Annotated in this window: 206 protein-coding genes, 4 tRNA genes, 5 pseudogenes and 1 riboswitch (2 of these 216 running past the window's edge); of the genes and pseudogenes, 154 read left to right on the plus strand and 61 right to left on the minus strand. The window is 69.7% G+C overall.

Going from position 1 to position 227,929, the window contains the following annotated elements:
* The 4 genes from QQY66_RS29155 to QQY66_RS29170 form a co-directional block, all read right to left on the minus strand.
* Positions 1–232, minus strand: partial view of a 2-oxoacid:acceptor oxidoreductase subunit alpha gene (locus QQY66_RS29155; protein ID WP_301983240.1) — the 5' end (the start) only. 1,697 nt of this gene lie to the left of the window's left edge; the window shows 232 of its 1,929 coding nt (coding positions 1–232); it begins with the start codon at positions 230–232; its stop codon lies beyond the left edge, outside the window.
* A 295-nt stretch (positions 233–527) separates the two neighbouring features.
* The gene (locus tag QQY66_RS29160) at positions 528–1,187 is read right to left on the minus strand and encodes a response regulator transcription factor (protein WP_301983241.1); all 660 of its coding nucleotides are present in this window, start codon (positions 1,185–1,187) and stop codon (positions 528–530) included.
* Positions 1,188–1,606: 419 nt separating this feature from the next.
* Positions 1,607–2,989: a sensor histidine kinase gene (locus tag QQY66_RS29165; RefSeq protein WP_301983242.1), complete on the minus strand. Its 1,383-nt coding sequence runs from the start codon at positions 2,987–2,989 to the stop codon at positions 1,607–1,609.
* 128 nt (positions 2,990–3,117) lie between these two features.
* Complete coding sequence (locus tag QQY66_RS29170; RefSeq protein WP_301987533.1) at positions 3,118–4,332, minus strand: sensor histidine kinase; 1,215 nt, start codon at positions 4,330–4,332, stop codon at positions 3,118–3,120.
* A gap of 223 nt (positions 4,333–4,555) precedes the next feature.
* On the opposite strand from QQY66_RS29170, the gene QQY66_RS29175 reads away from it, so the two are divergent.
* From QQY66_RS29175 to QQY66_RS29235, 13 genes are all read left to right on the plus strand, one after another.
* Entirely contained in the window at positions 4,556–4,951 is a 396-nt protein-coding gene (locus QQY66_RS29175) for an NADH-quinone oxidoreductase subunit A (RefSeq protein ID WP_301983243.1), read from the plus strand.
* Entirely contained in the window at positions 4,942–5,676 is a 735-nt protein-coding gene (locus QQY66_RS29180) for an NADH-quinone oxidoreductase subunit B (RefSeq protein WP_301983244.1), read from the plus strand. Before QQY66_RS29175 ends, QQY66_RS29180 begins: the two co-directional genes overlap by 10 nt.
* Positions 5,673–6,872, plus strand: a complete 1,200-nt coding sequence (locus QQY66_RS29185; protein ID WP_301983245.1) for an NADH-quinone oxidoreductase subunit C — start codon at positions 5,673–5,675, stop codon at positions 6,870–6,872. Before QQY66_RS29180 ends, QQY66_RS29185 begins: the two co-directional genes overlap by 4 nt.
* The gene (locus tag QQY66_RS29190) at positions 6,869–7,837 is read left to right on the plus strand and encodes a complex I subunit 1 family protein (RefSeq protein WP_301983246.1); all 969 of its coding nucleotides are present in this window, start codon (positions 6,869–6,871) and stop codon (positions 7,835–7,837) included. Before QQY66_RS29185 ends, QQY66_RS29190 begins: the two co-directional genes overlap by 4 nt.
* A 2-nt stretch (positions 7,838–7,839) precedes the next feature.
* Positions 7,840–8,607 (plus strand): NADH-quinone oxidoreductase subunit I, encoded by a 768-nt coding sequence (locus tag QQY66_RS29195; protein ID WP_301983247.1) that lies wholly within the window; start codon positions 7,840–7,842, stop codon positions 8,605–8,607.
* Positions 8,607–9,404 (plus strand): NADH-quinone oxidoreductase subunit J, encoded by a 798-nt coding sequence (locus QQY66_RS29200; protein WP_301987534.1) that lies wholly within the window; start codon positions 8,607–8,609, stop codon positions 9,402–9,404. The genes QQY66_RS29195 and QQY66_RS29200 overlap by 1 nt, the downstream gene beginning before the upstream one ends.
* Entirely contained in the window at positions 9,404–9,793 is a 390-nt protein-coding gene (gene nuoK, locus QQY66_RS29205; protein WP_301983248.1) for an NADH-quinone oxidoreductase subunit NuoK, read from the plus strand. Before QQY66_RS29200 ends, nuoK begins: the two co-directional genes overlap by 1 nt.
* Positions 9,790–11,784, plus strand: coding sequence for an NADH-quinone oxidoreductase subunit L (locus tag QQY66_RS29210; protein ID WP_301983249.1), 1,995 nt, complete (start codon positions 9,790–9,792; stop codon positions 11,782–11,784). The genes nuoK and QQY66_RS29210 overlap by 4 nt, the downstream gene beginning before the upstream one ends.
* 6 nt (positions 11,785–11,790) lie before the next feature.
* A complete protein-coding gene (locus QQY66_RS29215; protein WP_301983250.1) occupies positions 11,791–13,365 on the plus strand; it encodes a NuoM family protein in 1,575 nt (524 codons plus the stop codon).
* Positions 13,362–14,885, plus strand: a complete 1,524-nt coding sequence (locus QQY66_RS29220) for an NADH-quinone oxidoreductase subunit N (protein WP_301983251.1) — start codon at positions 13,362–13,364, stop codon at positions 14,883–14,885. The genes QQY66_RS29215 and QQY66_RS29220 overlap by 4 nt, the downstream gene beginning before the upstream one ends.
* A 178-nt stretch (positions 14,886–15,063) precedes the next feature.
* Positions 15,064–15,927 (plus strand): zinc metalloprotease HtpX, encoded by an 864-nt coding sequence (gene htpX / locus QQY66_RS29225; protein WP_210582755.1) that lies wholly within the window; start codon positions 15,064–15,066, stop codon positions 15,925–15,927.
* A complete protein-coding gene (locus QQY66_RS29230) occupies positions 15,924–16,319 on the plus strand; it encodes a YccF domain-containing protein (RefSeq protein ID WP_301983252.1) in 396 nt (131 codons plus the stop codon). Before htpX ends, QQY66_RS29230 begins: the two co-directional genes overlap by 4 nt.
* Positions 16,320–16,472: 153 nt before the next feature.
* Positions 16,473–17,033, plus strand: a complete 561-nt coding sequence (locus QQY66_RS29235) for an SMI1/KNR4 family protein (protein WP_301983253.1) — start codon at positions 16,473–16,475, stop codon at positions 17,031–17,033.
* Positions 17,034–17,095: 62 nt separating this feature from the next.
* Here QQY66_RS29235 and QQY66_RS29240 read toward each other — a convergent pair whose 3' ends face one another.
* Positions 17,096–18,340 carry an APC family permease gene (locus QQY66_RS29240; protein WP_301983254.1) on the minus strand — a complete coding sequence of 415 codons (1,245 nt, stop codon included), beginning with the start codon at positions 18,338–18,340 and terminating at the stop codon, positions 17,096–17,098.
* A gap of 164 nt (positions 18,341–18,504) precedes the next feature.
* Here QQY66_RS29240 and QQY66_RS29245 point away from each other — a divergent pair, with 164 nt between their 5' ends.
* On the plus strand, positions 18,505–18,771 hold the full coding sequence (locus QQY66_RS29245; RefSeq protein WP_210582752.1) for a GlsB/YeaQ/YmgE family stress response membrane protein: 267 nt from the start codon (positions 18,505–18,507) through the stop codon (positions 18,769–18,771).
* A gap of 86 nt (positions 18,772–18,857) precedes the next feature.
* Here QQY66_RS29245 and QQY66_RS29250 read toward each other — a convergent pair whose 3' ends face one another.
* Positions 18,858–19,346 (minus strand): YajQ family cyclic di-GMP-binding protein, encoded by a 489-nt coding sequence (locus QQY66_RS29250; RefSeq protein WP_301983255.1) that lies wholly within the window; start codon positions 19,344–19,346, stop codon positions 18,858–18,860.
* A 220-nt stretch (positions 19,347–19,566) separates the two neighbouring features.
* Here QQY66_RS29250 and QQY66_RS29255 point away from each other — a divergent pair.
* A tRNA-Tyr gene (locus tag QQY66_RS29255) sits at positions 19,567–19,651 on the plus strand.
* Between the two features lie 110 nt (positions 19,652–19,761).
* Positions 19,762–19,920: pseudogene (locus tag QQY66_RS29260) on the plus strand (VOC family protein); the annotation flags it as partial.
* Positions 19,921–19,926: 6 nt separating this feature from the next.
* Here the strand turns inward: QQY66_RS29260 and QQY66_RS29265 are convergent.
* Positions 19,927–22,068, minus strand: coding sequence for a LamG domain-containing protein (locus tag QQY66_RS29265; protein WP_301983256.1), 2,142 nt, complete (start codon positions 22,066–22,068; stop codon positions 19,927–19,929).
* A gap of 258 nt (positions 22,069–22,326) precedes the next feature.
* On the opposite strand from QQY66_RS29265, the gene QQY66_RS29270 reads away from it, so the two are divergent.
* Positions 22,327–22,539, plus strand: coding sequence for a hypothetical protein (locus tag QQY66_RS29270; protein WP_301983257.1), 213 nt, complete (start codon positions 22,327–22,329; stop codon positions 22,537–22,539).
* Positions 22,540–22,575: 36 nt separating this feature from the next.
* Here the strand turns inward: QQY66_RS29270 and QQY66_RS29275 are convergent, their stop codons facing one another.
* Together QQY66_RS29275 and QQY66_RS29280 are read right to left on the minus strand one after the other, a co-directional pair.
* The gene (locus QQY66_RS29275) at positions 22,576–23,232 is read right to left on the minus strand and encodes an SDR family oxidoreductase (RefSeq protein ID WP_301983258.1); all 657 of its coding nucleotides are present in this window, start codon (positions 23,230–23,232) and stop codon (positions 22,576–22,578) included.
* A 224-nt stretch (positions 23,233–23,456) separates the two neighbouring features.
* The gene (locus QQY66_RS29280) at positions 23,457–24,743 is read right to left on the minus strand and encodes an amidohydrolase family protein (protein WP_301983259.1); all 1,287 of its coding nucleotides are present in this window, start codon (positions 24,741–24,743) and stop codon (positions 23,457–23,459) included.
* Positions 24,744–24,986: 243 nt separating this feature from the next.
* Here QQY66_RS29280 and QQY66_RS29285 point away from each other — a divergent pair.
* The 8 genes from QQY66_RS29285 (at position 24,987) to QQY66_RS29320 (ending at position 30,010) form a co-directional block, all read left to right on the plus strand.
* Positions 24,987–25,059 (plus strand) — tRNA-Thr (locus QQY66_RS29285).
* 46 nt (positions 25,060–25,105) lie between these two features.
* Positions 25,106–25,178, plus strand: a tRNA-Met gene (locus QQY66_RS29290).
* An 87-nt stretch (positions 25,179–25,265) separates the two neighbouring features.
* Entirely contained in the window at positions 25,266–25,430 is a 165-nt protein-coding gene (gene rpmG / locus QQY66_RS29295) for a 50S ribosomal protein L33 (RefSeq protein WP_003948671.1), read from the plus strand.
* A gap of 148 nt (positions 25,431–25,578) precedes the next feature.
* Entirely contained in the window at positions 25,579–26,031 is a 453-nt protein-coding gene (locus tag QQY66_RS29300) for a MaoC family dehydratase N-terminal domain-containing protein (RefSeq protein ID WP_301983260.1), read from the plus strand.
* Between the two features lie 2 nt (positions 26,032–26,033).
* Entirely contained in the window at positions 26,034–26,462 is a 429-nt protein-coding gene (locus QQY66_RS29305; RefSeq protein ID WP_301983261.1) for a MaoC family dehydratase, read from the plus strand.
* Positions 26,463–26,557: 95 nt separating this feature from the next.
* Positions 26,558–27,127, plus strand: a complete 570-nt coding sequence (locus QQY66_RS29310; protein ID WP_301983262.1) for a TetR/AcrR family transcriptional regulator — start codon at positions 26,558–26,560, stop codon at positions 27,125–27,127.
* A gap of 92 nt (positions 27,128–27,219) precedes the next feature.
* Entirely contained in the window at positions 27,220–28,656 is a 1,437-nt protein-coding gene (locus tag QQY66_RS29315; protein WP_301983263.1) for an MFS transporter, read from the plus strand.
* A 298-nt stretch (positions 28,657–28,954) separates the two neighbouring features.
* Entirely contained in the window at positions 28,955–30,010 is a 1,056-nt protein-coding gene (locus tag QQY66_RS29320) for a UDP-N-acetylmuramate dehydrogenase (RefSeq protein WP_301983265.1), read from the plus strand.
* 22 nt (positions 30,011–30,032) lie between these two features.
* On the opposite strand, the gene QQY66_RS29325 is transcribed toward QQY66_RS29320, so the two are convergent.
* A complete protein-coding gene (locus tag QQY66_RS29325) occupies positions 30,033–30,665 on the minus strand; it encodes an NAD(P)-dependent oxidoreductase (RefSeq protein ID WP_301983266.1) in 633 nt (210 codons plus the stop codon).
* A 111-nt stretch (positions 30,666–30,776) separates the two neighbouring features.
* Here QQY66_RS29325 and QQY66_RS29330 point away from each other — a divergent pair, with 111 nt between their 5' ends.
* Positions 30,777–31,379: a TetR/AcrR family transcriptional regulator gene (locus tag QQY66_RS29330; RefSeq protein WP_301983267.1), complete on the plus strand. Its 603-nt coding sequence runs from the start codon at positions 30,777–30,779 to the stop codon at positions 31,377–31,379.
* 1 nt (position 31,380) lies between these two features.
* On the opposite strand, the gene QQY66_RS29335 is transcribed toward QQY66_RS29330, so the two are convergent.
* Complete coding sequence (locus QQY66_RS29335) at positions 31,381–32,412, minus strand: adenosine deaminase (RefSeq protein WP_301983268.1); 1,032 nt, start codon at positions 32,410–32,412, stop codon at positions 31,381–31,383.
* A 227-nt stretch (positions 32,413–32,639) separates the two neighbouring features.
* Positions 32,640–33,866 carry a pyridoxal phosphate-dependent aminotransferase gene (locus tag QQY66_RS29340; protein WP_301983269.1) on the minus strand — a complete coding sequence of 409 codons (1,227 nt, stop codon included), beginning with the start codon at positions 33,864–33,866 and terminating at the stop codon, positions 32,640–32,642.
* 272 nt (positions 33,867–34,138) lie between these two features.
* Here QQY66_RS29340 and QQY66_RS29345 point away from each other — a divergent pair.
* The 48 genes from QQY66_RS29345 to truA all read left to right on the plus strand — a co-directional run bounded on the left by QQY66_RS29345 (position 34,139) and on the right by truA (position 73,331).
* A tRNA-Trp gene (locus tag QQY66_RS29345) sits at positions 34,139–34,211 on the plus strand.
* 108 nt (positions 34,212–34,319) lie between these two features.
* Positions 34,320–34,598 carry a preprotein translocase subunit SecE gene (gene secE, locus QQY66_RS29350; protein ID WP_301983270.1) on the plus strand — a complete coding sequence of 93 codons (279 nt, stop codon included), beginning with the start codon at positions 34,320–34,322 and terminating at the stop codon, positions 34,596–34,598.
* A gap of 77 nt (positions 34,599–34,675) precedes the next feature.
* The gene (gene nusG, locus QQY66_RS29355) at positions 34,676–35,515 is read left to right on the plus strand and encodes a transcription termination/antitermination protein NusG (protein ID WP_301983271.1); all 840 of its coding nucleotides are present in this window, start codon (positions 34,676–34,678) and stop codon (positions 35,513–35,515) included.
* A 167-nt stretch (positions 35,516–35,682) separates the two neighbouring features.
* Entirely contained in the window at positions 35,683–36,117 is a 435-nt protein-coding gene (rplK, locus tag QQY66_RS29360) for a 50S ribosomal protein L11 (RefSeq protein WP_155058660.1), read from the plus strand.
* 77 nt (positions 36,118–36,194) lie between these two features.
* A complete protein-coding gene (rplA, locus tag QQY66_RS29365) occupies positions 36,195–36,920 on the plus strand; it encodes a 50S ribosomal protein L1 (RefSeq protein WP_301983272.1) in 726 nt (241 codons plus the stop codon).
* A 121-nt stretch (positions 36,921–37,041) separates the two neighbouring features.
* Positions 37,042–37,890, plus strand: coding sequence for a hypothetical protein (locus tag QQY66_RS29370; protein WP_301983273.1), 849 nt, complete (start codon positions 37,042–37,044; stop codon positions 37,888–37,890).
* Positions 37,891–37,977: 87 nt separating this feature from the next.
* Positions 37,978–38,832, plus strand: a complete 855-nt coding sequence (locus QQY66_RS29375) for a DUF1396 domain-containing protein (protein ID WP_301983274.1) — start codon at positions 37,978–37,980, stop codon at positions 38,830–38,832.
* A 309-nt stretch (positions 38,833–39,141) separates the two neighbouring features.
* Entirely contained in the window at positions 39,142–39,672 is a 531-nt protein-coding gene (gene rplJ / locus QQY66_RS29380) for a 50S ribosomal protein L10 (protein WP_301983275.1), read from the plus strand.
* 167 nt (positions 39,673–39,839) lie between these two features.
* Positions 39,840–40,181, plus strand: coding sequence for a 50S ribosomal protein L7/L12 (rplL, locus tag QQY66_RS29385; RefSeq protein WP_301987535.1), 342 nt, complete (start codon positions 39,840–39,842; stop codon positions 40,179–40,181).
* Positions 40,182–40,787: 606 nt separating this feature from the next.
* Positions 40,788–44,273 carry a DNA-directed RNA polymerase subunit beta gene (gene rpoB / locus QQY66_RS29390; protein ID WP_301983276.1) on the plus strand — a complete coding sequence of 1,162 codons (3,486 nt, stop codon included), beginning with the start codon at positions 40,788–40,790 and terminating at the stop codon, positions 44,271–44,273.
* 102 nt (positions 44,274–44,375) lie between these two features.
* A complete protein-coding gene (locus tag QQY66_RS29395) occupies positions 44,376–48,275 on the plus strand; it encodes a DNA-directed RNA polymerase subunit beta' (RefSeq protein ID WP_301983277.1) in 3,900 nt (1,299 codons plus the stop codon).
* Between the two features lie 292 nt (positions 48,276–48,567).
* On the plus strand, positions 48,568–49,029 hold the full coding sequence (locus tag QQY66_RS29400; RefSeq protein WP_301987536.1) for a DUF1707 and DUF4190 domain-containing protein: 462 nt from the start codon (positions 48,568–48,570) through the stop codon (positions 49,027–49,029).
* A gap of 308 nt (positions 49,030–49,337) precedes the next feature.
* Positions 49,338–49,709 carry a 30S ribosomal protein S12 gene (gene rpsL / locus QQY66_RS29405; RefSeq protein WP_003948652.1) on the plus strand — a complete coding sequence of 124 codons (372 nt, stop codon included), beginning with the start codon at positions 49,338–49,340 and terminating at the stop codon, positions 49,707–49,709.
* A gap of 2 nt (positions 49,710–49,711) precedes the next feature.
* Positions 49,712–50,182, plus strand: a complete 471-nt coding sequence (rpsG, locus tag QQY66_RS29410) for a 30S ribosomal protein S7 (RefSeq protein ID WP_003992340.1) — start codon at positions 49,712–49,714, stop codon at positions 50,180–50,182.
* 39 nt (positions 50,183–50,221) lie between these two features.
* The gene (fusA, locus tag QQY66_RS29415; RefSeq protein ID WP_301983278.1) at positions 50,222–52,348 is read left to right on the plus strand and encodes an elongation factor G; all 2,127 of its coding nucleotides are present in this window, start codon (positions 50,222–50,224) and stop codon (positions 52,346–52,348) included.
* 155 nt (positions 52,349–52,503) lie between these two features.
* The gene (tuf, locus tag QQY66_RS29420; protein ID WP_155058653.1) at positions 52,504–53,697 is read left to right on the plus strand and encodes an elongation factor Tu; all 1,194 of its coding nucleotides are present in this window, start codon (positions 52,504–52,506) and stop codon (positions 53,695–53,697) included.
* A 269-nt stretch (positions 53,698–53,966) separates the two neighbouring features.
* Positions 53,967–55,145: an acyltransferase gene (locus tag QQY66_RS29425; RefSeq protein ID WP_301983279.1), complete on the plus strand. Its 1,179-nt coding sequence runs from the start codon at positions 53,967–53,969 to the stop codon at positions 55,143–55,145.
* A gap of 433 nt (positions 55,146–55,578) precedes the next feature.
* The gene (gene rpsJ / locus QQY66_RS29430; protein WP_003948644.1) at positions 55,579–55,887 is read left to right on the plus strand and encodes a 30S ribosomal protein S10; all 309 of its coding nucleotides are present in this window, start codon (positions 55,579–55,581) and stop codon (positions 55,885–55,887) included.
* A gap of 17 nt (positions 55,888–55,904) precedes the next feature.
* Positions 55,905–56,549: a 50S ribosomal protein L3 gene (gene rplC, locus QQY66_RS29435; protein WP_301983280.1), complete on the plus strand. Its 645-nt coding sequence runs from the start codon at positions 55,905–55,907 to the stop codon at positions 56,547–56,549.
* An 8-nt stretch (positions 56,550–56,557) separates the two neighbouring features.
* Complete coding sequence (gene rplD, locus QQY66_RS29440) at positions 56,558–57,214, plus strand: 50S ribosomal protein L4 (RefSeq protein ID WP_301983281.1); 657 nt, start codon at positions 56,558–56,560, stop codon at positions 57,212–57,214.
* Positions 57,214–57,633 carry a 50S ribosomal protein L23 gene (gene rplW, locus QQY66_RS29445; RefSeq protein WP_210572716.1) on the plus strand — a complete coding sequence of 140 codons (420 nt, stop codon included), beginning with the start codon at positions 57,214–57,216 and terminating at the stop codon, positions 57,631–57,633. Before rplD ends, rplW begins: the two co-directional genes overlap by 1 nt.
* Positions 57,634–57,671: 38 nt before the next feature.
* A complete protein-coding gene (rplB, locus tag QQY66_RS29450; protein WP_030046376.1) occupies positions 57,672–58,508 on the plus strand; it encodes a 50S ribosomal protein L2 in 837 nt (278 codons plus the stop codon).
* 12 nt (positions 58,509–58,520) lie between these two features.
* A complete protein-coding gene (gene rpsS / locus QQY66_RS29455; protein WP_007384069.1) occupies positions 58,521–58,802 on the plus strand; it encodes a 30S ribosomal protein S19 in 282 nt (93 codons plus the stop codon).
* 41 nt (positions 58,803–58,843) lie between these two features.
* A complete protein-coding gene (gene rplV, locus QQY66_RS29460; protein ID WP_155058649.1) occupies positions 58,844–59,191 on the plus strand; it encodes a 50S ribosomal protein L22 in 348 nt (115 codons plus the stop codon).
* Entirely contained in the window at positions 59,191–60,024 is an 834-nt protein-coding gene (rpsC, locus tag QQY66_RS29465) for a 30S ribosomal protein S3 (protein ID WP_301983283.1), read from the plus strand. Before rplV ends, rpsC begins: the two co-directional genes overlap by 1 nt.
* Before the next feature lie 5 nt (positions 60,025–60,029).
* A complete protein-coding gene (gene rplP, locus QQY66_RS29470; RefSeq protein ID WP_155058647.1) occupies positions 60,030–60,449 on the plus strand; it encodes a 50S ribosomal protein L16 in 420 nt (139 codons plus the stop codon).
* The gene (gene rpmC / locus QQY66_RS29475; RefSeq protein ID WP_010036720.1) at positions 60,449–60,673 is read left to right on the plus strand and encodes a 50S ribosomal protein L29; all 225 of its coding nucleotides are present in this window, start codon (positions 60,449–60,451) and stop codon (positions 60,671–60,673) included. The genes rplP and rpmC overlap by 1 nt, the downstream gene beginning before the upstream one ends.
* Positions 60,673–60,960 (plus strand): 30S ribosomal protein S17, encoded by a 288-nt coding sequence (rpsQ, locus tag QQY66_RS29480; protein WP_003992363.1) that lies wholly within the window; start codon positions 60,673–60,675, stop codon positions 60,958–60,960. Before rpmC ends, rpsQ begins: the two co-directional genes overlap by 1 nt.
* A gap of 292 nt (positions 60,961–61,252) precedes the next feature.
* On the plus strand, positions 61,253–61,621 hold the full coding sequence (gene rplN, locus QQY66_RS29485) for a 50S ribosomal protein L14 (protein WP_003998823.1): 369 nt from the start codon (positions 61,253–61,255) through the stop codon (positions 61,619–61,621).
* A gap of 2 nt (positions 61,622–61,623) precedes the next feature.
* On the plus strand, positions 61,624–61,947 hold the full coding sequence (rplX, locus tag QQY66_RS29490) for a 50S ribosomal protein L24 (protein WP_003992365.1): 324 nt from the start codon (positions 61,624–61,626) through the stop codon (positions 61,945–61,947).
* Positions 61,947–62,504, plus strand: coding sequence for a 50S ribosomal protein L5 (rplE, locus tag QQY66_RS29495; RefSeq protein WP_301983284.1), 558 nt, complete (start codon positions 61,947–61,949; stop codon positions 62,502–62,504). The genes rplX and rplE overlap by 1 nt, the downstream gene beginning before the upstream one ends.
* A gap of 5 nt (positions 62,505–62,509) precedes the next feature.
* Positions 62,510–62,695 carry a type Z 30S ribosomal protein S14 gene (locus QQY66_RS29500; protein ID WP_003948630.1) on the plus strand — a complete coding sequence of 62 codons (186 nt, stop codon included), beginning with the start codon at positions 62,510–62,512 and terminating at the stop codon, positions 62,693–62,695.
* A gap of 210 nt (positions 62,696–62,905) precedes the next feature.
* Positions 62,906–63,304 (plus strand): 30S ribosomal protein S8, encoded by a 399-nt coding sequence (gene rpsH, locus QQY66_RS29505; RefSeq protein ID WP_015658459.1) that lies wholly within the window; start codon positions 62,906–62,908, stop codon positions 63,302–63,304.
* Between the two features lie 24 nt (positions 63,305–63,328).
* Complete coding sequence (gene rplF / locus QQY66_RS29510; RefSeq protein WP_301983286.1) at positions 63,329–63,868, plus strand: 50S ribosomal protein L6; 540 nt, start codon at positions 63,329–63,331, stop codon at positions 63,866–63,868.
* Positions 63,869–63,871: 3 nt separating this feature from the next.
* Positions 63,872–64,255 carry a 50S ribosomal protein L18 gene (gene rplR, locus QQY66_RS29515; protein WP_301983287.1) on the plus strand — a complete coding sequence of 128 codons (384 nt, stop codon included), beginning with the start codon at positions 63,872–63,874 and terminating at the stop codon, positions 64,253–64,255.
* Positions 64,256–64,298: 43 nt separating this feature from the next.
* Complete coding sequence (gene rpsE / locus QQY66_RS29520) at positions 64,299–64,907, plus strand: 30S ribosomal protein S5 (protein ID WP_030671799.1); 609 nt, start codon at positions 64,299–64,301, stop codon at positions 64,905–64,907.
* Positions 64,907–65,089, plus strand: coding sequence for a 50S ribosomal protein L30 (gene rpmD / locus QQY66_RS29525; protein WP_005481207.1), 183 nt, complete (start codon positions 64,907–64,909; stop codon positions 65,087–65,089). The genes rpsE and rpmD overlap by 1 nt, the downstream gene beginning before the upstream one ends.
* Positions 65,090–65,091: 2 nt before the next feature.
* On the plus strand, positions 65,092–65,547 hold the full coding sequence (rplO, locus tag QQY66_RS29530; protein ID WP_014674382.1) for a 50S ribosomal protein L15: 456 nt from the start codon (positions 65,092–65,094) through the stop codon (positions 65,545–65,547).
* A gap of 242 nt (positions 65,548–65,789) precedes the next feature.
* Positions 65,790–67,103 carry a preprotein translocase subunit SecY gene (gene secY / locus QQY66_RS29535; RefSeq protein ID WP_301983289.1) on the plus strand — a complete coding sequence of 438 codons (1,314 nt, stop codon included), beginning with the start codon at positions 65,790–65,792 and terminating at the stop codon, positions 67,101–67,103.
* A complete protein-coding gene (locus QQY66_RS29540; protein ID WP_301983291.1) occupies positions 67,103–67,765 on the plus strand; it encodes an adenylate kinase in 663 nt (220 codons plus the stop codon). Before secY ends, QQY66_RS29540 begins: the two co-directional genes overlap by 1 nt.
* Before the next feature lie 134 nt (positions 67,766–67,899).
* A complete protein-coding gene (gene map, locus QQY66_RS29545; RefSeq protein ID WP_301983292.1) occupies positions 67,900–68,736 on the plus strand; it encodes a type I methionyl aminopeptidase in 837 nt (278 codons plus the stop codon).
* A gap of 250 nt (positions 68,737–68,986) precedes the next feature.
* Positions 68,987–69,208 carry a translation initiation factor IF-1 gene (gene infA, locus QQY66_RS29550; protein WP_003948620.1) on the plus strand — a complete coding sequence of 74 codons (222 nt, stop codon included), beginning with the start codon at positions 68,987–68,989 and terminating at the stop codon, positions 69,206–69,208.
* 58 nt (positions 69,209–69,266) lie between these two features.
* Positions 69,267–69,380, plus strand: a complete 114-nt coding sequence (gene rpmJ / locus QQY66_RS29555) for a 50S ribosomal protein L36 (protein WP_003998809.1) — start codon at positions 69,267–69,269, stop codon at positions 69,378–69,380.
* Between the two features lie 191 nt (positions 69,381–69,571).
* On the plus strand, positions 69,572–69,952 hold the full coding sequence (gene rpsM / locus QQY66_RS29560) for a 30S ribosomal protein S13 (protein ID WP_037680379.1): 381 nt from the start codon (positions 69,572–69,574) through the stop codon (positions 69,950–69,952).
* Between the two features lie 69 nt (positions 69,953–70,021).
* The gene (rpsK, locus tag QQY66_RS29565) at positions 70,022–70,426 is read left to right on the plus strand and encodes a 30S ribosomal protein S11 (protein WP_003956432.1); all 405 of its coding nucleotides are present in this window, start codon (positions 70,022–70,024) and stop codon (positions 70,424–70,426) included.
* A gap of 255 nt (positions 70,427–70,681) precedes the next feature.
* On the plus strand, positions 70,682–71,704 hold the full coding sequence (locus QQY66_RS29570) for a DNA-directed RNA polymerase subunit alpha (protein ID WP_003966937.1): 1,023 nt from the start codon (positions 70,682–70,684) through the stop codon (positions 71,702–71,704).
* A 117-nt stretch (positions 71,705–71,821) separates the two neighbouring features.
* Entirely contained in the window at positions 71,822–72,331 is a 510-nt protein-coding gene (gene rplQ / locus QQY66_RS29575; RefSeq protein WP_301983293.1) for a 50S ribosomal protein L17, read from the plus strand.
* A 142-nt stretch (positions 72,332–72,473) separates the two neighbouring features.
* Positions 72,474–73,331, plus strand: a complete 858-nt coding sequence (gene truA / locus QQY66_RS29580) for a tRNA pseudouridine(38-40) synthase TruA (protein ID WP_301983294.1) — start codon at positions 72,474–72,476, stop codon at positions 73,329–73,331.
* A 5-nt stretch (positions 73,332–73,336) separates the two neighbouring features.
* On the opposite strand, the gene QQY66_RS29585 is transcribed toward truA, so the two are convergent.
* From QQY66_RS29585 to QQY66_RS29610, 6 genes are all read right to left on the minus strand, one after another.
* Entirely contained in the window at positions 73,337–75,364 is a 2,028-nt protein-coding gene (locus QQY66_RS29585; protein ID WP_367667002.1) for an acyltransferase family protein, read from the minus strand.
* A 35-nt stretch (positions 75,365–75,399) separates the two neighbouring features.
* On the minus strand, positions 75,400–76,497 hold the full coding sequence (locus tag QQY66_RS29590; RefSeq protein ID WP_301983296.1) for an NDP-sugar synthase: 1,098 nt from the start codon (positions 76,495–76,497) through the stop codon (positions 75,400–75,402).
* A gap of 15 nt (positions 76,498–76,512) precedes the next feature.
* Complete coding sequence (locus QQY66_RS29595) at positions 76,513–77,739, minus strand: hypothetical protein (RefSeq protein WP_301983298.1); 1,227 nt, start codon at positions 77,737–77,739, stop codon at positions 76,513–76,515.
* A gap of 21 nt (positions 77,740–77,760) precedes the next feature.
* Positions 77,761–79,212: a glycosyltransferase family 2 protein gene (locus QQY66_RS29600; protein WP_301983299.1), complete on the minus strand. Its 1,452-nt coding sequence runs from the start codon at positions 79,210–79,212 to the stop codon at positions 77,761–77,763.
* A 255-nt stretch (positions 79,213–79,467) separates the two neighbouring features.
* On the minus strand, positions 79,468–80,811 hold the full coding sequence (locus QQY66_RS29605) for a glycoside hydrolase family 26 protein (RefSeq protein WP_301987537.1): 1,344 nt from the start codon (positions 80,809–80,811) through the stop codon (positions 79,468–79,470).
* Between the two features lie 195 nt (positions 80,812–81,006).
* Positions 81,007–81,897, minus strand: coding sequence for a hypothetical protein (locus QQY66_RS29610; protein ID WP_301983300.1), 891 nt, complete (start codon positions 81,895–81,897; stop codon positions 81,007–81,009).
* A gap of 134 nt (positions 81,898–82,031) precedes the next feature.
* Here QQY66_RS29610 and QQY66_RS29615 point away from each other — a divergent pair, with 134 nt between their 5' ends.
* From QQY66_RS29615 to QQY66_RS29635, 5 genes are all read left to right on the plus strand, one after another.
* On the plus strand, positions 82,032–83,189 hold the full coding sequence (locus QQY66_RS29615) for a CapA family protein (protein WP_301987538.1): 1,158 nt from the start codon (positions 82,032–82,034) through the stop codon (positions 83,187–83,189).
* Between the two features lie 210 nt (positions 83,190–83,399).
* Positions 83,400–85,652: a HAMP domain-containing protein gene (locus QQY66_RS29620; protein WP_301987539.1), complete on the plus strand. Its 2,253-nt coding sequence runs from the start codon at positions 83,400–83,402 to the stop codon at positions 85,650–85,652.
* A 6-nt stretch (positions 85,653–85,658) separates the two neighbouring features.
* Positions 85,659–87,383, plus strand: coding sequence for a poly-gamma-glutamate synthase PgsB (pgsB, locus tag QQY66_RS29625; RefSeq protein WP_301983301.1), 1,725 nt, complete (start codon positions 85,659–85,661; stop codon positions 87,381–87,383).
* A gap of 63 nt (positions 87,384–87,446) precedes the next feature.
* Positions 87,447–87,929 (plus strand): poly-gamma-glutamate biosynthesis protein PgsC/CapC, encoded by a 483-nt coding sequence (locus tag QQY66_RS29630; RefSeq protein WP_019753111.1) that lies wholly within the window; start codon positions 87,447–87,449, stop codon positions 87,927–87,929.
* An 18-nt stretch (positions 87,930–87,947) separates the two neighbouring features.
* Positions 87,948–89,027, plus strand: a complete 1,080-nt coding sequence (locus QQY66_RS29635; RefSeq protein WP_301983302.1) for a C40 family peptidase — start codon at positions 87,948–87,950, stop codon at positions 89,025–89,027.
* 202 nt (positions 89,028–89,229) lie between these two features.
* Here QQY66_RS29635 and QQY66_RS29640 read toward each other — a convergent pair whose 3' ends face one another.
* Positions 89,230–90,120 carry a hypothetical protein gene (locus QQY66_RS29640; RefSeq protein ID WP_301983303.1) on the minus strand — a complete coding sequence of 297 codons (891 nt, stop codon included), beginning with the start codon at positions 90,118–90,120 and terminating at the stop codon, positions 89,230–89,232.
* A 293-nt stretch (positions 90,121–90,413) separates the two neighbouring features.
* On the opposite strand from QQY66_RS29640, the gene rplM reads away from it, so the two are divergent.
* The 9 genes from rplM to QQY66_RS29685 all read left to right on the plus strand — a co-directional run bounded on the left by rplM (position 90,414) and on the right by QQY66_RS29685 (position 104,248).
* Positions 90,414–90,857 carry a 50S ribosomal protein L13 gene (gene rplM, locus QQY66_RS29645; protein WP_301983304.1) on the plus strand — a complete coding sequence of 148 codons (444 nt, stop codon included), beginning with the start codon at positions 90,414–90,416 and terminating at the stop codon, positions 90,855–90,857.
* A 42-nt stretch (positions 90,858–90,899) separates the two neighbouring features.
* Positions 90,900–91,421 carry a 30S ribosomal protein S9 gene (gene rpsI, locus QQY66_RS29650; RefSeq protein WP_155058631.1) on the plus strand — a complete coding sequence of 174 codons (522 nt, stop codon included), beginning with the start codon at positions 90,900–90,902 and terminating at the stop codon, positions 91,419–91,421.
* 210 nt (positions 91,422–91,631) lie between these two features.
* Entirely contained in the window at positions 91,632–92,990 is a 1,359-nt protein-coding gene (gene glmM, locus QQY66_RS29655; protein WP_301983305.1) for a phosphoglucosamine mutase, read from the plus strand.
* A 188-nt stretch (positions 92,991–93,178) separates the two neighbouring features.
* Positions 93,179–94,705, plus strand: a complete 1,527-nt coding sequence (locus QQY66_RS29660) for an acyl-CoA carboxylase subunit beta (RefSeq protein WP_301983307.1) — start codon at positions 93,179–93,181, stop codon at positions 94,703–94,705.
* Between the two features lie 231 nt (positions 94,706–94,936).
* Positions 94,937–96,904, plus strand: a complete 1,968-nt coding sequence (locus tag QQY66_RS29665; RefSeq protein ID WP_301983308.1) for a fatty acyl-AMP ligase — start codon at positions 94,937–94,939, stop codon at positions 96,902–96,904.
* Positions 96,901–100,935 carry a beta-ketoacyl synthase N-terminal-like domain-containing protein gene (locus QQY66_RS29670; protein WP_301983309.1) on the plus strand — a complete coding sequence of 1,345 codons (4,035 nt, stop codon included), beginning with the start codon at positions 96,901–96,903 and terminating at the stop codon, positions 100,933–100,935. Before QQY66_RS29665 ends, QQY66_RS29670 begins: the two co-directional genes overlap by 4 nt.
* A gap of 39 nt (positions 100,936–100,974) precedes the next feature.
* Complete coding sequence (locus QQY66_RS29675; protein WP_301983310.1) at positions 100,975–102,105, plus strand: alpha/beta hydrolase family protein; 1,131 nt, start codon at positions 100,975–100,977, stop codon at positions 102,103–102,105.
* Positions 102,106–102,227: 122 nt separating this feature from the next.
* The gene (locus QQY66_RS29680) at positions 102,228–103,448 is read left to right on the plus strand and encodes a CdaR family transcriptional regulator (RefSeq protein ID WP_301983311.1); all 1,221 of its coding nucleotides are present in this window, start codon (positions 102,228–102,230) and stop codon (positions 103,446–103,448) included.
* A gap of 158 nt (positions 103,449–103,606) precedes the next feature.
* Positions 103,607–104,248 carry a cutinase family protein gene (locus QQY66_RS29685; protein WP_301983312.1) on the plus strand — a complete coding sequence of 214 codons (642 nt, stop codon included), beginning with the start codon at positions 103,607–103,609 and terminating at the stop codon, positions 104,246–104,248.
* A gap of 77 nt (positions 104,249–104,325) precedes the next feature.
* Here QQY66_RS29685 and QQY66_RS29690 read toward each other — a convergent pair whose 3' ends face one another.
* The 3 genes from QQY66_RS29690 to coaA are packed head-to-tail and all read right to left on the minus strand — an operon-like array spanning position 104,326 to position 108,088.
* The gene (locus QQY66_RS29690; protein WP_301983313.1) at positions 104,326–106,047 is read right to left on the minus strand and encodes a hypothetical protein; all 1,722 of its coding nucleotides are present in this window, start codon (positions 106,045–106,047) and stop codon (positions 104,326–104,328) included.
* Positions 106,048–106,101: 54 nt separating this feature from the next.
* Complete coding sequence (locus tag QQY66_RS29695) at positions 106,102–107,094, minus strand: DUF389 domain-containing protein (protein ID WP_301983315.1); 993 nt, start codon at positions 107,092–107,094, stop codon at positions 106,102–106,104.
* Positions 107,095–107,110: 16 nt separating this feature from the next.
* A complete protein-coding gene (gene coaA / locus QQY66_RS29700; RefSeq protein ID WP_301983317.1) occupies positions 107,111–108,088 on the minus strand; it encodes a type I pantothenate kinase in 978 nt (325 codons plus the stop codon).
* A 199-nt stretch (positions 108,089–108,287) separates the two neighbouring features.
* On the opposite strand from coaA, the gene QQY66_RS29705 reads away from it, so the two are divergent.
* Together QQY66_RS29705 and QQY66_RS29710 are read left to right on the plus strand one after the other, a co-directional pair.
* Positions 108,288–109,298: an ATP-binding cassette domain-containing protein gene (locus QQY66_RS29705; RefSeq protein WP_301983318.1), complete on the plus strand. Its 1,011-nt coding sequence runs from the start codon at positions 108,288–108,290 to the stop codon at positions 109,296–109,298.
* A complete protein-coding gene (locus QQY66_RS29710; protein WP_301983319.1) occupies positions 109,295–110,104 on the plus strand; it encodes an ABC transporter permease in 810 nt (269 codons plus the stop codon). The genes QQY66_RS29705 and QQY66_RS29710 overlap by 4 nt, the downstream gene beginning before the upstream one ends.
* A gap of 210 nt (positions 110,105–110,314) precedes the next feature.
* Here the strand turns inward: QQY66_RS29710 and QQY66_RS50500 are convergent, their stop codons facing one another.
* Entirely contained in the window at positions 110,315–110,449 is a 135-nt protein-coding gene (locus QQY66_RS50500; protein ID WP_367667003.1) for an HNH/ENDO VII family nuclease, read from the minus strand.
* Between the two features lie 301 nt (positions 110,450–110,750).
* Between QQY66_RS50500 and glmS the strand changes: the two genes are divergently transcribed.
* Complete coding sequence (gene glmS, locus QQY66_RS29715) at positions 110,751–112,598, plus strand: glutamine--fructose-6-phosphate transaminase (isomerizing) (protein ID WP_301983320.1); 1,848 nt, start codon at positions 110,751–110,753, stop codon at positions 112,596–112,598.
* On the opposite strand, the gene QQY66_RS29720 is transcribed toward glmS, so the two are convergent.
* Positions 112,559–112,780 (minus strand): DUF397 domain-containing protein, encoded by a 222-nt coding sequence (locus QQY66_RS29720; protein ID WP_301983321.1) that lies wholly within the window; start codon positions 112,778–112,780, stop codon positions 112,559–112,561. The genes glmS and QQY66_RS29720 overlap by 40 nt on opposite strands.
* A gap of 8 nt (positions 112,781–112,788) precedes the next feature.
* Complete coding sequence (locus tag QQY66_RS29725) at positions 112,789–113,601, minus strand: helix-turn-helix transcriptional regulator (protein WP_301983322.1); 813 nt, start codon at positions 113,599–113,601, stop codon at positions 112,789–112,791.
* A gap of 237 nt (positions 113,602–113,838) precedes the next feature.
* Here QQY66_RS29725 and QQY66_RS29730 point away from each other — a divergent pair, with 237 nt between their 5' ends.
* From QQY66_RS29730 to tsaE, 9 genes are all read left to right on the plus strand, one after another.
* Complete coding sequence (locus tag QQY66_RS29730) at positions 113,839–114,249, plus strand: ATP-binding protein (RefSeq protein WP_301983323.1); 411 nt, start codon at positions 113,839–113,841, stop codon at positions 114,247–114,249.
* A gap of 113 nt (positions 114,250–114,362) precedes the next feature.
* Positions 114,363–114,863 (plus strand): hypothetical protein, encoded by a 501-nt coding sequence (locus tag QQY66_RS29735; RefSeq protein ID WP_301983324.1) that lies wholly within the window; start codon positions 114,363–114,365, stop codon positions 114,861–114,863.
* Between the two features lie 9 nt (positions 114,864–114,872).
* The gene (locus QQY66_RS29740; protein ID WP_301983325.1) at positions 114,873–115,244 is read left to right on the plus strand and encodes a holo-ACP synthase; all 372 of its coding nucleotides are present in this window, start codon (positions 114,873–114,875) and stop codon (positions 115,242–115,244) included.
* A gap of 40 nt (positions 115,245–115,284) precedes the next feature.
* Positions 115,285–116,715, plus strand: a complete 1,431-nt coding sequence (locus QQY66_RS29745) for an NAD(P)H-hydrate dehydratase (protein WP_301983327.1) — start codon at positions 115,285–115,287, stop codon at positions 116,713–116,715.
* A 380-nt stretch (positions 116,716–117,095) separates the two neighbouring features.
* The gene (locus QQY66_RS29750) at positions 117,096–117,812 is read left to right on the plus strand and encodes a L,D-transpeptidase family protein (RefSeq protein ID WP_301983328.1); all 717 of its coding nucleotides are present in this window, start codon (positions 117,096–117,098) and stop codon (positions 117,810–117,812) included.
* Between the two features lie 166 nt (positions 117,813–117,978).
* Positions 117,979–118,623: a M23 family metallopeptidase gene (locus QQY66_RS29755; protein ID WP_301983329.1), complete on the plus strand. Its 645-nt coding sequence runs from the start codon at positions 117,979–117,981 to the stop codon at positions 118,621–118,623.
* A 231-nt stretch (positions 118,624–118,854) separates the two neighbouring features.
* Positions 118,855–120,030, plus strand: coding sequence for an alanine racemase (alr, locus tag QQY66_RS29760; protein WP_301983330.1), 1,176 nt, complete (start codon positions 118,855–118,857; stop codon positions 120,028–120,030).
* Between the two features lie 72 nt (positions 120,031–120,102).
* A complete protein-coding gene (locus QQY66_RS29765) occupies positions 120,103–121,347 on the plus strand; it encodes an alpha/beta fold hydrolase (RefSeq protein WP_301983331.1) in 1,245 nt (414 codons plus the stop codon).
* Positions 121,319–121,834 carry a tRNA (adenosine(37)-N6)-threonylcarbamoyltransferase complex ATPase subunit type 1 TsaE gene (gene tsaE / locus QQY66_RS29770; protein ID WP_301983332.1) on the plus strand — a complete coding sequence of 172 codons (516 nt, stop codon included), beginning with the start codon at positions 121,319–121,321 and terminating at the stop codon, positions 121,832–121,834. Before QQY66_RS29765 ends, tsaE begins: the two co-directional genes overlap by 29 nt.
* A 403-nt stretch (positions 121,835–122,237) precedes the next feature.
* Here the strand turns inward: tsaE and QQY66_RS29775 are convergent.
* A pseudogene (locus QQY66_RS29775) lies at positions 122,238–122,791 on the minus strand (hypothetical protein).
* Between the two features lie 108 nt (positions 122,792–122,899).
* On the opposite strand from QQY66_RS29775, the gene tsaB reads away from it, so the two are divergent.
* From tsaB to QQY66_RS29795, 4 genes are read left to right on the plus strand one after another with little or no spacing between them, the layout of a single operon-like run.
* Positions 122,900–123,553, plus strand: coding sequence for a tRNA (adenosine(37)-N6)-threonylcarbamoyltransferase complex dimerization subunit type 1 TsaB (tsaB, locus tag QQY66_RS29780; RefSeq protein WP_301983333.1), 654 nt, complete (start codon positions 122,900–122,902; stop codon positions 123,551–123,553).
* A 17-nt stretch (positions 123,554–123,570) separates the two neighbouring features.
* Positions 123,571–124,044, plus strand: coding sequence for a ribosomal protein S18-alanine N-acetyltransferase (rimI, locus tag QQY66_RS29785; protein WP_301987540.1), 474 nt, complete (start codon positions 123,571–123,573; stop codon positions 124,042–124,044).
* On the plus strand, positions 124,037–125,122 hold the full coding sequence (gene tsaD, locus QQY66_RS29790; protein WP_301983334.1) for a tRNA (adenosine(37)-N6)-threonylcarbamoyltransferase complex transferase subunit TsaD: 1,086 nt from the start codon (positions 124,037–124,039) through the stop codon (positions 125,120–125,122). Before rimI ends, tsaD begins: the two co-directional genes overlap by 8 nt.
* Positions 125,119–125,382 carry a hypothetical protein gene (locus tag QQY66_RS29795; RefSeq protein WP_301983335.1) on the plus strand — a complete coding sequence of 88 codons (264 nt, stop codon included), beginning with the start codon at positions 125,119–125,121 and terminating at the stop codon, positions 125,380–125,382. The genes tsaD and QQY66_RS29795 overlap by 4 nt, the downstream gene beginning before the upstream one ends.
* Here QQY66_RS29795 and QQY66_RS29800 read toward each other — a convergent pair.
* Together QQY66_RS29800 and QQY66_RS29805 are read right to left on the minus strand one after the other, a co-directional pair.
* Positions 125,327–126,064, minus strand: a complete 738-nt coding sequence (locus QQY66_RS29800) for a hypothetical protein (protein WP_301983336.1) — start codon at positions 126,062–126,064, stop codon at positions 125,327–125,329. The two genes, QQY66_RS29795 and QQY66_RS29800, sit on opposite strands and share 56 nt — an antisense overlap.
* Before the next feature lie 39 nt (positions 126,065–126,103).
* Positions 126,104–128,410 carry a glycoside hydrolase family 3 N-terminal domain-containing protein gene (locus QQY66_RS29805; RefSeq protein WP_301983337.1) on the minus strand — a complete coding sequence of 769 codons (2,307 nt, stop codon included), beginning with the start codon at positions 128,408–128,410 and terminating at the stop codon, positions 126,104–126,106.
* A gap of 119 nt (positions 128,411–128,529) precedes the next feature.
* Between QQY66_RS29805 and QQY66_RS29810 the strand changes: the two are divergent.
* From QQY66_RS29810 to QQY66_RS29830, 5 genes and pseudogenes are all read left to right on the plus strand, one after another.
* Positions 128,530–129,596, plus strand: a pseudogene (locus QQY66_RS29810) (LacI family DNA-binding transcriptional regulator).
* A 183-nt stretch (positions 129,597–129,779) separates the two neighbouring features.
* Positions 129,780–130,778, plus strand: coding sequence for an LCP family protein (locus tag QQY66_RS29815; protein ID WP_301987541.1), 999 nt, complete (start codon positions 129,780–129,782; stop codon positions 130,776–130,778).
* A 111-nt stretch (positions 130,779–130,889) separates the two neighbouring features.
* Positions 130,890–131,243 carry a YciI family protein gene (locus tag QQY66_RS29820; protein WP_301983338.1) on the plus strand — a complete coding sequence of 118 codons (354 nt, stop codon included), beginning with the start codon at positions 130,890–130,892 and terminating at the stop codon, positions 131,241–131,243.
* A 48-nt stretch (positions 131,244–131,291) separates the two neighbouring features.
* Entirely contained in the window at positions 131,292–132,557 is a 1,266-nt protein-coding gene (locus QQY66_RS29825) for an RNA polymerase sigma factor (protein WP_301983339.1), read from the plus strand.
* Positions 132,558–132,675: 118 nt separating this feature from the next.
* Positions 132,676–134,709: a cell wall-binding repeat-containing protein gene (locus QQY66_RS29830; RefSeq protein ID WP_301987542.1), complete on the plus strand. Its 2,034-nt coding sequence runs from the start codon at positions 132,676–132,678 to the stop codon at positions 134,707–134,709.
* Here QQY66_RS29830 and QQY66_RS29835 read toward each other — a convergent pair.
* Positions 134,687–135,877, minus strand: coding sequence for an SAM-dependent methyltransferase (locus tag QQY66_RS29835; protein ID WP_301983340.1), 1,191 nt, complete (start codon positions 135,875–135,877; stop codon positions 134,687–134,689). The genes QQY66_RS29830 and QQY66_RS29835 overlap by 23 nt on opposite strands.
* Positions 135,878–135,967: 90 nt before the next feature.
* On the opposite strand from QQY66_RS29835, the gene QQY66_RS29840 reads away from it, so the two are divergent.
* From QQY66_RS29840 to groL, 4 genes are all read left to right on the plus strand, one after another.
* Entirely contained in the window at positions 135,968–136,879 is a 912-nt protein-coding gene (locus QQY66_RS29840) for a polysaccharide deacetylase family protein (protein ID WP_301983341.1), read from the plus strand.
* Entirely contained in the window at positions 136,876–137,574 is a 699-nt protein-coding gene (locus QQY66_RS29845; RefSeq protein ID WP_301983342.1) for a polysaccharide deacetylase family protein, read from the plus strand. Before QQY66_RS29840 ends, QQY66_RS29845 begins: the two co-directional genes overlap by 4 nt.
* A 310-nt stretch (positions 137,575–137,884) precedes the next feature.
* Complete coding sequence (gene groES, locus QQY66_RS29850) at positions 137,885–138,193, plus strand: co-chaperone GroES (RefSeq protein WP_055493212.1); 309 nt, start codon at positions 137,885–137,887, stop codon at positions 138,191–138,193.
* 117 nt (positions 138,194–138,310) lie between these two features.
* Entirely contained in the window at positions 138,311–139,933 is a 1,623-nt protein-coding gene (gene groL, locus QQY66_RS29855) for a chaperonin GroEL (RefSeq protein ID WP_301983343.1), read from the plus strand.
* 54 nt (positions 139,934–139,987) lie between these two features.
* On the opposite strand, the gene QQY66_RS29860 is transcribed toward groL, so the two are convergent.
* The 3 genes from QQY66_RS29860 to QQY66_RS29870 form a co-directional block, all read right to left on the minus strand.
* Entirely contained in the window at positions 139,988–140,695 is a 708-nt protein-coding gene (locus QQY66_RS29860; RefSeq protein WP_301983344.1) for an ester cyclase, read from the minus strand.
* A gap of 72 nt (positions 140,696–140,767) precedes the next feature.
* The gene (locus tag QQY66_RS29865; protein WP_301983345.1) at positions 140,768–141,541 is read right to left on the minus strand and encodes an SDR family oxidoreductase; all 774 of its coding nucleotides are present in this window, start codon (positions 141,539–141,541) and stop codon (positions 140,768–140,770) included.
* A gap of 132 nt (positions 141,542–141,673) precedes the next feature.
* Positions 141,674–142,354 carry an MOSC domain-containing protein gene (locus tag QQY66_RS29870; protein WP_301983346.1) on the minus strand — a complete coding sequence of 227 codons (681 nt, stop codon included), beginning with the start codon at positions 142,352–142,354 and terminating at the stop codon, positions 141,674–141,676.
* Positions 142,355–142,512: 158 nt separating this feature from the next.
* On the opposite strand from QQY66_RS29870, the gene QQY66_RS29875 reads away from it, so the two are divergent.
* Entirely contained in the window at positions 142,513–143,409 is an 897-nt protein-coding gene (locus tag QQY66_RS29875) for a LysR family transcriptional regulator (protein ID WP_301983347.1), read from the plus strand.
* A 74-nt stretch (positions 143,410–143,483) separates the two neighbouring features.
* Here QQY66_RS29875 and QQY66_RS29880 read toward each other — a convergent pair whose 3' ends face one another.
* Positions 143,484–143,810: a WhiB family transcriptional regulator gene (locus tag QQY66_RS29880; RefSeq protein ID WP_210572845.1), complete on the minus strand. Its 327-nt coding sequence runs from the start codon at positions 143,808–143,810 to the stop codon at positions 143,484–143,486.
* A gap of 380 nt (positions 143,811–144,190) precedes the next feature.
* On the opposite strand from QQY66_RS29880, the gene QQY66_RS29885 reads away from it, so the two are divergent.
* From QQY66_RS29885 to QQY66_RS29900, 4 genes are all read left to right on the plus strand, one after another.
* Positions 144,191–144,802, plus strand: a complete 612-nt coding sequence (locus QQY66_RS29885; RefSeq protein ID WP_003948568.1) for a response regulator transcription factor — start codon at positions 144,191–144,193, stop codon at positions 144,800–144,802.
* Between the two features lie 305 nt (positions 144,803–145,107).
* Entirely contained in the window at positions 145,108–145,695 is a 588-nt protein-coding gene (locus tag QQY66_RS29890) for a sigma-70 family RNA polymerase sigma factor (protein WP_301983348.1), read from the plus strand.
* Between the two features lie 154 nt (positions 145,696–145,849).
* Complete coding sequence (gene guaB / locus QQY66_RS29895; protein ID WP_301983349.1) at positions 145,850–147,355, plus strand: IMP dehydrogenase; 1,506 nt, start codon at positions 145,850–145,852, stop codon at positions 147,353–147,355.
* A gap of 117 nt (positions 147,356–147,472) precedes the next feature.
* The gene (locus tag QQY66_RS29900) at positions 147,473–148,597 is read left to right on the plus strand and encodes a GuaB3 family IMP dehydrogenase-related protein (RefSeq protein ID WP_301983350.1); all 1,125 of its coding nucleotides are present in this window, start codon (positions 147,473–147,475) and stop codon (positions 148,595–148,597) included.
* A gap of 661 nt (positions 148,598–149,258) precedes the next feature.
* Here QQY66_RS29900 and QQY66_RS29905 read toward each other — a convergent pair.
* Positions 149,259–150,467 carry a nucleotide sugar dehydrogenase gene (locus QQY66_RS29905; protein ID WP_301983351.1) on the minus strand — a complete coding sequence of 403 codons (1,209 nt, stop codon included), beginning with the start codon at positions 150,465–150,467 and terminating at the stop codon, positions 149,259–149,261.
* Between the two features lie 280 nt (positions 150,468–150,747).
* Between QQY66_RS29905 and QQY66_RS29910 the strand changes: the two genes are divergently transcribed.
* From QQY66_RS29910 to QQY66_RS29925, 4 genes are all read left to right on the plus strand, one after another.
* Entirely contained in the window at positions 150,748–152,454 is a 1,707-nt protein-coding gene (locus QQY66_RS29910; protein ID WP_301983353.1) for a glycerol-3-phosphate dehydrogenase/oxidase, read from the plus strand.
* 115 nt (positions 152,455–152,569) lie between these two features.
* On the plus strand, positions 152,570–154,639 hold the full coding sequence (locus QQY66_RS29915; protein ID WP_301987543.1) for a serine/threonine-protein kinase: 2,070 nt from the start codon (positions 152,570–152,572) through the stop codon (positions 154,637–154,639).
* A 154-nt stretch (positions 154,640–154,793) separates the two neighbouring features.
* Positions 154,794–157,631, plus strand: coding sequence for a protein kinase (locus QQY66_RS29920; RefSeq protein ID WP_301983354.1), 2,838 nt, complete (start codon positions 154,794–154,796; stop codon positions 157,629–157,631).
* A 145-nt stretch (positions 157,632–157,776) separates the two neighbouring features.
* Complete coding sequence (locus tag QQY66_RS29925; protein ID WP_301987544.1) at positions 157,777–159,375, plus strand: serine/threonine-protein kinase; 1,599 nt, start codon at positions 157,777–157,779, stop codon at positions 159,373–159,375.
* Between the two features lie 424 nt (positions 159,376–159,799).
* Here the strand turns inward: QQY66_RS29925 and QQY66_RS29930 are convergent, their stop codons facing one another.
* Positions 159,800–160,264, minus strand: coding sequence for a hypothetical protein (locus QQY66_RS29930; RefSeq protein ID WP_301983355.1), 465 nt, complete (start codon positions 160,262–160,264; stop codon positions 159,800–159,802).
* Between the two features lie 202 nt (positions 160,265–160,466).
* A pseudogene (locus QQY66_RS29935) lies at positions 160,467–160,583 on the minus strand (IS5/IS1182 family transposase); the annotation flags it as partial.
* 48 nt (positions 160,584–160,631) lie between these two features.
* Here QQY66_RS29935 and QQY66_RS29940 point away from each other — a divergent pair.
* The 5 genes from QQY66_RS29940 (at position 160,632) to QQY66_RS29960 (ending at position 169,257) form a co-directional block, all read left to right on the plus strand.
* Positions 160,632–162,053: a serine/threonine-protein kinase gene (locus tag QQY66_RS29940; RefSeq protein WP_301983356.1), complete on the plus strand. Its 1,422-nt coding sequence runs from the start codon at positions 160,632–160,634 to the stop codon at positions 162,051–162,053.
* 111 nt (positions 162,054–162,164) lie between these two features.
* Positions 162,165–163,817 carry a serine/threonine-protein kinase gene (locus tag QQY66_RS29945; RefSeq protein ID WP_301983357.1) on the plus strand — a complete coding sequence of 551 codons (1,653 nt, stop codon included), beginning with the start codon at positions 162,165–162,167 and terminating at the stop codon, positions 163,815–163,817.
* 83 nt (positions 163,818–163,900) lie between these two features.
* Entirely contained in the window at positions 163,901–165,652 is a 1,752-nt protein-coding gene (locus QQY66_RS29950; protein ID WP_301983358.1) for a serine/threonine-protein kinase, read from the plus strand.
* A gap of 137 nt (positions 165,653–165,789) precedes the next feature.
* Positions 165,790–167,403, plus strand: a complete 1,614-nt coding sequence (locus tag QQY66_RS29955; RefSeq protein WP_301983359.1) for a succinic semialdehyde dehydrogenase — start codon at positions 165,790–165,792, stop codon at positions 167,401–167,403.
* Between the two features lie 75 nt (positions 167,404–167,478).
* A complete protein-coding gene (locus QQY66_RS29960) occupies positions 167,479–169,257 on the plus strand; it encodes a GMC oxidoreductase (protein WP_301983360.1) in 1,779 nt (592 codons plus the stop codon).
* A 79-nt stretch (positions 169,258–169,336) separates the two neighbouring features.
* Here the strand turns inward: QQY66_RS29960 and QQY66_RS29965 are convergent, their stop codons facing one another.
* Positions 169,337–170,371 (minus strand): cell wall protein, encoded by a 1,035-nt coding sequence (locus tag QQY66_RS29965; protein WP_301983362.1) that lies wholly within the window; start codon positions 170,369–170,371, stop codon positions 169,337–169,339.
* Positions 170,372–171,146: 775 nt separating this feature from the next.
* Positions 171,147–171,434, minus strand: coding sequence for a chorismate mutase (locus QQY66_RS29970; protein WP_301983363.1), 288 nt, complete (start codon positions 171,432–171,434; stop codon positions 171,147–171,149).
* A 330-nt stretch (positions 171,435–171,764) separates the two neighbouring features.
* Between QQY66_RS29970 and guaA the strand changes: the two genes are divergently transcribed.
* On the plus strand, positions 171,765–173,345 hold the full coding sequence (gene guaA, locus QQY66_RS29975) for a glutamine-hydrolyzing GMP synthase (RefSeq protein ID WP_301983364.1): 1,581 nt from the start codon (positions 171,765–171,767) through the stop codon (positions 173,343–173,345).
* Between the two features lie 39 nt (positions 173,346–173,384).
* On the opposite strand, the gene QQY66_RS29980 is transcribed toward guaA, so the two are convergent.
* On the minus strand, positions 173,385–173,858 hold the full coding sequence (locus QQY66_RS29980; protein WP_301983365.1) for a pyridoxamine 5'-phosphate oxidase family protein: 474 nt from the start codon (positions 173,856–173,858) through the stop codon (positions 173,385–173,387).
* Between the two features lie 138 nt (positions 173,859–173,996).
* On the opposite strand from QQY66_RS29980, the gene QQY66_RS29985 reads away from it, so the two are divergent.
* A complete protein-coding gene (locus QQY66_RS29985) occupies positions 173,997–174,791 on the plus strand; it encodes a class II aldolase/adducin family protein (RefSeq protein WP_301983367.1) in 795 nt (264 codons plus the stop codon).
* 38 nt (positions 174,792–174,829) lie between these two features.
* On the opposite strand, the gene QQY66_RS29990 is transcribed toward QQY66_RS29985, so the two are convergent.
* On the minus strand, positions 174,830–175,723 hold the full coding sequence (locus QQY66_RS29990; protein WP_301983368.1) for a DUF4429 domain-containing protein: 894 nt from the start codon (positions 175,721–175,723) through the stop codon (positions 174,830–174,832).
* Positions 175,724–175,983: 260 nt separating this feature from the next.
* Between QQY66_RS29990 and QQY66_RS29995 the strand changes: the two genes are divergently transcribed.
* Both QQY66_RS29995 and QQY66_RS30000 read left to right on the plus strand, forming a co-directional pair.
* Positions 175,984–177,279, plus strand: coding sequence for a hypothetical protein (locus tag QQY66_RS29995; protein ID WP_301983369.1), 1,296 nt, complete (start codon positions 175,984–175,986; stop codon positions 177,277–177,279).
* A 118-nt stretch (positions 177,280–177,397) separates the two neighbouring features.
* Positions 177,398–177,928 carry a DoxX family protein gene (locus QQY66_RS30000; protein ID WP_301983370.1) on the plus strand — a complete coding sequence of 177 codons (531 nt, stop codon included), beginning with the start codon at positions 177,398–177,400 and terminating at the stop codon, positions 177,926–177,928.
* Positions 177,929–177,931: 3 nt separating this feature from the next.
* Here QQY66_RS30000 and QQY66_RS30005 read toward each other — a convergent pair whose 3' ends face one another.
* Entirely contained in the window at positions 177,932–178,198 is a 267-nt protein-coding gene (locus QQY66_RS30005) for a hypothetical protein (RefSeq protein WP_301983372.1), read from the minus strand.
* Positions 178,185–179,717: a PspC domain-containing protein gene (locus QQY66_RS30010; protein ID WP_301983373.1), complete on the minus strand. Its 1,533-nt coding sequence runs from the start codon at positions 179,715–179,717 to the stop codon at positions 178,185–178,187. Before QQY66_RS30010 ends, QQY66_RS30005 begins: the two co-directional genes overlap by 14 nt.
* A gap of 143 nt (positions 179,718–179,860) precedes the next feature.
* Here QQY66_RS30010 and QQY66_RS30015 point away from each other — a divergent pair, with 143 nt between their 5' ends.
* Both QQY66_RS30015 and QQY66_RS30020 read left to right on the plus strand, forming a co-directional pair.
* A complete protein-coding gene (locus tag QQY66_RS30015) occupies positions 179,861–181,189 on the plus strand; it encodes an ATP-binding protein (RefSeq protein ID WP_301983374.1) in 1,329 nt (442 codons plus the stop codon).
* On the plus strand, positions 181,186–181,923 hold the full coding sequence (locus QQY66_RS30020; RefSeq protein WP_301983375.1) for a response regulator transcription factor: 738 nt from the start codon (positions 181,186–181,188) through the stop codon (positions 181,921–181,923). The genes QQY66_RS30015 and QQY66_RS30020 overlap by 4 nt, the downstream gene beginning before the upstream one ends.
* A gap of 33 nt (positions 181,924–181,956) precedes the next feature.
* Here the strand turns inward: QQY66_RS30020 and QQY66_RS30025 are convergent, their stop codons facing one another.
* Both QQY66_RS30025 and QQY66_RS30030 read right to left on the minus strand, forming a co-directional pair.
* Positions 181,957–182,589 carry a hypothetical protein gene (locus QQY66_RS30025; protein WP_301983376.1) on the minus strand — a complete coding sequence of 211 codons (633 nt, stop codon included), beginning with the start codon at positions 182,587–182,589 and terminating at the stop codon, positions 181,957–181,959.
* A 100-nt stretch (positions 182,590–182,689) separates the two neighbouring features.
* Positions 182,690–183,730, minus strand: coding sequence for a C40 family peptidase (locus tag QQY66_RS30030; RefSeq protein ID WP_301983377.1), 1,041 nt, complete (start codon positions 183,728–183,730; stop codon positions 182,690–182,692).
* A 414-nt stretch (positions 183,731–184,144) separates the two neighbouring features.
* Here QQY66_RS30030 and QQY66_RS30035 point away from each other — a divergent pair, with 414 nt between their 5' ends.
* Positions 184,145–184,498 (plus strand): hypothetical protein, encoded by a 354-nt coding sequence (locus tag QQY66_RS30035; protein WP_301983378.1) that lies wholly within the window; start codon positions 184,145–184,147, stop codon positions 184,496–184,498.
* Here QQY66_RS30035 and QQY66_RS30040 read toward each other — a convergent pair.
* Both QQY66_RS30040 and QQY66_RS30045 read right to left on the minus strand, forming a co-directional pair.
* Positions 184,476–185,478: pseudogene (locus QQY66_RS30040) on the minus strand (tellurite resistance/C4-dicarboxylate transporter family protein). The gene QQY66_RS30035 and the pseudogene QQY66_RS30040 overlap by 23 nt on opposite strands.
* Positions 185,479–185,566: 88 nt before the next feature.
* Positions 185,567–186,730, minus strand: a complete 1,164-nt coding sequence (locus QQY66_RS30045; RefSeq protein WP_301983379.1) for a C40 family peptidase — start codon at positions 186,728–186,730, stop codon at positions 185,567–185,569.
* A gap of 7 nt (positions 186,731–186,737) precedes the next feature.
* A riboswitch (cyclic di-AMP (ydaO/yuaA leader) is annotated at positions 186,738–186,908 on the minus strand.
* 263 nt (positions 186,909–187,171) lie between these two features.
* Between QQY66_RS30045 and QQY66_RS30050 the strand changes: the two genes are divergently transcribed.
* Both QQY66_RS30050 and pcrA read left to right on the plus strand, forming a co-directional pair.
* The gene (locus QQY66_RS30050; protein WP_301983380.1) at positions 187,172–188,260 is read left to right on the plus strand and encodes a ScyD/ScyE family protein; all 1,089 of its coding nucleotides are present in this window, start codon (positions 187,172–187,174) and stop codon (positions 188,258–188,260) included.
* 122 nt (positions 188,261–188,382) lie between these two features.
* The gene (gene pcrA, locus QQY66_RS30055) at positions 188,383–190,866 is read left to right on the plus strand and encodes a DNA helicase PcrA (RefSeq protein WP_301983381.1); all 2,484 of its coding nucleotides are present in this window, start codon (positions 188,383–188,385) and stop codon (positions 190,864–190,866) included.
* 41 nt (positions 190,867–190,907) lie between these two features.
* Here the strand turns inward: pcrA and QQY66_RS30060 are convergent, their stop codons facing one another.
* Together QQY66_RS30060 and QQY66_RS30065 are read right to left on the minus strand one after the other, a co-directional pair.
* Positions 190,908–192,521 (minus strand): M23 family metallopeptidase, encoded by a 1,614-nt coding sequence (locus tag QQY66_RS30060; RefSeq protein ID WP_301983382.1) that lies wholly within the window; start codon positions 192,519–192,521, stop codon positions 190,908–190,910.
* An 83-nt stretch (positions 192,522–192,604) separates the two neighbouring features.
* Positions 192,605–193,468 (minus strand): triacylglycerol lipase, encoded by an 864-nt coding sequence (locus QQY66_RS30065; protein ID WP_301983383.1) that lies wholly within the window; start codon positions 193,466–193,468, stop codon positions 192,605–192,607.
* Between the two features lie 650 nt (positions 193,469–194,118).
* Between QQY66_RS30065 and QQY66_RS30070 the strand changes: the two genes are divergently transcribed.
* Positions 194,119–194,535 carry a cobalamin B12-binding domain-containing protein gene (locus QQY66_RS30070; RefSeq protein ID WP_301983384.1) on the plus strand — a complete coding sequence of 139 codons (417 nt, stop codon included), beginning with the start codon at positions 194,119–194,121 and terminating at the stop codon, positions 194,533–194,535.
* Between the two features lie 101 nt (positions 194,536–194,636).
* Here the strand turns inward: QQY66_RS30070 and QQY66_RS30075 are convergent, their stop codons facing one another.
* Both QQY66_RS30075 and QQY66_RS30080 read right to left on the minus strand, forming a co-directional pair.
* Positions 194,637–196,292 carry a DUF5691 domain-containing protein gene (locus QQY66_RS30075; RefSeq protein ID WP_301983385.1) on the minus strand — a complete coding sequence of 552 codons (1,656 nt, stop codon included), beginning with the start codon at positions 196,290–196,292 and terminating at the stop codon, positions 194,637–194,639.
* A gap of 82 nt (positions 196,293–196,374) precedes the next feature.
* A complete protein-coding gene (locus QQY66_RS30080; RefSeq protein ID WP_301983386.1) occupies positions 196,375–197,730 on the minus strand; it encodes an SWIM zinc finger family protein in 1,356 nt (451 codons plus the stop codon).
* Between the two features lie 133 nt (positions 197,731–197,863).
* On the opposite strand from QQY66_RS30080, the gene QQY66_RS30085 reads away from it, so the two are divergent.
* The 7 genes from QQY66_RS30085 to sucD all read left to right on the plus strand — a co-directional run bounded on the left by QQY66_RS30085 (position 197,864) and on the right by sucD (position 209,793).
* Positions 197,864–199,015, plus strand: coding sequence for an AAA family ATPase (locus tag QQY66_RS30085; protein WP_301983387.1), 1,152 nt, complete (start codon positions 197,864–197,866; stop codon positions 199,013–199,015).
* Positions 198,994–201,519 (plus strand): DUF5682 family protein, encoded by a 2,526-nt coding sequence (locus QQY66_RS30090; RefSeq protein WP_301983388.1) that lies wholly within the window; start codon positions 198,994–198,996, stop codon positions 201,517–201,519. Before QQY66_RS30085 ends, QQY66_RS30090 begins: the two co-directional genes overlap by 22 nt.
* Positions 201,520–201,802: 283 nt before the next feature.
* Positions 201,803–202,966, plus strand: a complete 1,164-nt coding sequence (locus QQY66_RS30095; RefSeq protein ID WP_301983389.1) for a VWA domain-containing protein — start codon at positions 201,803–201,805, stop codon at positions 202,964–202,966.
* A 223-nt stretch (positions 202,967–203,189) separates the two neighbouring features.
* Entirely contained in the window at positions 203,190–204,398 is a 1,209-nt protein-coding gene (locus QQY66_RS30100; protein WP_301983390.1) for a hypothetical protein, read from the plus strand.
* A 318-nt stretch (positions 204,399–204,716) separates the two neighbouring features.
* Entirely contained in the window at positions 204,717–207,179 is a 2,463-nt protein-coding gene (locus QQY66_RS30105; protein WP_301983391.1) for a hypothetical protein, read from the plus strand.
* Positions 207,180–207,706: 527 nt separating this feature from the next.
* A complete protein-coding gene (gene sucC / locus QQY66_RS30110; RefSeq protein WP_301983392.1) occupies positions 207,707–208,885 on the plus strand; it encodes an ADP-forming succinate--CoA ligase subunit beta in 1,179 nt (392 codons plus the stop codon).
* 23 nt (positions 208,886–208,908) lie between these two features.
* Positions 208,909–209,793 (plus strand): succinate--CoA ligase subunit alpha, encoded by an 885-nt coding sequence (gene sucD, locus QQY66_RS30115; protein ID WP_301983393.1) that lies wholly within the window; start codon positions 208,909–208,911, stop codon positions 209,791–209,793.
* 149 nt (positions 209,794–209,942) lie between these two features.
* On the opposite strand, the gene QQY66_RS30120 is transcribed toward sucD, so the two are convergent.
* Positions 209,943–211,127, minus strand: a complete 1,185-nt coding sequence (locus tag QQY66_RS30120; protein WP_301983394.1) for a helix-turn-helix domain-containing protein — start codon at positions 211,125–211,127, stop codon at positions 209,943–209,945.
* 96 nt (positions 211,128–211,223) lie between these two features.
* Between QQY66_RS30120 and QQY66_RS30125 the strand changes: the two genes are divergently transcribed.
* Entirely contained in the window at positions 211,224–212,906 is a 1,683-nt protein-coding gene (locus QQY66_RS30125) for a DUF6350 family protein (protein WP_301983395.1), read from the plus strand.
* Positions 212,907–213,101: 195 nt separating this feature from the next.
* Here QQY66_RS30125 and QQY66_RS30130 read toward each other — a convergent pair whose 3' ends face one another.
* A complete protein-coding gene (locus QQY66_RS30130) occupies positions 213,102–213,911 on the minus strand; it encodes a hypothetical protein (RefSeq protein ID WP_301983396.1) in 810 nt (269 codons plus the stop codon).
* A 325-nt stretch (positions 213,912–214,236) separates the two neighbouring features.
* Between QQY66_RS30130 and purN the strand changes: the two genes are divergently transcribed.
* The 3 genes from purN (at position 214,237) to QQY66_RS30145 (ending at position 216,743) form a co-directional block, all read left to right on the plus strand.
* Positions 214,237–214,866 carry a phosphoribosylglycinamide formyltransferase gene (gene purN, locus QQY66_RS30135; protein WP_301983397.1) on the plus strand — a complete coding sequence of 210 codons (630 nt, stop codon included), beginning with the start codon at positions 214,237–214,239 and terminating at the stop codon, positions 214,864–214,866.
* Entirely contained in the window at positions 214,863–216,428 is a 1,566-nt protein-coding gene (gene purH / locus QQY66_RS30140) for a bifunctional phosphoribosylaminoimidazolecarboxamide formyltransferase/IMP cyclohydrolase (protein ID WP_301983398.1), read from the plus strand. The genes purN and purH overlap by 4 nt, the downstream gene beginning before the upstream one ends.
* A gap of 69 nt (positions 216,429–216,497) precedes the next feature.
* Positions 216,498–216,743, plus strand: a complete 246-nt coding sequence (locus QQY66_RS30145) for a hypothetical protein (protein ID WP_301983399.1) — start codon at positions 216,498–216,500, stop codon at positions 216,741–216,743.
* A 24-nt stretch (positions 216,744–216,767) separates the two neighbouring features.
* Here the strand turns inward: QQY66_RS30145 and QQY66_RS30150 are convergent, their stop codons facing one another.
* The 3 genes from QQY66_RS30150 to QQY66_RS30160 all read right to left on the minus strand — a co-directional run bounded on the left by QQY66_RS30150 (position 216,768) and on the right by QQY66_RS30160 (position 218,865).
* On the minus strand, positions 216,768–217,457 hold the full coding sequence (locus QQY66_RS30150; protein WP_301983400.1) for a peptidoglycan-binding protein: 690 nt from the start codon (positions 217,455–217,457) through the stop codon (positions 216,768–216,770).
* Between the two features lie 93 nt (positions 217,458–217,550).
* Complete coding sequence (locus QQY66_RS30155) at positions 217,551–218,480, minus strand: hypothetical protein (RefSeq protein WP_301983401.1); 930 nt, start codon at positions 218,478–218,480, stop codon at positions 217,551–217,553.
* A 1-nt stretch (position 218,481) separates the two neighbouring features.
* Positions 218,482–218,865, minus strand: coding sequence for a peptidase inhibitor family I36 protein (locus QQY66_RS30160; RefSeq protein ID WP_301983402.1), 384 nt, complete (start codon positions 218,863–218,865; stop codon positions 218,482–218,484).
* Between the two features lie 157 nt (positions 218,866–219,022).
* On the opposite strand from QQY66_RS30160, the gene QQY66_RS30165 reads away from it, so the two are divergent.
* Positions 219,023–219,385 carry a peptidase inhibitor family I36 protein gene (locus QQY66_RS30165; protein ID WP_301983403.1) on the plus strand — a complete coding sequence of 121 codons (363 nt, stop codon included), beginning with the start codon at positions 219,023–219,025 and terminating at the stop codon, positions 219,383–219,385.
* Positions 219,386–219,394: 9 nt separating this feature from the next.
* Here QQY66_RS30165 and QQY66_RS30170 read toward each other — a convergent pair whose 3' ends face one another.
* Positions 219,395–219,763, minus strand: coding sequence for an ATP-binding protein (locus QQY66_RS30170; RefSeq protein ID WP_301983404.1), 369 nt, complete (start codon positions 219,761–219,763; stop codon positions 219,395–219,397).
* Positions 219,760–219,966, minus strand: coding sequence for a hypothetical protein (locus QQY66_RS30175; protein WP_301983405.1), 207 nt, complete (start codon positions 219,964–219,966; stop codon positions 219,760–219,762). Before QQY66_RS30175 ends, QQY66_RS30170 begins: the two co-directional genes overlap by 4 nt.
* A 123-nt stretch (positions 219,967–220,089) precedes the next feature.
* On the opposite strand from QQY66_RS30175, the gene QQY66_RS30180 reads away from it, so the two are divergent.
* From QQY66_RS30180 to QQY66_RS30190, 3 genes are all read left to right on the plus strand, one after another.
* Positions 220,090–220,944 carry a helix-turn-helix transcriptional regulator gene (locus QQY66_RS30180; RefSeq protein ID WP_301983406.1) on the plus strand — a complete coding sequence of 285 codons (855 nt, stop codon included), beginning with the start codon at positions 220,090–220,092 and terminating at the stop codon, positions 220,942–220,944.
* Positions 220,922–221,119, plus strand: coding sequence for a DUF397 domain-containing protein (locus QQY66_RS30185; RefSeq protein ID WP_301983407.1), 198 nt, complete (start codon positions 220,922–220,924; stop codon positions 221,117–221,119). Before QQY66_RS30180 ends, QQY66_RS30185 begins: the two co-directional genes overlap by 23 nt.
* A gap of 64 nt (positions 221,120–221,183) precedes the next feature.
* Entirely contained in the window at positions 221,184–222,170 is a 987-nt protein-coding gene (locus tag QQY66_RS30190) for a helix-turn-helix transcriptional regulator (protein ID WP_301983409.1), read from the plus strand.
* A 62-nt stretch (positions 222,171–222,232) separates the two neighbouring features.
* Here the strand turns inward: QQY66_RS30190 and QQY66_RS30195 are convergent, their stop codons facing one another.
* Positions 222,233–222,697 (minus strand): hypothetical protein, encoded by a 465-nt coding sequence (locus tag QQY66_RS30195; RefSeq protein ID WP_301983410.1) that lies wholly within the window; start codon positions 222,695–222,697, stop codon positions 222,233–222,235.
* Positions 222,698–222,868: 171 nt separating this feature from the next.
* Between QQY66_RS30195 and QQY66_RS30200 the strand changes: the two genes are divergently transcribed.
* Complete coding sequence (locus QQY66_RS30200; RefSeq protein WP_301983411.1) at positions 222,869–223,255, plus strand: peptidase inhibitor family I36 protein; 387 nt, start codon at positions 222,869–222,871, stop codon at positions 223,253–223,255.
* A 19-nt stretch (positions 223,256–223,274) separates the two neighbouring features.
* Here QQY66_RS30200 and QQY66_RS30205 read toward each other — a convergent pair whose 3' ends face one another.
* Positions 223,275–224,630: a serine/threonine-protein kinase gene (locus tag QQY66_RS30205; RefSeq protein ID WP_301983412.1), complete on the minus strand. Its 1,356-nt coding sequence runs from the start codon at positions 224,628–224,630 to the stop codon at positions 223,275–223,277.
* On the minus strand, positions 224,627–225,367 hold the full coding sequence (locus QQY66_RS30210; protein ID WP_301987545.1) for an FHA domain-containing protein: 741 nt from the start codon (positions 225,365–225,367) through the stop codon (positions 224,627–224,629). The genes QQY66_RS30205 and QQY66_RS30210 overlap by 4 nt, the downstream gene beginning before the upstream one ends.
* Positions 225,368–225,582: 215 nt before the next feature.
* Between QQY66_RS30210 and QQY66_RS30215 the strand changes: the two genes are divergently transcribed.
* Positions 225,583–226,587 (plus strand): helix-turn-helix domain-containing protein, encoded by a 1,005-nt coding sequence (locus QQY66_RS30215; RefSeq protein ID WP_301983413.1) that lies wholly within the window; start codon positions 225,583–225,585, stop codon positions 226,585–226,587.
* 120 nt (positions 226,588–226,707) lie between these two features.
* Here the strand turns inward: QQY66_RS30215 and QQY66_RS30220 are convergent, their stop codons facing one another.
* Positions 226,708–227,929: the final stretch of an ALF repeat-containing protein gene (locus tag QQY66_RS30220; protein WP_301983414.1), read on the minus strand. The gene runs 2,096 nt beyond the window's last position; the window shows 1,222 of its 3,318 coding nt (coding positions 2,097–3,318); the start codon falls outside the window, past its right edge; it ends in the stop codon at positions 226,708–226,710.

Genomic DNA, 227,929 nt, shown 5'->3' on the forward strand with positions numbered 1-227,929 from the left:
GCGCGCGGATCTCGGCGGGGAAGTTCGGCAGCGTCGACAGATCGTTGCCGAAGGACGCCGTCTCCGAGGTGAAGCGATCTCCGGTGAGCTGCATACCGTCACCCGAGTCCCCCGCGAACCGAATGATCACTCTGTCCAGCCGGCGGACGTCCTTCTCTCCTGCCGGTTTGCGCTGCTCTCCCACGACGGCTTCGTCGGCCTGCTCCGCTGGGCTGCTGACCTGGCTGGTCACTGAACTGGACCTCCCTCGAGGCGGCTGTCTGGGAACGGCCTTCCCGCAGGCCCTCCCAGGATCAACCCTACGTCCGTAAGGGGCGCCCTCCCGCGGCCATTCGCATGATGGACGCCGCTTTGAGACGGTTCGCCGCCCTGACTTGACATGATTTCCCGCCCCCCGGCGCTTCCCTCGAAGACGCCCCCCGTGCAGGTTTCGGTTCTGGCCTCGTTCCTTGATCTCGCGCCATGCTTGTGTCTTGCTTGCCGGACCCTTTTCTCGCCCTCCGATCGGCTGACACGGTGTCAGGCCCTCAGGAGTTCAAGTACGTCAGAACTGCGAGTACCCGCCGATGGTCCCCGTCGCTCTGGGACAGGCCGAGCTTCAGGAAGATGTTGCTGACGTGCTTCTCGACGGCGCCGTCGCTCACCACGAGCTGCCGGGCGATCGCGGAGTTGGTCCGCCCCTCGGCCATCAGGCCCAGGACCTCACGCTCCCGTGGGGTGAGTCCCGCGAGCACATCCTGCTTACGGGAGCGGCCGAGCAGCTGCGCGACGACCTCCGGGTCCAGGGCCGTACCGCCCTCGGCCACCCGGACCACCGCGTCCACGAATTCACGCACCTCGGCTACCCGGTCCTTGAGCAGATACCCGACCCCACGGCTGGAACCTGCCAGCAGTTCGGTGGCGTACCGCTCCTCCACATACTGTGACAACACGAGCACGCCCAGTCCGGGATGCGCCTTGCGTAACCGCACGGCCGCGCGAACGCCTTCGTCGGTGTGCGTCGGCGGCATCCGTACGTCGGCCACGACCACGTCGGGCAGCGATCCGGCCGCGTCCAGCTCGCCGATGGTCTTGATCAGCGCGTCCCCATCCCCCACCCCGGCCACGACCTCATGGCCCCGGTCGGTCAACAGCCGAGTCAGCCCCTCCCGGAGCAGCACCGAATCCTCGGCGATGACCACACGCACCCTGTCCTCCACGATCTTCGGCCCCCCACAACCCAACAGCGCCCACCAAGACCTCCAGCATTCCAGCATTCGGTCGGGGCTGCGCCCGGGCTGCGGAAATGGGGGAGAGACAGATTGGCGAGCGGGTCGGGGTCAGGGTCAGTAATAAGCCGCCCGCGACTGCGGACGGCTGTGCGGTGTCGCAAGCAGTCGCAGCCCGCAGCCGCGGGCTGCCGATGCCCGCCGTCACAAGCTGCGGGCATGCGCGCCTCTGCCGTAGCTGCGGGCATGCGTGCCGCCTGGGGCGGCACGGGTGGGCGCAGGCGGCACCCCGCCAACGCCGGGCTGCGCGACCCACCCCCACCCCAGCCACGACGGCGCTACGGCTGCGCGACCCACCCCCGTCCACCCCGCCCACAGCGCAAGCCCACGTCACCTGTTCACACCCGCTCACTCCGCCAGGGCAACTCCGCAGTCACCCGCGTAGGCCCCCCCACCGGCGAATCCACCACCAGAATCCCGTCCACCGCGTCCAACCGCTCGGCCAGCCCTGCCAGCCCCGACCCACCGGAGGTGTCCGCGCCCCCCACCCCGTTGTCCACGACCTGCAGCATCAGCCGGTGATCCACCCGCCACACATCCACCGCCGCCCACGTGGCCCGCGAATGCTTGCTGATGTTCTGCAGCAGCTCCGACACCGTGAAGTACGCGATCCCCTCGATCGCCGGCGCCGGCCGCTCCACCAGATCGACCTCCACCTGCACCCGCACCGTGCACCGGGACGCCACCGCCGACAGCGCCGCATCCAGCCCCCGGTCCGTCAGCACCGCCGGATGAATCCCCCGCGCCAGATCCCGCAGCTCCTGCAACGCCGTCTTCACCTCACCGTGCGCCTCGTCCACCATCCGCGCCGCGGCCTCCGGATCCTCCGTCAGCTTCTCCTTCGCCAGCCCCAGATCCATGGCCAACGCCACCAGCCGCGCCTGCGCCCCGTCGTGCAGATCCCGCTCGATCCGCCGCAGGTCGGCCGCCGCGGTGTCGACCACGACCCCCCGGTCCGACTCCAGCTCCACGACCCGTGTCGCCAGCCGCGACGGCCCGAGCAGCCCGTGCACCAGCAGCCGGTCCACCGTGGTCAGCGCCCGCACGATCCACGGCGCGGCCAGCGTGAACAACAGCCCCACCAGCGCCGTGACGGTGACCTCGAAGGGGTTGTCGAGGTAGACGTGGTGGGTCTCGTCGTCGTACAGCTGCAGGCCGTCCTGACCGCCGTACATCGGGAAGAGCCAGAACCACAGTGGATACGTCAGCAGCGACCAGCCGATCGACCAGACGGTCACGGAGACGACGAAGGAGAACACCGCCCAAGGGAAGTGCAGCACCGTGTACAGCAGCGCCCGCCACGACGAACCGCTCTTGAGTACGGCCCCCATCCAGGCCATCGCGCCGGACTTCCGCATCCGCAGCGGCTCGGGCGCGGCCACGTCGAGTCCCAGCAGGCCCCGCGCCCGCGCCCGCTCCAGCGACCCGAACAACCGGCACCCGGCGAGCCCCGCGGCCAGCACCGGAATCCCGAGGAAGGTGACCAGCAGGCCCGCGCCCAGCGACACCATCGTCACGGCGTAGGTGAAGAGCAGGATGCTGATGGGCAGGCTGAGCAGCACATACATGAACTCGCGCCAGCTGCGCGCCTCGAACGGCGCCCGCAGCCCCGCCGGCAGCCGGTGCCGCCTGGTCTCGGTGGCGTATCCCGTGGGGTGTCCGGTGGGGTATCCGAGCCCGCTGTCGCGCTGGGCGTAGCCCTGTCCGTACTCCGTGGCCATCGGCGTCGTCCGTTCTACTCGGCCTGCTCGTCCTGTCGTACCGCGGCTGTGCCGTCGTACCCCCACACTGCTCTGCCGCAGTTCCGCGGACCATGGAGTCCGTCGGCCTCTTGAACGGGGGGTTTTCCCTACCCCTGGCTCCCGTGGCTGCCCTGGCTCTGCCGGTCGTCCGCCGGCGCGCGGTCCCGCCACGGCAGCTCGGCCGTCACCGTCGTCGGGCCGCCGGCCGGCGAGTCGACGACGAACAGGCCGTCCACGGCGTCCAGCCGCTCGGCGAGACCGCTCATGCCGGTCCCGCCGTCGAGCCGCGCGCCCCCGCGCCCGTCGTCCCACACCTGGATCAGCAGCCGGTTCTCCACCCGCCACACATCGACCGACGCAGTCCGCGCCCCGCTGTGCTTGCTGATGTTCTGCAGCAGCTCGGAGACGGTGAAGTAGGCGATGCCCTCGATCGCCGCGGCCGGCCTGGCGTCCAGGTCGGCCGTCACCTTCACGGGCACGGTGCAGCGCGAGGCGACGGAGGAGAGCGCCGCGTCCAGGCCACGGTCGGTGAGGACCGCGGGGTGGATCCCGCGCGCGAGGTCCCGCAGCTCATGCAGGGCCAGCTTCACCTCGCCGTGCGCCTCCGCGATCATCCCCGCCGCGTAGTCCGGGTCCTCCAGCAGCTTCTCCTTGGCCAGGCCCAGCCCCATGGCCAGATTGACCAGCCGCGCCTGCGCCCCGTCGTGCAGATCCCGCTCGATGCGCCTCAGGTCGGCGGCGGCCGTGTCGACCACGACCCCCCGGTCCGACTCCAGCTCGGCGATACGGCGCTCCAGCTCGTCCGAGGGCGACAGCAGCCCGCGCACCATCGCCCGGTCCGCGTTGGTCAGCCCCCGGGCGATGAACGGCAGCACCGGCCACAGCACGAACAGCGAGGCCAGCGTGATGGTGAAGGTGAGGATGCCCCAGGGCAGCCGGATGAAGTCGTACAGGACCGTGCGCCAGCCCACCGGGTCCTTCAGCGCCATCCACAGCCGCTGGAAGAACCCTCCCTGGCCACGGATCCGCAACGGGCTCGGCTCGTCCACCCGTACCCTCAGCAGCGCCCTGGCCCGCTTCCGTTCCAGTTTGCCCAGCTGCCGCGCGCCCATCAGCCCCAGCGCGAGCAGCGGCAGGCCGATCACCGTGACGGTCAGCCCGGCGCCGAGCCACAGCACGGTGACGACGTAGACGAACCCGAACAGCGCGACCGGAAGGTTCAGCAGAAGGTGCGCGATCTCCTTCCAGGTCTGCGAGTTGAAGGCGAATTGGGCCGGCGGCAGGCGCTCGGCGTCCGGGGCCGTGGCGGCGTGGCGCGGCATGCCGGTGTCGGGTGTGCGTGCGGTCATATGGGCTAGCGTGCCGCGCGGACGGCCGCCGCGCCATGAGGTCGGCCGCCGGGATACACGGGGGAAATCCCCACCCCGGTGGACCAAGGCGTGAAGGCCTGCTTACCGTCGCTTTATCAGGGCCTAGACTCCCGTGCGTACAGATCGTCGAACGCAGGGTTCACGTGGGTCACGAGGTCAGGGAGTGAGGACGGACGTGCGCGATTCGACCGTCGTCGTCGCGGCGGACTACTTCCAGTCGTACTCGGTCGTGGGGCTGCTCGCCGTCATCGGCGTGCTGTTCGTCGCCGTCGCCTTCGGCGCCAGCCGCCTGCTGCGGCCCGTGGTCCCCACCCCCGAGAAGCTCCTGACGTACGAGTGCGGCGTCGACCCCGTCGGCGAGGGCTGGGCCCACACCCAGGTCCGCTACTACGTCTACGCCTTCCTTTACGTCATCTTCGCCGTCGACTCGATCTTCCTGTTCCCGTGGGCGACGGTCTTCGCCGCTCCCGGCTACGGCGCGACGACGCTGGTGGAGATGTTCCTGTTCCTCGGCTTTCTGGCCGTGGGCCTGTTGTACGCCTACAAGAAGGGGGTCCTGGCATGGACGTGACTCCTTCTTCCGAGCCGGTTGTGCGGCCTTCCGAGCCGGTTGTGCGGCCTTCCGAGCCTGTTCTGCTGCCGGAGCCGAAACGGCTGGGCGCCCTCGCCCGCCTCGCCCCCGAGCCGATGAAGGTCGTCCTGAACTGGGGCCGCCGTTACTCGCTCTGGGTCTTCAACTTCGGCCTCGCCTGCTGCGCGATCGAGTTCATCGCCGCGTCGATGGCCCGCCACGACTTCATCCGGCTGGGTGTCATCCCGTTCGCCCCCGGTCCGCGCCAGGCCGACCTGATGGTCGTCTCCGGCACGGTCACCGACAAGATGGCCCCCGCCGTGAAGCGCCTGTACGAGCAGATGCCCGAGCCCAAGTACGTCATCTCCTTCGGCGCGTGCAGCAACTGCGGCGGCCCGTACTGGGACTCGTACTCCGTCACCAAGGGTGTCGATCAGATCATCCCCGTGGATGTCTATGTGCCGGGCTGCCCGCCCAGGCCCGAGGCGCTGCTCCAGGGGATCATCAAGCTCCAGGAGAAGATCGCTCGGGAGTCGCTGCGGGAGCGGTACGGAACTCCTGCGGGGCGTCCGTCGACGGCGGCGCTGCAGAGCGGGTTGGTGCAGCCGCCGGCGGTGTCGGCGACGAGTGGCGGTATCGGGGCGGATAGCGGTAGCGCGAGGGACGGCGATACGGCGAAGGACGGCCGTACTGTGAGGGACGGCGATACGGGGGAGGCCCGATGACCGGCGCCGTCGGCTGGCTGCCCGCCCCCGCCGAGGAACTCTTCGGCGCGGAGGCCACGGCCGAGGAGTCGTACGAGCTCCTGACGGTCGACGTTCCGGCATCGGCCTGGATCACGGCACTCCGGACCGCCCGCGACGAGCTGGGCTGCACCTACTTCGACTGGCTCAGCGCGGTCGACGAACCCGGCACGGGCTTCCGCATCGCGGCCCACGTCGCGGCCCTCTCGCCGGTACGACGCCTGCTGCTCCGTACGACGGTCCCGCACGAGGCCCCTGCCCTGCCCACCGCCATCGGCGTGTACGCGGGCGCGGCCTGGCACGAACGCGAGACCCACGAAATGTTCGGCGTCCACTTCGAGGGCCACCCGGCGCTGGACCACCTCCTCCTGCCGGAGACCTTCGAGGGCCACCCCCTCCGCAAGGACTTCGTCCTGGCCTCCCGCGTCGTCAAGGCCTGGCCCGGAGCCAAGGAACCGGGCGAGTCCGAGCACGGCGGCCCCAAGCGCCGCCAGATGCTCCCCCCGGGCGTCCCCGACCCCAACGAATGGGGCCCCCAAAAAGGCCAACTCCCACCCGCCCCGGCCCGCCCCGCACGGGGTGCGGCAGCACGCGGCACGGGCGAACGTCCAGCGCGGGCCACACGTGCGGCTGCGGGCGCGGGCGACCGCCCCGTACGTCGTAGCCGTACGGCGTCGGAGGGCTCGGCGAGCCAGACGGCGACGGCGGAGAGCGGCACAGCCCCGGCGGAGGGCACGCCTTCGGGGGAGGGGGAGGGCACGCCTTCGAGGGAGGGGGAGGGCACGCCTTCGAGGGAGGGCACGCCTGCGGCTCCGCCGGCTACTTCGACTGCCTCGGCTTCTCCGGCCCGGCCGCGTCGCTCGCGGAGCGTGGGCGAGGGCTCGGCCTCGCAGCGCACGCAGGCAGGGGCGCCGGAGGGTGCGGCGGCGGCAGAGAGTGCGGCGGACTCCGCCTCCGCCTCCGCCACGCCACCCGAGGCTCCTCGTAGCGCGGATGCCCCTTGGCACCACGCCCGTCCCGCCTTCGACGAACCTGAGCCGGAGGGGGCCGAGCCGTCCGGGGAGACCGCCCCGAAGTCCGGGGACGAGAACGCGGACGCCACCCCGGAGACCCCGGACCCCGAAAGCTCGACCCCCGAGTCCCCGACCCCCGAAGACCCCGCAGGAGGCCCGCAGTGAACGACGTGCTCGACGTCACCCTGCGACTCCTGGTCGTCTTCGTCGTCTTCCTCACCTTCCCTCTGATCATCGGTCAGACGGAGCACAAGGTCATGGCCCATATGCAGGGCCGCCTCGGCCCCATGTACGCCGGTGGCTTCCACGGCTGGGCCCAACTCGTCGCGGACGGCGTGAAGTTCGCGCAGAAGGAAGACGTGGTCCCGGCGGGCGCGGACCGCCGTATCTTCCAGCTCGCGCCTGCCGTAGCCCTCCTCCCGTACCTCCTGGTCCTCCTCGCCATCCCCATCGGCCCGGGCGAGGGCGCGGTCGGCGAGGTCATCGACGCGGGCATCTTCTTCGTCCTCGCGGTGATGGGCGTAGGCGTCCTCGGCTCGCTCATGGCCGGCTGGGCCTCCGCCAACAAGTTCTCCCTCCTCGGCGGCCTGCGCACCGCCGCCCAACTCCTCGCCTACGAACTCCCGATGCTGCTCACCGCCGCCTCCGTCGCGATGGCGGCCGGCACGGTCTCCCTCCCCGGCATCGTCGACGCCTTCGAGTGGTGGTGGCTGCCCTGGCAGATCGTCGGCGCGATCGTGTTCTTCGTGGCGGGGCTGGCCGAACTGCAGCGCCCCCCGTTCGACATGCCGGTCGCCGACTCGGAGATCATCTTCGGCGCGTACACCGAGTACACCGGCCTCCGCTTCGCCCTGTTCCTCCTCGCCGAGTACGCCGGAATCGTCGTCCTGTGCGGACTGACCACCGTCCTCTTCCTGGGCGGCTGGCACGGCCCCTGGGGCGCCGACGGCCTCGGCTGGGTCTGGACCCTGCTGAAGGCGGCCGTCCTCGCCTTCATCGTGATCTGGCTCCGCGTGACCTACCCCCGCCTGCGTGAGGACCAGCTCCAGAAGCTCTCCTGGACTCTCCTCGTCCCCCTCTCCCTCGCCCAGATCGCCCTCACCGGCATCGTGAAGGTGGTGATCCAGTAACCATGGCCCCCATTCCTGGGTCCGGCCTCGCCAAGGGCCTGGCCGTCACCCTCCGCACGATGACCAGGAAGTCCGTCACCGACCAGTACCCGGACGCCCAGCCCGACCTGCCGCCCCGCACCCGTGGCGTCATCGGCCTGTTCGAGGAGAACTGCACGGTCTGCATGCTGTGCGCCCGCGAGTGCCCGGACTGGTGCATCTACATCGACTCCCACAAGGAGACGGTCCCGCCCGCGGCCCCCGGCGGTCGCGAACGCAGCCGCAACGTCCTGGACCGCTTCGCCATCGACTTCGCCCTGTGCATGTACTGCGGTATCTGCATCGAGGTCTGTCCTTTCGACGCCCTGTTCTGGTCCCCGGAGTTCGAGTACGCCGAGACCGACATCCGCGAACTCACCCACGAACGCGACAAGCTCCGCGAGTGGATGTGGACGGTCCCCGCCCCACCCGCCCTCGACCCCGCCGCCGAGGAGCCCAAGGAAATCGCAGCGGCCCGCAAAACCGCCGAGAAACTGGCGGCCGCACAGGCCGAACCGCCCCCCACACCTGAGGGCGAGCCCGGCACCGCCCAGCCGTCCGGACCCACATCGACCCCCACACCCGAGAGCGGGCCCGGCCCCACCCCGCAAGCGAAGCCGTCCGATCCGCAGGCCAAGCCCGCCGATCCCCAGGCCAAGCCCGCCGATCCGCAGGCCAAGCCCGCCGATCCGCAGGCCAAGCCCTCCGACCCGCAGGCCAAGCCCGCCGATCCGCAGGGAGGCGAGTCGTGATCCTCGCCTCGGCCGCCGCGTCGGCGCACACCACGACCACCGTCGCCGCCGACACGCACGGCTTTCTCTCCCCGACCGGCGTCGAGATCGCCTTCCTCCTCGTCGGCCTGGTCACCTTCGGCGCTGCCCTGGTCACTGTCACCACCAGGCAACTGGTGCACGCCGCCCTGTGGCTGGTGGTGACCCTCGGCGGCCTCGCCGTCGAATACCTCCTGCTCACCGCCGAGTTCATCGCCTGGGTCCAGGTCCTCATCTACGTCGGTTCCGTCGTCGTCCTCCTTCTGTTCGGTCTGATGCTCACCAGGGCCCCCATCGGCCGTTCCCCGGACGCCAACTCCGGCAACCGCTGGGCCGCCCTCACCGTCGCCGTCGCCGCGGCCGCCGCCCTGGTCTGGGTCGTCGTCGATGCCTTCCGCACGACCTGGATCGAGCTGGACGGCCCGGCCGCCGGCTCCACCGAGGCCACCGGTGCGAGCCTCTTCCAGAACTGGGTCCTCCCCTTCGAGGCCCTCTCCGTCCTCCTCCTCGCCGCCCTGGTCGGCGCGATCGTCCTCTCCCGCAAGGCAAAGGCGGACGCGGCGACCGGCCCGAACACTCCGAGCGCGAAGGGGGCTGACCCGGGCAAGGGGGCTGACCCGGGCAAGGGGGCTGACCCGGGCAAGGGGGCCGACCCGAGCCAGGGCGCCTCCCCAAGCATGGGGACCAACCCAGGCAAGGGGACCGGCAACAGCACGGGAGCCCACAGCGGCACAGGAGCCGGCAACGCAGACGGCTCCGACAAGGAAGGTGTCCGCTGATGCACCTCGCCTACCCCGCCGTACTCTCCGCCCTCCTCTTCTGCACCGGCCTGTACGGCGTCCTCGCCCGCCGCAACGCGATCCTGGTCCTGATGTCCGTCGAGCTGATGCTCAACGCCGTCAACCTCAACCTCGTCGCCTTCGACGTCTGGCTCAGCAGGACCGCCGAGGAGACCCTGCACTCCGGCCAGGCGCTGACCCTGTTCACCATCGCCATCGCCGCCGCCGAGATCGGCATCGGCCTGGCGATCGTCCTCGCCGTCCACCGCAACCGCGGCACCGCGGACATCGACAAGCTCCGCGACACCGCCGAGGGCCACGAGCCCGAGAGCCCCGAGACCGACGGCCCGGCAGCCGGCGCGGCCGAGAAGGCTGAGGCCACCGCGTGACCACGACCACTCTCGCCGTCCTCGTCCCCCTCCTCCCGTTCCTGGGCGCGGTCGTCGGCCTGCTCATGGGCCGTAGCGCTCCCGGCTTCGTCCGCCCGCTCGCCGTCCTGCCCGTCCTCACCTCCCTCGTCGTGGCTGTGCTGGTCGCCGTGCGCCAGGGCGGTGACGAGGCCGTGAACGCGGCCACCGAACTCACCCCCACGGGCTCGATCCCGATCGAACTCGCCCTGCACATCGACGGCTTCGCCGCCCTCGTCGCCGTACTGGTCGCCTTCGTCGCCTCCTGCGTGCAGATCTACTCGATGGGCTACCTGCGCGACGACCCGCGCTACCCCTCGTACGCCGCCCTCGTCTCCCTCTTCACCTCCGCGATGCTCCTCGTCGTCTACTCCGGCGACCTGATGGTGCTGCTGGTCGGCTGGGAGATCATGGGCATCTGCTCCTACTTCCTGGTCGGTCACTACTGGGAGACCCCGGAGGCCCGCGCCGCCTCCCTCAAGGCCTTCCTGGTGACCAAGCTCGGTGACGTCCCCTTCCTGATCGGCCTGTTCGCGCTGGCCACCGACGCCGGGTCCTTCCGGATCACCAAGGTCCTCGGTGCCGTGTCGACCGGCGCACTCGACCATCCGACCCTGATCGCCCTGCTGCTCCTCGCCGGCGTCGCGGGCAAGTCGGCGCAGTTCCCGCTGCACACCTGGCTCCCCGACGCGATGGCCGGCCCGACGCCCGTCTCCGCGCTGATCCACGCCGCGACGATGGTCGCCGCCGGTGTCTACTTCATCGCCCGTCTCCTCCCTGTCTTCGAGGCCTCGCAGGCCGCGATGGTCGTCCTCGCCGTCATGGCCGCCGTCACGATGGCCGGCTCGGCGCTGGCCGCGCTCGCCCAGGACGACATCAAGCGCGTACTCGCCTACTCGACGATCGGCCAGCTCGGCTACATGACCGGCGCCCTCGCCGTCGGCGACCGCGGAGCCGCCGTCTTCCACCTCCTCACGCACGGCGCCTTCAAGGCGCTGCTGTTCCTCGCGGCCGGCGTGATCATCCACGCCGCCGGCACCAACTCGCTGGCCGCCATGTCCCGGATGCGCGACCTGCGCGACCGCGTCCCGGACGCCTACTGGACGATGACCGTGGCCCTCCTCGCGCTCGCCGCGATCCCGCCCTTCAGCGGCTTCTTCTCCAAGGAGTCCGTCCTTGGCGCCGCTGAGCACATCACCACCGGCCACGCCGAAGGCGTCCCGGTCGCCGCGGGCTGGATCATCCTCGTCGCCGGTCTGCTCACAGCCCTGCTCACCGCCGCCTACGCGATGCGCCTGTGGCTGCTCGCCTTCCGCGGCCGGGGAGCCGAGGCCCCGGACCACGGCAGGCAGCCCCTCACCATGACCGTGGTGCTCTGGGTACTGGCCGCGCCGTCACTCGCCATCGGCGGGCTGGCCTACCAGTCGCTGCCCGGCTGGTTCGACGGCGACGACCTGACCCCGACCCTCACCACGTCCATCCTCGGCACGGGCCTCGCCGTCGTCGGCGGACTCGTCACCTACGGAGCCTGGCAGCGCACCACCGCACTGGCGGCCCGCACACCGCTGGGCGCGGTCGCGGCCCACCCCGAAGGCGACGCCGGACTGGTCGAGGCCGAGGCCATCGCAAGCCACGCGCCCGCCTACGGAGACATGGCCTACGCGCCCGACCCGGCCGACCCGGGCCGCCTCCTGCTCGGCCCGCTCCACCGTCACGCGGCCGTCGGCTTCCACCTCGACGCCGTGTACTCGGCACTCTTCGTCCGCCCGGTCCGGGCCGGAGCCACCCTCGTCCGGTTCCTGGACCGCGAGGTCGTCGAGACCTACGTACGCGGCGCGGGCACCCTGCCCCGCTGGCTCGGTGCCGCCGTACGACGCGCCCAGACCGGCAATGTGCAGACCTATGTGAGCGCGCTGCTCGCCGGCACCGTCATCCTCGCGGTCGCCGCCGTCCTCGTCGCCACGGGAGCGTGAGCAGGCGTGATCGATATCAACGAGTCCGTGATGCAGTTCCTCCTGGCATTCGTCGTCGTCGGCCCGCTCCTCGGCGCGGCCGCCGCTCTCTTGCCGGCCCCGCCCGGGCTGAAGGGGAAGTCACCCGAGCAGGCCGTGCTGCGGCACGGCGTCACCGTGACCGGCGCGGTCCTCATCGCCGCGATCGTCCTCACGCTGGGCTTCGACCACGACCAGCCCTCGAAGATGCAGGCGACGACCGACATCAGCTGGATCCCGGCACTCGACGTACGGATCCACCTCGGCATCGACGGCATTTCCCTCCCCCTTCTGGTCCTGACCGCGCTGCTGACCTTCCTCTGCGCGCTCTACTCCTACTCCAAGATGCCTGCGGGTCCGACCCCGAAGGCCTTCGTCGCTCTGCTGCTCGTCCTCGAGTCCGGCACCCTCGCGACCTTCGCCGTCCTCGATCTGCTGCTGTTCTTCCTCGCGTTCGAGATGGTGCTCATCCCGATGTACTTCCTCATCGCCCGCTGGGGCGGCGAGGGCCGGACCCAGGCGGCCTGGCGGTTCATCCTCTACACGCTGCTCGGATCCGTGGTCATGCTGCTCGGCCTGCTCCTGATCGGAATCAAGGCGGGCACATTCGACATGGTGGCACTCGCCACTGACAACGGCCGGTCGCTGACCACATCCGTGCAGGTCATCGCCGTTTTGTCGATCGGGCTCGGGCTCGCGGTCAAGACGCCGATGTGGCCGTTGCACAGCTGGCTGCCGGACGCCCACACCGCGGCGCCGACCGTGGGTTCGGTCCTGCTGGCAGGCGTCCTGCTGAAGATGGGTACGTACGGGTTCGTCCGAATCCTGCTGCCCATCACGCCCGACGGCTTCCGCACCTTCGCGCCGTACCTCGCCGCGTTCGCCGTCGTCGGGATCATCTACGGATCCCTGGCCTGCCTCGCCCTCGCCAAGCAGGGCGCGAAGGGCGATCTGAAGCGCCTCATCGCCTACTCCTCCGTCGGCCACATGGGCTTCGTCCTGCTCGGCATCGCCACGATGACTCCGACCGGCGTGAACGGCGCCCTGTTCGCCAACATCGCCCACGGCCTCATCACCGGCCTCCTCTTCTTCCTGGTCGGTGCGCTGAAGGACCGCACGGGCACGACCGACCTCGACACCCTCGCCGACAAGACCGGCGCGGCCCTCTACGCCAAGACACCCCGCCTCGGCGGTCTGCTCGCCTTCGCCGCGGTCGCCTCGCTCGGGCTGCCGGGCCTCGCCGGATTCTGGGGCGAGATGCTGGCGCTGTTCGGCGCGTTCGACCCCGCCGACGGACTCAGCCGCCCGGCGTTCCTCACCTTCATGTCGATCGCCGCGTTCGGCACCCTGCTGACGGCCGCGTACCTGCTCGTCGTGGTCCGCCGCGTGTGCATGGGCGTCGTCCCGCACGAGGCACCGAAGCTCGCCGACGTCCAGAGCTACGAGTTCGCGGCCTGGACCCCGCTCGTCGCCCTCACCGTCGTCGCCGGGCTGTGGCCGAAGGCCCTCCTCGGCCTGACCGACCCGGCCGTGCAGCAGCTCCTCGCAGGAGGCACCCGATGAGCGCCCTGGCCCAGCCACTGGCCGAGTCCCTCGTCCAGTCCGTCGACTGGCTCGCCATCGCGCCGCCCACCGTCGCGGCAGTCGTCGGACTCGTCGTCCTCGTGGCCGACCTGTTCCTCGCCGATTCCCGGAAGGCACTGCTCGGCTGGGCGTCGGTCGCGGGCCTCGCCGCCTCGGCCGCCCTGCTGCTGCCCCTCCTGGACGGCGACCGCAGCACCTTCTGCCTGACCGGCGCCCCGGACATCTGCAGCTATACGGCCGACCGCTTCACCCTCGTCATCCAGTTCCTGGTCCTCGGCGGCGCCCTCCTGGCCGCCCTGCTGTCGGTGACGGCCCTGAAGGACGCCAACAAGGGACTCCCCGAAGGGGAGTTCTGGTTCCTGCTGCTGTCCTCCGTGGCCGGCGCCGCCCTCCTGCCCGCCTCCCGCGACCTGGCGACCCTCATCGTCGCCCTGGAAGTCGCCTCCCTGCCCGCCTTCGCCCTCGTCGGCCTCCGCCACGGCGACCGGAGGTCCTCCGAGGCGGCCCTGAAGTTCTTCCTGTCCTCGGTGACCGCGACCGCGGTCAGCCTCATGGGCATCAGCTTCGTGTACGCCTCCACCGGCACCCTCTACCTCACCCAGATCGCCGACCGGATCCAGGACGTCGACGCACAACTCGACACCCTCGCCCAGACCGGCGTCGTCCTCACCCTCGTCGGCTTCGCCTTCAAGACGGCCGCGGTGCCCTTCCACTTCTGGGTGCCCGACACCTACATCGGAGCGCCGCTGCCGGTCGCCGCCTATCTGTCGGTCGTCGGCAAGGCCGTCGGCTTCTCCGGCCTGATCCTGGTCACGGTCATCGCGCTGCCGTCGTACGCCGACGTCTGGGGCCCGGCACTCGCAGTACTGGCCGCCCTGACCATGACCGTAGGCAACGTCGGCGCCCTGCGCCAGCAGGCCACGCGCGCGTACAGCGCCGTACGACTGCTCGCGTGGTCGTCCGTCGGCCAGGCCGGCTATCTGCTGGTGCCGATCGCCGCCGCCGGGTACTCCGACGACGCCGAGAAGTCCATCGGCTCCACCGTCGCCTACGCCCTGATGTACGCCGCCGTGAACCTCGGCGCCTTCGCGGTGGCCGCACTGGTGGGCCGTACAAGATCCCTCAACCGCATCACCGACTACCGCGGCCTGTACGCGAAGAATCCCCTCTCCGCCCTCCTCCTGGCCTTCTTCCTGCTCTGCCTCGCCGGACTGCCCCCGGGCATCATCGGCCTCTTCGCCAAGGTCACCGTCTTCTCCGCGGCCGTCGACGCGGGCCTCGGCTGGCTCGCCGTGGTGATGGCCGTCAACGTAGTGATCGCGCTGTTCTACTACCTCCAGTGGACGGCCCTGCTTTTCCGCGCCCCGGAGGGCGAGCCCGTCGAGCACCGGGTACCCGCACCCGTCACCGCAGCGATCACCATCACCGCGGTACTCGGCATCGCCCTCTCCGGAGCACCCCAGGTGGTCCTGCGCTTCGCCGACACCGGCCTCTTCTGAACGGACGGCACCTCACCAGGACGGCCCACGCCCGCCGCCGCACGCACAAGGGAACTAGTCACCCTCGCCTGGCGTTGACCAGTACGGGAGGGTCCACTGGACGTGACACCACGGCACCAGTGGCTTCGGATATCGACAAGCAAAGGGTTCCCCTGCCGCACCACTTGGAGGGCGTACCGTGCACCGCCGGCACAACGGGCTCAGGACCGCAGTACTCCTCGGGGGACTGTCCGCACTCATCATCGTCATCGGCAGCCTTTTCGGCCGCATGGGGCTCGTCGTCGCGGTCGTGATCGCCCTCGGGACCAACGCGTACGCGTACTGGAACAGCGACAAGCTCGCGCTACGCGCGATGCGCGCCCGCCCGGTGAGTGAATTCGAGGCCCCGGCCCTGTACCGCATGGTCCGCGACCTCTCCACCCAGGCCCGCCAGCCCATGCCCCGCCTGTACATCTCCCCGACGGAGGCGCCGAACGCCTTCGCGACCGGCCGCAACCCGCGCAACGCGGCCGTGTGCTGCACCGAAGGCATTCTGCGCATCCTCGACGAGCGCGAGCTGCGCGGCGTCATCGGCCACGAACTCAGCCACGTCTACAACCGCGACATCCTGATTTCGTCGGTCGCCGGCGCGCTCGCCTCGGTGATCATGTTCCTGGTCAACTTCGCCTGGCTGATCCCGATCGGCCGCTCCGATGACGACGACGGACCCGGCCTCCTCGGCATGCTGCTGATCATGATCCTTGGCCCGCTCGCCGCGACTCTCATCCAACTGGCCATCAGCCGCTCCAGGGAGTATGAGGCGGACGCGTCCGGCGCCCAGCTCACCGGCGATCCCCTGGCCCTGGCCAGCGCCCTGCGCAAGCTCGAGACGGGTACCAAGCAGCTCCCGCTGCCGCCCGAGCCCCGGATCGAGACGGCGAGCCACATGATGATCGCGAACCCCTTCCGCCCCGGTCAGGGATTCTCCAAGATGTTCTCGACACATCCGCCGATGGCGGAACGCATCGCCCGGCTCGAGAAGATGGCAGGTCGCCCCCAGTGAAGACAATCCTCAACGTCATCTGGCTCGTCCTGAGCGGTTTCTGGCTGTTCCTCGGCTACCTGCTCGCGGGCGTGCTGCTGTGCATCACCGTCATCGGCATCCCGTTCGGCATCGCCGCGTTCCGTATCGGCGTCTACGCCCTGTGGCCCTTCGGGTACACGACGGTCGAGCGCCGCGACGCCGGCGCCCCCTCCTGCGTCGGCAACGTCCTGTGGCTGGTCCTCGCGGGCTGGTGGCTCGCCCTGGCTCACATCGTCACCGGCATCGCCCTGTGCATCACGATCATCGGCATCCCGTTCGGCATCGCCAACTTCAAGCTCATCCCGGTGTCGCTGCTCCCGCTGGGACGCGAAATCGTGTCGACGGACCAGCCGTTCTCGTCGCGTTGGTAGGGCAGAAGCGGCAACCGGTCCGGTAGGGCGGGCGCCGGCCGGTCCAGTAGGACAGAGCCGGCAACCGCTCCGCCTCCGACCGCCAGTTGTCCACAGCCCGACGGTTGTCCACAGCCTCGCCCGACTGTCAGTGGCGGCTTGCATCATGAACCCATGACCGAGATCGAGCAGTTGCTGACACGGGTGGCGGCCAAGGCACGCAACACTCACCCGTGGGGCTGGACTTCACTCCCCGAGCCCGTGGACACGGCCACCCTGTCCCGCGCCGAGGCCGCCCTGGGCTTCTCTCTGCCCCCGCTGCTCGCCGAGCTCTACCTTCGGATAGGAGACGGCGGATTCGGCCCGGAGTACGGCCTGCTGCCCCTCCTCGACAACGCGCCCGCCGGCGAACCCGCCGCCGTCGAGCAGTACCTCGCCAACCGCGCCACCGGCCGCAAGGATCCCGACTGGCCGTGGCCCGAAGGCGTCCTGCCGATATCCCACTGGGGCTGCGCGATGTACGCGTGCGTGGACTGCCGCACCCCGGAAGCCACCGTCCTGCTCTTCGAGCCCAACGCCGACGACTGCGACCACGCCTGGTTCGTGGACGCCCCCAGCCTCACGGACTGGCTGCACGCCTGGGTCGAGGGCACGGGTTGGTACGCCGAGATGAACGAAGAGCTGGAGCTGGCCCCTTGGGCCGACTTCCGCATACGCACGGCACCGATGCCGTAACCCGCCTCGCACGGCCACGGACGCACCGCGCACCTACTGCCGGGCCACCCAAGATCGCGCACCTACCGCCCGGCCACCCACCGCCGCCGTACGCCGTACGCCGCCACACCCACCGCCAGCACGCCCGCACCCACGACCACCGAGGCCACCGGCAACGCGAACGCCAGCACCACACACCCGAGCAGCCCGACCGCCGGCACCACCCGGGCCAAGGGAGCCGATCCGAGCGTCCAGGCCGACGCGTTGGCCACCGCGTAGTAGACCAGCACACCGAAGGAGGAGAACCCGATCGCGCCGCGTACATCCACCGTGGCGGCCAGGATCGCGACCACCGCGCCCACGGCCAGCTCCGCCCGGTGCGGCACCTGGAAGCGCGGATGGACGGCCGCCAGCGCGCCGGGCAGATGCCGGTCCCGCGCCATCGCGAGCGTCGTACGCGAGACACCGAGGATCAGGGCGAGCAGCGAACCCAGCGCGGCCACGGCAGCACCCACCCGCACTACCGGCACCAGCCCCGGAACCCCCGCCGCCCGCACCGCGTCGGTCAGCGGCGCGTCCGCGTCGCCCAGAGCGCCCGCCCCCAGCACGGAAAGGACAGCCACCGCCACGCACGCGTACACCACCAGTGCGATCCCCAGAGCCAGCGGGATGGCACGCGGGATGGTGCGCGCGGGATCCCGTACCTCCTCACCGAGGGTCGCGATCCGCGCGTACCCGGCGAACGCGAAGAACAGCAGACCCGCTGCCTGAAGCACCCCGCCCAGGCCACCGGAGGCCCCGATGTCCAGCCGCCCGGCGTCGGAGTCCCCGGAGCCCAGGCACACGACCACCACGGAAGCGAGGACAGCCAGCACGACAGCCACGATCACCCGGGTCAGCCAGGCCGACTTCTGGACCCCGCCATAGTTCACCGCGGTCAGCGCCACCACGGCCGCGACCGCCACGGCGTGCGCCTGCTCCGGCCAGACGTACGCGCCCACGGTGAGCGCCATCGCCGCACAGGACGCCGTCTTGCCGACCACGAACGACCAGCCGGCGAGATATCCCCAGAACTCCCCGAGCCGCTCGCGCCCGTACACATACGTGCCGCCCGAGGCCGGATACAGCGCGGCCAGCCGCGCCGACGACATGGCGTTGCAGTAGGCGACCACGGCGGCGACGGCCAGCCCGAGCAACAGGCCGGACCCGGCGGCGTGGGCGGCGGGCGCCAGGGCGGCGAAGATCCCGGCTCCGACCATCGAGCCCAGGCCGATGAGCACGGCGTCCCCCACACCCAAGGTGCGCCGTAGTTCAGAGCTGGAAGTCATCACGCACCGCACCCTACTGATCAGTGCAACCGCCGGGTGCACCGGTGACGTCCTCTCCATCAACAAGGCGCGAACACGCGAGCGACCAGTACAACCGGCCCGACGGGACCCAAATCACAGCGCGGGGACAGTGCGGGCACAGCACGAAGGGGCAGGTTCACGGCATGACCATTGTTGGCTGGATCATCCTGGGACTGTTGGCCGGAGCCATCGCCAAGTTCCTGCTGCCGGGCCGTGACCCGGGCGGCTTCATCGGTACGACCGTGATCGGTATCGCGGGTGCGTTCATCGGCGGCTGGATATCGGCCCGTTGGCTGGACCACCCGATCACCAAGGACTTCTACGACACCACGACCTGGGCCGCGGCGATCGGCGGCTCACTGGTCCTGCTGGTCGCCTACCGCCTCCTGTTCGGCAACTCGCGCGACTGAGCGCATCCCCCGACCGCAGCCAGCAGGCGAGAAGGGTGGGCACCTCGCGGTGCCCACCCTTCCTCGTACGGTGTCGCAGGCGCGACTTAGCGGTAGTTCACGAACTGCAGCGCGAAGTCGAAGTCCTTGCCCTTCAGCAGAGCGATGACGACCTGCAGGTCATCACGGCTCTTCGAGCTGACCCGCAGCTCCTCGCCCTGCACCTGGGCCTTCACGCCCTTCGGACCCTCGTCGCGAATGATCTTCGCCACCTTCTTCGCGTTCTCCTGGGAGATGCCCTCCTCGATCGACGCGAAGATCTTGTACTCCTTGCCGGACAGCTGGGGCTCGCCCGCGTCCAGGGCCTTCAGCGAGATCCCGCGCTTGATCAGCTTGGACTGGAAGACGTCGAGGACAGCCTTCACCCGGTCCTCGGAGTTCGCCTCCATCAGGATCTTGTCACCGGACCACGAGATCGAGGCACCCACGCCCTTGAAGTCGTAGCGCTGCGAGATCTCCTTGGCGGCCTGGTTGAGGGCGTTGTCGACCTCCTGCCGCTCGACCTTCGAGACGATGTCGAAACTGGAGTCGGCCATGTCCTGTGGCTCCTTGTATCGGGGTGCGTATCGGGTGCGTATCGGCGTACGTGGGGGCCGCCGAGCCCGGCGTCGTCCCGGGCCGCATCCGCATAAGCCTAGCCACCCACCGTCCCCGAGCGCCGATCAATCGGGTGGCGAAGCACCCCTGTCCATCGGGTATTGTTTACGTCGTTGCCAGCGAGCACCGCGGAAAAGCGGTTCGAACGGCAGCAACCCCGGCGGTGTGCCCGAGCGGCCAAAGGGAGCAGACTGTAAATCTGCCGGCTCAGCCTTCCCAGGTTCGAATCCTGGCGCCGCCACCAGACCGATAGGGTCTGTGACCAGCAGCAATGCTGGTCACAGACCCTATCGGCGTTCCTGGTGCTGCGGCTCGACACTGTGGACTGTGCCGAGCGGGTGCCGAGCGGCTGGCCTTGACGAGGCCGAGGCCCGGCTGCTGTTCCTGGGCGCCACTTGCCCGGAACTCCAGCCGGATCCCGACCGCTTCCTGGTCCCTACCGACCCCGCGGGCCACTTCTTCTGTCTGGTCCGGTTCTGTCTGGTCCGGCCGACGCTGCGGACGACCGACTGAGTGGTGTCAGCGGCACAGGCAGGGCTCGGTCTCGTGGCCCAGGCCGATGATGTCGTCGTCACGCAGAGCGCCCGCGAACGCCTGGACCTCGTCGACGTCGCCCTTCAAGTACTCGCCCCAGCCGTCGGCTGTGCGGGCACGCCCCACTTGGAGCGGGCCGGTGCTCGTCCAGCCGTTGCGGAGCTGGGCGGTGGCCCCGGCGTTCGTGTGGCCGTCGGCGTAGAGCTTGACCGTGTCGGTCGCGTCGTCATAGACGATGGCCAGCCGCGTGCCCTGGCCGCTGCTGCCGCTCGGCATCGTGACCTGCGAGACGACCGTCTCCGGCGCGCCCGCCTCGTCCCGCTCCGGCATGATCAGCTGCCAGGCGTACGTCGACGGGTCGTAGCGGAGCTTGAACGCCTCGGTGTGCTCACCGGCCTGCGAGAGCACTGTCATCGGCCGGGTGGCGTCGGCGTCCTGAATACTGGCGACGACTCCTAGCGTGAAGCTGTCACCGGTGTCCACCGCGGGGGCGTCGAGGACCGCGTGGCCGTTCTCGCCGTCCAGTACCAGGCTCCCCTCGCCGACCAGCGGGTACGGCTTCCAAGGGCAGTCGGGGTCGATGTCGGGGAGGCAGGAGTTGTCCGGACCTCGGTTGATCGACGCGCCCGTCCCGAGCCGCAGCGGCGAACCGCCGTTCTTCTCGGGCGTGATGCCGTCGGCGGCCGTGCTGAACGACCAGTGGCCGAGCAGCTTCGGCTTGCGGTGCGCGAGCTCGGTCACTTCCTGCGGGACGACGAGACGGTCGTACGCGCGGACGTCGCCGATATCGCCGTGCCAGCGCTGCCGGTAGCCGTTCTTGCCGCGGATCCGGCCGATCTGGAACGCGCCGTCCGCCGTGACCGGCGCAGCCTTGACCTTGGTGCCGACCTCGTGGCCGTTGACGAAGAGCTGGGCGTGCCCGGTCTCGGTGTCGTAGACGCCGAGCACATAGGCCCACTCACCGGCTTCCGGAGTGCCGCCGGTCACCTTGGCGCCGCCGAGAGTGAAGGTCCAGTCTGCGGTCGCGTTCTCGGGGGCCTCCAGACCGAGGGCGTAGGCCGTGCCGGACGCGGTGTCCTGGCTCAGTACGGTCATTGCACGGCCAGTCTCCGCCGGGCGCACCCAGGCGCCCACGGCAAAGGTCTTGCCGCTGTCGACGGCCGGAGCGTCCGTGGTGAGGAAGCCGTGCCCGCTGCCGTCGAGGGTGGCCGTGGAGGTGAGCGGGGTGCCTGAGGGCACGGAGCCGCCGAAGACCACGCCGCGTCCCGCCCGGGCTGCCTGGCCCGTCTCGGCGGCTGCCGTGGTGGAGCCGGCCACGTCGGCCAGCTTCCAGCGCGAGACCGGCGCGCTCGCCGCCTTCGGAAAGAACGTGTAATCGGTGCGCCCGCTCATCCGGCCGGAGCGGTCGCGAGCCTGGACGCTGAGCCTCTGCGGGGCGTTGCTCAGCGGGACGAAGCGGATCGTGGCCGGTCCGCCGGTCTCGGACGGGCGGACGGTGCCGTGCGGGCCGCCGATGAAGCTGTACTGGTACTCGACGACGTCCGGTGAGGGGGAGTCCATGGTGAAGCTGCCGTAGACGCCGACGCCGCCGACCCACCACGTCTCCGCGGGGTACTCCGGCGAGCTCACAACTGGCGCTGCCGGGCTTTGGTCGTCGTAGACGAACCGACATGCGGCGCTGGATGTCTCGGAACTCCAGGCGGAGTTCACCGTGCCGTCGTTGGCGCGGACGTGCCAGGAGATGACCGTGTCGGCCGGAATGTCGGACGGGACGTTGATGCGGTGGATCCGGTCCGGGTAGGCAGGGCTGGTGGTGAAGGAGCGGCGGTGCTCGGCGCCGTTCGCGTCCGACCACCAGATCTCGAACTCGGCAGTGAGCTGTTCCGGGTATCCGACGCGGTCGTCCTCGACCGGATCGGTCAGCCGGGCTGTGAGGACCGGAGGATTTCCGACGTAGTCCGGCGTGTCACCTGTCGCGCAGTCCTTGAACCCGGTCTGCGGGTCCTGGACGACGGGCGGCAGGTTCTCCTTCTCCGCCGCGTACACGGTGCCCGGTGCGGCCGCCCCCAAGACCGCCGCGAGGCAACTGCCCAACAGCAGTCTTCGCTTCCTGAATCTCCCTGACATGGATGAGTACCCCTCCCCTGAATGAACGCTCGGTCGTCGGACAGCCGAGCGGCAGGAGGCTAACAGCGGCTACCGACATTGCCGATCCGGTTTTCTGGCGGTCTGTCAGATCAGGGGCATGCAGCGGAAACCGGCGCCGAAGCATGCCGACTTCTGCCGGGAACCACCGGCGCGTGAACCGTGCTTGCTTCGCCTTCCCGGTTCGAATCCTGGCGCCGCCACACGTGAGGAGACCCTCTCCCGGGGCACACTGGCCCCATGTCCACTGCTCGCAGACGCTGTCCCGAATGCCGGCGTGAGATCGCCGTCGTTGCGGGGAGGTTCGCGCGGCACGATCCGCCGGGGGCGCGGGAGAGTGGGGAGCTGGTGTCCTGCTCCGGCTCACGCAGATTCGCGGAACTCGGGGCGGCCCAGCCGTCGTTGGACGGGTACGTCGTCCCCGAGTTTCCCGGGCAGCTGCCGCTCTTCTGAGGGGCGCGGGTCCGCTCCGACCCCGCAGTCGCCCCCTCAGTTGCCCGCCACCGACTTCACCGCGACCGCCACCGGCGCCGACCCGCTGACCAACTCCAGGGTCAGGCCTGCCGTCGCCGGGGTGTCCACGAGTTCCGCCAGTACGGCGGCCACATCGTCGCGCGGGATCGCGCCGCGGCCCGTGTGGGCCTCCAGGCGTACGAGACCGGTACCGGCGTCGTTCGTGAGCATGCCGGGGCGCAGGATCGTCCAGTCGAGGGCGTCGAGGCTCTGGACGTGCGCGTCGGCCTCGCCCTTCGCGCGCAGATACACGTCGAAGACCTCGCTCCCTTCATGTGCCGGGTTCGCGCCCATCGACGACACGACCACATGGCGCCGTACGCCCGCCCGGACCGCCGCGTCCGCGAACAGGATCGCCGCGTCCCGGTCCACCGTGTCCTTGCGGGCCGCACCGCTGCCCGGGCCCGCGCCGGCCGCGAAGACCGCCGCGTCCGCGCCCTGCAGATGTGCCGCGGCCTCCTCGACCGAGGCCGACTCCAGATCCAGCAGGATCGGTTCGGCGCCGGCCTCCCTCAGATCGTCGCCCTGTTCGGCATGGCGGATGATCCCCGCCACCTCGTCTCCGCGCGCGGCGAGCAGCCGCTCAAGCCGCAGCGCGATCTGACCATGACCCCCAGCGATGACAATGCGCATGCTTCCGACCGTACGCCCGGACGGTCGCCCCCGCCGCACGACTTCAGCCACGCCCCACGGCGCGCACTCCCAGGATCGTGCGCCGGGCGCCCACCAATGCCCCGCGCTCCGCATCCCACAGCGCTCGCAACACGGTCACGCGCTCCACAACAGGGCGCACGCAACACCCGCGCACGCCTCGATCCCGACCCGGCCCGCGCGCCCCACCCCCACCACCCCAACCCTCACGACAACTCTCCGCGCCCCTGCCGAGGCAACCCCAGCTCCACCGCCACCGTCGAGTTGCAGTACTCCCGTACCGCGCTCGTCCGTGCCACCACGCGCCCCCGGTGCACCACGATCCGGCTGTACGCCAGCGACAGCGCCGCCGCCAGCCCGTCGCCCCGCACCGCGAGCAGCTCGGCCGGGAATCCCGCCTCCACACGGACCTCGGGCAGGCCGAGCACCTCACGAGCGGTCGTGCTCACCGCGTCGTAGGCGTCCTCAGGCCGCAGCCCGTAGCGAGAGGCGAGCAGATACGCGGCCTCCAGCGGGTTGCCGCGGCCGACCGGGTTGGAGACGTCACGGAGCGAGCCGCTGCCCGCGGCCACCCGTACGCCGGCCGAGCGCAGCAGCCGTACCGGAGCGGTGCCCCGGCGGTCCACGCCCCCGCAGCCGCCCTGGGGCAGGCACGCCACCGTCACTCCGGCCGCGGCGAGCTGGTCGGCGGTACGGGAGGCCACCTCGGAGGGCAGCCTGCCGAGGCCCCCGCACGGGCCGAGCGTGACCCCGGGGCGCAGCCCGCCGGCCATGGTCGCGAGGCGGGCCAGACGGGCCGGGTCGGTGGCGTCCGTGTGCAGGTCGACGGGGCAGCCGTGCTCGGAGGCGACCTCCAGGACGGCCTCGACGTAGCCCGTCGGATCGGGGTCCAGATCCGGGCAGCCGCCCACCACGGAGGCGCCCATCTTCGCCGCGTCCCGCAGTATCGCGAGCCCGTCCGCCCCCGCACGGCCGGTCAGCACACGGGGCATGGCCACCGTCATCAACTCGGTGAGCCCGCGCAGCGAACGGCGGGCCTGCAGCACGGCGCCCAGCGCGCCCAGCCCCTGCACGTCACCCACGCGCACGTGCGCGCGCAGCGCGGTCGCCCCGTGCCCGAGCTGCAGCAGCGCGGCCTCGGTCGCCCGGCGCTGGACGTCCTGGGGGTCGTACGAGACCGGACCGCCCTCGTCCGCCGACAGCGCGGTGTCGGCGTGGGCGTGCGGCTCGGCCGGGGCAGGCAGCAGCAGATAGCCGCCGAGGTCCACACGCGCGCCCGGGCCGGGCGAACCCTCCGCCGTCAGGCTCCCGGCGGTACCGACCGCCTCGATTCGCTCGCCGCCCAGCCGTACGTCCACGGTCCGGCCGTCGGTGAGGCGCGCCCCGCACAGCAGCAGGGAGGCCGATTCGGTCTGCCCGGATGAGCCCGCTGAATCCGACGAGCCCGAAGCGGACGACGACGAAGGGGGCGGCTGCGGCTGGCTGTCGGGCATCGCGCTCCAGTGGCTCGGGGACTGCGCGGAGGACGCAAGATCACACAGAGTGAGTCGAGCCTAGGGTGGCGATCAGCGCACGACGCGCAGGAGCGCAATAGTCGTACCGGCGTGGTTCGCCGAACAGGAGAGGCGCGCGGGGACGCTTCACGCGCGCGTGGCGGACCCGCGTTCGGGACGGGACGGGTGCCGCGAAACGGATTTGGGTGAACGGCGGCCGAGCGTGTAATGTCTTCATCGCTCGCCCCAATAGCTCAGTCGGTAGAGCGTCTCCATGGTAAGGAGAAGGTCTACGGTTCGATTCCGTATTGGGGCTCCGGTGTGGGAGGTTCTCGCCGCGAGGCGGGAACCGATCACATCACAGCGGTGTAGCTCAGTCGGTAGAGCAAGCGGCTCATAATCGCTGTGTCACCGGTTCAAGTCCGGTCACCGCTACTGACAGTAGCCGATTGTGGGGTCGGTCCTTCGATCGGCTACTCTTTTATGCGTTAATCGTCCTATTGTTCGTCAAGGAGCACTCACGTGGCTGCCACCGACGTCCGCCCGAAGATCACGCTGGCCTGCGTGGAGTGCAAGGAGCGGAACTACATCACCAAGAAGAACCGGCGTAACAACCCGGACCGTCTTGAGATGAAGAAGCACTGCCCGCGTTGCAACGCGCACACCGCGCACCGCGAGACGCGATAAATCAGGCTCGTACGACGAGGCCGTCCCCACATCGGGGGCGGCCTCGCGTCGTTCCACCGGCCGGAACCGACCGGTAACCGCTCGGACGGCAGCAACGCCAGCATCGGCTGCAGCAGGACCAGCTGAACTATCAGGAGGTGCCGAGCCCATGGCGCTCGACCAGTCCTTCGTGGGGCGGACCTATCCGCCCACCGACCCCTATGAGGTGGGCCGGGAGAAGATCCGCGAGTTCGCGGAGGCCGTGGGGGACACCAACCCGGCGTACACGGACCCGGAGGCCGCCAAGGCGCTCGGTCACGCCGATGTGATCGCCCCGCCGACCTTCGTCTTCTCGATCACCTTCAAGGCCGCGGGACAGGTGACCGCCGACCCCCAACTGGGCCTGGACTACAGCCGGGTGGTGCACGGCGACCAGAAGTTCTCCTACGTCCGCCCGGTGCGCGCCGGCGACCGGCTCACGGTCACGTCCACCATCGAGGCGATCAAGTCCATGGCGGGCAACGACATCCTGGACATCCGCGGCGAGGTCCACGACGAGGCGGGCGAGCACGTCGTCACCGCCTGGACCAAGCTCGTGGCGCGCGCCGCAGAGGAGGACTGAGGGTGACCGCGAAGATCTCGTACGAGGACGTGGAGGTCGGCACCGAGCTGCCGGCCCAGTCCTTTCCCGTGACCCGCGCCACCCTCGTTCGGTACGCGGGCGCCTCCGGGGACTTCAACCCGATCCACTGGAACGAGAAGTTCGCCAAGGAGGTCGGGCTGCCGGACGTCATCGCGCACGGCATGTTCACCATGGCCGAGGCGATCCGCGTGGTCACCGACTGGACCGGCGACCCGGCCGCGGTCGTCGAGTACGGCGTCCGCTTCACCCGGCCCGTCGTCGTCCCGAACGACGACCAGGGCGCCACGATCGAGGTCGCCGGCAAGGTAGCGGCCAAGCTCGACGACAACACGGTCCGCGTCGACCTGACGGTCACGAGCGCCGGGCAGAAGGTGCTGGGGATGTCACGGGCGGTCGTCCGGCTGGCCTGAGTCATGGTCTTCGGTAAGGGGCGCCCGCCATTGCGGGCGCCCCTTACCCATACCGGCTCTTGACTCAGTTAGTGATTGAGCACTAACTTACTCGCATGGTCAGGATGAGCGCAGAAGAGAGGCGCGAGAGCGTCATCCGTGCGGCGACGAACGAGTTCGCCCGTGGCGGCTATCACGGCACGTCGACCGAGGCGATCGCCAAGCGGGTCGGCGTCTCGCAGCCGTATCTCTTCCGGCTCTTCCCGGGCAAGAAGGCGATCTTCCTGGCGGTGGCCGAGCGTTGTGTCGAGGACACCATTCGCACCTTCGAGCAGGCTGCTGAGGGCCTGCACGGCGAAGAGGCCGTGCATGCCATGGCGAACGCGTACACCAAGGTCATCGCGGAGCACCCCGAGCGGCTGTTGATGCAGATGCAGATGTACGTCGCCGTGGGGGCCGCCGAGAAGGAGGGTGACCGCGAGTTCGGCACTGCGGTGCGGGACGGCTGGATGCGCCTGTGGGACACCGTTCATCTGCCGCTGGGGGCCGACGTCAGTGAGACGACGACCTTCATGGCGTACGGGATGCTCGTCAACTGCCTGGTGGCCATGGGTTTCCCGCCCGAGCACCGGGTGTGGGAGGGGATCTATTCCTCCGCGCACGCCAAGGGCCGACTCGAGTACTGAGGCAAGGAAGGACTGCCCAAGAGTCTTTTCATGACCGCAAAAGTTAGTTATCAATTACTAACCACGGAAAGTGATCACCCTCTGGGGGAGAGATGTCACAGCAGACCGCACGCCGTGGAGAGGCCGTCTGGGCCCTCGTCATCACCAGCGTCGCCGGATTCATGGCCTCCCTGGACAACCTCGTCGTCACCACCGCGCTGCCCTCGATCCGCAAGGATCTCGGCGGAGCGCTGGACGACCTGGAATGGACCGTGAGCGCCTATACGCTCACCTTCGCCGTGCTGCTGATGTTCGGCGCGGCACTCGGCGACCGCTTCGGCCGCCGCCGGCTTCTCATCATCGGCCTCACGATCTTCACCGGCGCGTCCGCAGCCGCGGCCGTCGCACCCGGCATCGACAGCCTCATCGCCGCCCGCGCGGTCCAGGGCGTAGGCGCCGCGATCATGATGCCTCTGACGCTCACCCTGCTCACAGCGGCAGTTCCCGCCGCGAAGCGCGGAATGGCGTACGGCATCTGGGGCGCCGTCAACGGACTCGCCGTCGCCTCCGGACCGCTGATCGGCGGCAGTCTCACCGAGCACATCTCCTGGCAGTGGATCTTCTGGCTGAACGTCCCGCTGGGCCTGGCCCTGCTGCCGCTCGCCCGCCTCCGCCTCGCCGAGTCCCACGGCACCGGCTCCCCGCTCGACGCCCCCGGCACCCTGCTCGCCAGCGGCGGCCTCTTCGGGATCGTCTACGGCCTGGTCCGCGGCCCCGCCGACGGCTGGACCGCCCCCCTCGTCCTGACCGGCCTTTTCGGCGGATCGGCGCTGCTCGTCGGCTTCATCCTCTACAGCGCCCGCGCCAAGAACCCCATGCTCCCGATGCGGCTGTTCCGCTCCCGGGCGTTCTCCGGGATCAACGCCGCGAGTCTGCTGATGTTCCTGGGCATGTTCGGCTCGATCTTCCTGCTCAGCCAGTACATGCAGGGAGTGCTCGGCTACTCGCCCACCGAGGCGGGCCTGCGCATGCTGCCCTGGACCGGCATGCCGATGCTCGTCGCGCCCATCGCCGGCATCCTCTCCGACCGCATCGGCGGCCGCCCCGTCGTAGCCACCGGCCTCTTCCTCCAGGCGATCGGCCTCGGCTACCTGGCCTCCGTGGTCACAGCGGACGCCTCCTACTCCATCCAACTGCCCGGCCTGATCATCAGCGGCATCGGAATGGCCCTCTACTTCGCCCCCGCCGCCAACCTGGTCATGTCCAGCGTCCGCCACAGCGAGCAGGGCATGGCCTCCGGCGCCAACAACGCCCTGCGCGAGGTCGGCGGCGCGCTCGGCATCGCCATCATGGCCTCGATCTTCTCCGCCCAGGGCGGCTACGAGACAGGACAGACCTTCGTAGACGGCCTGCGCCCCGCCCTGTTCACCGGCTCCGCAGTGGTAGCCCTGGCCGGAATCGCAGCCCTACTGATCCCGGCAAGGCGCTCCACGCACCCCCAGCAGCCGACAAAGACCGAGGAGCCGGTCCTGGAACCGGCCGCAGCCTGACAAGGAGACGGACGGTCCCACCCACCGGGTGGGGCCGTAGGCGGACCGCACCACCGCGGCCCCGCGGTCGCCCACGGCGGGAAGGGGACGCGGTGGGGGTGTCCGCCCGCAGCGGTTGTCGCGTCAACACGGGCACCTCTGTGAGCGACCGAGCCGCGACGTTCCGAGGACGGACACCCCCACCGCGTCCCCGACCCACCACAACCCGAAGGCGCTACGCGCACCCCCACACACCCGCACCCCCGCCGGGAGGCATCGCCACCGAAGCCCCCACTCACCGTCTCGTACTCTTGAGCCCGTGCAGGAACTCCACGACGCCCCCCTGGCCCCCCTGACCACCTTCCGGCTGGGCGGCCCCGCCACCCGCCTGGTCACCGCGACGACCGACGCCGAGGTGGTCGCCGTCGTACGGGAAGCCGACGACAACGGAACGCCCCTGCTGCTCATCGGCGGCGGCTCGAACCTGGTCATCGGCGACAAGGGCTTCGACGGCACGGCCCTGCGCATCGCCACACAAGGCGTCGAACTCACCGGCACCACGCTCGAACTGGCCGCCGGCGAGGTATGGACGGACGCCGTCGCCCGCACCGTGGAGGCCGGGCTCGCCGGCATCGAGTGCCTGGCCGGCATCCCCGGCTCGGCAGGCGCGACCCCGATCCAGAACGTCGGCGCGTACGGCCAGGAGGTCTCCTCGACGATCACCGAGGTCGTCGCCTACGACCGAACGACCCGCGAGACGGTCACCCTCCACAACACCGACTGCGCCTTCTCGTACCGCCACAGCCGCTTCAAGGCCGACCTCGAGCGCTACGTCGTCCTACGCGTCCGCTTCCAACTGGAGGACGCCGACGGCCTCTCCGCCCCCCTCACGTACGCCGAGACGGCCCGCGCGCTCGGCGTCGACCCCGGCGACCGCGTGCCCCTCACCGCCGCCCGCGAGACCGTACTCAAGCTCCGCACCGGCAAGGGCATGATCCTGGACCCCGAGGACCACGACACCTGGTCGGCCGGCTCCTTCTTCACCAACCCGATCCTCACCGACGCGGAGTTCGCCGAGTTCCACGCGCGCGTGCACGCCCGGCTCGGCGAGGGCGTGGAGCCGCCCGCCTATCCCGCAGGCGACGGCCACACCAAAACCTCCGCCGCCTGGCTGATCGACAAGGCCGGCTTCACCAAGGGCTACGGCACCGGCCCGGCCCGCATCTCCACCAAGCACACCCTCGCCCTCACCAACCGCGGCGAGGCGACCACCGAGGACCTGCTGGCGCTCGCCCGTGAGGTCGTCGCCGGTGTTCGCGAGACCTTCGGGATCACGCTGGTCAATGAGCCGGTGACCGTGGGCGCGACCTTGTAAGGATCAGTAGGCGACGTGGGGGTCAGTACGCGACACCCACACCCTGCTTCACCGTGCCCGGCTCGTCCGCCATCGCCAGCATCGCGTGAGCCACGTCCGCGCGGCCGATGAAGCGGCCCTTGGCCGGAGTGCCGCCGACGACCGTGCGGTACCTGCCGGTGAGCGGCTTGTCCTGAAGCCGGGGCGGGCGCACCGAGGTCCAGTCGACCGCGCTGCGGGCGAGCTCCGCCTCCATCTCCCTGAGGTCGTCGTAGACGTCCTTGAGGATCGCGGAGACCAGACCGCGTACGGCGCGGTCGAGGGGGCTGTCCCGCTCCGGGGCCGGCCCGAGCGGAGCCGCGCTCACCACCAGCAGGCGCCGCGTGCCCTCCGCCTCCATGGCCCGCAGCACCGTGCGCGTGAGGCGGGCGGCGACACCGGCGTCCTTACGGCTGCGTGCGCCGAGGCCCGAAAGGACCGCGTCCCGGCCGGTCACCGCGGGGCGCAGCGCTTCCGGGTCCGTCACGTCCGCCCGGAACACCTCCAGGCCCGTGCCCGTCACCGGAAGCCGAGCGGGATCCCGTACGACCGCCGTCACCTGGTGCCCGGCGGTCAGCGCCTGCCGGACGATCTCCTGCCCGATGCCGCCGGTGGCACCGAAAACCGTGAGGTTCATGGGTGGTTCTCCCATCTCCGCAATCCGGGTGGGTGAGTGTTCACTCACCCTGCCTGACTCCAGGGTGGGTAAGTACTCACCCACCCGTCAAGCCCGGTAAGGTCCGCCCTCGTGGAATCCGTGCAGAAACCCGCCCGCGTCCGCATCCTCGACGCCGCCCACGAACTGATGCTCACCGTCGGCCTGGCCCGCGCCACCACCAAGGAGATCGCCAAGGCGGCCGACTGCTCGGAAGCCGCGCTCTACAAGCACTTCGCGAGCAAGGAGGACCTGTTCATCCGCGTCCTCGCCGAGCGGCTGCCTCGCCTTGGCCCCCTGCTGACCAGCCTCGCCGCCGAACCGGGCCGGCACACGCTGGAGGAGAACCTCACCGAGATCGCCCGCCAGGCCGCCCTCTTCTACGAGCAGAGCTTCCCGATCGCCGCCTCGCTGTACGCCGAGACCCAGTTGAAGCGACGGCACGACGACGCGATGCGGCAGATGGGCATGGGACCGCACAAGCCCATCGAGGGCCTGGACGCCTACCTCCGCGCCGAGCAGGACGCGGGCCGCGTCCGCGCCGACGCCGACACCTTCGCCGCGGCGTCCCTGCTCCTCGGCGCCTGCGCCCAGCGCGCGTTCGCCTACGACGCGACACCGGAAGGCGTACGGCCGCCCCTGGACACCTTCGCCCGGAGGCTCGCCCGCACGCTCCTGGCCGGCGTCACCGCGTGAGCTACGCTGCCAGCCAGTCGTCCACGCCCGACAGCAGCTTGCGCCGCACATCCTCCGGCGCCGCGGAAGCCCGTACCGACTGGCGGGCCAGCTCCGCCAACTCGGCGTCCGTGAAGGCGTGGTGGCGGCGGGCCAGCTCGTACTGGGCGGCCAGCCGGGAGCCGAAGAGCAGCGGGTCGTCGGCGCCCAGCGCCATCGGGACGCCCGCCTCGAACAGTGTCCGCAGCGGGATGTCCTCCGGTTCCTCGTAGACGCCGAGGGCCACATTCGACGCCGGGCACACCTCGCAGGTCACCCCCCGGTCGGCCAGCCGCTTCAGCAGCCGCGGATCCTCCGCCGCCCGTACACCGTGCCCGATCCGGTTCGCGTGCAGGTCGTCCAGGCAGTCACGCACCGACGCCGGGCCGGCCAGCTCACCGCCGTGCGGGGCCGACAGCAGGCCGCCCTCGCGCGCGATGTGGAACGCGCGGTCGAAGTCCCGCGCCATGCCCCGCCGTTCGTCGTTCGACAACCCGAAGCCGACCACACCCCGCTCCGCGTACCGCACCGCCAGCCGGGCCAGCGTGCGGGCATCCAGCGGATGCTTCATCCGGTTCGCGGCGACCAGCACCCGCATCCCGAGCCCGGTCTCCCGCATCGCCGACTCCACCGCGTCCAGGATGACCTCCAGCGCCGGAATCAGACCGCCCAGCCGAGGGGCGTACGACGTCGGGTCGACCTGGATCTCCAGCCACCCCGAGCCGTCCTTGATGTCCTCCTCCGCGGCCTCCCGCACCAGCCGCTGGATGTCCTCGGGCTGCCGCAGACACGAGCGCGCCGAGTCGTACAGCCGCTGGAAGCGGAACCAGCCCCGCTCGTCCGTCGCCCGCAGTCTCGGCGGCTCCCCGCTCGTCAGCGCATCGGTCAGCGCGTCGGGCAGCCGCACGCCGTACTTGTCGGCCAGCTCCAGCAGGGTGGTGGGCCGCATCGAGCCGGTGAAATGCAGGTGCAGATGGGCTTTCGGCAGCCCCTGGATGTCTCGAACGGTCTCCATCAACTCTCCGTGTGCGCTGGGCTCCGCTCCGTGCCGCAAGGTGCCGGGCAGGGCTTGTCCGCCGCTGGGCGTCAGCCAAGTGGGAAGCACCGAAGGGGCGGAGTCACCCCAGGATCCTGCCGTAGAAAATCCTGGACAGGCAGCGAGTTCACCGAACGGGCGCGTGCCTGAACGCACAAGCGGGCCCCCGGAAGACCAGCCGGAGGCCCGCTTGTGCGCCGTGCACGTCAGTCCCTGGCCTCCGCCAGCAGCTTCTGGATCCGCGAGACACCCTCGACGAGATCCTCGTCACCCAGGGCATACGACAGCCGCAGATACCCCGGAGTGCCGAAGGCCTCGCCGGGTACGACCGCGACCTCGGCCTCCTCCAGGATCAGCGCGGCCAGCTCGACCGAGTCCTGCGGGCGCTTGCCGCGGATCTCCTTGCCGAGCAGACCCTTCACCGACGGGTACGCGTAGAAGGCGCCCTCCGGCTCCGGGCACACCACGCCGTCGATCTCGTTGAGCATCCGCACGATCGTCCTGCGGCGCCGGTCGAAGGCCTCGCGCATCTTCGCGACCGCGTCCAGGTCGCCGGAGACCGCGGCCAGCGCCGCCACCTGGGCGACGTTCGACACGTTCGACGTGGCGTGCGACTGGAGGTTCGTCGCCGCCTTCACCACGTCCTTCGGGCCGATGATCCAGCCCACCCGCCAGCCCGTCATGGCGTACGTCTTGGCCACCCCGTTGACCACGATGCACTTGTCGCGCAGCTCGGGCAGCAGCGCGGGCAGCGACACGGACGCCGCGTCGCCGTACACCAGGTGCTCGTAGATCTCGTCCGTCATCACCCACAGGCCGTGCTCCGCGGCCCAGCGGCCGATCGCCTCGGTGTCCTGCTCGCTGTAGACCGCGCCGGTCGGGTTCGACGGGGAGACGAAGAGCACGACCTTCGTCTTCTCCGTGCGCGCCGCCTCCAGCTGCTCCACGCTCACCCGGTAGCCGGTCGTCTCGTCCGCGACGACGTCCACCGGCACACCGCCGGCCAGCCGGATCGACTCCGGGTACGTCGTCCAGTACGGCGCCGGGACGATGACCTCGTCACCCGGGTCGAGGATCGCGGCGAAGGCCTCGTAGATCGCCTGCTTGCCGCCGTTGGTGACCAGGATCTGCGACGGGTCGACCTCGTAGCCGGAGTCGCGCAGCGTCTTCGCGGCGATCGCGGCCTTCAGCTCGGGGAGGCCACCCGCGGGCGTGTAGCGGTGGTACTTCGGGTTCTTGCAGGCCTCGATCGCGGCCTCGACGATGTAGTCCGGGGTCGGGAAGTCGGGCTCGCCCGCGCCGAAGCCGATCACCGGACGCCCGGCGGCCTTGAGGGCCTTGGCCTTGGCGTCCACGGCGAGGGTGGCGGACTCGGAGATCGCGCCGACTCGGGCGGAGACCCGGCGCTCGGTGGGAGGGGTTGCAGCGCTCATGGGCCCCATCGTTTCAGACCGGAAACCTGCCCGGCACGCGGGTTTCACGGACTGAACAACACCGGGCCGCTCGCTGAACAAGCGTCCGGAACCGGCCCGCGGCCAGGGTGATCTTCGGCCATGCCGTCACTTACAAAGCCCCTACGGGCACTTTCTGTTCGACGCCCGGCCGCAGAACACGTACACTCTCACCTCGTTGGCCTCATACGGGCCGCGCTCACCCGGTGCACACCGAGCATCCGGGCGGATGCGGTACGTTTGGGGAGAACCAAAGGGTCGTAGCTCAATTGGTAGAGCACTGGTCTCCAAAACCAGCGGTTGGGGGTTCAAGTCCCTCCGGCCCTGCTACACACACCTTCGCCAGGATGTGTGCGCATGTACGTACAGCAGCAATGCGCCGTGCGGCTCAGACCGGGCGCGGCACGGCCACGACCCGGAATCAGGTGAGGACGAATGACGGACGCCGTGGGCTCCATCGACACGCCTGATGCCCAGGACGAGACGCCGAAGCAGGGCCGCAAGGGCGGCAAGCGCGCAAAGAAGGGCCCGCTGAAGCGGCTCGCGCTCTTCTACCGCCAGATCGTCGCGGAACTCCGCAAGGTCGTCTGGCCCTCGCGCAACCAGCTGACGACGTACACGACCGTCGTGATCATCTTCGTCGTCATCATGATCGGTCTGGTGACTGTGATTGACTTCGGACTAGACAAGGCCGCCAAGTACGTCTTCGGCTGAGCCGAAAGCGAAGGGCGCCGTACCCGGCGCCCCTATTCGCGCGTTCCACCCCATGTATCCAGGAAGAAGCAGCCACCGTGTCTGACCCGAACGTGAACGACGCCATCGAGCCGGTCGAGTCCGTGGAAGACGAGCTCGAGATCGTCGAGGGTGCCGACGACGACCTGGACGAGGTCGAGGCTGCCGACACCGCCGAGGGTGAGCCCGCCGAGGAAGCCGCCGTGCACGTCGAGGACGAGACGGACGAGGCCGAGGCGAGCGAGGAAGAGGCGACCGAGGAAGAGGAGCCGGCCGAGCCGGTCGACCCCGTCGCCGCCCTGCGCGAGGAACTGCGCACGCTGCCCGGCGAGTGGTACGTCATCCACACCTACGCCGGCTACGAGAACCGCGTGAAGACCAACCTGGAGCAGCGCGCCGTCTCGCTGAACGTCGAGGACTACATCTTCCAGGCAGAGGTGCCGCAGGAAGAGGTCGTCCAGATCAAGAACGGCGACCGCAAGACGATCAAGCAGAACAAGCTCCCGGGCTACGTCCTCGTCCGCATGGACCTGACGAACGAGTCCTGGGGCGTCGTCCGCAACACCCCCGGCGTCACCGGCTTCGTGGGCAACGCCTACGACCCGTACCCGCTGACCCTGGACGAGATCGTCAAGATGCTCGCCCCCGAGGCCGAGGAGAAGGCCGCCCGCGAGGCCGCCGAGGCCGAGGGCAAGCCCGCCCCGCAGCGCAAGGTCGAGGTCCAGGTGCTGGACTTCGAGGTCGGCGACTCGGTCACCGTCACCGACGGCCCGTTCGCCACGCTGCAGGCCACCATCAACGAGATCAACGCCGACTCGAAGAAGGTCAAGGGCCTCGTGGAGATCTTCGGCCGGGAGACGCCGGTCGAGCTGTCCTTCGACCAGATCCAGAAGAACTAGCACCTTCTGGACGTACGCCTTCCGAACAGGTCAGACAGGCTGCTGAAGCCGGTCTGACCTGCTCGGTTTTTGGCCGCGCAGGGATACCCGTTATCGTTGTGCGGTATGCCTCCATCCGGATGATCGGGTGGCAGGCGATCACCTCTCACTAGGACCCGGAGAGAGCAATGCCTCCCAAGAAGAAGAAGGTCACGGGGCTCATCAAGCTCCAGATCCAGGCCGGTGCCGCCAACCCGGCGCCGCCGGTCGGCCCCGCGCTGGGTCAGCACGGCGTGAACATCATGGAGTTCTGCAAGGCCTACAACGCCGCGACCGAGTCGCAGCGTGGCTGGGTCATCCCGGTGGAGATCACGGTCTACGAGGACCGCTCCTTCACCTTCGTGACCAAGACGCCGCCGGCCGCCAAGATGATCCTCAAGGCCGCGGGCGTGGAGAAGGGCTCCGGCGAGCCGCACAAGACCAAGGTCGCCAAGATCACCGAGGCGCAGGTCCGCGAGATCGCCACCACGAAGATGCCCGACCTCAACGCCAACGACATCGACGCCGCCGCGAAGATCATCGCCGGTACCGCCCGTTCCATGGGCATCACGGTCGAGGGCTGAACCCCAACCTCCAGCAGCAGAAGTGGCGGGGCCTGCTCGGCCCGGACCACGACTCCTAAGAATCCCCAGGAGCAGTAGTGAGCAAGCGCAGCAAGTCTCTCCGCGCTGCGGACGCCAAGATCGACCGGGAGAAGCTCTACGCCCCGCTCGAGGCCGTCCGTCTCGCCAAGGAGACCTCCACGACCAAGTTCGACGGCACCGTCGAGGTCGCCTTCCGTCTGGGTGTCGACCCGCGCAAGGCCGACCAGATGGTCCGTGGCACCGTGAACCTCCCGCACGGCACCGGTAAGACCGCCCGGGTCCTGGTCTTCGCGACCGGCGACCGTGCCGAGGCCGCGCGTGCCGCGGGCGCCGACATCGTCGGCGCCGACGAACTGATCGACGAGGTGTCGAAGGGCCGTCTGGACTTCGACGCCGTCGTCGCCACCCCGGACCTCATGGGCAAGGTCGGCCGCCTCGGCCGTGTCCTCGGCCCGCGTGGTCTGATGCCGAACCCGAAGACCGGCACCGTGACCCCGGACGTGGCCAAGGCCGTGACCGAGATCAAGGGCGGCAAGATCGAGTTCCGCGTCGACAAGCACTCGAACCTGCACTTCATCATCGGCAAGTCGTCCTTCGACGACACCAAGCTGGTGGAGAACTACGGCGCCGCGCTGGAGGAGATCCTCCGTCTGAAGCCGTCCGCCGCCAAGGGTCGCTACATCAAGAAGGCCGCCATCACCACCACGATGGGCCCCGGCATCCCGGTCGACCCGAACCGCACCCGCAACCTCCTCGTCGAGGAGGACCCGGCCGCGGTCTGAGCCCCACCGGCTCGCTGACGTCCGGCGACGGGCCCCACACCTTCCGAGGTGCGGGGCCCGTCCCCTTTTCGCGCTCCGCTGGGTTAGCGTGCGAGCAGGGCAACGCACGGGGGTGGAACGCATGAAGAGGACTACGGCACACTGCCTGGCCCTCACGATCGCGCTGACGGCAGCGGCCGGCTGCACCTCCTCCGACGGCCCCGACGAGGACGACGGGGACCGGCGCAAGCCGCCCCGCGCCCTCCTCGCCGCCCTGCGCTCCGTGGAACGCTCCACCGACGGCGCCGACTCGGCCAAGGTGGAGTCCACCACCGTCATGGGCACTGAACTGTCCCTCGAAGCCGACGGCGCCCTCGGCTGGGGCGACGGCCTCACCGGCACCCTGACCATCACCTACACCGGCGGCACCACGGCCGAGACCATGCGCGACCTCGGCGTCACATCGATGGAGGCCCGCTATCTCCCCGATGCCTACTACGCCCGGATGGGCGACACGTTCGCCGAGCAGACCGGCGGCAAGCACTGGATCCGGTACGCCTACGACGATCTGGACGACCTCGGCGGCGGCGCGGCCGCGAACTTCGCGGACCAGATGCGCAGCGCCGCTCCCAACCAGTCGGTGAAGCTTCTGCTCGCCTCCGCGGACGTACACAAGATCGGCGAGGAGAAGGTGCGCGGCAAACACACCACGCACTACTCCGGCACGGTCGCCGTGGGCGACCTCGCCGACGCCGAGTTGAAGGAGCTGCTGCAGCAGGCAGGCGTCACCACCCAGACCGTCGACATCTGGGTCGACGACCAGGACCTGCTGATCAAGAAGACCGAGCAGGGCCGACTGGCGACCGGCCACCTCACCCAGACCGCGTACTACAGCGACTACGGCGTTCAGGTCACCGCCGCCGAGCCGCCGGCCTCCGACACCGAGGACTTCAGGGAACTACTGAAGAAACAGGGCGGCAGCGCCTCCTGAACCCCAGGGAATTCAGCGGCCCCCTCAAGCCCGTTGGGATACGCTCGCGAGCCTGTGAATCGGCCGTGTGTTCCTTGGGGGGAATCGATGAAGACTGCTGTACGCCGTTCCGTACGACGCCGGGCGACGGGCACCGGACTTGCCGCGCTGCTGCTCGCGGGGGGTGCCGTCGGCTGTGGCACCGAGCAATCGCCGGACATGACGCCGGTGGCCGCTGTCGCCAAGGCCGCCGAGAAGACGGAGGAGATCACCTCCCTGAGCTATCGGATGCGCGGCGAGGTACCGGGCGATGGCCGGGTCGAGGCCGAGGCCGCGATGCGCATGGAGCCGATGGCGATGAGCATGAGGATACGGATGCCCGACGACCCCGAGATCAAGGGCGCGGTCGAGATGCGCATCATCGGCAAGGCGCTGTACATCGGCGGCGAGGCGACCGCCAAGCAGATGGACGGCAAGAACTGGATGAAGCTCGACGCCTCCGAGTTGGGTGGCGGCGAGCATCGGCTGGGCGCCGACACGGCCGGTGTCGCCCAGGTCGAGCGGAACCCGGCCGCCGAATCCGCCTTCCTCACCGGCGCCGACGACGTCACCGAGGTCGGCACCGAGACGATCGACGGGGTGAAGACCACCCACTACAAGGGCACGATCACCCTCGACGACATGCGGGACAGCCTCAAGGACGAGGACAAGAAGACTCGCGAACGGCGCGAGAAGAGCCTCGAACAGTACGAGGACATGGGCGTCGACAAGCTCACCATGGACATGTGGGTCGACGGTGAGGACCACACCAAGCAGTTCCGCATGCGTGGCGACGCCGACAAGGGCACTCTCGACATGACCGTCACCATCTCCGACCTCAACGAGCCGGTCACCGTCCAGGCCCCGCCCGCCAAGGACACCATGGACCTCGGCGAGATGATGAAGGAACTCGAGAAGGCCTGAGCCTCGTACGAACCGGACGCCCTGAGCACCGTACGACCGGATTTGCTTGTCGGCGATCCGGTCACGTACTCTCCTACAGAAGCCAAAGACCGCTGGTCGTTGCCGTGCGCTCGCGAGAGGGTGCGGTGGCCGAAGGATCCGCTGAAAACCGCGGACGACCCGCGCAGGTGACTGTGGAAGTGCTCCTGGAGTGCCCGTGTCTCATGGGAATTCCGGTCGAGCTACGCCCCGTGCGCCTGCGCCGGGGCGTTTCGTCTACCCCAGCCCCTTCCGAGCGGTCCTCATCACCCGGAAGGAGGCCGACGCTCTATGGCAAGGCCCGACAAGGCTGCCGCGGTAGCCGAGCTGACGGAGCAGTTCCGCAGCTCGAACGCCGCTGTGCTGACCGAGTACCGGGGTCTCACCGTGGCGCAGCTCAAGACGCTGCGCCGTTCGCTCGGTGAGAACGCCCAGTACGCCGTGGTGAAGAACACGCTGACCAAGATTGCGGCCAACGAGGCCGGGATCACGACGCTCGACGACCTGTTCAACGGTCCGACGGCGGTCGCCTTCGTCACCGGTGACCCGGTGGAGTCGGCGAAGGGTCTTCGTGACTTCTCCAAGGACAACCCGAACCTCGTCATCAAGGGCGGTGTCCTTGACGGCAAGGTGCTGTCCGCCGACGAGATCAAGAAGCTTGCGGACCTCGAGTCCCGCGAGGTTCTGCTCGCCAAGCTGGCGGGCGCCCTGAAGGGCAAGCAGACGCAGGCTGCTCAGGTCTTCCAGGCGCTCCCGTCGAAGCTCGTCCGCACCGTGGACGCGCTTCGCGCCAAGCAGGACGAGCAGGGCGGTGCCGAGTAATTCGGCTCGCGAAATGACCGCCGCCTGAGGCTCCGCGCCTTTGGGCAACGGTCGTAGCGGGCCGAACGTACGCCCGCCAGACATGTACACACGGCACCAGCCGAATTAGTGGAAGGAAAGCCATCGTGGCTCTCACCCAGGAAGAACTGCTCGCCGAGTTCGAGTCGATGACCCTGATCCAGCTCTCCGAGTTCGTGAAGGCGTTCGAGGAGAAGTTCGACGTCACCGCTGCCGCCGCCGCGGTTGCCGTCGCGGCCCCGGGCGCCCCGGGTGCCCCGGCCGAGGCCGCCGAGGAGAAGGACGAGTTCGACGTCATCCTCACCGGCGCCGGCGACAAGAAGATCCAGGTCATCAAGGTCGTGCGCGAGCTGACCTCCCTCGGCCTGAAGGAGGCCAAGGACCTGGTGGACGGCGCCCCGAAGCCCGTCCTCGAGAAGGTCGCCAAGGACGCCGCCGAGAAGGCCGCCGAGTCCCTCAAGGGCGCCGGCGCCTCCGTCGAGGTCAAGTAACACCTCACGGGTCCTCGAGGATCCGTTGCGAGGTGATACAGCCGTAGGGCTGTAACGCGAGCGCACCGAAGAGCGATCATCCATCCGGGTGGTTGCTCTTCGGCGTTCCCGGTGCCTGGTGGTGGCGGCCTTGCACCGGCGGAGGCGCGGAGTATGGTGATCTTCGTCGTGTCTCCGGGCACCTCCGAAGCCGGCTGCAAGTGACGATGGCAGCACCCGGTTTGGGCAAGGGGGGCCTTGACGAACCGCACGCAGCGCGCAATTCTCAGGACGCGTCGTCACAACGATCCGGATCCGAGGCATGGATCGTCGACGAAGAGGGCAGTATCAACGTGCATTGAGGGCATGGGCTTGCGCAGGTGTCGAGAACAACGAGGGTCTCGAAAAACCCGCACTGGACATCAGTGTGCCAAGTGGCTACACTGACCCTTTGCGCTGCCTGTTAGCTGCCTCCTGCCCGTCACCAGGGGCATGCCCTCGCTTGAGCACCGACGATCAGAACGTCCCTGACCTGGCCTTTTGGCCAAATCAGGGAGTCCTGTCTCTGTGTGCAGGAGGGGGACCGGTACGCGCGTAGTGAGTCCGAGCCCTCGGAAGGACCCCCTCTTGGCCGCCTCGCGCACTGCCTCGACCGCGAATACGAACAACGGCGCCAGCACCGCCCCGCTGCGCATCTCCTTTGCAAAGATCAAGGAGCCCCTCGAGGTTCCCAACCTGCTCGCGCTGCAGACCGAGAGCTTCGACTGGCTGCTCGGCAACACCGCCTGGCAGAGTCGGGTCGAGGCGGCTCTGGAGTCCGGTCAGGACGTCCCCACCAAGTCCGGTCTGGAGGAGATCTTCGAGGAGATCTCTCCGATCGAGGACTTTTCCGGGTCGATGTCGCTGACTTTCCGCGACCACCGTTTCGAGCCCCCGAAGAACAGCATCGACGAGTGCAAGGAGCGCGACTTCACGTACGCCGCCCCGCTCTTCGTCACGGCTGAGTTCACCAACAACGAGACCGGCGAGATCAAGTCCCAGACCGTCTTCATGGGCGACTTCCCGCTCATGACGAACAAGGGCACCTTCGTCATCAACGGCACCGAGCGTGTCGTGGTGTCCCAGCTGGTCCGCTCGCCCGGTGTCTACTTCGACTCCTCCATCGACAAGACGTCCGACAAGGACATCTTCTCGGCCAAGATCATCCCGTCCCGGGGTGCCTGGCTGGAGATGGAGATCGACAAGCGCGACATGGTCGGTGTCCGCATCGACCGCAAGCGCAAGCAGTCCGTCACCGTTCTCCTGAAGGCTCTCGGCTGGACCACCGAGCAGATCCTGGAGGAGTTCGGCGAGTACGAATCCATGCGCGCCACCCTGGAGAAGGACCACACCCAGGGCCAGGACGACGCACTGCTCGACATCTACCGCAAGCTGCGTCCGGGCGAGCCCCCCACCCGCGAGGCCGCTCAGACACTGCTCGAGAACCTCTACTTCAACCCGAAGCGCTACGACCTCGCCAAGGTCGGCCGCTACAAGGTGAACAAGAAGCTCGGCGCGGACGAGCCGCTGGACGCCGGTGTGCTCACCACCGACGACGTCATCGCCACCATCAAGTACCTGGTGAAGCTGCACGCCGGTGAGACCGAGACGGTCGGTGAGTCCGGTCGCTCGATCATGGTCGAGACCGACGACATCGACCACTTCGGCAACCGTCGTATCCGCAGCGTCGGCGAACTGATCCAGAACCAGGTCCGTACGGGTCTCGCCCGTATGGAGCGCGTCGTGCGTGAGCGCATGACCACGCAGGACGTCGAGGCGATCACGCCGCAGACCCTGATCAACATCCGGCCGGTCGTCGCCTCCATCAAGGAGTTCTTCGGCACCAGCCAGCTGTCGCAGTTCATGGACCAGAACAACCCGCTGTCGGGGCTGACGCACAAGCGTCGTCTGAACGCCCTCGGCCCGGGTGGTCTCTCCCGTGAGCGGGCCGGCTTCGAGGTCCGTGACGTTCACCCGTCGCACTACGGCCGCATGTGCCCGATCGAGACGCCTGAAGGCCCGAACATCGGTCTGATCGGCTCGCTCGCCTCCTACGGCCGGGTCAACGCGTTCGGCTTCATCGAGACGCCGTACCGCAAGGTCGTCGACGGTGTCGTCACCGACGACGTCGACTACCTGACCGCCGACGAAGAGGACCGGTTCGTCATCGCGCAGGCCAACGCGCCGCTGACCGACGAGTTCCGGTTCGCCGAGGCCCGTGTGCTGGTCCGCCGGCGTGGCGGCGAGGTCGACTACGTCGCCGGTGACGACGTGGACTACATGGACGTCTCGCCGCGCCAGATGGTGTCGGTCGCGACCGCCATGATCCCGTTCCTGGAGCACGACGACGCCAACCGTGCCCTCATGGGCGCGAACATGATGCGTCAGGCCGTGCCGCTCATCAAGTCCGAGGCCCCGCTCGTCGGCACCGGCATGGAGTACCGCTCCGCCGTCGACGCCGGTGACGTGGTCAAGGCCGAGAAGGCGGGTGTCGTCCAGGAGGTCTCCGCGGACTACATCACCACCGCCAACGACGACGGCACGTACATCACGTACCGCCTGGCCAAGTTCGCCCGCTCCAACCAGGGCACCTCGGTCAACCAGAAGGTCATCGTCCACGAGGGCGACCGGATCATCGAGGGCCAGGTCCTCGCCGACGGTCCGGCCACCCAGCAGGGCGAGATGGCGCTGGGCAAGAACCTGCTCGTGGCGTTCATGCCGTGGGAGGGTCACAACTACGAGGACGCGATCATCCTGTCGCAGCGCCTCGTGCAGGACGACGTCCTCTCCTCGATCCACATCGAGGAGCACGAGGTCGACGCCCGTGACACCAAGCTCGGCCCCGAGGAGATCACCCGGGACATCCCGAACGTCTCCGAGGAGGTCCTCGCCGACCTCGACGAGCGCGGGATCATCCGCATCGGCGCCGAGGTCATCGCCGGTGACATCCTCGTCGGCAAGGTCACGCCCAAGGGTGAGACCGAGCTGACGCCGGAGGAGCGCCTGCTGCGCGCGATCTTCGGTGAGAAGGCCCGTGAGGTCCGTGACACCTCGCTGAAGGTGCCGCACGGCGAGACCGGCAAGGTCATCGGCGTCCGCGTCTTCGACCGTGAGGAGGGCGACGAGCTTCCCCCCGGTGTGAACCAGCTGGTGCGCGTGTACGTGGCGCAGAAGCGCAAGATCACCGACGGTGACAAGCTCGCCGGCCGGCACGGCAACAAGGGCGTCATCTCCAAGATCCTGCCGATCGAGGACATGCCGTTCCTGGAGGACGGCACCCCGGTCGACATCATCCTCAACCCGCTGGGTGTCCCGTCCCGAATGAACCCGGGACAGGTCCTGGAGATCCACCTCGGCTGGCTCGCCAGCCGCGGCTGGGACGTCTCCGGCCTCGCCGACGAGTGGGCGCAGCGCCTCCAGGCGATCGGCGCCGACCAGGTCGACGCGGGCACGAACGTCGCGACCCCCGTCTTCGACGGTGCGCGTGAGGACGAGCTCGCCGGTCTGCTGCAGCACACCATCCCGAACCGCGACGGCGACCGCATGGTCCTCCCGTCCGGCAAGGCGCGGCTGTTCGACGGCCGTAGCGGTGAGCCGTTCCCGGAGCCGATCTCGGTCGGCTACATGTACATCCTGAAGCTGCACCACCTGGTCGACGACAAGCTGCACGCCCGTTCGACCGGTCCGTACTCGATGATCACCCAGCAGCCGCTGGGTGGTAAGGCCCAGTTCGGTGGCCAGCGGTTCGGCGAGATGGAGGTGTGGGCGCTGGAGGCTTATGGCGCCGCGTACGCCCTCCAGGAGCTGCTGACCATCAAGTCCGACGACGTCACCGGCCGCGTGAAGGTCTACGAGGCCATCGTCAAGGGCGAGAACATCCCTGAGCCCGGCATCCCCGAGTCCTTCAAGGTGCTCATCAAGGAGATGCAGTCTCTCTGCCTGAATGTGGAGGTGCTGTCCAGCGACGGTATGTCCATCGAGATGCGTGACACAGACGAGGATGTCTTCCGCGCTGCGGAGGAGCTCGGCATCGACCTGTCCCGGCGTGAGCCGAGCAGCGTCGAAGAGGTCTGACGGAGTCCGGCGGGCCTTTCTGAGAGATCAGCAAAGGCCCGCCGACCCCGGGACCCCGTTTCAGACCCCAAGACTTACGACCCTGAGAGGGATTGACGCATAGTGCTCGACGTCAACTTCTTCGACGAGCTCCGGATCGGCCTGGCCACCGCTGACGACATCCGTCAGTGGAGCCACGGCGAGGTCAAGAAGCCCGAGACGATCAACTACCGCACCCTCAAGCCCGAAAAGGACGGACTCTTCTGCGAGAAGATCTTCGGTCCGACCCGGGACTGGGAGTGCTACTGCGGCAAGTACAAGCGTGTCCGGTTCAAGGGCATCATCTGTGAGCGCTGCGGCGTCGAGGTGACTCGCGCCAAGGTGCGCCGTGAGCGGATGGGCCACATCGAACTGGCCGCCCCCGTCACACACATCTGGTACTTCAAGGGTGTCCCGTCGCGCCTCGGCTACCTGCTGGACCTGGCGCCCAAGGACCTCGAGAAGGTCATCTACTTCGCGGCGTACATGATCACGTACGTCGACGAGGAGCGCCGCACCCGCGACCTGCCCTCCCTGGAGGCGCATGTCTCCGTCGAGCGGCAGCAGGTCGAGAACCGCCGGGACGCCGACCTGGAGGCCCGCGCCAAGAAGCTCGAGGCCGACCTGGCCGAGCTGGAGGCCGAGGGCGCCAAGGCCGACGTACGCCGGAAGGTCCGTGAGGGCGCCGAGCGGGAGATGAAGCAGCTGCGTGACCGTGCGCAGCGCGAGATCGACCGGCTCGACGAGGTGTGGACCCGGTTCAAGAACCTCAAGGTCCAGGACCTCGAGGGCGACGAGCTGCTCTACCGCGAGCTGCGGGACCGCTTCGGTACGTACTTCGACGGTTCGATGGGTGCCGCGGCGCTGCAGAAGCGCCTGGAGTCCTTCGACCTGGACGAGGAGGCCGAGCGTCTCCGCGAGATCATCCGTACCGGCAAGGGCCAGAAGAAGACCCGTGCGCTGAAGCGGCTGAAGGTCGTGTCTGCGTTCCTGCAGACCTCCAACAGCCCCAAGGGCATGGTCCTCGACTGCGTCCCGGTCATCCCGCCGGACCTTCGCCCGATGGTGCAGCTGGACGGTGGCCGCTTCGCGACCTCCGACCTGAACGACCTGTACCGCCGTGTGATCAACCGGAACAACCGTCTGAAGAGGCTCCTCGACCTCGGCGCGCCCGAGATCATCGTCAACAACGAGAAGCGCATGCTTCAGGAGGCTGTTGACGCCCTCTTCGACAACGGCCGTCGTGGCCGCCCGGTCACCGGTCCCGGTAACCGCCCTCTGAAGTCCCTCAGCGACATGCTGAAGGGCAAGCAGGGCCGCTTCCGTCAGAACCTGCTCGGTAAGCGTGTGGACTACTCCGCGCGTTCCGTGATCGTCGTCGGTCCGCAGCTGAAGCTGCACCAGTGCGGTCTGCCGAAGGCGATGGCGCTGGAGCTGTTCAAGCCGTTCGTGATGAAGCGCCTGGTCGACCTGAACCACGCGCAGAACATCAAGAGCGCCAAGCGCATGGTGGAGCGCGGCCGCACGGTCGTGTACGACGTCCTCGAAGAGGTCATCGCCGAGCACCCGGTTCTGCTGAACCGTGCTCCCACCCTGCACCGCCTCGGCATCCAGGCCTTCGAACCGCAGCTGGTCGAGGGCAAGGCCATCCAGATCCACCCGCTCGTCTGCACCGCGTTCAACGCGGACTTCGACGGTGACCAGATGGCCGTACACCTTCCGCTGTCCGCGGAGGCGCAGGCCGAGGCGCGCATCCTGATGCTGTCCTCGAACAACATCCTCAAGCCCGCTGACGGCCGTCCGGTGACGATGCCGACCCAGGACATGGTCCTCGGTCTGTTCTTCCTCACCACCGACAGCGAGATGCGGGACGTCAAGGGCGAGGGCCGGTCCTTCGGCTCGGCGGCCGAGGCGATCATGGCGTTCGACGCGGGCGAGCTCTCGCTCCAGTCGAAGGTCGACATCCGCTTCCCCGTCGGCACCATCCCGCCGCGCGGCTGGACCCCGCCGGCGCAGGAGGAGGGCGACCCGGAGTGGCAGCAGGGTGACAGCTTCCGTCTGAAGACGACCCTTGGCCGGGCGCTCTTCAACGAGCTGCTGCCCGAGGACTACCCGTTCGTCGACTACGAGGTCGGCAAGAAGCAGCTCTCCGAGATCGTCAACGACCTCGCCGAGCGCTACCCCAAGGTCATCGTGGCGGCGACGCTCGACAACCTGAAGGCGGCCGGCTTCTACTGGGCGACCCGTTCCGGCGTCACCGTGGCCATCTCCGACGTCGTCGTTCCCGAGGCGAAGAAGGAGATCGTCAAGGGGTACGAGGCGCAGGACGAGAAGGTCCAGAAGCAGTACGAGCGCGGTCTGATCACCAAGGACGAGCGCACCCAGGAACTCATCGCGATCTGGACCAAGGCGACCAACGAGGTTGCCGAGGCCATGAACGAGAACTTCCCGAAGACCAACCCGATCTTCATGATGGTGAACTCGGGTGCACGAGGCAACATGATGCAGATGCGTCAGATTGCCGGTATGCGTGGTCTGGTGTCGAACGCCAAGAACGAGACGATTCCGCGTCCGATCAAGGCCTCGTTCCGTGAGGGTCTGTCCGTGCTGGAGTACTTCATCTCCACGCACGGTGCCCGTAAGGGTCTGGCGGACACCGCCCTGCGTACCGCCGACTCGGGTTACCTGACCCGTCGTCTGGTGGACGTCTCGCAGGACGTGATCATCCGCGAGGAGGACTGCGGTACCGAGCGCGGTCTGAAGCTGAAGATCGCCGAGCGCGGCGCCGACGGCTCGCTCCGCAAGACCGATGACGTCGAGACCAGCGTCTACGCCCGGATGCTCGCCGAGGACGTCGTCGTCGACGGCAAGGTGATCGCGCCGGCCAACGTGGACCTCGGCGATGTGCTCATCGACCAGCTGGTGCGCCACGGCATCGAGCAGGTGAAGACCCGTTCGATCCTGACCTGCGAGTCCCAGGTCGGCACCTGCGCCATGTGCTACGGCCGCTCGCTGGCCACCGGCAAGCTGGTCGACATCGGTGAGGCGGTCGGCATCATCGCCGCCCAGTCCATCGGTGAGCCCGGTACCCAGCTGACGATGCGTACCTTCCACACCGGTGGTGTGGCCGGTGACGACATCACCCAGGGTCTGCCGCGTGTCGTCGAGCTCTTCGAGGCCCGTACCCCGAAGGGTGTCGCCCCGATCTCCGAGGCCCAGGGCCGCGTGCGGATCGAGGAGACCGAGAAGACCAAGAAGATCGTCATCACGCCGGACGACGGCAGCGACGAGACGGCGTTCCCGATCTCGAAGCGTGCCCGGCTCCTGGTCAGCGAGGGCGAGCACGTCGAGGTGGGCCAGAAGCTCACCGTGGGTGCCACCAACCCGCACGACGTGCTGCGCATCCTGGGCCAGCGTGCCGTCCAGGTCCACCTGGTCGGCGAGGTCCAGAAGGTCTACAACTCGCAGGGTGTGTCGATCCACGACAAGCACATCGAGATCATCATCCGGCAGATGCTCCGCCGCGTGACGATCATCGAGTCCGGCGACGCCGAGCTGCTGCCCGGCGAGCTGGTCGAGCGCACGAAGTTCGAGACCGAGAACCGTCGTGTGGTCCAGGAGGGCGGTCACCCGGCCTCCGGTCGTCCGCAGCTGATGGGTATCACCAAGGCCTCGCTGGCGACGGAATCCTGGCTGTCGGCCGCCTCCTTCCAGGAGACGACCCGAGTCCTGACGGACGCGGCGATCAACGCCAAGTCCGACAGCCTCATCGGCCTCAAGGAGAACGTCATCATCGGTAAGCTCATCCCGGCCGGTACGGGCCTGTCCCGCTACCGCAACATCCGGGTCGAGCCGACCGAGGAGGCCAAGGCCGCGATGTACTCGGCCGTCGGCTACGACGACATCGACTACTCGCCGTTCGGCACGGGCTCCGGCCAGGCCGTTCCGCTGGAGGACTACGACTACGGTCCGTACAACCAGTAAGCGAGTCGTTTGAACTGAAGGGCGGTCACCTCTCGGGGTGGCCGCCCTTCGGCGTCTCAGGGACCTCTCCGGGTTTTCTCCGGGTCGTGCCTGGTGCCGGAGATGCCGGTTTCGGCGCATGATGGAGGCACGCCGACCAGTACGGGGGAGGTGCTCCATGACGCACCCGTCGTGGCAGCCGTGGCAGGGCAACGGCACGCCGCAGTCGTGGCAGGGGAGCGGGAGTCCTGCCCCGCAGCGGTGGCAGGGAGCCGGCGTCCCGCAGCCATGGGCCGGCCAGGGCAGCCCGTCCATGCTCGCTTCGCACGCCGACCGTGAGCGTGCCGTGGACGTGCTCAGAGCGGGGTTCGGCGAGGGGCGGCTGGAGCAGGCGGAGTTCGAGAAGCGGGTCGGGCGGGCCTACGCGGCCCGTACGGTGGGTGAGCTGGCGCTGCTCGTCGCCGACCTGCCGCAGGGTCCCGTACCGCACCCTGCGCCCGTCACAAGCGTGCCGGGGACGTTTCTGCCGGCCCGGCCGCAGACGAACGGCAAGGCGGTCGGTTCCGCGGTGTGCGGTGCGCTGTGCCTGCTGACGTTCGGGCTGACCGGCGTCCCCGCGGTGGTGCTGGGTCACGCCGCCCGTGCCGAGATCCGCCGGACCGGGGAGGCGGGCGATGCGCTCGCGCTCACGGGGCTGGTGATCGGCTGGCTGTCCACGGTGGGATGGGCGATCATACTGACCGCGATGATCGTGGCAGCCGCCGCGTCCGCGTGACGCTCGCGGATCGTCGATTCGAAGATCATCAGCCGCACAGGGGCTTGACATGCTCCATGCGGCGATCCGGTCGAGGCCCATTTGTTTTGACCGCAGCGAATGAGGTAGGTACGCTCAGACCTTGTGCCTGGGGTGTGCCCTGGCTCTCGTGCGTGCCTTCAACCGCACTGGGGTCCGAGAGCGGCCACCGTAATCTGCGCCTCTTTCTGCCTTACGGCGGGAGTCTGCGGGTTCGACACACCCGACCGCGTGGGTCGGCGACGTTCCAGGTTAGCTTCACCATTCGGCACACAGAAACCGGAGAAGTAGTGCCTACGATCCAGCAGCTGGTCCGCAAGGGCCGGCAGGACAAGGTCGAGAAGAACAAGACGCCCGCACTCGAGGGTTCCCCTCAGCGCCGTGGCGTCTGCACGCGTGTGTTCACGACCACCCCGAAGAAGCCGAACTCGGCCCTGCGTAAGGTCGCGCGTGTGCGTCTGACCAGCGGGATCGAGGTCACCGCTTACATTCCGGGTGAGGGACACAACCTGCAGGAGCACTCCATCGTGCTCGTGCGTGGCGGCCGTGTGAAGGACCTGCCGGGTGTTCGCTACAAGATCATCCGCGGTTCCCTTGACACCCAGGGTGTGAAGAACCGCAAGCAGGCCCGCAGCCGCTACGGCGCCAAGAAGGAGAAGTAAGAATGCCTCGTAAGGGCCCCGCCCCGAAGCGCCCGGTCATCATCGACCCGGTCTACGGTTCTCCTCTTGTCACGTCGCTCATCAACAAGGTGCTGCTGAACGGTAAGCGCTCCACTGCCGAGCGGATCGTTTACGGCGCCATGGAGGGCCTGCGTGAGAAGACGGGCAACGACCCGATCATCACGCTGAAGCGCGCGCTGGAGAACATCAAGCCGACCCTCGAGGTCAAGTCCCGCCGTGTCGGTGGTGCGACGTACCAGGTTCCGATCGAGGTCAAGCCCGGTCGCGCCAACACGCTCGCCCTGCGCTGGCTCGTCGGTTACTCCCGCGCCCGTCGCGAGAAGACCATGACCGAGCGTCTGCTCAACGAGCTTCTCGACGCGTCCAACGGCCTCGGTGCCGCTGTGAAGAAGCGCGAGGACACCCACAAGATGGCCGAGTCCAACAAGGCCTTCGCGCACTACCGCTGGTAGTCGCTACCCACATCGAGACCGAGAGAAGACGAAAGCCTTATGGCTACCACTTCACTTGACCTGGCCAAGGTCCGCAACATCGGGATCATGGCCCACATCGACGCGGGCAAGACGACCACCACCGAGCGGATCCTGTTCTACACCGGTGTGTCTTACAAGATCGGTGAGGTCCACGACGGCGCTGCCACCATGGACTGGATGGAGCAGGAGCAGGAGCGTGGCATCACGATCACGTCTGCTGCGACCACCTGTCACTGGCCGCTCGAGGACAACGACTACACCATCAACATCATCGACACCCCCGGGCACGTCGACTTCACCGTTGAGGTGGAGCGCTCCCTGCGTGTGCTCGATGGTGCCGTGACGGTGTTCGACGGTGTCGCCGGTGTCGAGCCGCAGTCCGAGACGGTGTGGCGTCAGGCCGACCGTTACGGCGTGCCGCGTATCTGCTTCGTCAACAAGCTCGACCGGACCGGCGCGGAGTTCCACCGCTGCGTCGACATGATCTCGGACCGCCTTGGTGCGCAGCCGCTGGTCATGCAGCTTCCGATCGGTGCCGAGGCCGACTTCAAGGGCGTTGTGGACCTGGTCCGCATGAAGGCGCTCGTGTGGTCCGCCGAGGCCGCCAAGGGCGAGATGTACGACGTCGTCGACATCCCGGCCACGCACGCCGAGGCTGCCGAGGAGTACCGCGGCAAGCTGATCGAGGGCGTCGCCGAGAACGACGAAGAGATCATGGAGCTGTACCTGGAGGGCGTGGAGCCCACCGAGGAGCAGCTGTACGCCGCGATCCGTCGCATCACCATCGCGTCCGGCAAGTCCAGCGACACCACGGTCACCCCGGTGTTCTGTGGCACCGCGTTCAAGAACAAGGGCGTCCAGCCCCTGCTCGACGCCGTCGTGCGCTACCTGCCGACCCCGCTCGACGTCGAGGCCATCGAGGGCCACGACGTGAAGGACCCCGAGCTGGTCGTCAAGCGCAGGCCGTCCGACGACGAGCCGCTGTCCGCGCTGGCGTTCAAGATCATGAGCGACCCGCATCTCGGCAAGCTCACCTTCGTCCGGGTCTACTCGGGCCGCCTGGAGTCCGGCACCGCCGTGCTGAACTCCGTCAAGGGCAAGAAGGAGCGCATCGGCAAGATCTACCGCATGCACGCGAACAAGCGTGAGGAGATCGAGTCGGTGGGCGCCGGCGACATCATCGCCGTCATGGGCCTGAAGCAGACCACCACCGGTGAGACGCTGTCCGACGACAAGAACCCGGTGATCCTGGAGTCCATGGACTTCCCGGCGCCGGTCATCCAGGTCGCCATCGAGCCCAAGTCGAAGGGCGACCAGGAGAAGCTGGGCGTCGCGATCCAGCGCCTGGCCGAGGAGGACCCGTCCTTCCAGGTCCACTCGGACGAGGAGACCGGCCAGACCATCATCGGCGGTATGGGCGAGCTGCACCTTGAGGTGCTGGTCGACCGTATGCGCCGTGAGTTCAAGGTCGAGGCCAACGTCGGCAAGCCGCAGGTCGCGTACCGTGAGACGATCCGCAAGGCCGTCGAGCGCGTGGACTACACCCACAAGAAGCAGACCGGTGGTACCGGTCAGTTCGCCAAGGTGCAGATCGCGATCGAGCCCATCGAGGGCGGCGACGCCAGCTACGAGTTCGTGAACAAGGTGACCGGTGGTCGTATCCCGAAGGAGTACATCCCTTCGGTCGACGCCGGTGCGCAGGAGGCCATGCAGTTCGGCATCCTCGCCGGGTACGAGATGACGGGCGTGCGCGTCACGCTCATCGACGGTGGCTACCACGAGGTCGACTCCTCCGAGCTCGCGTTCAAGATCGCCGGTTCGCAGGCCTTCAAGGAGGCCGCGCGCAAGGCCAGCCCCGTGCTGCTCGAGCCGATGATGGCCGTCGAGGTCACCACGCCCGAGGACTACATGGGTGAGGTCATCGGCGACATCAACTCCCGCCGTGGTCAGATCCAGGCCATGGAGGAGCGGGCCGGTGCCCGCGTCGTGAAGGGTCTCGTGCCCCTCTCGGAGATGTTCGGCTACGTCGGAGACCTCCGCAGCAAGACGTCGGGTCGCGCAAGCTACTCGATGCAGTTCGACTCCTACGCCGAGGTTCCGCGGAACGTCGCCGAGGAGATCATCGCGAAGGCCAAGGGCGAGTAACGCACTCCGTTCACACGCTTTAGGCTTGACTCCGGAGCCTCAGGGGGCATTCCGCCACAATCGTGGTGGGAATGCCCCGGGCCCGGGCTTTCCAGCAAAGATCACCTGGCGCCGATGAAGCAAGGCGTTCAGAACCACTCCACAGGAGGACCCCAGTGGCGAAGGCGAAGTTCGAGCGGACTAAGCCGCACGTCAACATCGGCACCATCGGTCACATCGACCACGGTAAGACGACCCTCACGGCCGCCATTACCAAGGTGCTGCACGACGCGTACCCGGACCTGAACGAGGCCTCGGCCTTCGACCAGATCGACAAGGCTCCTGAGGAGCGCCAGCGCGGTATCACCATCTCCATCGCGCACGTCGAGTACCAGACGGAGACGCGTCACTACGCCCACGTCGACTGCCCCGGTCACGCGGACTACATCAAGAACATGATCACCGGTGCTGCCCAGATGGACGGCGCCATCCTCGTGGTTGCCGCCACCGACGGCCCGATGCCGCAGACCAAGGAGCACGTGCTCCTGGCCCGCCAGGTCGGCGTTCCGTACATCGTCGTCGCCCTGAACAAGGCCGACATGGTGGACGACGAGGAGATCCTGGAGCTCGTCGAGCTCGAGGTCCGTGAGCTCCTTTCCGAGTACGAGTTCCCGGGCGACGACCTGCCGGTCGTCAAGGTCTCGGCGCTCAAGGCCCTTGAGGGCGACAAGGAGTGGGGCCAGTCGGTCCTCAACCTGATGCAGGCTGTCGACGAGAACATCCCGCAGCCCGAGCGTGACGTCGACAAGCCGTTCCTCATGCCGATCGAGGACGTCTTCACGATCACCGGTCGCGGTACGGTCGTCACCGGCCGTATCGAGCGTGGTGTCCTGAAGGTCAACGAGACCGTCGACATCGTGGGCATCAAGCAGGAGAAGACCACCACCACGGTCACCGGCATCGAGATGTTCCGCAAGCTGCTCGACGAGGGCCAGGCCGGTGAGAACGTCGGTCTGCTGCTTCGTGGCATCAAGCGCGAGGACGTCGAGCGCGGCCAGGTCATCATCAAGCCGGGCTCGGTCACGCCGCACACCGAGTTCGAGGCGCAGGCCTACATCCTGTCCAAGGACGAGGGTGGCCGCCACACGCCGTTCTTCAACAACTACCGCCCGCAGTTCTACTTCCGTACGACGGACGTGACCGGCGTGGTGACCCTTCCCGAGGGCACCGAGATGGTCATGCCGGGTGACAACACCGAGATGAAGGTGGAGCTCATCCAGCCCGTTGCCATGGAAGAGGGCCTGAAGTTCGCCATCCGTGAGGGTGGCCGGACCGTGGGCGCCGGCCAGGTCACCAAGATCAACAAGTGATCTGACCCGGTAGGTCTCTGAAGGGGCCCGTACGACTTCGGTCGTGCGGGCCCCTTCTTCATTCGAACGATTCCGATGGTTGTGCTGTTGCGAGGTGAAACCTAGTCGAACGTTGTGGGGCGGATTCGCGAGAGTTCCGGCAATTTCGAAACGCCTGCGCGAGGAATGTTCTTTTCTGTCCCGGTGGGGCGGAACGTACAGCCGTAGCGTGAATGGTCGTCCGTGGCCGTCGGGCCCCGAGCAACTACCGAGGATGGCAAGGTCTCTTGATGCAGGGTGTGCGCAGCCGTTTGTCGGTACCGATGCCGGCCGGGGTGGCCGAGCGCCCACCACAACTGACCCCCGCGCCAAGCCAGGACCGGCCCACCCGCGTTGCCCGGCAGCGCCCCAGGCTCTACGTCCTCGACGGCATCCGCCTCCTCGCCGCCCTGATGGTCGTCCTGCACCACTTCGTCGGCACGAGCCGGGTCAACCGGCCGGGCAACGCGATCTGGGACCGCCCGGTGTCGGAGATCATGCCGACGGTGTTCCGTGTCTCGTCCTTCGGCTGGATCGGCGTCGAGATCTTCTTCGTGATCAGCGGCTTCGTGATCTGCATGTCCTGCTGGGGCCGTACGCCCAAGGACTTCTTCGTGTCGCGGGTGATCCGCCTCTACCCGGCCTACTGGTTCGCGGTCTTCTTCACGACCGCCGTGCTGGTGCTCATGCCCGGGGTGTGGGAGCGGCTGTCGATGCGGAAGGTGCTCTTCAACCTGACGATGCTGCAAGCGGGTTCGGGCGTGCCGCACGTCGACGGCGTGTACTGGACGCTCTGGTCGGAGCTGCGGTTCTATCTGCTGTTCCTCATCGTCGTCGCCATGGGCCTGACCTACCGCCGGGTGATCATCTTCTGCTGCGTCTGGGGCGCGGCCGCGATGCTCGCCCCCATCTCCAAGTTCCCGCTCATGGTGCTGATCGCCGACCCGAGCGCCGCCTGGTACTTCATCGCCGGCCTCGCCCTCTACCTCATGCACCGCTTCGGACAGGACCTGCTCCTGTGGGGCATCCTCGCGATGGCCTGGCTCATGGGCCAGTTGGAGCTGGGGGAGCGGGTCGGACACGAGGGCGTCAGCAGCTGGCGCGGCGCGGTGGTCATCTTCACCGCCTTCATGCTGTTCATGGTCGCCATCGCCCTCGGCTACACCGACCGCATCCAGTGGAAGTGGCTGGTGACGGCGGGCTGTCTGACCTATCCGCTCTACCTCGTGCACTACGTCGCCGGTACGGTCCTCATCAGCCGCCTGCACGACACCATGGACCCCCGCCTGCTGGTCGCCTCCCTCATCGCCGGCTTCATGGTGCTCAGCTGGCTGGTGCACCGGCTCGTGGAACGTCCGGCGGCACGGGCACTGAAGAAGGGGCTGGACTCGTCCTTCGTCCGGCTGCGGGGCTTCCAGCGCGCGGCCTGAGGCTGTCGGCTACGCAGCCCTGTGTTTGACCTGCGTCACCCTCGGGGTATTCTCTCCGGCTCGATTGGCCAGGCCCCTGCCCCATATGGCAGACTGTCCGAGTTGCTCGGTCGAGTGTTGATGCTGCGCGCCTCCCGCCGGGAGGACCGAAAGCGAGTCCCACAGTACTCGTCGTCCTAACTGCCTCACGGCAGCGCTGGGGCGGACGTACGGGAATCTTTCGGGAAGTGTCAGTGCGGCACCGGCCAGGCACCCGGTGGGTATTTCGCCCTCGGCTTGCGGTTCCGGAAGGGCCGTGCTTCCCAGCAGGGATGTTCCGTCAAGGGGCATCTGTGTCAGCGGCAGTGCGACACGCCCGACCGCGTGGGTCGGAGCAAAGTGAACGGAACACCGGGTTCCAGAGCGTTACGAGAGACAGGACTACTGAGTAGCCATGGCGGGACAGAAGATCCGCATCCGGCTCAAGGCCTACGACCACGAGGTCATCGACTCCTCGGCGAAGAAGATCGTCGAGACGGTGACGCGTACTGGTGCGTCGGTCGCGGGCCCGGTGCCGCTGCCCACTGAGAAGAACGTGTACTGCGTCATCAAGTCGCCGCACAAGTACAAGGACTCGCGCGAGCACTTCGAGATGCGCACGCACAAGCGCCTGATCGACATTCTCGACCCCACCCCCAAGACCGTTGACTCTCTGATGCGACTCGACCTCCCGGCCGGTGTCGACATCGAGATCAAGCTCTGAGGGTCGGTGAGCTGAGAATGACCAAGCAGATCAAGGGCATCCTGGGCGAGAAGCTCGGCATGACGCAGGTGTGGGACGAGAACAACCGTGTTGTTCCGGTCACCGTCGTCAAGGCCGGCCCGAACGTCGTGACCCAGGTCCGTACGAATGACAGTGACGGCTACGAGTCGGTCCAGATCGCCTTCGGCGAGATCGACCCGCGCAAGGTGAACAAGCCCCTCAAGGGCCACTTCGCCAAGGCCGACGTCACCCCCCGTCGCCACCTCGTCGAGATCCGTACCGCTGACGCCAGCGAGTACACCCTCGGCCAGGAGATCACCGCCGAGGTGTTCGAGGCCGGGATCAAGGTCGACGTGACCGGCAAGAGCAAGGGCAAGGGCTTCGCCGGTGTCATGAAGCGCCACAACTTCCGTGGCCTCGGCGCCGGACACGGCACCCAGCGCAAGCACCGCTCTCCCGGTTCCATCGGTGGCTGCGCCACCCCGGGCCGTGTGTTCAAGGGCCTCCGCATGGCGGGTCGTATGGGCAACGAGCGCGTCACCACCCAGAACCTGACCGTCCACGCCGTTGACGCGGAGAAGGGTCTGCTGCTCATCAAGGGCGCGGTTCCCGGTCCGAACGGCGGCCTCGTCCTGGTCCGCACCGCGGCCAAGGGGGCCTGAGGTAACCGATGAGCACTGTTGACATCCTTTCGCCCGCCGGCGAGAAGGCCGGAAGCGTCGAGCTCCCCGCGGAGATCTTCGACGTGGAGAAGATCAGCGTTCCGCTGCTTCACCAGGTCGTCGTCGCGCAGCTGGCCGCTGCCCGCCAGGGCACCCACAAGACCAAGCGTCGCGGTGAAGTCCGTGGTGGTGGCAAGAAGCCTTACCGCCAGAAGGGCACCGGCCGCGCCCGTCAGGGCTCGACCCGTGCGCCGCAGTTCGCCGGCGGTGGCGTCGTCCACGGTCCGCAGCCGCGTGACTACTCGCAGCGGACCCCGAAGAAGATGAAGGCCGCGGCCCTGCGCCACGCCCTCACCGACCGGGCCCGCAACAACCGCATCCACGTCGTCTCCGGCGTCATCGAGGGCGAGAGCCCGTCGACGAAGGCCGCGAAGACGCTCTTCGGCAAGATCAGCGAGCGCAAGAACCTGCTGCTCGTCATCGACCGTGCCGACGAGGCCGCGTGGCTGTCCGCCCGCAACCTGCCCCAGGTCCACATCCTGGAGCCGGGCCAGCTGAACACGTACGACGTTCTCGTCTCGGACGACGTGGTCTTCACCCAGGCCGCCTTCGAGTCCTTCGTGTCCGGCCCGAAGGCCAATGACACCGAAGGGAGCGAGGTCTGATGGCCATCCGTCACCCCGCCATTGCCTCCAAGGCCGCCAAGAAGGCCAAGGCCGCGCGCGTCGCCAAGGCGCGTCGCCACGCCACCGAGGGCAAGAACACCGTCGTCACCCCGGCGAGCAAGGCGTACACGGACCCCCGTGACGTCCTGCTGAAGCCGGTCGTGTCCGAGAAGAGCTACGCGCTCATCGACGAGAACAAGTACACGTTCCTGGTCGACCCGAGTGCCAACAAGACCCAGATCAAGCAGGCCGTCCAGGCGGTCTTCTCGGTCAAGGTCACCGGGGTCAACACGATCAACCGCCAGGGCAAGCGCAAGCGGACCCGCACCGGCTTCGGCCAGCGTGCGGCGACCAAGCGCGCGATCGTGACCCTCGCTGAGGGCGACCGTATCGACATCTTCGGCGGTCCGACCGCGTAAGCGGGTCGGATCGTCCGATATCGGACGAGGACTGAGAAATGGGAATCCGCAAGTACAAGCCGACTACGCCGGGCCGCCGTGGCTCCAGCGTCGCCGACTTCGTCGAGGTCACGCGGTCCACGCCGGAGAAGTCGCTGGTCCGCCCGCTGCACAGCAAGGGCGGCCGTAACAATTCCGGTCGTGTGACCGTGCGCCACCAGGGTGGTGGCCACAAGCGCGCCTACCGCGTCATCGACTTCCGTCGCCATGACAAGGACGGCGTGCCGGCGAAGGTCGCGCACATCGAGTACGACCCCAACCGCACCGCGCGCATCGCGCTGCTGCACTACGCCGACGGCGAGAAGCGCTACATCCTCGCCCCGCGCAACCTGCAGCAGGGTGACCGCGTCGAGAACGGTCCCGGGGCCGACATCAAGCCGGGCAACAACCTGGCGCTCCGCAACATCCCGGTCGGTACCACGATCCACGCGATCGAGCTCCGTCCGGGTGGCGGCGCCAAGTTCGCCCGCTCCGCCGGTGCCTCCGTGCAGCTGCTCGCGAAGGAGGGCCAGATGGCCCACCTCCGTATGCCGTCCGGTGAGATCCGCCTGGTCGACGTGCGCTGCCGCGCCACCGTCGGCGAGGTCGGCAACGCCGAGCAGTCCAACATCAACTGGGGCAAGGCCGGCCGCAAGCGCTGGCTGGGCGTCCGCCCGACCGTTCGCGGTGTGGCGATGAACCCGGTTGACCACCCGCACGGTGGTGGTGAGGGCAAGACCTCCGGTGGTCGCCACCCGGTCAGCCCCTGGGGTCAGAAGGAAGGACGTACTCGTTCGCCCAAGAAGGCGTCGAACAAGTACATCGTCCGCCGCCGCAAGACGAACAAGAAGCGCTAGGAGCGGGTTTAGATGCCGCGCAGTCTCAAGAAGGGGCCCTTCGTCGACGACCACCTGATCAAGAAGGTGGACGCCCAGAACGAAGCCGGTTCCAAGAACGTCATCAAGACCTGGTCCCGTCGCTCGATGATCGTCCCGGCCATGCTCGGCCACACGATCGCGGTGCACAACGGCAAGACCCACATCCCGGTGTTCGTCACCGAGTCGATGGTCGGCCACAAGCTCGGCGAGTTCTCGCCGACGCGCACCTTCCGGGGTCACGTCAAGGACGACCGGAAGTCGAAGCGCCGCTAACGCGGATCGCATTCAGACAAAGAAACCTGAAAGGGACAACCATGGAAGCCAGGGCCCAGGCGCGGTACATCCGCGTCACGCCCATGAAGGCCCGCCGCGTGGTGGACCTCATCCGTGGCATGGACGCCACGGAGGCCCAGGCGGTCCTGCGATTCGCTCCGCAGGCCGCCTCCGAGCCGGTCGGCAAGGTGCTCGACAGCGCCATTGCCAACGCCGCGCACAACTACGACCACACCGACGCCGACAGCCTCTTCATCTCCGAGGCGTACGTCGACGAGGGCCCGACCCTGAAGCGGTTCCGTCCGCGTGCCCAGGGCCGTGCCTACCGGATCCGCAAGCGGACCAGCCACATCACCGTGGTCGTCAGCAGCAAGGAAGGAACCCGGTAATGGGCCAGAAGGTAAACCCGCATGGGTTCCGCCTCGGTGTCACGACCGACTTCAAGTCGCGTTGGTACGCCGACAAGCTGTACAAGGACTACGTCAAGGAAGACGTCGCCATCCGTCGGATGATGACGTCCGGCATGGAGCGCGCCGGTATCTCGAAGGTGGAGATCGAGCGCACCCGTGACCGCGTGCGTGTGGACATCCACACCGCTCGTCCGGGCATCGTCATCGGCCGCCGTGGCGCCGAGGCCGACCGCATCCGCGGTGACCTGGAGAAGCTGACCGGCAAGCAGGTCCAGCTGAACATCCTCGAGGTCAAGAACCCGGAGACGGACGCTCAGCTGGTGGCCCAGGCCGTCGCCGAGCAGCTGTCCTCCCGCGTCTCCTTCCGCCGGGCCATGCGCAAGAGCATGCAGTCCGCCATGAAGGCCGGCGCCAAGGGCATCAAGATCCAGTGCGGTGGCCGTCTCGGCGGCGCCGAGATGTCCCGCTCGGAGTTCTACCGCGAGGGCCGCGTGCCCCTGCACACGCTCCGCGCGAACGTGGACTACGGCTTCTTCGAGGCCAAGACGACCTTCGGCCGTATCGGTGTGAAGGTCTGGATCTACAAGGGCGACGTCAAGAACATCGCCGAGGTCCGCGCCGAGAACGCTGCAGCCCGTGCGGGTAACCGCCCGGCTCGCGGTGGCGGCTCCGACCGCCCGGCCCGTGGTGGCCGCGGTGGCGAGCGTGGCGGGCGCGGTCGTAAGCCGCAGCAGGCTGCCGGCGCCGAGGCCCCCAAGGCCGAGGCTCCCGCTGCCGCCGCTCCGGCTGAGAGCACCGGAACGGAGGCCTGACCGACATGCTGATCCCCCGTAGGGTCAAGCACCGCAAGCAGCACCACCCGAAGCGCTCCGGCATGTCCAAGGGTGGCACGCAGGTTGCGTTCGGCGAATACGGCATCCAGGCGATGACCCCGGCGTACGTCACGAACCGCCAGATCGAAGCGGCTCGTATCGCCATGACCCGTCACATCAAGCGTGGCGGCAAGGTCTGGATCAACATTTACCCGGACCGCCCCCTGACGAAGAAGCCCGCCGAGACCCGCATGGGTTCCGGTAAGGGTTCTCCCGAGTGGTGGGTGGCCAACGTCAAGCCCGGACGTGTGATGTTCGAGCTGTCGTACCCCAACGAGAAGATCGCGCGCGAGGCCCTGACCCGTGCGGCTCACAAGCTGCCGATGAAGTGCAAGATCGTCAAGCGCGAGGCAGGTGAAGCGTGATGTCGGCCGGTACCAAGGCGTCAGAGCTGCGCGAGCTGGGCAACGAGGAGCTCCTCAACAAGCTCCGCGAGGCCAAGGAAGAGCTGTTCAACCTCCGCTTCCAGGCGGCGACCGGACAGCTCGAGAACCACGGTCGGCTGAAGGCCGTCCGTAAGGACATCGCGCGGATCTACACCCTGATGCGTGAGCGCGAGCTGGGCATCGAGACGGTGGAGAGCGCCTGATGAGTGAGAGCAACGTGACTGAGCAGACCGCAGAGGCGCGCGGCTTCCGCAAGACCCGTGAGGGTCTCGTCGTCAGCGACAAGATGGACAAGACCGTCGTCGTCGCCGTCGAGGACCGCGTCAAGCACGCGCTGTACGGCAAGGTCATCCGCCGTACGAACAAGCTCAAGGCGCACGACGAGCAGAACGCCGCGGGCGTCGGCGACCGGGTTCTCCTGATGGAGACCCGTCCGCTGTCGGCGACCAAGCGCTGGCGCGTCGTAGAGATCCTCGAGAAGGCGAAGTAATCAAGCGGGGGTTCGCCCCCGGGCCCCGGCCCGGCCGGGCGCTCCCGGCGAGGTTTCGCCCGACCGAAGAAGACCGCCGCCCGGCGAGCTCCGTGAAACGACTTACGGAGCCGCCGCCGGGTAGCCCGGCCGAGGTGCGTGAGGCACTCGCGCTCGTCGCGAGAGCGGCCCGCGGCCCGGCCGGGTCGGCAAGTAATTCCTGCGGGGGTATCCCGGCAGGACGGTTCCGCCAGGCTCGCAGGGTCGCCCCGAAAAGGCACTGCGGGAACCGGCAGACAAACAGGAGATAGACGTGATCCAGCAGGAGTCGCGACTGCGTGTCGCCGACAACACTGGTGCGAAGGAAATCCTTTGCATCCGTGTGCTCGGTGGCTCCGGTCGCCGCTACGCGGGCATCGGTGACGTCATCGTCGCCACCGTCAAGGACGCGATCCCCGGTGGCAACGTGAAGAAGGGTGACGTCGTCAAGGCGGTCATCGTTCGCACCGTCAAGGAGCGCCGCCGTCCGGACGGCTCGTACATCCGCTTCGACGAGAACGCCGCCGTCATTCTGAAGAACGACGGCGACCCTCGCGGCACCCGTATCTTCGGCCCCGTCGGCCGTGAGCTGCGCGAGAAGAAGTTCATGAAGATCATCTCGCTCGCGCCGGAGGTGCTGTAAGCATGAAGATCAAGAAGGGCGACCTGGTCCAGGTCATCACCGGTAAGGACAAGGGCAAGCAGGGCAAGGTCATCGCGGCCTTCCCCCGTGAGGACCGTGTCCTGGTCGAGGGTGTCAACCGGGTCAAGAAGCACACCAAGGCCGGTCCGACCGCTCGCGGTTCGCAGGCCGGCGGCATCGTCACGACCGAGGCGCCGATCCACGTCTCCAACGTCCAGCTGGTCGTTGAGAAGGACGGCAACAAGGTCGTCACGCGTGTCGGTTACCGCTTCGACGACGAAGGCAACAAGATCCGCGTTGCCAAGCGGACGGGTGAGGACATCTGATGACTACCACCACGACTCCGCGTCTGAAGCAGAAGTACCGCGAGGAGATCGCGGGCAAGCTGCGTGAGGAGTTCTCCTACGAGAACGTCATGCAGATCCCCGGCCTCGTCAAGATCGTGGTCAACATGGGTGTGGGCGACGCCGCCCGCGACTCCAAGCTGATCGACGGCGCGATTCGCGACCTCACCACGATCACCGGTCAGAAGCCGGCCGTCACCAAGGCCCGCAAGTCCATCGCGCAGTTCAAGCTGCGTGAGGGTCAGCCGATCGGTGCCCACGTCACGCTCCGTGGCGACCGCATGTGGGAGTTCCTGGACCGCACCCTGTCGCTCGCGCTGCCGCGCATCCGCGACTTCCGCGGTCTGTCCCCCAAGCAGTTCGACGGCCGTGGCAACTACACCTTCGGTCTCACGGAGCAGGTCATGTTCCACGAGATCGACCAGGACAAGATCGACCGCGTCCGGGGTATGGACATCACCGTGGTCACCACGGCGACCAACGACGCTGAGGGCCGCGCGCTCCTTCGTCACCTCGGCTTCCCCTTCAAGGAGGCGTGAGCGAGATGGCGAAGAAGGCTCTGATTGCCAAGGCTGCTCGTAAGCCCAAGTTCGGTGTACGTGGCTACACGCGCTGCCAGCGCTGTGGTCGTCCGCACTCCGTGTACCGCAAGTTCGGCCTGTGCCGCGTGTGCCTTCGTGAGATGGCTCACCGTGGCGAGCTGCCGGGCGTGACCAAGAGCTCCTGGTAGTCCCGTACTTCGGGATTCCAGAGGCTCTCGGTAAGTAAAGGGCAGTGTCAGGGGCCCACCTCTCCATGGCTTAGGCTTGGAGGGTTGGGCGCCTGACGCCCATACGACTTACTACGCCGTAGGTCCACCGCGCCGCACCCGTCCCGTCTCGGATCGGGGAGAGGGATGGCGCACCAGGAAACCCCGGCGAGAGAGGCCGAAGGCCAATTCATGACCATGACTGATCCGATCGCAGACATGCTTACGCGTCTGCGGAACGCGAACTCGGCGTACCACGACACCGTGGCGATGCCGCACTCGAAGATCAAGTCGCACATCGCGGAGATCCTCCAGCAGGAGGGCTTCATCACGGGCTGGAAGGTCGAGGACGCCGAGGTCGGCAAGAACCTCGTCCTGGAGCTGAAGTTCGGCCCCAACCGTGAGCGCTCCATCGCGGGCATCAAGCGGATCTCCAAGCCCGGTCTCCGGGTTTACGCGAAGTCCACCAACCTGCCGAAGGTGCTCGGCGGCCTCGGCGTGGCGATCATCTCCACGTCGCACGGGCTTCTCACCGACAAGCAGGCCGGCAAGAAGGGCGTAGGCGGAGAAGTTCTCGCCTACGTCTGGTAACGGAAGGGAACGGAGGAAACAGCTATGTCGCGCATCGGCAAGCTCCCCATCGCGGTTCCCGCCGGCGTGGACGTCACCATCGACGGCCGCACGGTTTCGGTGAAGGGCCCCAAGGGCTCGCTCTCCCACACCGTGGCGGCGCCGATCGAGATCGCCAAGGGTGAGGACGGCGTTCTGAACGTCACCCGCCCCAACGACGAGCGTCAGAACAAGGCCCTGCACGGCCTGTCCCGCACGCTGGTGGCGAACATGATCACCGGCGTGACCCAGGGTTACGTGAAGAAGCTCGAGATCAGCGGTGTCGGTTACCGAGTGACCGCGAAGGGCTCGAACCTCGAGTTCGCGCTCGGCTACAGCCACCCGATTCTGGTCGAGGCCCCCGAGGGCATCACCTTCAAGGTGGAGGCCCCCACCCGTTTCTCGGTCGAGGGCATCGACAAGCAGAAGGTCGGCGAGGTTGCGGCCAACATCCGCAAGCTGCGCAAGCCCGACCCGTACAAGGCCAAGGGCGTCAAGTACGAGGGCGAAGTCATCCGCCGCAAGGTCGGAAAGGCGGGTAAGTAAGCCATGGCATACGGACAGAAGATCCTTAAGGGCGACGCCTACAAGCGCGCCGCGATCAAGCGCCGTCACATCCGGATCCGCAAGAAGGTCTCGGGTACCGCGGAGCGTCCCCGTCTGGTCGTTACCCGCTCCAACCGCCACATCGTGGCCCAGGTGATCGACGACATCAAGGGTCACACCCTGGCGTCGGCGTCCACCCTGGACACCTCGGTGCGCGGTGGCGAGGGCGACAAGTCCGCACAGGCCAAGCAGGTCGGCGCCCTGGTCGCCGAGCGCGCCAAGGCCGCGGGCGTCGAGGCCGTCGTATTCGACCGTGGTGGTAACCAGTACGCCGGGCGCATTGCCGCTCTGGCGGACGCCGCCCGCGAAGCCGGACTCAAGTTCTGAGTCCTGGTTCCGTAGCTAGCGGAGACAGAGAGAGGTAATTCCAATGGCTGGACCCCAGCGCCGCGGTGGCGGTGCCGGTGGCGGCGAGCGGCGGGACCGGAAGGGCCGTGACGGCGGCGCAGCTGCCGCCGAGAAGACCGCGTACGTTGAGCGCGTTGTCGCGATCAACCGCGTCGCCAAGGTTGTGAAGGGTGGTCGTCGCTTCAGCTTCACCGCGCTGGTCGTGGTGGGCGACGGTGACGGCACCGTGGGTGTCGGTTACGGCAAGGCCAAGGAGGTGCCGGCCGCCATCGCCAAGGGTGTTGAGGAGGCCAAGAAGCACTTCTTCAAGGTCCCCCGTATCCAGGGCACCATCCCGCACCCGATCACGGGTGAGAAGGCTGCCGGCGTCGTTCTCCTCAAGCCGGCTTCGCCGGGTACCGGTGTTATCGCCGGTGGTCCCGTGCGTGCCGTTCTGGAGTGCGCCGGTATCCACGACGTGCTGTCGAAGTCGCTCGGCTCGTCGAACGCGATCAACATCGTGCACGCGACCGTGGAGGCCCTGAAGGGCCTGCAGCGTCCCGAGGAGATCGCGGCCCGCCGTGGTCTGCCGCTCGAGGACGTCGCTCCCGCGGCTCTGCTGCGTGCGCGTGCCGGGGCTGGTGCTGCGTAATGGCTCAGCTCAAGATCACGCAGACGAAGTCGTACATCGGCAGCAAGCAGAACCACCGTGACACCCTGCGCTCCCTTGGTCTCAAGGGCATCAACACGCAGGTCGTCAAGGAGGATCGTCCCGAGTTCCGCGGCATGGTGCACACCGTCCGCCACCTCGTGACGGTCGAGGAGGTCGACTGATCATGGCGGAGCAGAACCCGCTCAAGATCCACAACCTCCGTCCCGCCCCGGGCGCCAAGACCGCCAAGACCCGTGTGGGTCGTGGTGAGGCGTCGAAGGGTAAGACGGCCGGTCGTGGTACCAAGGGCACGAAGGCCCGCTACCAGGTTCCGGAGCGCTTCGAGGGTGGGCAGATGCCCCTCCACATGCGTCTGCCGAAGCTGAAGGGCTTCAAGAACCCGTTCAAGACCGAGTACCAGGTCGTGAACCTCGACAAGCTGGCCGCGCTCTACCCCGAGGGTGGCGAGGTCACCGTCGAGGGTCTGGTGGCCAAGGGGGCCGTTCGCAAGAACAGCCTCGTCAAGGTGCTCGGCCAGGGCGAGATCTCCGTGGCGCTGCAGGTGACGGTCGACGCCGTCTCCGGCTCCGCCAAGGAGAAGATCACCGCCGCCGGCGGCACCGTCACCGAGCTCGTCTGAACACCTCAGGTGTCTCGATGACTTGAGCGATCCCGACCGGGGATACCCACAAATGGGGTATCCCCGGTTGGTCGTTCCAAGGGTGGCAGTCCCGCGGGTAAGGTGGCCTGCACTGCCAACTTTTACTGAGTGCTGCACGTGGGGCACTCAGAGCGGCAGTTGACCGTTACCTATGTCGTTATCCATCGGAATCTCACAACCGTCACCCTTGACGCAGAAGCGCGGGGGTCGCAGGAGGCACCGTGCTCACCGCGTTCGCCCGGGCGTTCAAGACGCCCGACCTGCGCAAGAAGCTGCTCTTCACGCTCGGCATCATCGTGATCTACCGGATCGGTACGCATATCCCGATCCCCGGTGTCGACTATCAGAACGTCCAGACCTGTATCGACGTGGCCAAGGGCAACCAGGGCCTGTTCGGTCTGGTCAACATGTTCAGCGGCGGCGCGTTGCTGCAGATCACGATCTTCGCGCTCGGCATCATGCCGTACATCACGGCGAGCATCATCCTGCAGCTGCTGACGGTGGTGATCCCACGGCTCGAGGCTCTGAAGAAGGAGGGCTTGGCCGGCACAGCGAAGATCACGCAGTACACCCGTTACCTGACGGTCGCGCTCGCCGTTCTCCAGGGCACCGGCCTGGTCGCCACCGCCCGCAGCGGCGCGCTCTTCCAGGGCTGCCCCGTGGCCTCCGAGATCGTTCCGGACCAGTCGATCTTCGTGACCATCACCATGGTCATCACCATGACCGCCGGTACGGCCGTCGTGATGTGGCTCGGTGAGCTCGTCACCGACCGCGGCATCGGCAACGGCATGTCGATCCTGATGTTCATCTCGATCGCCGCGACCTTCCCGTCCGCGCTGTGGGCCATCAAGACGCAGGGCTCCCTGGCCGGCGGCTGGATCGAGTTCGGCACCGTCGTCCTCGTCGGCCTGTTCATGGTCGGCCTGGTGGTCTTCGTCGAGCAGGCACAGCGCCGCATCCCCGTTCAGTACGCGAAGCGGATGATCGGCCGCCGGTCCTACGGCGGCACGTCCACGTACATCCCGCTGAAGGTGAACCAGGCGGGTGTGATTCCCGTCATCTTCGCCTCGTCACTGCTCTACATCCCGGCATTGATCGCGCAGTTCTCGAGCGGTAACTCCAGCTGGAAAACGTGGATCGAGTCACACCTGGTGAAGGGTGACCATCCGATTTACATCACTCTGTACTTCTTGCTCATCGTTTTCTTCGCGTTCTTCTACGTGGCTATCTCCTTCAACCCCGAAGAAGTAGCCGACAACATGAAGAAGTATGGTGGCTTCATCCCGGGCATCCGGGCTGGCCGGCCGACCGCTGAGTACCTGTCGTACGTGCTCAACCGGATCACCTGGCCGGGTTCGCTGTATCTGGGTCTGATCGCTCTCGTCCCGACAATGGCGTTGGCTGGTTTCGGGGCAAACCAGAACTTCCCGTTCGGCGGCACCAGCATCCTGATCATCGTGGGTGTCGGTCTCGAGACGGTGAAGCAGATCGAGAGCCAGCTTCAGCAGCGCAATTACGAAGGGTTCCTCCGCTGATGCGAATCGTCCTCGTCGGGCCGCCGGGCGCCGGTAAGGGTACGCAGGCCACGCGCCTTGCCGAGAAGCTGTGCATCCCGCACATCTCCACGGGCGACCTGTTCCGCGCGAACATCAGCCAGCAGACGGAACTCGGCAAACTCGCGAAGTCCTACATGGACGCCGGCAACCTGGTCCCCGACGAGGTCACCATCGCGATGGCCAAGGACCGCATGGAGCAGCCCGACGCGGAGAACGGCTTCCTGCTCGACGGCTTCCCGCGCAATGTCTCGCAGGCCGAGGCGCTGGACGAGGTGCTGGAGACCGAGGACGTCAAGCTGGACGCGGTGCTGGATCTCGAGGCACCCGAGGAAGAGGTCGTCAAGCGGATCGCCGGCCGGCGGATCTGCCGCAGGGACTCTTCGCACGTCTTCCATGTGACGTACAGCCCGCCGAAGAAGGAGGGCGTCTGCGACGTCTGCGGCGGTGAGCTGTACCAGCGGGACGACGACTCCGAGGAGACCGTCCGCAAGCGGCTCGAGGTCTACCACACGCAGACCGAACCGATCATCGACTACTACAAGACGCAGGGCCTGGTCGTGACGATCAACGCGATGGGCCCGGTGGACGAGGTCACCGGTCGTGCGCTGGAGGCGCTGAAGCGCGAGGGCGACGAGAAGTAGTCGTTCGTACGTCGCCGTAGCCGCGGTTCCCTGTCGGGGGACCGCGGCTACTGCGTGAGAGCGGACGCAGGCCGCGCACGTATGGTTGTGGAAGCAGCCCCATTCCTCCCCGTTCCAGAAAGGCCACCGCCGCCATGGTGCAGATCAAGTCCCCTGAGCAGATCGCCAAGATGCGTGAGGCGGGGCTGGTCGTTGCCGCCATTCACGCGGCGACGCGGGAGGCGGCCGTGCCGGGTGCCTCCACCAAGGACTTGGACGAGGTCGCGCGGAAGGTGATCGCGGAGCACGGGGCCAAGTCGAACTTCCTCGGGTACGGCGGCTTCCCGGCCACCATCTGCACATCCGTGAACGAGGTCGTGGTCCACGGCATCCCGTCCGACGACGTCGTCCTCAAGGACGGCGACATCATCTCCGTCGACGCCGGCGCGATCATCGACGGCTGGCACGGCGACGCGGCCTACACCGTCTTCGTGGGCTCCGGTCATGCTCCTGAGCTGATCGAGCTCTCCCGGGTGACGGAGGAGTCGATGTGGGCGGGCATCGCGGCGATGAAGCAGGGGCATCGCCTCGTCGACGTCTCCCGTGCCATCGAGACGTACATCCGCCGCCAGCCGAAGCCCGGGGGCGGGCGCTACGGGATCATCGAGGACTACGGCGGCCATGGCATCGGCACGGAGATGCACATGGATCCGCATCTGCTGAACTATGTCGAGAAGCGGCGCGGCAAGGGGCCGAAGCTGGTGCCCGGGTTCTGCCTTGCGATCGAGCCGATGGTGTCGCTGGGTACGCCGAAGACCGAGGTTCTCGCGGATGACTGGACGGTTGTCACCACGGACGGTACGTGGTCGTCGCACTGGGAGCATTCCGTTGCACTGACTGAGCAGGGGCCGTTGGTGCTTACGTCTCCCGACGGGGGTAAGGCGAAGTTGGCGGAGTACGGCGTCGTTGCTGCTCCGGATCCCTTGGCTTGAGCGCCTACCGGGGAGCGTGGTCCTGCTCGGTTGGCGGCTGCGGGTGTGTGGGGGCTTGTCGCGCAGTTCCCCGCGCCCCTTACGGGGCGCTCCACTCCCGAGCGCTTAAGGATCTGCCTGTTGGGGCAGACTTTCTCGATTCGTCTTTCCGGGTGCGCTGACGTAGACTGACTCGTCGGCTCTTGTGTACCCGCATGTCTGCATGCGCTCGCACAGGGTCGATCAAGGTAGTCGATTCGAAGGGCGAAGCGTGGCCAAGAAGCAAGGTGCCATCGAGATCGAGGGCACTGTCGTCGAGTCTCTTCCGAACGCCATGTTCAAGGTCGAGCTCCAGAACGGCCACCAGGTCCTGGCACACATCAGCGGCAAGATGCGAATGCACTACATCCGCATCCTCCCTGACGACCGGGTCGTGGTGGAGCTGTCTCCGTACGACCTGACGCGTGGCCGGATCGTCTACCGGTACAAGTAGATCTTGCCTGTGCCCCGCTCCCGCGGGGTGGTGGCACTGACCCGGAGAACCTCACCCAATGAAGGTCAAGCCGAGCGTCAAGAAGATCTGCGACAAGTGCAGGGTGATCCGCCGTCACGGTCGGGTCATGGTCATCTGCGAGAACCCGCGCCACAAGCAGCGCCAGGGCTGACGCACGACCGACTCTCTGCATCCGCAGAACTTCGCGCGACGCAAGCAGTACATGTTCATACGCGGAATCCAGGGCTGAGACTCATCAGGCCTGACACCCCCGGTCGGAGGCTGGGGACCCAGTTCGTACCTCGTACGGCGGCTGGGAATCGGTTCCGCGTCAGACCTCCGAACGACAACTGGAGCCATTGAATGGCACGCGTTTCCGGTGTCGACATCCCGCGCGAAAAGCGTGTGGAAGTCGCCCTGACCTACGTGTTCGGCATCGGCCGGACCCTTTCGCAGCTGACGCTGGCGGAGACGGGCATCGACCCGAACACCCGTGTTCGCGACCTCTCCGAGGAGCAGCTCGTCGCGATCCGCGAGTACGTGGACAACAACATCAAGACCGAGGGTGACCTCCGTCGTGAGATCCAGGCCGACATTCGCCGCAAGGTGGAGATCGGCTGCTACCAGGGTCTCCGTCACCGTCGTGGCCTGCCCGTCCGCGGTCAGCGCACCAGCACGAACGCTCGTACCCGCAAGGGCCCGCGTCGCGCCATCGCCGGTAAGAAGAAGCCGGGCAAGAAGTAGTCCGCAGCGGACAACGCTTCATCAGCGGTCTTCGCTGTAGGACCGACCACCTCCCCGTAGGAGTTATAGATGCCCCCCAAGGGTCGTCAGGGCGCTGCCAAGAAGGTGCGCCGCAAGGAAAAGAAGAACGTCGCTCACGGCCACGCGCACATCAAGAGCACGTTCAACAACACGATCGTCTCCATCACGGACCCGTCCGGCAACGTGATCTCCTGGGCCTCCGCCGGCCACGTCGGCTTCAAGGGCTCCCGGAAGTCCACGCCGTTCGCCGCGCAGATGGCCGCCGAGTCGGCTGCCCGCCGCGCCCAGGAGCACGGCATGCGCAAGGTCGACGTGTTCGTCAAGGGCCCGGGTTCCGGTCGTGAGACCGCCATCCGTTCGCTCCAGGCGACCGGTCTCGAGGTCGGCTCCATCCAGGACGTCACCCCGACCCCGCACAACGGCTGCCGTCCGCCGAAGAGGCGTCGCGTCTGACGCACCGGCTCACGGTGGCGCGGCTTCCGGCTGGGAGTGTGGGGGTTGTCCCCCACACTGTCGCAGTACGGCTGCCGTCCGCCGAAGCGCCGCCGCGTCTGACGTTCGGCTGCTTCGCGCAGGCTTTGGTTTCGGGCGGTACGGCTCTTCGGGGGCGTATCGCCCGTACCCTTGCAGTACCCGTCCCTTTTGCCGGGGGCGGTTCCGTCGGACGTCAAATAGCGGGCGTCCACGAAAGAAGGATCTGATCCACACATGCTGATCGCTCAGCGTCCCTCGTTGACCGAAGAGGTCGTCGACGAATTCCGCTCCCGGTTCGTGATCGAGCCGCTGGAGCCGGGCTTCGGCTACACCCTCGGCAACTCCCTCCGCCGTACCCTCCTGTCCTCGATCCCCGGCGCGGCTGTCACGTCGATCCGGATCGACGGCGTGCTGCACGAGTTCACCACCGTGCCGGGCGTCAAGGAGGACGTCACCGACCTGATCCTCAACATCAAGCAGCTGGTCGTGAGCAGTGAGCACGACGAGCCGGTCGTGATGTACCTGCGCAAGCAGGGCCCGGGTCTGGTCACCGCCGCCGACATCGCGCCCCCGGCCGGTGTCGAGGTGCACAACCCCGACCTCGTCCTCGCCACGCTCAACGGCAAGGGCAAGCTGGAGATGGAGCTCACGGTCGAGCGCGGCCGTGGTTATGTCTCCGCCGTGCAGAACAAGCAGGTGGGCCAGGAGATCGGCCGTATCCCGGTCGACTCGATCTACTCGCCGGTTCTGAAGGTCACGTACAAGGTCGAGGCCACGCGTGTCGAGCAGCGCACCGACTTCGACAAGCTGATCGTCGACGTCGAGACCAAGCAGGCGATGCGTCCGCGTGACGCTATGGCCTCCGCCGGTAAGACGCTGGTCGAGCTGTTCGGTCTCGCCCGTGAGCTGAACATCGACGCCGAGGGCATCGACATGGGTCCGTCCCCGACGGACGCCGCCCTTGCCGCCGATCTGGCGCTGCCGATCGAGGAGCTGGAGCTCACCGTCCGGTCGTACAACTGCCTCAAGCGCGAGGGCATCCACTCCGTGGGTGAGCTGGTCGCGCGCTCCGAGGCGGACCTCCTCGACATTCGTAACTTCGGTGCGAAGTCGATCGACGAGGTCAAGGCGAAGCTGGCGGGCATGGGCCTGGCGCTCAAGGACAGCCCGCCCGGATTCGACCCGACTGCTGCGGCGGACGCGTTCGGCGCGGACGACGACGCGGATGCGGGCTTCGTGGAGACCGAGCAGTACTGATCGGTTCCACCTCCGGGGTTCGCGTCAGCGGACCCCGGATCTCCGACAGACGACCGTCTGCTCGGATACTGACTCCGGTACCTGATACGGCCGGGGCAGACACCTAGGAGAAACATCATGCCGAAGCCCGCCAAGGGTGCCCGTCTGGGCGGCAGTGCCGCGCACGAGAAGCTGCTTCTTGCGAACCTCGCGAAGGCGCTTTTCGAGCACGGCCGGATCACCACCACCGAGGCGAAGGCCCGCCGTCTGCGGCCGTACGCCGAGCGTCTGGTCACCAAGGCGAAGAAGGGCGACCTTCACAACCGCCGTCAGGTGCTCCAGGTCATCACGGACAAGAGCGTCGTCCACACGCTCTTCACCGAGATCGGTCCGCGCTACGAGAACCGTCCGGGTGGTTACACCCGTATCACCAAGATCGGTAACCGTCGTGGCGACAACGCGCCCATGGCTGTCATCGAGCTGGTCGAGGCGCTGACGGTTGCGCAGGAGGCGACGGGTGAGGCCGAGGCTGCGACGAAGCGCGCCGCCAAGGACGCCGACGCCGCGGTGGAGACCAAGGTCGACGTGACCAAGGCCGAGGAGGCTCCCGCCGAGGAGACTGTCGCCGAGGAGTCGAAGGACGCGTAAGCGTTCTGCCGGGGGCTGTGTGGTTTGCGGCTGCGGCGCCGTCGTGGCTTGTCGCGCAGTTCCCCGCGCCCCTTTGGGGCGATTGCGGGCCCGATCCTTTCGAGGAGCGGGCCCGTTCTTGTGTTGCTGAGAGGATCTGTACGTGAGTGATGAAGCGGCACCCGGATACGTACGCGTTCGTCTTGACCTGTCCTACGACGGCAGCGCGTTTCACGGCTGGGCCAAGCAGGCCGGCGGGAAGCGGACCGTGCAGGGAGAGGTTGAGGACGCGCTGCGTACGGTCACGCGGTCCCGGGAGACGTATGAGCTGACCGTGGCCGGGCGGACCGATGCCGGGGTGCATGCGCGGGGGCAGGTTGCGCATGTCGATCTGCCTCGGGAGGTGTGGGGGGAGCATCACGAGAAGTTGCTGAAGCGGCTTGCCGGGCGGTTGCCGAAGGATGTGCGGGTGTGGGCGCTCAGGGAGGCGCCGGCCGGGTTCAACGCGCGGTTCTCGGCTGTCTGGCGGCGGTATGCGTATCGCGTCACCGACAATCCGGGGGGTGTTGATCCGTTGCTGCGGAGTCATGTGCTGTGGCATGACTGGCCGCTCGACGTCGATGCCATGAACGAGGCGGCTCAAGGGCTGCTGGGGGAGCATGACTTCGCCGCCTACTGCAAGAAGCGGGAGGGGGCGACGACCATTCGCACGCTGCAGGAGCTGAGCCTGGTGCGGGGTGAGGACGGGGTCGTCACGGCGACCGTGCGGGCCGATGCGTTCTGCCACAACATGGTGCGGTCGTTGATCGGGGCGTTGTTGTTCGTGGGGGACGGGCATCGAGGGCCGGACTGGCCGGGGAAGGTGCTTGCCGCCGGTGTGCGTGACTCCGCCGTGCATGTCGTACGGCCGCATGGGCTGACGTTGGAGGAAGTCGGTTACCCCGCCGACGAGTTGCTGGCCGCGCGGAACAAGGAGGCGCGGAACAGGCGGACGTTGCCGTCGGCGGGGTGCTGCGGGTAGCGGGGTCAGCCGGCCAGGGCCTCTTTCAGGGTCGGCTGGAGATAGGGGATCAGCGACTTCGCGTAGCCGGCCGTGATGTGGCTGGAGTCGTAGTAGACGATCTGGTCGGCGATCACCGTCGGGCACACGTTGCTCGCACAGAATGCGGGCAGGGTGTCGATGATCTCGGCGCCGTGGCGCTTGGCCACCTGCTGCTCCATCTCCCGGTATTCGGGGTACTCGATGGCCTGGTCCTGTGCGGGATTGCAGGCCGAGATGTCGTCGGTGTGGGTGGCAAGACAGTCCGGTACGTTCCTGCCGGGCTGCGGGCTGTCGGTGAGGTAGACCAGCTTGGCGCCGGTGTCCTCGAAGACCTGGAAGGCCTTTTCGGCGCCGGCCTCCCGCGCCTCGCGGCGGACGCGGTTGGTGACGACGATGACATCCGGCTTGACCTTCTCGAGTTCCTTGAAGGCCGATTCCCGCCAGCTGTCGCACTCGGAGTACTCGCGGTTCAGCTCGGGGTTCTTGATGGAGTAGACCTCGGGGGAGCAGCCGCCCTTCGCCATGGTGATGATCCTGGCGTTGAGCTTCTGCCCGATCTCATGGAAGGCGTCGCCCCACTGCCAGGCGTGGGAGTCCCCGATGACGACGATCGACGTCTTCCCTTCCGGGTCTCCGATGACGCAGTTGTCGCGCATGACGAACTCGGTGACATCGGTGTTGTCGATGCAGCCGTAGTGGGTCTTGTCCTCGGGAGACTTGGGCAGAGCGCTCTGCGCGACGTTGGAGAGTTTCGTCTGGAGCACGGACTTCTGCACCGAATCCGGGCCGGAGTAGCCGACCTCTCCATCCGCTGCGACGGCCGTGGTCGAGAGGTTCAGCGGGAGCGCGGTCATGGCGAAGGCCGCGGCAGCGGCGGTGCCCGCGACGGCTGTGCCGCCGGCGAAGATGCCCTTCCAGGGGCGGGCCACCAGTTGCGCGTTGTTCCGGAAGCGGGCCTCGACCATGTAGTACATGGCGTAGGCCAGGATCAGCGACAGCGAGGCGACGCGGAAACGGTCCGAGTAGGAGAGTTCGTGGCCCGTGAAGTCCGGCCAGAGGATGAGGACCGGCCAGTGCCAGAGGTACCAGCCGTAGCTGACGTTGGCGACGGAGTTGAACACCGGGTTGTTCAGCAGCCATTCCGCGCCGAGGCGGGGAGCGGCGCATCCGCCGGCGATGATCATGGAAGCGCCCAGTACGGGGCCGGCCACCGCGTATCCCGGCAGCGGGGTTTCCGGGGTGATGAGGAGCGCGGTGCCGATGGCGATGGCGAGTCCGGCCCAGGACATGAACGCCGCCAGCCCGTGGTTCATGCGGGAGAGAAGCGGGGCACCGAGCGCGAGCAGGATGCCGAAGGCGAGTTCCCAGATGCGGGTGTGGGTGCCGAAGTATGCGAGGGGCTGATTCGACGCGGTCTGCTGGATGGACAGATACAGTGACCCGCCCACCACGGCCGTGAGGAACAGTCCCACGAGGACGCGGTTGCGGAAGAGGGCGCGGCTGAGCCAGGCCGTGACGAACAGGACGATCGGCGCGGCGACGTAGAACTGCTCCTCGATGCCCAGCGACCAGAAGTGCTGGTACGGGGACTGGGTCCCGTCGTTGGCGAAGTAGTCGGTGCCCGTCTCGACGAGCCGCCAGTTCATGACGCTCAGCGCGGAGGCGAGACCGTCCTCCATGTAGTCACGGAACCTGAGCGGGCTGCCGTAGACCCACGCCAAGGCCGCCGTAGCGAGGATGACGACTGCCATGCCGGGGGCGAGTCGGCGCATACGACGCGCCCAGAACTTGCTCAGTGACACCTTGCCGGTCTTGTCGATCTCGGCGAGGAGCTGGCTGCCGATGAGGAAGCCGCTGAGGACGAAGCTGACGTCCACGCCGCCGTGGATGTCGAGTATGCCGACGTGCATGCTGACCACCATCATGATGGCCACGGCGCGCAGGCCCTGAATGTCCGGCCGGTACTTGCGAAGACGCTCTGTCTGCGTGGCCGTTGAACGATGGCGGGTCACGGTTCTCCAGTAACTGTCCGGGCTGGCCGGCGACTTCAGTGGACCGTCGGGCAGGCGACAGCCGTACCGCTGACGCGCACCCCCTGGGCGGGAATGCGGATGCCGCACGACAGCCGCAGCTGGGCGGGCAGCTCGTTCTGGGCGCCGACGTGCGCATGGCAGCCCACCACGACCTCGCGAAGGAACGATTCGCTGCCGATCGAGGAGTCGTGGTCCACCACGGACTCGTGGATCTGGGCGCCCTCGGCCACGGTGACGTTCCCGCCGATGATCGAGCGGTCGACGACCACGTGTGCGCCGATGACGGCGTCCGCGCCGATCGTCGAGCCGCCCGTGATGCGGGCGGTCGGGTCGACGGTGGCTGTGGGATGGATCAGGGCCTCGGTCGGCCGCTCCACCAGGGGAGACGTCGCCTTGCCGGTGATCAGGTCGGCCGAGCCGTGGACGAAGGCCAGCGGTGTGCCGAGGTCACGCCAGTAGTCGTCGGTCGTGTGACCGTAGACGCGCCGCCCCTGGGCGACGAGCTGCGGGAAGGTCTCCTGCTCGACCGAGACCTCGCGGTCGGCCGGGATGGCGTCCAGCAGGGACCGGCGGAAGACGTAGCAGCCGGCGTTGATCTGGTCGGTGACGCACTCCTCCTGGGTCTTGGGCTTCTCGAGGAAGGACAGGACCCTTCCGGACTCGTCGGTGGGTACGAGGCCGAAGGCGCGCGGGTCCAAGACGCGGGTGAGATACAGAGTCACGTCCGCTTCCCGCGCCTCGTGCTGCTCCAGGACGTCCCGCAGGTCGAGGCCGGACAGGATGTCGCCGTTGAGGATCAGGACAGGCGCGTCCGCCGGTCCGCGCAGCAGGCGGGCCGCGTTGCGGATGGCGCCGCCCGTGCCGAGCGGGACGCTCTCGACGGCGTAGGAGATTCGCAGCTCTTGGGAGAAGTCCTTGAACTCCTCCTCGAAGAGGCTGGCGAGATACGAGGTGGCGAACACCACGTGCTCGACGCCCGCGTCCATCAGCTTGGCTATCTGGTGCCGGATGAAGGACGAGCCGGCGACGTTGAGCAGCGGCTTCGGGGTGTGGTTCGTCAGGGGGCGCAGGCGGGTTCCCTTGCCGCCCACCAAAATGATGGCTTCTTGCATGATGGCCTCGCTCGGTCAGCTGGCGGTGTCGGTACCGGGGCCTGCGTAGTCAGAGGTGAAGCAGGACTTGATGGCCTTCTCGGTCAGGGGGCGTCCGGCGAAGTCGAGCCGGGAGGCGACCTTGTCGTCGGGCTTGGAGTTCGGGTCGTCGTCGAAGTAGATCGACCACCAATAGACGCCGCTCATCTGCCGTTCCTGGACGACCTGGCAGACGGCCTCATACCAGTTGGCCTGCACCTTGGGGTTGACGGCGCGCTTGGTGTAGAAGTCACCGGGCGCCTTGTAGGCGCCCTTCATCGCGCCGATGCCGGCCTCGGCGATGGTGAGGTTGGGCAGCGGGCCGGTGGCCTTCTTGTCCAGCCAGTCGTTCCAGCCCTCGACCAGCGTCTCGACGGGTGCGGTGTCCGCCACCTTCACGGGGAAGTAGGCGTCGACGCCGAGGTGGCTGACCGGCATGTCGATGCGGCCGGAGACGTAGTTGTCCCAGTTGGCGTCGTACGCGACCTCGCCGGAGAAGGCCTTCTCGGCGGAGGCGACCAGGGCGTCCCAGCGGGTGTCGCCCTCCATGGAGTTCAGCTCGGTGCCGATGACGAAGGTCGCCGCCTGCTCACTGTCCGCCGCCTTCAGGTACGGCGTCAGGAACTTCTTGTACGAGGCGAACCAGGCGTCGCGGTCGGCGGGGTCGATGTTGCCGCGCCAGCCGCCGTTGTCCACATCGAGGGACGTCTCGTCCATCAGCGGCCGTACGGTCGTACGCAGCCCGGCCTCGTGGAAGATCTGCAGGACGCGGGCGAGCCGCTCGGCGGTGGGTGTCTTGCCGCCCCCGCTGATCTTCGTGGAGTCGAGGTCGCCGGTGAAGAAGGGGAAGCTCACGCTGACGGAGTTGGCGTGCAGGCCGACGAGATAGTCGGAGTGCAGTTTCGCCTGTTTCTCCACGTAGTCGAGGGCATGCTTGGGGTTGTCCTCCCAGTAGAGCTGGACGCCCCACTGCGGCATGCCCTCCTTCCACTCCTTGTCCACCTTGGCGATCTCCGCCGTGGCCGGGGTCGACGTACCTGCGGCGGTGCCGGCCGAGGGGGCCTTCGACTTTCCGGCGTCCTCGCCCTTCAGCACGACGTCGGGCAGGAGTGAACCGGACTCCCAGCGCAGCGGGTGGTCACCGGCAACGAAGGGGACCGCGATCACGAAGGAGATGACGGATACGGGCAGCACGGCAAGCAGAGGCAAGCGGGCGCGCTTCATGAGGTGTCGGTCTCTTCCGGGTCAGGCGGGCTTGGCGATGACGACGAACTTGTTCTCCTCGCGGCGGATGAACTTCCACAGGCCCTTGATGCCGCCGATCCCCTCGATGAGGGAGAAGAGGGGGAGCATGAGGATCACCGCGAAGGGCTCCCACCACTTGCGCCTGCCGTTCGCGGAGGCGATCGCGTTGAGCCGCAGCCCTTCCCAGTAGGCCCAGATCACATAGGCGAAGCTGATCGACCACAGCACGACCACCGACTGGGTCACGGGCGAGGTGTTCATGTCGCCGATGAACCAGGCCAGGAAGAGCACCGTGCCGACGTGCTGCAGCGGGCCGAGGATCCAGCTCGTCACGCAGATGGTGAGGAACCAGCGGTAGCGCAGCGGCACCTTGCGGTTGAAGCAGAGGGCGACCAGGCCCCAGGCCCAGCGCTCGCGCTGCTTGATGAAGTCCTTGGAGTTGGCCGGCGAGGCGCCGTAGCAGCGGCCGTTGAACCAGTCGCTGCGGCCCGGGTAGATACGGCAGAAGGTCAGGGCCAGCCGGGCGTCCTCGACGATCTCCTTGGGGCCGAAGTCCCAGCCGATCTCGGCCTCGATGGAGGCGCGGATGACGAGGAGTTCGCCGTGTACGCCGGCGGCCGGTGTGCCGAGTCCCGTGAAGGCGCGGAACCGCGCGATGTCGTCCGCCGGGCGGATGGCGTCGGCGAACCAGGTGAACATGCTCACCGCGTTCTCGCGCGGGTAGGTCAGGATGCCCTGCGCCATGTGCTTGACCTCTTCGGGGGTCGCGCGCCGCTGGCGGTTGATGAACTGGGCGAGGGACGCCGCGGTGTCCGGGCCGACGCCCGTGTCGTCGTCCATGTGCAGCACCCAGACGTTCTCCAGCGCCTCGCCCTCCTCGATGCGCAGCTCGTGGGCGTAGTTGTTGGCGCGGGCCTTGAACCGGGTGCCGTTCTGGGTCTCGTAGGCCTTCGGGACCGTGACCACACGGATGAGGGGGCTGGTCGCCGCCAGTGCGTCGATCCGCTCGGCGGCCTCGCAGCCCTCCTCGGTGAGGACGTCCACCCGCATGTACGGGAACCACTCGGGGAGGTGTTCCACATAGGACAGGACGGAACGTTCCAGCGCGGGGTAGGTGTCGTGCCGGCCGATGGTGGGCACGAGCGTGATCAGGAAATCCTGCTCCACCAGGGCGGGCGGGGTCATCAGATGCGCCTTGCGGGCCCGGCGGCGGATCAGGATGAAGCCCTGAATGGACACGAGTACACCCGGGACGGGCAGGGCCCAGGCGATGGTGATCAGCCAGGCCAGCGGTGAGTCGGAGGGTGTGTACGACCAGAGACTGAAGGCGAGCAGCCCTACCAGCGGGATGAGGAACGGCAAAATCCCCGGCCGCCAAGCCGCGGTGCGCTTGGCCAGTTTCTGATTGTGCCGCGAGTGCGGCACACCCCCGTCGACCAGTGTCGATGCCATGACGACTGCGGAACTCCCCGTGAGATGGGTGGTGCGTTGAGGCAGCGACAGATCTCGGCCGCGGCGCGACGAGCGCACCACGGCACCTTCCCTATGGGATCCCCACCCCTCAACGCCCTGCTGGCGTAAAAATCGGCCAATCGCCGCTCAGATGCCCCCCCAGGCGTCCAGAACCATTGGCCGAACAGGAGCACGATCCTGGCATACGTGCCCGAGGCATGGAACCATTGTGAGGAAGATGTGTTTAAAAGTTAATCAAGCGAACTCTTGTGCCGTGATCACGCGGGAGGAGTGGTACGTCCGTTTCACGTCGTCTGTGGTGTTCTTCTTCCGCGGCTCGGACACGTTGTCGTACGACAGCGCCTGCCCCCACACCGTCCACAGCACCCACGGCGTCCTGACCAGGGTCTTGGGCTGTGCGGCGTTGAGCGGGACATGGAAGGACTCGGAGACGATCCGGGGCCTTCGGTACTTTTCCAGACCGCGGTACCACACCTCGGTCCAGGCTCCGCCGCCGAACGGCTCGGCCGGGGTGTCGCTGTAGTCGTCGACGCCGACGATGTCGACGTGACGTCCGCCGGGGTAGTAGGGCCCGGGGGTGCGGCCGTAGGAGCCGTTCCAGGAGTTCGGGGACCAGACGAAGATCAGGTTGTGCAGGCCGCGGCGGTGTACGAGGTAGTCGTATGTCACATGCCACAGCTTGCGGAAGGCCGCCGGGTCCTGCCCGGCCCACCAGAAGCCACGACCCGGTGCGGTGTTCATCTCGTGGTACGGCCGCAGCAGCACGGGTACGCCCTGGTCGGCGAGGTAGCCCAGGTGGTCCGCGAGATAGGCGAGGTCTCGCAGCAGGGCCCGGTGCTCGGTGGTGCCCCGGCTGACCACCCGGGCGAACCAGCGGGGGTCCTGCGCGGCGGGCGAGTTGCGGTGCAGGGTCTGCGGGAAGCCCTTGACGGGGCTGCCCGGGTAGGGCTGGTGGAAGGAGAACCCGACCAGGCCCGCCGGGGCACCGCCGTTGTGCGGCAGGGACACCTCGGCTCCGGTCGCGCACTCCTGATGCGTGCCCGAGGGGCGGTACGAGCCGTCGGCCACCCTGGGCAGGCCCGCCCACACGCCGACGGCGAGGTCCACGGCGTCCTCGACGTACCCCCAGTGGCGGCGGCAGCCCGGCCAGTCGCCGGAGTAGGAGCGGGACTGACCCACCGCCCAGCCGGGCTGGCCGTAGCCGGGGCCGAGGTCCAGCTCCACGAAGCCGGGCAGGCGGCCGGTGATGTCGCGGGCCTTGCGGTAGTAGTAGCCCGGAGGCTTGGTGCCCCGGTAGTCGCCGTACTGGGCGTTGTACCGCTCGTTGTGCAGCTCCACGTGCTGGCCGATCACCGTGCGGCTCGGCCGGCCGCGGCGGGCGGTGTTCTCCAGGTTCGCGAGCATCGCGTACACCCGGCGTGCCTCGGGGGTGGCCTTCGGGTCACGGTCCCGCAGATCGGTCGGCACCGGCCGGGGCGCGGCCTCGCCGTCCTCCTGGTCGGGCCAGGCCCACACTGCCAGCGGGGCCAGCACGGCGGTGCCTGCGGCGGCCCCTATCAGCTGGATCCGGCCTCGCATTCGCACGGCCCTCGTCCCCCTCCCCGACATGACGTGGGGTGATTGTCTCCCGGTGCGGGGACCTCCGGCGGGCGGGGCAGGCGCTACTCGTTTGCCGGGGACTGTTTCGTTGGCGGGTGCGGGTTCGTCGTGGCTTGTCGCGCAGTTCCCCGCGCCCCTTTGGGGCGTTGTTCGCCGCCGGTGTGCATGTCGTACTCAGTCCTGCGACCAGGTCCTCAGGAGATCGCCGAGGGCGTCCGCGGTTTCGTCGGCGTCGGGGCCGTCGTCCCGGGCGTCGGGGGCCAGTTCCACGTGGAGGAACGTGGCGTGCCGGCGCTCCGCGGACCTGCCCTGGACGTTCGAGGTGCCCTCCAGCGGGCAGCGTGCCGACCAGCCCCGGCAGACGCGCAGACCTTCCGCCTCCAGACGGTCGGCCAGCGCCGATGCCTCGCCTGACGTGCTCTGCGCCGCGCCGCCGGAGACGATGGCCTCGTAGGGGCGCTCGGACGTCTCGGCGAAGCCGTGGAGTTGGAGACCGGGCACACCGCGCTTCTGGAGCTCGACGACGATGGAGTGGAAGGCGCTGTCCTCGCGGTGGGCGACGTCCGCGGCGTCCGCACGGCCGGCGCGGCGGTGGGCGCCGGCCACGACGAGTGCGCCCGAGGGGGCGTCCTCCAGCAGCCGGACGCCGAGTGCCTCGGTGTCGCGGTCGGAGACCGGGTGCGGCACCTGTACGTTCCAGCGCACCGCGGAGTCCGCGGTCAGGTAGAGGCGGCCCCAGCTCGCGGCCTCGCCGTCCGGCCGCAGGGCGGCGACCTCGTCGTAACGGCGGCCGGAGTCGGTGTCGGTGAGGCGGGTGACGCCGAGGCCGAGGGGGGCGAGCAGGCGCTCGGCCTTCTCCGCGTCGCCGTCCAGCAGACGACCTACGCCGCGCGCCAGCTGTTCGCGTCGGGCTGCGCCGGGCGGTGTGTAGGAGGCGTCGGGCTCGAGGTCGGCCGTATACGTGAGGATCCGGCTGCGGAGGTCCACCAGCTCCCGAGCCTGCGGAACCGAACCTTCAGTGGCCTCGGGTGTTGTCGTCTGGCAGCCGGCCAGCGCCACGATCAAAACCCCTTGGGTAAGAATGCGAGCGAAACGTGACTGTCCTGTGACGGCAATGACCGATTGAGCTGTGAGGCCCATGTGAGTATGGCGCGGTGACATTCCGTAAGTCTCTCCGTATAGGCCGCTCGGTGGTGGTTCTGGGAGCTCTGGCCGGCCTGGTCGCCTCCTGTGCCTCCGAGCCGTCCGGGGCGCAGGTGAAGCCGGGCGGGCGCTCGTTCACCGTCGCCGCCGCGGGTGATGTGCTCATCCACCCCGAACTGGTCGAACAGGCGGCCAAGGACGCCAAGAAGACCGATGAGGGGCAGGCCGGGCTGGACTTCGGACCGCTCATGGCCGGGGTGAAGCCGGTCATCAGCAAGGCCGATCTGGCCATCTGTCACATGGAGACTCCGGTCGGCACGCCCAAGGGCCCCTTCGAGGGGTACCCGGAGTTCCTCGTCCCCCCGCAGATCCTCACGACTCTCAAGGACGTGGGTTACGACACCTGCTCCACGGCCTCCAATCACACCTACGACCACGGCCTCAAGGCCGTGAAGCGCAGCCTGGACACGATGGACGAGGTGGGCCTCGGCCACACCGGGTCCGCGCGTACGCCCGAGGAAGCAGAGCAGATCAACATCCGGGACGTCAACGGCGTCAAGGTCGCCCATCTCTCCTTCTCCTGGGAGTCCTTCCTCAACCCCACGCCCGAGAAGGAGCGTTGGGCCCTCAACCGGATCGGCATCGACCCCATCAAGAAGGCCGAGGCCCGGGCCCGCGAGAAGGGCGCCGAGGTGGTGATCCTCTCGGTCCACTGGGGCCTGGAGCACTACAACGAGCCGAGCGTCCCGCAGCTGGAGCTGGCCGAGCGGATCACCAAGGAGACCGGGATCGACCTGGTGATCGGTCACCACTCCCACGTGGTGCAGCCCATCCAGAAGCTCAACGGCACCTGGATCGCCTACAGCCTCGGCAACCAGGTGGCCCGCCACTCCTCGCCGACCGGCCTCACCGAGGAGGGGGCGATCGGCTGGTTCGAGTTCAGGGAGACGACCGACGGCTGGGACGTCGGCGCCCGCTACCGGACCACGCTGGTCGACATCCCGCCGGAGGTGGAGGCCGGGGAGAAGGCGCCCGAGGGAGCGGTCGAGGACCATCGCGTGGTGGACGTGCGGCAGCTGCTCGACCGTCCCGGAGATCTGTCCGAGGACCGGCTCGCCCGCTACCGGCTGGCCGACGACCGCACCCGCGGCTTCCTCTACAACCGGGGCGCCCCAGGTGGCGACGGTCTGGAGCAGCTCCGGCTGGGGACGTGACGAGTGACACAGGCAGCGGTTGCCCGCCGAAACCCAACCCCGGCGCGTTTTAACTGTCTTTTAAAGTGACGGCGTCTCATGTCCGCGTCAGCGGTGGCTCCTGCGAGCGCCTGAGTAGTGAAGAGGCGAAGGAAACCACCGGTGATTTCGACACAAAGCGCGCCACGCCCAGGACGGGGCGGGCGGCGGCGTATGCGCAGACGCGCGGACATGCCGCTCCTGGGCGGTATACGACCGCCGATCGCGCTGCTGTGCCTGCTGATCCTCGCCCTGGCCGGGCTGACCGCCAAGGTGCTGGGCCCCGCCGGTGAGCCGGCCGTGCCGAAGGCGGTGCTGAGTTCCCAGCAGTACTTCGCGCAGGACGGCGCCATCGCCCTGCGTGCGTCGATCGACGAGCGGGTCACCGACCTGAACCGCACCGCGGCCGCGCTGAAAGCGGGGGAGCCCGCCGATCCGGAGCGAGTGCTGTCGGACCTGAGCAGGACGTACCAGAAGTGGACCGGCACCACCGTGCTGGACCTGGAGAGCGGCAAGGTGCTCGCCGCGAGGGGTGAAACGATTCCGCTCGCCTGGTTGGACAAGGACGTCCTGACCGGTGAGAACGCCCTCACCCCCCGCATGGTCCGGCTGCAGACCGGTGACGTGCGGCTGATGACCATGGCCCTCCTCGACTGGAAAGACCGTCCGCAGCAGCTGCTGATCGCCTCCAACAGCCTCTCCGTGCCCGCCATCAACCTGGGCCCGTTCCGCTCGATGGCAGTCGTGGCCCGGGGCGGCGAGGTCCTCGCCACGGCCGGCTTCGAGCGGGCCGAGGCGCTCAACTCGGACGCGGAGCGCAGCGAACTCTCCTTCCTGCAGAAGCAGATGACCCGGCTGTCCGAACAGGCGGCCAAGGAGACCGAGCAGGACCCCGTCAGCGCCAGGGAGCCCGGCTCGCGCGGCTACCCGGGCGTCAGCGGAACCCTGCTGGGCGACTCCTACAACGGCCGTATCGCCACCGCCGGATACGCCTCCCTCGCCTCCGCCGACCCCGAGCAGCGCCAGAGCGTCGGCGCGGGCCTCGGGCTGACGGTCGTGGCCATGCTGCCCGTGGTGCAGGAACAGGCCGCCGGTCAGGAGCGGGAGCTGTACGGGCTGGTGGCGGCCGGCGTCCTGGTGATCTTCGGGCTGGTGGCGGCGGCCCTGCTGTGGATGGCCGTGCAGCGGCCCCTGCTGGGGCTCTTCCTGGAGTCCCGCCGACTGGCCCGCGGCGATCTGACCCGTCCCGTGGCCGTGCCCCGCTGGGGCGAGGCCGCCCGCGTGGGCGCGGCCTTGGAACGGCTGCGCGGGCAGCTGTCGGACGGGCGGGCGGAGACCTCCTCCGGCAAGGCCACGGGCCGTAGGGGCCGGCTCGGACTGCGGGTTCCACTGGCGCTGACCGCCGCCCTGCTGTTGCTGTGGTGCGTGCCGGTCGGTCTGCTGCTCAACCGCACGGACGCCTCGGTGAGTGTGCCGAACACCATGGTCAACGACCAGCGCGACCGCACCGACCTGGTCGCCGACCGCGTCCGCCGGGCCCTCAACGAGGCCCAGGCCGACCTCGTCTCCATCTCCCGGCTGATCGACGCGGACGACCCCGACGCCACCAGGGGTGTGCTCGACGACGCCCTGCGCAAGCACACGCGCTACGGCTCCCTGTACGTCGTCGACGAGGGCGACGTCGTCGCCCGCGCCGGGGCGGAGCCCGACTCCGCCTGGAGTGAGGACGAGGAGGGCGACTCGCTCGTCCGCGTGTCGGGTGAGGGCGGCAAGAAGCCGGTGATCCAGGCCGGGGCCGCCGTACCGGACCACAAGGGCATGACCCTGGTCGGCGAGGTACGGGTGGAGTTCCTGAACTCGCTGCTGAACCGGCCCGGTCTCGGCGAGGTCCGCGTGGTCGACACCAAGGCCCGGACCATCGCCGCCAGCGACGGCTTCCTGGCCTTCGAGGGACTGCCGCGCGAGTCGCTCACCGACCTTGTGCGGGCGGGCAGCGTCAGGGTGGGCGCGGGCCCGGTGGAGAACGGCCTGCTGATCCGCGAGGGGCGCTCGGTCACCGTCGCCGCCGCGGCACCCTTCTCCGGCGGCGGCGTGGCCGCCGACATCGGCTGGACCGTGGTCAGCTGGCAGAACGCCAAGCACTTCGAGATCGCCCCGTACGAACGCGAGGACCGCAGCGTGCTCGCCGGAATGCTCGGGCTCGCGCTGATCGTGGTCTGCCTGGGCTGGATCCACCTGGTCGTGGTCCGGCCCCTGCGCGCGCTGGCGAGCAGCGCCGAGAAGCTGGCCGACGGCGACCTCAAGACCGTGCTGTACCCCCGCTACCACGACGAGGTCGGGGCCGTCGTCCGCAGCCTCGAACTGGTCCGCCAGCAGTTGCAGGCCCGCAGGCAGAACCAGGCGCGCCGGAGTGCCGAGCCCCGGCTCGGCGCCGGAGGAAGGTGACCGGCTGTGCTGTACCTCTACTTCGTGCTGCTGATCGGCGGGGTGTTCCTGCTGATCGCGGGCATCATCGAGCAGCGCAGGCACTACGCCGCCCTGCACACCATCCCCTCCCGGGTGCTGGTCAACGGCATCCGCGGCAAGTCCTCCATCACCCGGCTGTGCGCGGGCGCCCTGCGCGGCGGCGACCTGGTCACCGTGGCCAAGACGACGGGCACGGCCGCGCGCTTCATCCACCCGGACGCCACGGAGGAGCCGGTCTACCGCAAGTTCGGCATCGCCAACGTGGTGGAGCAGATCGGCATCGTCCGCCGGGCCGCGACCTACCGTCCCGACGCCCTCGTCATCGAGTGCATGGCGGTCATGCCTGCCCTGCAGGAGGTCAACCAGAGCAAGCTGATCCGCTCGACGATCGGCGTGCTCTGCAACGTCCGTGAGGACCATCTCGCCGAGATGGGGCCCACCCTGGACGACGTGGCCCGCTCGCTGTGCCGCTCGATGCCGGAGGACGGCATCTGCGTCACCGCCGAGAAGGAGCGCTTCCACATCCTCCAGGAGGAGGCGGACGCCCGTAACTGCAAGCTGATCTACGCGGACCCCGAGACCGTCACCGACGAGGAGCTGCGCGGCTTCAGCTGGTTCACCTTCAAGGAGAACGTGGCCATCGCACTGGTCGTGGCGGACCTGCTCGGCATCGAGCGCAAGGTCGCGTTGCAGGGCATGTACGACGCCCCGCCGGACCCCGGTGTGCTCTCGGTGGAGAAGTACGTCGCCCCCGACGGCAAGCGGCTCGCCTTCGCCAACGTCTTCGCGGCGAACGACCCCGAGTCCACCCTGATGAACATCAACCAGCTGCTCGACCTCGGCGCGATCCGCCGCCCCCTGAACGTCGTGATCAACTGCCGCCCGGACCGGGTGGAGCGCAACGGGCAGATGGGCGAGATCATCCCCGACCTGCGGCCGGACAACGTCTTCGTCATCGGGCACCCCTCCAAGAGCGCCATCGACGCCATCCCCGCCGACTGGCGCGACCGCGCGGTCGACCTCGGCGGCGAACGCCGCGCGGCGGACGAGTTCATGCCGACCCTGCTCGGCCGGATGTCCGACGGCTCCTCCCTGGTCGCCATCGGCAACATCCACGGTCAGGGCGAGGAACTCCTCGAGTATCTGGCCGAGCTCCCGGCGGACGAGAGCGACGCCGACGAGGCGGGGCAGTCGGCCGCCGCCGCACCGCACCAGCCGCAGCGCCTGGACCCGTACGCCTCGTACCCCACGGCCTACGAGGAGCGGTACCAGGCCTCGCAGACCCAGGAGATCCCGGTGATCAGCATCCCGGCCCAGGCGCCGGGGCGGTACGCCGAGGCCCCGGGCGCCTATGCCGGGGCCGTGCCGGGCGGGGATCACGGCATGGGGCAGCCGTACGGCGAGAGCCGGCAGTACCCAGGAGCTCAGCAGCGGTACGCCGAGGCACAGCAGTACGGCCAGGCCGGGCCGCAGGCCCCGGCGCAGTTGCCGCCCGGGGCCGGGCAGGCGGAGCTCTCGGCGTGGTTCCGCACCGCGCGTCAGTCGTCGCCGGAGCCTGATCAGGGTCAGGCTCCCGGCCCGGGAGCGCGCGGTTCGCAACCGTCGTACGGCGCCGGGCCCGTGCCGCAGCCGTACGCCGACGATCCCTTCGGCCGGCCGCTGCGGCAGCCGACGGACGACGACGGAGGGGGACACCCGCCGCGCGCCTGAGCCGCCTGCCGGCCACCGCCCGCCTCGCCCCCGAACCCGCATCCCCCTCGTCCGGAGACCCCCTTGACCACCGCCGCCCTGACCCCCGAGATGGCCGCCCTGGGCATCGCCATAGGCCTGTTCTTCTCGCTGCTCTGCTATCTCACGACCAACCTGTCGCCCGGCGGCATGATCACACCTGGCTGGCTCGCGCTCACCCTCATCGAGGACCTGCAGCGCGCCGCCATGGTGGTGGGTGTCACCGCCCTGACCTACGGCGGTACCAAGATCATGCAGCGGCTGGTGATCCTGTACGGCAAGCGGCTGTTCGCAGCGGTGGTGCTGCTGGGTGTGCTGTTGCAGGCCACGGTGATGATCGTGCTCTCGATCGAGTTCCCGCTGCTGTACGGCAACCAGACCCTCGGCTTCATCGTGCCGGGCCTGATCGCCTACCAGATGGTGCGCCAGCCCAAGGGAGCCACCCTGCTGGCCACGGGCACCGTCTCCCTCATGGCCTACATCGTCGTCGCCGCCGGCCTGCTGCTCGGCGTCATGCCGACCGTCTGAGAACCGAGGAGCAAATTGATGGCAGGGAAGAAGAAGTCGCGGCCCGTCGTCACGGGCCTGGTGCTGCTGGCGCTCGTCGGCACCTCCGGCTACCTCACGGTCGAACTGCGGGGGCAGGAGGAGGCAGGCGTCACCGAGGTGCGCAACGTCGGGGTCCTCGAGGGCGGCCGCAGCACCGGGGCCGCCTCGACGGACACGGGGAAGGAGACCTGGTCCCGGCTGGAGAACCCGGCGCGGTCCGTGCTGCGCGGGGGCGACGGCCAGATCAAGGCCGTGTTCACGGACGACGCGCGCACCGCGACCCTGACCGGCCCGGCCCGCACCTTCCAGGAGCCGACCTCGACCGCGTCGAAGGTCAGCACGACGGAATGGGTACGGCTGATGCCGGAGCCCTGGTCCAAGGGGGCGGAGCAGAAGAAGTGGTTCAAGGACTGGTACGCCGAGTACCAGGACAGCAAGGAGGACGACCTCTTCGCCTTCGCCTTCCAGTACGTGGCCGGCACGCCGGAGAAGAAGGACGAGCAGGGCACCGTCTACGCCGGTGACGCGAACTTCGGTCCGCTGAACACGGCCGGGGCCGAGGGCGGCGACCTGCGCCTGGAGGAGTCCGACTTCTACGACTACCTCGGGGTCCAGTACCCCTTCCGGGACGGGGTCGTCGGGCAGCCGGAGAGCATGCGGGCCAGATCCCTGGACTGCTCGGGCTTCATTCGCATGGTGCTGGGCTACCGGGCCCGTTACCCCCTGATGTCCTCGGACACCTCCGGCGACGGACTGCCCCGTACCGCCAACGGCATGGCCCGCTCCAAGGAGGGCGTCGACATCCTGCCGCTCGCCGGGATCTCGGCGAAGGACCGGCCCTCCGCCATCGACCAGCTCCAGCCGGGCGACCTCGTCTTCTTCAAGCTCGACACCCGTACCGGTCAGCGACTCGACCACGTCGGCATGGTCCTCGGACATGACACCGAGGGGCACCTGATCTTCGTCTCCAGCCGTGAGGAGGTCAACGGGCCGACGATCGGTGACGTGGGTGGTGTCTCCCGGCTGGACGGCAACGGCTACTACGCCAAGACGCTGCGCAGCGCCAAGCGCCTGTGAGTCGGCCGGCTCCGGCCGTCTCCGGTCGGTCCGGGTGGCACCCGGGGCATGGCGTCCGAAGACGCGGCTGGGGTCGGCAGTCGTACCGATGCGGCTGCGTCTTCAGGCGTCAGGCGCCGGGGAGCCGGCTGCTACTGAAGCGCGGGTGAGTCCGAGGGTGGCGGCCGGCTGATCGTCGGCCGCCGTCATGCGTCGGTTGCCGCTACTCGTTCGCCGCCGCCGACGCCTGGGCCTCGCCGCGCCGGCGGATCTGCCGGAACGTGAACTCCTGGAGGTCGTCGCCCGTGCTGAAGACCTCCGTGTTCTTGTCCGTCACGTCATTGCCGTTGATGAAGCCGGCCACGGTGAAGTAGGCGTAACGGCCGTAGGAGTTGGTGGTCGTGCGGCAGGTGGCGGCATTGCAGAAGGGCTTGACGCCGCCGCCGGACAGGGACGCGACGATGCTCTTGTCGTCGGCCTGTCCCTTGGCCTTCGTCGCCTGTGCCTCGGTGTTGAAGACGGCCACGCCGACCGTCACCGCGATACCGCTCCTGGTGTAGGTGACGCGCAGGAAGCGGCTGCAGTCGTTGGCCTCGAGGACCTTGCCGAGGGTGCCCTGTGCGTTGGCGGCCGAGGCGCAGTTCTTCGTGTCGGCCGTCGGACCCTTCTTGTACAGGGTCTCGCCCATGGTCAGCTGGGTGCCCGGGAAGAGGATCTCCGGGCTGAGCGGAGCCTTGTCCTTCTTCACGCTGGCCACGAAGTCCTTCGGGTCCAGCGGCGGCGGCGCGCTGGTCGGCGCGAAGGACGGGTCAGCGGCGCCGGACGCGCTCGGGATGTCCGCGGTCGACGGCAGCTGGGAGGACCCGTTGCCGGACGCCTCGCTGTCACCGTTCGCCGACACCACGGCCACGGCGACGGCGGCACCTATCGCCACGGTGGCCAGCGCGCCGCCGCCGACGAGCAGCAGTCGGCGGCGTTTGTTGCGGGTCTCCGACGCCTCGGCGAGAGCGGCCCAGTCCGGAGTCTCGCCGTCGCCGCTGCTCCACGGCTGCTGCTGCGAATTCGGTTTCCAGGGGTCCCACTGGGACTGAGGACCCCCCTGCCCAAAGCTCATGGGCCGCATCTTAGACGGGGCGGCAACCCGTGCGTCGGCCCGTCTCACAGGTCACGGTGGCATCAGCGGGCCCGAGGTCGTTTTGACCCGTCCGGGGCGCCGCAGGTACTCTTGCAGTTCGTTATGTGTATTGGCTTGCTCATTCTCACGTGAGGGGCCCTTACACCGGTCCACCGGGCCGATGACCAGCGACCAGCACGCGGTTTGCGTCACCGCAGTGCGGTCAGGGCTGTCGTGATCGTCTTCGGTGACCTTGTCAGGACCATTCACTGAAGAAGCGAAGGCTACGAACCGTGCGTACGTACAGCCCCAAGCCCGGCGATGTCACGCGCCAGTGGCACGTCATCGACGCCCAGGACATCGTCCTGGGTCGTCTGGCCTCCACTGCGGCGTCCATCCTGCGCGGCAAGCACAAGCCGATCTACGCGCCCCACGTCGACACCGGTGACTTTGTCATCATCATCAACGCCGACAAGGTGCACCTGTCCGGCAACAAGCGGACCCAGAAGATGGCGTACCGCCACTCCGGCTACCCGGGTGGTCTGCGCTCCGTCCGTTACGACGAGCTGCTCGCCAAGAACCCCGAGAAGGCCATCGAGAAGGCCGTCAAGGGCATGCTCCCCAAGAACACCCTGGGCCGTCAGATGCTCACGAAGCTGAAGGTCTACTCGGGCGAGAACCACCCGCACGCTGCCCAGCAGCCGGTTCCGTTCGAGATCACCCAGGTCGCGCAGTAAGTCCGGCCACCCCCTAAGACTGAAGAGAATCTGAGGAGAATCGTGGCCGAGACCACCGTCGAGACGCCCGTCGAGGGCGAAGAGATCGTCGACATCGAGAGCTACACCACCGAGTCCGAGGTCCCCGTCGAGGGCGAGTACACCTCGGAGTCGCTGGCGTCCCGCTTCGGCGACCCCCAGCCGGCCGCCGGCCTGGGCCGCCGCAAGAACGCCATCGCCCGCGTCCGGATCGTCCCGGGCACCGGCAAGTGGAAGATCAACGGTCGCACCCTCGAGGACTACTTCCCGAACAAGGTGCACCAGCAGGAAGTCAACGAGCCGTTCAAGGTCCTCGAGCTCGAGGGTCGCTACGACGTCATCGCCCGCATCGCGGGTGGCGGCGTCTCCGGCCAGGCCGGCGCCCTGCGCCTCGGTGTGGCCCGCGCGCTGAACGAGGCCGACGTGGACAACAACCGCGGCGCCCTCAAGAAGGCCGGCTTCCTCCGCCGCGACGACCGTGCGGTCGAGCGCAAGAAGGCCGGTCTGAAGAAGGCCCGCAAGGCTCCGCAGTACAGCAAGCGCTAATCACGGCGGCGTCTGTTCGTACCCCGAACGCCCCGACGGCACGCCACAGTGCCGTCGGGGCGTTCGTTTATCCCAGCCACAGGCGTATAACGGCACAAGGCGCTCAGCAGCTGGCGTGATCGGATGCTTTCCAAACAGAGCTTTCATCAGATTCTTGGAGGGCTTCAGGATTCGAGCCCCTTCCGGGAACTGTGAACGTATGGAGGACAAGTGGGACGACTCTTCGGCACGGACGGCGTGCGCGGCGTCGCCAACGCGGATCTGACGGCCGAGCTGGCACTCGGCCTCTCCGTCGCCGCGGCGCACGTACTGGCCGAGGCGGGCACGTTCACGGGGCACCGGCCGACCGCCGTGGTCGGCCGTGACCCGCGCGCGTCCGGGGAGTTCCTGGAGGCCGCCGTGGTCGCGGGTCTGGCCAGCGCGGGTGTGGACGTCCTGCGCGTCGGTGTGCTGCCGACGCCCGCGGTGGCGTACCTGACGGCGGAGCTGGGCGCCGACCTCGGTGTCGTGCTCTCCGCCAGCCACAACGCCATGCCTGACAACGGCATCAAGTTCCTCGCCCGCGGCGGCCACAAGCTGGACGACGAGTTGGAGGAGCGAATCGAGGCCGTCTACGAGGAGCACCGCACCGGTGCGCCGTGGGACCGGCCGACGGGTGCGGGCGTCGGGCGGGTGCGGTCGTACGAGGAAGGGTTCGACCAGTACGTCGCCCATCTCGTCGGCGTGCTGCCGAACCGGCTGGACGGGCTGAAGATCGTGCTGGACGAGGCGCACGGTGCGGCTTCCCGGGTCTCGCCGGAGGCCTTCGCGCGTGCCGGTGCCGAGGTCGTCACGATCGGTGCCGAGCCGGACGGGCTCAACATCAACGACGGCTGTGGTTCCACGCATCTGGGCCTGCTCAAGGCCGCGGTTGTCGAGCACGGGGCCGACTTCGGTATCGCGCACGACGGGGACGCGGACCGGTGCCTGGCAGTGGACCACACCGGTGAGGAAGTCGACGGCGACCAGATCCTGGCCGTGCTCGCGCTGGCGATGCGGGAACGCTCCGCGCTGCGTGCCGAGACGGTGGTGGCGACCGTGATGTCCAACCTCGGGTTCAAACTGGCCATGGAGCGTGCGGGATTGACGCTCATTCAGACTGCCGTCGGTGACCGGTATGTGCTGGAGGAGATGAAGGAGCACGACTACGCCCTCGGCGGTGAGCAGTCCGGGCACGTCATCATCCTCGACCACGCGACGACCGGTGACGGCACGTTGACCGGGCTGCTGCTGGCGGCGCGGGTCGCGGAGACGGGCCGTACGCTGCGGGACCTCGCTTCTGTCATGGAGCGGTTGCCTCAGGTGCTCATCAATGTGCCGGATGTCGACAGGTCCCGTGTCGGGAACTCGGCCGAGCTTGCCGTTGCCGTTGCTGAGGCGGAGCGGGAGTTGGGGGCGACTGGGCGTGTGTTGCTCCGGCCGTCCGGTACCGAGCCGTTGGTGCGGGTGATGGTGGAGGCGGCGGATATCGAGCAGGCTCGGTCTGTGGCCGGGCGGCTGGCTGATGCGGTGAAGTCGGCGCTCGGGTAGATCCTCGCGCCGGGCAGCCCCGCGCCCCTTCGGGGTGCTGTGCTTCCGGTCTCTTGTCACAGCCGGATGAAAGGGCGTCGCCGAGGACTCAAATCCCCCACACGCCACCGTGATTCGCCCGGTTGCCCGCTCTCGCGCTGCCATATTCGACAACCACTTCGGAGGTGGTTGTGACGAATGAAGCGCACGTGGCCGGAGGCACCGCTGGGCGCATCGCTGATCTGGGCCGTCGCGAGGATCGGGCGGTGCGGGGTGGCGGGCCGAGCAGGCGAGGGGAGTTCGGGGCCCGGGAGCGGATCGAGCGGCTGGTGGACAAAGGTTCCTTCAGCGAGACCGGGCTGTTCGTGCGGGCACGGCCGACCGGTGACGGCGGCCGACGCCCCTACGGCGACGGTGTCGTCACCGGGTACGCCACCGTCGACGGGCGCCGGGTCTGCGTGTTCGCCCAGGACTCCGCCGTGTTCGGCGGGAGCATGGGCGAGGCGTTCGGCGAGAAGACCGTCGCCCTGATGGACCTCGCCCTCAAGACCGGCTGCCCGGTCGTCGGGCTCAACGACTCCGGCGGCGCCCGCATCCAGGAGGGCGTCGCCTCGCTCGCCCTCTACGCCGAGCTGGTGCGCCGCAATGTGCAGGCGTCCGGAGTCGTCCCGCAGATCTCCGTGGTGCTGGGGCCGTGCGCGGGCGGGGCCGCCTACTCGCCCGCGATCACCGACTTCACGGTGATGGTCGACGGCGCCTCGCACATGTTCGTCACCGGCCCCGACGTCATCGAGGCGGTCACCGGCGAGCGTGCCAGCGCCGAGGAGCTGGGCGGCGCCCGCACCAGCAACGCCGTCAACGGCAACGCGCACTTCCTCGCCGCCGACGAGGAGGAAGCGCTGGACGTCGTACGCGATCTGCTGTCGTATCTGCCCGCCAACAACCTGGAGCGCCCCCCGGAGTACGCACCCGGGGATGCCCCGGACGGGGTCCGGCTCGACTCCGTCGTCCCGGACCGGACCGGACAGGCCTACGACATGCGGGAGATCGTGCGGGCGGTCGTCGACGACGGTGAACTGCTCGATGTCCAGGAGCTGTTCGCGCCGAACATCATCTGTGCCCTGGCCCGCGTCGAGGGCCAGTCGGTCGGTGTCGTCGCGAACCAGCCGTTGCACGCCGCCGGTGTCCTCGACATCGACGCCTCGGAGAAGGCCGCACGCTTTGTGCGGTTCTGCGACGCGTTCGGGATCCCGCTGCTGACCTTCGCCGATGTGCCGGGCTATCTGTCCGGCGTACGGCAGGAGCGGGGCGGCATCATCCGGCGCGGCGCCAAACTGCTGTACGCGTACGCCGAGGCGACCGTCCCCAAGGTCACGGTCGTGGTGCGCAAGGCGTACGGCGGGGGGTACGCCGTGATGGGCTCCAAGCACCTGGGGGCCGACATCAACCTCGCCTGGCCCACCGCCCGTATCGCGGTGATGGGCGCCGAGGGCGCGGTGGGCGTCCTGCACCGGCGTGAACTGGCCGCCGCCGACGACCCCGAAGCGCTGCGGGCGCGCCTGGTCGCCGCCTACGAAGAGACCCACGGCACGCCCTACCTCGCCGCCGAACGCGGCTACGTCGATGCCGTCATCGCGCCGCACGACACCCGCGACCACATCTGCCGCGCGCTGCGCACCCTGCGCGGCAAACGCGCGCCTCTGCCGCAGCGCCGGCACGGCAACATCCCGCTCTGACCGGAGGGAGGGAAGGGACCCCGGGGCGTGCGCAACGCCCCGTGACGGCCCGCCTGGCCTGCGCAGGCCCGCCGCAGCACGGTGAGCACGGCGCGATCGCACGGCTTCGGCCGCACCACCCGCACGAGTCCCGTATCCGACCCATCCGCCCGCACAGTCCCCCACGCATCTGACCCGCCTGGACCGGCAGTTGCTCGCCCAGCCGATCCCGGACGTGAGGAGCCACGCCAGATGGACAGTCGTCGCCCCCCGCTCGCGCCCGCCTGCCGGACTCTGCCCCAGTACGTGCGGCACTGGGCCGAAGTCGCCCCGGATCGCCGGGCGTTCACCTTCGTCGATCACCCCGTGCCGCACTCGCGCGGCGTCCACCGCACACTGACCTGGCGGCGCCTGGACCTGCGCGTGCGCGCGCTCGCCGCCCGGCTCGCCGAGGTGGCGGAGCCGGGGGCGCGGGTCGCGTTGCCGTGTCCGCAGGGGGTGGAGTACGTCACCGGGTTCCTCGGGGTGCTGGCCGCCGGGATGGTGGCCGTACCGCTGTATCCGCCGGGCCTGCCGGGGCACGCGGACCGGCTCGCGGGAGTGCTGGCCGACGCGCGCCCGGCCGCCGCGGTGACCACGAGCCGTGCCCGGCAGGAGGTGCGGGACTTCCTGACGGGGGTGGCGGGCCGGCCGGGCCGGACGCCGGTCGTCTGCGTCGACGAGGTGGCCGACGACGACGCCCGGGGGTGGCGCCCGGTCGACCCGGACGACGCCGGGGCCACCGCCTATCTCCAGTACACCTCCGGTTCGACCCGCGCTCCGGCCGGCGTGGAGATCACCCACGCCAATGTCGTCGCCAACGCCCGCCAGGCGCTGACCGCGTACGGCGCCGACGCCCATCCGGTGACGTGTGTGGGGTGGCTGCCGCTCTACCACGACATGGGACTGGTGCTCAGCGTGGCCGCGCCCGTGGTGCGCGGGCTGCTGTCGGTGCTGATGGATCCGGTCGCGTTTCTGCACGAGCCCGTGCGCTGGCTGAGGCTGCTCGCCGCGCATCCGCGTGCCGTGAGCGCCGCGCCCAACTTCGCGTACGACTACTGCGCGTCCGCCGTCACCGACACCCAGAAGGCGGACCTCCGGCTCGACGGGGTCACCGCGCTGATCAACGGCAGCGAACCGGTGCGCCCCGGTACCGCCGACCGCTTCCACGCCGCCTTCGCCGGCCAGGGGCTCGCGCCCACGACGCACTGCCCCTCATACGGGCTCGCCGAGGCCACCGTCTTCGTCAGTGCCGCCCGGCCCGGTGTACCGATCGGCCGTTTCGCCCTGGACCGTGACGCGCTCGCCGCCGGGAAGGCGTTGCCCGCGCGGCCCGACGACCCCAGGGCCGTGCTGCTGGCCGGCTGTGGGACCCCGGCGGGGCAGCGCGTGCGCATCGCCGACCCCGCGGGCCGAGCCGTCCTGGCCGAGGGCGAGGTCGGCGAGATATGGGTGCAGGGTCCCAATGTCGGCCGCGGCTACTGGAACCGGGCGGAGGAGAGCGAGCGGGTCTTCGGGGCCGGGTTCGCGGACGCCGGGGGCGCGCCGGACGGCCGTTGGCTGCGTACGGGGGACCTGGGGGCGGTGCTGGAGGGGCAGCTGCTCGTCACCGGCCGACTGAAGGACCTCGTCATCGTCGACGGCCGCAACCACTACCCACAGGACCTGGAGGCCACGGCTCAAGAGGCGCACCCGGCCGTACGACGGGACCGGCTCGCCGCGTTCGCCGTGCCCGGCGGGGCGGGGGAGCGGGTCGTGATCGTGGCCGAGCATGTGCGCACCGCGGTCCTGGCCGCACTGGACGTACCGGCCGTGGCACGTGCCGTACGCGGCGCCGTCTCCGCCCGGCACGGCCTACGGCTGGACGACGTCGTACTCGTCCCGCCGGGGACGGTCGCACGCACCTCCAGCGGCAAGGTGTCGCGTGCGCTGACGCGGGGTCGGTATCTGGAGGGGGCGTATTCGGGGACTGCCGAGGCGGTGGCGGGCGGCGCGGCCGGGGGTGGTGCGGTGGTGGCGGGCGGCAGATCAGCGGATGGTGCGGTACCGGTCGGCACGACGGCAGGCGACACGGCCCCCAGCGACACGCGTCCCACCCGCCTGCCTGCCACCGACCCGACCACGCAGCACACTCCACCACCCCCCACAGCCCTCGACGACGCCACGGAGGTCGCAGGATGAAGGCCGTCGACGCGGACGTGCTGCGGCGGGTGATCGCCGAGCGGGCGGCCTCGTGGCACGGTTCGGCGCCCGAGGACGTTCCGATGGACCGGCAGCTGGCCGAGCTCGGCATGTCGTCGCGGGACGCGGTCGCGCTGGCCGGGGAGCTGTCCCGGGTCACGGGCTGCGAGCTGCCGCCCACGCTGCTGTGGGAGACGCCGACCGGTGACGCGTTGGTGGCGCGGCTGTGCGGTACGGCCCTCGGCCCCGCGCCGCTGGTCATGGCGCCCGGTGCGCCCGGCGAGCCCTTGGCGGTCATCGGCGTCGGCTGCCGGCTGCCGGGCGGGGTGCACGCCCCGAGTGACTACTGGCGGCTGCTGTGTGAAGGCGGGGACGCGATCCGGCGCGTGCCGGAGGACCGGTGGCGCGACTTCACCGCCTTCCCGCCCGCCGACGCGCATCCGTACGGCGGCTATCTCGACGACATCGCCGGGTTCGACGCGGACTTCTTCCGCATCACGCCGCGCGAGGCCGCGGTGATGGACCCCCAGCAGCGGATCCTGCTGGAGGTCGTCCACGAGGCGCTGGAACACGCCGCCGTGCCGGCCGCGTCCCTGGCGGGTACGGCCACGGGCGTCTTCGTCGGCGTCTCCGCCCCGGAGTACGGCCAGCTCACCGGCGCCGACCCGGCCGCTGTCGACCCCTGGGCACCGGCCGGCGCTGCCCTCAGCGTCACCGCGGGCCGGCTGGCGTACGTCCTGGACACGCGCGGGCCGTGCCTGGCCGTGGACACCGCGTGCTCCTCCTCGCTGGTCGCCGTGCACCATGCCTGCGTCAGCCTGCGGGCCGGTGAGAGCGAGACGGCGATCGCCGCCGGGGTCAACCTGCTGCTGTCACCGGCCGTCACCGTCGCCTTCGAGCGGGCGGGTGTCCTCGCGCCGGACGGGCGCTGCAAGCCGTTCTCGGCGGCGGCCGACGGCATCGGGCGCGGCGAGGGCTGCGCGGCCGTGGTCCTGAAGCTGCTGTCGCACGCCGAGCGGGACGGCGACCGGGTGCTGGCGGTGATCCGTACGACGGCCGTCAACTCCGACGGGCGGTCGAACGGGCTCATGGCGCCCAACCCCGCCGCCCAGCGCGCCCTGCTGGAGACCGCGTACGCACGAGCCGGACTCACCCCGGGACAAGTCGACTTCGTCGAGGCGCACGGCACCGGCACCCCGCTCGGCGACCCGATCGAGGCAGGCGCGCTAGCCGCGGTGCTCGGCGCCGCCCGCGACCCCGACCAGCCGCTGCTGCTCGGCTCCGTCAAGGGCAACCTCGGTCACCTGGAGTCGGCCGCGGGCATCGCCGGCCTGGTCAAGACGGTGCTCGCCCTCCATCACGACGTCATCCCGCCCTCCCTGCACTGCACACACGGCAGCGCGCTCGGCGACGACCGGCTGCGGGTGGTGACCGAGCCCGAGCAGTGGCCCCGTTACGGCGGCACGGCCACCGCCGGGGTCTCCGGATTCGGCTTCGGCGGCACCAACGCCCATGCCGTCCTGGAGGAATGGCGGTCTGTCGGCCCCTCGCCGACCCCGGCCGACGAGCCCGCCGTCCGGCTTCACCTGCTCTCCGACGCCGACGCCGAGCGGGTGCGCGACACCGCCGCCCGGATCGCCGACTGGCTGGACACCAGCGCCGCACACCCGGCCGACATCGCCCGCACCCTCGCCGGACGCACTGCCCGGGGACCCGTACGCGCCGCCGTGGCCGCCCGTGACCGGGCCGAACTCGCCGACGCGCTCCGTGCGTTGGCGGCGGGACGGCCGGACGAGCGCGTCGTCACCGGCGACCGCGACCTCGTCGGACGAGGCGGCACGGTGTGGGTGTTCTCCGGCTACGGCTGCCAATGGCCCGGCATGGGACGCCGGCTCCTGGAGGAGGAGCCCGCGTTCGCCGCCGCCGTGGAGAAGCTCGACCCGCAGCTCGCCGCGGAGTGCGGCGGTCTGTCCCTGTACGACCACCTGGCATCCGGCACCGGCCTGGACCGTCTGGAAACCGCCCAGCCCCTCCTCTTCGGCCTCCAGCTGGCGCTCGCGGAACTATGGCGTTCGTACGGTGTCGAGCCCGCGGCCGTGATCGGTCACTCCATGGGCGAAGTGGCCGCCGCGGTGTGCGCGGGCGCCCTCGGCGTGTCGGACGGCGCCCGCGTCATCGCCGTACGCGCCCGGCTGCTGAGCGGACTGCGGGGCGGGGCGATGGCCGTCGTCGACCTCGACGACTGCGAACTCGGGCGCCTGGCACAGGACTTCCCGGGGGTCCACGTCGCCGTGCACTCCTCTCCCCGGCAGAAGGTCGTCACCGGAGAGGGGGCGGCGGTGGGCCGCCTGGTGCGGCGGCTTGAGAAGGAAGGCCGGGCGGCCCGGGCCATGCGGGTCGTCGGCGCCGGGCACTCTCCGCAGGTCGACGCGCTGCTGCCGGAGCTGGCCGACGGGCTGGCCCGCGTGACGGGGCGCCGGCCGCGCCTGCCCGTCTACTCCACCGTCCTCGACGACCCGCGCGGCGCGAGCGCCTTCGACGCCGCCCACTGGGTTGCCAACCTGCGGCGGCCGGTTCGCCTGGACCGTGCCGTCGCTTCGGCCGTGGCCGACGGACACACCGCCTTCCTGGAGATCTCCCCCCACCCGGTCCTCACGGGCGCCGTCACCGACTCCGCGCCCGGCTGTCTCGCCCTGGCCACGCTGCGCCGCGACGCCGACGGACCGGCCGCGTTCGCCGCGCAACTGGGCGCGCTGTACACGGCCGGGCAACGGCTGCCGCTGCCGCCCGGCCGGGTCGTCGACGTACCCCGGCCGCGCTGGCGCCATGTGCGGCACTGGTGGACGGACGGGAGGACGAGGGCGGGGACTCCGTCGACGGCGGGGCTGACGGGTGCCCGGGCCGACGGCCCCGCGCACGGGGCTGGCCCCGCCGCCGACGGCACCGCCGAGGGCGCCGCGCATCCGGGGGCGGCCCTCTCCCCGGTCCTCACCCGTCTCAGCCACCACATCGCCGCCGTCAGCGGCCATCCGCCGACCCGGGTCACGCCGGACACCGCCCTCGCCGACCTCGGCCTCGACTCGCTGATGGCCGTCCGCGTCCGCACGGCCCTGGAGCGCGAGTTCCGTATCGAGCTGCCCCTGCGCGACCTGCTCGGCGCCGCCACCGTCGCCGAGGCCGCCGCCCGCGTCGAGCGGGCCCTTCCCCAGTCGGCCGGTGGTGTGTGGCCGCGTCCCCTGCGCGCCACCGGCTCCCGTCCTCCCCTCTTCCTCGTGCACGCGGCCGGGGGACCGACCACCGTGTACCGGCCGCTCACCGAGCGACTCGGCGCCGACCAGCCGGTGTTCGGACTCGACCGGATCGAACAGGCCCGCACGGTGGCGGACAAGGCACGGCGGTACGCCGAGGCCGTCACCACCGCACACCCCGACGGGCCCGTCCTGCTGGGCGGCTGGTCCTTCGGCGGCTTCGTCGCCCAGGAGACCGCGCGGCAGCTGGCCGACGCGGGACGGGACGTACGGCTGCTGGTGCTCATCGACTCCGTACGCCCGCTCGTCGATCCCGGCCCGGCGCCGGCGGACCGGATCCGGGCGCACTTCGAGGGCTTCGCCGCCCACGTGGCCGACACCTACGGGGTCCGGCTGGAGCTGCCGTACGACGACCTCGTGGTCATGGACGACGACGAGCACCGTATCGACGCCGTGCTGAAGGCGCTGAGCGCGGTCGCCGACGTGCCGGCCGCCTCGTTGGAGCACCAGCGCGCCTCCTACCTGGACCTGACGATCGGCGAGGCGCACCGCCCAGGCCGGTACGACGGCCGCGTGGTCCTCTACCGGGCGGCCGAACCCGCCCCGCACACCGTGCGCGACCCCGTCTACGAGCGAGACGACGAGGCGCTGGGCTGGGACGAGGTGTGCCCGGACCTGGAGGTCGTCCGGGTCGCCGGACACCATCTGGCGCTGCTCGACCCGCCGTACGTCGACGAGATCGCCGCCCACCTAGGGCCCGTTCTGAGTTCCCCGTCCCCCTGAACCGGAACCCGAGTCCAACCGGATCCCCGAGGAGCCGCCATGCCCCGCCGTACCACCGGAATCACCGGAATCACCAGAATCACTGAAGCCACCGGAGTGTCCCGGCGTACCGCCGCCAAGGCGACGGCCGCCACCGGTCTGGCCGTCCTGTTCGGCGCGGCGACCGGCACGACCCGCGCCCGGGCGGCCACCCGGCTGAGCGGACCTGGTGAAGCCGGCTGCGGTTCGCCAGCGCCGCCAAGGGGCGCGGGGCTGTGTCGATCAGCGGCTTCGCCGCGGGGCGCGACCAGCAACGACGGCGCCGCAGACGAACGACGGCGCAACGCGGCACTTCCAGCGGAGCGCTTGGCGCCGCGCACCCTGGACCTCGCCGTGCCCTCCGCCGCCCTGGGCCGCAGCGCGCCGGTGCGGCTGATCCTGCCGTCCGGCTTCGACACGGCCGCCGGGCGGAGGTATCCCGTGCTGTATCTGCTGCACGGCGCCCACGACGACTACACGTCCTGGACCCGGGAGACGGACATCGAGTCCTTCACCGAGGGCCGGGACCTGATCGTGGCGATGCCGGACGCGGGCCCCACGGGCATCCCCAGTGCCTGGCGCGACGGCCCGGACTACGAGACGTTCCAGGTCGAGGAGGTTCCGGCGCTGCTCGCGCGGGACTACCGGGCCTCCGGCGTACGGGCCGTCGCCGGCGTGTCGACGGGCGGCTACGGCGCGATGGCGCACGCGGCCCGCCATCCGGGCGTCTTCACCGCCGCCGCCTCCTACAGCGGTGTCCTCGACACCACCGCGCCCGGGGTGCCGGCCATCGTGGACGCGATCGTCGCCCGCGAGGGACTGTCACCGGCCTCACTGTGGGGCAACCCGCTCCTCAACCTCCTCACCTGGCGGGCCTTCAACCCGCGCGCCCGCGCCGACGGACTGCGCGGCACGGCCCTGTACGTCTCGCAGGGCAGCGGACTGGCCGGCGGCATCGGCGACTGGCTGCCCGAGGCACTGGAGAGCGCCCTGTGGCCCTCGGCCCGCGGCTTCGCCGCCGCGCTCGCGCGCAGGGGTATCCCGGCCACCACGCACTTCTACGCGGGAGGGGGACACAGCTGGGCGTACTGGAAGGGGGAGTTCACAGCGTCGTGGCCGATCCTCGCCCACGCTCTGGGCGTGCCGGAGTGATGTCCGCGCCATGGGGGCACGGAACGGAGCGGCGAGGACGTCCGTCCTACCCAGGACGTCCCACTCGTCCCACGGGCAACAGCGCGCGGGCGAGTCGCTTCCGGGCGAAAGGAGTGTCCCCGATGGCTGTTGGCACGCCGCACGAGGTGCCGGAGGCGCGCGGAGCCGTGCCCGCGCCGCCCGGGTTGGTGGAGCTGCTGCGGGCCCGGCTGGAGGAGGTGGCCGATGGGGTGGACGAGGAGGTACGCAGCCGGGTTCCCGAGTACGCGCGGCTCGGCGACGACACCGACCGCAAGCGGCTGCGGGACGGCGTGGTGCAGGCGCTCACCCTGTTCGTCGACCACATCGCCGACCCGCGCAACAACGGGGAGTCGATCGCGGCGACGTACTACGAACTCGGGCGCGGCGAGGCCCTGGAGGGCCGCGGTCTGGACCCGCTGCAGTCCGCGCTGCGCGTCGGCGGCATGCACGCCTGGCGGCAGCTGTGCCGCACGGCGGAGGAGCTGGGGCTGGACTCGACGGTCATGGCCGCGCTGGGCGAGCTCGCCTTCCGCACGGTGCACGAGGTCGCGGAGGCGGCTGCCGCCGGTTACGCGGAGGCCCAGCTGCGCAGCACGGACGAGGTGGAGCGGCGCCGCAGGCGCCTGCTGGACCTGCTCCTGGGCGAGGGCCCGGTGGCCTTGGAGGCCGTGCAGGACCTGGCGCACCAGGCCCGGTGGCCGGTGCCGCGGCAGGTCGCCGTCGTCGCCCTCGCGGCCACTCCCGAACAGCGCGAGGAGGAGCGGCCGTTATCCATGGCGGACGCGCTGGTGGACATGGAGTCCCGGCCGCCCCGCATGCTGGTGCCCGACCCCGATCGCCCCGGGCGGTGGGCCGGCCGCGGTTTCGCGCTCGCGCTGCGCGGACGTCCCGCCGCGATCGGCCCGACGGTCCCGCTCACCGCGGCAGCGCAGTCCCTGCGCTGGGCCACCCGGGCGCTGGGCCTGATGGGGCGCGGAGTCCTGCCCGGGCAGGGTGTGGTGCGGTGCGCCGACCACCTGTCGACCCTCCTGCTGCACGCCGACGAGCCGCTCCTCGCCGAACTCCGGGCAACCGCCCTGACCCCGCTCGACGAGGTCTCGGCCGGCCAGCGCGCCCGGCTCGCCGAGACGCTGCTGGCCTGGCTGCTCAGCGGCAGCAACGTGCCCGACGTCGCCGCCCGGCTGCACATCCACCCGCAGACGGTCCGCTACCGGCTGCGCCAGCTGGACAAGCTGTTCGGCGACACCCTGCACGATCCGGGGGCCCGCCTCGACCTCGTGCTCGCCCTGCGCGCCGAATCGCTGCGCGCACAACCGGAGTAGCCCGACTACTCATTGGCTACCCATTGACTACTCATTGAGCGAAGAAAAAGCCGCCGCTTTTCTTTCTTCTGTCCATAACACCCGGCAGATCCGGGCGAATACTTTCGAGTCCTCCTTTCCCGCAGGCGCGTCATGCGCCCCCACATGGAGGACGGCCCATGCGTATTCGTTCGTGTCTCGCCGCGCTCTCGCTGCTCGGCGGGGCCTCGGTCGCCACCCTCACGGCGCCCTCGGCGTCGGCCGTGGCCTGCTCGGACATCGAGGTCGTCGCTGCTCGCGGCACCTTCGAGCCGGGCACGCTCGGCTTCATTGTCGGCGATCCGGTGTACTCCGCACTGCAGAAGAAGCTGACCGGCAAAACCCTTTCCAGCTACAAGGTGAATTACCCGGCGGACCTTTCACCCACTTCGGCCGCACGGGGAAACGCGGATCTGGTGAATCACGTCAACAGCCAGGCCTCCGCGTGCCCGAACCAGCGGTTCATTCTCGTGGGCTATTCACAGGGCGCGAACGTCGTCGACAACTCGATCGGCATCAGCAGCGCCGGCGCGGTGGTCGGCAGCCCGATCGTGGCCACCCTGCCGGCGGCGGTCGAGCCGAAGGTCGCCGCGGTGCTGCTGTTCGGCAACCCGATCCGGGCCCTCGGCAAGAGCGTCACGGGCACCTACCAGAGCCGCACGATCGACTTCTGCGCCAAGGGCGACCCCATCTGTGAGAACGGTGGGAACGACATGGGTGCCCACCTCGGCTACACGGCCGACGCGGACGCCGCCGCCGCGTTCGCGGCGGGCAAGGTCTGAGCCGTACGACACGAACAGCGGCCCGGGGAGGTGCGACTTCCCGGGCCGCTATTCGTGTCTGTACTGCTGTCGTACTGCTATCGCGGGTCCCCGGCGAACCGCGCCAGGTTGGCGGATACCGGCTCGGGCCGGCCGTTGTTCTGTGCCGGCGCCGCGGTCAGCACATCGAGGTGCTGGTAGCCGTCGGCGACCACGGGGTGCAGGTCGGCCGGGACGCGGCCGGCCAGCAGGCCGTCGCCCGCGAGCACGGTCAGGGTGGGGTTGGCGGTGAGCCCGCCGGGATGTACGACGAGCCGCTTCACCTGCGGTGAGGTGGCCAGCTCCAGGTCGGTGACCAGCTTGGTCGGGAAGTACTGCTCGGTGAAGTCCAGCGGCTGCTCGGCCAGGCTCCGGGCCAGCTCCTGGATGTCGGTGACCTCCTTGCCCGCGTCGGTGAACGGCGTGCCGTCGGCCGACCTGTACCCGGGATCGTCGGCGTCACCGACACGGTCGTAATTGCGCCAGGTGTACAGCGGCCCCCCGGGCCGGTCCGGGATGGCCTTGTACTCCGTGCCGAACAGCCCGGGCTGCTCCTGACCGCTGTTGGCGACGGGGAAGTTCTTGTCGGCGACGGGCCCGCCGTCGAAGAACCCGACGCTGCTCTGCAGGAAGGCGAGCGGTACGGAGTGGTCGTCCAGCAGGGCGCCCAGTACCGCCTCGTTGGTGAGCCGGAAGTCCTTCACGGCGGGGGAGCCGGTGAGGAAGGCGGCGGCGTCCTTGGAGAACAGGAAGCGGTTGGTGGCCTCGATGTTGAGGTCGGACGGCAGATAACGGGGCAGGTCGGCCTCGGTTCCTGGATCGCGTACGGCACCCAGGCCGGCGATGGCGAGCAGCGTCATGGTCTGGGGGTTGAGCAGCACCGGGGCGGACAACGACCGTGGCAGCACTCCGCTGTCGAGGCCGGCCTGTACGACGCCGTATCCGAGGCCGATGTCGGGCAGGTTGGTGTCGTCCGGGATGCTGCCGCTGAGGTCGGCGAGTGAGGTGGAGACGGTGGTGTCGAGGGCGAAGTAGCCGGCGCACTGGTTGTAGCCGGCGTCGGCCGTGGTCGCCGGGTTGCCGTCGAAGTCGGCGGCGGCGAAGTACCCGGTGACGACGCCGCCCAGCGAGTGCCCGCCGCACAGCACCTTGCGCCCTCGCAGCGCCTGGTCGGGCAACTCGGCGGTGAGCAGGTCGTACTGGTCCCGGACGGTCTGCTCGATGCCGAGCCGCGCCATCCAGCCCAGCTTGTCGTTGCCGGCGAAGCCCCCGAAGGTCCGGCCGTCGACCTGCTTGCCGCGGTAGTAGTAGTCGACGGCCGTGTGCTGGTCGCCGGAGGCGATGCCGGTGCGGTCCTCCAGGCAGTTGGAGCGGCGGTCCAGCGCCCAGAACTCGATGTGCCGGCCCTGCTCGGCGGCCGCCGCCACCGTGTTGCGGGCGACGCTGTCGAAGGCCCCGGCGCCCTCCAGGATGCCCGGCTGGGCGACGAGGATCCGGTCCGCGTCGGCGGAGGCGGCCGGCCCGTCGGCGGCGCGGTAGCGCAGATACGACAGCCAGTCGCACGCGGCCGGGCGGGGGCCCGCCGACTTGGGCAACGGCACCTTCACCCGCACCACTGACTCGCGCACCCCGGCGACCGCCGACTCCACGGCCACGGGGGTCTCGGTCCGCGCCTCGTCCGCACGGGCGCCAGGGGCCGCCGCTGTGAGCGTCCCCGCGGTCAACAGCGCCGCCAGCGCGACACCGCGCCACGTTCTTTTCCTGCTGCGAATCGTGTCCATGCCACGAACGCTAGGTTCCGGGGACCGCCCCGCTCAGCAGGTGCTGACAGGAACTCAGTTTTCCGGTACGCCCTTGTCCCCGGCGGACAAAACGCCCTGCTGGACGCCGCTCGTCTTCACCGGACGCCCACGCTGCCCGGCCCACAGCCATTTCTGTGCCAGGAGTGTGAGGGTGCCGGCCAGGGTGATGCCCAGCAGGTTGAGCAGGAGTTGTTCGGTGGAGCCCCAGGTCTGCTTGGTGTCGCCGTAGCTCAGGGCGACCGCCGCGTTGGCTGCCGCGGGGACTGTCGTCACGGAGATGGCTACGCCTACCAGGGCGCCCGACTTGGCTGAAGTGAGGGAGAGGGTGCCCGCGATGCCGGCCAGGACCGCCACGATGAAGGAGAACTCGTCGGGGGCGTAGATGAAGGCGGTGTTGGGCCGTGTGGCGTCCAACTGCTCCCGCGTGAACTCTCCGATCGAGTCCATGAAGAGGCTGAAGGCGACGGTCACCGCCATCGCCACCGCGAAGCCGACCAGCAGGGCGATCAGTGAGCGCACGGCGAGGCGGGGATGGCGCTGGACGATCGCCGTGGAGAAGCCGGCCAGCGGGCCGAACTCCGGGCCGACCGCCATCGCGCCCACGATCAGGATCGCGTTGTCGAGCACGACACCGCAGGCCGCGATCATCGTGGCGAGCGTGATGAAGGCGACGTAGGTGATCGACAGGGTCGACTCCTCGTGCGTCGCTTCGGCGAGGTGCTCCCACAGGACCGCGTCCGCGGCCTCGCCGGGCGCCTCGTCCTCGGCCTTGTCGGCGCGCTTGGACAGCGACAGGTCGATGTTCTCGACGGCGATGGACCCGAGCTTGTCGAGGTCCAACTCCTGCAGCTTGCTGAGGAGTTCGTCGCCCGCCTCGCGCGCCACGTCGCACATCACCACGTCCCCCGCCGGGTTGCGGGCCGTGCCCGGCAGCACCACGAGGTGGGTGGTGCCGACGGTCTTCTCGATCAGGCGGACCACGTCGGCCGTCTTGTCGGACGGCGTGATCAGGCGGAGGTGCAGCATGGGGGCAGGGTAGCGGTCACAACTTGCGCAGACTGAGCCGCTGCACCTTGTGGTCGGGGCCCTTGCGGATGATCAGGGTGGCGCGGCCCCGGGTGGGGGCCACGTTCTCGATGAGGTTCGGCCTGTTGATCGTGCGCCAGGTGGTGCGAGCGTAGTCGAGGGCCTCCTCCTCGGAGACCTGGGTGTACTTGCGGAAGTACGAGGACGGGTTCTGGAAGGCGGTGTCGCGGAGTTTGCGGAACCGGTTCAGATACCAGCGCTCGATGTCCTCGGGGCGGGCGTCGACGTACACGCTGAAGTCGAAGTAGTCGGCGAGACCGACGCGGGTGCGGCCGTCCTTGCCGGGGAGGGCGGGCTGGAGGACGTTCAGGCCCTCGACGATCAGGATGTCCGGGCGGCGGACGGTGAGCTGCTGGCCCGGGACGATGTCGTAGATCAGGTGGGAGTAGACGGGGGCCGTGACCTCGTCCTTGCCCGCCTTGATGTCGGCGACGAAGCGGGTGAGCGCGCGGCGGTCGTACGACTCGGGGAAACCCTTCCGCGACATCAGGCCGCGGGCCTGCAACTCCTTGGTGGGCAGGAGGAATCCGTCGGTGGTGACCCGCTCCACGCGCGGGTGCTCGGGCCAGCGGGAGAGCAGGGCCTGGAGGAGGCGGGCGACCGTGGACTTTCCTACGGCCACGGAGCCGGCGACGCCTATGACGAACGGGGTGCCGGACTGGGAGCCCTTCTCGCCGGTGTCACCGAGGAAGGTGTTCAGGGCGCCGCGGAGGCCGTCGGTGGCGCCGATGTAGAGGTTGAGGAGCCGGGACAGCGGGAGGTAGATGTCCCGCACCTCGTCGAGGTCGATGACATCGCCGAGGCCGCGCAGCTTCTCGACCTCCTCGGCGGTGAGGGGGAGCGGCGTCTTGTCGCGCAGCGCGCTCCACTGCGTGCGGGTGAGGTCGACGTAGGGAGTCGCCTCCGGCCTGTGCCGGTGGGCGCTCCGGGGCATCGGGGAGACCGGAGAGATCACAGTCCATTGTTACGGGAGTACGAACAGTCGGCGGGGTGGGGTCCGTCACGCGGTCGGCTTTCGGGGCGAACCCGGGCAAGACGGGGAATGTCAGTGGCGTGCGTCACAGTTGTGGGAAGGGTGGGCCCAGGCCGGGGTCCATGAACGTCGAGGGGTGACGAACGTCGAGGGGTGACCCATGACCTATGCGATTGAGGCGGAAGGCCTGGTCAAACGGTTCAAGGGGACCGAGGCGCTGGCCGGGGTCGATCTGGGGGCCCGTAAGGGCTCGGTGCTCGGGCTGCTGGGTCCCAACGGCGCGGGGAAGACGACCGCCGTGCGGATCTTCGCGACCCTGCTGCGTCCCGACGCCGGCCGGGCCCATGTGGCCGGTCATGACGTGGTCCGGGACGCCGGGGTCGTCCGCGCCCTGGTCGGGCTGACCGGGCAGTACGCGGCGGTGGACGAGAACCTGACCGGCACGGAGAACCTGCTGCTCATCGGCCGACTGCTCGGTCTGCCGCGGCGGGAGGCCAAGGCGAGGGCGGGTGAGCTGCTGGAGCGCTTTCAGCTGACGGACGCGGCCGGACGGGCCGTGAAGACCTTCTCCGGCGGCATGCGCAGGCGGCTGGACCTCGCGGCCAGCCTGGTGGGCCGGCCCAGCATCCTCTTCCTCGACGAGCCGACCACCGGCCTGGACCCGCACAGCCGCGGTGAGCTCTGGGACCTGCTGCGGGGCCTGGTCGCTGACGGCGCGACCGCCCTGCTGACCACGCAGTATCTGAACGAGGCCGATGTACTCGCCGACGACATCGTGGTGATCGACAAGGGCCGGGTGATCGCCGAGGGCACCCCGGACCAGCTGAAGTCGCAGGTCGGCGGGCAGGTGCTGCAACTGCGCCCGGTGCTGGCGCAGGACCTCGCGCGGGCGCATCGGCTGGTCGCCCAGGCGGCCGGGCCGCAGACCCAGATCGAGGGAGAGGCGATCACGGCCCCGGTGAACGACCCCCAGCTCATGCCTGCCGTGGTGCGCACGCTCGACCGCGAGGGCATCGCGGTGGGCGAGCTGGCGCTGCGCCGCTCCTCGCTGGACGAGGTGTTCCTGGCCCTGACCGGCCACCGTGCCGAGCCGGGCGAGCCGGAGAGCGACGGCGGTGCGGCCGTACGAGACTCCGAGGCTGAGCGGGAGAAGGCGGTGAGCCGGTCATGACCGCGACCACTGCCACAGCCCCGATCACGGCATCGGGCCGCGTGCGGCCCCTGGCCGGACTCCAGCAGACCTTCACGATGGCCTGGCGCAGCCTGGTCGCGGTCAAGCACAACCCGCTCGAACTGGTCGACTACAGCATCACGCCGATCATGTTCGTGTTCCTCTTCACGTATGTGCTGGGCGGGCAGATGGCCGGATCGCCCGAGGCGTATCTGAAGTACGCGCTGCCCGGGATCATCGTGCAGAACACCCTGTTCATGACGATGTACACGGCCATGGCGCTCAACACGGACCTCACGAAGGGCGTCTTCGACCGCCTGCGCAGCCTGCCGATAGCCCGCTCCGCCCCACTCATCGGGCGGATCACCGCGGACCTCGCCAAGCACGTCTGGGCGATGCTGCTCATGATCGGCCTCGGCCTGCTGCTCGGCTTCCGGGTCACCGGCGGCTTCGACGGGTTCCTGCTCGGCATCGTGCTGCTGGTCGTGTTCGCCGCGGCCGTGTCCTGGAGCGCGGTGCTGATCGGAATGCTGGCCGGCGACGCGGAGAAGGTGCAGGCCTTCGCCTTCACCCTCATCTTCCCCATCACCTTCACCAGCAGCGCCTTCGTCGTCGTCGACACCATGCCCGGCTGGCTCCAGGCCTTCAGCGACGTCAACCCGGTGACGCATCTGTCCGACGCGTTCCGGGGGTTGTTGCTGGGTGGGGCGGTGGCGGAGCCGGTGTTGTGGTCGTTGGTTTGGGCTGCGGGGATCGCGCTCGTGTTTTATCCGTTGGCTATGCGGGCTTATCGGGCGAAGACGTGAGGGCGCGGGTCACAGGGGGCGTTGGTCTTGCCAGGTCAGCGCTTTCAGTTCCACCGTGAGCGTGCTGCTCTGGGTCGGCTTGGAGCCGTGCTTCGCCGCCTCCGCGGCGGCAGAATCAGCACGGTCAGCAGCACCTGCGTCCGCATGGGTGTGGCCCCCGGCTCGAAGGCCCGGGGGCCACCCCCATCCATTCACTCGCCAGGTGAAATGTCAGGCCAGCGGATACCTGAATGCGGCCGTCACCTCGGTGATCGGGCCTTCTTGGATCTGGAGCATATGGTGAAGATTCAGAGCTTCGTCATTCGCTCCCCGTCCCGGCCCCAGGGGAGCCTGTCCGTCCCTCATCCGCTCCAGGTTGCTCCGGCCCTTGGGGTCGGCGGGTGACACGTAGTCGGGACGGATGATGTCATCCCGCTGGTGGACAGATAGGCGTGCGTCAGGGGCATGTAACAGGGGGTAAGTTCGATCACGCCCGGAGCTGGCGCAAAGTCGCACCGCCCGTGGTCGCACTCCCGGGCATGTAAATGTCGCCCATGCCTAGGCTTCGGGCAGGTGCTCGTCGGAGCGTTCGTACCGCGGTAGGAATTTCCGAAATCGGGCACGCGGTGACCGTTTCGGGCGCGAGATCGGTCGTAGGCTGCCGCGCATGTGCGGAATCGTGGGATACGTGGGGTCGCAGTCGGCGCTTGATGTGGTGATGGCCGGGCTGAAGCGGCTGGAGTACCGGGGGTACGACTCGGCGGGTGTCGCCGTGCTCGCGGACGGTGGGATGGCCGTTGCGAAGAGGGCCGGGAAACTGGTCAATCTGGAGAAGGAACTCCTTGAGCGGCCGTTGCCGACCGGATCGACCGGGATCGGGCACACGCGGTGGGCCACGCATGGCGGGCCGACCGACGTGAATGCTCATCCGCATCTCGACAACGCGGGGCGTGTCTCCGTCGTGCACAACGGGATCATCGAGAACTTTGCCCTCTTGAGGGCCGAGTTGGAGGAGCGGGGGCATGAGCTGGCCTCCGAGACCGACACCGAGGTCGTGGCGCATCTGCTCGCCGAGGAGTTCTCGTCGTGCGCGGATCTGGCTGAGGCGATGCGCATGGTGTGTCGGCGGCTGGAGGGGGCGTTCACGCTGGTCGCCGTGCATGCGGACGAGCCCGATGTGGTGGTGGGGGCCCGGCGGAACTCGCCGCTCGTGGTGGGGGTCGGGGAGGGGGAGGCCTTTCTCGCCTCCGATGTCGCCGCGTTCATCGCTCACACGCGGTCCGCGATCGAGCTGGGGCAGGACCAGGTCGTCGAGTTGCGGCGGGACGGGGTGAGCGTGACCGGGTTCGACGGGCGGCCCGCCGAGGTGCGGTCGTATCACGTCGACTGGGACGCGTCCGCCGCGGAGAAGGGCGGCTACGACTACTTCATGCTCAAGGAGATCGCCGAGCAGCCGAAGGCCGTCGCCGACACGTTGCTGGGGCGCATCGATGCCGCCGGCTCGTTGACCCTGGACGAGGTCCGGATCGCTCCGCAGGTGCTGCGGGAAGTCGACAAGGTCGTCATCGTGGCCTGCGGTACGGCCTTTCACGCCGGGCTCATCGCCAAGTACGCCATCGAGCACTGGACGCGGATTCCGTGCGAGGTGGAGCTGGCCAGTGAGTTCCGGTACCGGGATCCGATTCTCGACCCGCAGTCGCTCGTCATCGCGATCTCGCAGTCCGGCGAGACCATGGACACGCTGATGGCCCTACGGCACGCCCGCGAGCAGGGCTCCAAAGTGCTGGCCATCTGCAACACGAACGGGTCGACCATTCCCCGTGAGTCCGATGCCGTCCTCTACACACATGCCGGGCCGGAGGTGGCCGTCGCCTCGACCAAGGCCTTTCTGACCCAGCTCGTGGCCTGCTATCTCGTCGCCCTCTATCTGGGGCAGGTGCGCGGGACCAAGTGGGGTGACGAGATCCGGGACGTGATCCGGGATCTGTCCGAGATCTCCGGTGCGGTCGAGCGGGTGCTGGAGACCATGGAGCCCGTACGGGAGCTTGCGCGCACCCTCGCCGAGAAGGACACCGTGTTGTTCCTGGGGCGGCACGTGGGGTATCCGGTTGCGCTGGAAGGGGCGTTGAAGCTCAAGGAGCTGGCTTACATGCACGCCGAGGGCTTTGCGGCGGGGGAGTTGAAGCACGGTCCGATCGCCCTCATCGAGGACGATCTGCCGGTGGTGGTTGTGGTGCCTTCGCCTCGGGGGCGGTCCGTTCTCCACGACAAGATCGTGTCCAACATCCAGGAGATTCGGGCTCGGGGGGCGCGGACGATCGTGATTGCGGAGGAGGGGGACGAGGCGGTGGTGCCGTATGCGGATCACTTGATTCGGATTCCGGCCACGCCGACGTTGCTGCAGCCGCTTGTGGCTACGGTGCCATTGCAGGTGTTCGCGTGTGAGCTGGCCACCGCCCGGGGGAACGAGGTGGATCAGCCTCGGAACCTGGCGAAGTCGGTGACGGTGGAGTGAGCCGACTTCAGGGCGTCGAGGAAGGGGGCGAAGGCTCCGGTCGGGAAGGTGAGGGTTGCGCTGGCCGGGGCCTTTGAGTCGCGGACGGCGATGTGGGTGGGGGAGTTCGCGATCTCCACGCAATCGTCGCCGTCCCCGCCGCCGGAGTAGGACGACTTCCGCCAGTTCTCGGAGGTGATCACGGGTTGCCTCACAGCTCTTTCACCAGCCTGTTGATGAAGTCACGCGAACGTTCCGGTTCGAGCGAAACGGCTTTTACCTTTTGGAAGCGCAGACGGTACGTGGCCAGTTGAGCTTCCGCATCGACGTAGAGCGCACCAACGGGACCATCGCGGATCACCGTGTCCAGTTTGGGCACCCGGCCACCCACGTATGTCATCGTGCTTCCACCCCAGGGGAATCCGTCCTGGTCGAAGGGAATGACACGTACGGTGATGTGCTCCGCTTCGGAGAGCTCCAGGATGTGGGTGAGCTGAGCTCGTGACGCGGCACGATCGTTGACCCTGATGCGCAGCGCTGCTTCGTGGATCACCGCCTCACAGGGGATGGGGGAGGGGCCCTCAATGATCACGCGTCGTGCCATGCGGTGTTGCACGCGCAACTCAAGTTCATTTTCGGTGAGTTCGGGGACCCTGCTGGAGTAAACGGCACGCGCATAGTCCATTGTCTGAAGCAGGCCTGGTACGAACACGATTGCCACGTTGTGCTGAAACCGAGCGTGATGATCTAGCTCGGACAGATCCAGGAACGATGTGGGCAGCAGGCCTCGGTACTCCTCCCACCAGCCGCGAGTCCGGTCGGTGGCCATCGAGACCAGGGCGTCGATGAACTCGTCCTCTTTACAGGCGTAGTGAGATGCGAGGCGGCGAAGTCGCTGCTCGCTCACGCCCGCGAGGCCGGACTCGATGTGAGTGATCTGGGCGGGGCTCACTCCGAGCAGTGCTGCCGCCTCGCGGGCGTTGAGGCCTGCCGCCTCACGGAGTCTGCGCAGTTCAGTCGCCAATCGTAGCTGGCGTGCTGTTGGTTCGCGCCTCAATGCTCTCGACCGCTCCTCGCTTCAACGCGCATATGTGCGCGACTCGTTCGGAGTCAGATTACGCGATCGGCTTGCTTCGTCTCTACATTTAGATCTACTGTCGGTGACGTGCCGTAAGCACCGCGGAAGCGCACCGCTCCGTCCTGCCACGACGGCTGCGGCACTGCCACCGCAACTCCCCACCACCCCGAACGGAGCTCACGCATGCCCGAAACCGAACCCTGGGAGTACACGCTCTACATCCCGAACGACGTCCGAGCCGGCACCGTCTCCCGCCGCACCCTCCGCCTCATCCTCACCATGCACGGCCTCATCAGCCTCGTCGACACCGCCGAACTCCTCGCCACCGAGCTGGTCGCCAACGCCGTACGCCACACCAAGGGGCCCGCGGCCCTACGGGTGCGATGGGCTGCCGGTGTGTTGCGGATCGGGGCGTGGGATGCGGATCCCGAACCGCCGGAACCGCCACTGCAGTTGGAGGAACTCGCCGAGTTGGAGGAGGGGCGCGGGCTGGCCCTCGTGCGGGCCTGCGCCGATGTGTGGGGCTGGCAGCCGCTGACCAGACACGGCAACCGCGGCAAATACGTGTGGTGCGAGCTGACCTCGGCGGCGTGAATGTTTCCCCGAGGCTCGAAAGGGTGAACGTATCCAGATCATCTGGATCTTCGGTCCATCACGGCATCAAGGTTGCACACATGGTCACATCAACTCACGAGGGCAGCTGAGCGATGACGGATCCGCGAGACAACCGAGAAGGCAGCCAACGGGACGAGCCGCCTGAGTTGCCCGCCGTCCTCCAGTTGCTGCGGGACGGGCCGCCGGAGCTGGCCGACCTGCTCCGGTTCACGATGACGAGCCAAATGCTGGGCATCCCCCAGGAGAAGGTTCAGGGGGACTTCCTCTTTGGCCTTGAAAGCCTCAGGCAGAGGGGCCTCCTTCCCTTGGAGGACGTGGCCCGGGTGCGCGCAAGAACCTCGGGCTTGGCCCAAGACCACCGTGAGCAATGGGCCGCAGGCTATGTCGCCGGATATCTCGCAGCATGGGCCGCTGCGATCTTGCGGGTCTTGGACACTCGCGGCGTCGAGTTCGACAAACACCTCCACCGAGCCCTCAACCTATGCCCCGACACGGATGCGCTCACCCGTTTCCTGGACCGTGCCGTCACCGCGACGCACGAGGCTGATCTGGTCGCCGGGGAACCGGGCCTGGCGGGGCCCGGTGGATCGTAGAGTGCCCGAATGAGCATCATCGGGGTCGGTATCGACGTGGCTGAGATCGACCGGTTCGCGGCTTCGCTCAAGCGGACGCCCGGGCTGGCCGAACGGCTGTTTCTGAAGAGTGAGTTGCTGTTGCCCAGTGGGGAGCGGCGGGGGGTTGCCTCTCTCGCTGCCCGGTTCGCGGCGAAGGAGGCGGTGGCCAAGGCGTTGGGGGCGCCGGCGGGACTGCACTGGACGGACGCCGAGGTGTACGTCGAGGACAGTGGGCAGCCGCGGTTGCGGGTGACGGGGACGGTGGCGGCGCGGGCGGCGGAGCTGGGGGTGCGGTGCTGGCATGTGTCGCTGAGCCATGACGCGGGGGTGGCCTCGGCGGTGGTCGTGGCTGAGGCGTAGCGACCTGAAGAAGTGACCGTTTCGAGAGAGACTCGACATCATGCGTACTGCGTACAGCGTGGAGACGGTCAGGGGCGCCGAGCGGGAACTGATGGCACGGCTGCCCGAGGGGGCGTTGATGCAGCGGGCCGCGGCCGGACTGGCCGTCGCCTGCGGGCAGTTGATGGGGCGGGTGTACGGCAGCCGGGTGGTGCTGCTGGTCGGCAGTGGGGACAACGGCGGCGACGCGCTGTACGCGGGCGCGCGGCTGGCCCGGCGTGGTGCGGGGGTCGCGGCGGTGCTGCTGTCGCCCGAGCGGGCGCATGCCGGGGGGCTCGCGGCGCTGCGCCGGGCGGGTGGCCGGGGTGTGAGGCTGGGTGACGCCGAGGAGTTGATCGCGTCGGCCGATCTCGTCGTCGACGGCATCGTCGGGATCGGCGGGAAGGGTGGGTTGCGGGCGGAGGCGGTGGCGTTGGCTTCGCTGGTCACGGATTCGCGGGCTGCCGTTGTCGCCGTCGATCTGCCCAGTGGCGTCGACGCCGACACCGGTGAGGTGCGGGGTGCCGCGATCCGGGCCGATCTGACCGTGACCTTCGGGACGCACAAGCCGGGGTTGCTGATCGATCCGGCGCGGGAGTACGCCGGGTCGGTGCGGCTCGTCGAGATCGGGCTCGAACTGCCTGTCGAGGCCGAGTTGGAGGCTTTGCAGCACGCGGATGTGGCGGCGCTGCTGCCGGTGCCGGGCGGTGAGAGCGACAAGTACCGGCGGGGCGTCGTCGGGATCGCCGCCGGGTCGGCGCGGTATCCGGGGGCGGCGGTGCTGGCTGTGGCGGGGGCGTTGCGGGGTGGGGCCGGGGCCGTGCGGTACGTCGGGCCGGCCGCGGATGCCGTGATCTCCCGTTTTCCCGAGACGCTGGTGTCGGACAAGGGGCCCAAGCAGGCGGGGCGGGTGCAGGCGTGGGTCGTGGGGCCCGGGGCCGGGGACGACGCGTCGGCTGTGGGGGAGGTGCTGCGGGCGGATGTGCCGGTGCTGGTGGATGCGGACGGGTTGCGGCTGGCGGATCCGGAGGTCGTACGTCGTCGTAGCGCGCCGACGCTGATGACTCCCCATGCTGGGGAAGCCGCCGCGCTGCTGGGGGTTTCGCGGGAGGAGGTCGAGGGGGCTCGGCTGTTCTTCGCGCGGGAGTTGGCGGGGCGGTATGCGGCGACGGTGTTGCTGAAAGGGTCGACGACGTTGGTCGCGGATGCGGGGGGTGGGGCGGTGCGGGTGAATCCCACGGGGACGGCTTGGCTGGCGACCGCCGGGAGTGGGGATGTGTTGTCCGGGCTGGCGGGGTCCTTGCTGGCGGCGGGGCTTTCGGCTGTCGATGCGGGGAGTGTGGCGGCGTATCTGCATGGGCTGGCGGGGCGGTTTGCGGCGGATGGGGCGCCGGTGGGGGCGCATGACGTTGCCGAGGCTATTCCGGGGGCGTGGAGGGATGTACGGGGGTGAGGGCGGGCGTGGGCTGTTTGGCCCCCGCCCGGCGTGGGGCTGGGCGGGGGTGGGCCGCGCAACCCGGCGCGGTGGCTGGGGCGGGGTGGGTCGCGCAGCCCGGCGCTTGCGGGGTGCCGCCTGCGCCCACCCGTGCCGACCCAGGCGGCACGACTGCCTGCAGCTTGGCGGGACGGCGGTCCGCAGCTGGGTGGAGAGGTGCAGGCTGCGTACGGGTGATGTCTACCGCGCGGCTCCCCGGTGCCGTTGAGGCGGCGCGCTTATCTGAGCGCATGATCAGTGGACGTCTTGTGCGCCGGAGTGTCGCGGTTTTGTTGGCCGTTGTCACTGTGATTCCTGTGGGGAGCGCCGCTGCGGAACCTGGGCCGAATGCTGCTGGTATGGAAGGGGAGTTGGTGCCGGGGGAGAGTGCGACCGGTGATGAATTGGATGCCGTCGAGCTGGAACTCAGGGACGCGGCCGACAGGGCGTATGCGTTTCTTGAGGATGTTCCGGTCGACGACGAGATCGTGCCGGACAGCTGCCCCGACTTCACCGGGCCTTATCAGCGGCAGGTCGAGCGGTACCTGAAGTTGAAGGTGGACGGGAAGCAGTCGGAGAGGGACTGCGAGGCGATCCGGGCGTTTCAGAAGAAGCAGGGGATCGAGGTCGACGGATATGCCGGGCCCCTTACGTGGGCGTGGACGCAGGTCGCCGCTGCGAAGAAGAACCCCAATGCCGCGAAGAAGTGCCCGGTACGGACGTATCGCGTCGCCTGTGTCGATCTCAGCCGGCAGCTGACCTGGGTGCAGAAGGGGAAGAAGGTCGTCTTCGGGCCGGTGCCCATGCGCAGTGGGCGGGCCGGATACCGGACCCGTGTCGGGTGGCACGCGATCTACTGGCGGCACAAGAATCACTATTCGTCGCTCTACAAGTCACCTATGCCGTACGCCCAGTTCTTCAGCGGCGGTCAGGCATTCCACGCCGTCCACGGCACCATCTTCACCACCGTCGGCTCCAGGGGCTGCGTCAGCATGCGCCACGGCGACGCCCGCAAGCTGTGGGGCCTGCTGAAGAAGGGCGACCGGGTGTATGTGTGGGGGCGCAGGCCCATCTGAGCGCGAGGCGGCGGCCGTAACTCGTGTGCGCGCGTTGTGATTGCGGCCGTCGCCCGCAAACGGTAGAGCGGGAAATTGGCGCTTCCTAGGTGAAGAAACCACCGAAGGGAGCAATCCCGGTCGGCCGAGTGTGCGGAGCTGAAAAGGGGGGTGGTTCGCTGGCGGCATGAGTGAATCAGACATACGTGATGCTACTCGGCGTGAAGTGCTGGGAGGGGCGGCCGTTGTTCTGGGGGGTGCCGTCCTTGGGAAGCGCGCGAGCGATTCTGATTCGGGTGACTGGGGTGAGGAACCGGCCGGGAGTTGTGGCATCGAGTACGACGAGGAATTCGAGGCCCTGCTCGCGGCCGTGGAGGAACCCGAGGACTGGGTGGACCCGGACGAGGACGTGTACCGCGCCCCCAAGAAATGGCGCCGTCCGGTACGGCGGCGGGTCACGGTCACGGCGCGTTACCGGATGCGGGGGAGGTGGGCGGTCGGGTATCACACCGGAATCGACCTCGCCGTACCGAGGGGAACCCCGGTCTTTTCGGTGGGCCCCGGTGTCGTGGTACTGGCCCGGTGGTCGGGGTCGTACGGCAAGGCCGTGACGGTGAAGATGAGTGACTCCCGGTACGTCGTCTACGCCCATCTGTCGCGCATCTCCGTGGCGCGGGGCGCCAAGGTTCGGCCCGGCACGCGGCTCGGCAGCAGCGGCAGCACCGGCCGTGCCACCGGCCCGCATCTGCATTTCGAGGTGCGCACCCGCCGCAAGTACGGCTCGGACATCGACCCGGTGAAATATCTGGCCCGGCACGGACTGCGCCTCTGACCCGCACGGTGACGCGGCGGCAACACGACGACGGGTTCCGGTCGGCGTGGAGGGCCAGGCGATGGCCGGACGCGGACGGCCGCTGCGCGGCGCAAAGGGCCGTTCGGCCCGGGCACCTCATGCGGGCAGCCGTGGCCAGGATTCCTGCCTCACTCGGCGGGACGCCGTCGCGGCGGCCACCGGCGGCCGGAGAGCTCGACCGTCAGACCCCTCTGAGACACTGGGGGCGCCATGACTGAGAACGCACCACCGCCGACCGCCCCGCTGCGCGCCCACGCCGAGATCGACCTGGCCGCGCTGCGGGCCAATGTGCGGGCCCTGCGCGCCCTCGCACCGGGTGCGGAGCTGATGGCCGTGGTGAAGTCCGACGCCTACGGCCACGGCGCGGTGCCGTGCGCCCGCGCGGCCGTGGAGGCGGGGGCGACCTGGCTGGGTACCGCCACCCCCGACGAGGCCCTCGCGCTGCGGGCCGCCGGTGTCCCGGGGCGGATCATGTGCTGGCTGTGGACCCCCGGCGGGCCCTGGCGCGAGGCCATCGAGGCCGACCTCGATGTATCCGTCAGCGCTATGTGGGCTCTACAGGAAGTGACCTCGGCCGCCCGGCAGACGACGACCCGGACGCCCGCCCGTGTCCAGCTCAAGGCCGACACCGGGCTGGGGCGGAACGGCTGCCAGCCCGGCGGCGACTGGGCCGCGCTGGTCGGCGCAGCCCTGCGCGCCGAGCGGGACGGACTCATCCGCATCACCGGGCTCTGGTCGCACTTCGCCTGCGCCGACGAGCCCGGGCATCCCTCCATCGACGCCCAGCTCACCCGCTTCCGGGAGATGGTGTCGTACGCCGAACAGCAGGGCGTGCGCCCCGAGGTGCGGCACCTCGCCAACTCGCCCGCCACCCTCACGCTGCCCGAGAGCCACTTCGACCTCGTCCGCACCGGGATCGCCGTCTACGGCATCTCGCCCAGCCCTCAGATCGGCGGCCCGGCCGACTTCGGACTGCGGCCGGTGATGACGCTGTCGGCGTCCCTCGCGCTGGTCAAGCATGTTCCGGGGGGTCACGGCGTCAGTTACGGGCATCGCTACACCACGTCCGGCGAGACGACCCTCGGCCTGGTGCCCGTGGGCTACGCGGACGGCATCCCGCGGCACGCCTCCGGGACCGGGCCGGTCATGATCGGCGGCAAGTGGCGTACGGTCGCGGGACGGATCGCGATGGATCAGTTCGTCGTGGACCTCGGCGGAGACGAGCCCGGGGCCGGGACCGAGGCGGTCCTCTTCGGGGCAGGCGACCGCGGTGAGCCCACCGCGGAGGACTGGGCGCAGGCCGCGGGCACCATCGCGTACGAAATCGTCACCCGCATCGGAACGCGAGTTCCCCGCGTCTATGTGAATGAGGAACAAGCGGGGTAGACGCCAGGAGGCGTGCACCACAGTCAGCGACAGCCATCCGGCGACCAGCAGTACGGCGAAGAGGAGCGATTCGTGAGCGAGAGCAGTGCGGAGGCCGTAGCGAACGCCGCCTCGGTGGCCGTCGCCTCCGCCACGGGGGCGGCCGGGAACTGGCGCCGGGTGACCGGTATCGCGGGCGCCGCGATCGGCGTGGTCGCCGCGGGTGCGGCGGCCGGCGTCGCGATAGAGCGCATGACGGTCGGGCGCGGGATGCGGCAGAAGGCCCGCCTCGCCCTGGACTCGGCCGGACCGTACGGCGCCCTGCGCGGCACCCCCGGCAAGGCGTACGCCGACGACGGCACCGAGCTGTACTACGAGGTCGACGACGTCGAACCCCAGGAAGGGCTCACCCCGCGGCGCCGGCGGCTCTTCGGGCGTAAGGCCCCCGCTCCCGTCACCGTCGTCTTCAGCCACGGCTACTGCCTGAGCCAGGACTCCTGGCACTTCCAGCGCGCGGCGCTCAGGGGTGTCGTACGGACGGTGCACTGGGACCAGCGCAGCCACGGCCGGTCCGCGCGCGGGATGTCCCAGACCGAGGACGGCATTCCGGTCAACATCGACCAGCTGGGCCGCGATCTGAAGGCCGTGATCGACGCGGCCGTCCCCGAGGGGCCGATCGTGCTGGTCGGGCACTCCATGGGCGGGATGACCGTGATGGCGCTGGCCGCCCAGTTCCCGGAGCTGGTCCAGGAGCGGGTCACCGCCGTCGCGCTGATCGGTACGTCGTCGGGGAAGCTCGGCGAGGTCAACTTCGGGCTGCCGGTCGCGGGCGTCAACGCCGTACGCCGGGTGCTCCCCGGAGTGCTGAAAGCGCTGGGGCAACAGGCGGCGCTGGTCGAGCGGGGGCGGCGGGCCACCGCCGATCTGTTCGCCGGGATCATCAAGCGGTACTCGTTCGCGTCCCGGGACGTCGATCCGGCGGTCGCGCGGTTCGCCGAGCGGATGATCGAGGGCACGCCGATCGATGTGGTCGCCGAGTTCTACCCGGCCTTCGCGGACCACGACAAGACCGAGGCGCTCGCCCACTTCATGGAGCTGCCGGTGCTGGTGCTCGCCGGGGTCAAGGACCTCGTCACGCCCAGTGAGCACAGTGAGGCCATCGCCGATCTGCTGCCGGACGCCGAGCTGGTGCTCGTCCCGGACGCCGGGCACCTGGTGATGCTGGAGCACCCGGAAGTGGTCACCGACCGTCTCGCCGACCTGCTCACCCGCGCGGGTGCCGTGCCGGCAGGCGCTACCGTAAGTGGCTATGGAAGCAGTACCGCACAACCCGGCTGAGCCGAGCGTCCAGAACCTCACCATCACCTCCCCCGACCAGATGCGGGAACTCGGCCGCCGCCTCGCCAAGCTGCTGCGCGCCGGTGATCTCGTGATGCTCAGCGGGGAGCTCGGCGCGGGCAAGACGACGCTGACCCGGGGGCTGGGTGAGGGGCTCGGGGTCCGTGGCGCGGTCACCTCGCCGACGTTTGTGATCGCCCGGGTGCATCCGTCGCTGGGGGACGGGCCGCCGCTGGTCCACGTCGACGCGTACCGCCTCGGTGGCGGCCTCGACGAGATGGAGGACCTCGACCTCGATGTCTCGCTGCCCGAGTCGGTGATCGTCGTGGAGTGGGGCGAGGGCAAGGTCGAGGAGCTGACCGACGAACGGCTCCAGGTCGACATCCACCGGGCCGTCGGCGACACGGCCGACGAGGTACGGCGTGTGACGCTGACCGGGCTGGGGGAGCGCTGGGCGAACGCGGACCTCAGTGTGCTGTCGGCGTGAGCACGGTGAACGTTCCGACATGACGTCGGCAAGATATTGCTTTCGGGGTCTTGCGCGTGGTCACATGGTACCCAGTCCGTAGTTAGGTCTGCCTAACTACGTCCGCCCCGTCCCTCAGGAGGCGTCCATGTCGGCTTCGGAGCGCAGTGCGGAGAATGATCGGTGCGAGGCTCGCCCTCAGCAGCGGTACGTGGTTGCCGGGGTGTCGATGAGTGCGTTGCTGGCGTCTTGTGCAGCGGCGCGTGCGGTCTCCACGCCGCCACCTGCGCCAGTGCGGTATGACACAGAGGGCCGTAGGGCTGCGTAGTCGTCTGCGGGTTCGTTGTGGCTGGTCGCGCCCACGCGGCGGAGCCGCATATCGATACAGCCCCGCGCCCCTTTGGGGCGCTCCACTGACCTGGCTTCAGCGGATCACGACGATCTTCTGGCCTACCGTCGCGAACTGCCACATCGCGTTGCCGTCCGCGCGTGATTCGCGGATGCCGCCCGTTTTCACTATGGGGTCGGGTACCGGGGTCGAGCCGTCGACGGCTGCGCTGAAGCCGATGGCGACGCCGTCGACGCTGGTGAAGCGGACGACGTGTTCGATGGGGGTGCCGTCGGAGCCGGTGACCGCGTTCGAGCGGGATGTGACGAAGTAGGTGCCCGGCGGTGGGTCGACCGTGCTCGGGTTGACCTTGAAGGTGCGCTGGACCTTGTTGCCCCGGGTGACGAGCCAGACGCGGTCGTCGTCCACCGAGTACACGACGCGTTCACCCGTGCCGGAACGGGCGGGCAGTGTCTCGGGGCGCTGCCCGTCCCGTGCCGCCTTGGAGGTGGCCGCCGAGGCCGACCCGCCCGCCTGGGCCGGCCCAGATCGGCCGGTACGGTCGCCGAGGCCTGGTAGGCGAGGAAGCCGACCGTCGCGACCGCCGCCGCGGTCAGCACGGCCACGAATCCGGCGCTGCTGCTTGGCACGGTCGCCCACCTCTTCGTCGTACGTCACGCTTCGTTGCGACGGTAGCAGCAGGTGACCGCCGGACCTGGGCGGCCGTGCTCGAGCCCGGGGAGCCGTAGGCTGTTTGCGTGCTCTTGCTCGCTCTGGATACCGCCACCCCCGCCGTCACCGTCGCTCTGCACGACGGGAAGGACGTCATCGCCTCGTCGAGTCAGATCGACGCGCGCCGACACGGAGAGTTGCTGCTGCCGGCCGTCGACCGTGTGCTGACCGAGGCGGGGCTGAAGCTCGACGCCGTCACCGGGGTCGTCGTAGGGATCGGTCCGGGCCCGTACACCGGGCTGCGGGTCGGTCTGATGACCGCGGACACGTTCGGGCTGGCGCTCGGCGTCCCCGTGCACGGGCTGTGCACGCTCGACGGCCTCGCGTACGCGTCCGACATGGGGAGCCCCTTCGTCGTGGCCACCGACGCCCGGCGCAAGGAGGTCTACTGGGCGCGGTACGCCGACTCCCGTACACGCGTCACCGATCCCGCCGTCGACCGGCCCGCCGACATCGCCGACCGGGTCGCGGGGCTGCCCGCCGTCGGCGCGGGCGCGCTGCTGTACCCGGACACCTTCCCCAGCGTGCACGAGCCCGAGCATGTGTCGGCCGCGGCGCTCGCGAGCCTCGCCGCCGAGAAGCTGGCGGCCGGCGAGGAACTGCCCGCGCCCCGGCCGCTGTACCTGCGCCGTCCCGACGCCCAGGTCCCCAAGAACTACAAGGTGGTCACCCCCAAGTGACAGCCGTGCTGCGCGAGATGCGCTGGTGGGACATTGATGCCGTGCTCGAGCTGGAGAAGGACCTCTTCCCCGAGGACGCCTGGTCGCGCGGGATGTTCTGGTCCGAGCTGGCCCACGCGCGCGGTCCCGCGGCGACCAAGCGGTACGTTGTCGCCGTCGACGAGGACCGGCTCGTCGGGTACGCGGGCCTCGCCGCGTCCGGAGACCTCGCCGACATCCAGACCATCGCCGTCACCCGCGACCACTGGGGTACCGGCCTCGGCGGGCGGCTGCTGACCGAGCTGCTGCGGGCGGCCACCGCCTTCGAGTGCGCCGAAGTGATGCTGGAGTGCCGGATCGACAACGTCCGCGCCCAGAAGCTGTACGAGCGCTACGGCTTCGAGGCCATCGGCTTCCGGCGCGGCTACTACCAGCCGGGGAACGTGGACGCCCTCGTGATGCGACTGACCGACCCATCAACCTCCGTACAAGGAACCGAGATCAATGGCTGACGAACCTCTGGTCCTGGGGATCGAGACCTCCTGCGACGAGACCGGCGTCGGCATCGTCCGCGGCACGACCCTGCTGGCGGACGCCGTCGCGTCCAGCGTCGACGAGCACGCCCGCTTCGGCGGCGTGGTGCCGGAGGTCGCCTCCCGGGCGCATCTGGAGGCGATGGTCCCGACGATCGACCGCGCGCTGAAGGAAGCCGGGGTGAGCGCCAGGGACCTGGACGGCATCGCCGTCACCGCCGGTCCCGGACTCGCGGGCGCCCTGCTGGTCGGCGTCTCGGCGGCGAAGGCGTACGCCTACGCGCTGGGCAAGCCGCTGTACGGCGTGAACCACCTGGCCTCGCACATCTGCGTGGACCAGCTGGAGCACGGCGCGCTGCCCGAGCCGACGATGGCGCTGCTGGTGTCCGGCGGGCACTCGTCCCTGCTGCTGTCGTCCGACATCACCTCCGACGTACGGCCGCTGGGCGCGACCATCGACGACGCGGCCGGCGAGGCCTTCGACAAGATCGCGCGGGTGCTGAACCTCGGCTTCCCGGGCGGTCCCGTCATCGACCGGTACGCGAAGGAGGGCGACCCTCAGGCCATTGCCTTCCCGCGCGGTCTGACCGGGCCCCGCGATCCGGCGTACGACTTCTCCTTCTCCGGTCTGAAGACGGCCGTGGCCCGCTGGATCGAGGCCAAGCGGGCGGCGGGGGAGGAGGTGCCGGTGCGCGATGTGGCGGCGTCCTTCCAGGAGGCGGTCGTGGACGTGCTGACCCGCAAGGCCGTACGGGCCTGCAAGGACGAGGGCGTCGAGCATCTGATGATCGGGGGTGGCGTGGCGGCCAACTCCCGTCTGCGGCATCTCGCCCAGCATCGGTGCGAGGCGGCCGGGATCGAACTGCGGGTGCCGCGGCCGAAGTTGTGCACCGACAACGGCGCGATGGTCGCGGCGCTCGGTGCGGAGCTGGTGGCGCGGGGGCGGGCGGTGTCCAGCTGGGACCTGTCGGCGGACTCCTCGCTGCCGGTGACCGACCCGCATGTGCCGGGGCACGACCACGTCCACGAGGTCAGCAAGGACAACCTGTACTCATGACCGTGGCGTTGATGTGGGAGGCGCGGGCGGCCGAAGGGCGGGGCGCGGAGCTGCTGGCCTGGGTGCGCGGGCAGCGGCTTCCCGAGGAGCCGCTGCGCCGGGAGACCTTCCGGGCGCCGCAGGACCGGGTGCTGGTCATCACGTGGTGGGACGCGGCGTACGACGCCGAGCTGCCCGAACTGCCGGAGCCGGACGGGGAGTTGGTCAATCGGGTGGTGCATCGGTGGCGGTTCGAGTCCGTCGACGCCTGGACAGGGTGAGCCAGAGACCGAGCACCAGGACGGTGACGACTCCGCCTATGAACCACAGCCGCCAGTTGGGCGGGCTGTGTCCGAAAACGGTGACGATCTCTCCCTCGCCCGGTACCGAGGTGATGTCGCGGAGCGTGAGGATCACATCGTCCGAGCCGAGCAGGTCGTTGTTCTCCCGGAAGTCCTCCAGGCCACCGGTGTAGGTCTCGCCGTTGGCGTCGATCAGGGCGGCGGACTTCGACTTGTCCGGTGGCTGTGCCACGTAGAGGGTGATGAGTTCGAGGGCCCCGTCCTCGTGCTGGACCAGGACGGAGCGCCTGAAGAGTTCGCCCTCGGAACCGGTGAAGTCCCGCGCCGCCGCGCTCACGGACGAGTTCGGCGGGCAGCCGGTGTTGGATTCGTAGTCGGTGTCGGTCTCGGCGGCGTCGGTGTCGCAAGGGGTCGCCCCAAGGAGTACCGCCTGTAGCTGTTCGGGGGTGTAGTGGGCGGCGAAGTTGGAGATTCGGTCCTCGCCGGAGCCACCGTCACTGGGAAACCTGTCGTTCTTGACGTCGGTCGACCTCGTGTACTCCCTGAACAGTTTTCCGGGCGGCGTCTCCGGTTCCGGGGATCCGCAGGACGCCAGCAGCAGGACGAGCAGCGCGGCGATGGCCGCGACTGCTCCGGGGCGCAGACGCGTCACAGATGTCATCCGCCCTGTGTAGCGGGGTGGGGGTGGGACGGGTCCCGCTCACCCCGGCGCCGATACCTCCGTCTCGCACCGCAGCCGCCGGTCCGGCCCCAACTCCCGTACGTGCCCCGTGAGTTCCACCCGCGCCGTATGCCGTACGTCCGCGCTGGACGCCGCCAGCCGCAGCTCCAGTACGCCCGGTTCGACCACCCGCCGTCCCGAGCGATCGGTGAAGGAGGACAGGTCGGTGTGGAAGCGGAAGGTCACCCGGTTCGCCTCGCCCGGCTCCAGCTCCACCCGCCGGTAGCCGATCAGCCGGACGTCCGGGCGGGTCACCGACGCCACCGGGTCGTGGAGGTAGAGCTGGACGACCTCCGCGCCCGCGCGGTCGCCGGTGTTGCGGACGGTGAGCGAGATGTCGTACGAACCGTCCGTGTCGATGGACGGGTGCGTGCCCTCGAAGGACTCCCAGGCGAACGTGGTGTACGAGCGGCCGTGTCCGAAGGCGTACAGCGGCGTCGGATCCAGGTTGCTGACCTCGCCCGCCAGGCCCAGCGGGGGCTGGAGGTAGGTCCAGGGCTGTCCGCCGGGCACGTGCGGGACGCTCACCGGGAGGCGGCCGGAGGGGTTGACGCGGCCCGACAGCACTCCCGCCACCGCCGGTCCGCCCTCCTCCCCGGGGAAGAACGCCTGGACGACCGCCCCGAGCCGCCCGTGCCAGCGGCCGAGCGCGTACGGCCGTCCCGTCAGGAGTACCAGCACGACCGGTACGCCCGTCGCGATCAGGTTGTCCAGCAACTCGCCCTGTACGCCCGGCAGTCGCAGGTCCGTCACATCGCAGCCCTCGCCCGACGTGCCCCGCCCGAACAGGCCCGCCCGGTCGCCCAGCACCGCCACGCACACATCCGCCTCGGACGCCCGCGCCACCGCCTCCTCGAAGCCCGAGGTGTCCGGGTCCGAGGTGTCGCAGCCCTCGGCGAACGTCACCTTGGCGTCGGGGAGTTCGTCGCGCAGGGCCTGGAGGACGGGCGGGATCTCGATGCCCATGGGGACTTCCGGGTGGTGGGTGAGGACGTGGGACGGGAAGGAGTAGCAGCCGAGCATGGCGAGGGCGTCCGCCGCGCGCGGGCCCACGACCGCGATCCGGGCGTCCGGGGCCAGCGGCAGCACGCCGTCCGGGTTGTCCAGCAGGACCACGGACTCCTCGGCCAGACGGCGGGCGAGGGCGCGGTTGGCCGTCGAGTCGAGGTCGATCGGGCCCTTCGGCTCCGGGTCCCAGTCGGCGTCCAGGAGGCCGAGTTCGCACTTCTGGAGCAGGACCCGGCGGGCGGCCCGTTCCACCAGTTCCTCCGGGACGCGGCCCTCCCGTACCGCCTCCAGCAGCGGGCGGCCGTAGCACTTCACCGTCGGCAGTTCCACGTCGATGCCCGCGGCGAGCGCCGCGTGCGCCGCCTCGGCGGGGGAACCGGCCACGCGGTGCAGGGTCTGCAGGAAGCCGATGCCGAAGTAGTCGGCGACGACCGTGCCCGTGAACCCCCAGTCCCGGCGCAGGAGTTCGGTCAGCAGGGCCGGGTCCGCGGAGGCCGGGACGCCGTCCGTCTCGTTGTAGGCCGCCATCACCGAGCGGGCCCCGCCCTCGCGCAGCGCCAGCTCGAAGGGCGGGAGGATCACGTCCGCGAGCTCCCGGACGCCCGCCCGCACGGGGGCCTGGTTCCGGGCGCCCGCGGAGGACGCGTATCCGGCGAAGTGCTTGAGCGTGGCGATGATCCCGGCCGACTCCAGGCCCCGTACATAGGCGGCGCCGACCGTGCCGACCAGGTACGGGTCCTCGCCGATCGTCTCCTCGACCCGGCCCCAGCGCGGATCCCGTACGACGTCCAGGACGGGCGCGAGGCCCTGGTGGACGCCGGCCGCGCGCAGGTCGCGGCCGATGTGCCGGGCCATCTCCTCGACCAGCGGCGGGTCGAAGGTGGCGCCCCAGGCGAGGGGGACCGGGTAGGCGGTGGCGCCCCAGGCCGTGAAGCCGGCGAGGCACTCCTCGTGGGCCACGGCAGGGATGCCGAAGCGGCCCGAGTCGGCGATACGGCGCTGGGCGCGGGCCAGTGCCTGTGCGCCCAGCGCCGGGTCCACGGGGGCGGTGCCGTAGGAGCGGGTGAGCTGGCCCAGGCCGTGGGTGATCAGCTCGTCCCAGGTGTAGTCGACGGTCATGTCGTGCTGGTGCGGGGCGACTCCGTCGCCGTCCGTGGCGGCGCCCACCCACACGCCGTACAGCTGGGCGGTCTTCTCCTCCAGGGTCATCCGGGCGAGGAGATCGTCGACGCGGGCGGCGGCGGGCAGGGCGGGGTCACGCCAGGGGGCGGTGGTCATGAAACTCCTGTCGGTGTTCCAGTCGCTGGCGAATGTTTCGGTATGCACTTCGAATGTTCCGGGACGCTATGGCGCTCAGAAGGGTTCGTCAAGAGGGGTGCGGGGATACGATCTCCGCCATGACACCCTCCGAGCCCGCTCAAACCCGGACGACAGGACGCTCGACGCAGACCGCGACGCTCGCCGAGATCGCCCGCGAGGCCGGCGTGTCCGCGCCGACTGTTTCGAAGGTCCTCAACGGCCGGGCCGATGTCGCCCCGGCGACCCGGACCCGCGTCGAGGAACTGCTGCGCGCCCACGGCTACCGGCGCCGCCGCGCCGAGGCGAGCCGCTCCCCCTGATCGACCTCGTCTTCCACGAGCTGGAGAGCGCGTGGGCGATGGAGGTCATCCGGGGCGTGGAGAACGTGGCGCGGGACGCCGGGCTGAGCGTGGTGCTGAGCGAGAGCGCGGGCCGGCTCACCCCCGGCCGCACCTGGGCCGACCAGGTCGCCGCCCGCCGCCCGCACGGCGTGATCCTCGTCCTGTCCGGCCTCGACGAGTCCCAGCGTGCCCTGCTGACCAGCCGTTCCATCCCGTTCGTGGTGATGGACCCGGCGGGCGACCCTGGCGCCGACGTGCCGTCCATCGGCGCCACCAACTGGCAGGGCGGGCTCGCCGCAACGCGCCATCTCGTCGAGCTGGGGCACACCCGGATCGGCGCGGTCACCGGACCGTCCCGGATGATGTGCAGCCGCGCCCGGGTGGACGGCTACCGGGCGGCGCTGGAGACCGCCGGGCTGCCGGTCGACCCCGAGCTGATCAAGAACGGCGACTTCCACCACGAGACGGGCTACCGGCGGGGACTGGACCTGCTGCGCGCCCCCGACCGGCCCACCGCGGTCTTCGCCGGCAACGACCTCCAGGCGCTCGGCCTGTACGAGGCGGCGCGCGAGCTGGGGCTGCGTATCCCGGAGGACCTGAGCGTCGTCGGCTTCGACGATCTGCCGATCGCCCGCTGGGTGGGGCCGCCGCTGACGACCGTACGGCAGCCGCTGACCGAGATGGCCGAGGCGGCGGCCAAGCTCGTCCTCGATCTCGCGCGCGAGGACGGGACGCCGGCGGCGACACGGGTGGAGCTGGCGACGAGCCTTGTGGTGCGCAGCAGCACAGGGGCGCCGCCCGCCCTTCCGAAGCCAGTCGGATGACCGACCGAAACTTTCGGAACCGATGAAAGCCGGTGACTCTGCCCTGAGGCAGGGCTGAGAAGTCTTAGATTTTCCGCAGAAACTGCGGGCAGGGGTGTCCTCTCGTAATAATTCGGACTTACGTTCCTGCCCGTGACTGCTGAAGACGAACACGGGGACGACAACGGGGGAACGGACAGACACATACGCCCGCGCTCCGGTCTGCTGAAGGCCGTCGGCTTCACCCTGGCCGGTCTGCTGGCGCTGGGCGCCGCGGGGGCCGGCTGGGCCTACTGGCATCTCAACGACAACATCACCAGTGTCGACATCAACAGCGCGCTCGGCGACGACCGCCCGGCCAAGCCGATGACGACGCCCGACGGTTCGGCGTCCGCGTCCCCACTGCCCACCGAGGCACTCAACATCCTGGTGCTGGGCTCGGACTCGCGGGAAGGCGAGGAGAACCAGAAGCTCGGCGGCGGCGACAGCGGCGGCGCCCGCTCCGACACGGCGATGGTCGTCCACCTCGACGCCGGCCGCACCGAGGCCACCGTGGTCAGCATCCCGCGCGACACGCTCGTCACCCGGCCGTCCTGCCCGCTGTCGAACGGGGAGTCGACGCAGGTGGCGTACGGCGTGATGTTCAACAGCGCGTATGCGGTGGGCGGGCCGGTCTGTGCCGTGAAGACCGTCGAGTCGATGACGGACGTCCGCATGGACCACTACATCGAGATCGACTTCTCCGGCTTCGCCAAGCTGGTGGACGCGCTCGGTGGGGTCACCGTCACCACGGACGAGGACATCGACGACGAGGACAGTCACCTGACCCTTGAGGCCGGCACCCACCACCTCGACGGTGAGCGGGCCCTGGCCCTCGCCCGCACCCGGCACGGCATCGGCGACGGCAGCGACCTCGGGCGCATAGGCCTCCAGCAGACGCTCGTGAAGGCCCTCTTGGAGCAGCTGTCCGACATCGGCCCTACCCGGCTCTACTCGGTCGCCGACGCCGTGACCGGCAGCCTCACCACCGACACCGGCCTGGACTCACTGACCGAGCTGTATGCGCTGGGGCAGAGCCTCAAGGGGCTGTCCGCGGACGACACGACGACCGTGACCATGCCGGTGGAGACGGCACCTTCGAACGCCAACCGGGTGGTCGCGGAGGAGCCGGAGGCGCGGGAGCTGTGGGAGTCGTTGCGGTGAGGAGAATTTCCTCGAAGAAATCCGGGGCGCGTGTCGATCCGGCTGTCTCCCGATCGACGCAGGGGTGAGAGGCGGGGAGAGACCCCGCCGGTTCATGTCGAAGGAGTCACCATGCCCCGCTACCTGTCGCTGGTGAAGACCCAGGAGAGCCAGGCGGCCGCCGGCCCCAGTCCCGAGCTGATGCAGCGGATGGGCGAGTTGATCGAGGAGATGGCCAAGGCCGGGGTGATGCTCGACACCGCCGGTCTGACGCCCACCTCCCAGGGCACCCGCGTGCACTGGGAGGACGGGAAGGTCTCCGTGACCGACGGTCCGTTCACCGAGACCAAGGAGGCCGTCGGCGGCTACGCGATCCTGCAGTGCAAGGACAAGGCCGAGGCGCTGGAGTGGACCAAGCGGTTCCTGAAGGTGCACGAGGAGTTCTGGACGGTGACCTGCGAGGTGCGGGAGATCATGGAGGGCTGAGCCTCCGGTCCTTGGAGGCGCGCCGGTCGGGGTGTCCAATGGGGGGCTGTGAGCAGCTCGCAGCCCTCCGCCGACCCGCGATCCACCGTCGAGACCGTCTTCCGTATCGAGTCGCCCCGCGTCATCGCCGCCGTCGCCCGTGTCGTCCGCGACGTCGGCATCGCCGAGGAGCTGGCCCAGGACGCCCTGGTCGCGGCGCTGGAACAGTGGCCCCGGGACGGGGTCCCGGACAATCCGGGCGCGTGGCTGATGGCGACCGCCAAGCACCGCGCCGTCGATCTGATCCGGCGCAAGGAGAACTACGCCCGCAAGCTGGCGGAGATCGGCCGCGACCTGTCGACGGTGACCGAGCCCGAGGAGCCCGCGGACCCCGACGACATCGACGACGACCTGCTCCGCCTCGTCTTCACCGCCTGCCACCCGGTCCTCTCCGCCGAGGCCCACATCGCCCTCACCCTGCGCCTCCTCGGCGGCCTGACCACGGCGGAGATCGCCCGCGCGTTCCTCGTCCCGGAATCGACGGTCGCCCAGCGCATCGTCCGCGCGAAACGCACCCTCGCCGCAAAGAACGTCGCGTTCGAGGTGCCGTACGGCCCCGACCGCGAGGCCCGCCTCGGCTCCGTTCTCGACGTCATCTACCTGATCTTCAACGAGGGTTACGCCGCTACAGCAGGCGACGACTGGCTGCGCCCGTCCCTGTGCGAGGACGCGCTGCGGCTGGCCCGGCAGCTGGCCGGCCTGATGCCCAAGGAGCCCGAGGTGCACGGCCTGGCCTCTCTGCTGGAGTTCCAGGCGTCCCGTATGGCCGCCCGCACCGGCCCGGACGGTGAGCCGGTCCTGCTCCAGGATCAGAGCCGCAGTCGCTGGAACCGGCTCCTCATCGCCCGCGGGATCACCGCCCTCGACCGCGCGGAGGCGGTGTCCACCGGCGTGCCCGGCCCGTACGCCCTCCAGGCCGCGATCGCCGCCTGCCACGCGCACGCGCTCACCTACGAGGACACCGACTGGCGCGCGATCGCCACCCTGTACGGCCTGCTCGCCGCCCGCGCACCCTCCCCGGTCGTCGAACTCAACCGCGCGGTCGCCGTGTCGATGGCGGACGGCCCCGCCCCGGCCCTGGAGATGGTCGACACCCTCGCCGCCGAACCCGCCCTGCGGGACTACCACTTGCTGCCGAGCGTGCGCGGCGATCTGCTGGCCCGCCTGGGGCGTACGGCGGAGGCCCGCGAGGAGTTCGTACGGGCGGCCAGGCTGGCACGCAACGAACGCGAGCGGAAGCTGTTGCTGGCCAGGGCCCGGGAGTGCGATTCGTAACCCGAAGCCGCACATCTGTTCACCGGTAACTCTGTTCCCTCCAGGCTTCTTTGGGCACTACTGTGACCCGGCCTCTGTGTAGAGGCTGTGAAGATCCATGGGGGGATCGACCTTGAGAATGTTCACGCGCCGCCGTGCCGCGGCGCTCGCGACCGCGGCGGTGCTCGCCGCGGTGGGCACCCTGGCCACCGCACCGGGCGCCCTCGCCGACGAGGCAGGGCCCTGGCCGGGCACCGAGGGCCGGATCCTCACTGACGGCCCCGTCCTCGTCGACCCGGCCACCGGCCGGACCACCGCGGTCCCGGGTGCCTCCGGGAACCACGCCGCCTGGGCGCCGGACGGCAGCCGGTTGGTCACCGCCTGGAGCCAGATCTCCAGCGTCCGGCCCAGCGGCTCTTCGAAGATCACGCTGCCCTGGGCGGAGGGCATGCGCTCCAGCGCCGCCTACGAGGACCTGGCCTTCTGGTGGGGCGGCCGCTACGTCGTCTTCGCCACCGGCGGCCAGCTCGCCTACGGCCCCTCCGACGGCTCGTGGGCACCCACCCCGCTGCTGTCCGAGGCCCTGGAACCGGCCAAGGTCTGCGACGAGGACCCGACGGTGAGCCCGTCCGGCCTGCTCGCCTTCTCACGCCGTATCGAAGGCTGCTCCGACAGCGCGTGGATCTACACCTACGACGGGACCACCAACACGCTCAAGCGGGTCCTCAGGAACGCCGAGCAGCCCGCCTTCTCGCCCGACGGCACCAAGCTGGCCTTCGTCCGCAAGGATGCCGACGGCAACGCGCAGATCTTCACGGCGAACGCCGACGGCACCGGCGTCCGGCAGCACACCAACGGCCCCCGCTGGTACGCCAACCCGTCCTGGTCGCCCACCGGCAAGCGGATCGTCGTCGACGCCCACACCTCGCCGCACAGCAGCGACGTACACACCACCGAGTACGTCGACCTGGCCACCGGCGAGCTCACCCGGGTCCCGGGCACTCCGCAGGGCAGCAACCCCAGCTGGCAGCCGCTGCGCAAGAACCGCACCGGCCGGGTCTGGGGCAGCAACGCCTACAACACCAACCTCGCCTCCTCGCGCTGGACCTGGAACAAGATCGGCGGCAGCGTGCCGGGCCTGCTGGACGCCAAGGCGGCGGTGCTGGTCAACCAGGACGACATGGCGTACGCGCTCACCGCGCCCGCGCTGGCCGGCAAGAAGCAGGGGCCGGTGCTCACGACCCCGAAGAGCGGGCTGTCCACGGCGGTGAAGAGCGAGCTGAAGCGGGCGCTGAAGCCGGGCGCCAGTGTGTATCTCGTCGGCGGCACGTCCATTCTCAGCGGCAATGTCGCCGCCCAGCTGAAGACGCTCGGCTACGTCCCCAAGCGGCTGTCCGGCGCCGACCGCTACGAGACGTCGGTCAAGGTGGCGCGGTCCGTCACCGGCGCCCCGAAGTATGTGTTCCTGGCGTCGGGCACCGACTACCGCGCGGCCCTCCCGGCAGCCGCCGCGGCCGGCGCCGACGGAGCGGGCAGCGCGGGCAGCGTCGTCCTCACCAGCGGCAACAAGCTGACCGCGTCCGTGAAGTCGTACCTCAACAGCCTGAACCCCGACAAGACCATGATCATCACGGTCGGGTCGGACGCCAAGTACGCGCTGACCCACACGGCCTTCTCCAGGTGGCCGTCGAGGTACGCGTACTACCCGATCACGGGGAGCACCGACGCGGCCCTGTCGGTGGCGGTCGCCAAGTTCTGGTGGACGGCGCCGAGTTCGGTGGCGCTCGCCTACGCGGGCGCCTGGCGCGACGGCCTGTCCGCCGGTGCGGCGATGAACGTCTTCGGGCCCCTCCTGTGGACCTCCCGCCCCGCCCTGTCGGACGAGACCAAGAGCTATCTGCTGCGCGAGTCCGCGAGCACGAGCTTCACGGTCGCGTTCGGCCCCACCGCCTCCGTCACCGCGAGCACGCTGAACACGGCGGGCTCCTCGATCAGCGCGAGCGGCACCCAGTTCGTGTACCACGAGTACTACAACGGCACGGTGCCCACGAGCGCGCAGACCGGCACCTTCTCGGCCCGCACGAACGGCGGTCAGCCCGCCACCGTGGCCCGCACCGGCCCGGTCGGCGCCGACCCCCACCTGGAGCCCCTCAAGAGGCTCCACCGGCAGTAGCCGACGGCTGCGCGGGGGCGCCGACGAGCATGGTCGGCGCCCCCGCGACCCGGGTGAGGAACACCGTCGCCGCGTTGGGCCCCTGCGGCTTGACCTTCCTGCGCAACTCCTCCGGCTCCACCGCCGACCCACGCTTCTTCACGGTCAGTGTCCCGACCTGCCGCTCCCGGAGCAGGGCCTTCAACTTCTTCACGTTGAAGTGGAGTTGGTCGGTGATCTCGTACGCGGTGGCGTACGGGGTCTCGTGGTGCTCGTCGGCGGTGATGTAGGCGATGGTGGGGTCGATCAGCCCGCCTTCCAGGTCCTCGGCGACCTCGGCGACCAGATGGGCCCGGATGACGGCGCCGTCGGGCTCGTACAAGTACCGCCCGACGGGCCGGACCTGGGGATCCGGCAGCCCGCGTCCGAGCAGGGTGCGCGGCCCCGGCAGCAGGGTCGCGCGTACGGCACCCGGCTCGGTGCCGAACCACAGCACCGCCTCCTTCACATCCCCGCCGTCGGAGATCCACTCGGCCTCGGCCTCGGCGGGGACGGCTTCATGGGGGATTCCGGGCGCGATCTTCAGAGCGGCGCGCCGGCCTTTCCGGGCCGTCCGCACCGCCCAGGACAGGGGCGGCGAGTAGGCCTCGGGGTCGAAGATCCGGCCGCGACCGCCACGCCGGGCGGGATCGACGAACACGGCGTCGTACGGAGCCGTATCCACCTCCGTCACATCCGCTTCCCGCACCTCGATCAGCCCGGCCAGCCCCAGCACGTCGGCGTTCGCGCGCGCCACCGCTGCCGTCAGCGCATCCCGGTCGACGGCCAGCACCCGAATCCCGGCGCGGGCGAAGGCGATCGCGTCGCCGCCGATACCGCAGCACAGGTCCGCGACGGACCGGATCCCCAGCGCCTTGAATCGCTCGGCCCGATACGCCGCCACGCTCGCCCGGGTCGACTGCTCGACCCCGTTCGGCGTGAAGAACATCCGCTCCGCGTCCTCGGCCCCGAACTTCGCCACCGCTCGCTGCCGCAGCCGCGCCTGCCCGAGCGCCGCCGACACCAGCTCGGCGGGGTGTTCGCGGCGCAGCCGGGTGGCGACGGCGAGTTCCTGCGCGGGGTCGGTGCCGCGGACCTCGTCGAGGAGGGCGCGGCCTTCGGGGGTGAGGAGGGGGGCGAGGTCGTTCACCGGTTCATTGTGGGCCAGTCGGTGGATGGTGCACGCGCGGCGGCGGTGTCGGCCGGGGTTCGGGACGGGTGCCTGCGAGGATCCGGCCCCATGCGAGTAGTCGTACAAAATGATAAATACGGTGCGTATCGGAAGCGGCGGATTCGAACCGGAATCGCCGTGCTCGCCGCCGCGGCCATCGCCTCGGGCTGCGCGGACGACGCCTCCACGGCACGGCCCGCAGCAGGCCAGCCGCCTCGTGAAGCGCCCGTCGCCAAGGTCCCCGACAAGCACGCCGCGCAGCGGGCTCGGGTCGCGGCGGCGAAGCGCTGGGGCCTGTCGAGGGTCCCCCTGACGGCCCCGCCGCCCCCGGCCGTGAAACCGGAGATCAAGACCCGCGCGGGCTTCGAGGTGGACGGCCATGAGGAGGACGACCTTCCGCCGGTCTTCACCACCATCCCCACCCGGCAGAAGATCGTCTTCCTCACGATCGACGACGGCGCCGAGAAGGACCCGGCGTTCCTGCGCATGATGCGCGAACTGCGGGTCCCGTACACCGCGTTCCTCAGCGACTACCTGGTGAAGGAGGACTACCGCTACTTCAAGCGCATGCAGCGGGCGGGGGCGAGCCTGAACAACCACACCCTCCACCACCCCTACATGCCGGGCCTGTCGTACTCCCGCCAGAAGCGCGAGATCTGCGGCATGCAGAACGTCATCGAGAAGCACTACGGCACCCGCCCGACCCTCTTCCGCCCGCCCTTCGGCAACTACAACGCGGACACCCTGTACGCCGCGAAGGCCTGCGGCATCAAGTACGCGCCCCTGTGGAACGAGGAGGTCTTCGCCGACCACTGGGACTACCGCGAGTGGGACCGTGACCTTCATCCCGGCGACATCGTTCTCAGCCATTTCCGCGGTAAGGACGACTGGAAGGGCACGATGCCGGACATGGTCCGACGGTTCCTGGAGAAGGTCACGGCGAAGGGGTACGCCGTGGCACGCCTGGAGGACTACCTGTGAGGCTGCGCGCGGCCGGGGCGCTGGCGCTGACCGCCGCGCTGCTCACCGGCTGCGCCCAGTCCGTCGACCCCATCGAACGCCTCGGCCAGAAAGCGGCCGGACGGGTGAGCCCGCACGGCCCGGAGGCGGACCGGGGTCTGCCGCCCGTGGTGGACCGGGTCCGCACCAAAGACAGGGTCGTCTTCCTGACCTACGACGACGGCGCGGAGAAGGACCCCCGCTTCGTCGACATGGTCCGCGAACGGCGGCTCCCGGTCAGCATGTTCCTCACCGACAGCGTCGTGGGTCCGGGCTACGGCCACTTCGCGCGCCTGCAGTCGGTCGGCGCGAGCATCCAGAACCACACCCTCGACCACACCGCCCTGCCCGGCCTGCCCTACGCCGGCCAGCGCGCCGAGATCTGCGGCCAGCAGGACAAACTCAAGTCCCGCTTCGGCATCCGCCCCCGCCTCTTCCGCCCACCCCACGGCCGCTACGACATGACGACCCTGCACGCGACCGCCGACTGCGGCCTCTCGGCGATCGTCCTGTGGACCTCCGCCGACTCCGACGACGCCCCCCTCCACCCCGGCGACATCATCCTCATCGGCCCGGACGACCCGACCGGCCCACCCCTGTGGGAGCGAACGGAACGGGTGCTGCGGCGGGTGGAGGGGGCAGGGCTGAGGGTGGGGCGGCTTGAGGATTACTTGTAGGCGACTCAGCCCGTCCGGCGTTTGAGGACGAGGCCGTTCAGGGCGAAGCGGGGGGTCTGGGGGGCGCAGCCCCCAGGAAACCCGACGCCGGGTTCCAGGCAACGGACGTCCACAAGACTCCGCCGACGCGCCGCAGGCATTGGCACTCCGCTTGACCGAGTGCTAACCCCGTCATAGTCTCTGGTCTGGCACTCGGCAGAGGAGAGTGCCAACAAGCGACGGGCAGGTCCGGCACCCGCGACGACGGATCGACCTGGTCGCCACCTCAGACAGTTAACCCCGTGAGATCTCCGAAGGGGGAGGTCGGATCGTGACGACCGCCAGCTCCAAGGTTGCCATCAAGCCGCTCGAGGACCGCATTGTGGTCCAGCCGCTGGACGCCGAGCAGACCACGGCCTCTGGCCTGGTCATTCCGGACACCGCCAAGGAGAAGCCCCAGGAGGGCGTCGTCCTGGCCGTGGGCCCGGGCCGCTTCGAGAACGGCGAGCGCCTGCCGCTCGACGTCAAGACCGGCGACATCGTGCTGTACAGCAAGTACGGCGGCACCGAAGTGAAGTACAACGGCGAGGAGTACCTGGTGCTCTCCGCTCGCGACGTGCTCGCGATCATCGAGAAGTAGATCAACGAAGCACACTTGCTTTTGAGCTGCGCCCCGGGCCCCCGCGAACTTATGAAGCCGGGCGTCAGGGGCGCAGTTCGTTTCACCCACGTTTTCCGAGAGGGCTGAACCGCTCCCATGGCGAAGATCCTGAAGTTCGACGAGGACGCCCGTCGCGCCCTCGAGCGCGGCGTCAACAAGCTTGCCGACACGGTCAAGGTGACGATCGGCCCCAAGGGCCGCAACGTCGTCATCGACAAGAAGTTCGGCGCACCCACCATCACCAACGACGGTGTCACGATCGCCCGCGAGGTAGAGATCGAGGACCCGTACGAGAACCTCGGCGCGCAGCTGGTGAAGGAGGTGGCGACCAAGACCAACGACATCGCTGGTGACGGCACCACCACCGCCACCGTGCTGGCCCAGGCGCTGGTCCGCGAGGGCCTGAAGAACGTCGCCGCCGGCGCCTCCCCGGCCGCCCTGAAGAAGGGCATCGACGCCGCCGTCGCCGCGGTCTCCGCGGAACTCCTCGCCACCGCGCGTCCGATCGACGAGAAGTCCGACATCGCAGCCGTCGCCGCGCTGTCCGCCCAGGACCAGCAGGTCGGCGAGCTGATCGCCGAGGCGATGGACAAGGTCGGCAAGGACGGTGTCATCACCGTCGAGGAGTCCAACACCTTCGGTCTGGAGCTGGACTTCACCGAGGGCATGGCCTTCGACAAGGGCTACCTGTCGCCGTACATGGTGTCCGACCAGGAGCGTATGGAGGCCGTCCTCGACGACCCGTACATCCTGATCAACCAGGGCAAGATCTCGTCCATCCAGGACCTGCTGCCGCTGCTGGAGAAGGTCATCCAGTCCAACTCCTCCAAGCCGCTGCTGATCATCGCCGAGGACGTGGAGGGCGAGGCCCTCTCCACCCTCGTCGTGAACAAGATCCGCGGCACCTTCAACGCGGTGGCCGTCAAGGCCCCCGGCTTCGGCGACCGCCGCAAGGCGATGCTGGAGGACATGGCCGTCCTCACCGGCGCCACCGTCATCTCCGAGGAGGTCGGCCTCAAGCTCGACCAGGCCGGTCTGGACGTCCTCGGCTCCGCCCGCCGCGTCACCGTCACCAAGGACGACACCACGATCGTCGACGGTGCCGGTGAGAAGGGCGGCGTCGAGGGCCGCATCGCGCAGATCAAGGCCGAGATCGAGACCACGGACTCCGACTGGGACCGCGAGAAGCTCCAGGAGCGCCTTGCGAAGCTGGCCGGCGGCGTGTGCGTGATCAAGGTCGGCGCCGCCACCGAGGTGGAGCTGAAGGAGAAGAAGCACCGTCTGGAGGACGCCATCTCCGCGACCCGCGCCGCGGTCGAGGAGGGCATCGTCTCCGGTGGTGGCTCCGCGCTCGTCCACGCCGCCAAGGTCCTCGAGGGCAACCTCGACAAGACCGGCGACGAGGCCACCGGTGTCGCCGTCGTCCGCCGCGCGGTCGTCGAGCCGCTGCGCTGGATCGCCGAGAACGCCGGCCTGGAGGGCTACGTCATCACCTCCAAGGTCGCCGAGCTCGACAAGGGCCAGGGCTTCAACGCCGCCACCGGCGAGTACGGCGACCTGGTCAAGGCCGGCGTCATCGACCCGGTGAAGGTCACCCGCTCCGCCCTGGAGAACGCCGCCTCCATCGCCTCCCTGCTCCTGACGACCGAGACCCTGGTCGTCGAGAAGAAGGAAGAGGAAGAGCCGGCCGCCGCGGGCGGCCACGGCCACGCCCACTGACGTACGTCAGCACCGAGGCCCGGCACCCCTGGGGTGCCGGGCCTTCGCGTTGCCCTACTTCTCCAGCGCGTCCAGCGCGCCCAGCTGCTCCATCAGCCCGAGCCGGTCGTACTGCCACCAGCCCTCGGCGATCTTCCCGTCCGCAGTGCACCGGTGGATGGTCGTCCCGGTCATGGTGACCCGCTTCCCGGTGGATGCGATCCCGAGGAACTCGCCCTTGTGCAGGCCGTTCCAGGTCCACCGGGTGCACACCCGGTCACCCTGGGCCAGCTGGTCCTCGATCGTGAACGAGAAGTCGAAGCCGCCCCGCCACATCTCCACCTCGCGCCGGATCGCATCGAGCCCGATGGCGTCCTGCGGGTTGCTGGGATCGTGGTCGTGATAGTCCTCGATGAGCACATCGTTGAACGTGGGCGCCTCGCCCTTCCCGGGCAGCGCGTCGAAGAACCGCCGCGCGGTGGCCGCGTACAACTGCTCGTCGCGCACCACGTCCAGATCCGTGAACGTCGGCATCTCGTCGCAGAGGGCGACCATGTCCCGGAAGATCTTGTCGGTCTCCGGGAGTTGCGAGTTCCGCATCGCCTCCTCGTACGACGGGAACTCCACGATCTCGATGAAGTGCAACGCGTCGGACCGGTCCTTGCCGATCACGCTGTGCGTCGCGGTCCTCTTCCCCTTGGTCTGCTCGACCCAGGTGTCCATCAGCCGGTTCATCTCGTCGAACCGGCTCGTCTTGCAGTCGATGAGCTGTACGAACGTCATGGCGTCGCCTCCGTCCCCCCGAGGGTCCGGTCGAACAGCTCCATTCTCCTCCTGAGCGCTCCTTCTGTCGGCCTACTGCGGCCCGTACTTGCGTCCCGTCTTCGAGGTGATCCCGCCGAGCATCCCGCGCGGCACCACCTTCGCCATGCCCATCAGCACCTTGTAGCGGGGGTCGGGAATCGACAGCGTCTTGCCGCGCGCCAGGTCGGCAAGGGCCGCCGCGACCAGTTTGTCGGCGTCCAGCCACATCCAGCCGGGGATGTTGTCCGTGCCCATCCCGGCCCGCTCGTGGAACTCCGTACGGACGAAACCGGGGGCCAGCGCCATCAGCCGCACGCCGCTGCCGGCCAGATCACGCGCCGCGCCCTGCGTGAACTGCACGACCCACGCCTTGGACGCCCCGTACGTACCGCGCGGCACGAAGGCGGCGACCGAGGCGACGTTGATGACGCCACCCCGCCCGCGCTCCCGCATCGCCTCCGCCGCGGCCGAGGTCAGCCGCAGCACCGCCTCGCAGTGCACCTTGAGCATCTTCAGCTCGTCGGCCATGGACACGTCGAGATAGCGGCCCTTGTTGCCGAAGCCCGCGTTGTTGATCAGCAGGTCGACGGGGTTCTTGCGGTCGGCGAGGCGGGCGGCCACCGCGTCGATACCGGTGTCCTCGGCGAGGTCGGCGGACAGCACCTCCGCCTCGATGCCGTGCCGGTCGTGCAGTTCGGTCGCCTGCTCCGCGAGCCGCTTGGTGTCCCGCGCGACCAGGACGAGGTTGTGCCCGTCGGCCGCCAGCCGCCGCGCGAACGCGGCGCCGATGCCCGCGGTGGATCCGGTGATGAGAGCCGTTGTCATGGCGCAAGGTTAAACACCCGGATGCTGTGCGTCCGCTCCCTGCACAGGCCCTCCCGGTAGGTGAAGCCCGGGCGAAGGACGAGGTGGTGAGAGCGCGTCAGGTCGAGGGGCGCGACGCGGTGCGGGAGGGGATCAGGCGCCGAGGGGTCCGGCGCCCTGCTTCTCCAGGTACTCCCGCGCCTTCGCCAGCGCCTCCGGGTGCAGTGCCTCGCCCGCCGCGAGCAGCCGGGGCAGCAGCGCCCGTTCGGTGGTCACCGCACGGAACTGAAGCGCGACGGTCACCTCGTGATCGGGCCGGTGCACGACCTCGACCGGATCGCCCGCGCGGACCTCGCCGGGCTCGATCACCCGCAGATACGCGCCGGGCGCCCCCTTCGCCGTGAAGCGCTTCACCCACCGCTCTTCACCCACATGGACCTGGAAGGTGCTGCACGGAATCCGGCCGCTGGTGACCTCCAGCACCACGGACCCGATGCGCCAGCGCTCGCCGATCCGCGCTCCGGACACATCCAGACCGGTCGTCGTGAGGTTCTCGCCGAACACGCCGTTCGCCAGCGGTCGTCCCAACTCCCGTTCCCAGTCGTCGAGATCCTCGCGCGCGACCGCGTACACGGCCTGGTCGTCGCCGCCGTGATGCCGCGTGTGGCACACCGCGTCCCCGGCCACCCCGCTCGCCCCGACGCCCTTGGGCCCGGGCGCCGCCACCCGCACCGGCCCGTCCACCGGCCGCTTGTCGATGCCGGTCACACCGTCCGGCTGGTCCGTGTACGGCACGGACTTCGGGCGGCCCAGATTGACAGACAGAAGCTTCACGGAGGGCACGCTAGCGCTCCGCTGGAAGAACGGTGACAAACCGCTGGCCGGTGGGGGCTGGTCGCGCAGTTCCCCGCGCCCCTTACGGGGCGCTACCGGCACCCAAAGTGTCGACGGGGTATTCGGCGTCGTACCCAAGGAGCGCTTATGCTCAAGGGGTGATCGAGGCCCGTCATCTCCGTGTCCTGCGCGCCGTGGCCACCACCGGTTCCTTCTCGGCGGCGGGCCGTGAACTGGGCTGCACCCAGCCCGCCGTCAGCCAGCAGATGAAGGCCCTGGAGGCGTCGGTCGGCACCCCCCTGCTGATCCGCACCGGCCGCGAAATGCGGCTGACCCAGGCCGGCGAGGCCCTTGTCCGGCACGCCTCCGGCATCCTCGCCGGGCTCACCGCCGCCGAGGAGGAGGTCGCCGCGATCGCGGGCCTGCGCGCGGGCCGCGTCCGCCTGGTCTCCTTTCCCAGCGGCAGCTCCACCCTCGTCCCCACCGCCCTCGCCGCCCTGCGCGCCGCCCACCCCGGCACCCGCGTCTTTCTGGAGGAGGCCGAACCGCCGCGCTCCGTGGAGATGCTGCGCGAGGGCGACTGCGACATGGCCCTCGCCTTCCGCTACGAGGGAGCGGCGGGCGCCGAGGAGTGGGACGACCTCGTCGTACGACCGCTGCTGCGCGACCGGCTCGTAGCGCTGGTGCCCGAACGCCACCGGCTCGGCCGGGCGGACTCCGTCGCCATCGGCGAACTCGCCGCCGAACCTTGGATCGCGGGCTGCCCGCGCTGCCGCGGCCAGTTGATCGAGGTCTGCGAGGGTGCGGGCTTCACTCCCCGCATCGACTTCGCGACCGACGACTATCCGGCGGTCGTCGGCCTGGTGGCCGCGGGCCTGGGCGTCGCCGTCCTGCCCCAGCTCGCCATCGAGTCCGTACGACCACGGGGCGCGCGCACGGTGACGCTGGAACCGGCGGTACGGCGGGAGATCGTCGCGCTCACGCTGCCCGACCTGGCGCAGGTGCCTGCCGTGGCGGCGACGCTGGAGCAACTGGCGCGGGCGGCCACAAGGTAGGGGCACGCGAGCGCGTGCCCCTTGTGCGGTCCGTGTGTGCAGAAATTGTGCAGAAACGTTCCTTCGGATGTGGTTCAACTCGACGAGGCATGTTCGCCGGCCGGTGATGCCGACACCAGCCGATTGCGCGCCCGCCCCATGAGCTCTTCGCGCTCGTCCTCGGTCAGGCCGCCCCAGACGCCGTACGGCTCGCGCACCGCCAGCGCGTGCGCCGCGCACTGGGCGCGGACCGGGCACCTCATGCAGACCTCCTTGGCCGAGTTCTCACGAGCACTCCGCGCCGCACCGCGCTCACCCTCCGGATGAAAGAAGAGCGAGCTGTCCACCCCGCGACAGGCAGCCAGCAGCTGCCAGTCCCACAGGTCCGCGTTCGGTCCGGGAAGGCGGGAGAAATCTGCCATTACGTGACCCCTTGTAGCCGTTCTGGGCGGATACGGTGTCCACGACCGTACATCTACGATCTAAGGAGATGAAAATATGACTCATTGCGAATCTAGCCTCAGAATCTGCTTGATGGGAAGAAATAGGGCTAAATGGGGCATGGTTGTGATGAAACGTTCAGGGTCTACTGCGCCTGTCTGCACCGTGTCCGCCCCCTCACGTAGAGTGCCGAAGACGGCGCACGGCCCCGTAACTCTTTCGAGTGACCGTCGTTGAGAGTGCGGAGGCGGTTGAACCAACAAGCGCTCGGGCAGGCGTCCGACGCGGTCGACCGCACAGGTGACGATTTCGTACCAGCCTGGAGGCTCAAGGTGACGTGCATCAGCTGCGGAGGACGGCCATGACATCCGTCCTCGTCTGCGACGACTCCCCGCTTGCCCGAGAGGCGCTTCGCCGCGCGGTCGCGACCGTGCCCGGCGTCGAGCGCGTGACGACCGCGGCCAACGGCGAGGAAGTCCTCCGCCGCTGGGGCGCCGACCGCTCGGACCTGATTCTGATGGACGTACGCATGCCCGGTCTGGGCGGCGTCGAGACCGTCCGGCGGCTGCTGTCCGCCGACCCCGGTGCGCGCATCATCATGCTCACCGTCGCCGAGGACCTGGACGGCGTGGCCCTCGCGGTCGCCGCCGGTGCGCGGGGGTATCTGCACAAGGATGCCTCGCGCGCGGAACTGCGCGCCACGGTGACGCAGGCGCTGGCGGATCCGACGTGGCGTCTCGCCCCGCGGCGGCTGCGGTCCGCCGAGATGGGCGCGGCGCCGACGCTCACGGCGCGTGAGATCCAGGTGCTCGAGGGTATGAGCCATGGTCGTTCCAACGCGGAGATCGGTCGCGAGCTTTTTCTCTCCGAGGACACGGTCAAGACGCATGCTCGGCGGTTGTTCAAGAAGCTCGGTGCGTCGGACCGGGCGCATGCGGTGGCGCTTGGCTTCCGATGGGGTCTGGTTCGTTAAGCGCCCCACTGTGGGTGCCGCGTTGTGCCGTCTGGCGGCTGCGGGTTTGTCGTGGCTGGTCGCGCAGTTCCCCGCGCCCCTTCGGGGGCGCGGATGCGAGGTCGGTCAATCGGTCCCGTCGGTGCCCGCTGCTCGTTTCGGCGCGCATGCCGCATCCTTGAGGTGTGGAGTCTCTCGGGGACGAGTCGGTCGAGCGGAAGGGGAGGGCGCAAGGGATGAGTTCCGGCGCACCTGCTCATAACGCTTCGGTGCACAACAACGGACGCGGTGCCACGGACCGGACGGCCGCAAGGCACCATGGACCGATGCGCGATGACGAGGCATCCCGTGCCCAAGGGGCGATCGGAGCGCTCGTTCATCGCGCCGTCGACGGGGACGAGCAGGCGACGCATGACCTGCTCGCCCATGTTCACCCCTTGGCACTGCGCTACTGCCGCACCCGTCTGTCCCGGCTTCCGGGCGACGCGCGGCACTTTGTGGAGGACCTGGCCCAGGAGGTCTGCGTCGCCGTCCTCCTCGCCCTCCCGCGCTACAAGGACACCGGCCGCCCCTTCGAGGCCTTCGTCTTCGCCATCGCCGCGCACAAGGTCGCGGACCTGCAGCGGGCGGCGATGCGGCACCCGGGGTCGACGGCGGTCCCGTCGGACGAGATGCCGGAGCGGCCCGACGACTCACTGGGCCCCGAAGAGCGCGCGCTGCTGAGCAGCGACGCCGAATGGGCCAAGAAACTGCTGGCCAACCTCCCGGAGAACCAGCGCGAGCTGCTGCTGCTGCGTATCGCCGTGGGCTTGACGGCGGAGGAGACGGGTCAGATGTTGGGAATGTCACCCGGTGCGGTCCGAGTGGCGCAGCACCGGGCGCTGAGCCGACTCAGGGCACTGGCAGAGCAGTAATCCCTTTGCCGTAAGCGCCTTCCTTGAACAGGCCGCTCGCGACTTCCGTACGAACATACGAAGCCGGTGGTCACCCAGAACCGTGGAATTTGAGAGCCATGCTTCCCGTTAGCATGGACATCCGCACCGATCAAGGCCATTTGGGGAAGGTGTCATGACTGCGAACGTCGACGGAGTGCCCGGTAAATTCGCGACACTCGGGCTGACCTACGACGACGTGCTGCTGCTGCCGGGCGCATCCGAGGTGCTGCCGGGCGCGGTCGACACCTCGTCCCGCATCTCCCGCAACGTCCGGGTCAACATCCCGCTGCTCTCGGCGGCGATGGACAAGGTGACCGAGTCCCGCATGGCGATCGCGATGGCCCGCCTCGGCGGCGTCGGCGTGCTGCACCGCAACCTCTCCGTCGAGGACCAGGTCAACCAGGTCGACCTGGTCAAGCGGTCCGAGTCCGGCATGGTCACCGACCCCATCACGGTGCACCCGGAGGCGACGCTCGCCGAGGCGGACGCCCTGTGCGCCAAGTTCCGCATCAGCGGCGTGCCCGTCACCGACCCGGCCGGCAAGCTGCTCGGCATCGTCACCAACCGCGACATGGCCTTCGAGTCCGACCGCAGCCGTCAGGTGCGCGAGGTCATGACGCCGATGCCGCTGGTCACCGGCAAGGTCGGCATCTCCGGCGTGGACGCCATGGAGCTGCTGCGCCGCCACAAGATCGAGAAGCTTCCGCTGGTCGACGAAGCGGGTGTGCTCAAGGGCCTCATCACGGTCAAGGACTTCGTCAAGGCCGAGAAGTACCCGAACGCCGCCAAGGACGGCGAGGGCCGGCTGCTCGTCGGTGCCGCCGTGGGCGCCAGCCCCGAGGCCCTGGAGCGCGCCCAGGCGCTCGCCGCGGCCGGGGTGGACTTCCTGGTCGTCGACACTTCGCACGGCCACAACAGCAACGCCCTCAGCTGGATGTCGAAGATCAAGTCGAACGTGTCCGTCGACGTGATCGGCGGCAACGTCGCCACGCGTGACGGTGCCCAGGCGCTGATCGACGCCGGTGTCGACGGCATCAAGGTGGGTGTGGGCCCGGGTTCGATCTGCACCACGCGCGTGGTCGCCGGTATCGGCGTCCCGCAGGTCACCGCCATCTACGAGGCATCCCTCGCCGCCCGCCCGGCGGGTATCCCGCTGATCGGCGACGGCGGCCTGCAGTACTCCGGCGACATCGGCAAGGCGCTCGCCGCCGGTGCCGACACCGTGATGCTGGGCAGCCTGCTCGCCGGGTGCGAGGAGTCGCCCGGTGAGCTGCAGTTCATCAACGGCAAGCAGTTCAAGTCGTACCGCGGTATGGGCTCGCTCGGTGCCATGCAGTCCCGGGGCCAGGGCAAGTCGTACTCGAAGGACCGCTACTTCCAGGCCGAGGTCTCGGCCGACGACAAGCTGGTGCCCGAGGGCATCGAGGGGCAGGTGCCCTTCCGCGGCCCGCTGGCCAGCGTCCTGCACCAGCTCGTCGGCGGCCTGCGCCAGACCATGGGCTATGTGGGCGCCGCCACCATCGAGGAGATGGAGGCCAAGGGCCGCTTCGTACGGATCACCTCCGCGGGCCTCAAGGAGAGCCACCCGCACGACATCCAGATGACGGTCGAGGCGCCGAACTACAGCCGCAGCAAGTGACGCGCACGCGCGCGTGAAGCGTGTCCAAGGGCGGCCCCGGAGCATCCGGGGCCGCCCTTGTCGTACCCGTCGGCGATACTGGAAGACGCTGAAACGCATCAGGGAAAGGCCACACACGTGACTGAGATCGAGATCGGGCGCGGCAAGCGCGGCCGCAGGGCGTACGCCTTCGACGACATCGCCGTCGTCCCCAGCCGTCGTACGCGCAACCCGAAGGAGGTCTCGATCGCCTGGCAGATCGACGCCTACCGTTTCGAGCTGCCCTTCCTGGCCGCCCCCATGGACTCGGTCGTCTCCCCGGCCACCGCGATCCGCATCGGCGAGCTCGGCGGCCTCGGCGTACTGAACCTCGAAGGCCTGTGGACGCGGTACGAGGACCCGCAACCGCTGCTCGACGAGATCGTCGGCCTCCCCGTCGAGGCGGCCACCCGCCGCCTCCAGGAGATCTACGCCGCTCCCATCAAGGAGGAGCTGATCGGCCGGCGCATCAAGGAGGTGCGCGACTCGGGCGTGGTCACCGCGGCCGCCCTCTCCCCGCAGCGCACGGCCCAGTTCTCCAAGGCCGTCGTGGACGCGGGCGTGGACATCTTCGTCATCCGCGGCACGACCGTCTCGGCGGAGCACGTCTCCGGTTCGCACGAGCCGCTCAACCTGAAGCAGTTCATCTACGAACTCGACGTCCCGGTGATCGTCGGCGGCTGCGCCACCTACACCGCGGCCCTGCACCTGATGCGTACGGGTGCGGCGGGCGTGCTCGTCGGCTTCGGCGGCGGCGCGGCGCACACCACGCGCAATGTGCTGGGCATCCAGGTCCCGATGGCGACGGCTGTCGCGGATGTGGCGGCGGCGCGTCGTGACTACATGGACGAGTCCGGTGGGCGGTATGTGCATGTGATCGCGGACGGTGGTGTGGGTTGGTCGGGCGACCTGCCCAAGGCGATCGCCTGCGGTGCGGACGCGGTGATGATGGGCTCCCCGCTCGCGCGTGCCACGGATGCGCCGGGCCAGGGGCACCACTGGGGCATGGAGGCGGTCAACGAGGAGCTGCCGCGCGGGCAGAAGGTCGACCTGGGGACGGTGGGCACGGTCGAGGAGGTGCTGGCGGGTCCGTCGCACACGCCCGACGGTTCCATGAACTTCTTCGGTGCGCTGCGGCGGGCTATGGCCACGACCGGGTACAGCGAGCTGAAGGAGTTCCAGCGGGTCGAGGTCACGGTCGCCGACTCGCAGCACAAGCGGTAGCCCGTAGGTCTACGTCTGCGTCTACGTCAGGAAGGGCCGGTCACTCCGGGTGGGGTGACCGGCCCTTTGCGTGCCCAACTGCGCCTGGGTGGGGGCGCGTTGTGTGGGAGGGGGCGCGTGGTTGCGTTTGGGGCGAATGTGGGCTGAACGGGCGTGGGGAGTCGGTAGTGTCCTTGATCGGCGAACCGGTTCTCTGGGGCGCCCCCTTCCAAGGACACGGTCCGGACCCCGCCCTCGGGGCCCGGCCCGAATTCCAACGTGCTGCCTACCGGGCCAATGGGTGGCGTCGTGGAAGGGGGCGCACCCATGGGTCGTCACCGCAAGCCCACCCGCTGGGATCGAACTTGGCTTCGGCTGGTGAAGTTCCGGAGGAGGTGCATCTTGTGGTACTACGGACGGTGAGCGGCCGCCCCCAAGAGGACTAGGGGCGGACACCCGTAAACCGTTCGGAGCCCATCGCAGTGGCCACTGTGGTGGGCTCCACCTTGTTGGCGTGATGGTGAGCGGCCGTCCCTATGAGAAGTAGGGGCGGAAACTCCGTGATCCATCCACGAGCCCCACGCATTAGCCCCTGCGGTGGGCTCCACCTGCCCCTACGGTACTGGCGCCAGGTGCCCCGCGCCACCAACCCCGGCAGCTCACGCACCCCACGCGCCCCCCTTCACAACCGATGCGCCGCCCCCGTAGGCGTAGCCCCCCGCGTATCCAGCAACAGCTGCGCCTTCACTGACAGCCCCTGAAGGTCATACGTCCGATGCTGCTGAAGCAGGATCGTCAGGTCTGCCTCCGCGGCAGCTTCGTACAGGGAGTCCGCGCGCGGGACCGGGCGGTCGAGGATGTTCCAGGACGGGATGTACGGGTCGTGGTAGCTGATGGAGGCGCCGAGTTCCATCAGGCGGATGGCGATCTCCTGGGCGGGGGTGGACTGCTGGTCGGCGAGGTCGGGCTTGTAGGTGACGCCGAGGAGGAGGACGCGGGCGCCGCGGGCCGACATGCCGTGCTCGTTGAGGAGCTTGGCGGCGCGCTGGATGACGTAGCGGGGCATCTGGTTGTTGACCTGCTGGGCGAGTTCGACCATGCGGAGGGTGCGGCCGGCGCGGCCGGTCAGGTCCTGGGGGACGGAGTGGCCGCCGACGCCGGGGCCGGGGCGGAAGGTCTGGAAGCCGAAGGGCTTGGTCTCGGCGCAGCGGATGACGTCCCAGAGGTCGACGCCCAAGTCATGGCAGAGGACGGCCATTTCGTTGACGAGGGCGATGTTGACGTGCCGGAAGTTGGTCTCCAGGAGCTGCACGGTTTCGGCTTCGCGGGGGCCACGCGCGCGTACCACCTTGTCGGTGAGGCGGCCGTAGAAGGCGGCGGCCGACTCGGTGCAGGCGGGGGTGAGGCCGCCGATCACCTTGGGGGTGTTGGCCGGGGTGAAGTCGCGGTTGCCGGGGTCGACGCGGCTGGGGGAGTAGGCGAGGTGGAAGTCGCGGCCCGCGCGCAGGCCTGAGCCCTCTTCGAGGAGTGGGCGGAGGAATTCCTCGGTGGTGCCCGGGTGTACGGGGGATTCGAGGATCACCGTGGTGTGCGGGCGCAGCCGCTCGGCCAGGGTGCGCGCGGAGGCCTCCACCTGGCCGAGGTCGAGCCCGCCGTCCGCGTCCCGTGGGGTCGGGGCGCAGATGACGGCGGTGCGTACCCGGCCCAGCTCTGCCGGGTTGGTGGTCGGCCGGAAGCCCCCCGAGAGCATCCGGCGCAGTTCGGCGGGGCTGAGGGAGCCGGGCTCGGGCCCCGTCTTGTACCCGATCGTGGCGACGCCGGCGGCGACGGCGGCCTGGGCCAGGGGCAGGCCGTACGGGCCGAGACCGATGACGGCGAGATCTGCGGGCATGGCGTGGGCCGTCCTTCCCAGTAGCCGAAGCGGGACAGGTGCGCAAGTCGTGTGGACAGGGTGAGCGAGCGCAATGTGAGACTAGGAGTAAATATGACCGATATACGGCATTGATTTTCCTGTGTCTTTTTGTGTCTTCTGGCAGGTCGGTGAAAGTTGTCCACAGGTCGGCGGGCGGGCGGTGGCTGAAGTCGGGCAAGACGGTCAGAATTTGGGCATGGGGGAGACGGACGGGGTTCACCCGACGGGTGGGGCCGGCGACCGACAGCGGGAGGCAGCGGTGAGGACAGCGACACTGGGGCCGGCGCAACGCGCCGAGTCCCTGGCAGCAATGGCCGAGCACGAGCTGGACCTGCTGGTGGTGGGCGGCGGCGTCGTCGGCGCCGGCACGGCCCTGGACGCGGTGACACGCGGCCTGTCCACGGGACTGGTCGAGGCGCGTGACTGGGCGTCGGGCACATCGAGCAGGTCCAGCAAGCTGATCCATGGCGGCCTGCGCTATCTGGAGATGCTCGACTTCGCGCTCGTCCGGGAGGCGCTGAAGGAGCGCGGACTGCTGCTGGAGCGGCTGGCCCCGCATCTCGTGAAGCCGGTGCCGTTCCTGTATCCGCTGCAACACCAGGGCTGGGAGCGCCTGTACGCCGGCTCGGGCGTCGCGCTCTACGACGCCATGTCGATGGCCCGCGGCCACGGCCGGGGCCTGCCCGTGCACCGCCACCTGAGCCGCCGTCATGCCCTGCGCGTCGCGCCCGCCCTGAAGGCGGAGGCGCTGGTCGGCGCGTTGCAGTACTACGACGCGCAGATGGACGACGCCCGTTTCGTGGCGACCCTGGTGCGCACCGCCGCGGCGTACGGGGCGAAGACCGCCAACCGCGCGCGCGTGACCGGCTTCCTGCGCGAGGGCGAACGAGTCGTCGGAGCCCGGGTGCAGGACGTGGAGGCGGGCGGGGAGTACGAGATCCGCGCCAAGCAGATCGTCAACGCCACCGGCGTGTGGACCGACGACACGCAGGCGCTGGTGGGGGAGCGGGGGCAGTTCCACGTCCGCGCGTCCAAGGGCATCCACCTGGTCGTGCCCAAGGACCGCATCCACTCGTCGACCGGTCTGATCCTGCGCACCGAGAAGTCCGTGCTGTTCGTCATCCCGTGGGGCCGCCACTGGATCATCGGCACCACCGACACCGACTGGGACCTCGACAAGGCCCACCCGGCCGCCTCCAGCGCCGACATCGACTATCTGCTGGAGCATGTGAACTCCGTGCTCGCGGTGCCGCTCACGCGCGACGACGTCGAGGGTGTGTACGCGGGGCTGCGCCCGCTGCTGGCCGGCGAGTCGGACGCCACGAGCAAGCTGTCCCGCGAGCACACCGTCGCGCACCCGGTGCCGGGGCTGGTGGTCGTGGCGGGCGGCAAGTACACGACGTACCGCGTGATGGCCAAGGACGCGGTGGACGAGGCGGTGCACGGCCTCGACTTGCGGGTCGCCGAGTGCGTCACCGAGGACGTCCCGCTGATCGGAGCCGAGGGCTACCGGGCGCTGTGGAACGCGCGCGCACGGATCGCCGCCCGCTCGGGGCTCCATGTGGTGCGCGTGGAGCACCTGTTGAACCGGTACGGGGCGATGGCGGAAGAAGTCCTCGATCTCATCGGCGCAGATCCTTCGCTGGGCGAGCCCCTGCAGGCCGCCGACGACTATCTGCGCGCCGAGGTCGTGTACGCCGCCTCGCACGAGGGCGCACGGCACCTGGACGACGTACTGACCCGGCGTACCCGTATCTCCATCGAGACCTTCGACCGCGGGACGCGCAGTGCCCGCGAGGCCGCCGAGCTGATGGCGCCCGTGCTCGGCTGGGACAAGGACCACATCGAGCGCGAGATCGAGCACTACGAGAAGCGGGTGCAGGCGGAGCGGGAGTCGCAGCGCCAGCCGGACGACCTGACGGCGGATGCGGCGAGGCTGGGGGCGCCGGACATAGTGCCGTTGTAGAGCCTGCAGCTCCTGCAGTCCCTTGTGCTCGGCACCAGTGGCACCCTGGGCGTCGGGCACTTGCCGAGTAAGAGACAATGGAGGCTCTGTCAGGGCGGGTTGCATGAGGGGACGCATGTCGGAGGCGGAGCGGGCGGGGACATCCCGTCAGGACAAGAGCGCACGTCTCCTCGCCGGGCGGTACCGGCTGGGAGATGTGCTCGGCCGCGGCGGCATGGGCACGGTCTGGCGTGCCGAGGACGAAACCCTGGGCCGGACGGTCGCCGTCAAGGAACTCAGGTTTCCGTCCAACATCGACGACGACGAGAAACGGCGGCTCATCACACGCACATTGCGTGAGGCCAAGGCGATCGCGCGGATCCGCAACAACAGCGCGGTGACGGTCTTCGACGTGGTCGACGAGGACGACCGGCCGTGGATCGTGATGGAACTCGTCGAGGGCAAGTCGCTCGCCGAGGTCATCCGGGAGGACGGCCTGCTGGAGCCCCGGCGCGCGGCAGAGGTGGGCCTCGCGGTCCTCGATGTGCTGCGTTCGGCTCATCGCGAGGGCATCCTGCACCGCGATGTGAAGCCGTCGAACGTCCTGCTGGAGTCCGGCTCCGACCGGGTCGTGCTCACCGACTTCGGTATCGCGCAGGTCGAGGGCGACCCGTCCATCACGTCGACGGGCATGCTCGTCGGCGCGCCCTCCTACATCTCCCCGGAGCGGGCCCGCGGGCACAAGCCGGGACCGGCGGCCGACCTGTGGTCGCTCGGTGGGCTGCTGTACGCGTCGGTCGAGGGCGCCCCGCCGTACGACAAGGGGTCCGCGATCGCGACGCTCACCGCGGTGATGACCGAGCCGCTGGAGGAACCGAAGAACGCGGGACCGCTCAAGGACGTCATCTACGGCCTGCTCACCAAGGACCCGGCCAAGCGGCTGGACGACGCCGGCGCGCGCGCCATGCTCAACGCGGTGATTCACGCGCCCGAGCCGAAGGAGGCCGAGCCGGAGCCGCCGGCGGACGCGACGAAGGTCGTGCCGCTGCCGGTACAGCCGGACGAGCCGAAGGACAAGGCGGGCAAGGGGGGTTCTCCGGGCGCGGAGGCGGGTGAGCGGCTGCGGGGGGCGCTGCGTTCCATGCGGAAGGCCGCCGCGTCGGCCGGGGCGGCTACGGCGTCGGCCGCGGCCACCGCTCGCCCCAAGTCCGGAAGCGATACGACGGTTTCGGAATCCGAGGGTGTGTCTGAGACCGCGTCCGGGCAGTCGGGTACGGCGTCGGCGTCGGCCTCGGGTGGGGCCTCCGGATCATCCGGATCATCCGGATCGTCGTCCGGGGACCGTGGCTCGCAGGGGGCGAACGCGGCTTCGGGCGGGCGGAGTTCGGGGTGGCCCGTGGTGCCGCCGCCGGACCTGCCGCCGCGGCCCGTGCCCCGGGCACCGCTCACCGATGTGGTGCCCAAGCGGACGCTGGTGATCATCGCGGTGGTCGTGGTGCTGGCGGTGCTCGGCACGGTGCTGGCGTTCATGTTCGGTGGGGACGAAGACGGTTCGAAGGACTCGGCGAGCGGCGGCGGCAAGGCCCCGGCCTCGGCGAGTGCCAGCGCCTCCACCAAGGAGGACGTGGGCGGGGACACGCGTACGGACGGTACGGCGACGGAGTCCGCCGGGGCGGGGTCGACGGCGGGTTCGACGTCCGGTTCCGGGTCCGGACGTACGCCGAGTGCGAGTGTGAGTGCGTCCGGTGGCAGTGGTGCCGAGGTCGGCGGGGTGGCCGGGGTGGCGTCGACGCACCAAGGCGGCACGTATGCGATCGGGCTGCCCAAGGGGTGGAAGTTCCAGACCGCGGGGGCTTCGGGTGACCGGTTCACCGGGCCCGGCGGGCAGAAGCTGCTGGTCGCCTGGACGTCCACGCCCAAGGGCGACCCGGTGGCGGACTGGAAGAGCCAGGAGCGGTACATGACACGCTCCCAGTACAAGAAGATCCGAATAGAGGCGGTGGGCTACCGCGGCTGGAATGCGGCCGACTGGGAGTTCACCTATGTGGAGAGCGGGACGAAGTACCGGACCATCGACCGGGGGTTCGTCGTCGACGGCGACCAGGGCTATGCGCTGATGTACACCGCGAAAGCCGCGAACTGGGGCAGCGAGCTGCGCAAGGACACCTGGCAGACGCTGGCGAAGAGTTTCGAACCCAAGTCGTGACGTGACTGGCCCGGAGTAATGGGGCATGAGATCTGGGCATCACCTCATTGCGGATTGCCTCCGGCACGTATCGTGAGTGGTTGCGGACCGTACGCATCCATAACGGGCCGCAAGGCGAACGGATTTGACCAACCGGGCGGCCGGGGGAGGCAACGTGGACGACTATGCGGGTCGGGTACTCGCCGACCGCTACCGCCTGCCGCTGCCGCCGTCCGATGAGTACGAACTCACCGAGTCCCGGGCCTTCGACACCTACAGCGGGCAGGAAGTCCTGGTCAGGCAGGTGCCGTTGCCGGAGATCGTCGAGGCCGAGGTGCTCGACGCGGAGGGGCTGCCGGACGGGTTCACGGCGCGCTTGCCGGACGGTTTCGCGGCCCGGGACCGTGGGGCGCGGGAGCGTGGTGCGCGGCGTCCCCCGGTGCGGACGGCCACTCGGCGGCCCACCGATCCGGCCGTGCGGCGTGCCGTGGAGGCCGCGCAGGCCGCGGCCGGAATTCCCGACCACCCCCGGCTCGACCAGGTCTTCGACGTGTTCGCCGAGGGCGGTTCGCTGTGGATCGTCAGCGAACTGGTCGCCGCACGGCCGCTGGCGGCCCTCCTCGCCGAGCAGCCACTGACGCCGTACCGGGCGGCCGAGGTCGCCTCCGACGTCCTGATGGCCCTTGCCGTCCTGCACGCCCACGGCTGGGTCCACCGCAACATCACCGCCCGCACGGTCCTCGTCTGCGACGACGGCCGCGTCATGCTGACCGGCCTCGCGGTCGGAGCGGCGGAGGAGGCGCTGTGCGGGTACGACCCGGTACCGGCCGAGGACGGCGACGCGGGCGCGGGGGAGGGTGGCGCTCCGGGTTTCGGTGACGGGCGCGGGGGCGGAGGCTCCGGCGGGTCCGTGGGCTTCGGCGGTGCGGGGGGCCAGGGTCCTTCCGGTTCTGTCGAAGTCGATCCCGAGGCTGCGCGGAGGGCCGCGATCGAGGCTCGGGCGGCCGGGGGGTTGCCGGCCGTCGGGGCGGAAGCAGCGAACGGGGCGGGCACGTCGAGCGCCATCGCCCGCAGGGCTCCCGACGCCGGCGGTGACATCCGGGCCGCGCGTGCCGGGGCGATCGCCGCGTATCGAGCGGGTGCCCGGGCCGCGGCCCGCGTCCAGGAGGCAGAGCAGAGCAGCCGGGCCGCCCTCCCCGGGGCCCGCCCCTCGCCCGAGGGCACGCCGCACGCACCGGCCGACGGCTCGACGCAGCGACCGTATGCCGACGGCGGCGGTGCCCAGCAGCCGCCGTACGTCCCCGGAACCGACGCGCCCCACCTCCCGTACGCCCCCGGAAACGACGCGTCCCACCTCCCGTACGCCCCCGGAAGCGACGCGTCCCACCTCCTGCCCGCGTCCGAAACCGGCGTCGACCCGTCGTCGTATCCCGCGGACCACGGCCTCGAATACCCGCCGAATTCCCTTGGCAGCGGCCCCGCGTCGGCGGGACGGGCCGGTGCCCCGGGACAGATCGCCGACCCGTACGGAGTGGGCGGAGCCTCCTGGCACGGGGCTGCGCCTCGCGGTGTGCAGACCGGGGCCAATGGGCAAGGCGGCGGCGACCAGGGGGGCCGTACGGCACTCCCTCCCGGAGGGAACGGCCCCGCACCCATGGCCCATGCCCCAGCCCCGGGAGCCGCCCCCCTTCCCGACGCCTCCCAGACCCCGCCCCCCAGTCGCTGGGACGACCTCGTCGCCGGTGCGCCGGTGCGGCGGGGGCCGACGACCGCGCTGGCCGCCGAGCGGGCGCGGCAGGCGCGGATGGCTGTGGTGGGGCCGGTGACGGAGCGCTGGGCGCCGGAGCAGGCGGGGCCGGTGCACGAGAACTGGCAGTTGGCGGCGCCGATCGGGCCGGCCACCGATCTGTGGGCGCTGGGGGCGTTGCTGTTCCGGGCCGTGCAGGGACATGCGCCGTATCCGGAGGAGTCGACGGCCGAACTGGTGCAGATGGTGTGCGCGGAGCCGCCCGCCTTCGCGGAGGAGTGCGGTCCGCTGCGGCCGGTCGTCGAGACGCTGCTGCGTCAGGACCCCACTGAGCGGCTCGAGTTCGAGGAACTGCGGGGCTGGCTGCGTTCGCTGGTGCGGTCGGCGCCCGAGCCCGAAGCCGGGGCGCATGTCGTCGCCGCGCCGCCCGTCGACGCGAGCCGGCTGCCGATCGTACGGCGCAAGGGCGAGCTGGTGCGCAGGCGGCGGGCCGGGCTGCCCGCGACACACGGGCGGCACAAGCGGGCGCGGCAGCAGGGTCGTTCGCCGCGGAGTCTCGGCCGTACGCTGCTGCTGCTGGTGTTACTGGCGATGGCCGCGGCGGTCGCGTACGCGATGCTGTTCATGCCCAAGGCCGACAGCACCGGCACCGATGACACCGACCGGACCGGGGCCGCCGGTGAGGTGAGCCAGGAACCCGCGCAGTCGCCCGAGGCGAGCAGTGAGCCGCGGCCCGACCAGACCTCGCCGGGTGGGGAGAGCCCCTCGGCGTCGGCCGGTTCCGACGAGACGCAGACCACCGCTCCCGACCTCCCCGACGGCTTCACGCTGCGCACGGACCAGGAGGGTTTCGCCGTCGCCGTCGCCAACGGCTGGGACCGGACCGCGAAGAACGGGCGTGGGCAGGTCGTCTACTCGAACGGCGACTTCGACCTCGTCGTCGTACCGGGACGGGACACCGCGGACGAGTACGGCACCGATCCGATGGCCTATCAGCGGGAGAAAGAGCCCGAACTGCAGCCGTACCGCGACTCCAGCTGGGCCACCTCCACCGGCCTGAAGACGATTCAGGTGGGCGGGCGGACCATGGCCGAGGGGCAGTTCACCTGGACCGGCGCCGACGACCGCGAGCTGTTCGTGCGCAACCTCGCGATCCTGATCGACGGGCGCTATCACGTGCTGCAACTGCGCGGCCCGGAAGCCGAGCGGGACGAAGTGACGCGGCTGTACGAGCAGGCGGCGGCGACATATCGGTTCACGGGCTGACAGCGCTTGCGGTGCTTGGTTGCCTGTCGGCTGCCGAGGCGACAACCGTCACAGGACTGTCTCCGTGGTACCCCCGCGGTTCCCTGCGGGCGGGCCGGTCCTTAGTCTGACCCTGTCAAGACCATTGCGGGGCAACGTGAATCAGATGCAGGGCCTGCTCGTCGCGGGCCGCTACCGGCTTGCCGACTCGATCGGCAGCGGCGGCATGGGCCGCGTGTGGCGTGCGCATGACGAGGTGTTGCACCGAGCCGTCGCGATCAAGGAACTGACCGCCGCGCTCTATGTCTCCGAGGCCGACCAGGAAAGACTCCTCGCCCGTACCCGGGCGGAAGCGCGCGCGGCCGCCCGGATCAACCACTCCGCCGTCGTCACCGTGCACGACGTGCTGGAGCACGACGGCCGGCCGTGGATCGTGATGGAGCTGATCGAGGGCCACTCGCTCGCCGACGCGGTGAAGGAGCAGGGCCGGGTCGCGCCGGAGGAGACCGCCCGCATCGGCCTGTGGGTGCTGCGCGCGCTGCGTGCCGCGCACTCCGCCGGTGTCCTGCACCGCGATGTGAAGCCCGGCAACGTCCTTCTCTCGCACGACGGGCGCGTGCTCCTCACCGACTTCGGCATCGCGCAGATCGAGGGCGACAACACGATCACCCGGACCGGAGAGGTCGTCGGCTCGGTCGACTACCTGGCCCCCGAGCGCATCCGCGGCCATGATCCCGGGCCGTCCTCCGACCTGTGGGCGCTGGGCGCCACGCTGTACACGGCGGTGGAGGGCAGGTCGCCGTTCCGCCGCACCTCGCCGCTGAGCACCATGCAGGCGGTCGTCCAGGAAGAGCCCGCGATGCCGCAGCACGCCGGCCCGCTCGGCGACGTCATCACCGCCCTGCTGCACAAGGATCCGGCCGTACGACCCGACGCGGAGGCCGCCGAGCTGATGCTCGCGGCGGCGGCGGAGGGGCGGCGGTCGAACAGGGCGCAGGCGTTCGTGTCGACGCGGCCTGGGGCGTACGGACAGCAGGGGCGCTACGAGCAGCCGCAGACCGGTGTCACCAGGCCGCACCCGGCCGCCGTCACCCAGGTGGGCCCGCCCCCGGCGCCCCCGAAGAAGTGGCGCCGTCTGCGCGCGGTTGTCCTCGTCGCCGTTGTCGCGATCACCGGGGCGGGAGCCGCGGTCGCGCTGCAGCAGTTCGGCACAGGCAGCCCCGGCGACTCCGCCTCTGTATCGCCGACTCCGAGTGCCACGCCGAGCGACGAGGGCGGTCAGGGGGCGGTTCCCGCCGGTTGGGAGCGGCGCAACGACCCGGTGGGCTTCAGCATCTCCCTGCCCAAGGGGTGGAAGCGGTCCGTCTCCATCGACCAGGACGGCCTCCGGCAGGTCGACTACTCGCCCGACAAGGGCAAGCACCTCGTGCGGGTCGCCGTCGACACCGCGCCGGACTTCCGCACCTCGTACGAGCACATGGTCAACCTGGACCAGCGGCTCTCAGAGCGGCTGCAGGACTACAAGCAGCTGAGCCTCAAGGAGGAGCTTTTCCGCGACCTGCCGGGCGTCCGCTGGGAGTACACGTTCAACGCGCTGGCCAAGGATGCACCGCACTACTTCCAGGGGCCCTACCGTGCGATAGACGTCGGGTACATGGACAGTGACGGCACCGAGTACGCCATCTACGCGTCCTCGCCGGCCGACGACTGGGCCACCACCAGAAAGCAGTTCGACTGGATCCTGCGGGGCTTCCAGGAGGGGTGAGCCGAGTGGAACAGAAGGTTCCGCTGTCACTGCGGTCGCTCTCTCATCGCCCCGGAGCGGGCGTTGGGGAAGCGGCCGGGGCCTGCCTCTGATCTCTGGCCGCTCGGCGTGGTGCTGTATGCGGCGACGGAGCGCATCTCGCCGTTCCGCCCCAGCACAACGCCCCGGTGATCAGGATGTCGATGATATGGAGAAGACGGAGGACGCTACTTTCTCCTCGAAGCGACCAAAACTTCGTACCAGGGCAGCGAATCGGCCGAGAACGTCGTGACCTACGTGGACGACGACTTCGCTGAAGGCGGTCGCGTATCGGCCCATCCGAAATTCTCGTGGGCCGATACGTCAACGATTCGAGCGACCACTGTGCTTCAGCGAGGGGTGGTCCGCAGTGAATTGTAGTTAGAGCGGGCTATTGTGCGGGAGCTCAGGCCCAGTCAGTGCAAGCACGGACTATCGTGCCCCCTTCCATCACCGCCACCTGCGCGCCGATGTGGTGGAGACGATCGCCGGCGGGCCTCGCGTAAGTGGTGAAGCTGGTAGTCGATCCGCTGCCGTCGTATTCGTGACGCCAGGGCCACTCTGTTACCCATCCGGTGGACTCGTCTATGGATCTGAATCGAATGGCCACATGGTGACCATCGGCAGCGTTGTCCTTGACCCAACCGCGGATGTCCACATAGCTGCTTGTCCAGTTGGTGAACGTCATGCTCCCCGAGGCGCCGGTCACCGAGCACGCGGCTCCGCCACTCGCCGCGCTGGCATTGGTCACTGTGGTCGTAGCGAATATTGCCACCGCCGCGACGCTCGTGACGGAAAGGCGCTTGAATGTGTTTCCCATAAGGAAAAGGTAAGGCTTCCATGATTCACTTGACAGCATGATTTCAGCCACCCGTTTTGCCCTATATGGTGGGCATCTCTAGGTTATTTGCCGTGATTTGCACCCTATTCAAAGCAAGTTGTGGCCGAAAATGGTCGACTCTGGCCGCCCGGCCCGACCTGGTCACGCACGCCGACGAACTGGCCGAACTCACTGGCTCCCAGGAGCCGTCGCGCGCCACCGGGCCGCTGGTGTGCCAAGGCGCTGGATGGGCCTCGCGGAGGACCTGCAGCAGACCTGGCCCGCGTTCTGCGAGCAGGTGGATGACCTCGTGGGTGTAGGCGTGGGCGGTGGACTCACTGTCCACTCTTGGGGTGGCGGCGTACTTGGCCGATCGGCGCTCCGGAGGGGACCCATCCGGTGCGGCATGATGGGGCGCATGGGGACCCAGAGGGAGCAGGGGGACGGCCGATGGGGCAACCCCCGTCTGATCGCGGGTCGTTACCGGCTCGATGCGCGACTGGGCCGTGGCGGCATGGGTGTCGTGTGGCGGGCGACCGACCGGCTCCTCCGTCGGCAGGTGGCGGTGAAGGAGCTGCTCCTCGACGAGACCCTCTCCGCGGACGAGGTCCGGCAGCAGCGCGACCGCACTCTGCGCGAGGCCCGCGCGGTCGCCCAGCTCAGCCACCCGCACATCATCGTCGTCCACGATGTGGTCGAGCACGACGAACGCCCGTTCATCGTCATGGAGTTGATCGACGGCTGCTCCCTGGCCGAGCGCATCTCCACGCACGGCCCGCTCGACGCCCCCGAGGCCGCCCGGATCGGCATCGCCCTGCTCAGCGCCCTGCGCACCGCGCACGCGGCCGGTGTCCTGCACCGCGACCTCAAGCCCGCGAACGTCCTGCTGGAGCCCGCCACCGGCCGCGTCGTCCTCACCGACTTCGGTATCGCCCGGCTGACGGGCGCCCCCACGCTCACCGAGAGCGGCACCTTCGTCGGCTCGCCCGAGTACACCGCGCCCGAGCGCATGACCGGCGCCCGCACCGGCCCCGAGTCCGACCTGTGGTCGCTGGGCGCGCTGCTGTGCGCGACCCTGAGCGGTGAATCACCGTTCCGGCGCGACTCGTTGGGCGGCATCGTGCACGCGGTGATCGACGACGACATACGTCCGCCCGTCCAGGCGGAGCCGCTCCTGCCCGTCGTACGAGGGCTGCTGGACCGCGATCCGGACCAGCGGCTGGACGCGGAGCGGGCCGAGCGGATGCTGCGGGACTTTCTCGACATGGGGCGACTGCCGCCGCAGGCGGTGCAGTACCGGCGGCGTATGCTGGTGGGCGCGCTGCTGGTCGCCGCGATGGCGGGGGCGGGGGTGTCGGCGGCGGCGCTGCTGATGAACGACGGGGGAGGTACGCCGGGTCCGGAAGTGTCCGTGTCGGCGCCTGCGGGTTACCGGGTCGTCGAGGAGCCGGCGGGGTTCTCGCTGGCCGTGCCGGAGGGGTTCACGCGTCGCGCTCAGGGGCTGTACGTATCGCGTGGAGAAACCTTCCGTCTGAGTGTCCGGATCAGCGAAGCCGAGCCCGGCGGCCCCCTGGGCGCGATGCGGCGAGCGCACGCGAAGGGGCCGGACGCCCATGCGGGGTACCGGGAGGGCCGGGTCATCGCCACCGCGCACCACGGACACGCCGCCGCCCGCCGGGAGTTCACCTGGAATGCGGAAGGCATGGCGAAGCGCACGTACGAGCTGTGGTGGCAGGAGGACGGCCGGTTGTACGAGCTTCAGGTGTCGGCGCCGGTGGGGGAGGCGCGGCAGGGGCGGGCGTATTTCGACGTAGCGCTCGACACGTTCATGCGAGCGTGAACGGGAGATACAGACGTAAGCGTGAGATAAGCGACGAGCTGAGTCACGGCTCTGTGACCGGAATGCGTTCCCTGTGGAACCGGGAGCGGTTGCCGCGATATGGATAAACCCATGAGCAGCAACGGGGGAGCCCCTTACGGGTCCGACGAGCCAACGAGTTTCGGTCTGCAACCGCCGAACCCGCCCGCGGCGGTGCCGCACCCCGACAACCCGTATGCGGCGCCCATACAGGTCGCGCCCATACAGGTCGCGCCCGCGCAGACCGCGCCCGCGCAGGACCCGGGCGCCGGGCGCCTGATCGCGGGCCGTTACCGGCTGCTGGCCAAGCTCGGGCACGGCGGTATGGGCACGGTGTGGCGGGCCAAGGACGAGACGGTGGACCGCGAGGTCGCCGTCAAGGAACCGCGTGTACCGGATCACCTTCCCGAACGCGAACGTGCCAACGCCTTCGAGCGGATGCGTCGCGAGGCGCGCGCCGCGGCCCGGCTGGACCATCCGGCGGTCGTGAACGTGCATGACGTCGCGGTCGTGGACGGCCGGCCGTGGATCGTGATGGAGCTGGTGCAGGGCCGTTCGCTGGGCGATGCGTTGCAGGAGGGCACGCTCGGGGCCCGGGAAGCGGCGAGAATCGGCCTCGAGGTGCTGGGTGCGCTGGAGGCCGCGCACGCGGCGGGCATCCTGCACCGGGACGTCAAGCCGGACAACGTCCTGCTCGGCCGGCACGACCGCGTCGTCCTCACCGACTTCGGCATCGCGCAGATCGAGGGCGAGACCAGCCTCACCGACACCGGCGGCTTCGTCGGCTCGCCGGAGTACATCGCGCCGGAACGGGTGCTGGGCCAGCGCCCCGGCCCGGCAAGCGACTTGTGGTCCCTGGGCGTGGTCCTCTACGCGGCCACGGAGGGCGTCTCGCCGTTCCGTCGCAGCAACACCCCGGCCACCCTCCAGTCCGTCCTCAACGCCACGCCGGCCCTGCCGGCCACCGCGCAGGGCCCGCTCGCCGACGTCATCAACGGCCTGCTCCAGAAGGACCCGGCGCGCCGGCCGAACGCCGGGCAGACGCGTGCGCTGCTGGAACAGGCGGCCGATCCGCCGGCGCCGCCCGCCACGCAGGTGGTGCGGATCGCCGAGGGCGGCACGGGAGGCGTCCGGCTGGGGCGCAAGGCGTTGCTCGGGATCGGTGCGGCGGTCGTCGCGGGTGCGGTGGCGGCGTATCTGGTGATCGCCGACCCGTTCGCGGGTTCCCTGCCGGACGGCTGGACAGAGCGGGCGCACCCGAAGCTGGGGGTGACACTCCAGGTGCCGGCGACCTACCAGGTCGGCAAGCCGGACGCCGACGACAACGACAAGAACTGGGTCACCTACACCGACTGGAGCGGCAGCATCTGGATCGGTGTGAACCTGGCCAGGAAGTCCGAGGACACCTCGAACGAGATCAAGAACTCCGCCGCGGCCGAAATGTACGCCGACAACGAGGTGTTCAAGGACCAGGGCAGCTACGACCTCTCCATGCCCGAAGCCGCTCGGACCAGCCCTGAGGAGACCACGTACCAGGGCAAGCAGTCGGCCGAGAACACGGTCACGTACACCACGACCGACACCCAGAACCCGCGCCCCCGCGAGCTGAAGCTCTTCTACTACAAGACCTCGGCCGGCGACATGTACAAGGTGACGATCAGCTATCCGGGCAAGGGCGACTTCACCGAGCGGGGACGCGAGGTGGCGCGGACGACGATCGCCAACCTGGACATCGACAAGCTGTGAGCTTCAGCCCGCCTTCCCGATGGGCGGCCTGATCACAAGGCATCGCGTCGACAAAGAGCCTGCCCGCACGGTAGTCATGGGGCATGAGCAACAACGGGGGCGGGGCAGGCCCCAAGGGCCGGCTGGTCGGGGGGCGCTACCGGCTGGTCGAACGCATCGGCTCCGGCGGGATGGGCACCGTCTGGCGGGCGCACGACGAGCTCGTGGAGCGCGAAGTCGCCGTCAAGCAGCCGCGGTTGCCGGGCGACCCGGAGGACGCGGGTCACCAGCGCGCCGCCAACCGGCTCTATCGCGAGGCCCGCGCCGCCGCCCGCGTCGATCATCCCTCGGCCGTCTCCATCCATGACGTCGTCGTGGACGACGGACTCCCCTGGATCGTCATGGAGTTGATCCGCGGGGAGTCCCTGCACGAGGTGCTGCAACGCGGACCGCTGGAACCCGCCGAGTCCGCCCGGGTCGGCCTCGCCGTCCTCGGCGCGCTGCGCGCCGCGCACGCCGTCGGGATCGTGCACCGCGACGTCAAGCCGGCCAACGTCCTGCTCGGCCCGCACGGCCGCGTCGTCCTCACCGACTTCGGCATCGCCCATGTCCAGGGCGAGGAATCCCTCACCCTCAGCGGAGAGTTCGTCGGCTCCCTCGAATTCATCGCCCCCGAGCGGATGTCCGGCCGCGGCGCCGGTCCCCCCTCCGACCTGTGGTCCCTGGGCGTCCTGCTCTACGCCGCCGTAGAAGGATGGTCCCCCTTCCGTCGTACGACGCTGGAGTCCACCCTCGCCGCGATCCTCTCCGCGGACCCGCCCGAGCCCAAGCAGGCCGGACCGCTCGGGTCGCTCATCGTGCGACTGCTGGTCAAGGAGCCCGAGCAGCGGCCGGACCCGGAGGAGGTCGGCAAGGTCCTGGAGGCGGCGGCCGGGCGATGGCCGACGGCCGGTCCGACCGGGGCACCCGTGACAGAGGCCCAGGACGCCTCCCAGCTCAGGGAGTTCTCCGACGACGTCGGGACGATACAGCTGGCGGGCGTGGCCCCGGAAGCAGCCGACGGCACCGCCGGCCCCGAATCCGAAGCCATACCGGAGCCCGGTCAGAAGGAGCCGAAGCCCGCTCAGGAAGAGCCGCAGCCTGAACCGAACGCCCCGCAGCCCGCTCCGGACGAGCCGAAGAATCTCAATCCCAACCCCGCCCCCGACACCGTCTCCACCCCCAAATCCCCCCGCCCCGCCCTCCTCCGTCACCCCCTCCCCGCCGCCCTGCTCGGCGCCGCCCTCCTGGCCGGCGGCATCTGGCTCGGCACCTCCCTCGCCGACACCGACAGCGGAGCGGCGAGGGATCGCACGCCCTCCGTCCCCGGTGGCGAAGCGGGAAGCCCCACGTCCGCGCCCTGGACCGCGCACAGCGAGGAGGACATGAAGGCCGTCCTCTCCGTCCCGGCCGGCTACGACGAGTACGCCCGGCAGGGCAACGCGGCCGGCCAGCCCCGGATCGTGATCTACGCGGACGGCAGCGAGACCGTACAGATCCGTCTGACCCAGTGGGACAAGGCGCCCCGCTCCCCGATGGGCCAGGCGAAGGAGGCGCATGCCACCTGGGACAGCTACAACGGGGACGCGCGGACGCAGTACACGCGCACCAGCATCGACGGCTACGAGGCGGCACTCGCCGACACCACCTACGACCTGAAGGAGTACCCCACGCGGGTCATGGAGCTGATGATCCTGACCGATGACGGCCGTATGTACGAGCTGCGTGTGGACATGCCCAAGGGAACGGCGGACGAGAAGAAGGGCACGGCGGCGTTCAAGGGTGCCCGTGACCGTCTCCGGATCGGAACCAACTGAACCATCGCTGATCGTCTCCGCTCAAGACCCTGATCAGCGCGTTTGTTGCCAGTGATCGCTGGCGCCGTGTGAGCACTCGGTGAATCCCTATTACCGCCGGGTACACAAAGCCTCCGCCGCGGCATACCCTGCGGCTCATGACGGACTCGCAGGCCCCGGAAAAGACCGGCACCAACCCGCTCGCCCCCGCCCCCGCGGGCGCCCGTACCGCCGCCGACGTGGTCACCCCCGAGCTGATAGCGCAGCTCACGAAGGGCGTGGCCGGATCCGGCCGGACCGCCAACCACACGCCGTTCACCGGCGAGAAGCTGGCCGACCTGCCCGAGTCCACACCGGAGGACGTACGGCAGGCCTTCGAGGCGGCCCGCAAGGCCCAGTCCGTCTGGGCGCAGGTTCCGGTGCGGCAGCGCGCCGCCGTCCTGCTCCGCTTCCACGACCTGGTGCTGGCCCGCCAGGCCGAGGTCCTCGACCTCATCCAGCTGGAGACCGGCAAGGCGCGGCTGCACGCCCACGAGGAGGTGCAGGCCGTAGCCGTCGCGGCCCGCCACTACGGTCGTAGGGCCGCCGCCTATCTCCGGCCCAAGCGGCACGCCGGCGCCATGCCCACGCTCACCCGCGTCACCGAACTGCGCCACCCGCGCGGCGTCGTGGGCCAGATCGCCCCCTGGAACTACCCCCTCGAACTCTCCGTCGGCGACGCGCTCCCCGCCTTCGTCGCGGGCAACGCGGTCGTCATGAAGCCGGACACGGAGACGTGCCTGACCGCATTGTGGGCCCGAGACCTGCTGATCGAGGCCGGACTGCCCGCCGACGTCTTCCAGGTCGTCCTCGGCGAGGGCCCCGTCGTCGGCCCGGAACTCGTCAAGCACGCCGACTACGTCTCCTTCACCGGCTCCACCCGCACCGGCCGCGAGGTCGCCCAGGGCGCCGCCGCCCGCCTGATCGGCGTCTCCCTCGAACTCGGCGGCAAGAACGCCATGCTGGTCCTCGACGACGCCGACATCGACAAGGCGGCGGCGGGCGCGGTCCGCGCCTGCTTCTCCTCCGCCGGCCAACTGTGCATCTCCATCGAGCGGTTGTACGTCCACGAGTCGATCGCCGACGCCTTCCTGGAGCGGTTCGCCACGCGCACCAAGGCGATGCGGCTCGGCAAGTCCCTCGCCTACGGCGCCGACATGGGATCGCTGGTCGGCGAACGCCAGCTGGAGACCGTGACGCGGCACGTCAACGAGGCCGTGGAGAAGGGCGCGAAGGTCGTCGCGGGCGGCGTGGCCCGCCCCGACATCGGCCCGTACTTCTACGAGCCGACCGTCCTCGACGGCGTCACGGAACCCATGTCGGTCTGCACGGAGGAGACCTTCGGCCCGGTCGTCTCCCTCTACCGCTTCAAGACGGAGGACGAGGCCGTCGAACTCGCCAACTCCACGCCGTACGGCCTGAACTCCTCCGTCTGGACGAAGAACGGCACCCGCGGACGCGCAGTCGCCGCCCGCCTGCGCACCGGCACCGTCAACGTCAACGAGGGCTATGCCCCCGCCTACGGCAGCGTCCAGTCCCCGATGGGCGGCATGAAGGACTCCGGCCTCGGCCGCCGCCACGGCTCCGAGGGCATCCTCAAGTACACGGAGGCCCAGACGGTGGCGCAGCAGCGACTGCTGCCGATGGCCCCGTCACTGGGAATGGACGACGAGAAGTACGCGGCCTTTATGAGCCGAAGCCTGAGGTTGATGAAGACACTCCGGTTCAGGTGATGCCGGTTTAGGGGCGCGGGGAACTGCGCGAGCAACCACCGACTACCCGCACGTGAAACTCAACGAGGAGAACCCGTGCCCCAGGACACCTACGACTACGACGTCATAGTCGTCGGCTCCGGCTTCGGCGGCTCAGTCACCGCCCTCCGCCTCACCGAAAAGGGCTACACCGTAGGCGTCCTGGAAGCCGGCCGCCGCTTCACCCGCGAAACCCTCCCCAAGAACTCATGGGACTTGAAGAACTACCTCTGGGCCCCGCGGCTCAGAATGTTCGGCATCCAGCGCATCCACCTGCTGGGCAACGTCATGGTGCTGGCGGGCGCCGGCGTCGGCGGCGGCTCGCTCAACTACGCCAACACCCTCTACGTACCCCCGAAGCCGTTCTTCGAGGACTCCCAGTGGCGTGACATCACCGACTGGCAGGAGGAGTTGCAGCCGTACTACGACCAGGCCCAGCGCATGCTCGGCGTACGGCTCAACCCGACCATGACCCCGTCCGACGTACATCTGAAGGCTGCCGCCGAGCGGATGGGCGTCGGCGACACCTTCCACCTCGCACCGGTGGGCGTGTTCTTCGGGGACGGCAAGGACGCCGACGGGACCGCGAAGGCCGCACCCGGCGAGCAGACCGGCGACCCGTACTTCGGCGGCGCGGGCCCCGTGCGCAAGGCCTGCACCGAGTGCGGCGAGTGCATGACCGGCTGCCGCCACGGCGCCAAGAACACCCTCAACGAGAACTACCTCTACCTGGCCGAGAAGGCGGGCGCGGTCGTGCACCCCATGACCACGGTCGTGTCGGTCACGGACGACTCGCAGGGCGGGTACGCGGTGGCCACGCTGCCGACCGACGACAAGAAGAAGGGCGAGGGCCGCACCTTCAAGGCCCGCCGGGTCGTCCTCGCCGCCGGTACCTACGGCACCCAGACCCTGTTGCACCGCATGAAGGCGACCGGCCAACTCCCGTACATCTCGGGACGGTTGGGCGAACTGACCCGCACCAACTCCGAGGCACTGGTCGGCGCGCAGACCGACAACCGGCGCTACCGCAAGGTCACCGGCGAGCGGAAGGCCGACTTCACCCGCGGGGTCGCCATCACGTCCTCGATCCACCCGGACGCCAACACACACATCGAGCCGGTCCGCTACGGCAAGGGCTCCAACTCGATGGGCGGCCTGTCGATCCTCCAGGTCCCCTACGTGGACGGCGCGTCCCGCGTCGCTGCCTGGCTGAAGAACTCCGCCCGGCACCCGCTCCTCGTCCTGCGCTCCCTCTCCAACCGCCGCTGGTCGGAGCGGACCATCATCGGCCTGGTGATGCAGTCGCTGGACAACTCCCTGACGACGTACCTGAAACCGGACGGCGTCGGCAAAGGCCTGCTGACCGCCCGCCAGGGCCATGGCGCCCCCAACCCCAAGCAGATCAGGGCGGCTTCTCAGGCGGCGTCGGCGATCGCGGAGTCGATCAACGGCTTCGCGGGCTCCAATGTCGGCGAACTGATGGGCACCCCGCTGACCGCCCACTTCCTCGGCGGCTGCCCGATCGGCGACTCACCCGAGACCGGCGTGATCGACCCGTACCACCGTCTGTACGGCCATCCCGGCATCTCCGTCGTCGACGGCGCCGCGGTCTCCGCCAACCTGGGCGTGAACCCCTCCCTCACCATCACCGCCCAGGCCGAGCGGGCGATGTCGTACTGGCCCAACAAGGGCGAGGCGGACCCGCGTCCCGCGCAGGGTGTGCCGTACGAGCGGCTGAAGCCGGTCGAGCCCAAGTCGCCGATGGTCCCGGCGGACGCGTTCGGCGCGCTGAAGCTGCCGTTCCTGGGGATACCGGCGGTGCCGCCGAAGAAGTGAGCGGTACCAACAAGAAGGACCTGCACCCCCCTCCGAGCGCAGGTCCTTCTTTGTCTTGCGGCAAGCTCCGGTTACGCGGTTACGCGTTCGCGCCTGCCTTCCGCCGGCGCATCGCGAAGACCGCACCCGCACCGGCGACGATGGCGACGCCGCTGACCAGGCCGATGGCCGGCAGCGCGGAGTTTGCGCCGGTGTCGGCGAGGTTGCCGGTCGGCAGGTCGGAGATGCTGCCCTGCGGCTTCTTCCCCGGGCCCTTGCTGCCGTTGTCGCCCGGCGTGGCGGTGCCCGGGTCCGGGTTGGCGGAGCCGGCCTTCAGGACCTCGAAGTCGTACTGGGCCCAGCCCTCGGCGATGCAGTCCTGGCCGTCGACGTTGTCGAGGTAGACACCGGAGCCGAAGGAGTAGGCGTCACCGGCGGGGGCCTTGGCGTCGATGCTGACGCGCAGGTCGACCGTCTGGCTGGCCTTCGACTTCAGCGTGTCGATGCCGAAGAAGAGGTCGCCGGCCCACTCGGAGTCCCCGATCCGCTCCCAGGAGCCGGACTCGGGATTCTTGAACTCCAGGTCGACGTACGGGCTCAGATACTTCGACTCGTCGAGCTCGTAGTTCTCGACCTCGGCGTAGAAGGCGACGTCCTCGACGTCCATGCCGGACTCGTTGGTGACGACCAGCTTGAAGCCGTGGAAGCCGTCACCCGCGACGATCTTGCCCGGCAGGCCCTTGATGTCCGCGGACACCTTGGCGTCGGAGAACTCCTCGTCGAGTTCCTCGCAGAACGGGACGTCCGGCGCCTCGCTCGGCTCGGCCGACTCCGAGGGCTCGGGCCGGCCCGACTCGCTCTCGGTGGCGGAGGGCGTGGCGCTCCCGGTCGGCGCGGAGCTCGTCGGGGCGTCGCTGGCCGACGCGGTGCCCGTCGGCAGCGTGGTGTCGCTCGGTGTCGCCGTGGCCGTGTCACTCGGGGTCCCGGAGGGCGTCTCGGTGACGGTCTCGGTGACGGTCTCTGTGGGCGTCGGGGAAGCCGACCCCTCCGCGAACGCGGCGGGCGCGGACAGCAGCGCGAACGGCGATATCGCAGCCGTCGCGGCCGCGACCGCCATGGCACGGCGAAGCTTCATGCAGACCTCGAATAGTCCAGGTGCGCTGTGGGGTGGCAACACGCGTTGAGCGGAGGGCCTCGCGCTGTACGACACGCGTGTGGCCCTTGGTACGCCTGGTTTGATCCGCGAACCCTGTGGAAGGTTGCGCTCCACTTCACAGAATTCTTATGTGGCCTGGGTCACGGTCTGGGGGGCACGGTCCGAGTCATGCAGAAGGGCCCCGCGGGCGTGAGCCGCGGGGCCCTTCTTTGGTCAGCACCGACGTCAGGGCAGCGCCGGTGCCTGGGGAGCGGCGCCGGGGGGTTGCGCCGCTTGCCTGGTGTGCCCTGGATGACGACCCGGCGCGCAAGGGGCGCACGAATGGTCTCGACCTTTGGCAGTGAGCCAGTACAAAGAAATGCAGTTGTCTACGGCGGGACTTGGGGCTTGCTACGCATCGTGCTGGATGGGCGGGACCTCCGCAACCTTTTGACCCATCCTTGTACGTTTCCTTGGCCCTGTCCGGGGGGAACTTGGGTGTTTGTTTTCCCGCCGGCCGGCCCCGGGCGTCCCCGGAGCCGGCCGTTCTCTTGGGCGACCGGGCTGCTGTCCCCTGCCGTCCGGTCACCTGCCTGGAGCGAGGTCCCACGGCGCACGGCACGATCCGTACGCCTCATCGCTCCAGTGAGCCACGCGTGGTTCTTCGGGCCCGCCCCTGGCTGGCACGGACATCGGGACCAACGAACCCTTTTGCGCGCCGGTCACGCGCCGTACGGGTGAGAGGAATGCGTACGTCTGTGCCGGGAACGCGGTTTCAGATCTTGCCGCGGCACAGCTCCAGAAGGGTCATCGCCAGCGAGGTGCCCGGCTTGCCCAGCGCCTCCCTGTAGTGGGCGAGGATCTCCATCTCGCGGGAGAGGTTCACGCGCCGGCCGCCGGAGGCGATCCGGGCCTCCTGGACGACGGCGGAGACCGCCATCCGTTCCTGGATCAGGCCGATGATCCGGTCGTCGAGTGTGTCGATGCGCTCACGGGCGCCGGTGATCGTCTCGGCGGCCTCGCGGGTGTGCGCGCCGGTCTTCTCCACTGCGGTGGCGGTCATCTCGGGGCTCCTCTGTCAGAAGGGTTCGGAAGGGTCGGGCGGGTTCGGACGGGGTGCCCCGGATCGACCGGACCCGGAAAACGTCAGGCGCCCCGGGCCTTGTCGGCCCGGGGCGCCTGGGGAAGTCGCTTGTCAGTTGCTCAAGCAGCACGACCATGGCAGCCGGTGGGCCGGTTGCCATAGGTAAAGAGGAAGGTCGGGTGCGTGAGCATGGGGTCAGTATGCCACGGCCCCGGGGTCCAAGGAGTCCAGCAGCTGGGACCGCTCTCACGCCCACCTCGGTAGAATCGGAGTACACACAGACCCCCGCCCCACCGCCGGAAGGCTCCCGTGTCATCAGCGACCCCTGCTGCCGCCGCCCCCGACACCGTCCTGGTCGTCGACTTCGGCGCGCAGTATGCCCAGCTCATCGCCCGTCGCGTCCGCGAGGCCCGGGTCTACAGCGAGATCGTGCCGAGCACCATGCCGGTGGCGGAGATGCTCGCCAGGAATCCGGCGGCGATCATCCTCTCCGGCGGCCCCTCGTCGGTGTACGCGGAGGGCGCCCCGCGCCTCGACCGCGAGCTCTTCGAGTCCGGCGTCCCCGTCTTCGGCATGTGCTACGGCTTCCAGCTGATGGCGACGTCGCTCGGCGGCACGGTCGACAACACGGGGGCGCGCGAGTACGGCCGTACGGACCTGCATGTCAGCAAGTCCGGCTCCACCCTCTTCGAGGGCACGCCCGCCGAGCAGTCCGTCTGGATGTCGCACGGCGACGCCTGCTCCGCCGCCCCCGAGGGCTTCAGCGTGACGGCCTCCACGGACGTCGTCCCGGTCGCCGCCTTCGAGAACGACGAGAAGAAGCTGTACGGCGTCCAGTACCACCCGGAGGTCATGCACTCCACGCACGGCCAGCAGGTGCTGGAGCACTTCCTGTACCGGGGCGCCGGGCTGACCCCGGACTGGACCACCGGCAATGTGATCGAGGAGCAGGTCGCCGCGATCCGTGAGCAGGTCGGCGACAAGCGCGCCATCTGCGGGCTGTCCGGCGGCGTGGACTCCGCCGTCGCCGCCGCCCTCGTCCAGAAGGCCATCGGCTCCCAGCTGACCTGCGTGTACGTCGACCACGGCCTGATGCGCAAGGGCGAGACCGAGCAGGTCGAGAAGGACTTCGTGGCCGCGACCGGCGTACAGCTGAAGGTCGTGGACGCGCAGGAGCGGTTCCTGAAGGCGCTCGCCGGGGTGAGCAACCCGGAGGAGAAGCGGAAGATCATCGGCCGTGAGTTCATCCGGGTCTTCGAGCAGGCGCAGGCCGAGATCATCGCGGACGAGGGCCCGGCGGTGGAGTTCCTCGTGCAGGGCACCCTGTACCCGGACGTGGTCGAGTCCGGTGGCGGCACCGGAACCGCCAACATCAAGTCCCACCACAACGTGGGCGGGCTGCCGGAAGACCTTGAGTTCCAGCTGATCGAGCCGCTGCGCAAGCTGTTCAAGGACGAGGTCCGGATGGTCGGCCAGGAGCTGGGCCTGCCGGACGAGATCGTCCAGCGCCAGCCGTTCCCGGGTCCTGGGCTGGGCATCCGTATCGTCGGCGATGTGACCAAGGACCGGCTCGACCTGCTGCGCGAGGCCGACGCCATCGCCCGTGAGGAGCTGACCGCGGCCGGCCTCGACCGTGACATCTGGCAGTGCCCGGTCGTCCTGCTCGCGGACGTCCGCAGCGTCGGCGTCCAGGGCGACGGCCGCACGTACGGCCACCCGATCGTCCTGCGCCCGGTCTCCAGCGAGGACGCGATGACGGCCGACTGGTCGCGACTGCCGTACGACGTGCTCGCGAAGATCTCGACGCGGATCACGAACGAGGTCGCGGACGTCAACCGGGTCGTGCTCGATGTGACGAGCAAGCCGCCGGGGACGATCGAGTGGGAGTGACCCCCCGTTTTTAGGGGTTCAGGTGCCTTTTTCAGGGATTCAGGTGCGTTTGATGAGGCGCACCGGCTCGCCGGGCTTCCAGACCTCGACGACCAGGTACTTGTCGTCCTCGACGTAGGTCCGTACGACCTCCGTCAGCTCGGTGCGGAAGAGGTGGAACGGCTCCGGCGGTTCCACCTCTTCGCTGTATCCGGCCTTGGTCTCCGGGTCGGTGACCTCGATCGCCCGACCGCTGATCCGCACATCGCCGCCGCCCATGGACTGCCCCTGCCCGGGGTTCGCCTGGAGCGCGAAACGCGGGTCGCGGCGCAGGTCGAGGGCCTTGAGGGAGTCCGGCATCATGCCGAGCCAGAGCTCGCCGTTCAGAAAGCGGACCTCTAGGCCTGTGGTGCGGGGGGAGCCGTCCTTGCGGAGGGTGGCGAGGACGTGATGGGTGAAGGCGCCGAAGCGTTCCTCGACGCGTTTGGCGAGGTCGGGTTCCGCGGTGACGAAGGCCGCCCAGTTCTTTGTCATACGGCGAGTGTGCCGCCGATACCCGACACCTTCTGTCCGATTTCGATTGCACGCTTCTTCTTTACATATCACCCCTGTTCTCCTGCGCTGACCAACGGTAACTTCCGCCCGTAAAGGAACCCAGTGCAGGAGGAACCTATGCACGGGCCCACACCGCCCACGCCGCTGCCCACCGACCGGCTGCAGTTCGCCATGCCGCCGATGCACGAGTCGGTCGACGACGAGCGCCGGCATCGCAAGGAGCGGCTCGCGGGCGCGCTGCGGATCTTCGGGCGGCTCGGCTTCGAGGACGGTGTCTCGGGGCACATCACCGCGCGCGACCCGGAGTACAGCAACTGCTTCTGGGTCAATCCGTTCGGGATGCCGTTCAAGCACGTCACCGTGAGCGACCTGGTGCTCGTCAACGCCGACGGGCAGGTGATCGAGGGCCGCTATCACATCAACCAGGCCGCGTTCACCGTGCACGCACAGGTGCACGCGGCCCGGCCCGACGTCGTCGCGGTCGCCCACTGCCATTCGGTGTACGGGCGGGCGCTGTCGGCCCTCGGTGATCTGCTGGACCCGATCACCCAGGAGAGCTGCGCCTTCTACGAGGACCACGCCCTCTACGACGCCTACACCGGCGTCGCCGTGGACGCCGAGGAGGGCCGCCGGATCGCCGACGCGCTCGCCTCGCGCAAGGCGCTGATCCTGCGCAACCACGGGCTGCTGACGGTGGGGGACTCGGTCGACGCGGCGGCCTGGTGGTTCCTGTCACTGGAACGGTCCTGCAAGGTACAGCTGACGGCGAAGGCGGCCGGGCGGCCGATCCTCATCGACCACAAGGCCGCGGTGGCCACGCGGGAGCAACTGGGCGGGGATCTGGTGGCGTGGATCAACTATCAGCCGCTGTGGCAGGACGTCAGTCGCAGTGAGCCGGACTTGTTGTCGTAGGGCGTAAGGGCGTAAAGGCGTGTTGGGGGGGGGGCGGCTCAAAAGCCTCGCAGCACCGCCGCCTTGGTCATCGCGAACTCCTCGTCCGTGAGGACACCGTCGCGGTGCAGTTCGCCCAGTTCCCGCAGCCGTCGCAGGAGTATGTCGTGGTGGTCGGCCTGCGGCGGTACGGCGGCCGTCAGCTGGCGGCGGGCGGTGTACTCGCCGTAGGCGATTCCCGTGCGGGTCGACGGGTGCGGCAGTCTCGCGGTGACCGCGGTGGCGACCAGGGCCGTGAGCAGGTCGCGGCGGGCGCTGCCCCACAGGTCCAGGGCGAACGGGTCCTTCTCCGGCGGCAGTTTGGAGAACACCGTCTCGCGGGTCACGAAGCGCAGGAAGCCGTCCTCGTAGCCTGAGTTGGGCAGCCACTCGACCTGTTCGAGGTCGCCGATGTTGATGACCCTTGGGCCCGTCGCGCGTTTGACGCGATCGGAGGTGTCGGACCAGTCGATCCGCACCTGCGTGCCGTCGAAGGACACCGTGCCGTCGGAGGAACGGACCGAGACGGGGACCGGCGGGCCCGGCAGCAGATAGGTCTTGGCCGGGTCGCCCGGGATCTGGTCAAGGAGCAGCGCGCGGCGGATCTCCTCGGCCACGTACTCGGCGACTCCGGAGCGGTCGATGTCCACGACCAGCCGGTACGGGTCGGCCGCGTCGGGCAGCCGGCCGCCCGTCGCCTGGAGAAGGGGATCGGCGCCTTCTCTCAGCCGCATCCGGAGCCGGCCGCGCTTGCGTTCGGGCTCGAAGACGATGCCGGAGACGGCCTCCAGCGGCACGGCGATCTCTCCGTACGTCTGCCGGAACAGTGGCACGGAGCGGTGCAGGCCCGGCGTGATCCTGACCGTGCTGCCGTCGAAGGCCCAGGTCCCGTCGCGCTGGATGATCTCGGCCATAGGGAAATTCTCGCAGCAGGGTCAACACGGCGGGGCTCCCTTCTTCCGCGGTGACCTGACCTGCCGGATGGGGGGCGGGTGAGGTAGGGCACAATTCGCTGTCGTCGTGGGGGAGTCGTGGGTCGGGGGCCTTGTTCGCCGGGTGCGTGTGCGGTTGTGGTGTGCGCGGGTGGGGTCTGGCGCGGCGTGTGGGTCGTGAGGTTCGCGGCTTCGTGGGTTCGTGGGTTCGTTTGGGATCTGATGGGGTCTGAGGAGGACGCGTGGCGGTGCAGGAGGCGAGGCAGGGTGGGGGCACTGACTCGGGCGGGCCGGGGGGCGGGCACCGGGGTGGCTGCACCTGTGGTGACTGTCCGCACGGGGCCCGTGCGGGGCATCGGCGGGCCGTCGCCGAATTCCTGCTGAAGCGGGACGAGTTCGCGGCGGGGCACGGGCTGCCCGCCGCCGTGGCCCACTCCGCCTCGGCCTCCCGCCAGTGGGTCTCCGAGGAGTTGGCCCAGTCCGCCGAACTCGTCGCCGAACGCGGCCGTGCCGAGGGCGACGCCTGGCTCCTCCGCCTGTGGTGGCGTACGGCCTGTGCGGTGGGGGCGCTCGCCGTGCTGCTGTTGCTCGCCCAGGCGCTCACCGCGATCGGCGCGGGCTGGACGAGTGCGCGGACCGCCGGGCTGCTCGCCGCGCTGGTCCTGGCCGGTGCGTTGACGGCGGCCTCGTGGTTCCACCGGGCGCGCGGCGGTGCGCTCGCGCCGGTCATCGGTGAGGACAACCGGCTGTCCACGTCGCGTGCGGTGGCCGGGGCGTGGGTGCTGTTCGTGGCGTACGCCGTGCTGTTGTTGGCCGGCCGTCTCGCGGCGGCCTCCGGGCATGGGGAGCGTGACGCGCTGATCGCCGGGCTCGAACTCGCCCGGGGCGCGGGGATCGTGACCGTGCTCGCCGTGGTGTGCGGGATCGCGGTGCTGGTGCGGCGGGTCGTCGGGATGCGGGTGCTGGGACAGCGGCTGCAGAAGGTACGGGCGGACCGGCCGCGGGCTGCCGATCTGCTGACGGACGACTCGGGGCGGGGGTCGTTCGCCGACCTTCAGTACGTCGTGATCAGCGGGGTCGCGTTGCTGTTCGCGGCGGTGCGGCTGGCGCGGCGGCCGGATCAGTTGCCCGATCTGCCGTGGGGGCTGGCGGTGGTCGTGCTGGTCTCGGCGGCGACGTATGTGGCCGGGAAGTATGCGGAAGGGGGCCGGCCGGTGATCCTGTCGGTCGTGCGGTCCCGGGAGGCCGGCGCTCTGGACGCGCCCATCCGCACCGGCGACGACATCGAGATCCGGGGAGCCGGATTCGTGCCGCCGGGGGCGCAGGGCGCGGACCGGTTGTCGCGGATGGTCGTCCGGATCGGCGCGGTCCATGTGCATGTGCCGCTGGTGCCGGTGACCGGCGGCTTCAGCAACCCCACGGACGCGGTGCTCACGGTGCCGGTGCCGGTGGATGTGGAGCCCGGGCGGCTGGACGTGCAGGTGGTGACGGCTGCGGGGGTCGAGACGAATCGGTACGCGATCGATGTGACGGAGTGACGCAGAAGCTGGACCAAGTCGGAAAAACTGGCCTGGACGAGGTTGAGCGGTGCAGCCTCTTCGTGCGTATCGTCTTCTGAGGGGTGACGTCACAGCGGGCGAGAGGCGGCTACGAGCGATGACTCACGGCATTCGTACGGACACGCACTCCCCCTATCTGGACGGCGGCCGCGACTGGCGGGACACCGCCACCCGTTACGCCCTGCTACCGCTCCGTGTCTTCCTTGGCGTCACCTTCATCTACGCGGGCCTGGACAAACTCACCAACAGTGCCTTCATGAAGGACTCCGGTTCCGGGTCCATCGGCGATCTGATGCGTACGGTGCGTGACTCGTCGGCGATCCCCGCCCTGGTCGACCAGGCACTGAAGAACCCCGTCGGCTTCGGCTACGCCATCGCCTTCGGCGAGCTGGCCGTCGGCATCGCGACACTGATCGGCCTGCTCTCCCGCATCGCCGCGCTGGGCGGTGCGCTCATCTCCCTCAGCCTGTGGCTGACCGTGAGCTGGGCCACCGAGCCCTACTACTACGGCAATGACCTCGCCTACCTGATGGCCTGGCTGCCCCTCGTCCTCGCGGGTGCGCCCATGCTGTCGTTGGACGCCGTGCTACGGGGGCGACGACGACAGCGGGCGGGGGCGTATCGGTAACCCTCAGCCGGCCTGCGTGGGGTTTTGGCTCGGTGCCTCCGGCTGGGCCTCCGTCGGGCCGGGCGCGCCGGTTCGGCGTCTGCGGCGGCGTATGCCACGGGTCAGACCACCCACCGTGGCTGCCAGGCAGAAGCCGACCATGACGAGCGGTATCACCGCGAACCACGGTGTCTCCCAGGCGCCGCCCGCGTCGCCGGCGTAGATGATGCCCGCGAGGGTCAGGAAGGCGCCGGCGACCAGTCGGCCGGGCTGGACCTCATGACGTAGCACGGCTCACCTCCGCCTGTCCGACGCCGACGCGGAGATCGAGGTCGAGTGTGCCGGTGCTCTTGGTGCCGGAGGGCGGTGTGAGGGTCAGTTCCTTGTGTCGGCCCGGTTCCACGTCCACGTCCTGTTGTTTGTCGCCCGGCAGCTGGATGTCGCCCACGCCCACGTCGATGGTCACCTTCACGGTCACGTCCTTCGGCACGATCACCTTCAGCCGGCCCACGCCGACGTCGGCGCCCGTGTCGACCGTTCGGCCCTTGGTGAGGGGCACTCCGGTCAGGTCGAGCGTGCCGACGCCTGTGCCCAGCTTGTAGTGCTGCCGCACGTCCGCCACCGCGGTGGGGCGCCATGTCTCCTGCGTCCACTGCGTGCTGATGTCCTTCGGTATCGCGGCCGCAGCGGCGAGCAGACTCGCGGTGATGACCGCGAGGAAGACCGAGCCGGCTCCCGTGCGGCCCAGGAACGCGCTGACTGCTATGCCCAGGCCGAGGACGATGAGCGCGCAGGCGAGCCCGGTCTGGAGGCTGGTGCCGAGGGGGTGTTCGTCCCAGGTGAGGCGGGTGCCCAGGCCGCCGGCGAGGAGGGCGAGCAGGAAGACCCAGCCGCCGATCCAGCGGGGGCCGCGCGGACGCGGTGCCTTGACGGGTGGGCGGCGGCGTATGTCGTCGGGGCTGTCGCCCCATGGGCCGAGGCCGATGTTGACGGCAGCCGCGATGTCGCGGGCGCGGGAGTCCCCCGGGCCCCAGAGATAGCCCGTCCCGCCCTCGTGCGTGCCGTCCTTGACGATGGGGTCGCGCCACCAGGACGGGTAGGCGGTGGGGACGGGCGGGGCCTGGGCCTCCGGCGGGGCGTCCGCGACTGCCTGGGCGGCCAGGGGGTCGGGGTCGGGGGTGCCGCGGTGCCGGGACCAGTAGGCGGCGCCCGCGAGGAGCAGGGAGAGAACCACGGCGAAGGTCAGTACCCCGCCGTTGTTCAGCAGGGTCAGGAACACCCCGCAGCCCACCAGCGCGAACAGCACGGCCGTCAGCGCCTGGCCGTCGACCCTGCCGGTCAGCAGCTTCCGCACCTCGTTCTGCTCCTCGTCCTCGTACGGGACGAAGAGCCAGGCGAAGCCGTAGAAGATGAGACCGAGGCCACCGGTCGCGGAGAGCACCGCCAGGGTGATCCGGAAGATCACCGGATCCATGTCACACTGCCGCCCGAGCCCAGCACACACCCCCGCCAGCATCTTGTGCGGCCGATCGCGCCGGAAGCGGTGGGGCGGACCGGGGACGTCGGCCGGCTGAGCGGACACATCCGCGGGCTGGCCGAGCGCGTCGGTCGGTGGGCGGGGTGCGTCGCTCGCTTCGGATGCCGTGGTCGGCCCGGGCGGCTGCGTGCCCCCCTTCTCGTACGCGCGAGGCTCCTTTCCCTCTGCGCCGGGCGCGTCCGCGGCGGGGGCGGCGTCCTGCCCGGTGCCCGGGGTGGGGCGTGGGCCGGAGCCGGGTCCCGGACCCGTCGCGGCGTGCTGGTGATCTGTCATGAGTCCATGGTGACGGGCGCAGTGCCTCGGCGGGAGTCGGAACGACCCTGGCCGGACCCTGATATCGGCCCTGAGCCGGGGGCGGGGAAGCGTTCGACGGGGGCGGGTTTCGAAGATCAGGGGAGTCTCGGGGGTCGACCCTGATGCCTCGGCCGTCCGGGCGTGTGAACATCGATGGCATGCCGGAAGCCGCAGCAGCGCCACTCGTAGAACCGCGGCCGCCGCGCAAGCTCTACCGCAGCAGTGACGGACGCTGGCTGGGTGGCGTGGCGCGGGGGCTCGCCGGGCATCTCGGGCTGCCTGTGATCTGGGTGCGGCTGGTCTTCGTCGGCCTGTTCATGGCGGACGGCCTCGGCGCTCTGCTCTACGCCGCGTTCTGGTTCTTCGTGCCGCTCGGCGTCGGCGGCGTCGAAGCCCAGCGGCCCCCCTCCCTCGTCGGCACGGAAACCTCGCCCGACGGCCGCCGCAGACTCGTCGCCCGCAAGCCGGACAAGGGCCAGATCGTCGCCCTGCTCCTCATGGTCGTCGTGGCCATGGTCTTCGTCGGCAGTGTGAATCTGGGCAGCGGCGCCCAGGCGTATCTCCTGCCGGCCGTGCTCGTCGGCGCGGGCGTCGCCCTCGTCTGGCGCCAGGCGGACAACGCCCGCCGGGCCCGCTGGGTCGAGGTCGGCCGCCGCAAGCGCACGCTCAACCTGCTGCGGGCCGTGGGCGGCGTGCTGCTGGTCACCGCGGGCGTCTCCGGCATCTTCGTCCTGCAGGGCTCCGCCGCCCACCTCGGCTCGGTCCTGCAGGCGGCCCTCGCGGTCCTCGTCGGGATAACGCTCCTCGCCGGTCCCTACCTCGTGCGCATGACCCAGGACCTGTCCGAGGAGCGGTTGATGCGCATCCGCGCCCAGGAGCGCGCCGAAGTCGCCGCGCACGTCCACGACTCGGTGCTGCACACCCTCACCCTGATCCAGCGCAACGCGGAGAACGCCAACGAGGTGCGCCGCCTGGCCCGTGCCCAGGAGCGCGATCTGCGCACCTGGCTCTACAAACCCGAGGGCACCGGCAAGGACGAGGCCGACGAACCCACCACCCTCGCCGAGGCCGTGCGGCGCAACGCGGCCGAGGTCGAGGACAAGCACGGCGTCCCCATAGAGGTCGTCGTGGTCGGCGACTGCCCGCTCGACGAGAGGATCGGCGCACAAATGCAGGCCGCACGCGAGGCGATGGTGAACGCCGCCAAGTACGGTGGCGAGGGCGGCGCCGTCCAGGTCTTTGCCGAAGTGGAGGGGAAGACGGTCTTCGTGTCCGTCCGGGACCGCGGACCGGGCTTCGATCTCGACTCGATACCCGCCGACCGTATGGGTGTCAGAGAATCGATCATCGGCCGCATGGAGCGCAACGGCGGTTCGGCCCGGCTGCGTCCGGTGCCGGACGGCGGCACGGAGGTCGAGCTGGAGATGGAGAGGGCGGAGAAGACGACATGAGCGACCCGACCGAGGCAAACGGTACGGCGGGAGCGGCGGAGTCGGCCGAGTCCGCCCAGGCGGGCGGCGGCGAGCGCCGCGTCCGTGTAGTCCTCGTCGACGACCACCGCATGTTCCGTACCGGCGTACAGGCCGAGATCGGACAGACCGAGCAGACCGGCGTCGAAGTCGTCGGCGAGGCCGCGGACGTCGACCAGGCGGTCACGGTCATCACCGCGACCCGGCCCGAGGTCGTTCTCCTCGATGTGCACCTCCCGGGTGGCGGCGGGGTCGAAGTGCTGCGCCGCTGCGCCCCGTTGATGGCGGACACCGAGCAGCCCGTCCGCTTCCTCGCCCTGTCCGTCTCGGACGCGGCGGAGGACGTGATCGGCGTGATCCGGGGCGGCGCGCGAGGATACGTGACGAAGACGATCACGGGAACGGACCTGGTCGCCTCCATCTTCCGTGTGCAGGAAGGCGACGCGGTCTTCTCGCCGAGGCTCGCCGGGTTCGTCCTGGACGCCTTCGCCTCGACGGACGCCCCTCCCGTGGACGAGGACCTCGACCGCCTCACCCAGCGCGAGCGCGAAGTGCTGCGCCTGATCGCCCGTGGCTATGCCTACAAGGAGATCGCCAAGCAGCTGTTCATCTCCGTGAAGACGGTCGAGTCCCATGTCTCGGCGGTGCTGAGGAAGCTTCAGCTGTCCAACCGACATGAGCTGACCCGGTGGGCGACGGCACGGCGGCTGGTCTGACCACGGACGGGGGCGGTACGAGAGCGCCGCGGTTCAGTGGTGGCCCGGCCGCGGCGCCGGGCCCAGTGCCCGCACGGCCCAGCGGTAGTGCCGTACGGCCTTGATCACGCCTATCAGACCCGTCAGCCACAGGATCGTGCCGATGCCCATGTCGAGGGCGACATCGCTGTAGCGCGTGCGGTCCGGCTCCGCACCGACCGCTGAGGCGAACGACGCCCACAGGCCGATCACGCAGAGCGCGACGGAGGAGAGCAGCCAGAAGAGGCTGAGGCCGGGGGAGCGGAGACCGGCGTCCGTCGCCGGGTCGCTGTCCAACTGCAGCCAGGCGTCGAGGAGTTGCCGTATTCGATGGTCGCGGCGGATGGCGTGGGCCAGGGTGATGACCGACGGGGACAGGGCCGCGAGGCCGAGCAGCGCGAAGACGGGGCCGAGGAGGAAGCCGAGCGGATCCCGCTCCTCCAGCTGCTGCAGCGGGATCACCAGCAGCGCCCACCCGATGATCGCGGAGAGCGCCAGCAGCCACAGCAGCAGTACCCGGTGGACCCCGATGCTGCACCGGCGCAACTCCTCCAGCGCCCGCCACCGGTCCGCCAGCAAGGCCGCCCGGTCCGGCCACATCCTGCTGTGCGGCGGTGGGGGAGGCGGCGGCAGTGGGGAGCGCGGCATCGACACCTTCTCGGGGCACGGGACGTCGTACGAAGCGTTTCGCAGACGCTACCGTGCCGACGTGGGCATGCCACGCCCTGTGGTGTGCCGGCGGACACCTTCACGCCACCCGCGTCGCCCCCGCGAACGGCATCTCGTCGATGGGCGCCAGCCGTACCGGCGCCGAGGGGTTGGGGGCGTGGATCATCCGGCCGTTGCCGACGTAGAGGCCGACATGGCTGATGCCGGAGTAGAAGAACACCAGGTCGCCCGGGAGGAGTTCGGCGCGGGAGACCCGGCGGCCGGCGTCGATCTGGGCGTAGGTCGTACGGGGCAGGGAGATGCCCGCGGAGCGGTACGCGGCCTGCATGAGGCCCGAGCAGTCGAAGGCGTCGGGACCGGTCGCGCCCCACACATAGGGGCTGCCGAGCTTCTGGTAGGCGTACGAAACGGCGGAGGCCGCACGGGCGTTGGGCGCCGTCACCGGTCCTGTCAGGCCGTCCCGTGCGCCCGTACGTGAGGCGCGGCCGGTGTCCGCGAGCGGGGCCCGCTCCTCGGCCGTCAGCTCGGACAGCAGCCGCCGGGCCGCGTCCAGCTTGCCGGTGACCGTCTTCTTGTGCCGTTTCAGCTCGGCCTGCCGGGACGACAGCGAGGTCAGCTCGATGTGCGCGGCGCCGCGCAGCTGCTCGATCTCGCGCAGCTGCTTGCGTACGCGGGCGACGGACGCGGCCTGACGGCTGCCCGCACGTTCGGCGAACTCGGCGCCCTGGAGGTATCCGTCCGGGTCGGCGGAGAGCGCGAGCTGGAGCGCGGGGTCGAGGCCGCCGTCGCGGTACTGTGCCGCCGCCATCGAACCCAGCGCGGCCCGCTCGGAGTTGAGGCCGTCCGTCTTGCGCGCCGCCTCGTCCCGCAGGTCCCGCAGGCGCTGCTCGGTCGCCTCCGCCTTCTCCTTCGCGCCGTTGTACTTCTCGGTGGCGACCTCCGCCTCCTGGTACAGCTTGTCCACCTTCGCCTTGACCTGAGCGGGCGTCAGCTCCGGCTCCGCGTGCCCGGTCCCGTCCAGGCCGGTCGCGGTCGCGGCGCCCGCGAGGGCGATCGTGGCGGCCGTACGGACCGAGGTGCCGCCGGTCGAACGCTGTCGGGGCTTGCGGTGCGCTGCCACGTGGACCTGCACGTCCTTTCGTACGACCGCCGGTGCGTGGGCGCGGCGGCTCTGCGTCCGGCGGCGGCCCGCACAGGGGGAGCTGACCGCCGCCGGACCTTCTCGGCGGGTGATCGACTGCCGCCCCTGGCCCGGGCGGCGGTGGGGAGCCGGTCACCTGGGGGAGGACGCTAAACCCGGGTGTGTCGGACGGGTAACGCATTGCGCGGAACTGACGCGAGCGGACCGCGCGGTGACCGTAAGTGATCGTGATCCCGTTCCGGGGCCGTCGACTTCACGCAGTGTGGTGACCGAAGTGCGGATTCCGGGACCCCCGGGGATGGCGGGCTGCTATGGACCGCATATATGCACCCTCCGTGCGAAGGGCGGGCCGGTGTCATGTGCCGCGTACGTCTCTGATTAGGCTCCGGCCTCATGGACGTACTCATCCATCTCTTCGTCGGCCTGCACATCATCGGCATCGCCGCCCTGCTCGGCGGCTTCTTCACCCAGATGAAGGCGATGGGCCAGGGCACCGCCCGCTTCGTCCCCGCGATGCTGCACGGCGCGCTGACGATGCTGGTCACCGGCGCGATCCTGGTCGGCCTCAACCAGGCCGACGACCAGTCCGTCAACAACGTCAAGATCGGTGTGAAGCTGGCGCTGCTGGTCGTGATCCTCGGGCTCGTCTATGTGAAGCGCGACGACGAGAAGGTGGAGAAGCCGCTGTTCGGCCTGGTCGGACTGCTGACCACGGCGAACGTCTTCATCGCGGTGCTGTGGACCTGACGTCCTGCGGTGCGGCGGCGGAGGTGACGGCGGCCCGCGCGGCAGTGATCGCCCCGGCTGCGACCGCGAGCCAGGCGGCCACCGCGATCCGCAGCAGCACCTCACCCAGCCCCTCCAGCCACGGCACATCGAGGGCGGAGGACACCGAGAGCGTCGCCGCCGCCGTCATCCCCAACGGGAAGACGGTCGCCCAGCGCCGCACGTCGTAGCCCAGCCGAGGGCGGGCGAACTCGGCGACGAGCAGGACGGCGTACCAGGCCAGGTCGAGCACGAGCACCACGGCGGTCATGAAGCGCAGGACGCCGTCGTTGTCGTCGTTCCAGAGGTACAGGGCCGCGCTGTCGGCGGCGACGATTTTCGACCCGGCGAGCGCGGAGATGGCGAGTGCGCCGCCCGCGACCCAGTGATCACCGGCCCCTTCGGCCACCTGCCGCAGATCGAAGCAGGCCAGCGCGACGCAGTACAGCACAAGACCCAGCCAGAACAGCACCATCGCCGCCCGCGCGAGCCAGGCCGCCCCTCGGCGGCAGCCAGTGTGGCGCCGAGCACCGCGAGTCCCTGCGTGGCCACGCAGCCCAGGAACACCGCGCCCGGCATACGCCGCCGCCAGTGCCGTACGACGGCGAAGAGCAGCACCGGCCACAGCACGGCGGCGGCCAGCGCGAGCAGCGCCTCGGCTAGCGGCTGCCGGCCCAGGCCGAGAAACGCGTACCCAGGACCGTCGTCGCCGCCACGGCGGTGAGCGCGCCCGGCGTCGCCGCCTCCGCGACCCACCTCTCCCGCTGCCGCAGCAGCCGTACGGCGAAGTCCGCGGCCAGCCCCAGCCACGCCGCGCAGGCCACCGCGAGGGCGATACGGGACAGGACCTCGTACCCCGTCAGATGCAGACCGACCGACATGACGCCGGTCGCCATCACGGCGGCACCGGCCGCCGGCGAGCGCTGTGCCCACCAGGCGCGGAGGGGAGAGGGGCGGGGCATGGGCCCGATGGTAGGGAGCGGCACGCGCCCTGAGAGCGGGGCACGCGCGCGTGCGTACGGAAACCCCCTGTGCCGCGTCCCTGTCCCCTCAGGCCGGCCGTACCACGCTGTGGATCGACGACTCACCGTCGTAGTAGATCGACTCCTCGCGCACATAGGCCCCCGGCTTCGGTGCGTGGATCATCATGCCGTTGCCGATGTAGATGCCGACGTGGCTGATGTCGTCGTAGAAGAAGACCAGGTCGCCGGGTTGGGCGGCGGAGAGGGAGACGGTCGTGCCGGCGTTCACCTGGTCCCAGGTGGTGCGCGGGAGGGAGATGCCGGCGGCGTTCCAGGCGGCCTGGGTGAGGCCGGAGCAGTCGTAGGAGCCGGGGCCGGTGGCGCCCCAGACGTACGGCTTGCCGATCGTGGAGCGGGCGAAGGCGAGGACCTTCTCGGCCTTGGCGGCGTACGAGGAGTCGGCCACGGAGGTGTCGGAGGACTCCGACGTGCCGGTGCCGCTCTCCTGCTGCTGTTGCGCCGCCTCCTGGGCCGCCGCCTCCGCCGCGGCCTGCTGCCTGGCGAGTTCCGCGGCCTTGCGCTCGGCCTCTTGCTGCTTCTGCCGCTCGATCTGCGCGAGCCGCGCCTTCTCCTCGGCGGTCAGCTTCGACAGCAGCTCGCGCGCGTCGGCCAGCTTCTGCTGGACGGTCGTCTTGGCGGTCTTCAGGTCGCCCTGCGACTCGGTGAGCGTCTCGAGGCTCGCGGTGGCTTCCCGGCGCTTCTCCATCGTCGCGGACTGCTGCGTGACGAAGTCGTCGACCGCCTCCTTCTGACGGCCGGTCATCCGGCTCATCAGCTGGGTCTGGTCGAAGTAGTCCTGCGGGGTGTCCGCGAGCAGGAAGGTCGCCGTGTCGGGGGCGGAGGCGCCGGTGCGGTACTGGGCGGAGGCGAAGGAACCCAGTTCCTCGCGCGCCTCGTTGAGTTTCTGTGTGCGCTGCGCGACGTCGTCGAGGAGGGTGTCGACGCGCTTGCGCTGCTTGGTGGTCTTCTCTTTCGCCGAGTTGTACTTCTCGGTCGCCGACTCGGCCTGGCGGTAGAGGTCGCCGACCTTCTTCTCGACCTCTTCGAGACTCGGCTTGTCGTCGGCCGCGGGAGCGGCGTTGGCCGACTGGGACAGCAGGGCCACGGAGGTGAGGGCCGCCGTGGCGAGGGCGGGGGTCCGTATGCCTGCGACGCGCGAACCCGAAGGACGCGACTTGCGGTGCGACGCCAAGGGAGGCGACTCCTTCCATCTTCCGCCTACCGAGTTAGCTGTCGGGTTCGGGCGGGTGGTTCGGAAGGGTTGCCCTACGACCGCTTCCCGAGGGAAGTCCGGTCGATTCACCCCAAGTTCGGTGGGTCCCCGGCTCCGGTCCGCCCCGTGGGCGCGCCGGACTCGGCGGAGGCCGTACGGCCCGGCGACGTTCGCCGGTAGGGGTCGTGCGGCCTGGAGGAACGCTAGCCAACTCGTGTGGCCCCTGTGAAGGTTGATGGGCGATATGCCCGATACATTTTCGTGACCTTAGCCCAGGGCATCGCTCCCCGTGGTCAATATGGAGGGATCTGCGGCGAGTTGTTCGTATTTTGTCCGGAGTGGCCTCGTCCGCCCGCTTCGGGGCGGTAGCTTCCAGCCAGCCACGGTCGGGAGCCGTGGCGGCTGAGAGGGGGTACGGCCATGAGGAAACGCACCGCACTCGTCATCGCCACAGGAGTCGCACTCACCGCCACCGCGGGCATCGCACCCGCGAGCGCAGGCGCCGGACAGGACGGCCGCACGGGCGGCAAACCCGTCGTCCGCGTGATCGCGAAGGGCCTCGACAATCCACGCCAGCTGTCGTACGACCACGGGCGCCTGTACGTCGCCGAGGCGGGCCGCGGCGGCAAGAAATGCATCGGGGAGGGGCCGGAGGGCGAGACCTGCATCGGTCTCTCGTCGGCCGTCACCAAGATCTACTGGAACGGGGGTGCATGGAAGCACTACAGGGTGGTGCAGGGACTGCCCTCGGCCGCCGCCCCGGACGGAGGCTTCGCGACCGGCGTCGACGGGGTCTCCGCGCGGCACGGCAAGGTCTGGGGCGTGGAGACCTTCGCCCCGCCGGAGGCCGGAGTGCCCACGACCCCGCCCTGGAACAAGCTCGGCAAGCTGCTGAAGATCACCCACGGCAAGGCGAAGATCGCCGCGGACATCGCTGCCGTGGAGCTGAAGCACAATCCGCACAAGGCATCCGTGGAGTCCAACCCGTACGCCGTCCTCGCGCTCCCCGACGGCCGCAAGATCGTCGCGGACGCCGCAGGCAACGACCTGATCGAGGTCTCGCCGTCAGGCCGGGCCCGCCCCTTCACCGTCTTCCCGGACCACGACAAGAACCAGTCCGTCCCCACCTCCCTGGCGCTCGGCCCCGACGGAAAGCTCTACGTCGGCGAGCTCAACGGTGAGACCGAGAAGCCCACCGCGCGCGTGTGGCAGGTCGACCCCTGGACCGGCAAGATCCTCGGCTGGAAGTCCGGCTTCGGCTCGATCACCGGCCTCGCCGTCAACGACAAGGGCGACCTGTACGTCAGCCAGCTCTTCGCGGGCGTCGTCACCAAGGTCTCCCACGGCAAGCGGACGAACGTGAAGGTGCCGTTCCCGGCGGGCGTGGCCGTCGACCCGTACGACGGCAAGGTCTATGTCTCGGCCTGGTCCGTCGCCGACCGGGACGGAACAGATCTGGGGCAGGGGAAGACGCCGGGCGGCCAGGTCTGGAAGATCCTCGGCTTCTGAGCCGGCCGGAACTTCGCGGACCCGGAACTTCGCGAACTCTGAGACCCTTGGGGCTTTGGAAATCGGCGATGTTCTCAGGGCGGCGGCGGGCTGTCAGTGGGGCGCCCTAAACTCGGAGAGCGATGAGCAGCCTCTTTGACGACAGCTTCCTGGCGAACCTCCAGGCCCCTCGGGCCCATGCGGAGGAACCCCCGCCGCCGCCCGAGGACGATCATGTGCCGGAGCCGATTCCGGATGATCTGTTCGGCGGGAAGTTCGACGCGCCGCCGGACCGGGACGCGTACTACCGGGACGGCGCGCACCGCCCGGCGGTGGACCCGGCCGCGCTCCTGGACGGGCTGAACGAGAACCAGCGAGCGGCCGTCGTCCACTCCGGCTCCCCGCTGCTCATCGTGGCCGGCGCCGGCTCCGGCAAGACGCGTGTGCTGACGCACCGCATCGCGTACCTGCTCGGCGAGCGCAAGGTGCACCCCGGCCAGATCCTCGCGATCACCTTCACCAACAAGGCCGCCGGCGAGATGAAGGAGCGCGTCGAGCAACTCGTCGGCCCGCGCGCGAACGCGATGTGGGTGATGACCTTCCACAGCGCATGCGTACGCATCCTGCGCCGCGAGTCGAAGAAGCTCGGCTTCACGTCATCCTTCTCGATCTACGACGCCGCCGATTCCAAGCGCCTGATGGCCCTGGTCTGCCGCGACCTGGACCTCGACCCCAAGCGCTACCCGCCCAAGTCCTTCAGCGCCAAGATCAGCAACCTGAAGAACGAGCTGATCGACGAGGAGGACTTCGCCGCCCAGGCCACCGACGGCTTCGAGAAAACCCTCGCCCAGGCGTACGCGATGTACCAGTCGCGCCTGCGCGAGGCCAACGCCCTCGACTTCGACGACCTGATCATGACGACGGTCAACCTGCTGCGCGCCTTCCCGGACGTTGCCGAGCACTACCGCCGCCGCTTCCGGCACGTCATGGTCGACGAGTACCAGGACACCAACCACGCGCAGTACGCCCTGGTACGCGAACTCGTCGGCACCGGTGAGCACGATGAAGACGTACCGCCCAACGAGCACGACCTGCTCCCCGCCGAGCTGTGCGTCGTCGGTGACGCCGACCAGTCGATCTACGCCTTCCGCGGCGCGACCATCCGCAACATCCTCCAGTTCGAGGAGGACTACCCGGACGCGACGACGATCCTGCTGGAGCAGAACTACCGCTCCACCCAGACGATCCTCACCGCCGCCAACGCCGTCATCGAGCGCAACGAGTCCCGCCGCCCCAAGAACCTGTGGACCAACGCGGGCGCGGGCGCGCGCATCACCGGCTATGTCGCCGACACCGAGCACGACGAGGCGCAGTTCGTCGCCGAGGAGATAGACCGCCTCACGGACGCGGGCGACGCGAAGGCCGGCGACGTCGCGGTCTTCTACCGTACGAACGCCCAGTCCCGTGTCTTCGAAGAGGTCTTCATCCGCGTCGGCCTGCCCTACAAGGTCGTCGGCGGCGTCCGCTTCTACGAGCGCAAGGAGGTCCGGGACGTCCTGGCCTACCTGCGCGTGCTCGCCAACCCCGAGGACTCGGTCCCGCTGCGCCGCATCCTCAACGTGCCCAAGCGGGGCATCGGCGACCGCGCCGAGGCGATGATCGACGCCCTCTCCCAGCGCGAGAAGATCAGCTTCCCGCAGGCACTGCGCCGCGTCGACGAGGCGTACGGCATGGCCGCCCGGTCGACGAACGCGGTCAAGCGGTTCAACGTGCTCATGGAGGAGCTCCGTACGATCGTCGAGTCGGGCGCGGGCCCCGCGACCGTCCTCGAGGCCGTCCTCGAACGCACCGGGTACCTCGCCGAGTTGCAGGCCTCCACCGACCCGCAGGACGAGACCCGGATCGAGAACCTCCAGGAACTCGCGGCCGTGGCCCTGGAGTTCGAGCAGGAGGCCGGGGAGGGCGAGGCCGCGGGCGGACTCTCCGACTTCCTGGAGCGCGTCGCCCTGGTCGCCGACTCCGACCAGATCCCCGACGAGGACGAGGAAGGCGCGGGCGTCATCACCCTGATGACCCTGCACACCGCCAAGGGCCTCGAATTCCCCGTCGTGTTCCTGACCGGCATGGAGGACGGCGTCTTCCCGCACATGCGCGCCCTCGGCCAGACCAAGGAGCTGGAGGAGGAGCGGCGCCTGGCGTACGTCGGCATCACGCGCGCGCGGGAACGCCTCTATCTGACGCGGTCCGCCATGCGGAGCGCGTGGGGGCAGCCGTCGTACAACCCGCCCTCGCGTTTCCTGGCGGAGATCCCGGACCAGCACGTGGACTGGAAGCGGACCGGTCCCTCCGCGGCCCCGGCGGGCCCGGTGTCGGGCGTCGCCGCCTCGCTGTCCTCGTCCCGCTCCCGCTCGTCGGCATCGGGCGCCTCCGGCTTCGCCACGCGACGGACCTCGGAGAAACCGGTGGTCGCGCTGGCGGTCGGCGACCGGGTCACCCACGACCAGTTCGGTCTCGGCACGGTGATGGCGGTCAAGGGCACCGGCGGCAACGCGGAGGCCACGATCGACTTCGGCGACACCAAGCCGAAGCGGCTGCTGCTGCGCTACGCGCCGGTGGAGAAGCTCTGACGGAGTCGGGCCCTCGCTGAACCGCGGGGGCCCGCAGGCACTTACGTCGGGTCCAGCCCGTGGCTGCGCAGCCAGGCCAGCGGGTCTATGGCGGAGCCACCGGACGGCTTCACCTCGAAGTGCAGGTGCGGACCGGTCGAGTTGCCGGAGTTGCCGGAGTACGCGATCGCGTCGCCGGCCTTCACGGTCGTACCGGACGAGACGGCGTAGGTGGAGAGGTGGCAGTACCACGTCTCCGTACCGTCCTTGTCGGTCACGATCATCATGTTGCCGTAGGAGCTGTTCCACTCCGTGCGGACGGTGCCGTCGGTCGCGGCCATCACCGGCGTGCCGTACGAGACCGGGAAGTCGATGCCGGTGTGGATGGACATCCAGTTGATGCCGGACTGGCCGAAGTAGGCGCTGAGCCCGTGCTGGGCGACCGGCAGGGCGTACTTCGGGCGCAGCCGCTCCTTGCGGGCCGCCTCCGCCGCCGCCTTCTTCTTCTCGGCCTCCTGCTGGGCCCTGAGGTCGATGCGCTCCTGCGTCCGGCTGGCCCGGTCGGCGAAGTCGTCGGCACCGGCCGTGAGGCTCTCGAGCTGGGTGTCCAGCTTGTTGTTCGCGGTGGACGGCTTGACGGACTTCGTGTCCGACGCGGTCGTCGACGTGTCACCGCCGTCGTCGGTCAGTGTGCCGACGGATGCGGCGGCGATCCCCGCGACACCCATCACACATGCCGACGGCACGGCGACCGTCAGCAGCGCGGAGCGCTTGGCGGGCGTACGGCGGCGGGAGCGGCCCGCCCTGCGAGCGGCCGCGCGTGAGCCGGGCGCAGGGGACGGCGTGACGGCCTCTTCCTGGCCGTCGAGCAGGGGTGTTACGGCGGGCAGCTCACCGGTTGAGCCAGTGGCACCGGCGGAGGCGGTGAGGCCCGTGTGGTCCGACCCGTCTTCGTCCTGGGCGGGTTCGTCGTACGAGACATGCTCGTACTCGTCGGCCGGGTGCTGGGCGCCGTCCGAGTTCCACTGCGTGGCGTCGTACGCGCCGGTGTCGAAGGTCTGCGTGCCCCAGTCCCAGTGCTGGGTCTGGTCCGCCGCGCCGGAGTGCTCAGGCTGCTCGGGCTGCAGCCAAGTACCCGAATCCCACTGGCCGGTGGCCTCGGGGCCGGTGGCCTGGGGCGGGATGACGGAGAGCGGCTGGTGGCCGTTGGCCCAGGCGGTGGTGTCGTACGCGCCGGTGTCGTAGGCGGCGTGGTGCTGGGCCGCGTACACGTCGTAGTTCAGCGTCTGGTGACTGCCCGTCGACCACTGCGTGCCGTCGTACGAGCCCGTGTTCTCGCCGGGCATGCTGCCGAAGAGCGGGTTGGCGTCGAAGGTCGGGGTGGCGTAGGCGCCGGTGTCCATGCCTGCCGTGCCCGAGGGAAAACCGTTCGCCGGGTAGGCGTCGTACGTGGTGAAGTCACCGTAGTGGGCTTCCTGTCCGCCGTACGACGCGTAGTGCGCCGAGGCATCGGAAGCCGGGGCCGGGGAGGTCATGGTCCCCGACGGGTGACGTTCGTTCACCAACTTCTCTCTCGCCTCGACAACAGGGGCTGCCAGAGCAGTGCGGCGACTGTACCCGGCAGTACGCGGGCGCGACAATCTTCGGCAGGTTTCGCGCCTGAAGGAAACGGGCATTCGGCCGTGTTTCGGGGGACGGCGGGCGCGGGTTTGGCCCTGCGTTCGAAGAGTGTTCGAAGTTGTGTGGGGTGGAGTGAACGTCACGCCACGGTCAAGCCGCCGGTCCGGGCGGCTGTTTCGGCTCCTGTCGGTGCGGTGTCGAGGGCCTGCCGTATGCCGGTCGCGACGGCGGGGTGCACGGGCAGGGCGAGGTGTCCGATGCCGCTCACCCGCACGTTGTGCGCCAGCAGGTCGGGGTGGTCGATACAGGCGGCCTCAAGCGGGTCCATCAGGTGGTCCAGGTCGCTCCAGAAGCTCACGAAGTGCGTACGGCAGCCGGGGGCCGGCCGGGTGAGCTCCTCGAGGACGGCCGAGCCCGGGCGCATCTGGCGGACGATCGGGTGGGCGTTCATCAGCGGAGCCACCCGGGTGCCCGAGTGCGGCGTGCCCAGCGTCACCAGCGTCTTGACGCGAATGTCACCGCCCAGTCGCTGTACGTAATAACGGGCGATCAGCCCGCCGAGGCTGTGGCCGACGATGTCGACCTGCTTGCTGCCCGTGCGCTCGCAGATCTCCTCTATGTGCCGGGCGAGCAGCTCGGCCGCGGCGCGTATGTCGCAGGTCAGCGGAGAGTAGTTGAGCGACTCGACCTGCTGCCTGCCGTGCTGGGCGAGATTGCGGCGCAGCAGGACGAAGACCGAGCGGTTGTCGATGAAGCCGTGCAGTAGGACGACCGGGGGTTTGGCCTCCGTCGGCAGCTGTGCGGTGTCGGGCGGGGGAAGCGCGGGGCCCGGGCCGCGGCGCTCCTGGGTGATGCCGGAGGGGTAGAGGAGGAGGTGTCCCGCGAGGATGGCGAGGTCCAGGGCGGTCGCCTTCAGGAGGTTCATGGACAGCCCCGCCAGTCTGCTGGGGAGCAGGCGCTGGCAGAGGGGAAGAAAGGGCACTACCGCCCTGGTGACCTTCATGGCCGACCTCCTGTCGGCACGCGGAAGGACGGCTCTGTCCCCCGTGTGCCCTCGTGGGAAGCCGTGCCGAAGGCGGCCGACGGTGCGCCAGCGGGGCGCGTGGGACGGGTGCGGTCGGGGGCCTGAGGTGCGCCTGTGGTGCAAGACGCGCCTGTGGTGCCGATGAAGCGACGAGGTCCCCTGTCGGTGTGGCGACGAGGCTCCCCGCTGTCGTGCCGTACCTGTCCTACGTGCCCTGCGTGCCACCGTCGGTGCGCCGCACCACCACGGCGCGCGGCCTGCGGCGCGGTGGTGCGACGACCTCGTTGCGGCTCCCTGTGCGCTTGTTCCCTCCACGGTCCGTGTGCCGCAGGGGCCTGCGGCACTCGGGAAGCAGAGACGCGGAACGGTGCGCGGCTAACGTGTCCCACCGTGTGATTTCCCCCTCGGTCGGCACCGCGAAACTGCCGGTTACGGGATGCAGGAGATAACGTTCGTTCACTTCCCCGGCCGGTGCGGTGTGAGGTGTCCTGGCTGTGGCGGTGTGCTCGGGTGCGTACTCGGTGCGGCGGACGGCTCAGCGCGCGGCATGCGAGGCTCGTACGGCACGGGGGGCGGTGTGTGGGGTACGTATCGGTACGGATGCATGTAGTCGCTTCATGGAGGCAGTGATGGGTGTGGCAGCCGGTCCGATCCGCGTGGTGGTGGCCAAACCGGGGCTCGACGGTCACGATCGGGGGGCCAAGGTGATCGCGCGGGCGCTGCGCGACGCCGGTATGGAGGTCATCTACACCGGGCTCCACCAGACCCCGGAACAGATCGTCGACACGGCGATCCAAGAGGACGCCGACGCGATCGGCCTCTCCATCCTCTCCGGCGCCCACAACACCCTGTTCGCCGCCGTGATCGACCTCCTGAAGGAGCGTGACGCCGAGGACATCCTGGTCTTCGGCGGCGGCATCATTCCCGAGGCGGACATCGCTCCGCTGAAGGAGAAGGGGGTTGCCGAGATCTTCACGCCGGGGGCGACGACGGCTTCGATCGTGGACTGGGTCAGGGAGAACGTGGTGCAGCCGGCGGGAGCGTAGGCGCTCCGCTGGGAGGGGCGCGATATGCCGTTGGTTTGCTGCGGCGCCGTTGGGGCTGGTCGCGCAGTTCCCCGCGCCCCTTTGGGGCGCTGCCGGACCGCCTATGCCGCTTCCAACTCCTCCGCCATGGCCGCCCGTAGCCGCAGTGTCGTGACCAGGCGCTGGAACGCCTCCGCCCAGTACCCACCGGCCCCCGGTGACGCATCCTCCGGTTCGTCCGGTACGGCCACCAGGCCGTCCAGTCGGACCGCCTCCCCGGGGTCCAGGCAGCGTTCGGCCAACCCCATCACCCCACTGAAACTCCATGGATAACTCCCCGCGTCTCGCGCGATGTTGAGTGCGTCCACCACAGCCCGCCCCAGTGGCGTGGCCCACGGCACCGCGCACACTCCGAGCAGCTGGAACGCCTCGGACAGCCCGTGCGCCGCGATGAACCCGGCCACCCACTCGGCGCGTTCGGCGCAGCCCAGCGTGCCGAGGAGCTTCGCCCGTTCTGCCAGTGACACTGCTCCTGGACCGCCGGCTTCCGGTGCCGACGGAGTGCCGAGGAGCGCCCGTGCCCACTCCGCGTCCCGCTGTCGCACGGCGGCTCGGCACCACGCCGCGTGCAGCTCGCTCTGCCAGTCGTCCGCGACCGGCAGCGCCACGATCTGCTGTGGCGTACGTCCGCCGAGCCGGCCGGGCCAGGTCCCGAGCGGTGCCGCCTCCACCAACTGGCCGAACCACCATGACCGTTCACCCCGTCCCGCCGGAGGCTTGGTCACGACACCGTCCCGCTCCATGCTGGGGTCGCACTCGTGCGGCGCTTCAACGGCGATCGTCGGTATCTCCCGCATACGGTCGACGGTCACGCACGCCCCGGCCCGGACCGCCATCCGTCCGGCCAGTGCCGACCCCGGCAGCGCCGACAGCAACTCCGCCGCCGTCGCCCGTACGTTGCGGCTCCGGTCGGCCAGCGCCTGTTCCAGGAACGGCTCGTCGTCCGGTCCCAGTCCTGTCCGCAGCGAGTCGAGGAACATCAGGCGGTCCTCCGCCCGTTCCGTCGACCAGGTGGTCGCGAGCAGTTCGCGTGCGGCGGCCGGCACGCGGGCGCGGATGGTCGCGAGCAGGGCGACCCGCTCGGCGAACAGTCCCTCCTGCCACAGCTCCCGCACCTTCTCCGTGTCTTCGGGGTCCGGCACCGCCGCGCCCCCGCCCGGCGCCGCACGCAGGGCGAACCGCCAGTCAGGGTTGAGCCGGGCGAGCCACATCGCCCGCGGTCCCGCGAACGTCAGCGCCGCCGGCCGTAGATCCGTACGGCCGCGGGCCGCGTCCAGCAGCGCGGGCAGCACCTCCGGTGGCGCCGAGAAGCCGCGCATGTTGGCCCTCGCGAGCCACTGCGGCAGCAACTCCATGAGATCCGGTGCCGTGCCTCTGCTGCGGCCGGCGCCCGCGCCGGGACGGTCGGCCAGCAGCAGCGCGAGCCTGCGGGCCGCGGCGGCGGGCAGGTACGGGCGTGGGTCCTCGGGCGCCGGTTCCGGGCGCTCGGCCGCTCGCGCGGGTCGTAGCCCGGCCCGCCGTCGTACGGTCTCCACGGCCGCCGCGTCCAACAGCGCCATCGGGGCCTCCCGGCCGGGAACGGAACCCGGCGGAGTGCGCCGCTCGGTCCCGAGCAGGGCGGTGGTGACCAGTTCCTCCCAGGCGCTCGACGCGGGCGTGTTCGCAGAAGCAGAGACGCTCGGCGCGGGTGCATCCGCGGGAGCGGAGGTCCTGTTCATGCGCTTCCCTTCCGTTGGGTGCCGTGGGGCGGTTGAAGGCTCATCGAGGTCGGGTGTCCGGTGGGACGGGACACATGCAGGCTCAGCACAGCGTCACCGCCTCGCTCGTCCCCTCCGGCCAGGCGGTCAGCGGGTTGAAGCCGCGGTGGCCGCACTCGCCGAAGACCTTCACGGGGGCGCCGCCGGACAGGGCGACGAGTCGCCACAGGCCGGCGCGGGAGCGGGCCGATGGTGTCAGCGGCAGGGCTGTTGCCCCGTCGGCGTCCGCCAGCTGCCAGGAGTCGCCGTCCGGGGTCGGTATGACGCGGTCCAGCGTGACCGGGACCGACTCCAGCCAGGGGTCGTCCCGCAGCGCATCGCCGTAACGGGCGGCCGCCTGGACCGTCGTCACTCCCGGCGGACGTATCGCCGCCGGAGCGGGGGGCGCGAACTGCTCACCCAGGGAAGCCCGCAGCTGCCCCGCTCCGGGGTACGCGGACACCTCGGCGTCCAGGGACAGCCCGACCGGCAGCGCCAGTTCGGGAGCGCGGCCCGCGGCGCCGTAGGAGAGGAGCAGTGCGGTGCGAGCCGTGTCGGCGCCGTGCAGCCAGATTCTGCGGGTCGTCAGCTTCGGATCGGCCGTGTCGTACTGGGCGAGGATCAGCCAGCGGTCCCGGACCGGCGGGCCGTCCGCCGATGCGGGCAGGCCGATGCGGGAGCGGACCGTCGCCGCCAGTTCCTCGGGCAGCCGCTCGCGGCGCAGCCAGCCCTGGTCGAGGAGGTGGAGCAGTGCGCACTCCTCCAGCAGCCGCACCGGCCAGCCGGGACCGGACGCCGGAACAGCCCCCAACTCGCGGACGCGCGAGGCCAGTCCTGGGGCCTGGGCGTCGACCATGCGGGCCGCGGTCTCCTCCCACAGCCCGTACCCCGCCTGCTCCGCGCCCGCGAGGCCGCCGCGCAACAGGTCCGCCAGGCGCTGCTCCAGCTCCGACGCCCCCGCGGTGACCCGCTCGGCACGACGCTCCGCCCGGCGCCTGGCGGCCTCCGGATCACCGGGCCCGGACGTGGCACCCGTCGGCCCCGCCGCCCGTTTCTCCTCCGTGCGCCGGCGTCTGCCCGCGAGCCACTCCTCCGCCCAGTCCGGTGCCCGGCCCGGCGGCACCGCGCCGTCCCCGCCCGCCCAGAGCAGCAGCAGCCCGAGCGCGTGCTTGCACGGGAACTTGCGGCTCGGACAACTGCACTTGTACGCGGGGCCGGAGGCGTCCGCGATGTCGACGACCGTCTGATACGGCTTGCTGCCACTGCCCTTGCACAGCCCCCACACCGTCCCCTCGTCGGAACTGCCCGCCTCGGACCACGGCCCGGCCGCTCCGAGTTTGCTTCCCGCCTTGCGTGACGCGGCGTCAGGCGCCAGTGCAAGCACCTGGTCCGCGGTCCAGCGCACCCCCTGCTGAGTCATGTCATCGAAGGTAGATCCCACCACTGACAATCGGTCCGGCGAGCGCGTTTGCGCAGGTCAGAACGGATTGTCAGTGGCGTGGTGCACGGTGGACACCAGATCCGAACCGGCCGAGCTGGAGGGGGCCTCAGCCATGTCTGTGACCGTGGAACCGTCGTCCGTCGAAGTGCCTGAGAACACGTCCGCGCAAGATTCCGCGCAGGAAGCGGAGCCGCTGCGCCCGCACGCCGAGGACGCCTTCGCCACCGAACTCGCCGCACTGGCCGCGCAGGACGACCGTCCGCGCCCGGCCCGCTGGAAGATGTCGCCGTGGGCCGTCGCCACGTATCTCCTCGGCGGCACCCTGCCGGACGGCACGGTGATCACACCGAAGTACGTCGGCCCGCGCCGCATCGTCGAGGTCGCCGTCACCACACTCGCCACCGACCGCGCCCTGCTGCTGCTCGGCGTGCCCGGCACCGCCAAGACCTGGGTCTCCGAGCATCTGGCCGCGGCGGTCAGCGGCGACTCGACCCTGCTCGTGCAGGGCACGGCGGGCACGCCGGAGGAGGCGATCCGATACGGCTGGAACTACGCGCAGTTGCTCGCGCACGGCCCGAGCCGCGACGCCCTCGTGCCCAGCCCCGTCATGCGGGCCATGGCGGAGGGGATGACCGCCCGCGTCGAGGAGCTGACCCGTATCCCGGCCGACGTCCAGGACACGCTCATCACGATCCTGTCCGAGAAGACGCTGCCGATACCGGAGCTGGGGCAGGAGGTGCAGGCGGTCCGTGGCTTCAACCTGATCGCCACGGCCAACGACCGCGACCGCGGGGTCAACGACCTGTCCAGCGCCCTGCGCCGTCGCTTCAACACCGTCGTGCTGCCGCTGCCGGAGAGTGTCGAGGCCGAGGTCGACATCGTCTCGCGTCGCGTGGACCAGATCGGACGCTCCCTCGACCTGCCGTCCGTGCCGGACGGCGTCGACGAGATCCGTCGCGTCGTCACGGTCTTTCGCGAACTGCGCGCCGGGGTCACCTCCGACGGCCGTACGAAGGTGAAGTCGCCCAGCGGCACGTTGTCCACCGCCGAGGCCATCTCCGTCGTCACGAGCGGGCTGGCGCTGGCCGCCCACTTCGGCGACGGCGTGCTGCGGGCCGGTGACGTCGCCGCGGGCATCCTCGGCGCCGTCGTCCGTGACCCGGCGGCCGACCGGGTCATCTGGCAGGAGTACCTGGAGGCGGTCGTCCGCGAGCGCGACGGCTGGAAGGACTTCTACCGGGCATGCCGGGAGGTGAGCGCGTGAACGACAAGGGCGGGGGTGCTGCCGCAGGGCCACTGCTTCTCGGCGTACGGCATCACGGGCCCGGCTCGGCTCGCGCCGTGCGGGCGGCGCTGGACGCGGCCCAGCCGCGGGTCGTACTGATCGAGGGCCCGCCCGAGGCCGACACCCTGATCTCGCTGGCCGCCGACGAGGAGATGCGGCCACCGGTCGCCCTCCTGGCCCACGCCGTGGACGAGCCCGGCCGTTCGGCGTTCTGGCCGCTGGCCGAGTTCTCCCCGGAGTGGGTCGCGATCCGCTGGGCCCTGGAACACGAAGTACCGGCCCGCTTCATCGACTTGCCGGCCACGCACACGCTGGTGTGGGAGCGGGATGCGGAGGCCGGGGCCGGGGGCGGGAGTGAGGGCGCCGGGCCTGCTGAGCAGGGAGAGAGGTCCGAAGAAGCTGCGGAGGGCTCGGGGGCTGAGGGTCGCGCCTCTGGCGCAGGAGACGAGGAGGAGCCGCGCGGTGATGTAGGAGCCGAGGGTGAGCGGGGCCCAGGTTCTGAGGAGGCGCAGGCGCCCACCGTCGCAGACGTCCGTGTCGACCCGCTGGCCGTGCTTGCCGAAGCCGCCGGTTATGACGACCCCGAGCGGTGGTGGGAGGACGTCGTCGAGCACCGCGGGGTCGGGGAGAGGGACGCGTTCGCGCCGTTCGTCGTGCTGGAAGAGGCGATGGGGGCGCTGCGGGAGGTGTACGGGACCGGGGGGCATGACCGGGATCTCGTGCGGGAGGCGTATATGCGGCTCCAAGTGCGGTCGGCGCAGCGTGAGTTCGGGGACGGGGTGGCCGTGGTGTGCGGGGCCTGGCACGTGCCCGCGCTGCGGCAGAAGGCTGCCGTCTCCGCCGACCGGGCGCTGCTGAAGGGGCTGCCCAAGGTCAAGGTGGACATGACCTGGGTGCCGTGGACGCACCGCAGGCTGGCGCGGGTCAGCGGATACGGCGCGGGCATCGACTCGCCGGGCTGGTACGGGCATCTGTTCGGCGCGCCGGACCGGCCGGTCGAGCGGTGGCTGACGAAGGTCGCGGGGCTGCTGCGCGCCGAGGACCGGCTCGTCTCCTCGGCTCATGTCATCGAGGCGGTACGGCTGGCGGAGACGCTCGCCGCGATGCGCGGACGTCCACTGCCCGGGCTGAGCGAGACGACCGACGCCGTACGGGCGGTGATGTGCGAGGGCTCGGACGTGCCGCTGGCGCTGGTGCACGACCGGCTGGTTGTGGGCGATGTGCTGGGGGAGGTGCCGCAGTCGGCGCCCGCGGTGCCGTTGCAGCGGGACCTCGACCGGATCCAGCGTCGGCTGCGGCTCAAACCGGAGGCGCTGGAGCGGGAGTTGGAGCTCGACCTGCGCAAGGAGACCGACGCCGGACGCAGCAGGCTGCTGCACCGGCTGCGGCTGCTGGGCGTCGAGTGGGGTGATCCGGCGGCGTCGCGGGGCAGTACGGGTACGTTCCGGGAGACGTGGCGGCTGCGGTGGGAGCCGGAGCTGGCCGTCCGGGTCGCCGAGGCGGGGGTGTGGGGGACGACCGTGCTCGCCGCCGCGACCGCCAAGGCGGAAGCCGACGCCGTGGCAGCGCAGGGCCTCGCCGAGGTCACCGCGCTCGCCGAGCGGTGCCTGCTGGCCGAACTGCCGGACGCGCTGCCCACGGTGATGCGGATCCTCGCCGACCGGGCCGCCCTGGACTCCGACGTCGGCCATCTCGCCCAGGCCCTGCCCGCCCTGGTCCGCTCCCTGCGGTACGGCGACGTGCGCGGCACGGACACCAGCGCGCTGGCCGAGGTCGCGGCGGGCCTCGCCGAACGGATCTTCGTCGGCCTGCCTCCGGCGTGCGCCGCGCTCGACGCCGACGCGGCGGAGGAGATGCGGCGCCATGTGGACGCCGTGCACGGGGCGGTGGGGCTGCTGGGCGACGCTTCCGCGCCGGGCCACGGTGACCTGCGGGTTCGCTGGCGGTCGGTGCTGCGGGTGCTGTCGGGACGGGACACCGTGCCCGGCGTCGTCCGGGGGCGTGCGGTGCGGTTGCTGCTGGACGAAGGGGAGTTGGGGCAGGACGAGGCGGCACGGCTCATGGGGCTCGTGCTGTCGCCGGGGACAGCACCGGCGGACGGGGCCGCGTGGATCGAGGGGTTCGTCGGCGGCGGTTCGGGCGGGGGGATGCTCCTCGTCCACGACGAGCGGTTGCTCGGGCTGGTCGACGCCTGGCTGACGGGGGTGCCGGCGGAGGCGTTCACGGACGTACTGCCGCTGCTGCGGCGGACGTTCTCGGCGTACGAGCCGGGGGTGCGGCGGACCCTCGGCGAACTGGTCCGGCGCGGACCGGGGGCGCGGGGGAGCGTGGCGGCCGTCGGCTCCGGGATACCCGGGTTCGCAGCCGACCTGGACATGGCGCGCGCGGACGCGGTGCTGCCGGTGGTGCGGCTGCTGCTGGGGCTGGATGACGGCGATCACCCGAGCGCCGACGACAACGACCTTGTGGGGGTGGGGAGATGACGACCGACCGGTTGAGCGAGCTGAGGGAGCCGAGGGAGCCGAGGGGGCGGGCCGAAGCGGTGAACGCGGTCATGGGTACGGGTGGTGGGCAAGCGCTCCTGGTGGCGGACGGTCCGAGGACGACCGTGCGGGTGATGCCGCTCTGGGCGCGGCCCGGGACGGGACGGCCTGCGGCGGGACAGCGGCCTGTGACGGGACTGCCTGCGACGGGACTGCCTGCGGTGGGACAGCGGCCTGTGACGGGGCGGCCTGTGGCGGGGCGGGCTCTCACGGGGGTGGGCGTATGACGACCGAGGCGATGGACCCGGCGCAGGAGCGGTTGCGGCGGTGGCGGCTGGTGCTCGGGGGCGACGCGGCCGACGGCACCGGATGCACGCTGGCCGGGCAGGACGCCGCGATGGACGGGGCGCTCTCCGCGCTCTATGGGCAGGGGGACAAACCGCGGACGGGGCGGGACCGTTCGGCGGGCCTGGGTGCGTCGGCACCGTCCGTGGCGCGCTGGCTCGGGGACATCCGGACGTACTTCCCCTCCTCCGTCGTGCAGGTGATGCAGCGTGACGCCATCGACCGGCTCGGCCTCGCCACGTTGCTGCTCGAGCCGGAGATGCTGGAGGCGGTGGACGCGGACGTGCATCTCGTCGGCACGCTGCTCTCGCTGAACAAGGCGATGCCGGAGACCACGAAGGAGACGGCACGGGCGGTCGTGCGCAAGGTCGTCGAGGATCTCGAGAAGCGGCTCGCCAGCCGCACCCGGGCCACGCTCACCGGCGCCCTCGACCGCAGCGCACGCGTCAACCGACCCCGCCACCATGACATCGACTGGAACCGCACGATCGCGGCCAACCTCAAGCACTACCTGCCCGAGTACCGGACGATCGTGCCCGAGCGGCTCATCGGATACGGGCGTGCCTCCCAGTCAGTGAAGAAGGAGGTCATCCTCTGCATCGACCAGTCGGGGTCGATGGCGGCCTCGGTCGTCTACGCGTCGGTGTTCGGGGCGGTGCTGGCGTCGATGCGGTCGATCAGTACGCGGCTCGTCGTCTTCGACACGGCCGTCGTCGACCTCACGGACCAGCTCGACGATCCGGTCGATGTGCTCTTCGGCACGCAACTCGGCGGCGGTACCGACATCAACCGGGCGCTCGCGTACTGCCAGTCGCAGATCACCCGGCCCGCGGAGACGGTGGTCGTGCTGATCAGCGACCTGTACGAGGGAGGCATACGGAACGAGATGCTCAAGCGGGTCGCGGCGATGAAGGGGTCGGGGGTGCAGTTCGTGACGCTTCTCGCGCTGTCGGACGAGGGGGCGCCCGCGTATGACCGGGAGCACGCGGCCGCACTCGCGGCGCTGGGCGCGCCCGCCTTCGCGTGCACGCCGGATCTGTTCCCCGAGGTGATGGCTGCAGCGATCGAGAAGCGGCCGTTGCCGGTTCCGGACAGCGCATGACGACGGGAGGGAAGGGGGGCGAAGTCGGTTCGCTGACGATTTGTCGACCGACTTCGGCCAGCAAATGGGACATGTGTACCCATCGGTGTCGAGGGGGCTTGCGTAACCTCGGGAGGCGCGTGCAAGGATCGAGGCCTTGTCAGCGGTGCGCCGCGCCCCGCTTGCCCGCATGCGTCGCGCCGACTTGTCGCTCGTTCCGCCGCACGGGAGGACCCACCCCCTCTTGACCTTCTCAGCAGCCCTGTCCGGTGCCGCTCTGCGTGTCATGCGCACAGCGGCCGGGCGGCGTGCGCTGCAACTGGCGCTGCTGGTGTGTGGGTTGTTCGCGCTCGGACTGCTCTACGGGGAGCAGGCGCACGCGACGGACGGGGTGACTTCGACGACCTCGGCCGAAGCCGTGCGGCAAACGGAGCCGGGGGGCGGAGTCCTGGCGGCGACGCGGGCTACGGCCGGGCGGTTGGGGAGTCCGTCGGCCGAGCGTGCGGACGAGCCGGCTGGTGATGCCATAGAGGCCGTAGGCTCCGACGCGGACTCCTTCGAAGCGGACTCCTCCAAGTCGGCCTCCCCCGAGCCCAACCCCTCCGAGGCCAACTCCCCTGAGGTTAACTCCTCCGAGGCCAACTCCCCTGAGGTCAACTCCTCCGAGGCCGACTCCCCCGAAGTCACCGTTCCCCAGCGCCCCCAGGCCGACAAGGCACTCCCTCAGCCGCGCACCCCCAGGCCCGCCGATCGCATACTCCGGCCGGTGACCGAGGATGTCGTCGCGCCGGTCACCGAACGGGTCGTCAGGCCCGTGACCGAGGAGGTCGTCGGATCCGTGGACGAGCGGGTCGTGCGGCCGGTCGGCGATCTGGTGGGGGGTGTGACCGAGGGGCTGGCCGAGGCGCGGTGGAACATACCGCCGCTGTCGTTGCCGCCGTCCCTGCCGGTGACGCCCGAGTCGCCGGTGCTGCCGGAATTCCCGGGTGCCCTGCTGCCTGGGCTGCCCGAACTGCCCCTTCTGCCGGTGCTTCCGGGGCAGTCGCTCCCCGCACCGGTCACGTCGACACCGCAGCCGGCGCCGGACGCGGGCGTGGACGGCAAGGCGATGGGTGACGGCGCCTCCGAGCAACGTACGGACGGGGCAGCGGCCGTGATGTACGGCCCGATGTTCGTCGCCGACGTGACGCCGGCCGGCGATGCGACGCATGCCGTCGGGCATCGTGTCCAGCCCACCGAGTACGCGCCTGACCAGCAGGCTCCCGGGGGTGATCCGGGTGGTGCGCTGGGCAACCGTTCGGCGGCCGACAACGGCGCCTCGCGGCACGGCGATGCGCATGCCGTCGCGCTGCACCACCGGGCGCCGCTGAGGCTGATGGCCGGTGCCGCCGCTCGTCATGACGCGGGCGAGACCCGGGACAGGCACCCGGACATTCCCGTCTCCCCGGCATAAGGCAGGCCTCCCCCCGCCGTAGACCTGCCGCGCGGGGGCGGACCAGGTCTGCCCTCCCGTCCGGACACCCCTCCGATCTCCGGGCGGAAGCCGCCGGAGCCGTATCGGCACCTGTCATCGCATCCGGATCCACATCCGCGTCCACCGGTTCACTCTCCCCGGACCGTGCCGGACGGACGGAATGGCGGACCGACGGACGCGAGCGGGTGCGGCGGCGACGGTCATGTCCCCAGCCTCCCGAAGTGCCTTGAGTTCCAAGGGCTTCGGGGCTCCCCAGGGTCGTTCGAGCCCTCAAGGATCTAAGGATCTGACGCACGTATGAACAAGAACATCCGCCGCTCCATCGTCATAGCCGCCGGTGTCACCGGCGCCTGGGCGCTAGGTTCCTCCGTGGCCAGCGCGGACGAGTTGCCCGCAGCGTCCGTCACCACGCCTGACGCGACGACCGACGACGTCACGTCCGACGTGACCACCGCCCTCACTGACACGCTCGGGAACGTCACCGACACGGTCGACGGCGTCGTCACCGGCGTGACGGACACCGTCTCCGGCGCCGCCGGGGACACCACCACCCAGGCGACGTCGACCACCCAGGCCACCGGCGCCACCGCCGACAAGGCCGCCCGTACGACCACCGCCGGCGCCACCGAGCAGGCTCGCCGGTATGTCGACGCACAGGTGACCGCTCCGAAGGCGTCCAAGGTGAGGGGCGCCCAGGCGATCCAGGGCGCCAAGGCCGCGCGCGCCGCGCAGGCCGAGGCCAAGGTCACGGCAGCGGACGCCGCGGGCACGGTCCGCGCCACCGCCGAGGACACCTCGGCCACGGTCCACGCCTCCGTCTCCGACGCTCGCACCGCACCGAGGGGCGGCATCGACTACCTCTTCGGCCCCCTCTCCGCCTTCGCCCCCGAGCTGGAGAAGGCCCTGGCCGCCGCCCAGACGAAGCTCCAGGGCACCCAGTCGGCCGCCCGCGCCCAGGCCCAGGGCATCGACGGCGTCGTACGCACCAAGGCCCAGCACGTGGTCGCGGGCGCGGGCCGCACGGCAGCGGGTGTGACCGGCACCGCGCAGTCCACGGTCGCCGGGGTCCAGGGCCGTGCTGCCGGTACGGCAGCCACGGTTACCGGAACGGCTCACTCCACGTTCACCGGCGTCGAGGGCCAGGCGGCCCACGTGGCGTCCGCCGCTACCGGCACCGCGCAGTCCACGGTCGCCGGGGTCCAGGGCCGTGCTGCCGGTACGGCAGCCACGGTCGCCGGAACGGCTCACTCCACGTTCACCGGCGTCGAGGGCCAGGCGGCCCACGTGGCGTCCGCCGCTACCGGCACCGCGCAGACCACGGTCGCCGGGGTCCAGGGCCGTGTCGCCGGTACGGCAGCCACGGTCGCCGGAACGGCTCACTCCACGTTCACCGGCGTCGAGGGCCACGCGGGCCACGTGGCGTCCGCCGCCACCGGCGTCGACGGCCACGCGGCCCACCTGGCGTCCGCTGTCACCGGCGTCGAGGGCCACGCGGCCCACCTGGCGTCCGCCGCCACCGGCACAGCGCAGGCCACCGTCACCGGAGCCGGTGCCCGCACCGCGCCCGTCCTCGCCACGGCCACCTCGCGGGCCACCGCTGTCAGCAGCGCCGCCGAGGCTTCCGTCTCCGCCGTCCCCGGTCACCTCACCGGCACGGTCGGTGGGGTGAAGCAGCACGTCGTCGGGACTGTCAGCGGTGTGCCGGGGGTGGTCACGCCGGTCGTCGAGGAGACCGTCGTCGCGGCCGTGCCGCCCGTCGCCGGCCACGCCGTGCACGGTGTGGTCCCGGTCGCGGAGCAGACCGTGGGCGGTGTCGTGCCGGTCGCCGAGGGTGCCGTCGGCGGGGTCGCGCCCGCCGCCACCCACGCCGTGGACGGGGTGACGCCGGTCGCCGGGCAGACGGTCGCCGGGGTCGGGTCCACCGCCGGGCACGCCGTCGACGCCGCGAGCGCGCTGGCGTACGGAGTCGTCGCGGATGTCCGGCCCGTCGCGGGTGGCGTCGTGCAGGGTGTCCCGCCGGTTGCCACCGGGGCGGTCGCCGATGGGCAGGGCATCGCCGGCGGCGCCGTGGCCGGGATGCAGCCGGTCGTCGGCGGGGTGGTCGCGGACGTACCGCCGTACGCCACCGGCCTGGTCGGCCAGGTCGCCCACGACACCACGCACGCCGTCCTGCCGCCCGTCGGCAACACCACTGTGAACGGCGTGGTCCCGGTCGCGCAGCAGGCCGTCGGGGACGCCGGTGCGCTGGCGTACGGCGTCACCGGTGAGGTGCGGCCCTTCGCGGGCGGTGTCGTCGGTGAGGTCGACCCCTTCGTCCACGGTGTCGCCGGGCAGGCCATGCCCTTCGCCGAGGGCGTGGCCGGGCAGGTGCCGCCGTTCGCGTACGGGGTCGCCGGGGCGGTGCAGCCGGTGGTCGAGACGGTTGTGGAAACGGTTCGCCCGGTCGTGCAGGGCGTCGGCGGGAGCGCCACGGAGCTGGCGTACGGCGTCACCGGTGAGGTGCGGCCCTTCGCGGGTGGCGTCGTCGGTGAGGTCGACCCCTTCGTCCACGGTGTTGCCGGGCAGGCCGCGCCCTTCGCGCAGGAGCTGACCGGGACCGGCCAGGCCACCGGGGGCCCGCTCGCCGAGCACGCCGTGACCGGCGTCGAAGGCGTCGCCGAATCGGCCACTCCGGCCTACGTGCGGAACGTCCAGGGCTACACGCAGGACGTCACCGGCTACGCCTCCGGCGCGCAGTACGGCACCCCGTACAGCGTCTGACCGCAGGCCCGCCACCGACGCCGTACGACGGGCCCCGGCGGAACCGTCAACCGGCGCATCTCACCACCACGGCGCAGGCGCGGTGGTGGACGACCGGCTCCGCGGCGGCGATGGACCCGGACGGCCGAAAGCCGTCGGACCGTCCGGTCGGCACCCCGCGGACGGGCGGTTGATCCCCATTGGGGTGGGGATCAACCGGCCCAGCACCCTGAAGAGGCGCTGTTGCGCCCCTGATGGGGCTGTTCAAGAGGCCTCACCGGGTCAACCCCAGCCCGGTGAGGCCTTTCACCTGCGGCACGCCGTGCCAGTGATCGCGGCATCATGTGACAGGTATCACCGCTCAGGTGTGACCCCTGATTTAGAGACCCCCGTCCGGCGGCGATAACCTGCGAGACGGACATGCCGCGCGCTCGGACACCGTGTGCGCACCCCTTGTGACACATGCGGAACATGCGGTCGTCACGTTGCCCTCGCGGCACGCCCACGCATCCAACGAACCGCGAGATCACTGATAGGGACGGAAGCGCGTGGACCTGTTCGAGTACCAGGCGAGGGACCTCTTCGCCAAGCACGATGTACCGGTGCTGGCCGGTGAAGTCATCGACACGCCTGAGGCGGCCCGCGCAGCCACTGAGCGCCTGGGTGGCAAGTCCGTCGTCAAGGCTCAGGTGAAGGTCGGTGGCCGTGGCAAGGCCGGCGGCGTGAAGCTCGCCGCGACCCCGGACGAGGCCGTCGCCCGCGCGACGGACATCCTCGGCATGGACATCAAGGGCCACACGGTCCACAAGGTGATGATCGCCGAGACGGCTCCGGAGATCGTGGAGGAGTACTACGTCTCCTTCCTCCTGGACCGTGCCAACCGCACCTTCCTCTCCATCGCCTCCGTCGAGGGCGGCGTGGAGATCGAGGAGGTGGCGGCCAACCGTCCGGAGGCCGTCGCCAAGACGCCGATCGACGCCAACGAGGGTGTGACCCCTCAGAAGGCCCGCGAGATCGTCGAGGCCGCGAAGTTCCCGGCCGACGTCGCCGGCAAGGTCGCCGACATCCTCGTCACCCTGTGGGACACCTTCATCAAGGAGGACGCCCTCCTGGTCGAGGTCAACCCGCTGGCGAAGGTCGCCTCCGGCGACGTCATCGCCCTGGACGGCAAGGTCTCCCTGGACGAGAACGCCGAGTTCCGTCAGCCGGAGCACGAGGCCCTCCAGGACAAGGACTCGGCGAACCCGCTGGAGGCCGCGGCCAAGGAGAAGAACCTCAACTACGTCAAGCTCGACGGCGAGGTCGGCATCATCGGCAACGGCGCGGGGCTCGTCATGAGCACCCTCGACGTGGTCGCGTACGCCGGTGAAGCGCACGGTGGCGTCAAGCCCGCCAACTTCCTCGACATCGGCGGCGGCGCCTCCGCGCAGGTCATGGCGAACGGCCTGGAGATCATCCTGGGCGACCCGGACGTCAAGTCCGTCTTCGTCAACGTCTTCGGCGGCATCACTGCCTGTGACGAGGTCGCCAACGGCATCGTCCAGGCCCTGGAGCTCCTGAAGTCCAAGGGCGAGGACGTCACCAAGCCGCTCGTCGTCCGCCTCGACGGCAACAACGCCGAGCTGGGTCGTCAGATCCTGTCGGACGCCAACCACCCGCTGGTCCAGCGCGTGGACACCATGGACGGCGCGGCCGACAAGGCCGCCGAGCTCGCGGCTGCGAAGTAAGGGATCGAGGGACTCAGACCACCATGGCTATCTTCCTCAACAAGGACAGCAAGGTCATCGTCCAGGGCATGACCGGTGCCACGGGCATGAAGCACACCAAGCTCATGCTGGCCGACGGCACGAACATCGTCGGTGGCGTGAACCCGCGTAAGGCGGGCACCAGCGTCGACATCGACGGCAACGAGATCCCGGTCTTCGGCACGGTCGCCGAGGCGATCGAGAAGACGGGCGCGAACGTATCCGTCCTCTTCGTGCCGCCGGCCTTCGCCAAGGCCGCGGTCGTCGAGGCGATCGACGCCGAGATCCCGCTCGCGGTCGTCATCACCGAGGGCATCGCCGTCCACGACTCGGCCGCGTTCTACGCGTACGCCGTGTCGCAGGGCAACAAGACCCGGATCATCGGCCCGAACTGCCCCGGTCTCATCACCCCGGGCCAGTCCAACGCCGGCATCATCCCGGGCGACATCACCAAGCCGGGCCGTATCGGTCTGGTCTCGAAGTCCGGCACGCTGACGTACCAGATGATGTACGAGCTGCGGGACATCGGCTTCTCCTCCGCCGTCGGCATCGGTGGCGACCCGGTCATCGGTACGACCCACATCGACGCGCTCGCCGCGTTCGAAGCCGACCCCGACACCGATCTGATCGTGATGATCGGTGAGATCGGTGGCGACGCCGAGGAGCGGGCCGCGGCCTTCATCAAGGAGAACGTGACCAAGCCGGTCGTCGGCTATGTCGCGGGCTTCACCGCGCCCGAGGGCAAGACCATGGGTCACGCGGGTGCGATCGTGTCCGGTTCGTCCGGTACGGCCGCTGCGAAGAAGGAGGCGCTGGAGGCTGCGGGCGTCAAGGTGGGCAAGACGCCTACCGAGACGGCGAAGCTGGCGCGGGAGCTTCTTGCCGGCTGAACGGTTTCTTGGCTGAGCGTTGGTGGCCCGTTCCCCTGCGTGGGGGCGGGCCACCGGCGTTTCGCTCGCCCGCGCTTGCGGGGTGCCGCGCCTTTCTTTGGGACGGGAGCCGCCCTAGGCGGCACGAATGCCCGCAGCTACGGCGGCAGTCAGGGCAGCGTCGGTAGCAGTCTCTGCGGGCCCCTCGCCGTTTCCTCCCGGAGTTTCTCGCGTAGTTCCGACTCCGCCTCCGACAAGGGGCCCGGGGCGACTCGCTTCGGGACGCCGCGTACGTCGCTGCCGGGTGCCACCGGTGGCTCGTACTGGGTCGGGGCCGAGCGGAGGGTGAGGGCTGTTGTGCCGATCAGGGCGACGGTGAAGGCGATGGCGGCGCGGGTCCAGAAGCGGGCGCGGCGTTCGCTGCCGTGGCGGACCGTGAGGGGTTTGGCGGCGCGGAGGCGTTCGGTGGAGGCGAGGGTGGCGAGCCGGCGGTGGAGTTCGGCCGGGTCGGACAGCTCCGGCAGCCGTTCGGCGATCGCCGCGCGCGCGTGCAGCAGACGGTTCGCCGTCGCCGGAGTGCTCGCTTCCGTCTCCGCCGCCGTGTCCGGCAGATCGAGGCCTACACCGTCGTACAGCAGGAGCGTGCGGCGGTGCGGTGGCGGGAGTTTCAGGAGTACGTCCATCAGCGCGCGGTCGGTGGCGTCGGCGGGGGGCGGTTCGGGGTGCCGGTAGCGCGGGCGGAGGCGGTGCCAGGGGGAGAGGGCGCACTCGTACGCCGTCGCCCGAACCCAGCCCGCCGGATCGCGGTCGAGCGCCACCTCCGGCCAGCTCTGCCAGGCGAGTTGGAAGGCCCGCTCGACCGACTCGCGGGCGAGTTCGCGGCGCCCCGTGAGCAGATAGGTCTGCCGGACGAGGGCGGGTGCGCAGAACGCGTACAGCGCGTCGAAGGCCTGAGCGGGCGTCAGGGCGTCGGACCGCAGGTCGATCGCCGGTTGCGGTGTGAGCCGTGGGGGTGCGGCGGTTCGTACGGGAGTGTCGGTGGGGTCGGTGGGGTCGGTGGCCACGGGAGCGGGGTCTTGACCCGCCGTCACCTTCTTCTCGTCCTTCTCGTCCTTCTCGTCTTTCTCGTTTTTCCCGTCCTGCTCGTTCTTCTCGGTCGGGAGTTCGGCCAGCAGCTTCGCGTAGGCCTCTCGTTTCCGGCCGCGCGGAGTCGTCCGGCCGGTCTCCCACGAACGGACCGTTTCCCGGCTGACGCCCATCCGCGCCGCGACCTGAGCCTGCGTCAACGACTGGGCCTCGCGCAGGCGTCGGCGTTCGGCGGGCCGGGGGAGCGGGGTCGAAGGGCTCTGCTTCACGGCTCGCCCTTTCGTACGAAAAAGTACATAAACATATATTGAGCGACACATCGGTGGTTTGCCTGTTACGACGGGAAAGCGCGTGTCGTTGGGACCATGGCGGGCGTGACCCAGATGACCGTTCGCCGCCGTTCGTCGTTGTCGTTGCTGCTCACCCGGTTGCGCGACCGTTCGCCCGGGCTGACCGCGAGCCTGCTGGCCGGTGCGCTCGCGGCGGCGGTGGGGCTCGGGTCGTTCGCCGTGCTGGTGTTGGTGCTGTGGATCAGTTCGCCGTATCCCGACAGCGGGCCGGGCGGGGCGCTGCATGTCGCCGCGGCGCTGTGGCTGCTGGCGCACGGTGCCGACCTGGTCCGCACCGACTCGCTCTCCGGCGGCCCCGCGCCGGTCGGTGTCACCCCGCTGATGCTGCTCGTGCTGCCGGTGCTGCTGCTGCACCGGGCGGCGCGGGACGCCGCGGCGGACGAGCGTGAGGTGGACGGGCGCGGCAGCGGTGAAGGCCCGGGGCCGGGGCCGGTGGTGGCGTTGGTGGGCGTGGTCCTCGGCTATCTCGGAGTCGGTGCGGCGGCGGCTCTGTATGCCTCGGGGGGTGCGTTGCGGCCGTCGTGGGTGTGGGTGTGCGTGTGTGTGCCGGTGGTCGCGACGGTGGCGGCGGGGGCGGGGGTCTGGACGGCGTACGGGCGCACGGGCGAGCCGGTCTACAGCGTGCTGAACCATCTGCCGCCGTGGGTACGGCGGCGGGTACGGCGTCTTCTCCTCGTGCCGGATTTCCCGGCCCGTCTCTTCGCCGCCGCGCGCGCCGCGGGCGCCGGGGCGGCCGTGCTGGTCGGAGGTGGGGCGCTGCTGCTGACGGTGTCGCTGGTCTGGCACGGCGAGGCGGCCAGGAGGTCCTTTCTGCAGCTGACGGAAGGGGGGTCCGGGCAGTTCGCGGTGCTGTTGCTCTGCATGGCGCTCGTCCCGAACGCGGCCGTGTGGGGAGCGTCGTACGCCCTCGGCCCCGGCTTCACCCTGGGCGTCGGCCACGTCGTGTCCCCCCTGTCCTCGGCTCCCGCCCCGCTCCTGCCGCCGTTCCCGCTGCTGGCGGCGGTACCGGACGCGGGGGCCGGAACGCCGCTGAACTGGGCGGCGGGGGTGGTGCCGGTGGTGGCCGCGGTGACGGTGGGCTGGTTTGTGGGTGGGGCGGCTGCTGGGGGACGGGGCGGGGTGGGGGCCGAGGGTGCGTCGGGGGTGGGAGCCGGAGGTACGGCAGGGGTGGGGTCGGTACGGGCGACGGGAGCGGGGTCCCGGGGTGCCGCGGGGGTGGGGGCCGGTGACGGCGGGAGCGGTGCCTGGTCGTGGCGACGGACCGCCGGGACGGCCGGGTGGGCGGCTGTGCTGTGCGCGGGGCTGGTCGCTGTCCTTGCCGCGTTGTCGGGTGGGCCGCTCGGCGGGGCGGCGCTGGCACGGTTCGGGCCGGTGTGGTGGCAGGCCGGTGGTGCGGCGCTGGGGTGGATCGTGGGGGTGGCGGTTGTGGTGGCGGTGGGGGTGCGGGGGTGGCGGTGCCGGGAGGGGTGGGGGCGGCGGGGGAGCCGGGGGAGTCGGGAGGTGGAGAGCGCGGCGGATGTCACGCCGGGTGTTCTGTGTGAGCCCCTTGAATCGGACGATGACTCGGAGGCGTACGACCTGCTGCCCGCCGACGTCGATCCGCAGCCGGCGTCGGACGATGACGAGGGCCATGTGGAGCATGTGGAGCATGTGGAGCTGGGGAAGGTGGCCCCGCCCGCACAGTCACCGGAAGCCTGAACTCGCCCCCGCCGCCCCTACCCGTCCCATCCCTGAGGGCTGCGCCCCCAGACCCCCGCTTCGGCCCTGAACGGGCCTTGTCCTCAAACGCCGGACGGGCTGGAGGGTGCGGTCCGGCGCCGGGAAGCGAGCGCCCTCAGCCGTCCCTTTGATCCGGCGACCGGCCAGTTGTCACCGGTGCGGACCTCAGTCTTCTCAGTCTTCCGTGCCCAGGACGCCCCGCAGCTCCTCCGGCAGGAGTTGGCTGCAGGACTGCTTCGCTTCGTTGGTGAGGGAGTCGCTGACGCAGGTGTAGTAGTCGCGGTAGACGAGCTGGGCGGTGAAGGTCGCGGCGACGAGGGCGATGGCGAGGGAGGCGGTGACGAGGCCGGATACCGCGGCTGTGGTCTGGGGGCGGGCGTTGCTCGTGGGGGCCGGGGTGTCCGGGTCGGCGGTGCGGGGCTTGGCCCGCAGAGCGGTGATGCCCCAGTACAGGGAGAGGGCGCCCAGCAGCAGCGCGACGTACGGCCAGCTGAAGAGGGCGAAGAAGAAGGCCCACATGCCGGAGAGCAGGGAGTACCGCGCGCGGCGCTGGGCCGGGTCCGCCGGGTCCCAGCGGAGGTTCGTGCCGGGGCCGCTGCCGCCGGGGCCGCCTTCCGGGCCGCTGCCCTGATCGCCCCGGCCGCCCGGACGGTCGCCGAAGCCGCCCGAGGAGCGGCCGGGCTGGCGGTCGCTCCACTGGCTGCCCCACGGAGAGCGCGAGTCGCCCTCACGGTCACTGTCTCCCGAGGAGTCCTCGCCCGACGGGCGCCGCGGCTGCCACGGGCGGTCCGGCGTGCCCTCCGGCGGCGGTGCGAACGGGTTGTCCTCACCCGGCGTGCCGCCCTGCCCTTCGCCGTTCGGCTGGTCCGAGGGCGCGTCGGGCGGCGAGGCGGGGCGCTCCCGCAGAACCAGCACGGCGCTGCGCTCCCCTCCCTGCACCGACTGCTGGGGGAGCGTGAGGAGTCGCAGGCTGCGGTCCGGCATCAAGTGAGCGTCTTCCCCTTGGTGATAACGACGTGCTGACAACGACGTGCTGACAACTGCTGAACGGGTCCGGCGTGAGCGGTCCCTCCGTAAAACGCACCACCAACCGCCCGCGTTCCCCGGTCCGCTCCTCGCAGACGCTACCTTCCGGCCATGCCCCCGTCCCATGGGGGCCGCCCGGTGTGCCGGTATCGTTGCTGACGGTCGGCCGCTTCGTAGACTTCCCCGTATCCGAGGGCGCGAAGCATTCGTATGAACGTACATAACCACTGACGTGCATACCACCGGCCGTACGGAAAACGCTCCCCCGAGAAAGGGCCCCACCGTGGCCGCCAAGCCCGTGGCCAAGCGCCTTGTCGTGCTGGTCTCCGGATCCGGTACGAATCTGCAGGCGCTGCTCGACGCCATCGCCGGGACCGGCACCGAGGCGTACGGCGCCGAGATCGTCGCCGTGGGGGCCGACCGCGAGGGCATCGAGGGGCTGGCGCGGGCCGAGCGTGCCGGGCTGGCGACCTTTGTGCGCAAGGTCAAGGACTACGGGACCCGTGAGGAGTGGGACGCGGCGCTCACCGAGGCCGTGGCCGCGTACGAGCCCGACCTCGTCGTGTCGGCGGGGTTCATGAAGATCCTGGGGAAGGAATTCCTCGCGCGCTTCGGCGGGCGGATCGTCAACACGCACCCCGCCCTGCTCCCCAGTTTCCCCGGCGCCCACGGCGTCCGCGACACCCTCGCGTACGGCGCCAAGGTCACCGGCTGCACCGTCCACTTCGTCGACGACGGCGTCGACACCGGGCCGATCATCGCTCAGGGCGTGGTCGAGGTCCGGGACGAGGACGACGAGAGCGCTCTGCACGAGCGCATCAAGGAAGTCGAGCGAAGACTGCTCGTCGAGGTCGTGGGGCGGCTCGCCCGCAACGGCTATCGCATTGAGGGACGAAAGGTAGTTATCCAGTGACCGCCACCGCCGAGAGCAACAAGCGGGCCATTCGACGGGCGCTCGTCAGCGTCTACGACAAGACGGGTCTGGAAGACCTCGCGCGCGGTCTGCACGAGGCAGGCGTCGAGCTCGTCTCCACCGGCTCCACCGCCTCCCGCATCGCCGCCGCCGGCGTCCCCGTCACCAAGGTCGAGGAGCTCACCGGCTTCCCCGAGTGCCTGGACGGCCGCGTCAAGACCCTGCACCCCAAGGTCCACGCGGGCATCCTCGCCGACCTGCGCCTGGACAGCCACCGGCAGCAGCTCGACGAGCTGGGTGTGGCGCCGTTCGACCTCGTCGTCGTCAACCTCTACCCCTTCAGCGAAACCGTAGCCTCCGGGGCCTCCCCCGACGAGTGCGTCGAGCAGATCGACATCGGCGGGCCCTCCATGGTGCGCGCCGCCGCCAAGAACCACCCGTCCGTGGCGGTCGTCACCAGCCCCGTGCGGTACGCCGATGTCCTCACCGCGGTCCGCGACGGCGGCTTCGACCTCGCAGCCCGCAAGCGGCTGGCCGCTGAGGCGTTCCGGCACACGGCCGAGTACGACGTGGCGGTCGCCGGCTGGTTCCTCGGGGAGTACGCCGGTGACGGCGAGGAGTTCCCGAGCTTCCTCGGGGTGACGTACGAGCGCAAGCAGGTGCTGCGGTACGGCGAGAACCCGCACCAGCCGGCCGCCCTCTACACCGGCGGCTGCGGCGGCCTGGCCGAGGCCGAGCAGCTGCACGGCAAGGAGATGTCGTACAACAACTACACGGACACGGACGCCGCCCGCCGTGCCGCGTACGACCACGACGAGCCCTGTGTCGCGATCATCAAGCACGCCAATCCCTGCGGCATCGCGATCGGCGCGGACGTCGCCGAGGCGCACCGCAAGGCCCATGCCTGTGACCCGGGGTCCGCGTACGGCGGTGTGATCGCCGTCAACCGCCCGGTGTCGAAGGAGATGGCCGAGCAGGTCGCCGAGATCTTCACCGAGGTCATCGTCGCGCCGGACTACGAAGAGGGCGCCCTCGAAGCCCTCGCCAAGAAGAAGAACATCCGCGTGCTGCGCTGCTCCGAGATGCCGCAGCCGCCCGCCGAGTTCCGCCCGATCGACGGTGGCGGCCTCGCCCAGGTGACGGACGTCTTCCAGGCCGAGGGCGACAACCCCGCCAACTGGACCCTGGCGACCGGCGCAGCGCTCTCCGAGTCGGAGCTGGCCGAACTGGCCTTCGCCTGGAAGGCCTGCCGCGCCGTCAAGTCCAACGCCATCCTCCTCGCCAAGGACGGCGCCTCGGTCGGCGTCGGCATGGGCCAGGTCAACCGCGTCGACTCCGCAAAGCTGGCCGTGGAGCGGGCGGGCGCCGAGCGCGCCCAGGGGTCGTACGCCGCCTCCGACGCGTACTTCCCGTTCCCCGACGGGCTGGAGATCCTCACCGAGGCCGGCGTCAAGGCCGTGGTGCAGCCGGGCGGTTCGATCCGTGACGAGCTGGTCGTCGAGGCGGCGAAGAAGGCCGGCGTGACGATGTACTTCACGGGGACGCGGCACTTCTTCCACTGAGGCGTACTGCGGTGACGTGAGCGGGCCCGCCTGTCGACGACCGGCGGGCCCGTCGGGCAGGATCACACCATGCCGGCGTGCGGATGCATCAACCCGATCGACATCATGGTCACCTGGGCCGGCTATGGCCTCCTGGGCATCGCCGGGCTCTTCGTCGGCCTCGTCTGCCTGGCCGGACTGCTGCTCGGTGGAATGACCGGCGCCGGACACGTCATGCGCCGGTGGCGGGGCGACGACGATGTTCCCGGAGAGGGCGATACGGACGGGGAGCGGCTAGGCCTGGCGTCCTTCCGCTGGGAATCCGAGCCGGACTGAGTCCCTTCTCATGTCGGTCCCTTCTCATGTCGAACTGCGCAGCACCGCCCAGGTGTTGGGGCCCACGTCGCCGTCGACGTCCAGTCCCTTGTCGCTCTGGAACAGCTTGACCGCGGAGAGCGTGTCATCGCCGAACTGCCCGTCCACGCCCGCTCTGCCGATGCTGTAACCGCGCTTGACCAGCATGCGCTGCACCTGTGTGACGCGCTGGTTCTTGTCGCCGTACTGCGTCAGCTCAGTGCCGGAGTAGTACGTGCACTGGGTGATCCACGGTGGTTGGGCAGGCGCGGTGGCGGTCTTGGTCGGAGTGGCGCCGGTGCCGCCGCCGCTCGTCCCTCCGGCTGTGCCCTTCTCGCCGTCGCCCCGGTCCTCGTTCTTGTCCTCGTCCTCGTCCTCGCCCTCGGCCTTGTCCTTCTCCTTGCCGGAGGGCGAGGCGGAGGGGCTGGGCAGAGCGGACGTCATTGCGTCGTCAGGAGTGGCGCTGCTGGAGGTCGTCGGGGACGCGGAGGCCGTTTCGGCGGGTCCCGGGCGGGTGAGCAGGAAGGCACCGACTGCCACGGCGCAGACGGTGATGCCCGCGACGATGGCGAGGTACGGCTTCTTCCGCTTCCGTCCCTTGCCGTTCTCGCCCTTGCCGTTCCCGGTGTTGACCTCGCCGTAGCCGCCCGGAGGCGTCGCCGGGCCGAACGCCGGGCCGGGGGCGGGCGAGGCCACGCGCTCCGTGGGGGCGCGCGCCGGGATGCGGCGGGAACGGGCGGGGCTGCCTGGGGCGTCGTACGTGACCTGTAACTTTCCACGGTTGGGCGCTCATGCCGATGGTGAAGCGGAGACCCGCGCCTCCGCGCGCTTCAGCGCGGTCTGCCGCGCCGTCCGGAACTCCTTCAGCAGGGACTTACGAGCTTCGGGAAGCTCCCCCTCCACCTGCTTCTGGGCACGGTCGATCTGCTCGGCGAGACCCACCTCGGCCTGGCACGCGGCGTTTTGTACGGCGATCCTCAGCTCCTCCTTCCCGACAGTGCGCAGGACGGCCGCGTCGGATTCGACGGAGTCGAGTTGCTTCTTCACCGCCTTGAGCGGGTCCTGGCGGTTCTGATAGCTGAACCCTTCATCCCTCATGCACGCGGCCCATTTCCGCTCCGCTGCCTTCACGAGGGCGTGATCGAGCGTGTCCCTGACGATCAGGATGCTGAGGTTCTGCAGGGTGTAGTAGCTCCGATCCCAGGCAGTGCCGTACAGCGCCCGGCGTGCGACGGACACACAGGCATCGGTGGGAACCGATATGGTCGGCCCGTCCTGTAGCTGGATCTCTTCGCGCGGCCCGTCCGGCGCCCCCTTGAGGGCCTCCTCCCATGCGTGGCCGTCGCTCTCGGACAGCGCGGACACTCGCTGGGCGTTCGGGTCGGTGGGCGGCTTTCTTAGCCGCTGCACGGTCAGGCCGAAGCCGTCCTGTGCCGCCTGGCTCCGTGTCAGCAGGCCGTACGGGCTTGCGGCCGCCTCCCGCTGAACGTCGCCGACAGGCACAACGGTGTAGTCGAAGCCCCGACCGGCCATGCACTTCTGTACTTCTTGTTCCTCCGCGCGGTGCAGCGCGGAGGACTCGGCTGCCGTGAAGTGCAGTGGGCCGCCCAGAGGCCTGGGATCGGGCTGGTTGTCCGCCGTGGCCCCGTGGCCGGATGCCGTGGAGCATCCGGCCACGAGGAGCGCTGCGGCGGCCGGCCACAGCAGTTTGCGCCTCATGTCAGCTGCAGTTGATCCAGCGGTTGGACGCGACGTCGTCCGCGAAGTTGCCGTTCATCCATGTGTCGAGGTTGGAGACGACGCGCGCGCGGTGCAGGATGAAGGAGTTCCCGGAGTAGCCCGTCTGGTCGTAGATGCGGACGTCGCAGGAGTTGCCGTTGTTGTAGACCGACTCCGCGTTGTCGAACTTGTTGAACTGCAGCAGGTTGGTGTTGTCCCCGAACACCTCACCGGGGTCCCCACCGCCGTTGTCGCTGAGGTACGCGCACAGCGCGCCGGAGGAGCAGTCGCTCCACGCCGCGTTCGCCGGCGTGGCGGTGGCCGCGATACCCAGCCCCGCGAGCGCTGCCGCGCCGACGACTGCTGCGATCTTGTTTCTGATCATGTGATCCACTTCCCTTGTGGGTGACCGCCTTCCCCCGGCGGCTCATGTGTGACTCTGGCGGCGGAGACGGGGGAGCGAAACCTAGAGAGTTTCAGGTTCCCCACAGCCGTTCGGTGTGGCCAAGTTGGGTGAATCAGCCTTACGGGAGGAGTCACGCATGCTCAAGACTGTTCGGGCCAGGGCAGCCACGCTGCTCGCCGGCGCGCTGCTGGCCTGTGCCGGAGCCGTTGCGAGTGGCACGCACGCCCATGCCGCCGCCGGTGACTGCTCGTCCGGTGCGTTCTGCGTCTACAGCGAGCCCTTCCTCGGCGGGCAGCCCAGAGAGTTCTTCGGGCCCTTGCCCGCTGGCTACGTGATCGACAACGTCGAGTCGATCTACAACAACAGCACCTGTGACGTCACCGTCTCCAGCGATTACGCGGGCAGCCTTCTTGTGATCCAAAGTGGTACCGCCGTCCACCGCGTCCCGAGCTACTTCGGGGACACGATCGCTGACATCCAGTGGACCAACTGCTCTTGACGCCGCCCTTCAGGAGAGTTCGCACCACGCCGTCTTGCCGGTCGGCAACAGCCACACGCCCCAGCGCCGGGTGACCGCGTCGAGCAGGAGGAGGCCGCGGCCGTTCTCGTCGTCGTCGCCGGGGTGGCGGGCGATGAGCCAAGCGTGTGGGTCGAGGTCGGTGACCTCCAGACGGGTACGGCCGTCCGGGGCGCGGAACAGGCGGACGGTCACCGGCGTGCCCTCGCCGACGTGGTTGATCACGTCGGTGAGCAACTCGCTGACGCAGAGCTGGACTTCGGGGCAGGGTGCGCCCAGGTGTTCGCGTACGGCATGACGGACCTCCGGCACGGCCTTCGGGAAGGCGAGCAGTTCGAGGACGAGCGGTGGTTCGGTCACTCTCCGGCCGCCTTGCGCAGGGCGGCGATCAGGGAGCGGGCGGTGGTGGTGTTGCAGTTGCCGAGGGAGACCAGGGGCGGGGTCGTGTACGTGTCCGCGAAGGTCGGCAGGTCGATGCCGAGGGAGGGGAGCGTGATGCCGTGCGCCTCCAGGGCGGTGCGGAGCTGGTCGACGCAGGTCTCGGTTTCGTCGTGGGGGTGCATGGCGTACGCCTTCCTGATGCCTGTGCGTTCTGTGACGAATCGCTCACAGCGTGGCGTCACGCCACGTACCGTGGAAGGTGTTTCGGCTGCGCATGGGCAAGCGGGAAACGGCGGTGGTGAGTTGTGCCCGCGAAGAAGGACCCTGATGCTTCGGTGAGCGTTCCCTGCTTCTACGGGGCTGAGTTGCGCTATCAGCGGGAGCAAGCCGGGCTGACGCTGGAGCAGTTGGCGGAGGGGAGTTTCCGGGGGATCTCGTTCCTGAGCCAGATCGAGCGGGGGGAGCGGCGGATGCCGGTCGATCTCGCTCAGCATGTGGATCAGAAGCTGGGGACGGACGGGTTTTTCCAGCGGCGGTGTGAAGACGCGGCCAGGGCGCGGCAGGTGGGCCACGCGTGGTACTCCGCGGACATCCCGGACCTGGAGAAGCAGGCGCAGACGCTGGAGGAGTGGGCGCCCAATGCCGTACCGGGGCTTCTGCAGACCGAGGCATATCAGCGGGGCCGAATTCCGTACGGGGATCCGGAGGCGTCACCGGAAGCGGTCGAGGAGCGTGTCCGTGCACGGTTGAAGCGCTCGGAGTTGTGGAAACGCGAGGACCGGCCCACCTACTGGGGGATCCTCAGTGAGTCGGTCATCCGGAGAACGCCGCTTCCCGCGGTGGTGATGGCCGAACAGGTGGAGCACCTCCTCGACGTGATCCGGTCCACGCGGAGCGTTCTTCAGATCGTTCCGGAAACGACCCCCTGGCACCCGCTCGGTCATGGCATGGCCAAGATCATGACCTTCGCCGACGCCCCGCCGCTGGTGTACACCGAGGGCGACTTCACCGGACAGATCGTCGACTATCCGGCCTACGTGAAGCAGTACCGTCGTAGATACGATCTGCTCAGGGCCGTCGCACTGTCACCCGGGGCGTCCCTGGCCTTGATGGATGAAGTGGCAAGGACCTACAGAAATGAAGCAGAGCAAGGGGATTGACCCGGACTCCGTCGCTTGGCACAAGAGCAGCTACAGCAACGACACCGCTGGCGAGTGCGTTGAAGTCGCCGACAACCTCCCCGGCATCACCCCCGTCCGCGACTCCAAGAACCCCGATGGCCCCGCCCTCGTGTTCCCGACGGACGTCTGGGCCCACTTCGTCCGTACCCTCTGACACCATGCTCGTCCGTCCCGGACGGGTGTCACGACCGACTACTCACGGGGGAGACAGAGAGGGCATGCTGCATATCGAGTTCGGGAGACATGATCTCAACCGGCTGCGCGTGGCGGGGGACACCGACTTCATGTGGGAGGTCGTCCTCAGTCTGCAGCTGTTACAGAACCGGCACTCCGCCCTGGTTTTCGATCCCTGGCGGAAACGTGTGCGGGAGGGGCTGACGAAGGAGGGGCTGGAGGGTACGGCGAGGGCGCTGACGGAGCTGTGTCCCATGGCCAACTACTTCCCGGACTTCCTCACCCCGGGGTGCGGCACCCCGGATCCGGATTCCGCGCTGGATGCGGTGCTCGCCACGCCCAGACGGCGCCTGCGGCAGGAGTTCGCCCAGCTCTACCAGGAGCGGCGGATGCCGTCGGGCGCCCGGCAACTCGCCGAAGGCGAGGCCGGCATGCTGCGTCGGCTGGGGGCGGCGGTGCGCCGCTATCACGCGGTGGCCGTGGCACCGTACAAGGCGGTCATCTCCCGTAGTGTCGAGGCCGACCGAGCGGCGCGCGCCGAGGCGGCACTGGCCGCGGGGGCGGAGGGGCTGCTGACCGGCTACCAGCCGGAGCTGGTGTGGCGGGACGGCCGGATCGAATGCGGCTACCCCATCGACAGGGGCATGGAGTTGGGCGGTCGGCCGCTGACCCTGGTGCCGTCGTTCTTCTGCACCCGGTGGCCCATCACCGTGGCCGACTCCGAGCTGCCTCCGGTGCTGGTCTACCCGCTGCCGCTCGCGCCGGGCTGGCTGACCGAGGGCCAGGACGAGTCCGGTTCCGGACAGCGGTTGCACAGGCTGCTCGGGCTCACCCGGACCCTGGTGCTCGAACTGCTCGGCCGGCCGACCTCCACCAGCGGCATCGCCGCCGCGCTGCAGCTCTCCCCGGCCAACGTGAGCCGGCATACGACGGTGCTGCGCGAGGCAGGGCTGATCAGCTCCTTCCGGGACGGGCACCGCATGCTGCACCAGCGGACGGCGCTGGGTGAGGCGCTGCTGAACGGGGCGTGACACGGCGATGCGCCCGTCTCGAATGCGCGCGCATTCGAGACGGGCGCTTTCCCCTGCTTGGATCAGCAGTTCTTGATCTTCCAGACGGGGGTCCAGCTGTACGAGGAGTCCGTGTCGAGCGCGGTCGAGGAGTGGATGACGGAGCCGCTGGAGTTGTAGAAGCGCGCCGTCGTGCCGGTGGTCTGGTTGTTGACATAGCCGCCGGTGCCGTTCCACTGCGACAGTGAGTAGGTGCGGCAGGCGTACAGGTCGAACACCTTCCACTTGCTGACGTTCGGGTCCCATACGCGGGCGCACAGCCGCCCGTACGAGCAGGTGTAGCCGGTGGGCGACGTGACGTAGCGGACCTGTTCGGCAGCCGGCGAGATCGAAGGCGAAGACACCAGTACACCGGCGTCCGCCTGTGCGCTCACGCCTGCTGTCTGCTCGGCAGGACTGGCGGCCTGGGCCGGCGCGGTGGCCAGCAGCGTGCCCGCGACCAGACCCGTCCCCGCGACGAGTCTCGCCAGTTTTCGACGCATCTGCATGGGTGATCCTCCGTTGAAGTTCGAGCGGTGAACCGTACGAGCCCCAGCGTGGGGCGCTCGGCACCGGCGCCCGGAACATTCGACGAGCGCGCAAACGGAGGCACGATCCACCCGGGGACCCTGGAAAGTTTCAGGTTCCCCGCAACGCCCGCTTGCGCCAGAGTGATCGGCATGTTCACGAGTATCCGCACCCGAGCCGCCGCACTGTCGGGCGTCGTGCTGGCCGTCGGCCTGGGCGTCGCCGTGTCAGCCGCACCCGCGTACGCCGCCAAGTCCGACTGTCCGGCGGGCGCGTTGTGCGCCTACAGCCAGTACGACTTCGCCGGAACGCCGGGCAAGGTCTACCAGGACAACACGGACCTGACGCCGTACTCTTCGTTCCGGAACGTCAAGTCCGTGTACAACCACGGCAACAGCTGCGACGTGACCATCTACACGGGGACGAACTACACCGGCAACCGGATGACGATCGAGCGCGGTGACGCCTACAGCTTCGGCTCGGGCAGCACCTTCGTGCAGAACGGCATCAAGTCCAACAAGTGGGGCAACTGCGTCTGACCCGGGGGTCGGAGCCGCGTCAGGTCTCCACGGCCTTGCGCAGCGCGCTCCACGTGTTCGGCCCCACGATCCCGTCCGCGTCCAGCCCGGCCCGCTTCTGGAAGGTGACGACCGCGCCATGGGTCAGAGGGCCGAAGTCGCCGTCCACCTCGCCGACTTCGGTGATGCCGTGCAGATGCCGGAGCAGGCACTGGAGTTCTCTGACCTGGCTGCCGCCATCGCCCTGCGCGATGGTGAAGTCCCATGTGCTGTTCCAGCCCGCGGTGTAGCCGCTGCCGTACTTGGTGTCCTCGTACACCGTGGGCTTCTCGCAGGTGGGTGGCGTCGCGGCGGCCGGGGCATCGTCGCGCAAGGTGTACGTCGCCGTCGTCGACATCCCGAGTGCCGCCGCCACGAGTGCCGCGACCAGCACCGGACGCCGCCACCGGCGTGGCCGCAGTCGGGGCAGCCGGGCCGAGCGGGCGGTGCCGGCCGCCTCCTCAACCCGGCGCAGCAGCGTGGCGGTGTCGGGGACGCGACTGATGCGCTCCGCGTGCGTGGAAGCCAGACAGTCCTGAACGATCTCCCGCCAGCCGTCGGGGAGTTCGTGTGAGAGGCGCAGTTCCCCGGTGCCGCGCGCGTAGCGCATCGCCGCGTCGGTGCGTGCTTCCGTGCTGCCGCCCGGCAGTGCGAAGGAGCTTGCGAGGACGACGTGGGCGAGGACCCCGAAGGCCCAGACGTCCGCGGAGGGACGGATGCGCGTGCCTCGCTCGTCGATCTCGGGCCACAGCAGTTCCGGCGGGGTGTAATCGGGGGTGGCGAACGCCGACGCGTAGGCGTGGGTGCCTTCCAGTTCGGCGGCCGTGTTGAAGTCGGCCAGCCGTACCGAACCGTCCTTCATCAGCAGCACGTTGGCGGGCTTCAGGTCGCCGTGCACCCAGCCGGCGTGGTGCAGCTGGTGCAGACCCTCGCAGATCTGCGCGAGCAGGGCGGGTCCCGCCTCCGGCTTCGGTGCGTGCTCCAGTACCGCGTCCAGCGATCTCTCGGCCCGTTCCAGGACGAGCACGGTGGCGCCGTCCAGCTCCGGGTGCTCCGGGGCGTCGACCGTCATCGTGTCGTACATGCGGATCAAGCGAGGTGCGCGCAACTTCCCGAGCAACTCCACCTCGCGCTCGGCCAGTTCGCGCAGGTGGTGCAGCTGGCGCGGGGTGCGGGTGCCGGTGGGCAGGAACTTGAGCGCCGCCTCCCGGGGCAGCTCCGGATCCTGCTCCCCGGCGAGCCGGGCCGCATAGACGGTGGCGAACGCACCGGAAGCAAGCGGTTCGCGCACCTCCCAGGGGCCGACCCGGTACCCCTTCGGGACGGTGACGATGGATGGAGACGACTGCCTGGTCATCGGACCATCTCGCTCGGGGCCGCGGTGAGCATGGCGAGGTCGTCCTCGAGGACGAGGTCGAAGCGGAGCGCGAGCGAGACCAGCGACTCCTTCTTGCCGTTGACGCGCTGTCCGGGCTCGGCGGTGTCGGGGCCGGGGCGCAGGCGCAGTTTCAGGGCGAGGTAGTCGATGTTCCAGTAGACGGACGAGCGGCTGACCGTCGGCCAGGTGGGGCGCAGGCGTTCCACCAGCTGCTCCACCGCCGGCAGCGGGACGTGCAGTTCGCCGCGCAGACGGGGTTCGCACAGGGCGGCCAGCACCGCGAAGTAGCGCTTGGTGCGGTCGAGGGCGAACGCCGGGGCGGTCAGGGCTCCGGAGAGACCCTGACGGGCCACGCTGCGGAAGGCGTGGCGCGGTGCCCAGACGTCGAAGGCGAGCAGATCTCCTGCGGCGGGCAGGACCACGCGCGAGAACTCGAACGGCACCGGCGCGTCCAGCCGGCCCGGCGTGACCTTGATGTGCTCGCCCGCGCCCTCCGGGTTCTCCACCACGTACGTCTGGTCCTCGCTGAGGTTGCTCAGCAGCCAGAAGGTCCGGTGGGCCTCGATCTCCCCCGCGACCCGGGGCACCCCTGCGTGCGCGATGGTGAGGCCGCCGTCGGTCTCGGCCCTGCCGAAGGCGATGCGGTCACCCGTGGCAATCCTGACCTGGTCGTTCACTTGGCCGCACTCCGGCGGCACGACGATGACGCTGTACATGGACATGGACTCGTCCCCTCGCCCGATTCCATGAGGGCCACCCTCCCCAGCCCTACGAAGGGGAGGCAAGGGACGCACATAAACATGCGCTTCATGCCCGTTGAGCCCCCGTTTATTACGCCTTGATCTCCGCTGCCTACGATGTCCCAGCCGACCGTGCCGAACCAATGCTGTTGCGCTGTAGAGCAAAAGCCGAGCTCAACGGGGGAAACGACATGCTCCGCATTCATTTCAACGACGCCGATCTGGCGAGAACGAGGATTGCCGCCGCGCCTGATCCGGTCTGGGAAATCGCCGCGAGTCTGCACCGATTGCAGTCGCGGAGGGGGAGGTGGGCCTACGCCGGGTGGTACCGCACGGCACGGCAGCAGCTGCGGGAGCAGGGGCTGGAGCGTGTCCTGCGGAGCGTTCTCCTGCCCTTGTATCCAAGGGCCGCGTACTTTCCGGACTTCCTGACTCCCGCCGATGTGGTGGGCGACCTGGATGCCGGACTGGAATCGGTTTTGGCCACGCCTCCGCAACGGGTCCTGCGTGAGATGGCCATCCTCGATCGGACCGTCGGAGCCCCCGCGTGGGCCGGGCAACTGGCCGGGCCGGAAGCGCGCAAGGAGTTCGTGGGGATGCTGCGCGCGTACTACAACGCGGTCGTCGCCCCGTACGAGGAACAGGCGCAGGCCCGGATCGAGGCCGAGCGGGCGGCGCGCGCCCGTGGGCTCCTGGACGGCGGAGTCGATGGCATGCTCTCGGGACTCGGGCCCATGCTGCGCTGGCGCCGTCCCGTCCTGGAGGTCGTCTACCCCAAGCAGGTCCAGGACCGGGACCTGTATCTGAACGGACGTGGGTTGACCCTCGTCCCTTCGTACTTCAACTGGGGTGAGCCGGTCGCCTTCGCCGACCCGGAAATGCCACCCGTACTCTGGTACTCGCTCCTCCACGAGCCAAGCCCTCCGGATGCCCCGCACGGAGCCGACGCCCCCGAGAAGTCCTTGATCACCCTGCTCGGGCGCGCCCGCGCGGTCGCGTTGCGCGCCGCGTCCACCGGCGCCACGACCGGCGAGATCGCCCGCGCCGCCGGAGTCTCGGCATCCTCCGCCAGCAGACACGCCACCGTGCTGCGCGACGCGGGCCTCATCACCACCATCCGGCTCGGCCCGACCGTGCTGCACACCCTCACGCCCGCGGGGGCGTCCCTGCTGCGCGCTGTGAGACCGACGGGGTGACATTCGTCCCCTCACCCGATTCCATGAGGGCCACCCTCCCCCAATCCAGCGAGGGGAGGGTTAGCGACGAGGGTGACGATGCCGGAAGGGTGTCCAGCATTCGGCGCGTCGGAGGGTGCTCTACCAGTCGAAGATGTCGCTGAACGAATCGGCCGCGTCGCCCACGGCGCCCGCAACCCCGGCTCCGAACTCCTCGGCCGCTTTCCCGGACATGAACCCGGCCGACATGAACCCGCCTAGTGACGTGTGGAATTCGCTGCTGTCCCATCCATAGGCGACGCCGTTGAGGATGACGCTCGCGACCCCTGCGGCCGTGCCGAGGATCTCGAGTGCGGCGCCGACGGGCTGGGCACCGGGGATGATCATGACTACCATTCCGGCTGTTCCCAGGATGGTGGACCAGTTCTCGGTGACCTTCGCCCACTCCGCGGGGTCGTCGACGTCCTCCGGCCAGATGCCCATGTCCGCGTACCAGGGCTTGTCCTGGTCGGCATTCTGCGACGGGTCGATCCCGGCCCCTTCACACCGCGCCGCCTCCTCCGCCGCCGCCTGCGCCGCCGCCGCGAGTTCCGCATCGCGTCGTGCCGTTGCCGTCTCCTGGGCCTGGCTCGCGGCGTCGGCCGCGGCCTGGGCGTCATGTCCGGCTTGGGCGGCGGATGCCCGGGCCTGGGAGGCCGAGCTCTGGGCGTTCGTCGCGAACGTCACCGCCTGTGCTGCCGAAGCCGTCGCCTGCCGCATCGAGTAGTTGGCGCTGCGGGCCGCGACCTGCGCCACCGACGCGGCCTGCTTCGCGGTCTCCGCCGACCGGGCGGCGTCCGCGGCGGACTTGTCGGCGGCGTCCGCGTTGGCCTTCGCCTGCTGTGCGGAGTTCGCGGCGTCGGCGGCGTAGTTCTTGGCCTTCGTGGCCCACTGGGTGGCCTCGGCCGCGGCCTGGCGGGCCTCGGCCGCCGCCTTCGACGCCAGGGCGGCGTCCTCCTGTGCCTTGGCGGCGACCTTCGCCGCGTGGGCGATGGCCGCGCGGATGGCGGCGACGTGGGTGGCGTGGTCGTGGTCGAGACGCGCGGCGACGAACTGGTCGCGGACGACGAACCTCCGTCGCATCCGCGAGGGGCCCTCCAGGGCGATCCGGGCCGCCGCCGTCAGATAGGGGCCGCCGGTGTCGATCAGGCGCAGGATCTCGACGCGGTCGTCCTCCTTGACGGCCTCCGGCAGTTCGAGGCGGAGGAAGCGGTGCAGGGCGGTGGCGCTTCCGTCGTCGAGCGCGGCCTGGGCCTTCGTCCTGACGGCGGTACCCGGGTTGTCGTTCAGCAGCTTGAGCACGGCGATGCGGTAGTCGGTCGCC

Origin of the sequence: Streptomyces sp. DG2A-72 (assembly GCF_030499575.1) — a bacterium.
Taxonomy (GTDB): Bacteria; Actinomycetota; Actinomycetes; order Streptomycetales; family Streptomycetaceae; genus Streptomyces.

What these genes read in the sequence shown, in the direction of transcription:
- QQY66_RS30155 (WP_301983401.1), bottom strand. Translation starts at nt 218,480, where the DNA reads ATGAGGCGCAAACTGCTGTGGCCGGCCGCCGCAGCGCTCCTCGTGGCC.
- map (WP_301983292.1), top strand. Translation starts at nt 67,900, where the DNA reads ATGGTGCAGATCAAGTCCCCTGAGCAGATCGCCAAGATGCGTGAGGCG.
- QQY66_RS29670 (WP_301983309.1), top strand. Translation starts at nt 96,901, where the DNA reads ATGAAGGCCGTCGACGCGGACGTGCTGCGGCGGGTGATCGCCGAGCGG.
- QQY66_RS29570 (WP_003966937.1), top strand. Translation starts at nt 70,682, where the DNA reads ATGCTGATCGCTCAGCGTCCCTCGTTGACCGAAGAGGTCGTCGACGAA.
- QQY66_RS29940 (WP_301983356.1), top strand. Translation starts at nt 160,632, where the DNA reads ATGGGGACCCAGAGGGAGCAGGGGGACGGCCGATGGGGCAACCCCCGT.
- QQY66_RS30070 (WP_301983384.1), top strand. Translation starts at nt 194,119, where the DNA reads ATGGGTGTGGCAGCCGGTCCGATCCGCGTGGTGGTGGCCAAACCGGGG.
- QQY66_RS29340 (WP_301983269.1), bottom strand. Translation starts at nt 33,866, where the DNA reads ATGAGCGCTGCAACCCCTCCCACCGAGCGCCGGGTCTCCGCCCGAGTC.
- rpsM (WP_037680379.1), top strand. Translation starts at nt 69,572, where the DNA reads ATGGCACGCGTTTCCGGTGTCGACATCCCGCGCGAAAAGCGTGTGGAA.
- QQY66_RS30200 (WP_301983411.1), top strand. Translation starts at nt 222,869, where the DNA reads ATGTTCACGAGTATCCGCACCCGAGCCGCCGCACTGTCGGGCGTCGTG.
- QQY66_RS29270 (WP_301983257.1), top strand. Translation starts at nt 22,327, where the DNA reads ATGTCCACTGCTCGCAGACGCTGTCCCGAATGCCGGCGTGAGATCGCC.
- QQY66_RS30065 (WP_301983383.1), bottom strand. Translation starts at nt 193,468, where the DNA reads ATGAAGGTCACCAGGGCGGTAGTGCCCTTTCTTCCCCTCTGCCAGCGC.
- QQY66_RS29325 (WP_301983266.1), bottom strand. Translation starts at nt 30,665, where the DNA reads ATGAACCTCACGGTTTTCGGTGCCACCGGCGGCATCGGGCAGGAGATC.
- QQY66_RS30185 (WP_301983407.1), top strand. Translation starts at nt 220,922, where the DNA reads ATGAAGCAGAGCAAGGGGATTGACCCGGACTCCGTCGCTTGGCACAAG.
- rpsJ (WP_003948644.1), top strand. Translation starts at nt 55,579, where the DNA reads ATGGCGGGACAGAAGATCCGCATCCGGCTCAAGGCCTACGACCACGAG.
- QQY66_RS29860 (WP_301983344.1), bottom strand. Translation starts at nt 140,695, where the DNA reads ATGACGTTCGTACAGCTCATCGACTGCAAGACGAGCCGGTTCGACGAG.
- QQY66_RS29275 (WP_301983258.1), bottom strand. Translation starts at nt 23,232, where the DNA reads ATGCGCATTGTCATCGCTGGGGGTCATGGTCAGATCGCGCTGCGGCTT.
- QQY66_RS30105 (WP_301983391.1), top strand. Translation starts at nt 204,717, where the DNA reads ATGAACAAGAACATCCGCCGCTCCATCGTCATAGCCGCCGGTGTCACC.
- QQY66_RS29540 (WP_301983291.1), top strand. Translation starts at nt 67,103, where the DNA reads ATGCGAATCGTCCTCGTCGGGCCGCCGGGCGCCGGTAAGGGTACGCAG.
- rplD (WP_301983281.1), top strand. Translation starts at nt 56,558, where the DNA reads ATGAGCACTGTTGACATCCTTTCGCCCGCCGGCGAGAAGGCCGGAAGC.
- QQY66_RS29170 (WP_301987533.1), bottom strand. Translation starts at nt 4,332, where the DNA reads ATGCCGCGCCACGCCGCCACGGCCCCGGACGCCGAGCGCCTGCCGCCG.
- QQY66_RS29965 (WP_301983362.1), bottom strand. Translation starts at nt 170,371, where the DNA reads ATGAAGCTTCGCCGTGCCATGGCGGTCGCGGCCGCGACGGCTGCGATA.
- sucD (WP_301983393.1), top strand. Translation starts at nt 208,909, where the DNA reads ATGGCTATCTTCCTCAACAAGGACAGCAAGGTCATCGTCCAGGGCATG.
- QQY66_RS29375 (WP_301983274.1), top strand. Translation starts at nt 37,978, where the DNA reads ATGAAGACTGCTGTACGCCGTTCCGTACGACGCCGGGCGACGGGCACC.
- QQY66_RS29800 (WP_301983336.1), bottom strand. Translation starts at nt 126,064, where the DNA reads ATGACATCTGTGACGCGTCTGCGCCCCGGAGCAGTCGCGGCCATCGCC.
- QQY66_RS29980 (WP_301983365.1), bottom strand. Translation starts at nt 173,858, where the DNA reads ATGACAAAGAACTGGGCGGCCTTCGTCACCGCGGAACCCGACCTCGCC.
- rplC (WP_301983280.1), top strand. Translation starts at nt 55,905, where the DNA reads ATGACCAAGCAGATCAAGGGCATCCTGGGCGAGAAGCTCGGCATGACG.
- QQY66_RS29685 (WP_301983312.1), top strand. Translation starts at nt 103,607, where the DNA reads ATGCGTATTCGTTCGTGTCTCGCCGCGCTCTCGCTGCTCGGCGGGGCC.
- rplF (WP_301983286.1), top strand. Translation starts at nt 63,329, where the DNA reads ATGTCGCGCATCGGCAAGCTCCCCATCGCGGTTCCCGCCGGCGTGGAC.
- QQY66_RS29315 (WP_301983263.1), top strand. Translation starts at nt 27,220, where the DNA reads ATGTCACAGCAGACCGCACGCCGTGGAGAGGCCGTCTGGGCCCTCGTC.
- QQY66_RS29605 (WP_301987537.1), bottom strand. Translation starts at nt 80,811, where the DNA reads ATGCGAGGCCGGATCCAGCTGATAGGGGCCGCCGCAGGCACCGCCGTG.
- QQY66_RS29795 (WP_301983335.1), top strand. Translation starts at nt 125,119, where the DNA reads ATGACCGTGGCGTTGATGTGGGAGGCGCGGGCGGCCGAAGGGCGGGGC.
- QQY66_RS29370 (WP_301983273.1), top strand. Translation starts at nt 37,042, where the DNA reads ATGAAGAGGACTACGGCACACTGCCTGGCCCTCACGATCGCGCTGACG.
- QQY66_RS30025 (WP_301983376.1), bottom strand. Translation starts at nt 182,589, where the DNA reads ATGCCGCGCTCCCCACTGCCGCCGCCTCCCCCACCGCCGCACAGCAGG.
- QQY66_RS29310 (WP_301983262.1), top strand. Translation starts at nt 26,558, where the DNA reads ATGGTCAGGATGAGCGCAGAAGAGAGGCGCGAGAGCGTCATCCGTGCG.
- glmS (WP_301983320.1), top strand. Translation starts at nt 110,751, where the DNA reads ATGTGCGGAATCGTGGGATACGTGGGGTCGCAGTCGGCGCTTGATGTG.
- rplL (WP_301987535.1), top strand. Translation starts at nt 39,840, where the DNA reads ATGACCCTGATCCAGCTCTCCGAGTTCGTGAAGGCGTTCGAGGAGAAG.
- rplJ (WP_301983275.1), top strand. Translation starts at nt 39,142, where the DNA reads ATGGCAAGGCCCGACAAGGCTGCCGCGGTAGCCGAGCTGACGGAGCAG.
- QQY66_RS29985 (WP_301983367.1), top strand. Translation starts at nt 173,997, where the DNA reads ATGCACGGGCCCACACCGCCCACGCCGCTGCCCACCGACCGGCTGCAG.
- QQY66_RS29710 (WP_301983319.1), top strand. Translation starts at nt 109,295, where the DNA reads ATGACCGCGACCACTGCCACAGCCCCGATCACGGCATCGGGCCGCGTG.
- QQY66_RS30080 (WP_301983386.1), bottom strand. Translation starts at nt 197,730, where the DNA reads ATGACTCAGCAGGGGGTGCGCTGGACCGCGGACCAGGTGCTTGCACTG.
- pcrA (WP_301983381.1), top strand. Translation starts at nt 188,383, where the DNA reads ATGAGCAGCCTCTTTGACGACAGCTTCCTGGCGAACCTCCAGGCCCCT.
- fusA (WP_301983278.1), top strand. Translation starts at nt 50,222, where the DNA reads ATGGCTACCACTTCACTTGACCTGGCCAAGGTCCGCAACATCGGGATC.
- QQY66_RS29245 (WP_210582752.1), top strand. Translation starts at nt 18,505, where the DNA reads ATGACCATTGTTGGCTGGATCATCCTGGGACTGTTGGCCGGAGCCATC.
- QQY66_RS29300 (WP_301983260.1), top strand. Translation starts at nt 25,579, where the DNA reads ATGGCGCTCGACCAGTCCTTCGTGGGGCGGACCTATCCGCCCACCGAC.
- QQY66_RS30125 (WP_301983395.1), top strand. Translation starts at nt 211,224, where the DNA reads ATGGCGGGCGTGACCCAGATGACCGTTCGCCGCCGTTCGTCGTTGTCG.
- QQY66_RS30085 (WP_301983387.1), top strand. Translation starts at nt 197,864, where the DNA reads ATGTCTGTGACCGTGGAACCGTCGTCCGTCGAAGTGCCTGAGAACACG.
- QQY66_RS30000 (WP_301983370.1), top strand. Translation starts at nt 177,398, where the DNA reads ATGACTCACGGCATTCGTACGGACACGCACTCCCCCTATCTGGACGGC.
- rpsE (WP_030671799.1), top strand. Translation starts at nt 64,299, where the DNA reads ATGGCTGGACCCCAGCGCCGCGGTGGCGGTGCCGGTGGCGGCGAGCGG.
- QQY66_RS29735 (WP_301983324.1), top strand. Translation starts at nt 114,363, where the DNA reads ATGACGGATCCGCGAGACAACCGAGAAGGCAGCCAACGGGACGAGCCG.
- QQY66_RS29840 (WP_301983341.1), top strand. Translation starts at nt 135,968, where the DNA reads ATGCGAGTAGTCGTACAAAATGATAAATACGGTGCGTATCGGAAGCGG.
- QQY66_RS30195 (WP_301983410.1), bottom strand. Translation starts at nt 222,697, where the DNA reads ATGCAGATGCGTCGAAAACTGGCGAGACTCGTCGCGGGGACGGGTCTG.
- QQY66_RS29640 (WP_301983303.1), bottom strand. Translation starts at nt 90,120, where the DNA reads ATGAGCTTTGGGCAGGGGGGTCCTCAGTCCCAGTGGGACCCCTGGAAA.
- QQY66_RS29590 (WP_301983296.1), bottom strand. Translation starts at nt 76,497, where the DNA reads ATGCAAGAAGCCATCATTTTGGTGGGCGGCAAGGGAACCCGCCTGCGC.
- QQY66_RS30060 (WP_301983382.1), bottom strand. Translation starts at nt 192,521, where the DNA reads ATGCCCGTTTCCTTCAGGCGCGAAACCTGCCGAAGATTGTCGCGCCCG.
- rpsS (WP_007384069.1), top strand. Translation starts at nt 58,521, where the DNA reads ATGCCGCGCAGTCTCAAGAAGGGGCCCTTCGTCGACGACCACCTGATC.
- QQY66_RS29665 (WP_301983308.1), top strand. Translation starts at nt 94,937, where the DNA reads ATGGACAGTCGTCGCCCCCCGCTCGCGCCCGCCTGCCGGACTCTGCCC.
- QQY66_RS30095 (WP_301983389.1), top strand. Translation starts at nt 201,803, where the DNA reads ATGACGACCGAGGCGATGGACCCGGCGCAGGAGCGGTTGCGGCGGTGG.
- QQY66_RS29635 (WP_301983302.1), top strand. Translation starts at nt 87,948, where the DNA reads ATGGCAGGGAAGAAGAAGTCGCGGCCCGTCGTCACGGGCCTGGTGCTG.
- rpmJ (WP_003998809.1), top strand. Translation starts at nt 69,267, where the DNA reads ATGAAGGTCAAGCCGAGCGTCAAGAAGATCTGCGACAAGTGCAGGGTG.
- QQY66_RS30075 (WP_301983385.1), bottom strand. Translation starts at nt 196,292, where the DNA reads ATGAACAGGACCTCCGCTCCCGCGGATGCACCCGCGCCGAGCGTCTCT.
- QQY66_RS29820 (WP_301983338.1), top strand. Translation starts at nt 130,890, where the DNA reads ATGCCCCGCTACCTGTCGCTGGTGAAGACCCAGGAGAGCCAGGCGGCC.
- QQY66_RS50500 (WP_367667003.1), bottom strand. Translation starts at nt 110,449, where the DNA reads ATGAGGGACGGACAGGCTCCCCTGGGGCCGGGACGGGGAGCGAATGAC.
- QQY66_RS29945 (WP_301983357.1), top strand. Translation starts at nt 162,165, where the DNA reads ATGAGCAGCAACGGGGGAGCCCCTTACGGGTCCGACGAGCCAACGAGT.
- QQY66_RS30015 (WP_301983374.1), top strand. Translation starts at nt 179,861, where the DNA reads ATGCCTCGGCCGTCCGGGCGTGTGAACATCGATGGCATGCCGGAAGCC.
- guaB (WP_301983349.1), top strand. Translation starts at nt 145,850, where the DNA reads ATGACTGCGAACGTCGACGGAGTGCCCGGTAAATTCGCGACACTCGGG.
- QQY66_RS29915 (WP_301987543.1), top strand. Translation starts at nt 152,570, where the DNA reads ATGTCGGAGGCGGAGCGGGCGGGGACATCCCGTCAGGACAAGAGCGCA.
- QQY66_RS29240 (WP_301983254.1), bottom strand. Translation starts at nt 18,340, where the DNA reads ATGACTTCCAGCTCTGAACTACGGCGCACCTTGGGTGTGGGGGACGCC.
- QQY66_RS30190 (WP_301983409.1), top strand. Translation starts at nt 221,184, where the DNA reads ATGCTGCATATCGAGTTCGGGAGACATGATCTCAACCGGCTGCGCGTG.
- QQY66_RS30035 (WP_301983378.1), top strand. Translation starts at nt 184,145, where the DNA reads ATGGACGTACTCATCCATCTCTTCGTCGGCCTGCACATCATCGGCATC.
- rpsC (WP_301983283.1), top strand. Translation starts at nt 59,191, where the DNA reads ATGGGCCAGAAGGTAAACCCGCATGGGTTCCGCCTCGGTGTCACGACC.
- QQY66_RS29500 (WP_003948630.1), top strand. Translation starts at nt 62,510, where the DNA reads ATGGCGAAGAAGGCTCTGATTGCCAAGGCTGCTCGTAAGCCCAAGTTC.
- QQY66_RS30165 (WP_301983403.1), top strand. Translation starts at nt 219,023, where the DNA reads ATGCTCAAGACTGTTCGGGCCAGGGCAGCCACGCTGCTCGCCGGCGCG.
- QQY66_RS29950 (WP_301983358.1), top strand. Translation starts at nt 163,901, where the DNA reads ATGAGCAACAACGGGGGCGGGGCAGGCCCCAAGGGCCGGCTGGTCGGG.
- QQY66_RS29690 (WP_301983313.1), bottom strand. Translation starts at nt 106,047, where the DNA reads ATGGACACGATTCGCAGCAGGAAAAGAACGTGGCGCGGTGTCGCGCTG.
- QQY66_RS29195 (WP_301983247.1), top strand. Translation starts at nt 7,840, where the DNA reads ATGGCCCCCATTCCTGGGTCCGGCCTCGCCAAGGGCCTGGCCGTCACC.
- QQY66_RS29165 (WP_301983242.1), bottom strand. Translation starts at nt 2,989, where the DNA reads ATGGCCACGGAGTACGGACAGGGCTACGCCCAGCGCGACAGCGGGCTC.
- QQY66_RS29885 (WP_003948568.1), top strand. Translation starts at nt 144,191, where the DNA reads ATGACATCCGTCCTCGTCTGCGACGACTCCCCGCTTGCCCGAGAGGCG.
- rplV (WP_155058649.1), top strand. Translation starts at nt 58,844, where the DNA reads ATGGAAGCCAGGGCCCAGGCGCGGTACATCCGCGTCACGCCCATGAAG.
- QQY66_RS30175 (WP_301983405.1), bottom strand. Translation starts at nt 219,966, where the DNA reads ATGCACCCCCACGACGAAACCGAGACCTGCGTCGACCAGCTCCGCACC.
- tsaE (WP_301983332.1), top strand. Translation starts at nt 121,319, where the DNA reads ATGGAAGCAGTACCGCACAACCCGGCTGAGCCGAGCGTCCAGAACCTC.
- QQY66_RS29755 (WP_301983329.1), top strand. Translation starts at nt 117,979, where the DNA reads ATGAGTGAATCAGACATACGTGATGCTACTCGGCGTGAAGTGCTGGGA.
- QQY66_RS30010 (WP_301983373.1), bottom strand. Translation starts at nt 179,717, where the DNA reads ATGACAGATCACCAGCACGCCGCGACGGGTCCGGGACCCGGCTCCGGC.
- QQY66_RS30210 (WP_301987545.1), bottom strand. Translation starts at nt 225,367, where the DNA reads ATGTACAGCGTCATCGTCGTGCCGCCGGAGTGCGGCCAAGTGAACGAC.
- rpsH (WP_015658459.1), top strand. Translation starts at nt 62,906, where the DNA reads ATGACCATGACTGATCCGATCGCAGACATGCTTACGCGTCTGCGGAAC.
- rplE (WP_301983284.1), top strand. Translation starts at nt 61,947, where the DNA reads ATGACTACCACCACGACTCCGCGTCTGAAGCAGAAGTACCGCGAGGAG.
- QQY66_RS29675 (WP_301983310.1), top strand. Translation starts at nt 100,975, where the DNA reads ATGCCCCGCCGTACCACCGGAATCACCGGAATCACCAGAATCACTGAA.
- QQY66_RS30130 (WP_301983396.1), bottom strand. Translation starts at nt 213,911, where the DNA reads ATGCCGGACCGCAGCCTGCGACTCCTCACGCTCCCCCAGCAGTCGGTG.
- QQY66_RS29705 (WP_301983318.1), top strand. Translation starts at nt 108,288, where the DNA reads ATGACCTATGCGATTGAGGCGGAAGGCCTGGTCAAACGGTTCAAGGGG.
- QQY66_RS29740 (WP_301983325.1), top strand. Translation starts at nt 114,873, where the DNA reads ATGAGCATCATCGGGGTCGGTATCGACGTGGCTGAGATCGACCGGTTC.
- QQY66_RS29180 (WP_301983244.1), top strand. Translation starts at nt 4,942, where the DNA reads ATGGACGTGACTCCTTCTTCCGAGCCGGTTGTGCGGCCTTCCGAGCCG.
- tsaD (WP_301983334.1), top strand. Translation starts at nt 124,037, where the DNA reads ATGGCTGACGAACCTCTGGTCCTGGGGATCGAGACCTCCTGCGACGAG.
- nuoK (WP_301983248.1), top strand. Translation starts at nt 9,404, where the DNA reads ATGCACCTCGCCTACCCCGCCGTACTCTCCGCCCTCCTCTTCTGCACC.
- QQY66_RS29730 (WP_301983323.1), top strand. Translation starts at nt 113,839, where the DNA reads ATGCCCGAAACCGAACCCTGGGAGTACACGCTCTACATCCCGAACGAC.
- QQY66_RS29905 (WP_301983351.1), bottom strand. Translation starts at nt 150,467, where the DNA reads ATGCCCGCAGATCTCGCCGTCATCGGTCTCGGCCCGTACGGCCTGCCC.
- QQY66_RS29400 (WP_301987536.1), top strand. Translation starts at nt 48,568, where the DNA reads ATGCTCGCTTCGCACGCCGACCGTGAGCGTGCCGTGGACGTGCTCAGA.
- QQY66_RS29185 (WP_301983245.1), top strand. Translation starts at nt 5,673, where the DNA reads ATGACCGGCGCCGTCGGCTGGCTGCCCGCCCCCGCCGAGGAACTCTTC.
- QQY66_RS29620 (WP_301987539.1), top strand. Translation starts at nt 83,400, where the DNA reads ATGCCGCTCCTGGGCGGTATACGACCGCCGATCGCGCTGCTGTGCCTG.
- QQY66_RS29235 (WP_301983253.1), top strand. Translation starts at nt 16,473, where the DNA reads ATGACCGAGATCGAGCAGTTGCTGACACGGGTGGCGGCCAAGGCACGC.
- QQY66_RS29745 (WP_301983327.1), top strand. Translation starts at nt 115,285, where the DNA reads ATGCGTACTGCGTACAGCGTGGAGACGGTCAGGGGCGCCGAGCGGGAA.
- QQY66_RS29830 (WP_301987542.1), top strand. Translation starts at nt 132,676, where the DNA reads ATGTTCACGCGCCGCCGTGCCGCGGCGCTCGCGACCGCGGCGGTGCTC.
- rplQ (WP_301983293.1), top strand. Translation starts at nt 71,822, where the DNA reads ATGCCGAAGCCCGCCAAGGGTGCCCGTCTGGGCGGCAGTGCCGCGCAC.
- rpmC (WP_010036720.1), top strand. Translation starts at nt 60,449, where the DNA reads ATGTCGGCCGGTACCAAGGCGTCAGAGCTGCGCGAGCTGGGCAACGAG.
- rimI (WP_301987540.1), top strand. Translation starts at nt 123,571, where the DNA reads ATGCGCTGGTGGGACATTGATGCCGTGCTCGAGCTGGAGAAGGACCTC.
- QQY66_RS29680 (WP_301983311.1), top strand. Translation starts at nt 102,228, where the DNA reads ATGGCTGTTGGCACGCCGCACGAGGTGCCGGAGGCGCGCGGAGCCGTG.
- QQY66_RS29925 (WP_301987544.1), top strand. Translation starts at nt 157,777, where the DNA reads ATGCAGGGCCTGCTCGTCGCGGGCCGCTACCGGCTTGCCGACTCGATC.
- QQY66_RS30050 (WP_301983380.1), top strand. Translation starts at nt 187,172, where the DNA reads ATGAGGAAACGCACCGCACTCGTCATCGCCACAGGAGTCGCACTCACC.
- rpsQ (WP_003992363.1), top strand. Translation starts at nt 60,673, where the DNA reads ATGAGTGAGAGCAACGTGACTGAGCAGACCGCAGAGGCGCGCGGCTTC.
- QQY66_RS29990 (WP_301983368.1), bottom strand. Translation starts at nt 175,723, where the DNA reads ATGGCCGAGATCATCCAGCGCGACGGGACCTGGGCCTTCGACGGCAGC.
- QQY66_RS30215 (WP_301983413.1), top strand. Translation starts at nt 225,583, where the DNA reads ATGCTCCGCATTCATTTCAACGACGCCGATCTGGCGAGAACGAGGATT.
- QQY66_RS29250 (WP_301983255.1), bottom strand. Translation starts at nt 19,346, where the DNA reads ATGGCCGACTCCAGTTTCGACATCGTCTCGAAGGTCGAGCGGCAGGAG.
- QQY66_RS29805 (WP_301983337.1), bottom strand. Translation starts at nt 128,410, where the DNA reads ATGACCACCGCCCCCTGGCGTGACCCCGCCCTGCCCGCCGCCGCCCGC.
- rplP (WP_155058647.1), top strand. Translation starts at nt 60,030, where the DNA reads ATGCTGATCCCCCGTAGGGTCAAGCACCGCAAGCAGCACCACCCGAAG.
- rplK (WP_155058660.1), top strand. Translation starts at nt 35,683, where the DNA reads ATGCCTCCCAAGAAGAAGAAGGTCACGGGGCTCATCAAGCTCCAGATC.
- rpmD (WP_005481207.1), top strand. Translation starts at nt 64,907, where the DNA reads ATGGCTCAGCTCAAGATCACGCAGACGAAGTCGTACATCGGCAGCAAG.
- secE (WP_301983270.1), top strand. Translation starts at nt 34,320, where the DNA reads ATGACGGACGCCGTGGGCTCCATCGACACGCCTGATGCCCAGGACGAG.
- QQY66_RS30160 (WP_301983402.1), bottom strand. Translation starts at nt 218,865, where the DNA reads ATGATCAGAAACAAGATCGCAGCAGTCGTCGGCGCGGCAGCGCTCGCG.
- rplW (WP_210572716.1), top strand. Translation starts at nt 57,214, where the DNA reads ATGGCCATCCGTCACCCCGCCATTGCCTCCAAGGCCGCCAAGAAGGCC.
- rplR (WP_301983287.1), top strand. Translation starts at nt 63,872, where the DNA reads ATGGCATACGGACAGAAGATCCTTAAGGGCGACGCCTACAAGCGCGCC.
- groL (WP_301983343.1), top strand. Translation starts at nt 138,311, where the DNA reads ATGGCGAAGATCCTGAAGTTCGACGAGGACGCCCGTCGCGCCCTCGAG.
- QQY66_RS30090 (WP_301983388.1), top strand. Translation starts at nt 198,994, where the DNA reads ATGCCGGGAGGTGAGCGCGTGAACGACAAGGGCGGGGGTGCTGCCGCA.
- rplO (WP_014674382.1), top strand. Translation starts at nt 65,092, where the DNA reads ATGGCGGAGCAGAACCCGCTCAAGATCCACAACCTCCGTCCCGCCCCG.
- QQY66_RS30020 (WP_301983375.1), top strand. Translation starts at nt 181,186, where the DNA reads ATGAGCGACCCGACCGAGGCAAACGGTACGGCGGGAGCGGCGGAGTCG.
- QQY66_RS29220 (WP_301983251.1), top strand. Translation starts at nt 13,362, where the DNA reads ATGAGCGCCCTGGCCCAGCCACTGGCCGAGTCCCTCGTCCAGTCCGTC.
- alr (WP_301983330.1), top strand. Translation starts at nt 118,855, where the DNA reads ATGACTGAGAACGCACCACCGCCGACCGCCCCGCTGCGCGCCCACGCC.
- QQY66_RS29750 (WP_301983328.1), top strand. Translation starts at nt 117,096, where the DNA reads ATGGAAGGGGAGTTGGTGCCGGGGGAGAGTGCGACCGGTGATGAATTG.
- QQY66_RS29880 (WP_210572845.1), bottom strand. Translation starts at nt 143,810, where the DNA reads ATGGCAGATTTCTCCCGCCTTCCCGGACCGAACGCGGACCTGTGGGAC.
- QQY66_RS29970 (WP_301983363.1), bottom strand. Translation starts at nt 171,434, where the DNA reads ATGACCGCCACCGCAGTGGAGAAGACCGGCGCGCACACCCGCGAGGCC.
- rplB (WP_030046376.1), top strand. Translation starts at nt 57,672, where the DNA reads ATGGGAATCCGCAAGTACAAGCCGACTACGCCGGGCCGCCGTGGCTCC.
- QQY66_RS29865 (WP_301983345.1), bottom strand. Translation starts at nt 141,541, where the DNA reads ATGACAACGGCTCTCATCACCGGATCCACCGCGGGCATCGGCGCCGCG.
- rpsK (WP_003956432.1), top strand. Translation starts at nt 70,022, where the DNA reads ATGCCCCCCAAGGGTCGTCAGGGCGCTGCCAAGAAGGTGCGCCGCAAG.
- QQY66_RS29280 (WP_301983259.1), bottom strand. Translation starts at nt 24,743, where the DNA reads ATGCCCGACAGCCAGCCGCAGCCGCCCCCTTCGTCGTCGTCCGCTTCG.
- coaA (WP_301983317.1), bottom strand. Translation starts at nt 108,088, where the DNA reads ATGCCCCGGAGCGCCCACCGGCACAGGCCGGAGGCGACTCCCTACGTC.
- QQY66_RS29335 (WP_301983268.1), bottom strand. Translation starts at nt 32,412, where the DNA reads ATGGAGACCGTTCGAGACATCCAGGGGCTGCCGAAAGCCCATCTGCAC.
- QQY66_RS29425 (WP_301983279.1), top strand. Translation starts at nt 53,967, where the DNA reads ATGCAGGGTGTGCGCAGCCGTTTGTCGGTACCGATGCCGGCCGGGGTG.
- rplX (WP_003992365.1), top strand. Translation starts at nt 61,624, where the DNA reads ATGAAGATCAAGAAGGGCGACCTGGTCCAGGTCATCACCGGTAAGGAC.
- QQY66_RS29955 (WP_301983359.1), top strand. Translation starts at nt 165,790, where the DNA reads ATGACGGACTCGCAGGCCCCGGAAAAGACCGGCACCAACCCGCTCGCC.
- QQY66_RS29695 (WP_301983315.1), bottom strand. Translation starts at nt 107,094, where the DNA reads ATGCTGCACCTCCGCCTGATCACGCCGTCCGACAAGACGGCCGACGTG.
- QQY66_RS29890 (WP_301983348.1), top strand. Translation starts at nt 145,108, where the DNA reads ATGCGCGATGACGAGGCATCCCGTGCCCAAGGGGCGATCGGAGCGCTC.
- QQY66_RS29595 (WP_301983298.1), bottom strand. Translation starts at nt 77,739, where the DNA reads ATGAAGCGCGCCCGCTTGCCTCTGCTTGCCGTGCTGCCCGTATCCGTC.
- QQY66_RS29265 (WP_301983256.1), bottom strand. Translation starts at nt 22,068, where the DNA reads ATGTCAGGGAGATTCAGGAAGCGAAGACTGCTGTTGGGCAGTTGCCTC.
- QQY66_RS29600 (WP_301983299.1), bottom strand. Translation starts at nt 79,212, where the DNA reads ATGGCATCGACACTGGTCGACGGGGGTGTGCCGCACTCGCGGCACAAT.
- QQY66_RS30205 (WP_301983412.1), bottom strand. Translation starts at nt 224,630, where the DNA reads ATGACCAGGCAGTCGTCTCCATCCATCGTCACCGTCCCGAAGGGGTAC.
- QQY66_RS30145 (WP_301983399.1), top strand. Translation starts at nt 216,498, where the DNA reads ATGCCGGCGTGCGGATGCATCAACCCGATCGACATCATGGTCACCTGG.
- rpsG (WP_003992340.1), top strand. Translation starts at nt 49,712, where the DNA reads ATGCCTCGTAAGGGCCCCGCCCCGAAGCGCCCGGTCATCATCGACCCG.